General features: G+C 43.9%; 191 protein-coding genes and 2 pseudogenes (2 of these 193 running past the window's edge). 90 read left to right on the forward strand and 103 right to left on the reverse strand.

Annotation, left to right across the window (positions count from 1 at the left end):
* The 6 genes from CWO13_RS01035 to CWO13_RS01060 all read left to right on the forward strand — a co-directional run.
* Nucleotides 1-468, forward strand: partial view of an IucA/IucC family protein gene (locus CWO13_RS01035; protein WP_108082387.1) — the final stretch only. The gene continues 1,344 nt to the left of window position 1, outside the view; only the last 468 of its 1,812 coding nucleotides appear in the window; the start codon falls outside the window, past its left edge; it ends in the stop codon at nucleotides 466-468.
* A gap of 6 nt (nucleotides 469-474) precedes the next feature.
* Complete coding sequence (locus CWO13_RS01040; protein ID WP_108019447.1) at nucleotides 475-1,692, forward strand: MFS transporter; 1,218 nt, start codon at nucleotides 475-477, stop codon at nucleotides 1,690-1,692.
* Nucleotides 1,664-3,529, forward strand: coding sequence for an IucA/IucC family protein (locus CWO13_RS01045; protein ID WP_108082388.1), 1,866 nt, complete (start codon nucleotides 1,664-1,666; stop codon nucleotides 3,527-3,529). The genes CWO13_RS01040 and CWO13_RS01045 overlap by 29 nt, the downstream gene beginning before the upstream one ends.
* Complete coding sequence (locus tag CWO13_RS01050) at nucleotides 3,522-4,724, forward strand: type III PLP-dependent enzyme (protein ID WP_108082389.1); 1,203 nt, start codon at nucleotides 3,522-3,524, stop codon at nucleotides 4,722-4,724. Before CWO13_RS01045 ends, CWO13_RS01050 begins: the two co-directional genes overlap by 8 nt.
* A 260-nt stretch (nucleotides 4,725-4,984) precedes the next feature.
* Entirely contained in the window at nucleotides 4,985-5,251 is a 267-nt protein-coding gene (locus CWO13_RS01055) for a DUF3081 domain-containing protein (RefSeq protein WP_102432967.1), read from the forward strand.
* 47 nt (nucleotides 5,252-5,298) lie between these two features.
* The gene (locus CWO13_RS01060; RefSeq protein ID WP_108082390.1) at nucleotides 5,299-5,934 is read left to right on the forward strand and encodes a CIA30 family protein; all 636 of its coding nucleotides are present in this window, start codon (nucleotides 5,299-5,301) and stop codon (nucleotides 5,932-5,934) included.
* 77 nt (nucleotides 5,935-6,011) lie between these two features.
* Here the strand turns inward: CWO13_RS01060 and CWO13_RS01065 are convergent, their stop codons facing one another.
* Nucleotides 6,012-7,037: a zinc-binding alcohol dehydrogenase family protein gene (locus CWO13_RS01065; RefSeq protein ID WP_102432965.1), complete on the reverse strand. Its 1,026-nt coding sequence runs from the start codon at nucleotides 7,035-7,037 to the stop codon at nucleotides 6,012-6,014.
* Nucleotides 7,038-7,236: 199 nt separating this feature from the next.
* On the opposite strand from CWO13_RS01065, the gene CWO13_RS01070 reads away from it, so the two are divergent.
* Nucleotides 7,237-8,169 (forward strand): LysR family transcriptional regulator, encoded by a 933-nt coding sequence (locus CWO13_RS01070; RefSeq protein WP_108082611.1) that lies wholly within the window; start codon nucleotides 7,237-7,239, stop codon nucleotides 8,167-8,169.
* A gap of 101 nt (nucleotides 8,170-8,270) precedes the next feature.
* On the opposite strand, the gene CWO13_RS01075 is transcribed toward CWO13_RS01070, so the two are convergent.
* The 7 genes and pseudogenes from CWO13_RS01075 to CWO13_RS01090 all read right to left on the reverse strand — a co-directional run.
* Nucleotides 8,271-8,657, reverse strand: coding sequence for a hypothetical protein (locus CWO13_RS01075; protein ID WP_048606034.1), 387 nt, complete (start codon nucleotides 8,655-8,657; stop codon nucleotides 8,271-8,273).
* A gap of 544 nt (nucleotides 8,658-9,201) precedes the next feature.
* The gene (locus tag CWO13_RS23580) at nucleotides 9,202-9,591 is read right to left on the reverse strand and encodes an amidohydrolase family protein (RefSeq protein ID WP_258186355.1); all 390 of its coding nucleotides are present in this window, start codon (nucleotides 9,589-9,591) and stop codon (nucleotides 9,202-9,204) included.
* The gene (locus CWO13_RS23585) at nucleotides 9,542-9,760 is read right to left on the reverse strand and encodes a hypothetical protein (protein WP_258186356.1); all 219 of its coding nucleotides are present in this window, start codon (nucleotides 9,758-9,760) and stop codon (nucleotides 9,542-9,544) included. Before CWO13_RS23585 ends, CWO13_RS23580 begins: the two co-directional genes overlap by 50 nt.
* Complete coding sequence (locus CWO13_RS23590; protein WP_240698021.1) at nucleotides 9,760-9,933, reverse strand: hypothetical protein; 174 nt, start codon at nucleotides 9,931-9,933, stop codon at nucleotides 9,760-9,762. The genes CWO13_RS23585 and CWO13_RS23590 overlap by 1 nt, the downstream gene beginning before the upstream one ends.
* A gap of 157 nt (nucleotides 9,934-10,090) precedes the next feature.
* Entirely contained in the window at nucleotides 10,091-10,261 is a 171-nt protein-coding gene (locus CWO13_RS23375) for a hypothetical protein (RefSeq protein WP_157933149.1), read from the reverse strand.
* Nucleotides 10,262-10,453: 192 nt separating this feature from the next.
* Nucleotides 10,454-10,750, reverse strand: coding sequence for a hypothetical protein (locus CWO13_RS23320; protein WP_133146460.1), 297 nt, complete (start codon nucleotides 10,748-10,750; stop codon nucleotides 10,454-10,456).
* Nucleotides 10,633-10,887 (reverse strand): annotated as a pseudogene (locus CWO13_RS01090) (benzoate/H(+) symporter BenE family transporter); the annotation flags it as partial. The pseudogene CWO13_RS01090 and the gene CWO13_RS23320, both read right to left, overlap by 118 nt.
* Before the next feature lie 5 nt (nucleotides 10,888-10,892).
* Between CWO13_RS01090 and CWO13_RS01095 the strand changes: the two are divergent.
* Nucleotides 10,893-11,210 (forward strand): annotated as a pseudogene (locus CWO13_RS01095) (cupin domain-containing protein); the annotation flags it as partial.
* Between the two features lie 281 nt (nucleotides 11,211-11,491).
* Entirely contained in the window at nucleotides 11,492-11,707 is a 216-nt protein-coding gene (locus CWO13_RS01100; protein WP_050648117.1) for a hypothetical protein, read from the forward strand.
* Between the two features lie 301 nt (nucleotides 11,708-12,008).
* Here CWO13_RS01100 and CWO13_RS01105 read toward each other — a convergent pair whose 3' ends face one another.
* Nucleotides 12,009-13,334, reverse strand: coding sequence for a dipeptidase (locus tag CWO13_RS01105; RefSeq protein WP_108082392.1), 1,326 nt, complete (start codon nucleotides 13,332-13,334; stop codon nucleotides 12,009-12,011).
* Between the two features lie 137 nt (nucleotides 13,335-13,471).
* Between CWO13_RS01105 and CWO13_RS01110 the strand changes: the two genes are divergently transcribed.
* Nucleotides 13,472-14,467 carry a helix-turn-helix domain-containing protein gene (locus CWO13_RS01110; protein WP_170960802.1) on the forward strand — a complete coding sequence of 332 codons (996 nt, stop codon included), beginning with the start codon at nucleotides 13,472-13,474 and terminating at the stop codon, nucleotides 14,465-14,467.
* 150 nt (nucleotides 14,468-14,617) lie between these two features.
* On the opposite strand, the gene CWO13_RS01115 is transcribed toward CWO13_RS01110, so the two are convergent.
* Nucleotides 14,618-15,538, reverse strand: a complete 921-nt coding sequence (locus CWO13_RS01115) for a LysR family transcriptional regulator (RefSeq protein WP_108082393.1) — start codon at nucleotides 15,536-15,538, stop codon at nucleotides 14,618-14,620.
* A gap of 98 nt (nucleotides 15,539-15,636) precedes the next feature.
* Here CWO13_RS01115 and CWO13_RS01120 point away from each other — a divergent pair, with 98 nt between their 5' ends.
* Both CWO13_RS01120 and CWO13_RS01125 read left to right on the forward strand, forming a co-directional pair.
* Nucleotides 15,637-16,536, forward strand: coding sequence for an SDR family NAD(P)-dependent oxidoreductase (locus CWO13_RS01120; protein WP_102433113.1), 900 nt, complete (start codon nucleotides 15,637-15,639; stop codon nucleotides 16,534-16,536).
* Nucleotides 16,537-16,673: 137 nt separating this feature from the next.
* A complete protein-coding gene (locus CWO13_RS01125) occupies nucleotides 16,674-17,033 on the forward strand; it encodes a DoxX family protein (RefSeq protein WP_108082394.1) in 360 nt (119 codons plus the stop codon).
* Nucleotides 17,034-17,111: 78 nt separating this feature from the next.
* Here CWO13_RS01125 and CWO13_RS01130 read toward each other — a convergent pair whose 3' ends face one another.
* Both CWO13_RS01130 and CWO13_RS01135 read right to left on the reverse strand, forming a co-directional pair.
* Complete coding sequence (locus CWO13_RS01130) at nucleotides 17,112-18,305, reverse strand: acetate/propionate family kinase (RefSeq protein ID WP_108082395.1); 1,194 nt, start codon at nucleotides 18,303-18,305, stop codon at nucleotides 17,112-17,114.
* A gap of 686 nt (nucleotides 18,306-18,991) precedes the next feature.
* Nucleotides 18,992-21,052 carry a DEAD/DEAH box helicase gene (locus CWO13_RS01135; protein ID WP_080967426.1) on the reverse strand — a complete coding sequence of 687 codons (2,061 nt, stop codon included), beginning with the start codon at nucleotides 21,050-21,052 and terminating at the stop codon, nucleotides 18,992-18,994.
* A gap of 308 nt (nucleotides 21,053-21,360) precedes the next feature.
* Here CWO13_RS01135 and rnb point away from each other — a divergent pair, with 308 nt between their 5' ends.
* Both rnb and CWO13_RS01145 read left to right on the forward strand, forming a co-directional pair.
* A complete protein-coding gene (gene rnb, locus CWO13_RS01140) occupies nucleotides 21,361-23,367 on the forward strand; it encodes an exoribonuclease II (protein WP_107898402.1) in 2,007 nt (668 codons plus the stop codon).
* Between the two features lie 171 nt (nucleotides 23,368-23,538).
* Nucleotides 23,539-24,369, forward strand: a complete 831-nt coding sequence (locus CWO13_RS01145) for a helix-turn-helix domain-containing protein (protein WP_107898401.1) — start codon at nucleotides 23,539-23,541, stop codon at nucleotides 24,367-24,369.
* Between the two features lie 112 nt (nucleotides 24,370-24,481).
* Here CWO13_RS01145 and CWO13_RS01150 read toward each other — a convergent pair whose 3' ends face one another.
* Complete coding sequence (locus CWO13_RS01150) at nucleotides 24,482-24,844, reverse strand: DUF3024 domain-containing protein (protein WP_019826408.1); 363 nt, start codon at nucleotides 24,842-24,844, stop codon at nucleotides 24,482-24,484.
* Between the two features lie 253 nt (nucleotides 24,845-25,097).
* Here CWO13_RS01150 and CWO13_RS01155 point away from each other — a divergent pair, with 253 nt between their 5' ends.
* Entirely contained in the window at nucleotides 25,098-25,913 is an 816-nt protein-coding gene (locus CWO13_RS01155; RefSeq protein WP_102479266.1) for a phosphate ABC transporter substrate-binding protein, read from the forward strand.
* Between the two features lie 91 nt (nucleotides 25,914-26,004).
* Here the strand turns inward: CWO13_RS01155 and CWO13_RS01160 are convergent, their stop codons facing one another.
* The 3 genes from CWO13_RS01160 to CWO13_RS01170 form a co-directional block, all read right to left on the reverse strand.
* Nucleotides 26,005-26,691, reverse strand: a complete 687-nt coding sequence (locus CWO13_RS01160) for a MaoC family dehydratase (protein ID WP_108082396.1) — start codon at nucleotides 26,689-26,691, stop codon at nucleotides 26,005-26,007.
* Nucleotides 26,692-27,024: 333 nt separating this feature from the next.
* On the reverse strand, nucleotides 27,025-30,177 hold the full coding sequence (locus CWO13_RS01165) for an efflux RND transporter permease subunit (protein WP_048661149.1): 3,153 nt from the start codon (nucleotides 30,175-30,177) through the stop codon (nucleotides 27,025-27,027).
* A gap of 11 nt (nucleotides 30,178-30,188) precedes the next feature.
* Nucleotides 30,189-31,325, reverse strand: a complete 1,137-nt coding sequence (locus CWO13_RS01170; protein ID WP_048661148.1) for an efflux RND transporter periplasmic adaptor subunit — start codon at nucleotides 31,323-31,325, stop codon at nucleotides 30,189-30,191.
* 259 nt (nucleotides 31,326-31,584) lie between these two features.
* Here CWO13_RS01170 and CWO13_RS01175 point away from each other — a divergent pair, with 259 nt between their 5' ends.
* Nucleotides 31,585-32,028 (forward strand): dCMP deaminase family protein, encoded by a 444-nt coding sequence (locus CWO13_RS01175; protein ID WP_004737813.1) that lies wholly within the window; start codon nucleotides 31,585-31,587, stop codon nucleotides 32,026-32,028.
* A 90-nt stretch (nucleotides 32,029-32,118) separates the two neighbouring features.
* Here CWO13_RS01175 and CWO13_RS01180 read toward each other — a convergent pair whose 3' ends face one another.
* The 3 genes from CWO13_RS01180 to pepT form a co-directional block, all read right to left on the reverse strand.
* Nucleotides 32,119-32,961: a mechanosensitive ion channel family protein gene (locus CWO13_RS01180; protein ID WP_048662339.1), complete on the reverse strand. Its 843-nt coding sequence runs from the start codon at nucleotides 32,959-32,961 to the stop codon at nucleotides 32,119-32,121.
* A 136-nt stretch (nucleotides 32,962-33,097) separates the two neighbouring features.
* A complete protein-coding gene (locus tag CWO13_RS01185; RefSeq protein ID WP_048662340.1) occupies nucleotides 33,098-33,565 on the reverse strand; it encodes a DM13 domain-containing protein in 468 nt (155 codons plus the stop codon).
* A 76-nt stretch (nucleotides 33,566-33,641) separates the two neighbouring features.
* Complete coding sequence (gene pepT / locus CWO13_RS01190) at nucleotides 33,642-34,874, reverse strand: peptidase T (RefSeq protein WP_108082397.1); 1,233 nt, start codon at nucleotides 34,872-34,874, stop codon at nucleotides 33,642-33,644.
* A gap of 354 nt (nucleotides 34,875-35,228) precedes the next feature.
* On the opposite strand from pepT, the gene CWO13_RS23380 reads away from it, so the two are divergent.
* The 3 genes from CWO13_RS23380 to CWO13_RS01200 all read left to right on the forward strand — a co-directional run bounded on the left by CWO13_RS23380 (nucleotide 35,229) and on the right by CWO13_RS01200 (nucleotide 37,687).
* Complete coding sequence (locus CWO13_RS23380; protein WP_162884312.1) at nucleotides 35,229-35,372, forward strand: hypothetical protein; 144 nt, start codon at nucleotides 35,229-35,231, stop codon at nucleotides 35,370-35,372.
* 344 nt (nucleotides 35,373-35,716) lie between these two features.
* Nucleotides 35,717-36,769: an aldo/keto reductase gene (locus CWO13_RS01195; RefSeq protein ID WP_107898397.1), complete on the forward strand. Its 1,053-nt coding sequence runs from the start codon at nucleotides 35,717-35,719 to the stop codon at nucleotides 36,767-36,769.
* Between the two features lie 183 nt (nucleotides 36,770-36,952).
* Nucleotides 36,953-37,687 carry an RNA methyltransferase gene (locus tag CWO13_RS01200; protein ID WP_017631333.1) on the forward strand — a complete coding sequence of 245 codons (735 nt, stop codon included), beginning with the start codon at nucleotides 36,953-36,955 and terminating at the stop codon, nucleotides 37,685-37,687.
* A gap of 97 nt (nucleotides 37,688-37,784) precedes the next feature.
* Here the strand turns inward: CWO13_RS01200 and fdxA are convergent, their stop codons facing one another.
* Nucleotides 37,785-38,108, reverse strand: coding sequence for a ferredoxin FdxA (fdxA, locus tag CWO13_RS01205; protein ID WP_010431058.1), 324 nt, complete (start codon nucleotides 38,106-38,108; stop codon nucleotides 37,785-37,787).
* Nucleotides 38,109-38,362: 254 nt separating this feature from the next.
* Here fdxA and CWO13_RS01210 point away from each other — a divergent pair, with 254 nt between their 5' ends.
* The 4 genes from CWO13_RS01210 to CWO13_RS01225 all read left to right on the forward strand — a co-directional run bounded on the left by CWO13_RS01210 (nucleotide 38,363) and on the right by CWO13_RS01225 (nucleotide 42,599).
* Complete coding sequence (locus CWO13_RS01210; RefSeq protein ID WP_102433104.1) at nucleotides 38,363-39,994, forward strand: NAD(P)/FAD-dependent oxidoreductase; 1,632 nt, start codon at nucleotides 38,363-38,365, stop codon at nucleotides 39,992-39,994.
* 193 nt (nucleotides 39,995-40,187) lie between these two features.
* Entirely contained in the window at nucleotides 40,188-41,393 is a 1,206-nt protein-coding gene (locus CWO13_RS01215; protein ID WP_048661141.1) for a DEAD/DEAH box helicase, read from the forward strand.
* Between the two features lie 111 nt (nucleotides 41,394-41,504).
* Entirely contained in the window at nucleotides 41,505-41,909 is a 405-nt protein-coding gene (locus tag CWO13_RS01220; protein ID WP_055319356.1) for a PPC domain-containing DNA-binding protein, read from the forward strand.
* Between the two features lie 66 nt (nucleotides 41,910-41,975).
* Nucleotides 41,976-42,599, forward strand: coding sequence for a 3'-5' exonuclease (locus tag CWO13_RS01225; RefSeq protein ID WP_102433103.1), 624 nt, complete (start codon nucleotides 41,976-41,978; stop codon nucleotides 42,597-42,599).
* Between the two features lie 85 nt (nucleotides 42,600-42,684).
* Here CWO13_RS01225 and CWO13_RS01230 read toward each other — a convergent pair whose 3' ends face one another.
* Complete coding sequence (locus CWO13_RS01230) at nucleotides 42,685-43,521, reverse strand: DUF6279 family lipoprotein (protein WP_102433102.1); 837 nt, start codon at nucleotides 43,519-43,521, stop codon at nucleotides 42,685-42,687.
* 283 nt (nucleotides 43,522-43,804) lie between these two features.
* Here CWO13_RS01230 and CWO13_RS01235 point away from each other — a divergent pair, with 283 nt between their 5' ends.
* Complete coding sequence (locus tag CWO13_RS01235; RefSeq protein WP_055319358.1) at nucleotides 43,805-43,978, forward strand: hypothetical protein; 174 nt, start codon at nucleotides 43,805-43,807, stop codon at nucleotides 43,976-43,978.
* Between the two features lie 140 nt (nucleotides 43,979-44,118).
* On the opposite strand, the gene dbpA is transcribed toward CWO13_RS01235, so the two are convergent.
* The 9 genes from dbpA to CWO13_RS01280 form a co-directional block, all read right to left on the reverse strand.
* Nucleotides 44,119-45,498, reverse strand: a complete 1,380-nt coding sequence (gene dbpA / locus CWO13_RS01240; protein WP_017064348.1) for an ATP-dependent RNA helicase DbpA — start codon at nucleotides 45,496-45,498, stop codon at nucleotides 44,119-44,121.
* Between the two features lie 148 nt (nucleotides 45,499-45,646).
* A complete protein-coding gene (locus tag CWO13_RS01245) occupies nucleotides 45,647-46,555 on the reverse strand; it encodes an aldo/keto reductase (protein WP_107898396.1) in 909 nt (302 codons plus the stop codon).
* A gap of 217 nt (nucleotides 46,556-46,772) precedes the next feature.
* Nucleotides 46,773-47,360, reverse strand: coding sequence for a hypothetical protein (locus CWO13_RS01250; protein WP_107898395.1), 588 nt, complete (start codon nucleotides 47,358-47,360; stop codon nucleotides 46,773-46,775).
* Nucleotides 47,361-47,571: 211 nt separating this feature from the next.
* A complete protein-coding gene (locus tag CWO13_RS01255) occupies nucleotides 47,572-48,516 on the reverse strand; it encodes a PstS family phosphate ABC transporter substrate-binding protein (protein WP_107898394.1) in 945 nt (314 codons plus the stop codon).
* Nucleotides 48,516-49,154: an OmpA family protein gene (locus CWO13_RS01260; RefSeq protein WP_107898393.1), complete on the reverse strand. Its 639-nt coding sequence runs from the start codon at nucleotides 49,152-49,154 to the stop codon at nucleotides 48,516-48,518. The genes CWO13_RS01255 and CWO13_RS01260 overlap by 1 nt, the downstream gene beginning before the upstream one ends.
* Nucleotides 49,154-50,467 carry a TolC family outer membrane protein gene (locus tag CWO13_RS01265; RefSeq protein ID WP_107898392.1) on the reverse strand — a complete coding sequence of 438 codons (1,314 nt, stop codon included), beginning with the start codon at nucleotides 50,465-50,467 and terminating at the stop codon, nucleotides 49,154-49,156. The genes CWO13_RS01260 and CWO13_RS01265 overlap by 1 nt, the downstream gene beginning before the upstream one ends.
* 34 nt (nucleotides 50,468-50,501) lie before the next feature.
* Nucleotides 50,502-51,827, reverse strand: coding sequence for an HlyD family type I secretion periplasmic adaptor subunit (locus tag CWO13_RS01270; RefSeq protein ID WP_107898391.1), 1,326 nt, complete (start codon nucleotides 51,825-51,827; stop codon nucleotides 50,502-50,504).
* Nucleotides 51,820-53,979 carry a type I secretion system permease/ATPase gene (locus CWO13_RS01275; protein WP_107898390.1) on the reverse strand — a complete coding sequence of 720 codons (2,160 nt, stop codon included), beginning with the start codon at nucleotides 53,977-53,979 and terminating at the stop codon, nucleotides 51,820-51,822. The genes CWO13_RS01270 and CWO13_RS01275 overlap by 8 nt, the downstream gene beginning before the upstream one ends.
* Before the next feature lie 33 nt (nucleotides 53,980-54,012).
* The gene (locus tag CWO13_RS01280; RefSeq protein WP_108082398.1) at nucleotides 54,013-63,189 is read right to left on the reverse strand and encodes a T1SS-143 repeat domain-containing protein; all 9,177 of its coding nucleotides are present in this window, start codon (nucleotides 63,187-63,189) and stop codon (nucleotides 54,013-54,015) included.
* 252 nt (nucleotides 63,190-63,441) lie between these two features.
* On the opposite strand from CWO13_RS01280, the gene CWO13_RS01285 reads away from it, so the two are divergent.
* Nucleotides 63,442-65,289, forward strand: a complete 1,848-nt coding sequence (locus CWO13_RS01285) for a M3 family metallopeptidase (protein ID WP_108082399.1) — start codon at nucleotides 63,442-63,444, stop codon at nucleotides 65,287-65,289.
* A gap of 93 nt (nucleotides 65,290-65,382) precedes the next feature.
* Here CWO13_RS01285 and CWO13_RS01290 read toward each other — a convergent pair whose 3' ends face one another.
* The 5 genes from CWO13_RS01290 to CWO13_RS01315 form a co-directional block, all read right to left on the reverse strand.
* Entirely contained in the window at nucleotides 65,383-65,694 is a 312-nt protein-coding gene (locus CWO13_RS01290; RefSeq protein ID WP_107898387.1) for a hypothetical protein, read from the reverse strand.
* Nucleotides 65,695-65,886: 192 nt separating this feature from the next.
* Complete coding sequence (locus CWO13_RS01295) at nucleotides 65,887-66,918, reverse strand: porin (protein ID WP_107898386.1); 1,032 nt, start codon at nucleotides 66,916-66,918, stop codon at nucleotides 65,887-65,889.
* Nucleotides 66,919-67,041: 123 nt separating this feature from the next.
* Nucleotides 67,042-67,863, reverse strand: a complete 822-nt coding sequence (locus CWO13_RS01300; protein ID WP_107898385.1) for a DUF3187 family protein — start codon at nucleotides 67,861-67,863, stop codon at nucleotides 67,042-67,044.
* Nucleotides 67,864-67,967: 104 nt separating this feature from the next.
* Nucleotides 67,968-68,801 carry a RecX family transcriptional regulator gene (locus CWO13_RS01310; RefSeq protein ID WP_107898384.1) on the reverse strand — a complete coding sequence of 278 codons (834 nt, stop codon included), beginning with the start codon at nucleotides 68,799-68,801 and terminating at the stop codon, nucleotides 67,968-67,970.
* A gap of 164 nt (nucleotides 68,802-68,965) precedes the next feature.
* The gene (locus CWO13_RS01315) at nucleotides 68,966-70,570 is read right to left on the reverse strand and encodes a mechanosensitive ion channel family protein (RefSeq protein WP_048661124.1); all 1,605 of its coding nucleotides are present in this window, start codon (nucleotides 70,568-70,570) and stop codon (nucleotides 68,966-68,968) included.
* Nucleotides 70,571-70,822: 252 nt separating this feature from the next.
* Here CWO13_RS01315 and CWO13_RS01320 point away from each other — a divergent pair, with 252 nt between their 5' ends.
* Nucleotides 70,823-71,071: a hypothetical protein gene (locus tag CWO13_RS01320; protein WP_017062732.1), complete on the forward strand. Its 249-nt coding sequence runs from the start codon at nucleotides 70,823-70,825 to the stop codon at nucleotides 71,069-71,071.
* A gap of 528 nt (nucleotides 71,072-71,599) precedes the next feature.
* Here CWO13_RS01320 and CWO13_RS01325 read toward each other — a convergent pair.
* Nucleotides 71,600-71,824 carry a hypothetical protein gene (locus CWO13_RS01325; RefSeq protein ID WP_230682298.1) on the reverse strand — a complete coding sequence of 75 codons (225 nt, stop codon included), beginning with the start codon at nucleotides 71,822-71,824 and terminating at the stop codon, nucleotides 71,600-71,602.
* A gap of 159 nt (nucleotides 71,825-71,983) precedes the next feature.
* On the opposite strand from CWO13_RS01325, the gene CWO13_RS01330 reads away from it, so the two are divergent.
* The 3 genes from CWO13_RS01330 (at nucleotide 71,984) to CWO13_RS01340 (ending at nucleotide 75,451) form a co-directional block, all read left to right on the forward strand.
* Complete coding sequence (locus tag CWO13_RS01330; protein WP_108082612.1) at nucleotides 71,984-74,047, forward strand: protein-disulfide reductase DsbD family protein; 2,064 nt, start codon at nucleotides 71,984-71,986, stop codon at nucleotides 74,045-74,047.
* A 3-nt stretch (nucleotides 74,048-74,050) separates the two neighbouring features.
* A complete protein-coding gene (locus CWO13_RS01335; RefSeq protein WP_107898383.1) occupies nucleotides 74,051-74,620 on the forward strand; it encodes a protein disulfide oxidoreductase in 570 nt (189 codons plus the stop codon).
* A 111-nt stretch (nucleotides 74,621-74,731) separates the two neighbouring features.
* Complete coding sequence (locus CWO13_RS01340; RefSeq protein WP_108019485.1) at nucleotides 74,732-75,451, forward strand: DsbA family protein; 720 nt, start codon at nucleotides 74,732-74,734, stop codon at nucleotides 75,449-75,451.
* A 316-nt stretch (nucleotides 75,452-75,767) separates the two neighbouring features.
* On the opposite strand, the gene CWO13_RS01345 is transcribed toward CWO13_RS01340, so the two are convergent.
* A complete protein-coding gene (locus CWO13_RS01345) occupies nucleotides 75,768-76,787 on the reverse strand; it encodes a succinylglutamate desuccinylase/aspartoacylase family protein (RefSeq protein ID WP_108082400.1) in 1,020 nt (339 codons plus the stop codon).
* 377 nt (nucleotides 76,788-77,164) lie between these two features.
* On the opposite strand from CWO13_RS01345, the gene CWO13_RS01350 reads away from it, so the two are divergent.
* From CWO13_RS01350 to CWO13_RS01360, 3 genes are all read left to right on the forward strand, one after another.
* On the forward strand, nucleotides 77,165-78,118 hold the full coding sequence (locus CWO13_RS01350) for a porin (RefSeq protein WP_108082401.1): 954 nt from the start codon (nucleotides 77,165-77,167) through the stop codon (nucleotides 78,116-78,118).
* Nucleotides 78,119-78,273: 155 nt separating this feature from the next.
* The gene (locus CWO13_RS01355) at nucleotides 78,274-79,164 is read left to right on the forward strand and encodes a DMT family transporter (RefSeq protein ID WP_048661118.1); all 891 of its coding nucleotides are present in this window, start codon (nucleotides 78,274-78,276) and stop codon (nucleotides 79,162-79,164) included.
* Nucleotides 79,165-79,233: 69 nt separating this feature from the next.
* Nucleotides 79,234-79,851: a glutaredoxin domain-containing protein gene (locus CWO13_RS01360; RefSeq protein WP_017062739.1), complete on the forward strand. Its 618-nt coding sequence runs from the start codon at nucleotides 79,234-79,236 to the stop codon at nucleotides 79,849-79,851.
* A 153-nt stretch (nucleotides 79,852-80,004) separates the two neighbouring features.
* On the opposite strand, the gene CWO13_RS23595 is transcribed toward CWO13_RS01360, so the two are convergent.
* The 3 genes from CWO13_RS23595 to CWO13_RS01370 all read right to left on the reverse strand — a co-directional run bounded on the left by CWO13_RS23595 (nucleotide 80,005) and on the right by CWO13_RS01370 (nucleotide 82,081).
* On the reverse strand, nucleotides 80,005-80,139 hold the full coding sequence (locus CWO13_RS23595) for a hypothetical protein (RefSeq protein WP_004737777.1): 135 nt from the start codon (nucleotides 80,137-80,139) through the stop codon (nucleotides 80,005-80,007).
* A 285-nt stretch (nucleotides 80,140-80,424) separates the two neighbouring features.
* The gene (locus tag CWO13_RS01365) at nucleotides 80,425-80,775 is read right to left on the reverse strand and encodes a hypothetical protein (protein WP_017057980.1); all 351 of its coding nucleotides are present in this window, start codon (nucleotides 80,773-80,775) and stop codon (nucleotides 80,425-80,427) included.
* A gap of 100 nt (nucleotides 80,776-80,875) precedes the next feature.
* Entirely contained in the window at nucleotides 80,876-82,081 is a 1,206-nt protein-coding gene (locus tag CWO13_RS01370) for a multidrug effflux MFS transporter (RefSeq protein ID WP_102480732.1), read from the reverse strand.
* A 108-nt stretch (nucleotides 82,082-82,189) separates the two neighbouring features.
* Between CWO13_RS01370 and CWO13_RS01375 the strand changes: the two genes are divergently transcribed.
* Together CWO13_RS01375 and CWO13_RS01380 are read left to right on the forward strand one after the other, a co-directional pair.
* Entirely contained in the window at nucleotides 82,190-83,086 is an 897-nt protein-coding gene (locus CWO13_RS01375; RefSeq protein WP_048662361.1) for a LysR family transcriptional regulator, read from the forward strand.
* 161 nt (nucleotides 83,087-83,247) lie between these two features.
* On the forward strand, nucleotides 83,248-85,092 hold the full coding sequence (locus tag CWO13_RS01380; protein ID WP_102480733.1) for a putative bifunctional diguanylate cyclase/phosphodiesterase: 1,845 nt from the start codon (nucleotides 83,248-83,250) through the stop codon (nucleotides 85,090-85,092).
* A gap of 132 nt (nucleotides 85,093-85,224) precedes the next feature.
* On the opposite strand, the gene CWO13_RS01385 is transcribed toward CWO13_RS01380, so the two are convergent.
* The 3 genes from CWO13_RS01385 to CWO13_RS01395 form a co-directional block, all read right to left on the reverse strand.
* Nucleotides 85,225-86,517 (reverse strand): peptidoglycan DD-metalloendopeptidase family protein, encoded by a 1,293-nt coding sequence (locus CWO13_RS01385; protein WP_048661114.1) that lies wholly within the window; start codon nucleotides 86,515-86,517, stop codon nucleotides 85,225-85,227.
* Between the two features lie 277 nt (nucleotides 86,518-86,794).
* Complete coding sequence (locus CWO13_RS01390) at nucleotides 86,795-87,094, reverse strand: isoamylase early set domain-containing protein (protein WP_017630092.1); 300 nt, start codon at nucleotides 87,092-87,094, stop codon at nucleotides 86,795-86,797.
* A gap of 126 nt (nucleotides 87,095-87,220) precedes the next feature.
* The gene (locus CWO13_RS01395) at nucleotides 87,221-87,874 is read right to left on the reverse strand and encodes a hypothetical protein (protein WP_102480734.1); all 654 of its coding nucleotides are present in this window, start codon (nucleotides 87,872-87,874) and stop codon (nucleotides 87,221-87,223) included.
* Between the two features lie 32 nt (nucleotides 87,875-87,906).
* On the opposite strand from CWO13_RS01395, the gene CWO13_RS01400 reads away from it, so the two are divergent.
* The 4 genes from CWO13_RS01400 (at nucleotide 87,907) to CWO13_RS01415 (ending at nucleotide 93,118) form a co-directional block, all read left to right on the forward strand.
* Entirely contained in the window at nucleotides 87,907-88,389 is a 483-nt protein-coding gene (locus tag CWO13_RS01400) for a GFA family protein (RefSeq protein ID WP_170960871.1), read from the forward strand.
* 150 nt (nucleotides 88,390-88,539) lie between these two features.
* Nucleotides 88,540-89,214 carry a YoaK family protein gene (locus CWO13_RS01405; protein ID WP_107898381.1) on the forward strand — a complete coding sequence of 225 codons (675 nt, stop codon included), beginning with the start codon at nucleotides 88,540-88,542 and terminating at the stop codon, nucleotides 89,212-89,214.
* A 229-nt stretch (nucleotides 89,215-89,443) separates the two neighbouring features.
* Nucleotides 89,444-90,814: a YjiH family protein gene (locus CWO13_RS01410; protein WP_107898380.1), complete on the forward strand. Its 1,371-nt coding sequence runs from the start codon at nucleotides 89,444-89,446 to the stop codon at nucleotides 90,812-90,814.
* 432 nt (nucleotides 90,815-91,246) lie between these two features.
* Nucleotides 91,247-93,118 (forward strand): methyl-accepting chemotaxis protein, encoded by a 1,872-nt coding sequence (locus tag CWO13_RS01415; protein ID WP_048661110.1) that lies wholly within the window; start codon nucleotides 91,247-91,249, stop codon nucleotides 93,116-93,118.
* 112 nt (nucleotides 93,119-93,230) lie between these two features.
* On the opposite strand, the gene CWO13_RS01420 is transcribed toward CWO13_RS01415, so the two are convergent.
* Both CWO13_RS01420 and ppiC read right to left on the reverse strand, forming a co-directional pair.
* Nucleotides 93,231-94,637, reverse strand: coding sequence for an alpha-amylase family glycosyl hydrolase (locus CWO13_RS01420; protein ID WP_055319368.1), 1,407 nt, complete (start codon nucleotides 94,635-94,637; stop codon nucleotides 93,231-93,233).
* 283 nt (nucleotides 94,638-94,920) lie between these two features.
* The gene (gene ppiC / locus CWO13_RS01425) at nucleotides 94,921-95,202 is read right to left on the reverse strand and encodes a peptidylprolyl isomerase PpiC (RefSeq protein WP_258185064.1); all 282 of its coding nucleotides are present in this window, start codon (nucleotides 95,200-95,202) and stop codon (nucleotides 94,921-94,923) included.
* Nucleotides 95,203-95,483: 281 nt separating this feature from the next.
* Between ppiC and CWO13_RS01435 the strand changes: the two genes are divergently transcribed.
* A complete protein-coding gene (locus CWO13_RS01435; RefSeq protein WP_108019493.1) occupies nucleotides 95,484-96,398 on the forward strand; it encodes a chemotaxis protein in 915 nt (304 codons plus the stop codon).
* A gap of 92 nt (nucleotides 96,399-96,490) precedes the next feature.
* On the opposite strand, the gene CWO13_RS01440 is transcribed toward CWO13_RS01435, so the two are convergent.
* The 4 genes from CWO13_RS01440 to hutW form a co-directional block, all read right to left on the reverse strand.
* A complete protein-coding gene (locus CWO13_RS01440) occupies nucleotides 96,491-97,051 on the reverse strand; it encodes an ATP:cob(I)alamin adenosyltransferase (protein WP_108082402.1) in 561 nt (186 codons plus the stop codon).
* Between the two features lie 162 nt (nucleotides 97,052-97,213).
* Nucleotides 97,214-97,744 (reverse strand): heme utilization protein HutZ, encoded by a 531-nt coding sequence (gene hutZ / locus CWO13_RS01445; RefSeq protein WP_048661102.1) that lies wholly within the window; start codon nucleotides 97,742-97,744, stop codon nucleotides 97,214-97,216.
* 119 nt (nucleotides 97,745-97,863) lie between these two features.
* Nucleotides 97,864-98,385 carry a heme utilization cystosolic carrier protein HutX gene (gene hutX / locus CWO13_RS01450; RefSeq protein ID WP_108082403.1) on the reverse strand — a complete coding sequence of 174 codons (522 nt, stop codon included), beginning with the start codon at nucleotides 98,383-98,385 and terminating at the stop codon, nucleotides 97,864-97,866.
* A 57-nt stretch (nucleotides 98,386-98,442) separates the two neighbouring features.
* Nucleotides 98,443-99,852 carry a heme anaerobic degradation radical SAM methyltransferase ChuW/HutW gene (gene hutW / locus CWO13_RS01455; RefSeq protein WP_108082404.1) on the reverse strand — a complete coding sequence of 470 codons (1,410 nt, stop codon included), beginning with the start codon at nucleotides 99,850-99,852 and terminating at the stop codon, nucleotides 98,443-98,445.
* Between the two features lie 161 nt (nucleotides 99,853-100,013).
* On the opposite strand from hutW, the gene CWO13_RS01460 reads away from it, so the two are divergent.
* From CWO13_RS01460 to CWO13_RS01485, 6 genes are all read left to right on the forward strand, one after another.
* Complete coding sequence (locus tag CWO13_RS01460; RefSeq protein ID WP_108019499.1) at nucleotides 100,014-100,826, forward strand: energy transducer TonB; 813 nt, start codon at nucleotides 100,014-100,016, stop codon at nucleotides 100,824-100,826.
* A 2-nt stretch (nucleotides 100,827-100,828) separates the two neighbouring features.
* The gene (locus CWO13_RS01465) at nucleotides 100,829-101,530 is read left to right on the forward strand and encodes a MotA/TolQ/ExbB proton channel family protein (protein WP_048662370.1); all 702 of its coding nucleotides are present in this window, start codon (nucleotides 100,829-100,831) and stop codon (nucleotides 101,528-101,530) included.
* Nucleotides 101,527-101,940: an ExbD/TolR family protein gene (locus CWO13_RS01470; protein ID WP_048662371.1), complete on the forward strand. Its 414-nt coding sequence runs from the start codon at nucleotides 101,527-101,529 to the stop codon at nucleotides 101,938-101,940. The genes CWO13_RS01465 and CWO13_RS01470 overlap by 4 nt, the downstream gene beginning before the upstream one ends.
* A 157-nt stretch (nucleotides 101,941-102,097) precedes the next feature.
* Entirely contained in the window at nucleotides 102,098-102,988 is an 891-nt protein-coding gene (locus tag CWO13_RS01475; protein WP_108082405.1) for a heme/hemin ABC transporter substrate-binding protein, read from the forward strand.
* Nucleotides 102,989-103,092: 104 nt separating this feature from the next.
* On the forward strand, nucleotides 103,093-104,130 hold the full coding sequence (locus CWO13_RS01480) for a FecCD family ABC transporter permease (RefSeq protein ID WP_107898376.1): 1,038 nt from the start codon (nucleotides 103,093-103,095) through the stop codon (nucleotides 104,128-104,130).
* A complete protein-coding gene (locus CWO13_RS01485) occupies nucleotides 104,130-104,912 on the forward strand; it encodes a heme ABC transporter ATP-binding protein (protein ID WP_107898375.1) in 783 nt (260 codons plus the stop codon). Before CWO13_RS01480 ends, CWO13_RS01485 begins: the two co-directional genes overlap by 1 nt.
* Nucleotides 104,913-105,307: 395 nt before the next feature.
* On the opposite strand, the gene CWO13_RS01490 is transcribed toward CWO13_RS01485, so the two are convergent.
* Nucleotides 105,308-105,769 (reverse strand): TetR/AcrR family transcriptional regulator, encoded by a 462-nt coding sequence (locus CWO13_RS01490; protein ID WP_102433067.1) that lies wholly within the window; start codon nucleotides 105,767-105,769, stop codon nucleotides 105,308-105,310.
* Nucleotides 105,770-106,299: 530 nt separating this feature from the next.
* Here CWO13_RS01490 and CWO13_RS01495 point away from each other — a divergent pair.
* A complete protein-coding gene (locus CWO13_RS01495; protein ID WP_017062761.1) occupies nucleotides 106,300-106,599 on the forward strand; it encodes a YfcZ/YiiS family protein in 300 nt (99 codons plus the stop codon).
* A gap of 36 nt (nucleotides 106,600-106,635) precedes the next feature.
* On the opposite strand, the gene CWO13_RS01500 is transcribed toward CWO13_RS01495, so the two are convergent.
* Nucleotides 106,636-106,938 carry a YnjH family protein gene (locus CWO13_RS01500; RefSeq protein ID WP_102478883.1) on the reverse strand — a complete coding sequence of 101 codons (303 nt, stop codon included), beginning with the start codon at nucleotides 106,936-106,938 and terminating at the stop codon, nucleotides 106,636-106,638.
* A gap of 101 nt (nucleotides 106,939-107,039) precedes the next feature.
* On the opposite strand from CWO13_RS01500, the gene CWO13_RS01505 reads away from it, so the two are divergent.
* Nucleotides 107,040-107,639: a hypothetical protein gene (locus CWO13_RS01505; RefSeq protein ID WP_048662376.1), complete on the forward strand. Its 600-nt coding sequence runs from the start codon at nucleotides 107,040-107,042 to the stop codon at nucleotides 107,637-107,639.
* A 102-nt stretch (nucleotides 107,640-107,741) separates the two neighbouring features.
* On the opposite strand, the gene CWO13_RS01510 is transcribed toward CWO13_RS01505, so the two are convergent.
* Nucleotides 107,742-108,848, reverse strand: a complete 1,107-nt coding sequence (locus CWO13_RS01510; protein WP_102433118.1) for a 1-acyl-sn-glycerol-3-phosphate acyltransferase — start codon at nucleotides 108,846-108,848, stop codon at nucleotides 107,742-107,744.
* A gap of 175 nt (nucleotides 108,849-109,023) precedes the next feature.
* On the opposite strand from CWO13_RS01510, the gene CWO13_RS01515 reads away from it, so the two are divergent.
* Nucleotides 109,024-109,650, forward strand: a complete 627-nt coding sequence (locus CWO13_RS01515; RefSeq protein ID WP_048661092.1) for a hypothetical protein — start codon at nucleotides 109,024-109,026, stop codon at nucleotides 109,648-109,650.
* Between the two features lie 133 nt (nucleotides 109,651-109,783).
* Here CWO13_RS01515 and CWO13_RS01520 read toward each other — a convergent pair whose 3' ends face one another.
* Both CWO13_RS01520 and CWO13_RS01525 read right to left on the reverse strand, forming a co-directional pair.
* Nucleotides 109,784-110,272 carry a hypothetical protein gene (locus CWO13_RS01520; RefSeq protein ID WP_048661091.1) on the reverse strand — a complete coding sequence of 163 codons (489 nt, stop codon included), beginning with the start codon at nucleotides 110,270-110,272 and terminating at the stop codon, nucleotides 109,784-109,786.
* A gap of 22 nt (nucleotides 110,273-110,294) precedes the next feature.
* On the reverse strand, nucleotides 110,295-110,816 hold the full coding sequence (locus tag CWO13_RS01525) for a nicotinate-nicotinamide nucleotide adenylyltransferase (protein ID WP_048662378.1): 522 nt from the start codon (nucleotides 110,814-110,816) through the stop codon (nucleotides 110,295-110,297).
* A gap of 109 nt (nucleotides 110,817-110,925) precedes the next feature.
* Here CWO13_RS01525 and nadE point away from each other — a divergent pair, with 109 nt between their 5' ends.
* Complete coding sequence (gene nadE / locus CWO13_RS01530; protein WP_108082406.1) at nucleotides 110,926-111,756, forward strand: ammonia-dependent NAD(+) synthetase; 831 nt, start codon at nucleotides 110,926-110,928, stop codon at nucleotides 111,754-111,756.
* Between the two features lie 86 nt (nucleotides 111,757-111,842).
* Here the strand turns inward: nadE and CWO13_RS01535 are convergent, their stop codons facing one another.
* Nucleotides 111,843-113,699, reverse strand: coding sequence for a hybrid-cluster NAD(P)-dependent oxidoreductase (locus CWO13_RS01535; RefSeq protein WP_108082407.1), 1,857 nt, complete (start codon nucleotides 113,697-113,699; stop codon nucleotides 111,843-111,845).
* A gap of 293 nt (nucleotides 113,700-113,992) precedes the next feature.
* Nucleotides 113,993-114,754 carry an EAL domain-containing protein gene (locus CWO13_RS01540; RefSeq protein WP_258186357.1) on the reverse strand — a complete coding sequence of 254 codons (762 nt, stop codon included), beginning with the start codon at nucleotides 114,752-114,754 and terminating at the stop codon, nucleotides 113,993-113,995.
* Nucleotides 114,755-115,069: 315 nt separating this feature from the next.
* On the opposite strand from CWO13_RS01540, the gene CWO13_RS01545 reads away from it, so the two are divergent.
* Nucleotides 115,070-116,026 (forward strand): helix-turn-helix domain-containing protein, encoded by a 957-nt coding sequence (locus CWO13_RS01545; protein ID WP_108082409.1) that lies wholly within the window; start codon nucleotides 115,070-115,072, stop codon nucleotides 116,024-116,026.
* A 96-nt stretch (nucleotides 116,027-116,122) separates the two neighbouring features.
* Nucleotides 116,123-117,133 carry a helix-turn-helix domain-containing protein gene (locus CWO13_RS01550; protein WP_108082410.1) on the forward strand — a complete coding sequence of 337 codons (1,011 nt, stop codon included), beginning with the start codon at nucleotides 116,123-116,125 and terminating at the stop codon, nucleotides 117,131-117,133.
* Nucleotides 117,134-118,356: 1,223 nt separating this feature from the next.
* Here CWO13_RS01550 and CWO13_RS01560 read toward each other — a convergent pair.
* The 8 genes from CWO13_RS01560 to CWO13_RS01595 all read right to left on the reverse strand — a co-directional run bounded on the left by CWO13_RS01560 (nucleotide 118,357) and on the right by CWO13_RS01595 (nucleotide 129,777).
* Complete coding sequence (locus CWO13_RS01560) at nucleotides 118,357-119,097, reverse strand: LysM peptidoglycan-binding domain-containing protein (RefSeq protein WP_108082412.1); 741 nt, start codon at nucleotides 119,095-119,097, stop codon at nucleotides 118,357-118,359.
* Nucleotides 119,094-120,221, reverse strand: coding sequence for a hypothetical protein (locus CWO13_RS01565; RefSeq protein WP_108082413.1), 1,128 nt, complete (start codon nucleotides 120,219-120,221; stop codon nucleotides 119,094-119,096). The genes CWO13_RS01560 and CWO13_RS01565 overlap by 4 nt, the downstream gene beginning before the upstream one ends.
* Nucleotides 120,178-120,882: a hypothetical protein gene (locus tag CWO13_RS01570; RefSeq protein ID WP_258186358.1), complete on the reverse strand. Its 705-nt coding sequence runs from the start codon at nucleotides 120,880-120,882 to the stop codon at nucleotides 120,178-120,180. The genes CWO13_RS01565 and CWO13_RS01570 overlap by 44 nt, the downstream gene beginning before the upstream one ends.
* Before the next feature lie 13 nt (nucleotides 120,883-120,895).
* The gene (locus CWO13_RS01575) at nucleotides 120,896-123,697 is read right to left on the reverse strand and encodes a CS1-pili formation C-terminal domain-containing protein (RefSeq protein ID WP_258186359.1); all 2,802 of its coding nucleotides are present in this window, start codon (nucleotides 123,695-123,697) and stop codon (nucleotides 120,896-120,898) included.
* On the reverse strand, nucleotides 123,694-124,221 hold the full coding sequence (locus CWO13_RS01580; RefSeq protein WP_108082415.1) for a hypothetical protein: 528 nt from the start codon (nucleotides 124,219-124,221) through the stop codon (nucleotides 123,694-123,696). The genes CWO13_RS01575 and CWO13_RS01580 overlap by 4 nt, the downstream gene beginning before the upstream one ends.
* A 69-nt stretch (nucleotides 124,222-124,290) precedes the next feature.
* On the reverse strand, nucleotides 124,291-124,821 hold the full coding sequence (locus tag CWO13_RS01585; RefSeq protein WP_108082416.1) for a hypothetical protein: 531 nt from the start codon (nucleotides 124,819-124,821) through the stop codon (nucleotides 124,291-124,293).
* Nucleotides 124,822-125,132: 311 nt separating this feature from the next.
* Nucleotides 125,133-127,553: an adhesion domain-containing protein gene (locus tag CWO13_RS01590; RefSeq protein ID WP_108082417.1), complete on the reverse strand. Its 2,421-nt coding sequence runs from the start codon at nucleotides 127,551-127,553 to the stop codon at nucleotides 125,133-125,135.
* Between the two features lie 100 nt (nucleotides 127,554-127,653).
* Nucleotides 127,654-129,777, reverse strand: coding sequence for an Ig-like domain-containing protein (locus CWO13_RS01595; RefSeq protein WP_146164375.1), 2,124 nt, complete (start codon nucleotides 129,775-129,777; stop codon nucleotides 127,654-127,656).
* 526 nt (nucleotides 129,778-130,303) lie between these two features.
* Here CWO13_RS01595 and CWO13_RS01600 point away from each other — a divergent pair.
* On the forward strand, nucleotides 130,304-130,462 hold the full coding sequence (locus tag CWO13_RS01600; RefSeq protein ID WP_004731890.1) for a YqaE/Pmp3 family membrane protein: 159 nt from the start codon (nucleotides 130,304-130,306) through the stop codon (nucleotides 130,460-130,462).
* A 192-nt stretch (nucleotides 130,463-130,654) separates the two neighbouring features.
* Nucleotides 130,655-131,683, forward strand: coding sequence for a dihydroorotase (gene pyrC, locus CWO13_RS01605; RefSeq protein WP_050632884.1), 1,029 nt, complete (start codon nucleotides 130,655-130,657; stop codon nucleotides 131,681-131,683).
* Nucleotides 131,684-131,835: 152 nt separating this feature from the next.
* Here the strand turns inward: pyrC and CWO13_RS01610 are convergent, their stop codons facing one another.
* Nucleotides 131,836-132,741 (reverse strand): DUF808 domain-containing protein, encoded by a 906-nt coding sequence (locus CWO13_RS01610; protein WP_102529959.1) that lies wholly within the window; start codon nucleotides 132,739-132,741, stop codon nucleotides 131,836-131,838.
* A gap of 174 nt (nucleotides 132,742-132,915) precedes the next feature.
* On the opposite strand from CWO13_RS01610, the gene CWO13_RS01615 reads away from it, so the two are divergent.
* Nucleotides 132,916-133,842, forward strand: a complete 927-nt coding sequence (locus CWO13_RS01615) for a M14 family metallopeptidase (RefSeq protein WP_102433063.1) — start codon at nucleotides 132,916-132,918, stop codon at nucleotides 133,840-133,842.
* Nucleotides 133,843-134,050: 208 nt separating this feature from the next.
* On the opposite strand, the gene CWO13_RS01620 is transcribed toward CWO13_RS01615, so the two are convergent.
* From CWO13_RS01620 to xsc, 10 genes are all read right to left on the reverse strand, one after another.
* Nucleotides 134,051-135,658 (reverse strand): BCCT family transporter, encoded by a 1,608-nt coding sequence (locus tag CWO13_RS01620; RefSeq protein WP_102398397.1) that lies wholly within the window; start codon nucleotides 135,656-135,658, stop codon nucleotides 134,051-134,053.
* Nucleotides 135,659-136,143: 485 nt separating this feature from the next.
* Nucleotides 136,144-136,716, reverse strand: a complete 573-nt coding sequence (locus tag CWO13_RS01625; protein ID WP_017064292.1) for a malate synthase — start codon at nucleotides 136,714-136,716, stop codon at nucleotides 136,144-136,146.
* A gap of 236 nt (nucleotides 136,717-136,952) precedes the next feature.
* Entirely contained in the window at nucleotides 136,953-137,873 is a 921-nt protein-coding gene (locus CWO13_RS01630) for a cache domain-containing protein (RefSeq protein ID WP_102398398.1), read from the reverse strand.
* An 11-nt stretch (nucleotides 137,874-137,884) separates the two neighbouring features.
* The gene (locus CWO13_RS01635; protein ID WP_017057942.1) at nucleotides 137,885-139,225 is read right to left on the reverse strand and encodes a TRAP transporter large permease; all 1,341 of its coding nucleotides are present in this window, start codon (nucleotides 139,223-139,225) and stop codon (nucleotides 137,885-137,887) included.
* A gap of 37 nt (nucleotides 139,226-139,262) precedes the next feature.
* Nucleotides 139,263-139,805, reverse strand: a complete 543-nt coding sequence (locus CWO13_RS01640; protein ID WP_017097758.1) for a TRAP transporter small permease — start codon at nucleotides 139,803-139,805, stop codon at nucleotides 139,263-139,265.
* A gap of 163 nt (nucleotides 139,806-139,968) precedes the next feature.
* Complete coding sequence (locus CWO13_RS01645) at nucleotides 139,969-140,970, reverse strand: TRAP transporter substrate-binding protein (protein ID WP_048609745.1); 1,002 nt, start codon at nucleotides 140,968-140,970, stop codon at nucleotides 139,969-139,971.
* 117 nt (nucleotides 140,971-141,087) lie between these two features.
* On the reverse strand, nucleotides 141,088-142,536 hold the full coding sequence (locus tag CWO13_RS01650) for an NAD(P)/FAD-dependent oxidoreductase (protein WP_107898371.1): 1,449 nt from the start codon (nucleotides 142,534-142,536) through the stop codon (nucleotides 141,088-141,090).
* Between the two features lie 48 nt (nucleotides 142,537-142,584).
* The gene (locus tag CWO13_RS01655; RefSeq protein WP_102393921.1) at nucleotides 142,585-143,022 is read right to left on the reverse strand and encodes a nuclear transport factor 2 family protein; all 438 of its coding nucleotides are present in this window, start codon (nucleotides 143,020-143,022) and stop codon (nucleotides 142,585-142,587) included.
* 262 nt (nucleotides 143,023-143,284) lie between these two features.
* Nucleotides 143,285-144,091 carry an FRG domain-containing protein gene (locus tag CWO13_RS01660; RefSeq protein WP_102393922.1) on the reverse strand — a complete coding sequence of 269 codons (807 nt, stop codon included), beginning with the start codon at nucleotides 144,089-144,091 and terminating at the stop codon, nucleotides 143,285-143,287.
* A gap of 429 nt (nucleotides 144,092-144,520) precedes the next feature.
* Nucleotides 144,521-146,332, reverse strand: a complete 1,812-nt coding sequence (gene xsc / locus CWO13_RS01665) for a sulfoacetaldehyde acetyltransferase (RefSeq protein WP_017057935.1) — start codon at nucleotides 146,330-146,332, stop codon at nucleotides 144,521-144,523.
* A gap of 264 nt (nucleotides 146,333-146,596) precedes the next feature.
* On the opposite strand from xsc, the gene CWO13_RS01670 reads away from it, so the two are divergent.
* Together CWO13_RS01670 and CWO13_RS01675 are read left to right on the forward strand one after the other, a co-directional pair.
* Nucleotides 146,597-147,577 (forward strand): AAA family ATPase, encoded by a 981-nt coding sequence (locus CWO13_RS01670; protein ID WP_102393923.1) that lies wholly within the window; start codon nucleotides 146,597-146,599, stop codon nucleotides 147,575-147,577.
* Nucleotides 147,578-147,580: 3 nt separating this feature from the next.
* On the forward strand, nucleotides 147,581-149,299 hold the full coding sequence (locus CWO13_RS01675; RefSeq protein ID WP_108082419.1) for a cobaltochelatase CobT-related protein: 1,719 nt from the start codon (nucleotides 147,581-147,583) through the stop codon (nucleotides 149,297-149,299).
* A gap of 67 nt (nucleotides 149,300-149,366) precedes the next feature.
* Here the strand turns inward: CWO13_RS01675 and CWO13_RS01680 are convergent, their stop codons facing one another.
* Complete coding sequence (locus CWO13_RS01680; RefSeq protein ID WP_065676758.1) at nucleotides 149,367-150,134, reverse strand: sulfite exporter TauE/SafE family protein; 768 nt, start codon at nucleotides 150,132-150,134, stop codon at nucleotides 149,367-149,369.
* A gap of 56 nt (nucleotides 150,135-150,190) precedes the next feature.
* A complete protein-coding gene (pta, locus tag CWO13_RS01685; RefSeq protein WP_102393925.1) occupies nucleotides 150,191-151,291 on the reverse strand; it encodes a phosphate acetyltransferase in 1,101 nt (366 codons plus the stop codon).
* 155 nt (nucleotides 151,292-151,446) lie between these two features.
* On the opposite strand from pta, the gene CWO13_RS01690 reads away from it, so the two are divergent.
* Both CWO13_RS01690 and CWO13_RS01695 read left to right on the forward strand, forming a co-directional pair.
* On the forward strand, nucleotides 151,447-152,235 hold the full coding sequence (locus CWO13_RS01690) for an IclR family transcriptional regulator (protein ID WP_048661074.1): 789 nt from the start codon (nucleotides 151,447-151,449) through the stop codon (nucleotides 152,233-152,235).
* 231 nt (nucleotides 152,236-152,466) lie between these two features.
* On the forward strand, nucleotides 152,467-153,894 hold the full coding sequence (locus tag CWO13_RS01695; RefSeq protein WP_102529963.1) for an NAD-dependent succinate-semialdehyde dehydrogenase: 1,428 nt from the start codon (nucleotides 152,467-152,469) through the stop codon (nucleotides 153,892-153,894).
* A 211-nt stretch (nucleotides 153,895-154,105) separates the two neighbouring features.
* Here CWO13_RS01695 and CWO13_RS01700 read toward each other — a convergent pair whose 3' ends face one another.
* Both CWO13_RS01700 and CWO13_RS01705 read right to left on the reverse strand, forming a co-directional pair.
* Nucleotides 154,106-156,289 (reverse strand): malate synthase G, encoded by a 2,184-nt coding sequence (locus CWO13_RS01700; protein WP_102529964.1) that lies wholly within the window; start codon nucleotides 156,287-156,289, stop codon nucleotides 154,106-154,108.
* Nucleotides 156,290-156,407: 118 nt separating this feature from the next.
* A complete protein-coding gene (locus CWO13_RS01705) occupies nucleotides 156,408-157,361 on the reverse strand; it encodes a LysR family transcriptional regulator (protein ID WP_019825141.1) in 954 nt (317 codons plus the stop codon).
* Nucleotides 157,362-157,491: 130 nt separating this feature from the next.
* Here CWO13_RS01705 and CWO13_RS01710 point away from each other — a divergent pair, with 130 nt between their 5' ends.
* Both CWO13_RS01710 and CWO13_RS01715 read left to right on the forward strand, forming a co-directional pair.
* A complete protein-coding gene (locus tag CWO13_RS01710) occupies nucleotides 157,492-159,090 on the forward strand; it encodes an isocitrate lyase (RefSeq protein ID WP_102432344.1) in 1,599 nt (532 codons plus the stop codon).
* A 212-nt stretch (nucleotides 159,091-159,302) separates the two neighbouring features.
* Nucleotides 159,303-159,881, forward strand: a complete 579-nt coding sequence (locus CWO13_RS01715) for a hypothetical protein (protein ID WP_108082420.1) — start codon at nucleotides 159,303-159,305, stop codon at nucleotides 159,879-159,881.
* Nucleotides 159,882-159,985: 104 nt separating this feature from the next.
* Here the strand turns inward: CWO13_RS01715 and CWO13_RS01720 are convergent, their stop codons facing one another.
* Entirely contained in the window at nucleotides 159,986-160,378 is a 393-nt protein-coding gene (locus tag CWO13_RS01720; protein WP_108082421.1) for a cystatin domain-containing protein, read from the reverse strand.
* Between the two features lie 250 nt (nucleotides 160,379-160,628).
* Nucleotides 160,629-163,088 (reverse strand): M9 family metallopeptidase, encoded by a 2,460-nt coding sequence (locus CWO13_RS01725; RefSeq protein WP_108082422.1) that lies wholly within the window; start codon nucleotides 163,086-163,088, stop codon nucleotides 160,629-160,631.
* Nucleotides 163,089-163,527: 439 nt separating this feature from the next.
* Between CWO13_RS01725 and CWO13_RS01730 the strand changes: the two genes are divergently transcribed.
* Nucleotides 163,528-164,739 carry an acyl-homoserine-lactone synthase gene (locus CWO13_RS01730; RefSeq protein ID WP_102432340.1) on the forward strand — a complete coding sequence of 404 codons (1,212 nt, stop codon included), beginning with the start codon at nucleotides 163,528-163,530 and terminating at the stop codon, nucleotides 164,737-164,739.
* A complete protein-coding gene (gene luxN, locus CWO13_RS01735; RefSeq protein ID WP_102479329.1) occupies nucleotides 164,732-167,338 on the forward strand; it encodes a quorum-sensing autoinducer 1 sensor kinase/phosphatase LuxN in 2,607 nt (868 codons plus the stop codon). Before CWO13_RS01730 ends, luxN begins: the two co-directional genes overlap by 8 nt.
* A 142-nt stretch (nucleotides 167,339-167,480) precedes the next feature.
* Here luxN and CWO13_RS01740 read toward each other — a convergent pair whose 3' ends face one another.
* Together CWO13_RS01740 and CWO13_RS01745 are read right to left on the reverse strand one after the other, a co-directional pair.
* The gene (locus tag CWO13_RS01740; protein ID WP_170960801.1) at nucleotides 167,481-168,674 is read right to left on the reverse strand and encodes an MFS transporter; all 1,194 of its coding nucleotides are present in this window, start codon (nucleotides 168,672-168,674) and stop codon (nucleotides 167,481-167,483) included.
* A gap of 100 nt (nucleotides 168,675-168,774) precedes the next feature.
* Nucleotides 168,775-169,539, reverse strand: coding sequence for a helix-turn-helix domain-containing protein (locus CWO13_RS01745; RefSeq protein ID WP_240698020.1), 765 nt, complete (start codon nucleotides 169,537-169,539; stop codon nucleotides 168,775-168,777).
* 300 nt (nucleotides 169,540-169,839) lie between these two features.
* On the opposite strand from CWO13_RS01745, the gene CWO13_RS01750 reads away from it, so the two are divergent.
* The 3 genes from CWO13_RS01750 (at nucleotide 169,840) to CWO13_RS01760 (ending at nucleotide 172,597) form a co-directional block, all read left to right on the forward strand.
* On the forward strand, nucleotides 169,840-171,171 hold the full coding sequence (locus CWO13_RS01750) for an MFS transporter (RefSeq protein ID WP_108082423.1): 1,332 nt from the start codon (nucleotides 169,840-169,842) through the stop codon (nucleotides 171,169-171,171).
* Nucleotides 171,172-171,294: 123 nt separating this feature from the next.
* Complete coding sequence (locus tag CWO13_RS01755; RefSeq protein WP_102432336.1) at nucleotides 171,295-172,176, forward strand: DMT family transporter; 882 nt, start codon at nucleotides 171,295-171,297, stop codon at nucleotides 172,174-172,176.
* Nucleotides 172,177-172,351: 175 nt separating this feature from the next.
* Complete coding sequence (locus CWO13_RS01760; RefSeq protein ID WP_102432335.1) at nucleotides 172,352-172,597, forward strand: hypothetical protein; 246 nt, start codon at nucleotides 172,352-172,354, stop codon at nucleotides 172,595-172,597.
* Between the two features lie 53 nt (nucleotides 172,598-172,650).
* Here the strand turns inward: CWO13_RS01760 and CWO13_RS01765 are convergent, their stop codons facing one another.
* Nucleotides 172,651-173,838, reverse strand: coding sequence for a GGDEF domain-containing protein (locus CWO13_RS01765; protein ID WP_108082424.1), 1,188 nt, complete (start codon nucleotides 173,836-173,838; stop codon nucleotides 172,651-172,653).
* A gap of 284 nt (nucleotides 173,839-174,122) precedes the next feature.
* On the opposite strand from CWO13_RS01765, the gene CWO13_RS01770 reads away from it, so the two are divergent.
* The gene (locus CWO13_RS01770) at nucleotides 174,123-174,911 is read left to right on the forward strand and encodes a phytanoyl-CoA dioxygenase family protein (protein WP_108082425.1); all 789 of its coding nucleotides are present in this window, start codon (nucleotides 174,123-174,125) and stop codon (nucleotides 174,909-174,911) included.
* 19 nt (nucleotides 174,912-174,930) lie between these two features.
* Entirely contained in the window at nucleotides 174,931-175,920 is a 990-nt protein-coding gene (locus CWO13_RS01775) for a zinc-dependent alcohol dehydrogenase family protein (RefSeq protein WP_102432332.1), read from the forward strand.
* A 20-nt stretch (nucleotides 175,921-175,940) separates the two neighbouring features.
* Here CWO13_RS01775 and CWO13_RS01780 read toward each other — a convergent pair whose 3' ends face one another.
* The 3 genes from CWO13_RS01780 to CWO13_RS01790 form a co-directional block, all read right to left on the reverse strand.
* Nucleotides 175,941-176,888 carry a FecCD family ABC transporter permease gene (locus tag CWO13_RS01780; protein WP_065614844.1) on the reverse strand — a complete coding sequence of 316 codons (948 nt, stop codon included), beginning with the start codon at nucleotides 176,886-176,888 and terminating at the stop codon, nucleotides 175,941-175,943.
* A 101-nt stretch (nucleotides 176,889-176,989) separates the two neighbouring features.
* A complete protein-coding gene (locus CWO13_RS01785) occupies nucleotides 176,990-177,952 on the reverse strand; it encodes an ABC transporter substrate-binding protein (protein WP_102432330.1) in 963 nt (320 codons plus the stop codon).
* On the reverse strand, nucleotides 177,949-178,791 hold the full coding sequence (locus CWO13_RS01790) for an ABC transporter ATP-binding protein (protein ID WP_108082426.1): 843 nt from the start codon (nucleotides 178,789-178,791) through the stop codon (nucleotides 177,949-177,951). The genes CWO13_RS01785 and CWO13_RS01790 overlap by 4 nt, the downstream gene beginning before the upstream one ends.
* A gap of 371 nt (nucleotides 178,792-179,162) precedes the next feature.
* On the opposite strand from CWO13_RS01790, the gene CWO13_RS01795 reads away from it, so the two are divergent.
* The 5 genes from CWO13_RS01795 to CWO13_RS01815 all read left to right on the forward strand — a co-directional run bounded on the left by CWO13_RS01795 (nucleotide 179,163) and on the right by CWO13_RS01815 (nucleotide 187,961).
* Nucleotides 179,163-181,067, forward strand: coding sequence for a bifunctional metallophosphatase/5'-nucleotidase (locus CWO13_RS01795; protein WP_108082427.1), 1,905 nt, complete (start codon nucleotides 179,163-179,165; stop codon nucleotides 181,065-181,067).
* Nucleotides 181,068-181,285: 218 nt separating this feature from the next.
* Complete coding sequence (locus CWO13_RS01800; protein WP_108082428.1) at nucleotides 181,286-183,166, forward strand: hypothetical protein; 1,881 nt, start codon at nucleotides 181,286-181,288, stop codon at nucleotides 183,164-183,166.
* A gap of 420 nt (nucleotides 183,167-183,586) precedes the next feature.
* Nucleotides 183,587-184,285 (forward strand): ABC transporter ATP-binding protein, encoded by a 699-nt coding sequence (locus CWO13_RS01805; protein WP_102432324.1) that lies wholly within the window; start codon nucleotides 183,587-183,589, stop codon nucleotides 184,283-184,285.
* An 8-nt stretch (nucleotides 184,286-184,293) separates the two neighbouring features.
* Entirely contained in the window at nucleotides 184,294-186,828 is a 2,535-nt protein-coding gene (locus CWO13_RS01810) for an ABC transporter permease (protein WP_108082429.1), read from the forward strand.
* Entirely contained in the window at nucleotides 186,828-187,961 is a 1,134-nt protein-coding gene (locus CWO13_RS01815; RefSeq protein ID WP_108082430.1) for a lipocalin-like domain-containing protein, read from the forward strand. The genes CWO13_RS01810 and CWO13_RS01815 overlap by 1 nt, the downstream gene beginning before the upstream one ends.
* A 150-nt stretch (nucleotides 187,962-188,111) precedes the next feature.
* Here CWO13_RS01815 and CWO13_RS01820 read toward each other — a convergent pair whose 3' ends face one another.
* On the reverse strand, nucleotides 188,112-189,359 hold the full coding sequence (locus CWO13_RS01820) for a hypothetical protein (RefSeq protein WP_107898353.1): 1,248 nt from the start codon (nucleotides 189,357-189,359) through the stop codon (nucleotides 188,112-188,114).
* Between the two features lie 209 nt (nucleotides 189,360-189,568).
* A complete protein-coding gene (locus CWO13_RS01825) occupies nucleotides 189,569-190,357 on the reverse strand; it encodes an AraC family transcriptional regulator (protein WP_108019525.1) in 789 nt (262 codons plus the stop codon).
* Nucleotides 190,358-190,455: 98 nt separating this feature from the next.
* On the opposite strand from CWO13_RS01825, the gene CWO13_RS01830 reads away from it, so the two are divergent.
* The 4 genes from CWO13_RS01830 to CWO13_RS01845 all read left to right on the forward strand — a co-directional run bounded on the left by CWO13_RS01830 (nucleotide 190,456) and on the right by CWO13_RS01845 (nucleotide 194,633).
* Entirely contained in the window at nucleotides 190,456-191,349 is an 894-nt protein-coding gene (locus CWO13_RS01830; RefSeq protein ID WP_048661046.1) for a DMT family transporter, read from the forward strand.
* A 193-nt stretch (nucleotides 191,350-191,542) separates the two neighbouring features.
* Nucleotides 191,543-193,216 (forward strand): peptide ABC transporter substrate-binding protein, encoded by a 1,674-nt coding sequence (locus CWO13_RS01835; RefSeq protein ID WP_108082431.1) that lies wholly within the window; start codon nucleotides 191,543-191,545, stop codon nucleotides 193,214-193,216.
* Nucleotides 193,217-193,623: 407 nt separating this feature from the next.
* Nucleotides 193,624-194,127, forward strand: coding sequence for an acyl-CoA thioesterase (locus CWO13_RS01840; RefSeq protein ID WP_019822926.1), 504 nt, complete (start codon nucleotides 193,624-193,626; stop codon nucleotides 194,125-194,127).
* Between the two features lie 233 nt (nucleotides 194,128-194,360).
* Nucleotides 194,361-194,633 carry a hypothetical protein gene (locus CWO13_RS01845; protein WP_048661044.1) on the forward strand — a complete coding sequence of 91 codons (273 nt, stop codon included), beginning with the start codon at nucleotides 194,361-194,363 and terminating at the stop codon, nucleotides 194,631-194,633.
* Nucleotides 194,634-195,268: 635 nt separating this feature from the next.
* On the opposite strand, the gene malG is transcribed toward CWO13_RS01845, so the two are convergent.
* From malG to malE, 3 genes are all read right to left on the reverse strand, one after another.
* Entirely contained in the window at nucleotides 195,269-196,159 is an 891-nt protein-coding gene (gene malG, locus CWO13_RS01850) for a maltose ABC transporter permease MalG (RefSeq protein ID WP_019822930.1), read from the reverse strand.
* Between the two features lie 11 nt (nucleotides 196,160-196,170).
* Nucleotides 196,171-197,742: a maltose ABC transporter permease MalF gene (malF, locus tag CWO13_RS01855; RefSeq protein ID WP_017060049.1), complete on the reverse strand. Its 1,572-nt coding sequence runs from the start codon at nucleotides 197,740-197,742 to the stop codon at nucleotides 196,171-196,173.
* An 81-nt stretch (nucleotides 197,743-197,823) separates the two neighbouring features.
* The gene (gene malE, locus CWO13_RS01860) at nucleotides 197,824-199,008 is read right to left on the reverse strand and encodes a maltose/maltodextrin ABC transporter substrate-binding protein MalE (RefSeq protein WP_102432319.1); all 1,185 of its coding nucleotides are present in this window, start codon (nucleotides 199,006-199,008) and stop codon (nucleotides 197,824-197,826) included.
* A 665-nt stretch (nucleotides 199,009-199,673) separates the two neighbouring features.
* Between malE and malK the strand changes: the two genes are divergently transcribed.
* A complete protein-coding gene (gene malK, locus CWO13_RS01865; protein WP_108082432.1) occupies nucleotides 199,674-200,786 on the forward strand; it encodes a maltose/maltodextrin ABC transporter ATP-binding protein MalK in 1,113 nt (370 codons plus the stop codon).
* Between the two features lie 239 nt (nucleotides 200,787-201,025).
* On the opposite strand, the gene CWO13_RS01870 is transcribed toward malK, so the two are convergent.
* Nucleotides 201,026-201,226, reverse strand: coding sequence for a hypothetical protein (locus tag CWO13_RS01870; RefSeq protein WP_010431457.1), 201 nt, complete (start codon nucleotides 201,224-201,226; stop codon nucleotides 201,026-201,028).
* A gap of 209 nt (nucleotides 201,227-201,435) precedes the next feature.
* Nucleotides 201,436-203,352 (reverse strand): methyl-accepting chemotaxis protein, encoded by a 1,917-nt coding sequence (locus CWO13_RS01875; RefSeq protein ID WP_102432318.1) that lies wholly within the window; start codon nucleotides 203,350-203,352, stop codon nucleotides 201,436-201,438.
* Nucleotides 203,353-203,807: 455 nt separating this feature from the next.
* On the opposite strand from CWO13_RS01875, the gene CWO13_RS01880 reads away from it, so the two are divergent.
* Genes CWO13_RS01880 through CWO13_RS01905 form a run of 6 tightly spaced genes read left to right on the forward strand, consistent with a single transcriptional unit; the run spans nucleotide 203,808 to nucleotide 210,783 of the window.
* A complete protein-coding gene (locus CWO13_RS01880; RefSeq protein WP_017081852.1) occupies nucleotides 203,808-204,764 on the forward strand; it encodes an AAA family ATPase in 957 nt (318 codons plus the stop codon).
* 10 nt (nucleotides 204,765-204,774) lie between these two features.
* Nucleotides 204,775-205,701: a DUF58 domain-containing protein gene (locus CWO13_RS01885; RefSeq protein WP_102267585.1), complete on the forward strand. Its 927-nt coding sequence runs from the start codon at nucleotides 204,775-204,777 to the stop codon at nucleotides 205,699-205,701.
* Nucleotides 205,698-206,183: a DUF4381 domain-containing protein gene (locus CWO13_RS01890; protein WP_108082433.1), complete on the forward strand. Its 486-nt coding sequence runs from the start codon at nucleotides 205,698-205,700 to the stop codon at nucleotides 206,181-206,183. Before CWO13_RS01885 ends, CWO13_RS01890 begins: the two co-directional genes overlap by 4 nt.
* Nucleotides 206,176-207,168 (forward strand): vWA domain-containing protein, encoded by a 993-nt coding sequence (locus CWO13_RS01895; RefSeq protein ID WP_099165817.1) that lies wholly within the window; start codon nucleotides 206,176-206,178, stop codon nucleotides 207,166-207,168. The genes CWO13_RS01890 and CWO13_RS01895 overlap by 8 nt, the downstream gene beginning before the upstream one ends.
* Complete coding sequence (locus CWO13_RS01900) at nucleotides 207,161-209,098, forward strand: vWA domain-containing protein (protein WP_108082434.1); 1,938 nt, start codon at nucleotides 207,161-207,163, stop codon at nucleotides 209,096-209,098. Before CWO13_RS01895 ends, CWO13_RS01900 begins: the two co-directional genes overlap by 8 nt.
* A gap of 2 nt (nucleotides 209,099-209,100) precedes the next feature.
* On the forward strand, nucleotides 209,101-210,783 hold the full coding sequence (locus CWO13_RS01905; protein ID WP_108082435.1) for a BatD family protein: 1,683 nt from the start codon (nucleotides 209,101-209,103) through the stop codon (nucleotides 210,781-210,783).
* 69 nt (nucleotides 210,784-210,852) lie between these two features.
* Here CWO13_RS01905 and CWO13_RS01910 read toward each other — a convergent pair whose 3' ends face one another.
* From CWO13_RS01910 to CWO13_RS01930, 5 genes are all read right to left on the reverse strand, one after another.
* Nucleotides 210,853-212,997 carry a sensor domain-containing diguanylate cyclase gene (locus CWO13_RS01910; protein ID WP_108082436.1) on the reverse strand — a complete coding sequence of 715 codons (2,145 nt, stop codon included), beginning with the start codon at nucleotides 212,995-212,997 and terminating at the stop codon, nucleotides 210,853-210,855.
* A 336-nt stretch (nucleotides 212,998-213,333) separates the two neighbouring features.
* Nucleotides 213,334-214,083, reverse strand: coding sequence for a phosphate ABC transporter ATP-binding protein PstB (gene pstB, locus CWO13_RS01915; RefSeq protein ID WP_004732036.1), 750 nt, complete (start codon nucleotides 214,081-214,083; stop codon nucleotides 213,334-213,336).
* 90 nt (nucleotides 214,084-214,173) lie between these two features.
* Entirely contained in the window at nucleotides 214,174-215,037 is an 864-nt protein-coding gene (pstA, locus tag CWO13_RS01920) for a phosphate ABC transporter permease PstA (RefSeq protein WP_048661034.1), read from the reverse strand.
* A gap of 15 nt (nucleotides 215,038-215,052) precedes the next feature.
* Nucleotides 215,053-215,982, reverse strand: coding sequence for a phosphate ABC transporter permease subunit PstC (gene pstC / locus CWO13_RS01925; protein ID WP_108082437.1), 930 nt, complete (start codon nucleotides 215,980-215,982; stop codon nucleotides 215,053-215,055).
* Nucleotides 215,983-216,093: 111 nt separating this feature from the next.
* Entirely contained in the window at nucleotides 216,094-216,915 is an 822-nt protein-coding gene (locus tag CWO13_RS01930; protein WP_048661033.1) for a phosphate ABC transporter substrate-binding protein, read from the reverse strand.
* Between the two features lie 467 nt (nucleotides 216,916-217,382).
* Here CWO13_RS01930 and CWO13_RS01935 point away from each other — a divergent pair, with 467 nt between their 5' ends.
* A complete protein-coding gene (locus CWO13_RS01935) occupies nucleotides 217,383-219,026 on the forward strand; it encodes a methyl-accepting chemotaxis protein (RefSeq protein WP_102432079.1) in 1,644 nt (547 codons plus the stop codon).
* A gap of 110 nt (nucleotides 219,027-219,136) precedes the next feature.
* Here the strand turns inward: CWO13_RS01935 and CWO13_RS01940 are convergent, their stop codons facing one another.
* The gene (locus CWO13_RS01940) at nucleotides 219,137-220,030 is read right to left on the reverse strand and encodes a lipase secretion chaperone (RefSeq protein WP_102319987.1); all 894 of its coding nucleotides are present in this window, start codon (nucleotides 220,028-220,030) and stop codon (nucleotides 219,137-219,139) included.
* Nucleotides 220,031-220,068: 38 nt separating this feature from the next.
* A complete protein-coding gene (locus tag CWO13_RS01945; RefSeq protein WP_102432078.1) occupies nucleotides 220,069-221,010 on the reverse strand; it encodes a lipase family alpha/beta hydrolase in 942 nt (313 codons plus the stop codon).
* Between the two features lie 425 nt (nucleotides 221,011-221,435).
* Here CWO13_RS01945 and CWO13_RS01950 point away from each other — a divergent pair, with 425 nt between their 5' ends.
* Nucleotides 221,436-222,686 (forward strand): SGNH/GDSL hydrolase family protein, encoded by a 1,251-nt coding sequence (locus tag CWO13_RS01950; RefSeq protein WP_102432077.1) that lies wholly within the window; start codon nucleotides 221,436-221,438, stop codon nucleotides 222,684-222,686.
* A 153-nt stretch (nucleotides 222,687-222,839) separates the two neighbouring features.
* On the opposite strand, the gene CWO13_RS01955 is transcribed toward CWO13_RS01950, so the two are convergent.
* On the reverse strand, nucleotides 222,840-224,171 hold the full coding sequence (locus tag CWO13_RS01955; protein WP_108082438.1) for a DEAD/DEAH box helicase: 1,332 nt from the start codon (nucleotides 224,169-224,171) through the stop codon (nucleotides 222,840-222,842).
* A gap of 361 nt (nucleotides 224,172-224,532) precedes the next feature.
* Here CWO13_RS01955 and CWO13_RS01960 point away from each other — a divergent pair, with 361 nt between their 5' ends.
* Nucleotides 224,533-224,799, forward strand: coding sequence for an Lpp/OprI family alanine-zipper lipoprotein (locus CWO13_RS01960; protein WP_017061882.1), 267 nt, complete (start codon nucleotides 224,533-224,535; stop codon nucleotides 224,797-224,799).
* 176 nt (nucleotides 224,800-224,975) lie between these two features.
* Here the strand turns inward: CWO13_RS01960 and CWO13_RS01965 are convergent, their stop codons facing one another.
* Nucleotides 224,976-225,950, reverse strand: a complete 975-nt coding sequence (locus tag CWO13_RS01965; RefSeq protein ID WP_055319663.1) for a L,D-transpeptidase family protein — start codon at nucleotides 225,948-225,950, stop codon at nucleotides 224,976-224,978.
* 346 nt (nucleotides 225,951-226,296) lie between these two features.
* Here CWO13_RS01965 and deoD point away from each other — a divergent pair, with 346 nt between their 5' ends.
* The 4 genes from deoD to CWO13_RS01985 form a co-directional block, all read left to right on the forward strand.
* The gene (deoD, locus tag CWO13_RS01970) at nucleotides 226,297-227,007 is read left to right on the forward strand and encodes a purine-nucleoside phosphorylase (protein WP_048661021.1); all 711 of its coding nucleotides are present in this window, start codon (nucleotides 226,297-226,299) and stop codon (nucleotides 227,005-227,007) included.
* 82 nt (nucleotides 227,008-227,089) lie between these two features.
* Nucleotides 227,090-228,559, forward strand: a complete 1,470-nt coding sequence (locus tag CWO13_RS01975; RefSeq protein WP_048661020.1) for a lactate dehydrogenase — start codon at nucleotides 227,090-227,092, stop codon at nucleotides 228,557-228,559.
* Nucleotides 228,560-228,745: 186 nt separating this feature from the next.
* A complete protein-coding gene (locus CWO13_RS01980; RefSeq protein ID WP_108082439.1) occupies nucleotides 228,746-230,215 on the forward strand; it encodes a hypothetical protein in 1,470 nt (489 codons plus the stop codon).
* Nucleotides 230,215-230,686, forward strand: the 5' portion of a protein-coding gene (locus CWO13_RS01985) for a GGDEF domain-containing protein (protein ID WP_102432075.1). 1,109 nt of this gene lie beyond the right edge of the window; the window shows 472 of its 1,581 coding nt (coding positions 1-472); its start codon is at nucleotides 230,215-230,217; its stop codon lies off the right edge, out of view. The genes CWO13_RS01980 and CWO13_RS01985 overlap by 1 nt, the downstream gene beginning before the upstream one ends.

Consider the following 230,686-nt stretch of genomic DNA (forward strand, 5'->3'; position numbering starts at 1 on the left):
GCACGTATTTGGCCAGAGAGTTTCCAAACGTTTGAGCAACAATCACCCGTAAAATGCGATCATCTTTTAGACCAACGCATCACTGTAGATAGCGAGCTTGCTCTTGGTCAGATGTTTACCACCATTACTTTGCAGTTAGACATAGCCGCGATTGTGGAAGCAATGGCGACGAGAAGAATCGCCACGTCAGCTTATCTGTATGAAGTGGTCGCCAATAGCCTCTCACAACAACTTAACCAGTTGGATGAACAAGGACACAACACCAAGCTCGCAAACGAGATGTTGTTTGAATCACCCAACCTATACGCTAAGTATCTATTGAGCTCGGGTAGCTTATTGTCTAAAGAGGCATCTGGCGCAAGCGATATCAATAAATTTTATGGCTTATCAGCACCTAACTTCTTATTGCTAACCAGCGAAGAAGCACAACACGCTTACCTTGAAAACATCAAGCAGAGCGTGAGTTAACCCGTCATGACCAAACTCATCTATTGCGTGCTTTTAAGCCACTTTATCGCCGCGTTTGCAGCTTTAGGAATGCCGTTGTTTTTGCCAATGGTATTACCGACATTGGATGTAAACATTACTGCGGACTGGGCAGGGATACTGTTCATTTTACCCACCTTTTGCACTGCCGTTGCGGCACGTTTTTGGGGACAGTTTGCTGATAAATATGGCAGACGTCGCTCTCTATTACGAGCTCAACTCGGGCTTGCAGCAGGCTTCGCGCTGTGTGGCTTAGCCGATAATCTATCCATGTTTGTGTTTGGTCTTGTCGTTCAAGGAACCTTTGGTGGCACCATGGCCGCCTCAAACAGCTACTTATCCAGTCAAATCAAGGATGCGAAAGCACTCGGTAAATCACTCAATAAAACTCAGCTTTCTGCCCGTCTGGCGCTAATTATTGCTCCGATTGGGCTTGGCTGGAGTTTATCAGAAACAAACCCGCTGAACGCGTACCTGTGGCTGTCCGCTTTGCCGCTATTCGCGCTAGTGATCACCTTAACATTACCCATTGATGACTTAGCGAAATCTAAGGGAATTGTAAAAGATCAGGCATCGAAGAAAGCTCAATGCAGCCAAGCCAATTCGTTAAATACGCTTTACTGGGTGTTTGGCGCGCAGTTCAGCTTTGCTTTCGCCATGGTCGTCACGTTCCCCTATTTCTCGCCTTATGTGCAGCAATATGGCGTGACAAATCAAGCGTGGATTGGATTTCTATATGCCCTCCCACATGGTGTTTATCTGCTCTTTGCAGGGAAAGTTCATCTGTTCTCTGAATGGGTTGATCGCCACCAGCTTGAACACAATCAAGCGCAGCGTACTTTATGGCTAGGCTTTGGTTTGCTTTCACTCAGTGCAGCAATGCATCTCACGCCATATCAAGAAGTGTTGATTATTACTCGTATTGTTTTCGGACTTGGCATGGTTTGCTGTTATCACGGCTTGCATCAAGCATTAGCAAACCAAATTGATCGACGACAAAGCGGCAAAGTATTTTCGCGCTTTGACGCTATGTCTAAATGGGGTGGCGTTGCGGCTGGATTGAGCGCGTCTTTCATATCAAGCCAGGGCTGGCTTGAGGTTCCTTTCATACTTTCTATGTTGGTCAGTGGCATTGCTGCTATCGCGCTGATCATCCATTCAAAATTTGGACATCAACATGTTACAGACTCAATTATCTCCAAGTGAATATTCCGCTGAAGACCAAGTTCTTCAAAATCGTAAAAAAGTACTGCTAAATCGAGAAAAAGCCCAACTCAATACCATCATGGGCGTGGTGAACTGTTACTTACGTGAATACGCGATACCCAATGAGCAGGTTGATTGGTACTACAGTTCTTCCTCTCTGCCTCAAACTTTGAAAAGAAACTACAACGCTCACCAACGCGTGGCCATTCACCTACCTCATCAAGATCAACCTCAGAAAAATGGTCTGATGGTTTTACCCGTTGAGTACACCAGTAAACTGGGGAAAGTGAAGCTCAGTGATACACCTTGGGCTAAAATGCCCGGTGCAGCTTGGTGCAAATTGGACGCAACGCAAACCCTGACGCTTCTACTCAGTTACCTAAAACAAGTGCTGACGATTCCATTCAATCACGAACTGGTCGAGCAAATGGAAAACAGTTTGTTGATCACCGAGCAGTTCCTAAACTCTGACGGCTCTCCTCAGTATCACAATGCGTTTATCGCATCAGAGCAATCGTTACTTTGGGGACATACTTTTCACCCAACGCCAAAGAGTCGATCAGGCGTAAGCATAGATGATCTGCTCGCGTGTTCCCCTGAAGTTGGCGCTAGGGTTCCTCTCTATTGGTTTAAGATCGACACAGAATTGCTTGATATCTTAAGTTCAGATGACCGAACTTCACCAACGACCATGCTTGAACAACTTGCACCTGACGAAGACAAACCAGCAACTACCATGCTTTACCCTTGCCACCCTTGGGAAAGTTACACACTTTTGCAAAACCCAGTGGTCAAAACGGCCATTGAACAAGGCAAAATCATCCCGCTTGGATTAGGTGGTGAAAAACTCTTACCCACCTCATCCGTGCGCACTCTGTATCACCCAGATATGGATTGGTTCGCTAAGTTCTCTATTAATGTACGTTTAACCAACTGCGTACGTAAAAACGCATGGTATGAGCTCGATAGTGCCGTTCAATTAACCTCGATTCTGCATCCAATCAAAGAAAGCGAACAGTTACGTAATCCAGTATTCAAGGTAATGACTGAACCTTACGCCACCACATTGAATCTAGAATCTGTGGCTGAACAAGAACATGCGGATGTTATTAAGGCTCGAGAATCATTTGGTATTTTATATCGAGAGAATTTCAGTTTAAGTGAAACCGATATTTTGCAACCAACGTTAGCGGGTGCGCTCTTTGCTTACGACACTGACGGGAACAGTTGCATCGCCACTCAACTCAAACAAAAAGCGCAAACAACACAAAGCCAATATGCAAATATCGCCACGCTGTGGTTTGAACGCTATCTGCATTGTTTGATTCCTGGTGTCTTTAACTACTACTTCAAACACGGAGTTGCGTTTGAACCTCACCTACAAAACACGCTGATTGGTTTTGAAAAAGACATGCCATGCTGTGTATGGATTCGAGACTTAGAAGGCACTAAGCTGCTACCCGAATTTTGGCCATCAGAGACACTTCAGCAACTTTCAGAGCGTGCTCGTCAATCGGTATACTACAGCCGTGAGCAAGGTTGGAACCGCATAGGTTACTGCACCTTCATTAACAATGTTAGTGAAGCTATTTTCTTTATCGCTGAGGGGGACTCGGCACTTGAGAATACGTTATGGGGAACTTTAAAAGACGCTATCGTCCGCTGGCAGTCGATCAATGGTCAGCAACCAGAACTGATGGCATTGATTAACGATGGCCACTTCCCAAGTAAAAATAACTTCACAACCCGTTTGATGCAAAATGCCGATAAAGAGTCTGGGTACACACTAGTTGCTGCACCTTGGCCGACTCATAAAAGAGGAGCTCACCATGCTTAATTCGCCTCAACTTCCTGAGAACATCCATAAAGAAATCCACCAATTGGCCAAGCAACAAACTCAACCATTATGTGCTTATCTTTATGATCTCGATGCATTGAAGCTGCACATTAAGCAGATGCGCCATGTATTACCAAAAAACGTAGAGCTATTTTACGCAGCGAAAGCGAATCCTTCAGAACCAATATTACGCACTTTAGCTCCTTATGTTGATGGTTTCGAAGCGGCATCAGGCGGAGAGCTTACACACCTCCACCAGCAACAACTCAATAAACCACTGATCTTTGGTGGTCCTGGGAAAATGCCAAGTGAATTAGAGCAAGCAATTGAACTCGATGTTGATGCGATTCATGTCGAGAGCCTCACTGAGCTACAACGCATTGGTGCTTTAACTCAGAGGTTGAATCGGCCTGCTTCGATCTTTTTGCGTATGAACATCGACATTGGTGACATCACACTGAGCAAATTAGCCATGGGGGGAAAACCCACTCCGTTTGGACTCGATGAGGGTGAACTCAATAACGCCTTGATGTATCTACGCGACTTTCCCTTGATAAAGCTAAAAGGCTTCCACTTCCACTTAATGTCGCATCAACTTGAAGTCGATCGCCACCTCGCCTTGATGCAACGTTATTTCCAAGTCGTCAAAGAGTGGCAAAAGACATTCTCACTCGATGAGCTGATCATCAATCTAGGTGGAGGTATGGGAATCAATTACCAAGACCCGCAGCAACACTTTCCTTGGATGGAGTTCTGCGACAAGTTGGAGTTCTTGATTGCTAAAGAACATATACAAGACTGGACGCTACGTTTTGAATGTGGTCGCTACATCTCTGCACCATGCGGTTATTACGTGATGGAGGTACTGGATATTAAGCAAAACCTTGGTGAGAACTTCGTGATTGCTCGTGGTGGAACACATCATTTCCGTACACCTGCTGCACAGAACCATGACCACCCTTTTGTTATCGTGAAAAGTAATCAACAACCTACTATTTCACATCCGATAAGTCATGCTACAGCCACACTAGTTGGACAACTTTGCACTCCAAAAGATGTGATGGCACGAAATCAACATATCGACCAGGTCGATATCGGTGACTATGTGGTGTTCACCCTAGCAGGCGCTTATGCTTGGAACATCTCGCATCAAAACTTCTTAATGCATGAACCTCCGGTGTTTCATTATTTCTAGGCACCCCGCTGTGCTCTATGATTTCTAACTGACGGTTTGAGTTGAACATCCATAGAGCCAGCTAAAGACACTAAATGAAAAAGGCGTTAGTAAACTCAGGTCTACTAACGCCTTTCTTATGTTTATCTTACTCTTTTACCAAACAACTACGGCGATTGAGTAACCGAATCCCCACAGTGATCGCAATGCAGAACCAAACCGTAGTTAATTTAAATACAAGCACTTAGCATTTTTCATCGACTGCGTAGAGGGAATGGTACATGGACAACAGAATCACCATTTTAGAGTTTCTCAGAGTGTTCGATTGCATTCGCTCCTCGGGCAAGCAATTGGATAGCAAATATCAATTGGGCGAGATGGTAGCTTGGCATGATTACGATGGTTACACCTGTTGGTTAAACTACCGAGACGTTACCGTGACCCTGATGTTCCACGGCTCATTGAAGATCGAATACGACAAAGCATCGAACTATGAAGACTTCATCAAGCGTTGTTTAGCTATGCTTGAAACTGAACCCTCTCCTTAAACTATGCATCGCTATCGAGCGAATAACGCATAGCCTACGAGGAAGCAGTGGAGAAAATGATGAACGGAACCCATTGTAAAAAGCGGTTACCCCTTAGGCTAACCACACCTTTACTCCTTCTACTCAGCCTACATTCGTTAATTCTTAAGGCAGATGCAACAGGGACAAACATGATCGACTTTACACAAGCGAGTGAGCATCAAAACTGGACAGTGACCAACGACAATGTAATGGGTGGCATCTCAACAGGCGAGCTCATTTATCTTGATAATATGAGTCGATTTAGGGGAGAGCTATCGTTAGAAAATAATGGTGGATTCAGTTCCATAAAGCGCTCCATTGAATCACCTGCCTATGAAATAGATAGTGCAGAGCTAATATTCGTTGGTGATGGACGCACCTACCAACTGAGGTTCACAACATCGAAGGACGGTCATCGCGTTCAATACAAACACGATTTCGATACCATTAAGGGAGAGCAATTTAGCAAGGTGTTCCACTTCCATAATTTTCAAGCGGTGTTCAGAGGTCGGCTACTGAGCGATGCGCCGGAACTTAAGGCACAAGACATCAAACAAATCGGCTTTTTGATTGCAGACAAGCAGCCCTCTCCTTTTGAGCTGAACCTAATACAGTTTCACTTCAAAACATCGCAACCTATCACATCACCAGAAGCTGACTAATCCGCAAACAAAAGCCCGTGATACCTTTTGACTAGCAATCAGATATCACGGGCTTCTTCTATTTAAACCGTCAACGATTAGTATTTGATGGCCGTTTTACCAATCGAGGCACTGCTTTCAATACGTTGATGTGCATCTTTGATTGTATCCACACTAAAGCCATTTAGGGTCGTGGTAAGCGTCGTTTTAATACGGCCCGCATCAATCAGATTCGCAGCTTGGAATAGGATGTCTTGCTGCTTCTGAATATCGTCGGTATTAAACAGCGAACGTGTAAACATCAGCTCCCAAACAAAGCCCGCTGATTTGCCTTGCAGCGCTGATAAGTCAACGCCACCGTCAAATTCAACAATCGAACTGATCATGCCTTGCGGTGCGATCAACTCAACCATCGCATCCCAGTGCCCTTTTGTATCAGCAACATTGAAAATGTAGTCGACATGTTGAATGCCTTGCTCTCGCACAGATTCGACAAGGTTACGGTGGTTCACCACATAGTCCGCTCCCATATCCCTTACCCACTGTTCCGTTTCAGGTCTTGAAGCTGTCGCGATAACATTGAGGTTGGTCAGTTGCTTAGCCAGTTGAATCGTAATTGAACCAACGCCGCCCGCACCACCAATGATCAGGATAGATTTTTTCTCTTCAAGACGAACTCGCAGGCGGTCAAACAATGCTTCCCAAGCTGTAAGTGTTGCTAGTGGCATCACTGCTGCAGCCTCATCAGAAAGGCTCTTAGGCGCTTTAGCCGTAATACGGTAATCCACAGCTTGGTATTCTGCGTTAGCACCCATGCGTGTTACGTCACCCGCATAGTACACTCGGTCACCGACTTCAAAGCCTTCAACGTCAGCACCTTTGCCAACAACTTCACCGACTGCGTCATAGCCCAACACTTTTGGCAGCTCAAGAGTTTTGTCTTTGGCATTACGAATACGAATTTTTGCGTCAGCAGGGTTGATAGAAGTCGCGCTCACTTTTACCAGCAAGTCATTATTTTTTAGTTCGGGAAGACTCGTTTCAAACTCAAATAAACTGTCTTGTTCTGTAATCGCAAGTGATTGAGTAAATCCGATTGCTTTCATTGTTAATGGTAATGACATGATACTTCTCCTTAAATTCGATAATTGAATCTTAGAGAATTCTCGCTTTAGATAAACAGCCTAATATTTGAATTATTATCAAATAATTTTTGATAATAAGATGTATATGCGCAGGAAAAATACTAAGATTAGCAATTTGAAAATGCCTAATTTATGGGTAACCGAACAACCGATTCAAGGTTCAGAACAGGGAAACGAAATGCTTCTTGAAGACTTACAGGTCATTTTGAAAGTGGCGGAGTTTCGCAGTATCACCGCTGCAGCCACCAACCTAGATATGCGCACTGCCACAGCAAGTGCAGCAGTAAAACGTGTTGAAGCAGCACTCGGTGCTGAGTTATTTGTAAGAACCACGCGCCACCTAAGGCTCTCTTCTGCAGGCGAGCGTTATTTACCGGAATGCGAACAAGCCTTAAAGATGTTGGAGCAAGCAAAGCTCAACATGCGCGAAGAGCTCGGTATTCTTGACGGTGAAATTCGAATTGCGCTTTCATCGGATCTAGGACGCAACCTAATCACACCTTGGTTAGATGAGTTCTTGCTTGAATACCCAAAGGCGACGCTTCGTACTAGCATCAGCGATAGCAATATCGACTTCTACCGAGATTCCGTCGATATTGCGTTGCGTTATGGCTCCCCGACCGATGCCAATATGTATGGCTTTAAAATCTGTGATGTACCCAGAATATTATGTGCGGCCCCTGAATACTTGGCTGAAATGGGAACACCAAAACATCCGAGTGACTTAGCTCAGCACAATGGTTTGCTTTATCAACTCCACGACATGTTGCAAGACGAGTGGGTGTTTAACGATGGTGCTCAAGATCATAAAGTGAAACTAAAAGGAAATCGCGCTTCCAACGACGCAGACCTTGTAAGGCGTTGGTGTATCGCAAGTAAAGGAGTGGCAATAAAATCTTGTCTAGACATGTCACCTCATCTGCTTTCAGGTGAAGTTATTAAAATTATGCCTGAATTTAAGCCGACACCTACCGAGTTGTGGTTAGTGTGTCCAAGTCGTCAATCCATCACTCCGACTGTGCGTCTACTGAGAGATTTATTCAGAGAGAAGACCGCAGAGATCCTTTCGCAACTGAGCGATCAAGGCATTATAGATACTCAAAAGTCTTAGCGACCGAGAGACAAAAAAGCGTTAGCGAACTCAATTCGCTAACGCCTTTCATCATTTGAACATCACACCATATTGATAGATGTGTCGTCTAATACGAGAGCTTAGTTTGACTCGTCTTCAACGTCACAGTCAGCACAGCACTGAAGAGCAATCTCATGTTCGAAGGTGATGGTGTCTTTACCTTCTTCTACTAGCTCTGCGATTTCGTCTGCCACTTCTTTTTCATCATCCGCTTCGATTCCACTTTCTAACTCTTCTTCTGAATAACCAAAGAAGTTAAGCAGTAAGTACTCGCGAGCTTCTTCTTTCGTGCAAACAACGTCTGCTGAAAGATCGGGTGTAACCTCGCCTTGTGCAAGTGTCGCTGTCACTTGTGCGATAGCATCATCTTTCATCGCAGGCGTTAACCAACCAAGATCAGTACTTACTGTCGTTTTTTTACAGTCGAAGCAAGGCAGTTGGTGAAAGTAGTATTGAAAGGTAGTCATAGGTAAATTCTTCTTTAAATGTTGTATAGCGAGATTATGCGCGTTTTGTAGCAAATTACTATCTCAATCAACATTGGAGGCAGAATAGCCGCTAGTTATTTGTACTAAGAGTAAACAAATTAATGAGATGACGTAACAAAAATGCTTTTTCTAGTCGACCTATCCGTATCACAAACTCACAACAAAGCTAAATACGAACCGCTCCAGATAAAGCGACAACCCGTTGGAGTTTACACATCAGTATTTAAGAAATAGTAGCGGTAGGCAAAGTTAAGCTCCCTTCCTGTAGCGACCAAAGCTTCGTTCTGTATCTTCAACCCCAAAAGTAACCTCCCCATACTTACAAGGTACGCGTTTCTATTGTCTCCAGTTCGAGGTTTTAGCTTTCGATTTTCCCTTTTGCATACTCGATCAATCACTCGTAGGAGCTCCGTTAGCATTATGGGGGAAGGTTCAATTCGATCAAGGCATCAATACCTTTGACCGGCATAAAAAAAGAGCACTGGCGTGCTCTTTGGAGTTACGTGAAAGTCTATTTTTATGATTAAGCCATTTCTGGTTCTTTCACTGACGTTGTTGCATTCTTATGCACGGTAACATCGCCACCTAACACTATTGCATGTACGTGAATGTCTTTGATTTCTAGCTTGGGTGTCTCTAATGGGTTTGCGTCTAACACAGCAAAATCAGCTAATTTCCCTGCACAAATCGAGCCCTTATTGTCCTCATGTCCCATTAAGTAAGCAGCACCTAGTGTAACCGCATGGAGAGCTTGTTCTGCGGTTAAGCACTCCTCCTCACCGTACACATTGCCAGAAAAAATACACTTGCGATTCATTGCCCCCCACATCATAAACAGTGGATTAACCTGAGTTACACCATCGTCACACTGAAAAGCGACCGTTTTCGCATAATACAAATTCAAGGTTGTCATCTAAGCTAAAGCCTGACTTTTCAAGCGCTAATGTATTCAGACCAGCAAGGTGGCAGCTTGCGTGCATAAAAAACACTGGAGAGTCACCAATCACTGAATCTAAGAAATAACAATTCACAACCGTGTCATCTGTCATCAATAATGGATCTAACCCCATAGATTTAACCATCAACTCGCTTTTCCAGCCTGCTCTATCGTACCTGTGAATAGTATTTTCCCACCTCGTACAACGGTTGCCGAAGCCTTTGGAATATCTGCATTCATTGTAATAAAATGGCCGGTGTATAGGACGGTTTCTTCATTGTATTGAACACCAGGCTTAAGAGCTGTTTTAGTTCTCATTGTTAAACTCCAAATGTGTAAGGTGCATTGTATTTTTGTTCGTCTTCAACTTGTCTTAACCTGGATTTCGTTTCGAGAATTTAAAAGTGAAATAAAATGATGAAATAAAATAGCGATCTAAAAAAAGGTAAAGATTATGATTTATATGAGTTTTTAGCTATAAGGAGTGCCAGTGCTGTTCAAAAAAGGAATGAACTTCAAAACTGCCGATTGGGTACTCATACTCAATCTCGGGGTTAAAAGTAAAGGTCGATAGCTCTAAGATAATGAACAAACTCAATAATGCCGCCATCATAATCACAACGAACAATTTAAAATAAAAACTCATCACTGCATTCCTTATTAATTAGTAATGTAGTCTTTATAAAGCTTATTCATCGTCCGTTTATTGACAATCCACGCTATAAAACAAATTTTCATCTATTGTCATTTTTATTATTTGCCCTCGATATAGTTGAATGAATCCACTCAGTAAAAAAGCGAGCCACTTGGGCTCGCTTTTGAATAGTCTTTACTGTTTCTAATCAAAACGATAATAGAAACCAAGGATCACATCGTAACTCGCTTCATTTTCCATATCTTTGAGCATCAGATACGGCTCTAGGCCAGACTCTCCCATGTATCCTACATAAAACTCGTGGCTAACAAGATAGTTGTCCCCCATAGATTCATACGCTAAACCGAAATCTAACTCTGCGCTCATTTTCTCAGACAAAGGCATACGGCACTTACCATGTACCGCTCCTGGGTTGTACTCCAATCCGGTTGTATCTTTTTTGGCTTCAACACTAAATATACCGGCGACAGACCCCGCCATTTGATGCCCCCCCCCCAAAAAAATGTACTGCCGATTCCCAGTAAATTAGTACCAGACACCGTGAATAAGAAAGTAAGCAGTGCGGGTTCTCGGTAGTGATTGTCTGCCATTGATAAGGAAAGGCAATTCATCAACGTGGTACCTAAGACATGAAGAATACAACATTGGCTTTTTCGTCAGTTAGTTGTTTCCTTTTGAGGAAGCACTAGGGTTTGAAATATTCGAACTCACCCTAGCACCCGATTACCAGCATGAATCCGCACCACATAACGCAGGCGTCACTGAGCATATCTTATGTATTTCAGGAGAGACGGCCGCGGTGTTTGGTGGTGAGTGGCATACGTTACGAGCAGGACAAGCCATTCGCTTCAATGCTAACCAGAACCATGGCTACAAAAATATCGGTGGAGACAATGCGGTGTTCCATAATGTAATTCACTACCCTAATAACAAGCAATAGTGCCAGATTTACCGCTAACGGATGTTTAGCGCTAACGAAAGAGCTGTCAAACCACTGACCAGTATTACTTTTGAACGACTATACGTTGACGACCATGCTGCCATCTTCGGCTTGATAACGAGCCCATAGTTGAGAGAGGTTTGTTCTTCGATTGGTTTGTCGATGATCATTAGCGTAGCTCTGAGACCTGCTTAGTCAAGAAGTGCCGGAATTGAAAACACTTTCATTTTCCAAATAACAATTATAATTAGGGGTGATCGATTAGATTGAGGGTAAATAAGATGTTTCTAAAAGAGAAAAAGAGCGGTGACCTCGTAGACGTAACTGAAATGACCAAATTAACCAACTTATTCCAGGACAGTATCGAAGGTCGGTTTCAAGCTGGTGAAGAGCAGCAAGACCCTGAGATTTTTAAAAAGTCCGAACTGATGTTTATGTCAGGTGAAGAGTTACCTAGATGCTGGACAGATCCAAACTACCGCTCAGGGACTAAATAACCTAAGTGATTCCGGAGCACCAGAAACTCTGTTCTAAAGGTGTTTGACAAGCGCCTTGTAGGCTATAGCCCCTGCTAAAACATTCAGACGCACCTTAACTAGACACCAAAAAGCGAGCCACTTGGGCTCGCTTTTCATTATCTGATTTTCTTAGAATCTATTACAGATAGTTCTACCAACGGTTAAATAATCACGAGCTCTTCGTTGGCTAGCAAGCTATTAGAATCGCAACTACTAACACGGATTTGGACAAGTAATCGCTAGGTCGTGTTGGACAAATCGTTAAATAAGTTTAAATGCCTTAGTTAGACTTTTTAGTGTCTAGATGTCTTAGATCTTCAACTACTGGTTGGATCCTTACGTCATTTCCTCCTTTCCAGTTAGCTGCATATACTCGCATCCAGTTTTCACCTAGGAATAGAGAAACTTCATCTTTCGTCCAACCATGTGTTGTTTCCAAAGCATCGACCACGGCCCAAATATCGGCAGGATGCCCAATCTCAGAGATGGATCCATACCCTAATGCTGGTGGGTAGTTTTGTGGATTCGAGGAAATCATTGTAAGTGAATCTTTAAGGTTGTGTAGGTAATCAACAGCAACGGCGACATGACGCTTACCATCGACACCAAGTTCACGCTCAATTAAATCAGAAATATAGACAATGTGTTCGGCAACTGATTCGCCCGATGCATCGGACTCCTTGTTCAGGAAGCCGCCAACAAAATTAACGCCTATTAGACCATCAGTCTTAGCGATCGCTAATATTGCTTCATCATTGATATTTCTAGAAATTGGCATGAGTGCAGCAGCATTTGAATGTGAAGCCACTACAGGGGTTGTAGAGTATTTAGCGATATCAATACATGTTTGGTTTGAGTCGTGCGAGCAATCCGGTACCACACCATTTTTGTTCATGTGCTTTAATGCGGCTAATCCTAATTTTGTCAGCCCCTCACCATTTCCTACGCCTCCCTTTACAGATTCACCAGAGCCAGAAAACTGATTGTTTTTATTGTAAGTGAATGACATGAGCTTAACGTCTTGGCTAAATCGGTCAATATGAGTTATATCTTCACCCATGGGGGTGATTGCCTGAAAATTAAAGATAACTGAGGTGACACCTACAGCTTTGTTTGCCTCGATTTCTTCAACGGTTGTCACGTGTTTTTGGCCATGTTTTTCGGCCAAATATTTTTTTGTAGCAGGCACTCGATCATAAATTTCTTCGATGGTTTTATCGGTGCCATTTGATAGCGTGGTTGAATAAACATCGTAATCCTCCTTACCAGCAATCGCGAGCATATCAAACTGTTCAGCCGTCATTGCAGGGAAGCCTTTCCCATCTGAACCAATCCCACCGACAGCAGTGCCATCGATAACAATGCGATCAGCATACTTTGCCTTATACTTTTTACGAAACTTAGCGCGCTCCTCGTCAGTGTATGGCGCAGCAGCATCCACTAAAATATCAATACGCTGCTTTATTTGATCGGCTGGTTTTACATTACCCTCGTGATCAAGCGCATTCCAATATTTAGCATTAATATCTTCAGAGAGTGTAACTTCAGAAGAAACCGCGCCAGTTGCTACGGTTAAACATGTGAGTGCCAGTATTGAATATTTCATATGCGCTTCCTGATTAAAGTGAATCTAAATAGTAAACAGATTGTTATAGCCATCTTAATTTATTCATATCTGCAACTACTTACCTTTTTATGCAAAGGGAGTATATTATAAGAAATCACGTTAAGTTGGAGTTAAGAGTGATTCCATTAGTCAGTGCCCAATTAGTGAAAGCCATTTTGAGTGGTTATCAAAAAGTACTCGGAAAGACAGTAGATATAGAAGCCTTTGGCCTTAGCTATCATATCTATGAACAAAACTCATATTACTTTCCGTCTAAACCACTCATCGTTTTTCTTAACTTCTTACACCATACTTTGAGCACAAAACAACTCGTTGATTTTTATACATATATAATCAATAACTTTGCTATTCCTCATTACTTGGCCCAGTGTTCGAGTAAGCCTACCAATGTAAGAGATTCTTTGCAGAAAATGATAGAGATTTCTCGGATACAAGCACCGTCCGCTCAGATTACGTTAGAAGAAAATAGCGACATATTTTGGCTAAAAAGAACCCAAGTGATCCATGGGTTGGATGACACACCCTCAGACTTTGTATTCGTTCTCTTTGTTCAGTTATGGATCAACACCATGTTGGGCAAGGCAGTGAAAATACATAAAATTCACACCCCTTCAAAGTCGCTATTTACACTTGGGGCATTAACAGTGACTAACCCTCAAACGGATATTCATTATCAAAAGGGGTTCACTAGCGTTGGCTTGTTAACTTCGTTATTAGAACGAGAAACGACCTTACCCAATGAGTATTTTGAAAATCTACAATCGAGATTAGAGCCGATTGATTTTTTAGATTCGGTCAAACATGCGATGGACAGTTATCTTGGAACTGAAAACTACAGTATTGATAGAATTGCCGGCGTGCTAGGTGTAAGCGTCCGTCAGTTTCAATACAATTTAGAAGCACATGGTGTTACGTATCAGAAGTTGAAAGATGAAGTGATACAACACAATGCGAAATGGCTAATACTACAGAATCAGTCGAATTTATCGACTATTGCGACGCAACTTGGCTACTCTTCTATCACTCAGTTTTCGAGAAGCATTAAACGCATTACGGGCATGTCTCCACGCGCGTACAAACAGCATTTGTTCAATGAACAACTTGGGAGCTAAGGGGCGAAAGAATACCGATGTTCGACTCTTCGATTTAGAGCCAAATCTTAGATACATGTATATTCTCAGTTATCACTCAGAAGCAATAACTGTTTTGACTACCAGGTAAATATCTCTTATTGGCAATTTTGGCTTTGCTGTAGCGCCCCATTAGAGAGAGTTTTTATCATCGTTGGATTTCTCATTCCCCTTAAAGTACTCAACCAGAAAATCAATAAAGGCACGTATTCGATAAGGTTGATATTCACCCGACTTATAGACCGCATGCATGGGTAAACTTGCCGCGGTGTAGTGCTCAAACAACGGCACCAATTGTTCATTTTCAAAGTACGGTTGAACCATCCAACTTGGTAATGCTCCAATTCCATGTCCCGCTAATGCCATAGCCAACAGCATGTCTGAACTATCGCTTTTAAAGACTTCTTTCACCTTGACCTTTAGTTGTGGGGCCAACTCTTGTTCAAATACCCAAGTGTTTGATGGGGAGGAAAGAGAGTACGTAAGGCAATCATGATGTTTTAAGTCGCTAGCGAGTTTCGGGGTAGATCGGGTTCTCAAATAGTCTGGAGAAGCAAAATATACCAACTGGTTGTTAAACAAAAAACGGGCTTTGTAATCAGAATCTTCGAGGACAGAGACACGCATAGCGATGTCAATACCACTTTCAATAAGGTTAATTTGTTTGTCATTTACCGATAAATTGATCAATACCTTTGGATGCTTAGTCATAAACTGTCCAATAGGTTTAGCAAGCAATCGTGTCGCCATCGCACTCGGTACTGACAACGTTAGCTCTCCAACCACCTCGGAGAGTTCGCCTTTTAACTCCGCTTCTGTGGACTCCATTTCTTCTATGACTCGCTCACAATAAGCCAGATAGCTACAGCCCTGTTTTGTGAGTTCAATTCTTCGACTATTACGATAGAACAATGAAAAGCTGATATCACGCTCCAACCAGGCAATTTTTTTGCTGATAGAACTTTGCGTGACGTTCATCTCATCGGCAACAGCCGTAAAATTTCCTAAGTAAGCCGTCCGAATGAATACTCTCATGCAGTTGATCTTGTCCATTTGGATTCCATGTAGGAATGGATGGTATACCGATTTTACTATTCAACACCCCTAAATGGAATGATTTAATAACGGCATCACACTAGAGGAGTCTATTAATGAATACTAAATCACAACCCATTGCGATAGTTACAGGCGCTAACGGTGGCATTGGAAAAAATTACACTCGTATGATGCTCGACGATGGATATCAATTAGTTATGGCTGTGCGTAATGCGTCCGCAGGAGAATTGGTACGTGAAGAACTGCTCAAATCTCATCCGGACGCTTTAATCGATGTGCTAACGGTGGATATGAGTAGCCTATCGTCAATTAAGGCGTTTTCTAAACAGGTAACCCAAAAATATACTCGGATTGATGTACTCGCTCACAACGCGGGTGTCTACTTTTTTGATAACAAGCGTCGAGAATCTGAGGATGGAATCGAGCTAAATGTTGCGGTCCATGTTGTTGGCCCGTATGCGTTAACAATGCAGTTACTACCACTACTAAAAGAAACTCGTGACTCACGAGTGATCACCATGTGTTCTACTGAACATCACGGGGCTGAATTGGATCTTAGTGATCTTCAAATGGCGGAAGATTTTGAACAAAAGGGCAACACAATCGCTTACGCTCGTAGTAAATTTGCAGGGCTGGCACTGAGTCACGCGATGGGAAGACAATTTGCAAAAGACGGATTCAATATTAAGGTAATTGCGGCGCATCCAGGCGTTTCTATTACGGGTATTCAGCATAAGGGTAACCCTACATTTATGCAGCGTGTTGCCATTTGGGTATATGGTAAATTATTCGCAGCAACCCCAGCAGAGGCAGCAAAGCCACTTTATTTAGCCTCAACAATTGGAAACATGGGAGAGTTTTACGGCCCCACAGGGTTTAAGGAAATGAAAGGTAAGGCAGGACTCGTTCATCCGGATCCAGAGGCTCTTGATGAACAAGTAGGGACGAGCCTCATACGTCAAATGGCTACACTCAGTGGCGCTAATAGTGAATGACTGTATGATCATCTTTACTAAGCGAAATAGACTCGTTCATGAAATAAAATCTGAATACTATTTCTAAATATACCGACCATTAAGATGGTATCGAACAACGACCTAACTACCGTCACTGTTCGTTGAGAGGTTAAACAATGTTATTTATTCAAGGGTTACTCATTGCGTTTTTCTTATTTGCAAGCTCAATCAAAATCTTTGGTTGGCTAAATAAAATCTATGAACCGCAATTAGCTTTTTTTCACCGTTACGGACTTAATCGTGCGGCGATGTTTGCGGTGGGAGTGGTTGAAGCAACAGGTGCGATAGTGATGTTAGCTGGTATGATTACTGAAGACTCATTGTTAAGCGCCGTTGGTGCAAGTTTCATTGCTTTTACTTCAGTAGGCGCAATATTCTTTCATTTCCGTTTTGACACTTGGAAAGATGCAATACCGTCGACAGTGACGCTTCTTCTTTCTGTTCTGATTTTGTCACCACAATTAGAGATGCTTTAACCAAACATATAAAACAAAAAAGCGAGCCACTTGGGCTCGCTCTCAAATCATCTATATTTGCTTAAGCGGTTGCTTAGATTACAGAAGCTCTACCGACTGTTGAGCAATAACGAACTCTTCGTTGGTTGGGATAACCATTGCTACAGCGTCTAGCATTTCAGACTTCGCGATGACGCCTTCAGCGCCAAAGCGAGCGGCTTCGTTGCCAGCTACATCTTCAACAAAACCAAGAATCTTAAGGTTGTTTAGGATCTCACGACGAATTGGTAGAGAGTTCTCACCGATACCGCCAGTGAAGATGATTCCGTCTAAAGAATCTAACGTTGCAAGGTAAGAAGCAATGTATTTTGATACGCGGTAAGTAAACACCTCAAATGCTAACTTAGCACCTTCATGGCCCTCTTCCATTGCTTCTAAAATGCCACGAGCATCGCTCGTAAGACCAGACACGCCTAGGAAGCCAGACTCCTTGTTAAGAGAGTTGAAGACTTGCTCTTGTGACCAACCTTTCTTAAGTAGGTACTCGATGATGCCCGGGTCTAAGTCGCCACAACGTGTGCCCATCATAAGGCCAGAAAGCGGTGTGAAGCCCATTGATGTATCAACACTGTTACCGTCTTTGATAGCACATACAGACGCACCGTTACCTAGGTGAACAGAGATGAAACTCGCTTCTTCAACTGGCTTGTTTACCATTTTCGCAGCTTCACGACTAACAAAGTAGTGGCTCGTACCGTGGAAGCCGTAACGACGAACACCAAAGTCTGTGTATAGTTCTTTTGCGATTGCACCAGTGAATGCACGTTGTGGCATTGTTTGGTGGAAAGCCGTATCAAATACAGCAAATTGAGGTAGAGAAGGGAAAGCTTCAATCGCAGCACGGATGCCGATAGCACCTGCAGGGTTATGAAGTGGAGCTAGGTCAGATAGACTTTCAATTTCGTTCGTTACTTCTTCAGTAATACGAACGGTTTGAGTGAACTTCTCACCGCCGTGAACGATACGGTGACCGATAGCAACGATATCAGCAGTGAAGCCTAGATCTTCCATCAGGCCAACTAGTTTGCCAATGGCAATTTTGTGGTGGTTACCCTCACCTTGAATGGCAATTTCAGTTTTCTCGCCTTGATATTTCCAGCTCATGCGCGCATCTTCAAGACCAAAACACTCCCCTAGGCCACTCAATACTGCTTCACCAGAAACAGAATCAATGACAGCAAATTTTAGGGATGAACTACCCGAGTTAATAACCAGAACAAACGAATTAGACATTGGATATGGATCCTGTTTCAGTACGAATTGGATGAAGTATTTACTTCAATTTTAGTTAAGCCCATTATTCAATAATTTTTGAATCTTTCAACTTTTGTTTTGAAAAAATCACTAAATGAACACAATTAAGTTGATCTTAGTCATTAAACCATTTATTTCGAGAGCGAAATTAAAAAATAGTTGAATAAGAAAGTTAGCGAACAGGTGACGCAAACGAATGCTCACGTTATTTTTAACTTGATTGAGTTAATTAGAGCGACTCGAACAGATGCAGTCAATCCGCCTAGAAAACAACCGCCCTTCCCTTTCGTCTGCTTATCATTACCGATAACTTTTTACTCGATTTCTCAGTGCTTACATCAAAAATATCACAGGTGTGTTGAGAATAATGAACGACAGAGCCGATCTTCTTTTGATTGCCTTCGAGCACAACCCTTCGAATAGATGCACTGTAACGTCGCTGAGATAGCCTTCACTCTTTGTTTTAGTATCTTGTAGCACGTTCTCGCCGTATAGACTTAGAACGCGATACAGCTAAGTTTAGGCGTGAAGCTTAGTTGAAGTAAGCTGACTACATATATCGAGCCAACCAAAGCTTAAGTTCAAATAGCAGGCACAAAAAAGCCGAGCATTACGCTCGGCTTTTAAATTCAGTGTCTAGACTAAGCGTCTAAGCGAAAGGTTGATTAACCTTCGTTGCGCTCTGGACGACGACCACGGTTACCACCGCCATTGCCGTTACCATGGCCACGTTCGCCACGGAAGTTACCACGGTGATCGCCACCACGGTTACGGTCGAAACGACGCTCGCCATCACGGCCGCCTTCACGGTTACCATCGCGTGCACCATCACGGTTGCCACGGTATCCACCACGACCGCCTTCTCGGTTGCCACCTTCGCGGTTACCATCACGGTTACCACGGTAGCCGCCACCATCACGACCGCCACGACCGCCGCCACGGTTGCCATCACGACCGCCGCCGCCACGACGAGGCTCACGGAAGTCGTTGAAATCAACAACAACAGCGCCAGCTTCTTTTTGACGAATACGTAGTTTGCTTAGCTTACCCGCAGTTTCAGAGTTCATTGCTTTTGGCAGTTGAACGTAAGTAGAACCTTGGTCTAGCTTGATAGCACCGATAGAACCTTTAGTTAGGCCAAGTTCGTTTGCTAGTGCGCCAACGATGTCTTTAACCTGAACGCCTTGCTCACGGCCAACTTGTAGTTGGTAAGTATCCCAATCTTGCGTATTGAAGTTGCGATCGCCACGACCATTTTCACGGTCTTCACGACGCTCTTTACGACGGTTCTTGTCACGCTCAATAGCAGCGATCATTGGGTCTTCGCCAACGTAGAATAGCGGGCTCTTACCTTGCTGACGCTTAAGAAGCATTGCAGCTAGAGTAGCAGCATCAACTTCTAGAGACTCTTGAAGAGTAGAGATAAGACCTGCAAAGTTTTCTAGAGCTTTGCTTTCTTTCTCTGTTTCAAGTTCAGCGCCAAGCTTAGCAACACGTGCTGCAGCAACTTGGTCACGTAGAGGAAGTTGAATTTCTTCCATAGATGACTTAGTTACGCGCTCGATTGTACGAAGCATGCGAATTTGGTTAGTGCGAACTAGTAGGATCGCTTTACCTTTACGTCCAGCACGGCCAGTACGACCAATACGGTGGATGTAAGATTCAACATCGAATGGGATGTCGTAGTTAAATACGTGAGTGATACGTGGAACATCAAGACCACGTGCTACAACGTCAGTTGCAACTAGAATGTCGATAACACCTTGTTTGATGTGATCAACAGTGCGCTCACGTAGAGACTGAGGAATATCACCGTGCAGTGCAGCAGCTTTGAAGCCACGTGCAGATAGCCAATCAGCTAGACGCTCAGTATCTTGACGAGTACGTACGAATACGATTGACGCGTCAGTTTCTTCAGTTTCTAGAAGACGAGACATTGCTTCGTCTTTTTCTACGCCTTTAACAACCCAGAAGTTCTGCGCTACTTTATCAACTGTGTGGTTAGTACCAGCAACGTCAACTTTAGCCGGGTTACGTAGGTAACGGTCAACAATAGTCTTAACCATTGGAGGCATAGTTGCAGAGAAAAGTACACGTTGTGCAGATTCTGGAGCTTGCTCTAGGATCCAAGTAACGTCATCTACGAAGCCCATTTTTAGCATTTCATCTGCTTCATCAAGAACAAATGTGTGTGCTTCATCTAGGTGTAGACGGTCACGAGTTAGTAAGTCTTTAACACGACCTGGAGTACCAACAACAATGTGAGCACCGCGGCTTAGAGCACGCATTTGGTCAACAATTGAAGCACCACCGTAGATTTCAATAACCTTAAGACCTTTGATATCACGGCCAAGGTTTTTGATTTCCGCAGCAACTTGGATCGCTAGCTCACGAGTAGGAGCCATGATGATTGCTTGTGGTTTGTGTTGGTTTAGGTTGATTTTGTTAAGTAAAGGCAGAGAGAATGCTGCTGTTTTACCAGTACCAGTCTGTGCTTTACCTAGTGCGTCACGGCCTTCAAGAAGAAGAGGAATAGCTGCTGCTTGGATTGGAGTCGGAGAAACGAAACCCATGCTATCAAGAGCTGAAAGAATGTTATCGTTTAGGGCTAATTCATTAAATTGAATTACAGATTCGGACATTGGGATCCCACTATATATAAGTAAACAAAAGGTCCCGGGAGCTCTATCAATTCCAATACTGATCCAATCAGATACTGATTCCATTCAGAGTTACGAAGCAGTAATAAAACACTTCAAGCCATTAGGGACGTCTAAGGGAGGCGGATTATTCCCTAAATGCATAAAAAAAGCCAGAAAAAATTGAAATACATCACATATTTTTCGGTTTTCTATCAATACTGGCTATCATATCGTCAAAACTTGATGGATATCTCGTCAAGGCAATAGAGTTCGACCAAATTGGTAGAGTTAAATAAGAGGGCAATTAATTTACGCTCACTTCGGCTTTAAGTAGTAATCGGGCCTCGCAATGATTATAGTGTGCTCAATTGTTCTCGTTAGATAAAAGTAAGATGTTTCAAGATAATCCTCTACTCGCTCAGCTCAAGCAGCAAATCCAAGAAACCCTCCCTAAAAAGGAAGGTACTATCAAAGCCACTGAAAAAGGTTTTGGTTTTCTCGAAGTTGATAGCAAAACAAGCTTCTTTATCCCGCCTCCGTACATGAAAAAATGTGTTCACGGTGACAAGGTGATTGCCATCATTCGCACCGAGAAAGAGCGCGAAGTAGCAGAGCCTGAGGAATTGGTTGAACAAGGTCTTACTCGCTTTATTGCGCGAGTTAAGCTTTTCAAAGGCCGATTGAACGTTGTTCCTGATCACCCGCAACTGAAAAAACTGCAACTTAAAGCGAAAGCAAAGAAGGGCCTAAACCCTGAAACGCTTAAAGAAGGTGACTGGGTTGTTGCTCATATCGTTCAACACCCATTAAAAGGTGACAATGGCTTCTTGGCTCAGATCTCTGAGAAAATCACAGACGCTGACGACAAGATTGCACCTTGGTGGGTAACGCTGGCACAAAACGACCTACCAAACAGTGAGCCTGAAGGTATCGACAACTGGCTAATCAACGATGACGCCGATCTTGAACGTGTAGACATGACGCACGTCCCTTTTGTGACTATCGATGGTGAAAGCACAAAAGATATGGACGATGCGCTTTACGCGAAGAAGAAAGAGAACGGTGATTTTGAACTGACTATCGCAATTGCTGATCCAACGGCTTACATCTCTCCAGATGATGCGATGGATAAAGTAGCACGCGAGCGCGGTTTCACTATCTACCTTCCTGGTCGTAACATCCCGATGTTGCCTCGTGATCTTGCTGACAACCTATGTTCACTGATCGAGAATGAAGTTCGTCCGGCACTTTGCTGCACAGTAACGGTATCTAAAGATGGCGTTATTGGTGATGACATTAACTTCTTCGCTGCGAACATCAAATCTCATGCTCGTCTTGCTTACGATAACGTATCAGACTGGCTAGAAACAGGTGCATCAGAGAAATGGCAACCATCAGAAGAGATTGCTGCGATTGTTTCTGACCTTCACCAATTCGCTCAAGCACGTTCAGCATGGCGCTCAGCAAACGCTGTTGTATTCCCAGATCGCCCTGACTACCGCTTTGAACTTAGCGAAGATAACGATGTTGTCGCTATCCACGCTGACATGCGTCGTAGCGCAAACAAACTGGTTGAAGAATCAATGATCAGCGCGAACATCTGTGCGGGCCGAGTACTCAAAGAAAGCTTCAACCAAGGTGTGTTTAACTGCCACTCTGGTTTCAAGGCTGAGAAAGTATCTGACGTTCTTGAACTGGTAAACCCGCAAGCGGAAATACCGTTCACTGAAGAGCAAATCGTTTCTCTAGAAGGTTTTGCTACTCTGCGTCGTTGGTTGGGCTCTTTAGACAACAGCTACTACGACAACCGTATTCGTAAATTCCAAGCGTACAGCGAGATCAGCAATGAGCCAGCACCACACTACGCGATGGGTTTAGATATTTACGCAACTTGGACTTCTCCAATTCGTAAATACGGCGACATGATTAACCACCGTATGCTAAAAGCGCACATCCTAGGTAAAGCGCCAATTCAAACACCAGATGAAACCATTGGTGATGAACTTGCCCTACACCGCCGTCACCACGGTATGGCTGAGCGTAATGTTGGCGATTGGTTGTATGCTCGTACTCTAGCGAATGCTCCAGCGGAAGAAACTCGCTTCCAAGCAGAGATCTTCGATATTAACCGTGCAGGTATGCGTGTACGTTTACTTGAAAATGGTGCTGCTGCATTTATCCCTGGTTCTCTCATTCTTGATAATAAAGAAAGAATAGAGTGCAACGGAGATATGGGTACTGTATCTATCGATAAAGAAATGGTATACAAACTGGGAGACGTTTTAGAAGTAGTTCTCTCCGAAGTTAATCAGGAAAACCGCAACTTAGTAGCAAAACCTACTCAAGTATTTGCGGACTTGCCTAGCGAGCCTGAAACGACAAACGAAACTGAAGCTTAAAACCTTGAAAGGTTAGGCTTGTAAGGTTAGAGCTTTCAAGGTTAAAAGCTTCAAAGGTTCACTTCTAAAGGCGCTAATTATTAGCGCCTTTTTTGTAAATGTCTCATGCTTAAACAATACTTAAAAAAACAATCAATAAGCAATCAATTTACAACGTCAAAGAAGCGCACTATGTCATCAATTACAGTTACTCAATTCAGAAACTTCATTCCCAGGAGACGAGAACGTTATCCTGCCTCTAAAAACGGTATCTTCATGGTATCGAAGGGCAGCATTTCGTTCGTGCTACCCAATGGCACTGAAGCCTCGTTACAAGCGGGCGATTTCACACTTTACAATTCTGGTCAGATTAAAGACATCACAGTTAACACTGAAAATGGCGAATTTAGCGCAACCTGCTTAGATTTCGATTTGGCTATTTTTCAGAAGTTTATCAACCAATTCAGCGATCTAGAATCCACAAGAATTCCAGACAAGTACATAAAGTTCAATCAAACCGACACCGAGATCTGCCAGTTGAAAGAGCTCATCATGTCGCTTGTTAGTTCTTCGCCCCAGAATGACTACGCACTCACTCAACTTGGCTTAGGATTGTTGTCGCTAATGGTAGAACAACATCCAGCTCTATTAGTCATTATTGCTCGAGCTTCTAGATTAACCGTGACACAAAAGGTCATTCATTACATCGAACAAAACATCGAAAATAATATCTCTTTAGATACACTAGCCAGTTATATGGGAATGTCACCCGCAACTCTTAAACGCCGCTTATCTGCTGAAGACTTATCGTTCTCAAACCTTCTGAAAATAAAGCGTATTGCTCATGCGGCTACACAGCTAAGAACCTCGAGCAAGTCGATCACTCAAATAGCCTATGAATCCGGTTTTAAAAGTGCTGCTCACTTTAGTACTGCCTTCAAAACTTATCATGGTAAGACACCAAAGGACTTCCGTTCGTTAATTGCACAAGCTCAACAACAAATCATAAAACCGGAAGTTTGAAGTAAATAGATTGATGTGATGTGTGAACTGGTAGCTGATGCAAGCTATTTGGCTTTGAGGCTAAGCTGTTTAGCTTTGGGAGCACGCCACCAGCAACGTAAAAACTGAGTGACTATGACCAGAAATACGATTTAGGGTCTTTTTCTATCTCAGCCAAGATAGCATCAAGATCCTTTGATTTAGGCAGGTAGGGATACGGCCCCCAATTTACAGAGTCGGTTTCAACATCACCTTCAAGTGGCACCATCACTAACCAACAAGATAACGACTCATCAAAAGTCACGCAGGCAATCTCGTTTGTATAATCGCTATGAGATGAGTCGAGCAGATAATGCGCCTGAGAAAACAGCACACCACCCTCACACTCTTCATATAGGGATTTGCCTAGCTCGACAGGTAAACTGCGATTTCGAGATGTACAGAGCCTCTCAGCCCCAATTAAAAGACGATTCAGTTCGATATGAATGACGGACATAACACCCCTTGTAACTTCATAGAAACTTCTAAGTAGTGAATTCCTCTACTTAGCTTAGGACTCAACAAACATTTTAGCGAACAAGCGCAAACAAAATACCCGCCCAGCTCCCAGAAACGAATCCTGCTTTCGTAAACCCAGAAAACTCTCACTCATCAAGCTAACAGCTATAAATCAAGCGTATAGAATTTCACAAAAGTGTCATATAACCGACCTATCATATGCGGCAAATGTTATTAACTAGGAGTTGTTTATGTTACGAGTCGCGCTTGCCTCTCTTTTATCCTTAGCCCTGTCTTCTCATGCTGCTTTTGCACAAGAAACCACTATTTCGGGCTCCACTTCAGTATCACGAGTGATGGATGTATTAGCTGAGGAGTACAACAAGACTCACCCTGATAACTACATTGCCGTTCAGGGCATTGGTTCTACCGCGGGTATTACCATGGTTAATAAAGGTGTCTCTGATATCGGTATGAGCTCACGTTATTTGACCGACCGCGAACAGAACGACAAGCTGAAAGTGTTCCCGATTGCTTTTGATGGCCTAGCTGTTGTAACTAACCGCTCAAACGCTGTAAGCAACGTTACACGCGAACAGCTATTCGACATCTACAAAGGTAAAATCACTAACTGGAAAACTGTGGGCGGCGCAGATCAGCCTATTGCAGTGGTGACTCGCGAAGCGTCTTCAGGTTCACGCTACAGCTTCGAAAGCTTGCTTGGTTTAACAAAGATCATTAACGACCGTTTAGTGTCTGACATCAACCCAAATAACTTGGTTGTAAACAGCAATAGTATGGTTAAAACGATAGTTAACCATAACCCGCACGCGATTGGTTTTATCTCTGTTGGTTCGATCGACCGTTCTATCAAGGCCATCACTTTTGAAGGTGTAGAGCCGACATCTAAGAACATCGCAAACCACAGCTATGAACTGGCTCGCCCATTCTTATTGCTGCATAAGACAGACTCTGTTTCTGACGAGAGCAAAGACTTCATCAAGTTCGTGAAATCCAAACAAGGCCAAGACCTTATTGAGGAATACGGCTACACTCGCATTAAGTAAGTGAGATAGTTTTATCTAATGTAAACAAAAAGAGAGAGCACTATGCTCTCTCTTTTTTTGAATCTTTATAAATCGCTTCTTTACAAACCACTTAGAAGTGAAGTTGAATCACCGAAACGATAACAGCACCAGGACGGCGAATACCTTCGATTTCTACGCGGATTTCGCGCTCTATCTCTAGGCCTTTCTTGATTGGCGTTACTTTTGTTAGCGTACTTTTAGCACGAACGTTACTGCCCGATTTTACAGGATATGGAAAGCGTACTTGGTTAAGACCAATGTTTACAACCATCTTCGCTGTTGGGAATTGAGACTTGTCAGGATCAACGCTGTCAGTCAATCGAGGAAGCAGAGATAAAGTCAAAAAACCATGTGCGATGGTTGTTTTGAACGGAGACTCTATTTCCGCTTTTTCAGGCTCGGTGTGGATCCACTGCATATCTTCAGTCACAAGGCCGAACTGGTTGATACGGTCTTGACTTACATTGATCCAGTCGCCAGTATGGATGACTTCACCGATCTGCTGATTAAGCTCATCAAACACAAGTTGTGCTTCTGGCTTAAGTACGATCGGTTGCTCCACCGGCATCTCTGGTGCATCTTCATTGACAGCAGGTTTGTGGTGATCACGAACCCACGCAAAGAAATGGCTATTTTGCGTGCGATTAAGAAAGTCGCCCCAGTAATCTCTAAGAGCTGGAGACATCCATTGCATAAACTCTGAGTGTTGCGAAGACACGCTATCGCCTCGGTGTTTAAATAAATCAATGACTTTCATAAGAACCTCAATGCACAAAAAATTTCAATATAACTTCGTAATTTTGAAACACTTCACACTATTGTGCAAATGTTTTCGAGCATACACCCGTTAGCTGAACCTTTCTATTTTTAGAATAAACAGACACTTACCAATAAAACATCATTTTATTACAAAACCCAAATTAGAGTGTTAGCTCCATCACATAATAAATATTTGCTTATATAAAAAGCGTTTTTATTCATAAGTGGAATAAAAAAGGCTTAGCGCAATGCTAAGCCTCAGTTTTTATAAGGAATTAATTTTCCGAAGGTTGGTCTTGTAAGGGATTAACCCTACAGGACGATCAGTTCCCTACTCATCATCAAGCGGGACCAACTTGGTATTACCGCCGTGTGCTTTCTCACGTTTACGCTGAACGAATGCGTAGAAGCCAGGGATTAAGAACGTACCCGCCAGTAACACACATAACAGGCCGCCAATCAGTGAAATACCCAGAGAGTTCTGACTCACATGACCTGCGCCCGCAGCGAAGATAAGCGGGAAAATACCCAAGATGAACGACCAAGACGTCATGTTCACAGCACGGAAACGTAGCGTACCGCCCTTCACTGCCGCATCTTCTATTGGTGCGTCTTTCTCTTCACGCTCAACTTTCGCGAATTCTACAATCAAGATTGCGTTCTTCGCGGCCAAGGCTATCAAGAGAACTAAACCAATCTGTGCATATAGGTTCAGCGGTGTGCCTGTTAGGTTCAACGCCAAGAAGGAACCTAAGGTTGCGACCGGTACTACTAAGATAATCGCAATCGGTATGGTCCAACTCTCGTATTGAGCCACCATGAACAAGTAGATGAAGATCAGTGCCAATGCGAACGCGAAGATCGCTTGGTTACCTGCGAGTACTTCTTGGTAAGCCATGCCGGTCCATTCGTACTGGTAGCCCTGAGGCAGCACGTCAGCCGCGACACGTTCCATTGCCGCAATCGCATCACCACTTGAGTAACCCGGCGCAGGTTGGCCTTGGATCACTGCACTGCGGTACATGTTGTAACGCCATGCTACATCTGGTTCGAAGATCTGATCGTAAGTCACTAATGTACTTAACGGGATCATCTCACCATTAGACGAACGCACGTGGAATCGTTGGAGATCATCCATGCTGCTACGGTGTTCACTGTCTGCTTGCATGGTTACGCGGAAGTTCTTACCAAACATGGTGAAATCATTCACGTACAACGAACCAAGGTTGCCTTGTAGTGTTTGGAAGATTTCCGACAACGGAATTCCAAGTTGTTGCGCTTTCTCACGATCAATGTCGACATAGTAGTGCGGCACATTTGCACGGAAGGTACTGAATGTGTGTGAAATCTCAGGCTGCTTGGTCGCCTCTGCAATCACGTCATTCATAACCATCGCTAGGTCAGTACGGCTACGGCCTAATGTATCTTCGAGAACAAACTCAAAACCAGACGCTGCACCCATACCCGGAACTGCTGGAGGTCCCATTGCAAATACAATCGCTTGAGGCAGTTCTGTTGCTGCTCGACCATTAATACGCTGAGAAATAGCTTGCGCCGAATGCTGACCGTCCAGTGCGTTACGCATATCCCAATCGTGGAGTTTGATGAACATCGACGCACCATTCGATGCAGAAGCGCCAGTCATGAATGCGTAGCCGTTGACCAGCGTCACGCCATCAACACCCGGCTCTTGCTCAACCATCTCTAATAATTGCTTAGTCACATCCTCGGTACGAGACAGTGATGCCGCATCAGGAAGCTGCACATTGACCAGCAAGATGCCCTTATCTTCTTGAGGTACAAACGCCGTAGAGGTGGTTTTCGCGAAGTAAGTTACCGCTGCTAGTGCCACAACAAAGAAGGTAAATAGTAGAACGCCCTTTTTCACAAGGAAGCCTGCAATTTGACCGTATTTGTTGGTTACTGATTCAAGACCACGGTTAAACGCTTGGTACCAACGTGCTGTGTTACCACCGCCCTGTTTAAGAACCAGTGAACACAATGCTGGTGACAACGTTAGTGCGTTAATCGAAGAGATAACAACTGCGATACAAATAGTCAGGGCGAACTGACGATACATGATGCCGGTAATACCTGGCAGCATCGCTACTGGGATGAATACCGCAAGTAGAACCAAGGTAGACGTAACGATCGGACCGGTTACTTCTTTCATCGCGATAAGCGTGGCTTTACGCGGTGAAATCGTTGGATCTTTGGCCATCGTGGTATCAACGTTCTCGATAACCAAGATCGCATCATCTACTACAATACCAATCGCCAATATCAAACCGAACAAGGTTACCGTATTGATGGTAAAACCCGTCATCTGCATGATGGCAAACGTACCGATCAAAGATACTGGAATCGCGACTACAGGAATCAAGGTTGCACGTGCACTACCCAAGAACAAGTAGGTAACTGCGATAACCAGCAAAATAGCTTCGATTAGCGTTTTTACTACGCCTTTGATCGACTCTGCAACGAAGAGTGTGGTGTCATAACTCGCTTCATAAGCAACGCCTTCAGGGAAGTTCTTGCTTAGGTTGTCGAGCATCGCCATGACCGCTTTACCACTTTCCAGCGCGTTAGCGTCTGACTGAAGTGACAGCGTTACGATTGAAGCGTCTTGACCACGGTATTTGCCATTACCATCGTAGAACTTTTTACCAAGCTCAACACGTGCAATGTCTTTTAGGTAAACCGTTGAACCGTCTTGATTTGCACGAAGCACAACATTTTCAAACTCATCAGCCGTTTCTAGTCGACCTTTTGTTACCAAGTTGAACTGTACCTCTTGTGCGTCGTTATAAGGTGCTGCTCCAATACGACCTGCAGCAACTTGAACGTTCTGCTCCGCCAACGCGCGATTCACGTCAGAGGTGGTTATATTCAGGTTAGCCATTTTCTCGGGATCTAACCAAACACGCATCGCGTATTCACCACCACCCAAAACGTTAACTTCACTAATGCCCTTTACACGAGCCAATTGGTCTTTAATGTTTAAGTTCACGTAGTTGATCAGGAATTGATCGTCGTACTCACCGTTTGGCGAATAGAAGTTCAATACCATCAAAAGGTCAGGTGAGCGCTTTTTAACGGTGACGCCCACCATTCTAACTTCCTGAGGAAGCTTTGATTCGATTTGAGCAACTCGGTTCTGAACGTTGACCTGAGCCATATCTGGATCAGTTCCAACATCAAAGGTCACATTAAGGTTGTAGGAACCATCATTAGCACTCTTAGAAGACATGTAAATCATATCTTCAACGCCGTTAACCGACGTTTCTATGGGGTCGGCTATCGCCTGCTCTACTACTTCAGCACTTGCACCAGTATAGAACGCGGTAACACTAACAGAAGGCGGACTAATTTTTGGATATTCCGCCACTGGCAAGATAGCGAGAGAGATAGCCCCCGCCAGCGTTAAAATTATGGATATTACAAGGGCAAACTTAGGCCTTTGAATAAAGAAACGACTCAACATAAATAAGCCCCTTACTCAGCTTGTTCAGCAGTAGGTTGAATGCGAACAGACATACCATTACGCACACGCTGTAAGCCTTGAGTGATAACTGCGTCATCCTTCTCTAGTCCAGAGTGAACAATCACACCACCTTCAACTTGTCTACCCATCTCGATGTTTCTACGCTCAGCGACAGGCGCACTCTCGCCTTCAACCAAAACCATCACAAAGTCACCTTCAAGGTCAGTTTGAACCGCGCGGCGCGGGATAGTCACAACATCAATAGATTGCTTCTCTCTTAGGTCCACACGAACGTGCTGGCCCGGAAGTAGTTGCTGATCTGGATTATCGGCAATCGCACGCATTGCGATTGTGCCTGTATTAAGATTGATTCGGTTACCTAAGAAATCCAGTTGGCCTAGGTGTTCGAATGCTTCACCATTCTCAAGCATGATCTGAACTTCAACACGATCAGAATCACTGCTGCCGTCACCTTCAATGCGGTCCATACCTAACTCAATACGCTCACGCTCACTGATACTAAACGACGCATGGATTGGGTCTAGGCTAACCAAAGTTGTCAACACACCTGAAGACGGTGAAACTAGGTCACCTTTACTTACTTTCGTGTCACTGATTCTTCCAGAGAAAGGCGCGATGATTTTGGTATGAGAAAGCTGAACATTCGCGGCATTTAGCTGTGCTTGGCTTGCTTCAAGCTGTGCTTGCGAACCTAATAAGTTTGCCGTCAATGCATCAAACTCCGACTGCGAAATACTGCCCTTTGGAAGCAGGTTCTTACCGCGGTTAAAATCAAGTTCGGCTTTTTTAAGGTTGGCATTCGCTTGAGCAACAGCCGCTTTCGCGCTTGCTACTTCTGCTTCAAATGAAGATGGTTCAATGGAGTAAAGTAACTGGCCCTTTTCGACCATTTGACCTTCATTGAAATGACGGCTTTGTAAATAGCCTGAAACTTGCGCTGTGATAGCCGTGTCTTCAACGGCTTCAATACGACCGATGTACGACTTACTTTGTTGGTGAGAAACAACGCTAACATCCTGTACAGCTACGAGAGGTAAAGGCGCTTGCTTAGTATTTTGAGCATCTTGCCCACATCCAGCAAGAATAAGAGAGCTTGCAAGAGCCGTAAGGATTAACTTTTTACGCATGGTTATACCGTCACTTATGAGAAATTGAACAGCATAAAAGTTACGTAACACAATTGCTTCAAATGTCCGAGGAATATCAATTATAACTCGCAAAAGTGTATCAATATGTTAATTGAAACCAAGTGCTTATAAAGTCATTACAAACACGCTACAATTCCTAAGTAAATCAATCTCTCAGCTTTTGTTCTCTATGGATATTGTCTAACATAATGTATTGTCAGACAGATAAGCATTCACATTTAATTGTTAAGGAATTCTCATGATTTCAAAATGGGCTAAACGTTTCTATCAAATGGCGGAATTGGTCGGTTCTTGGAGTAAAGATCCTTCAACTCAAGTCGGCGCCGTAATCACTAAGCACAACCGTATTGTTTCCGTTGGTTTTAATGGCTACCCACATGGCGTGTCTGATAGTGCGGATACTGATGACAGAGAAATGAAGTACCTCAAGACGCTTCACGCTGAAGAAAATGCAATTTTATTCGCCAAGCGTGATTTGGACAGTTGTGAAATCTGGGTAACTCACTTCCCTTGTCCAAACTGCGCAGCGAAAATCATCCAAACCGGTATTTCTGCGGTTCACTGCCCAGAGCAAAGTGAAGACTTCCTTTCTCGCTGGGGCGACAAAATTAAAGTTAGCCAAGATATGTTTGAGCAAGCGGGTGTACAAGTGGATTGGTTACCACTCGCTGATCTAGACTAATCTCAGAAATAGATAACAAGAACAAAAAAGCCGAGAGTCGATATTATCGCTCTCGGCTTTCTTTTGTTTAGGACTCAGCGGACTGCAGAATTAAGTGCTGGCAGGAAACGCTTCAGCGTATGCTTCCATAAAGTCTTTGCGAATGTCTTGCTCTAAATGAATCGCTTTTTCGGTCGGGCAGAAAATCATAAAATGTACTTCTTGCTCACCCGTCGAACTGCTCGTGATATGGATGTGAGGCTCAGAACCCGGTAAGTCAACGCCAGCGTGCTTTTCGATCACGCCGTTGTAACGGCGGGCAACATCGATAAACTCTTCGCAATGCTCTTCAATTTTTACAATAAGACTCGGAACCATAGGGTATAGGTTTACAAAGTCTTTCACCGTCACAAAAAAGTTATGATAAACATAGCGCTTCATGAAGTTTAGGTTCTTTACCGGATAAGTGAAGAACATGCTGTTGGGCAGCGTGGCAGTCTTGCCAGTGAAGTGATACTGCCCATGATACAAATCGATTTCTTGTATCACAGTCGCCATCAAATTGTGCTCAATCACCTCACCGCTGATTTTACCCACCTCAATCCAGTCACCAATTCTAAATGAGCGAGAACTCGCACGTTGAATAGAACCAGTGAAACACAAAATGATCTCTTTAGACGCAACGACGATAGCAACAGCAATAGCCGTAACTGACAGTGCAAATTCGCTGATTTCGGATTTCCACAACACAAATAACGTCACAACAATAATCGCAAACGTGCCGTTTTTGGTTCGTGACATCCAGTTACGTTGGTCTTCGCTAAGGAAAGCAACATCACCTCTTATTTGAGACAAGGTGATTCGGCGAATGATTAAGATAATAGTGATAATCAACGCACTAAAAATAAACTTATGAGCGAGTAGAAAATCAATTACTTGCCACAACTTTTCCATTACTTATTCCTTAGCATTACAACAGTTAGCTTTACAACGGTTAGCTTTACAAGAAAGCCGCTAATATCAGTGCTATGAAAAAGCGCTCAACTCCTGAGCGCTCGTGTTCATTCTGATATTAACCTAGCTAAGGCTATCATTTTATCTTGGCTGAAGTAATAAATTGACCAAAAGTTTCACACCAAATCACAACGGTATTAAATCGATTAAGATCAGTGCCTTCGGGAAGAGCAACCATAAAACGGTCGAATGTTTTCACATCTCCGACTCTCAGTAACTCGTTCTTGCTGTCATTGAAAGCTTGCTCGGTTTCAATAAACTTAGGCGAGAGGTAAACCTTGTAATCAGGTCCCGGCGCCAACTCACCTTCAAAAGCTATCGCACTTTCAGACACAGATACGATGCCCTCGCCCCAATGTAAGAAATCACTGTCTTGGCGATCTTTGCTGAACTTGCCCGTATAAATAGCCTGTTGTGAGACCGCTTCAACTGAACTCGAAGATGGGGAATCAGGTTCAATCAAGATAGGTAATGAATAGACACCAAGCCCAAAACCAAAAGCACCCACGGCTATGTGGGTGCAAAGTAAAACTAACTTTTTCATCGCGTACTCCCTTATGCTTAAAGAGAGTATTATTGAATACTCTCAAAAATACAAAGAGATATAACGCTCTGATGTTCTATTTTTGGTAATGCGTCGCTGTACGTTGAGACAATTCGACAATCACTTTTACCGCTTGCTCCATGCCTTGAATGGTAATGAACTCATGAATACCGTGGAAGTTGTAGCCACCAGTAAAGATATTCGGACATGGTAGCCCCATGAACGATAGGCGAGCACCATCTGTACCACCTCGGATAGGCTTGATCATTGGCTCAACATCGCACTCAATCATCGCTTGCTTTGCTAATTCAATAATATGTTGATGCGGTTCAACCATCTCCTTCATGTTGAAGTAGCTATCAGTTAACACCAACTCAACACGGCCTTTCTCAAGACGCTCATTCAACTCATCCACTTTCTGTTGCATGAATGCCTTACGCGCTTCTACACATTCACGTTCAAAATCACGGATGATGTAACCCAATTCAGAGCGAGCTACACCCATTTCAGCCGACTTCAGGTGGTAAAAGCCTTCATAACCTTCTGTGCACTCTGGTGTTTCTTGCGCAGGCATCATCAATTGGAATTGCGCCGCAATATTCATCGAGTTCACCATTTTACCTTTTGCGGTACCCGGGTGAACGTTGACGCCATGGCAAATAACGTCAGCACTTGTGGCATTGAAGTTCTCAAATTCCAACTCCCCTACTGGACCACCATCGATGGTGTACGCCCACTCGGCACCAAACTTTTCAACGTCAAACAGGTTCGCCCCGCGGCCAATCTCTTCATCCGGTGTGAAACCAATGCAGATGTCGCCGTGTTTAATCTCTGGATTCGCTCTCAGGTAAGCAATCGCGCTGATGATTTCAGCAATGCCCGCTTTGTTGTCGGCACCAAGTAGAGTAGTACCATCGGTTGTAATAAGGTCATGACCATGAAGAGCATCAAGATCTGGGTATTGGCTTGGGTTTAAGCTCTCACCACTTGTGCCTAATTCTATCGTTCCGCCTTGGTAATCTCTAATCACCTGTGGTTTCACGTTCGCACCTGATGCGTCAGGAGCGGTATCCATGTGCGCGACAAACCCAATCGCAGGTACTGAATAATCGACGTTCGACGGCAGTTTCGCCATCAAATAGCCATTTTGATCTAAAGAGACATCAACTAGCTCTAATGCGATCAATTCTGATTTTAAGACTTCTGCAAAGGTGATTTGACCCGGTGAACTTGGGCACTGTGGGTTAGAAGGGTCGGATTTAGTATCGAAAGTAACGTAATTCAGAAAACGTTCTACAAGCTTTTCCATAATTCATCTCACCATGGATTAAGTAATTGATTTACTGACTTAATAGTTAGGGCGCATTGATAAGTAATTTGTTATTAGAAAAATACGTACGCAGAGTCAGTAGCGAGGTTTTTCATCTTACGCCCCTGACCATGTATGTAATTGCTCTAAATCATTATTGTGTGAAATTAGATAGGCTTCCTATACTTGAAAACAGAGGGTTTCGTCAGTTCCAATATTGCATACGGATGATAAGCGGTCGCTTTGTACGCATTCTACGCCCTTCGCTCTCAGCCTAAAAAAAGTACAAAGTGGATGATGATCACAGTTTATCCTTGATGCAGAATCTGTCATACGTTACACGGAGATATAGTTATGACGATTAATAAATATTTCATTTTCTATCCTCAAGCCTCTGAGGAAACACTTCAGCCAGTATTAACTGAGAAAGAAGTTCAAAGGCAGGAAGCTCTAAAGCAGGCGCAGACCCAAGGCGGGTTCGATACAAACGCAGCCTAGTAACTGAATGGATCTCTAGTACCATTAAGACCCCCTATAAAAACGCTCTACTCACTATCCGGTAGAGCTTTTTTATTTCTAATGCAGTACTCATTATTCGGCGTTCGAATGCGCTAAAACTGTCGTTACATTACCTTTTCCACTAATCCCTTCTTGCATACCATTTTCACAACTAATGCTTGCTGATCACAGCGCTGAGAAATGACTCATTAAAGTACCTCAAGCCATACCTTGTCTTACCATTTTGTGCTAATAATTCATATTCGTTTTCATTCCTCACTCGCCCTCTTTTCAAAACTATAATGCGAGTACCAGAGAACCCAACAACAGGAATCCTGAATTCAATGGAATATTCAAAGTTAGGAAGTAGTCAAATTCCCGTTTCCCGAATCTGTCTTGGTAGTATGACTTGGGGGCTGCAAAATACTCAACAACAAGCCGACCAACAGATCGAATACGCATTAAGCCAAGGTATTAACTTTATTGATACGGCAGAAATGTACGCAGTGCCGCCTTCTCCTGATACCTATGGCAAAACCGAAGCGATTATCGGTAACTGGTTGTCACGCAATCCACAGCGTCGCCAAGAGTTGATCATTGCCAGTAAGATTGCTGGTCCTGGATTGCCTTGGGTTCGTAACGGTGGCCCTATCACAGGTGAAGCGGTGATCGCCGCTGTTGATGCATCACTAAAGCGCTTGCAAACGGATTACATCGATCTGTACCAACTTCACTGGCCAAATCGCACAACACCTCACTTCGGTAAACATTTCCCTAATCAGATTCGTTTTAGCGACATCGACCGACAACAGCATGAAGCTGAAATGTTGGAGATCTTACAAGCGCTGGCAAGCTGTATTAAAGCCGGCAAAATCCGCCACGTCGGTCTATCCGATGACAGCACTTGGGGCATTAACACTTACCTCAAGTTAGCCGAGAAGCATGACTTGCCGCGTATGGTCTCTATCCAAAATGAATTCAGCCTGCTACACACGAAAGACTGGCCATATTTGATTGAAAACTGCGTGCATGAAGACGTCGCTTACTTACCGTGGTCACCTTTGGCGGCCGGTATGCTTAGTGGCAAATACATTGATGGCGCAAGGCCGGAAGGCAGCCGTTGGACTTACATGCAGCGCAAAGGCATTTTCCGTGATACTGAATTGGCTAATGAAGCAGTTAAAGGCTACGTAGAAGTGGCAAACGCTCATGGATTCACGCCGAGTCAGCTCGCCTTAGCATGGTGTAACCAAGTGGATGGCGTTACCTCAACCATTATTGGTGCAACCACCATGGAACAGCTCAAAGAGAACATAGCAGCGTTCAGCAAGCCGCTTTCTGAAGAGATTCTGACTGATATCAACACCGTCTTTAAGCGCTATCCTGTACCGTATTAAGCAGTAGGCTAAGCTTATCAGGTTCTGTTGAGCTTAAGTTAATCCTATAAGAGCGCACTATTTAGTGCGCTTTTGTTTTTAAGTGGGTCGCTTTTGCTTTTATATGGATCGCATTAGCTTATCGCACTTTTGGTTATCTAACCTTTGCTCTATAATGCGCGGGCTTATATCTAGGATAAAAACATGATTTCAAAAAACCAATTAAAACTCCTTCGTGCTTTGGGCCAAAAGAAACAACGTAAAGCCCACGGCCTCTTTCTAGTTCAAGGTGAAAAGAACGTTCTTGAGCTATTCAATAGTGACTTAGTCGTGAAGAACGTCTTTGCTACTGCTGATTTCTTATCTGAAAATCACGCATCACTGATTGAGTTTGATTGTGTTGAAGCCTCGCTAGACGATCTAACCAAAGCGAGTACTTTGGTCAGTAACAATGCGGCAATTGCCGTGGTTGAGATTCCAAAGGTTGAATTACCGGAAGCGACAGGTTTGATGATCGCGCTTGATGGCGTATCTGACCCGGGCAACCTAGGTACGATCATTCGCGTAGCAGACTGGTATGGTATCAAGCATATTGTCGCGAGCAGCGATTGCGCAGACCCATACAACCCTAAAACGATCAGCGCGACTATGGGTAGCTTTGGCCGAGTACACGTAAGCCAAACGGACTTACCTGCTTACTTAGAGCAAGCGAACCTGCCGGTTTACGGCGCGTTTTTAGAAGGTGAAAGTGTTCATAAGACTGATTTCACTGCCAACGGCATTTTGCTGATGGGTAGCGAGTCTCACGGTATCCGTGAACATGCGGCTAAATTCGTGACAGACAAGATTACGATTCCAGCATTCGGTGGCGCAGAATCTTTAAACGTGGCGATGGCGACAGGTATCATCCTCGATAACATGCGTCGTCAGCATAGCTAGATCTCATAAGCTAGCAATCCAGTCGACAGCGTTCAAATATTAAAAAAGGCGTATTGATTAAATCAGTACGCCTTTTTATTTGAGTTCTTTTTAGCAATTACTTTTCTAGCATTGCCAACTTGTCAGCAACACCATTCCACTTTTCAGCGTCATCCATTGGTGCTTTTACTTCCGTTTGCACAGGCCAAATCTCAGCGAGCTCTGCGTTCACTTCAATGAAGATCTTTTGGTCTTCTGGTAACTCATCTTCTTGGAAGATCGCTTGAGCATCACATTCAGGTACACACAAGCCACAATCAATACATTCGATTGGGTTGATTACCATGAAATTTGGGCCTTCATGGAACGCATCTGCGGGGCACACGGCCACACAGTCTGTGTATTTACATTGAATACAATTATCGCCTACGACAAATGCCATGATGCTCTGCTCTATAAGTTAGTCAAAATTGAAGAATGGGGATAATACTCATCCCAAAGCAAAATTCAACATCATACGGCTCTAATATCGTGTCTATTTGCTCCATGTTTCCAAATTAGTATGACAGATAAATCAATTTCTCGTAAAATGCGCGCCATTGTGAGCTTATCGTTTCTTTGAGCATCAGCGTTTTCATCAAACTCTGTACTAATAAACGATCTAGCTAAGACACCTATAAAAAACGAGACATCGAAATGATACGTTTAACCGAAATTAAACTCCCACTAGACCATGAAGAGTCTGCTATTCAAGACGCTATTGAAGCGAAACTTAGTATTAACTCTGATCAGGTACTCTCTTTTAATATCTTTAAACGTGGCTACGATGCTCGTAAGAAATCAAAGATCTTACTTATCTACACGCTTGATGTTCTCGTTGAAAACGAAGCTGAATTGTTAGAACAATTCATCAGCGACCCGCACGTAAAAGTGACTCCTGATATGGAGTACAAGTTTGTTGCTAAAGCGGTTGAGAACCAAACTGAGCGCCCTGTGGTTATCGGTTTTGGCCCTTGTGGTCTGTTCGCTGGCCTAGTACTTGCTCAAATGGGCTTCAACCCAATCATTGTTGAGCGTGGTAAAGAAGTTCGTGAACGTACGAAAGATACCTTTGGTTTCTGGCGTAAGCGCACTCTAAACACTGAATCAAACGTGCAGTTTGGTGAAGGCGGCGCAGGTACCTTCTCTGACGGTAAGCTATACAGCCAAGTGAAAGATCCAAAACACTACGGCCGTAAAGTAATCGAAGAGTTCGTTGCAGCTGGCGCACCAGAAGAAATTCTATACGTAAGCAAGCCGCACATCGGTACCTTCAAACTGGTTACCATGATCGAAAAGATGCGTGCTTCTATCATTGAACTAGGTGGCGAAATCCGCTTCAGCACTCGTGTAGACGACGTTCACATGGAAGACGGTCAAATCACTGGCCTAACGCTTTCTAACGGTGAAGAGATCAAATCTCGTCACGTGGTATTGGCTGTTGGCCACAGTGCTCGTGACACGTTTGAAATGCTGTACGATCGTGGCGTTTACATGGAAGCGAAGCCTTTCTCTGTTGGTTTCCGTATCGAACACAAGCAATCGATGATCGATGAAGCTCGTTTCGGTAAGAACGCAGGCAACCCAATCCTAGGTGCTGCGGACTACAAACTCGTTCACCACTGTAAGAATGGCCGCACTGTGTACAGCTTCTGTATGTGCCCAGGTGGCACTGTAGTAGCTGCAACATCTGAAGAAGGTCGCGTAGTAACTAACGGCATGAGCCAATACTCTCGTGCAGAACGTAACGCAAACAGCGCAATCGTTGTAGGTATCGACCCAGAACGTGATTACCCAGGTGATGCACTGGCTGGTATCCGTTTACAGCGAGAACTAGAAAGCGGTGCTTATGTTCTTGGTGGCGAAAACTACGATGCACCAGCACAGAAAATCGGTGACTTCCTGAAAGGTCGCGATCCAAGTGCAATCGGTGAAGTACAACCGTCTTTCACGCCGGGTATCCACCTAACAGACATTTCAAAAGCGCTGCCTGATTTTGCTATCGAAGCGATTCGTGAAGCAATCCCAGCGTTCGAGAAGAAGATCAAAGGTTTCTCTACGCCAGACGGCCTACTAACCGGTGTTGAGACTCGTACCTCTTCTCCTGTATGCATCAAACGTGGCAAAGACTTCCAAAGCATCAACTTAAAGGGCTTCTTCCCTGCAGGTGAAGGTGCGGGCTACGCAGGCGGTATCCTTTCTGCTGGTATTGATGGGATTAAGGCTGCAGAAGCGCTAGCACTATCAATGGTAGAGCTGAACCAAGCTGAGAAGATTGAGATCGCTTAAGCATTTTCAATAAAGCAAAGCTAGATCGCAATCAACCAAAACTAAAATCCAGTGTCTTGTCGACACTGGATTTTTTATTGCATGTGACTAGCAGTACACAAGCAACATGGTAGAATGCCGCCATTAATCTTATCCTTGTATAAGATTGTTAAACCTTTCCATCGCTATTTAGCCAAATCATACCGAGAAACTTATGCCATTTTCCAAGCTTGGATTAAGCTCACCTATTGTTAAAGCCGTTGCAAAACAAGGCTATGAAAAGCCAACCTCTATTCAAGAAAAAGCAATTCCGATTGTACTTTCTGGTAAGAACCTTATTGCGGCAGCACAAACGGGTACAGGTAAAACTGCGAGCTTTGTTCTCCCTATCTTAGAAATGCTAAGCAAAGGTGAAACGCAGCGTAAAAAACGTATTCGCGCCGTGATTCTTACACCGACTCGTGAGCTGGCTGTTCAGGTTGAACAGAACATCACTAAGTACGCTAAGTTCCTAAACCTAACTTCATTAGCGATGTACGGTGGCGTGTCTTACCAACATCAAAAAGATCGTCTGATTGAAGGTGTTGATATTCTGGTTGCAACTCCAGGTCGTTTGATCGACATGTACGGACAACGTGCCGTTCACTTTGATGAAGTTGAAGTATTGGTTCTTGATGAAGCAGACCGCATGCTAGACATGGGTTTCATTGAAGACATCAACAAGATCATTGCGCGTTTACCACAAGACATCCAAAACCTACTGTTCTCGGCAACGCTTTCAACGCCAGTTCGTGCGCTAGCGAAAAGTGCTATCAGTGAAGCGGAAGAGATTTCAATTGCGAAAACTGACGCGTCTAAAGCGAACATTGAGCAATGGTTGGTAACGGTAGATAAAGACCGTAAGTCAGCACTATTGAGCCACATGATTACCGAAGGTAATTGGGATCAAGCGCTTATCTTTATCGAAACTAAACATGGCGCGGCTAAGTTAGTGGCTCAACTTGAAAAGCGTGGCATTCAGGCAGAAGCTTTCCACAGTGGACGCAGCCAAGCGATCCGTGAAAAGATCTTGGCTGACTTCAAGAAAGGTCGTCTAAAGTACTTGGTAGCGACTGGCGTTGCTGCTCGTGGTATCGATATCGACAACCTAAGCCGCGTGGTAAACTACGACATGCCTTTCCCTGCTGATGACTATGTTCACCGTATTGGTCGTACAGGCCGTGCTGATGCGTCTGGCGAAGCGATCTCTTTCCTATCGAAAGATAACTTCAAGAACCTGTGCATTATTGAAAAGCGTCTCGGTCACTTGATTGAACGTCGCGTTGTTGAAGGTTTCGAACCACGCAAAGAAGTACCAATTTCAGTATTGAACTTCGTTCCTAAGAAGAAAAGAGAACAGCAAGAGAAAGAAGGCAAGTAACTATCAAAGCTTAACTAGCAGCGATAACGTGTTAGCCGGCGTATTACTTAAACGAAGCCCTCTGTGGCTTCGTTTTGTTCTTTGATACACAGATAAAACAGAGGTATTGAGATGATTACTCCTATCGCAACGAGATTAACCCGAGGCCAAGACCTAAAGCTTGAGATCCAGAGGCTAGTGACAGCACACAATATCTCCGCGGGCTCTATTGCGTCTTGTGTAGGATGTGTTTCTCAACTCAATATTCGCTTAGCTAATGCCAACAACACCAAGCTAGTTCAAGCTCCGTTCGAAATCGTATCTGTGATGGCAACGTTAACGCCTAACCATCAGCACGTTCATATATCCGTTGCTGATGAGAATGGCGATGTGATTGGCGGGCATCTGCTGGAGGGAACGATTATCGCCACCACCGCTGAATTGATTGTTCACCGTTACGATACTTTGACCTTCCACAGAGAGCATGATGATTCGACGGGTTACACTGAGCTCACTATCAGCAGCAATAATCAATAACTTATTAATAGCAGCACCAAACGCCTCATATAAAACGATACCACCCAATAGCAATTAGGAAACACGATGGCTACACACTCCGCAGACTCCGTTATCGTTCTCGATTTCGAAACCACAGGCTTATCACCAAATATGGGTGACCGAGCGATTGAAATCGGTGCGGTGAAACTCGTTAATGGCGAAGTCGTCGACACCTTCCAACAACTCATGAACCCAGGGTTTCGTGTCAGTGGATTCATTGAAGGCTATACCGGAATCAGTAACCGCATGTTAAGCACAGCGGCCAGTTGCAGTGAAGTGATGGATGAATTTGCAGACTTCATTCAAGACAGCCAACTTGTCGCTCACAATGCCTCATTTGATAAACGCTTTCTTGATGCAGAGTTAGATAACATTGGTCGTGATTACAATGGACAATTTGCCTGCTCAATGCTGATTGCTCGCCGCCTAATCCAAGACGCACCGACTCATAAGCTAGGCGACCTTGTGCGTTTCAAGAATATCGACAACGACGGCACCTTCCACAGAGCGTTAGCCGATTCAGAAATGACAGCTAGACTGTGGTTATTGATGATTGATGAGCTGCAAAGCGACCACGGTATTCAGCAACCAAGCTTTCAACTGATGCAAAAAATATCGAAGACAGCGAAAGGCTCTATTCCAAAGTTGCTGATGAGTAATCGAGGTTAAAATCCTTACCATACGATAATGTTTGAAAGGCTGATTGGTTTAACACAATCAGCCTTTTTAGTTATTAACGAAGCTTACTCGTGCCCTACTCCTGCAGTGTCACTAGCGTTGACTTGAGACTGTCTAATTCATTCAGGAAATAAGACCATTGCTTATCACTACTGATTGCGGCGATATCCACCAAAAATTTGGCTGATGTCTGCATATTCTTATTAAGCTCAGATTCCAATTCGTCTGGATAATAAGCTTCGTTATTCATAAGCAAGTTCATAATAATTGGCTGAGCGATATGTAGATCACTCTTCTTTTCCATCAGTGTTGTGAGATCTTGGTAGGTATTATTTTGATATTGGCGCCAGTTATCGTTGGTATTTACCCACTCTTGAGACCAAGTATAAATAATCTGCTTTTGTTGTTTCGACACCGATCCTAGCCATCGCTCTAGTCTCTCTTCTATGCGATTTCGATATCGCTCTCTGGAGTCTTCGTCATTCAACGACAATCTTTCTTCGTAATAGTGTTGCTGTTTTTCTCTAAAGTTTTTTAAGAACTCGCTATCTTGCTTAGGGCTAAGTTGCATACTTAACGCGTAAACATCGGGTGCAAACTTATTAACGATCGCACGAATATGATTCTTAATTTGCTCACTTTGGTCGACGATAAACGCAGAATTCATATCGGCACGAGCAATACTTTGAATCGCTTCTAATTGAGAAATATACTGAGGAAGTTGAGTTTCTTTATGCCAAGCTTGCAATGAGTCTAAACGGGCTTCTAACTCGGACTCTTGGTTATTGGATAACGAAACAAAGTCCTCGATATAGCTGACCGCAAACCAACTGATATTGTTATAGGCGAATTTCGTCCCACACCCAGCAAATAGAAAGCACACCAATGTCACTAACCAACGGCATTTTCTCATTTCACCCTCTCACAACCCTTTACTGATCAGCGAACCTGTAAACAGATTTATCAGATTCACCCTTGATCTTATAACATTAGCTATAAAAGCAGCTGATCGTAAAAACTTTCAGATAAATTGAGACTTCACCTTGCTAAACCGTCTATTTAGGCAAATGATTAAACTAAAAATAATTAACGGCAGTGATATAACTTGATTTTTATTACTCATTTGACCTAATACGAACTCTATAAAAGAAACGGGGTAGCGTGTTTTCAAATGATTGATATTTGGGAGGCAAGCTATGGCCGCTATTCCTGAGCACCCAAGCGATTTAGAATATGAGCTTTGTTATTTTGACGATGGTTCAATAACCACAATTACGATATTCGTTCACAATCGACAGGAAGCGATGAATTGGTATATTAACGAAGGAAAACATATCAACGATCTTTATTCGATAAGACCCGATGAATAATGCTTTGATATAGAGGACTAGGTCGATAAACCTAAACAAAGAAACTTGAGTGGCATTTTGTGGAACACCCTTTACTGCAATGTCATTAGTTAGCAATATCATTAATTAGACATATCGCAGCAAAGGGGTTCAATCTCGAATTACTTCAAGATTCGGGCGCGGAATTGACGACCCTTCATTTTACCTGATTCGATCTTGTTCAGTGCTTTCTTAGCTACAGAGCGTTCTACAGCAACGTAAGCGCGCATTGCGAACAAGTTGATCTTACCTACTGATTTACCATCAATACCACCTTGACCAGTCAATGCACCAAGAATATCACCTGCACGAAGCTTAGCTTTCTTACCGCCATCAATCTGAATGGTTACCATGTTTGAGTAGTACGGCTTAGCAATGGGTTTTGCTGGAAGCTCAGATGGCTCAATCGGCATATCCATGTACTCATCAATTTGAGCAACACGGTACATCTCTTTCTCACTAAAGAAGCTGATAGCAACGCCCTTGCTTCCTGCACGGCCAGTACGACCAATGCGGTGTACGTGAACTTCAGGGTCACGAGACAATTCAAAGTTGAATACAGCATCTAGGTTATCAACATCAAGACCACGAGCCGCAACGTCTGTCGCCACTAGAATCGAGATGGTTTTATTTGAGAACTGAACCAAAGCTTGGTCACGTTCACGCTGTTCCATGTCGCCATGAAGTTCGATAACACTGAAACCACGGTGGCTTAGCTCATCGTTTACGTTCTGCACTTCTTTCTTAGTGTTACAGAACACAACCGCAGATTCCGGTTGGTGATGAAGTAGCAGCAACTCTAGAGCATCATCACGAGCTTCAGAACCTTCTAGCTTGTAGAAGTGTTGCTGGATGCTTGAGTGGTCATGCGTTGACTCAACCTTCACCATTTCTGGGTTGCGCATAATGCGGTCTGCAACAGATTTGATCTGTTTAGGGAAAGTTGCACTGAATAGCAGAGTTTGGCGTTCTTTTGGCGCCGCTTCAATCACTGCGTCCAAAGCGTCTTGAAAACCCATCTCTAGCATGCGATCCGCTTCATCTAACACAAGTGTGTTCAGCTCAGACAGGTCAATACGGCCTTTCTCTAGGTGGTCAAGAATACGACCAGGAGTGCCCACAAGAATGTGTGCGCCATGCTCTAATGAACCAATCTGTGGGCCCATTGGCATACCGCCACATAGTGTCAGCACTTTAATATTGTGAATACCACGAGCAAGAGTACGGATCTCTTTTGCTACTTGGTCTGCAAGCTCACGAGTCGGACATAACACTAAAGACTGAACACGGAAACGCTTAACGCGTAGGTTCTGCAGCACGCCTAAACCAAAAGCAGCTGTTTTACCTGAACCCGTTTTACCCTGACCGATAACGTCCTTGCCATTTAGGATAGTAGGAAGACTTAACGCTTGGATCGGCGTCATTTCAGTATAACCAAGAGAATCTAACGTATTTAGAAGCTCTGGTTTAAGGGCGATTGAAGAGAATTTTGAAGTGCTCAATGGAAATATCCAACTGGTGAAAAACAGAGTGCATTATGAGTGTTTTTGAAAATTATTCCACCTTAATCACAGTTTTGCAGAAATAGGTTAGGCGAACACAAAAAAGCCAGCTTTCTTAGCTGGCTTTCGCTTCTATATGAATTGCTTTCTATGGCACACCGTGACCTTTAGATGCAACCCATACGCGGTACCACTGCTCGCGAGTCAGTTCAATTTTCAGTGCATCAACAGCTGTCTCAACGCGCTCAATCTTACCAGAGCCAATAATGGCAATTGGGTTAGACGGTAAACGGCGTACCCATGCGTAGATCACTTGATCAATGCTGTCGGCACCCACTTCTTTGCGAATCGCTTCTAGCTCATCACGAACACGAATCGCTTGCGCTGAATCGCCACTGAAGATGCTACCGCCACCAAGACAAGACCACGCCATTGGGCGAATGCGGTTCATCTGCAGTTGATCTAGCGTGCCGTCATGGGCAACTTCGAAGTTCAGTGGATTGATTTCAACTTGGTTGGTGACGAGTGGCTTGCCTAATCGAGATTGCAGCAAGTCGAATTGACGTGGTGAGAAGTTAGAGACGCCGAAGTGCTTAACTTTACCGACTTTGTGTAATTCTGCGAACGCTTCTGCCACTTCATCCGCATCCATCAGTACATCTGGACGGTGAATAAGCAATACATCCAGTTCGGCTACACCTAAACGCTCTAGTGAGTTATTTACTGATTGGTAAATGTGGTGTGCACTGGTGTCATAGTGATTGATCTTACGATCAGGAGTGTGGTCACCACACAAGTTGATATCGCACTTGGTGACGATTTGAATATCATCACGAAGGCTTGGCTCGAGTGCTAATGCTTCACCAAACAACTTTTCACATTGGTAGTTACCGTAAATATCCGCGTGATCAACAGTTGTGATGCCAAGATCAATGTGCTGCTTAAGGAAAGTCAGGCGTTGTTGCGGGGTCATGCCCCATTCAGCTGTACGCCAGTATCCTTGCACCAACTCAGAAAGTTCTGGGCCTTGTGGCGCTGTCGTTACTCTTGCAACCATGGGTTGTCTCCTTTATCAATACTGAACGTATCCTAAGCTCGTTTTACCTAAGGCTCAACGTATAACAAATGGCAAAAGTAAACGCTTGCCAAAAATGTGAGAGCCACAGAAAAACGAACACTTAAATGAATAATAACTTGCTGTCTGCCCGTGAACCGTTATTCCAAAAGGCTTGTTTACTCTAATGAATTACGAAAGCATCTATAAATTTGAGCAATTAAAAGCGATTTAGTTCAACCGTTAAGTTATCACCATCACTCTGTAACTGAACCCAAGGAGAAGACGAACTAGCAGATGATGAGTTAGGAACGTTCCATAAACTCACTTGATCAGATGAATGGTGTGGTGCATTAATAAATTCTACGAGCTGCTTATCTACCTCATCAAAACCAACGCCCTCACGTTTTGCGTGTTCGAGTTGAGCGACGACATCGAACTCATCTTCCCCAATACGCATTGAACTCAGAGCAAAGCCATCTTGACGAAGGTAAGCCTGAAGCTTGGTATAACTTAAGTTCGAATATGGCAAGGTTAAGCGAACCACTTCAATGCTTGATTCACCTAGCTCCAATTCAACATAAACATCCAGATCGTAATATTTGGTTTGGTCACTGCACAGCAGAGTACCTTCTACATCACCACAATCCATAAGATCGACATCGTTGATATAGTTTTGAGAACTTGGTTGATCTGAACTTGTGTTGAATACCGTTCGCAGCCACCAGCTTTCGGTTGCTTGCGTAGAAAATGCAATGGCATTCAAAACCAATAAAAAAGGTAGGATTAAGACAGGAAGAGTTCTCATTAATTGTGCTTATCTCGTGCGGCATGAAGCGTTCATTATACGTGACCAATCAACAAACAAACGCCTGACCGACAAATTTTAGGCGAAAAAAAACGGGCATACATGCCCGCTAGATAAATTCTATCGCCGAATAACGTAATCCGTCACGTTGAGAACCATTACGGGACTAACAGTACTATCCCGACGATTTACATACAACACATTATACTAATTATTTATAGCCACCTTCTATTACAGGCTCTTCAAGCGATAGTCTTACTTTATTACGTTGAATGGCTTCTGGCGGCAAACTGATGAAGCCGTATTGGTTCAACACGCTTTGATGCTCTTCCGACAAAGTTAGTCCAACAAAGAACTTCTCTTGCTCAGTAAACCCTTTACGATGCGCTGGAATATTCAGGTACATGTAATAAACCGTCGCTAATGGGTAACGACCAGAGAGGATCGTCTCTTTGTTTAAGTCGTAGTTCACCCCAAGATTATCAACCACACTCAGCCATTTCACATCCGAGATTTGATCTGAGTAGACGGTGTAACCAATCGCGGCATCTTCGTCTTCAATCTTGTTAATCAGATCAGGTAAATCCGCTAAGAACTGAGTATGGGCATATTCTCCCTCCGTTCCACACTCGACCCAACTTGAAAAGGTGGTATGCCCCTTCAGGTTATGGTCGATAGCGAAAGGCAACATGTGGGTATCTAGGCTTTCACCATTACGGATATCACTGCTTGGTGACCATTTGGGATGTTTAGGGTCGTTAGAGCAACCAAACACATCGATAAGTTCAGCGACACTGATGGATGTTGCTGGGTTATTCTCATTCGCTAGAATCGCAATCACGTCGGCGGTAAACATCAGTTCTGTCGGTCTATAGCCGTAGCGCATGTCGAACCTAGCCATCTCTTTGTCAGTCCACTTTTTGGACGTAATACCAACACGTGAGCGTTGCATGATCATCTGCTCTGGTACGCTGTCACTCAACAAGATCTCTAGGTCAATCTCTTGGCTCTTGAGTAAGTCTTCAACAAGACCCTGCATATTCGGCTCAATCGTGACCAAACCAATTTCACTGGCATCATTCGCAAACGTCGATGCCGAGAACAACATAGGTACAGCAGCAAGCAGTAAGCCCGGTTTATTAGATAGACGTTTCATTACTGGCCTCCTACTGGATCAATCGATGTCTTGGATTCAACATCGCTGTTACTGTCGAGCTGCATCTCTGAGGTGAAGATATTCCAAGATGGATTCACTTCCATGCTTTCTGTTTTTAACACTGCAATGGTCCTGCGCTTACGCTTATGAAGATGCTGAGTTAAGCTGGTTATCTGAGTAAATTCTTGTTCGAAAATTCGCTCACCATCGATGCCTCTGTCGATCAGTGCATCTCGAATCACGCCAGTCCTTTTCTTCGCCAGTACCTTGTTATAAGTGTTTGTACCTTCTGAACTGGTATCGCCAACTAAAGTCACCGATGCATCTGGCTGTTCACCCAGTAAACGAACAAGTTCATTGAGTACCGCAGTATGTTCAGGTTTAAGTTCATACTTATCGAAATCAAATGCCACGCTTAACACTTCAACATCTTCGACGATTTTCCAATTGGCACAGCCTTTAATGTCTACCGTCACGCCTTCTGGAGTATCAGCACAAAGATCGCGTTGGTTAATCACCCCATCACGGTCATCATCCGCTAGATCATCAATTTGATGGCGAGTCATTGTCGTATCGGGCGTTTCAGCACAACCCATTAGCAAGATAGAACTAAGTAGCGCTAGTTTAAAATATCTCATTACTTGTTCTCCCCTTGCCACTCTTCTGGGTGTTCAACCCTTAATGCGTAGGTCAACATGCCCATCGCGTTCAGTACGCGGTATGCTGCTAACGTTTGATCATATTCTGTGCTGATGAAGTTTCGTCGAGCCAAGAACACTTCCACTTTTGCGTCCAGCACATCCAATAGGCTTCGTCTGCCTACATTAAATTGTTGGATGTAACCCAGTTCTGCAATTTTGGCCGCGTCCACATTCTGTTGAAGTAGAGACTTTTGTTGTTCAAGCATCTTGTAGGCATTCCAAGCAAGCTGGGTGCCCTCTTTTACTTCACGCTCGGTTCTAACACGAATTGCTCTTGCCTCTTCGACACGCCACGCTGACGATTCAACACGAGAGTCGGTAGAGAAACCGTTAAACAGATCGTAATCCATGGTCAGCATGATTCTGGCGTCTTCATCAACACCACCCGGTGGGTTAGACACGTTGTCATTTTTGTTGGCATGAAGTTCCAGTTTTACCTCTGGATAGTAATCGCCTTTTTCTCTACGCATCTCTTTACGAGCGGCGTCGATATCAAGCAAGGAGGCTTTGATTTCTGGATGATTCTCGACAGCTTGTTCAAGTGCGACCTGTGCTGAGCTTGGTAATAGTGCGTAATCAAAACGGGGATAAACCAAGTTCACCGCAGGCTTGCCCACTAAACGTAGGTACTGAGTTTGCAAATCAAACAGGTTGTTCTGAGCTGCTATCAATGAAGATTGCGCCGTCGCAACACGAGCAGATATTTGAGCCAGATCCGAGTTACTACTCAGGCCTTTGCTCTTTTTGTCTTGGATGTCTTGATAGATTTCTTGGTGCTCTTTTACATTACGCTTGGACAGCTCAAGCAGCGTCTCTGCTTTTAGAATATCGAGGTAGTTTCTCACCACATCTAAAGAAACATTTTCAGCACGTGAAATCAGGGTTAAACGTTCAGCCTCGGCTTCGAACGTGAGTCGGTCAACATTCGCCGTTGTTTTAAAACCATCGAATAGTAACTGGGAAACTTTAACGCCGATTTCCGTTCGCGTTAGACCACGGTCATCGGTGTCGAGTTTGCTACCACTGTTATAACGCGTCTCTTCATAACCTGCCGCTGCGTACAAATTGACTTGCGGCATATACAAACCGCCTGCAGCATCACCGTCTCTTATCACCGATTGGTATCGGGAGTACTGCGCCAAGATCTCTGGGCTATAGTCTATGGCAAAGGCCACGGACTCTTCCAATGAGGCTGCTTGAGACAGCCCGCTCATCAGTAAGCAAGAAGAGAGTAAGAATTTTGAATGCATTACACTTCCTTTTATATTTATGCTTTAACCCACTTCATCGCTCGCGAAGTGAGTTTTCCTTAGCTCGTAAAATAGGTTTTAACCAATAACTCAATACTGTTTTTTCGCCGGTCAAGATATCAACCGCGACTTGCATCCCTGGGATAATGCTAAAGGCAGAGTTTTGTTGCTGGTCTTCGTTTAACTGAATATGGGCTCGGTAATAGGCGTTGCCATCTTCTGTTTGCAAGGCATCGGCACTGACATAAGTGACCTCGCCTTTAAGCCCGCCATAAATGACAAAATCATAAGCAGTGAATTTAATCGTGGCGCCCAAACCTTTATGCACAAAGGCAATATCCTGTGGCGAGATTCTGGCTTCAACAATCAACTGACTGTTCGATGGAATCAGCTCAATAATCGGCTCACCTGGCCTCACCACACCGCCAATCGTGCGAACAAATATTTCTTTCACCGTGCCATCGACGGGCGCTAAAATTTCCGTTCGTTTCAGCTGGTCGGCAATCGCCTGTTGGCTTTCGTTCAATTGCGCGATTTTACTGGCCACCTCATTTAATTGACCTTGTACCTTGGCACGAAAATCGAGTGCGATGCTGCGATGATCCGCTATCGATTCTGAGTAGGCGGCTATCTGTTTTTGAGCCGCTACTTTTGAGCTGGCAATATCGCCTTTCAGCTTCACCACATCACGGTTCAGTTTCAGCAATTCGACTTCAGCAACCGCGCCGCTCGCGACCACGTCTTTGAGCATGTTGCGCTCACGAATAACGATATCGAGACTACTTTCTAAGGTCTGGATATTATTCAGCGTATCAACACGCGCTTGGTCTTGTTGCTCAATACGAAGTGCCGCCTCTTCGAGTTCCGATTTCAACTGTCCTAAACGCTCTCGATAGTTCGCTTTTGCATTCATTAACGCCGGATGACTTGATACATCAACAGCAATATCTTGTGGCACCAAGACCACTCGCTCATACCACTCTTTCGCGTCGTTATTTAAAACAACAGTCGACAGTTCAGCCTTCAATCTTAATTGTTGAGCCAGTAAGGTATCCGCTTGTTGAGCCGACTCTAAAAAAGCCGCTTTAAAACGCGTGTCTTCCAGCTTTGCCAGAGGCTGACCTTTCACGACAGATTGACCTTGTCGCACCATGATCTCTTGAACTAAACCGCCCTCTAGGCTCTGAATGGTTTGAACAGAAAGACTAGGTACAACTTTGCCTTCACCGATCACGACCTCTTCTAATGTTGCCCATGTCGCCCAACCGATAATCGAGACAATGAGTAGAGCACTTAGCCAAATCAGCTTACGAGAACGGAATGCCAAGTGATTGTTGGTCCACTGAATATCATTACTCATGACGACCTCCCTTCACCACTGAAACCGTCTTAAAACGACTGGTCCCTTTGGGTGCACTTTTCTTCTGTAGAGAGAGGATATCTTTTGGCTCACCCTCAGCCACGATCTGACCTTTGTCCAAAACAATCACTCGATCACACATCATCAAGAACGAAGATTTGTGCGAACTGATTAACATCGAAGTTTCTCTCGGCATGCTTTGCAATGCATTGAAGAACTGTATTTCAGCTTGGTTATCTAACGCGCTGGTTGGTTCGTCCATGATCAAAAGTTTTGGACAACGATAAAGCGCCCTTGCGATAGCCACAGCTTGGCGTTGGCCTCCTGAAAGCAATCGGCCACCTTCACCAACTGGCGTTTCTAAGCCATTGCTTAAGCGCCCCATATAGCCATTCAAACCCGACTGTTGTAGCGCTTGTCTTAGCTTCTCTTCATCAACGTTAGTCGCACCAAGCGTGACGTTGTCGTAAACACTGCCAAAGATAAGATTAGTGGTTTGCCCTACCCAGCCCATGCCACTGCGCAAGACACTGGTTGGCCATAATTGCCCATCGATTTCTTGATAGAAAGCTTGACCTGTTGTGGGTAAATACTGACGAGCAACAATCGATAGTAGGGTTGTTTTGCCCGCACCTGCTGCACCAACAAGGCCAACTCGTTCACCTAGTTTTATCTCAAGAGAGATTTCCTTTAACGCTGGGCTTTGAGTTTCTGGATAGGTAAATGTGACTTCATCCAACCTAACCCCGCCATCAAAGTCGCCCTTATCGATCACTTGGTGCTTAGACTCTTCCTGAGGTAGCTCCATGATCTGATTTAGGCCTTCAACAGCCGATCGTGTTTGTTGGAATCTCAGCATTAAAAGAGAAAGTTGATTCACCGAGCTTGCAGCGCGTCCACTCAACATCACGACAGCAATTAACCCACCCATACTTAGCAAGCCCTCTGAGATTTGATACACACCGAAGATGATCAGAGTAATGGTGACAATCTGCTGACTGGATTGAATAGAGTGCGTCACGATATTTGAGTAATGACGAGATTGAGTCTGCCATTGAGAAAGCGATGAAATAGTCTGCTCCCAACGCTTTTGAGTAATACCTTCCGCGTTGTTTTGTTTGATGTCCGGAAGGGTCGTTAAACAATCAAACAGCTGCGCTTGTCTTTGTGTTGATAAACGCGCGGTTTCATCGAATGTTTTCTCGACTTTGCCTTTCATCGCTATGCTCAACACAATCAGCACCAACATGATGGCAACTGGGATGAACATCATCGCCCCACCGAGCCAACCGATAAGGAACAGGAACAACAAGGTGAACGGTAAGTCGACTAACGTGACCAAAGAGATGGAAGTGAAGAAGTCTTTCACGCTGTCGAAGTCTTGAAGCTGTCTGGCAAATGCACCTACCGATTGAGGTCGATTTTCCAACTTCATACCGAGTACTTTAGAGAACAGTTGAGAAGACAACTTGTTGTCTATATAGCGCCCCGCCATATCAGTCACAGAGCTTCGTGAGCTTCTCAATACCCAATCAAAAACAACAACAATACCCACACCGGCGGCCAGTACCCAAAGAGTGTTGAACGCTTGGTTTGGTACCACACGGTCGTATACGTTCATGGTAAAGAGCGGAACGACTAGCGCCAATACGTTAATCAAGAACGAAGCGATAAACAGGTCTCGGTACCAAGGTTTCACTTCTTTGACGACACGCCATAACCAACGAGTGTTGGATTTACTGTCACTGCGTTCATGGGATTGTACACGAGCATCATCAAGCGCTTGAGCACCCACTTGCCACACATACGGTTCCACTTGAGTAACCAAATCTTTTAAGAGGGTTTGTTGGCTTGAATTGGTTCCGCAATCCAATACATGAAAGTCAACACCGGAACTTTGGGTGACGACAAGAGGCATCCCTGTCGCAGAATTAACGGCAACAACCGGAAACTGACATTGAGTCAGCAACTCTTTTTTTACATGACTCAGAGTCAAGCCTGATTTCTCAATCGCTCTTGGGAAAAGGGACTCATTGAGCCTTCCTTCGACTAAAGGTAGGCCAGACACTATTTTGGAAGGATGGCTTCGAACATTAAAATGCTCACATAACCACTCTACACAACCTAGCCAGCTGTCTTTTTGTTCTACCAATCTAAACTTCCTTTTATAGACCGTACATCTAACTTACAGCGTTAAGTTGTTGTCATCTATCATTTTTTGTAAAATTTGTGCTTCTAAAACACTGCTGCTATCACCTTGATACAAATCGTCGTACGTGACATCAGCCAACAAGATGTTTTGTTGAACATCTTCGTCACCATTAGGCTTGATAGAAATGGTTACGCCTTCGCCCGACTCCTCAAGGTCTAAGTAATTGCGAGCTTGTACTCCAGTACTAAGATCCAAGCTACCTAGAATACTCGTCAGGTCAATCGCATCAGTGTCTGGCGACGCATCAAAATCTTGAATCACATCGTAACTTGGTGCCCCAGCACTGCCCAAACCTGATGATTCAAACACAAAATTGTCAGAGCCGGTACCGCCAATCAACAAGTCGTTATCGTCTGTCGCGGTAATCGTAGAGTCACCTTCCGCCACAAATTCAACCGATACGGTTTGCGGGAGCCCTACTGCTTGGTTATTGCCGATTTCGGCTGATGGCTCAATCGTTAGATCAAACTGATCACCACTGTTGTAGCCCCCGGTAATCGCTAAATTAGGCACATCCGCTAATTCCACGACATACTGACCATCGACCATAGAACCATGCGAGAAAGTTAAACCTGCTGGGATGTCATAGATGGTAATAAAACCCTCTTCGGAATCAGCAGGATTAACGAGAGAAAGGTCTAAACCAAGAGGAATCGAGCCGCTCGCTTCAGCGACAATTGATGGGTATTCAAGGCTTAGCAAAGGAGCATCGGGCTCAGGTGTAATTACCAAAGTCATATCTTGTGAACTTGGTTCGCCAGTATCTGTGACCAAATTACCAAGCACCGTATTTTGGTCAACCGTTTGACCAGTGATCGTAATATCGAGGTTACCCCAAGCGTCTCCGGCAAAGAACTCAAGCTCATCAACAGAACTTGCTTTAACGAGGATCGTAGCCTGTATGATGCCGCCAACATTAGTGAAAGAGCTTGTTTCAGAGCCAATACGAATTCTATCAAGCCCAATTAAACCCGAAGGATCAGAAGTCCCATTCACTGTGACTGTAATTAATAAGAACTCATCACTGTTGGTCTCGAAGCTATTAGCATCAAGTGGAATAACAATGCCTTCATCTTCACTGCCAGTCATCTGTTCAGGTAAGTCGAAGAATTCCACCTTATCACCAATTGGGTTCACACCAACGGTAAAGTCAGATTCGGTATAGCGGATTTCAGTGGTGCCGATTTCTTGAGTGATTGCCTCAAGCACCAGGTTCATGTCTCCACTGAAATCTCTCGGTGGCATAATGACCAAGTTCGCAAGTTGGCTTGGATCTAATTGCCACTCATAAGTAGGGTTTCCATTGAACGTGCCGCCATCTGCGCCATTGTTTGGAACCAACTCATAAGAGTCTCCCACTTTTATCGCAACCACGGCGCCTTCAGGTACACCTTTTAATGCCAAAGACATATTTTCAGAGCCATCTTGGTCAATCAGCTCTGCGCTAAGTGATGATAATGAAATATAGTTGTCTTCATCGCCGACAATATCTTGCGTTACTAAGTTTGCCGCATCAGCAACAGGTTCAACCGTGATCGTCACTACGGTCGTTTTATCTTGTGTATCCGTTTCAGCCACGCAATCCGCTTCATCGGTAATATTGGCTGTTACCGTTAAGGTAATTTCGCCGCTGTAATGTTCAGGTGGTGTCACCAACACATCACTCAAACGGCTAGGATCGGTTAGCGTCCAAGTACCATTGCCGTTATCAACCAACAAGCCAGTATCGGCAGGACTCTCCGACAATGTCACACCATTTGATACTGTGATAGTCAGAGAGTTAACGGTTTCTTTACCAGTAGCGCTGTTGCCTTCACCCGTGATTAACTGGCCGTCTTCAACGCTATCTCCAAGAACAAGCTCAAGATTAAGATCCGTAGTGATGTCTTCTTGGATTGTTGTCGAATCCGTTGCAACCGTAATGTCATCGACAACAGGTAGCACTTGAATGCTGATCGTTTGATTTGTCGTGACTGTTTCACCATTACACGGCGAGGTTTCGACCGTTTCTATAGTAAAGTCAATGCACCCTGCAAAGTCTTCATCTAACCCAGTTAGCGATAACTTCGATAGGCCATCAGCAGTAATCGAATAACCGACGACTTCGCCAGCCGCGTCATATTCAGCAATAACACCATCACCTGAAATCTCAACGCCTTCAGGAAGAGAATCGGCCGGAATATAGAAAGAGATAGTGTTGTCTGGGTCACTGGCAACATCAGTATTTAATAGACCCGTGAGATCGATATCTTCACCTTCTGGCGTTTTAATATCACCATCTGGTTGGATTGGACTTGGAGGCCCAACAGGGTCACAAGAACCGCCCCCGCCGTCATGGCCTGTAATCTGAATTTGGAATGAGGTATCAATATATTTCGAATCTTCGCCATCAATAACACGAGCACGCACCACAATATCTAACACAGGGGTGTCGCTTGGGCTGGAGATCGTCATGCCACTTAAGATTTCTTGAGCCAGTTCTTGGATAGAATCACTCGTCAGGCCGTTTGCAGAGATAATCCAGTTTCCTGAAATATCTTGAGCGGCTCCGTTCGGGTGGTCGATAATCAGCGAATAGCCATCAGGCACATCGATCAAGATATAATCCAAGTACTCTGAGCCATCCATATCTGCGTCAACAAAAGTAACCGCATCCGACACGTTGACTGGAGAACCGTCATCACTAATGTATAGCTGACCAGAACTCTCCAAACGAGTATCTGACTCGACCCTTGCATCTACGGTGACACTGATTGATCCTGAAATATCCTTTACATCAGTCGCGCCTGTCGGCGAAGTATCGGTAACTTCATAGGTAATTGGGATCGAAAATGTACCGCTCAAATCTTCAGTAGCGGTGACTGACAGTCTTCCGCTACTTAAAAGCTCGGACAGTGTTGGCGTCGTAGAGTCTAATAAGCTTTCTAAATCTAACCCTGAAACCAGCACATCAATTACACTGCCATCAAAATAAAGAGTCAGATCAGCAGGAAGGCTGTCAATCACATAACCCGTTAAAGACTCACTTCCATCAACATCTTGATTCACTGATGGCTCTAGATTCAATCCAATTTGGCTGTCTTCAATACCTTGAGTACTAACTGTTTGACCATCTTCTTGATCAACAACAGGCGCTAACTCTACTTTTAACGTCATCGGGAACTCACCCGAATCACCATCAGGCTCAGTTGAAATAGCGATAACGGTAAGTTCCAGTTCCCCACTGAAATCAGCAACTGGCTTAAGATACAAATCATTCAATTGTGCGTTAGAGACTTGGAATACCGGCCCAGTGACATCATCCACATACGCAATCGTTAGCGATACGGGCTGACCCAACGCATCCACCAGCAAAGTTCCCTCAGGGATGTTGGTTAGCAGTACGTTAATCTCTTCTGAAACATCGTCGTCCGAAGTTTGGACCACAAAATCCAGTCGAATCAAACCATCTTCGTTAAGCACCGATTGATTACTGATAACTTTAGTATCGCTATTGTACTCCCAGTGCGCGTTGCCTCCGTCCACAACGATAGGCTCATCCACTACACCTTTTAAGAAAATATCAATGGTTTTAGTATCGCTTGATGCCTGCCCGTTAATTGGGATAAGTGAATCGATAGTCGATTCTGTTGCAACCGCTGTTACATTTATAGATAAGTCTTCAGTAAAGGAACTGATGTCCTCTTTGGGCTGAATATAAGCAACACCATTTTCGATTGCGCTCGCAGGAACGAAGTAAGTATTTGCTCCAATTACAGCAGTACCTTCTCCTAGAATTGACCAACCTTCCGGCACTTCAATAATGTAGCTCAGAGTTTCAGAACCATCAGTGTCTGTCAGGGTCCCCTCAATAACATCTTTTAAATAAATAGGTTCATCTTCCAGACCTTTGTAATCCTTAACAGATAAAATTGGTTTATCCGCATCAGGAGAGATCTCTACGATGACAGTATGAACATTATCAGCCGTTTTATCGGCAGGATCATCGAAGGAGTTTCCGGATTCAGTGGCAATCGCAGTAATTTCAAATTCAAATCGACCCGCCAAGTTTTCATCAGCTCTGATTTCCATTTTGTCGATTTGATTCTGAGTGTACTCCTTACCCTCTTGAACGGCATTTCCGTTCAAGGTGATATTCAGACCATCGGGAATACCACTTATCGTATAAGTTAGTGTTTCCGACGAATCTTGGTCAACGAGTTGAGCGGTAATATCAAGCTTGATAGGGTCAGCGTCATCTTCCACAGATTGATAAGTGAATACTGAATCAGACCAATCGGGAGCGTCTGCAACAGGTAAAACAGAAACCGCAATATCGGCTGTGAGTTCTTTTGGAACCGTATCCGTGCTAATGATGGCGTTAATCGCCAAAATAACCGTCGACGTCGTATTGGATTCATGGAGGGCCGGACGATAGGTTAACTGTCCATTCGGACCAGTAAACTGACTATCAATCGCTGTCAGCTGACTTCCTGATAAGGTGACCTTGCCGTCAACAACTTGAAGTAGCACCCCATCAAGGTACAAGCTACCACCGTTTAGCGATGCTTCAGAGAATTCGATAGCCGTAACCGTTTCGCTTTGGTCAATATCACCGGTTGAGACACTGACGACAATAATCGCATCGTTATCTTCTGTGGTTTCAGAATCTTCATAACGAATAAAACCTTCGTTATCATCCAATATAAGCTCTGCGTTACTAACGACTTCATCGCCATCCGCATCTCGCACCAAGTAATCAATGTCATCGACAATCTTAGGATCGGCAGGATTAGTCGTTACATTCTGGTTCGTAGTTAACTGGTAGCTACCATCTGGTGAGAGCGTAAACTGGCCGTAAGTGGAACCGCCATCATAATCATTAATTAGATTGATCGTGATCGGTGTACCGACGTTATCAAAGGTATACGTGGCATTTCGATAAGTGAAGCTAATAATTTCTGCGCCGTCTGCGCCTGCAAATTCTTCGGTTAGGAACTGTCCATTGAGGTTATCACCCTCAACCATTTCAATAGAACCATCTCGAGCAGTCGGAACATCATCTGTTACGTTGACAGAATAAATAGCAGGATCAGAACTGTCTCCATCCGCATCATTAACTGTCAGTTCAAAATTAAGAGCTAGATTGTTTTCACCATCGCCCGTGGCATGGTCTAGTGGTGCGTAGAGATCAAATTCAGTGGTTCCGTCAGTATTAAAGCGAATCCTAAATACGTTGTTGCCGTCAGTATCTTGCCCATAATACCAACCATCAGAATCAGCAGCTTTAAGGGAGATCGCTTTCCCAGCACTGGTGTAGCCAAGTGAATCAAAAGCAGCGGTGTTGACCGTGACAGAAACAACATCATCAGAGCCTTCAATAATACCTAAAGAAGGACTGCTATCTTCGACTCCAACTTGCTGACCATCTCCTAGCAAACCATCTTCATCAACTGAGATGCCTCCAGTCACCGAAATTTCAGGATCTTTACCGTCATAGATTTTTATATCAGACGCTTGCGAGTCTCTAGAACCATCGGAATCAATGGTGACGATAGAAGCTGGAATCGTCAGCTCGGTGTCTTTAGAACCTGAGCCATGATCAATGGACTGATACAGCTCAATAACGACATCAACGCTTGTTGAGCCATTGGCTTCAAGGCTGAAGCTATCTGGTAATTTGACTCTGAAAACAGCATCACCATTGCCAAGAACCGCATCAAAGGTACCATTACCGTTATCACGCCAAGTCAGCGCTTCACCATTGCTGGTTACCGCTATACCATCGCTATCAAGAACAGCTTGGCCCGTAGTCACATCCAAACCTAAGAAAACCAGTGGATCATTCCCTGCGGTAACGGCTAAGCTCACGTTTGCTGTTGACCCAACTCCCGATGGAGTACTATCAGCCACGGGAATTTCACTCAGTTCAACCGTTCCTGAACCAATCGTTGGTTCACCGCCATCAGTCACTGATACATTCAAGGTTAATTTGGTTACATCATTGTCATCATCTTTGGCGGTAACAACGAATGGAAGTTGGTCTGTAATGTTATCTTGGTCAAGCCCCTTAAAGAGTTCAAAAGTATAAGTAACATCAGTATCCGCCTCACCTGAAGGAGAGGTAAAGCTCAAGGTGAATGCTTTATTGTCAGCACTTTCAGAACCAACATAGCCAGTAAGTTCACTTCCATCCGCAGAGACCACATAAATGATCTGTACACCGCCACTAAATAACTGCGGCTGATCTGCAGCACCGAAAAATACGGACTCGACAAAGTCACTCCCGACGTTGAGATTAAACATACCAGTATCAGAAACACTGCCATTAATAAGATCAGATTCGTCCACAGCAGCATTGCTAGTTGAAGTTAGTACCGGATCGCCCCCATCCTGGATAATCCAATCAAACTGCCCTTGTTCTAAAGCAGTACCATCTAAGTCTTCTCCATCAATGATAAGTGGCAGGGTAATAGAATCGTTGCTGATCAGGTGGTTTATAGGCTGCTCTAGGACTAATGTGACATCTGCGAGAACATCAATACCACTAGCAACCGCACTCAACGTTAGTGTGAATATCGTTTCACCATTTGCTTGTGCGGTAATCGTTTTACCATCATTGGCTAACGTGTAAGTTAGTGGGAACTCCTCATCTCCAGTCGTTAAGCCCAAGGCGTCTAGCTGCACTAAGGTATTGGTATTAAAGACAATCGAGGCGGGATCTGGATTATCTGAGCCTGCGGAAACAGTAAACTGACTGACGACAGTTTGGACTCCATCAGATACGTCACCTTCAGAGCTGGTCGTTGTCCCATCGACAACTAACCCCGCATCACCATCAAAAATATCGATGACTGCCGTACCAGTTCCGAAATCATTACTGCTATCGCCTGCGACATAGTTGAAAGTGATGTTTTGAGCTACGGTGTGATCTAAGTTTCTGTTGGCGACAAACGTCCAGTGACCATTTGCAAAGACGGTTAAAACACCTTCATCAAGAGTAAATGATACAGGGGCACTGCCTGATATTGTTTGTGTCAACCCATCAACTTCAACGCTTTTTATGGTTAGCTGGGTATCAAGATCGATGTCGTTATTGAGTACATTGCCAGATACCACTTCACCTTCAATAACTTCATAAGATTCATCAAAAATGAGTGGGTCAGAATCTTTAATAACAATAGGTAAATGGCCAATAACGAGCTCTGTGGTACCATCCGCATCCGTTTGTAAACCCTCAATGACCAGAGCGGTCTGAATTGAGTCTAAACCAGCCTCTTGATCGATCGCCTGATAGAAGTTGATGTTTACGTTACTGCCGGAAATCGCGGCATCAAATACAACTTGGCCATCGCTTCGTGTTCCAACCAAGCTTTGCTTGTCAGCCGATACCACGACAGTGATCGTTAAGCCTTGAGAAGTTAATGACTCAGCTAAACTTTGATCATCACCAAATGACAAATCTGCAAAATCGATACGGATATCGGATGTTTGTGTTTCATCGCCAAAAATACCGATGACGTTTTCCGAAAACACTACAGACTCAGGAAGAATAATCGTTGGCATGTCATCGATGGCTTCGTTGCCGACGGTATTGAAAACTTTTGCGTCAATCATCCATTCCGAAGGTGAATCTAGGGCAGAAATATCAATATTCTCCACCAGCCAGTTACCCGCAGAATCAACAATACCTTCAAAGACTAGGGTCTGAGTCCCATCGCTTACTTCAATGTAAACTGGGAGCCCTTCTGCAACATTGGTTGTACCCTGCATGGTGGTAAGTTGGCCACTACGGAATGCCAAAATACTAAAGCCATCTAACGTATCAATATCAATAACTGGCGAAACAGTATCAATAACAATGCCCCCTGCACTATTTACTGCATTCGCTGGGTTACCTGCGATATCAATAGTGTCAGCCTCAATGGAAATACTGCCATCTGCAAAGCTCGTTAAATCGACGCCTTCGACAGACCAAGCACCATTCACAACCGTTGCCGTTAGAACGATCACGTTGGTGGTGCTATCTGAAATTCGGATGTTGACCGTTTGGCCATCCTCAACATTTTGTACAGTACCAAAGAATTTGGCAGATTGGATTTCGAAACTGTTGAGAACACCATCCCCGCCATCATCAACACTTGCTGTAATACTCGCAAGCGTGTCCTTAACAATGGTATCGGTCGCTGTTGTAGGGTTTCCTGCAATATCAACAGTACTAGCAACGACAGTGAGATCACCTTCTGCAAAGCTAGAATAATCTTGAGAAACTAGTGTCCATGTACCACCCGATACGGTCGTTGTGTATTCTTGGGTGAGGCCTTGGCTATCAGTAATGGAAATGCTTATCGTCTGACCATCTTCAACATTGGCAACGGTGCCGACTAGCGCTCCGTTGGCAATTTCAAATTGGTTGTAAAACTCGTCACCAAAACCATCAAAGTCGACATCGATTGTGGCTAGGGTGTCTTTGATTGTAGAGTCGTTGGCCGCAATGCTGTTACCAAAGTCATCGGCGATGATCGCGTCGACGTTAAGATCCCCCTCAGCCAGTGAAGAGAGATCGACTCCGTTTACCACATAAGTTTCATCGCTTGTGATTGCCGTTGTGGTTACCGTATTACCATTAATGTCAGTGATCGTTAGAAGAACGGTACGTCCGTCTCGAACATCAACAGCGGTCCCCGTTATCGTGACTGAAGGTACTTCGAACTGGTTTTCGTAACCATCACCACCATCTAAAATATCTACGGTTAACGCGGCACTCGGTAAAAGTATGTCGAGGTTGCCTTCATTGGAAGTTGTGTCGTCTTCAAAATATTCTGTTGGTCGAGTATCAAAACCGGCTTCTGCCAGGGTTTCGTCGAGTGTAGATCGGACATAGGCAATAAAAGAGGCACTAGCGCTAGGTTGGTCGTTTGAAGCACTCGGCTGTTCTGGCGAGCTTTCAATGTTGTTTACAAGCTGTTGAACAACCTCTTCCAACTGTTGTTCTACCGCTTCTATTTGCGGTTCTGTCAGAGGTTGAGTCTGCTCCAAGCTCTGAGGTTCAATACTCACAACTTGCACACCATCGACCTTCGCTTGCGTAGCAGGTAATGGCTGCCAAGTACCGTCAGGAAATACCTGCCAAGTTACCCCGCCAACTTCGATATATAAAATAGGATCCATCCTAAACCTCTTCCTCACAAAACGCTGACATTGAGGGCATCAACACGCTCAATAAAAGACTAAAAAATCAGCAGAAACACTCTAATAAATACTAGCAAACAACAAATCATTAACAGTTAATTAATTACCATTGATACGCTGTAAAGTAAACCGATAAGCTGTGACTTTCATTCAGTTATATTTAACGTCACAAAATACATTTAGTGAATGTGTCATAATGTTGAAATTACTGGTTAATTTTCAAGGAATGTCATGACGGCAACGAACTACCTCAACCAACTGAATCACAAGTATCTTGTAACTCACAAAACCAAAGAAGATTTCTTTTGGGATACCTACATGGGCATCAGTGACGATCATGATGGTTCAACACTCGCTCAAACTCAGTGGACCGAGTTTCTAAGCTCTGCTGAACAGATTGCGGCAATCGAAGCTCAATTAGATACCATCGACCAGATTCAAGAGCCTCAAGAAAAAGAGAGCACGTTAACAGGGCTAAATGGCTGGTTAGCGACCTTTAAATCTCACGCTATCGAATCCCAACAATCTCAGGCGCTAAAAGCAGACCTCATCAAGTTTGAAGCTGAACTGTTTGAGAAAAAACAAAACCATGTGATGACTTACGTAAATGAAGCGGGACAAGAAACAGAAGGTTCGCTTCCTGTCCTAGGTTCAGCTGTGAGAAGTAACAGTAGTGAACAAGTCAGGCTTTCTGCACACCAAGCACTATTAGATTTAGAGCAATGGCTACTGGCTAACGGATTTATTGAGCTCATCAAAAAACGTAATCAATTTGCTCAATCACTGGGTTTTAAAACCTTCTTTGATTACTCGGTGGTTAAAACCGAACAGATGACGACAGAGCAACTGTTCACGATTCTGGACGACTTCGAAGCACGTACACGTGATAGCCATCAGCAAAGCCTAACCCATTTGGCAGAGCAGAAAGGCGAGAATGCGCTCCAAGCCCATAACTTTACCTACTCTTTTGCAGGTGACGTGATGAATGACCTCGACCCTTACGTCCCTTTCTCAAAGTCATTGAGACGCTGGGTTGAATCTTTTGGCCGATTAAATATCGAATATTCTCAAGCCACACTGAAGTTGGATCTGCTTGATCGCAAAGGAAAATACCCAAATGGTTTTTGTCACGGCCCTATTCCTTCTTTCTACGATCAAAACACTTGGGTGCCTGCTCAAGTCAACTTCACAAGTAATGCTAAGCCCGATCAAGTAGGCAGCGGCTATGATGGGATCAACACACTGTTTCACGAAGGTGGTCACGCTGCGCACTTTGCTAACGTGAAAATGAACGCGCCGTGTTTCTCTCAAGAGTTTGCACCTACGTCGATGGCTTATGCGGAAACTCAGTCTATGTTCTGTGACAGCTTGTTGAATGACGCAGACTGGCTCAAACAATACGCGCTTAATGCTGATGGCCAAGCAGTACCTGACGAGTTAATCAAAGCAATCATCGATAACAAGCAACCCTTCAGAGCTTATCAAGAACGCAGCATTTTAGTGGTTCCCTATTTCGAGCGAGCACTTTACGAATTGGCAGATGAAGATCTGACGCCTGAAAAGATCACCGCTCTCGCTCGTAATAGTGAGAAAACGACTCTTGGATTGGCTTGTAGCCCTCGCCCATTAATGGCAATCCCGCATCTATTGTCGGATGAAGCGTCTTGCGCGTATCAAGGTTACCTGTTGGCTCATATGGCGGTGTATCAAACTCGTGCGTTTTTTACCGATAAATTTGGCTACTTAACGGATAACCCAGAGATCGGCCCTTTGTTAGCTAAGCACTATTGGTACCAAGGCAATAGCGTGAATCATAATGGGACAATCGAAAGCCTTACTGGAGAAGGTTTTAATGCCAAATACCTCGCTGACGAGTGCAACTTATCGCCAGAGGAAGCATGGGCTATTGAAGAGCAAAAAATCAAACAACTGTCGACAAGAGAGCGTGCACCAGTTGCTGATTTGAATGCGAAGATATCGATCGTTGATGGGTCAACCGAGTTGGCGAATAATGATAAATCAAACCATCAGATGTGTGATGAGTTTGAGCACTTTATCGTTGGGCAATACGGTCGATAGATTGTGTTTGAGCCTCTGTAACAAAAATTGAGTTCAAAACTAAAATGAAAAAAGGACGATAAGTTATCGTCCTTTTTAGATTCAGCTTAGGATCTATATAGTGAAACATGCTGAGCGAATTTTTCTATTAAACTCAACATCAACAGAATCAACACTTCTTAGTGATTTTCGATGAATGCCGAATACCTGCCCCGTCAAAACAATATAAAACTTTTCAGTTTTCAGTAAATTCCATGCTTCATCTAAAGATTCTGCGTAGACTTTGTTTTGTGAGTCTTGTGGACGAGTACCAGCAGCTCTTCCATGTTTACGTGCCAATTCGAACAATCCATTTCGATTAGGTTTGCACGTAAACAGAGTCTCATTGCCATAAATGACCCCCTTGCCAGATATGCTCTCAACCATTTTGTTTCTCCAGATAATAATCCACTCGTACCGCTTGAGTGGCATACCACATGTCGAACAGTGGATGCTTAAGCTGCGCAAAGAAGAGAATATGGTGTAAAGACCGGGCAGCAATTACACCATTATGTTCAGTTTCGATATTTGAGTTTCAAAGGCTCAGGCTCTATGCGCACCTAAGCCTCGACACTACTCTTAGAAGTAGTAGTAAGCTGCTGCGAATACGTGTGTTTCTTCGTCGTATTGCGTGTTACCGATTGAGCGTGCACCTTCGATATCTTGCTTAATATCAATACCCATGTCTGCGTTATCAGCAATACGGTACATAGCTGCAACGTTGATGTATGAAGAATCTACATCTGATAGGTTATCTTCTTCGTTAGTATTGAAAGCGTAACCTGCAGCAATGGTTAGATCATCAGACAATGTGTAACCACCAGAGAAGTAGAAACCTGTATTCTTCATCTCATCGTTTTGATCGATCCAAGAGTTAAGACCTAGCTTCATTGAACCTAACTGCATGCTGCCAGTTACTGTGTATACTTCGTAATCTTTCTCATCGTCACGAGCTTCGTAACCAGCGTATACGCTAAATACTTCTTGCTCGATACCGATGTAACCGTTAACGCCTTTCTCTGCATCGTTATGGTCGTCATTAGTCTCAAAGTAAGAGATAGCGTAAGCGATACCGTTAGTTGCGCCTTGGAACTTAACCACGTTGAATGCATCAGAAGCGTCGCCAGCAGAAGCACCAAACTCGTAAGTGTTGTCGCCTGCGCCATCAACTTTATCTAGTGCCGTATCGTTTTCCCAACCGAATGAAGCGATACCGTAACCAGTGTCGAAACCTAACCACGCTTTATCAACGTCTGTCGCAGGACCTGTATCAATGCCATTCACCCAACCAGATGTTGCTGCGTCGTTCGCTGCAACGTTATTGTCTGTTGTGTAGTTCAGCATCATGTCTGTTTCAAAGTAACCAACAAAACGGTTGTTACGGTAACTTACCGCAAGTGTTAAACCTGTCGCCCAGTCATCATAAAATGCTTTAGAACCTGTGTCGTAGTAACCACCAACACCGAAAGAACCTGCTACAGAGAATTGATCTTTGTGCATAGAATCAAAAGCAAACATCTCTTCATTCTGGCTGTTTTGGCTGCTTGTGTTTACAGCGAATGCTGAAGTTGAAATGCTTGCAATCGCAAGTGCTACTAATGTTTTTTTCATGGTTACCACTACCTATAGATTGATTCGGCCTTGTTAGTCCGGCCTTTTGGAGTGGCGCTATTGTTCAAAAAATCACGTTATTGATATACCGTAAATTTACTGAAACTTTATAGCTTTGATGAATTAAATTACATAATGATATGTTGATATGGCTTTTATATTGAGAAGCGTAAACCCGATGTCGGTACTGTTGTCCATGTTACGGATGTTTTCGATCATTAGGGCCTCAATCGCAAGTTGATGTAGGCGATAACGGTAACCCACGACCACTTCGTGGGAAGGTTCAGAAAAATCTGGATCGTTGCTCGCCCAACCTTGATAGTTGAGAGATTCAATAAGCAAACTATGACGCTGATTCAGTCGATACTCATACCCTATCGCCCAACTCGCGCTTACGTTTTCAAAACTTAAGTCTTCTAGGCCAACAAAGGAGTTATCGCCATTTCGATGCACTAAACCGACGGTTGAAAAAATACTGTGTTTGGGTGTGATAAAGCTGTAGTTAAGTTGAACGACTTGCTCAAAACTTGTTCTCGCAAATTGTCCACTTCTTACGTTGTTGTAATACAAAGAACCACCAGCAGAGAGCGATATAGGCCCCCTGGAATACAACAACAATTCATTGTAAAAAGTCAGCGCATTGGTTAAGTCATCACCTTCAAAATCAGAGGCATGAACGCCAGCATTATGAAAGTCCATGATGAATTGATCTTCTGCTACCTCATCACGACCGTTTTGCCCAATGCTAAAAAGATCATGAAAGCCCATTACAAAGCTGTCTAAACCATTATCTTTTGCCGTGACTACACGATAATCCAGCTCTGTTTTCCAGATGGGAGACGCTTGCCACTCAACCGCAATATTGAATTGGTTTTGGTAGTAGTCTAGAGAGTAGGCTTCCGTATGAGCCCATATACTGGCCTGCGTGTAAGAGGATTTAAACAATCACAATGAGCTTGTTCAGTTCGCTTTACGTAATGGGTTAGGTATTGCTGAAGATGAAAACACCATTCGATAGCCCTGTTCATCCTTATGATTCAGCACGTAACCTACTCGTTACCTTCACTTAAAGCGAACTTTATCTCATCTGAAGAAAAGCCTTTGCGACTCAACATGGCGTAAGCCTTAGAGCGTTCCTTGTGATCGTTCAGGTCATAAGATTTTTTCTGAAGCTGTTCTAAACAAGAAGCGTAAAAGTCCAATTGCTCTTCATTGATCAATCGGTCAATCAACGATGAAAGCTCAGTGGTATCGATTTGTCGCTGTTTTAGTTCTTGTTGGATAGCGGTTAAGCCTTTCCCTTTACGAGCGTACTTGAGCACTTCCTTCTCCAAATCAGCTTTCTCGGCCTTGATCTGAATATTACTCTTAAGCTCATGAGCTTGCGGATGCTGATCGATCGCGATTTTGACTTGTTGATAGCTGAAGCCACGTTTTTGCAGTGTCGCGACAAGCTTTTCACGGCTCATAGTAAAGCCTGAATAGTAATGATTGATTCGATCGATCAGTATCATTTGTTCGTCGATGTTTTTATCAGCAGATACCTTATGAATCGCATCGGAAATGACCGAGTCGGTTAGCCCTTTCTTCTTCAACTTTTCAATGATGTATCGCGAGCCAAATTCGCCAAAGAAGGCTTGTGCTGCGAATTGCTCAGCAAAATCTTGGTCGGATTTGAGATAGCCGTAACCTTTCAAGTTGCTCAAGGTTTCATTGATCCAATCTTGATTGTCCGTTTTCACTTTCAACTTTGCAATCAACTCGCTTTCCGTCATGTCCCTCTGGGTTAAATGCCACATCGCAGAGTTCATGACACTTTCGATTCGCGTCGCTTTTCTTACCGTTGTATTTCTCGTTTTTGGGTTTTGCTGTGAATCATCCATTCGATTTCAACTATCCAGACTGAGCCTGCCCCATGATAACGTAATTCCGACTAGCGTGAAGTGACATAAAAGAACGAGATTCAGATAAACTGACCTCCAACAAAAATGGACACCGATTCGGCGTCCATTTGATTGTCACATGAAGAAATCGACTCTTAGACGAATTAACTCTCTTCGTGATTGTAAATATGCACATCTCGTTGCGGGAATGGAATCGTGATGCCTTCTTCATCGAAGCGTTTCTTCACGGTTTCCGTCACATCCCAATACACATCCCAGTAATCGTCTGTCTTAACCCAAGGTCTTACGACAAAATCTACAGAAGACGTATTCAAGGTATGAAGCTTGATCATGTGCTCTGGTTTTTTCAGTACTAGAGGGTGCGCGACAATGATGTCATTCAATACCGCTTTCGCTTTATCGATATCATCTGAGTAACCAATACCGAAAACCATATCAACACGTCTTACACGTTCTGCCGTGATATTGTTGATCACGTCACCCCAGATCTTGTTGTTTGGGATCACTAAACGTTGGTTATCGATAGTTTGTACCGTGGTCGACACTAAGCTCATGTCTTTTACCGTGCCTTGCACGCCCGCCACTTTAACCATATCACCAACATCATAAGGACGGTAAATCAAGATCATCAAGCCCGAGGCGAAGTTAGACAGCGTATCCTGCAATGCAAAACCAATGATGACACCCGCGACACCGAAACCAGTTAATAGCGGTGCTAGTTCTATCCCGATTTGCGACAGCGCAATAAGCAAACCAATAAACACGACCGCTTTCGATGCGATTGATACAAAGAAATCCTGCATCAAGACACTGAAGTCCATTTTAGAGTGCGAAACACTCTTGCGAACGGTCTTACGAGCCACGTTAGCTATAAGGCGAGTGACATACAAAATACCGAGAAACAGAGCGAGTTTAACGATAAAAGAAGGGGTATTTTCAAAAGCCCATGAACTGAACGAACGGAGCCAACCATCCAGCAGTTCCAGTGCAACATCAACATCCAACACATCAGCGTTAATGTCTCCCGTCGTCGCCAGCAACACTCGCTTGTAAGAAGTCACGTCGACGCCAAACGGTTCCATTAGTGTGATGGTTTCTTCTAAGCTCGCCACCATTACACTAGTACGCTCGCTGAAACGCTCAAGCTCCTTTTTAATGGTCGCTTTCTCTTCTTCATTCACGAAAGACAAACGCGCTTCTAGATCTTGTCGCTGTGTGTCTGTGTAAAGAATGGCATTAGTCAAGTATTTAGAGCGAGACACCAAGTCTACTTTTAGAGCTGTTTCAGGTACAGCGACATCGACCCCACGATCTTTCGACCAAGTGAGTGTCTTTGCTAGTTGTTGATAATAAACATCCATCATTCCGATTCGTTTTTGAATGCGTAATTCAAGACGTTTCTTAGCGTCACCCTCAGCTGAACGGTTTTCTTTACTCATTGAAACGATTTTGCCTTCATTCAATGTCAGCAATTTTTGTAAAAGTTCAACCTGCTGAGCCAGAATGGCATCTAGCCCTTCCTTCTTGTCTGAAGAGAGTTGTGTAAAAATCTCCTCACGTAGCCCTTGATTCTTACGCCTTAATATATCTTCAAGAAAGGGTTTCTCAGCATCATGCGCCGTTTCTAATGTTGTTAGATCGATCATTAACTGATCTTGTACTTCTGCGATTTTCTCAACGCTCTGCGCATAACTTCCAAATGCGACAAACGCCAACATTAACAATAGACAACGCCAAACCTTCATCATATTAATTCCTATTACTGTCTAAATTGACCCTATAAATAGTAGTAAAAAGAACATGGATAACAAGCATTTAAACGTATGTTATGTTAAAAATTCGCAAATTATCAGCCTGCTTCTAATATTTGAGAGTTCCAATCCCCTCTTATGACCTGTAGAGTACGCATCCAACAAAGAATAACGGCCAATATCTTAATTTTAGGGTAAGCACTAAAGCGCCTTAAGTACGATGTTGGTTCACTGCAAGAGAGCATAAAAATGAACAACGAACTTGACATCATTGAGTCTCTAGAAGAACTAGAGCAATTCCTAATTTCAGTGGAAGCTGGCGGTTTAGGCCTTGAAGGCGTTGAAGGTGTAGGCATGGCAACCAATAATTCAGATGGTCGTCACTTCGTTGCTGTATTCAACAGCAGCCACAAAGTTCTACTTGCTCGCTGGATCACCAAAGAAGTGTTTGATAACGGTAAAGACTTGGTACGTAACGGCCCTCGCCGCACTCACTAAGCCTTTTCAATAGCGCCAATGGTTAAAGCCCAATACGTTCATCGACGAGCTATTGGGCTTTTTTGTATAGCCTGATAATGAATAAACTACTCGATACAGAATAAATTAGTGGCAACTTCCAGTTATTGTGAACTTTAGTGACAGAGCAATGTCGTATTCGCGAGAATTAGTGTTTATGCGTCGTTTATCGTATACCTACGGTTTCCCTCGTTTATACCTAGTTTCACTTTAACAATTTTATGACTTGTGGCGCGAAGAGAACTTATCTAAGCTAGCCACAATTCAACGAGCTCGTTTTAACGACTAACTGATTTAATTACGGACTAATTTTCTGAACACACCGCTACTTTTCTTATCTACACAGAATCGTCGACAAAAGCATTCGCTTTGGGCGCTCTTCCTGACCGGACTGGTTATCGTAACTTGTCTGGCGAGTACTCTGGCCGTAAAGAAAGTATCGTTATCTGCATCCGCTAATGGTCAATCAGTCCTAGTTGGCGCGCAAACTCATACAGAAAACAGTAATCCTCAAACTGACATCGCTTCTTCAGAAAAAATGGCCACTCTATACGCCAGTGTTTTCGGCTTAGAAGCCTCAAAAATGTTAACGTCACCCAATTCAAGTTCATGCAGTCTGAGTTCAAAAATGCTGACCTTTGCCGCCCCAAAAACCGGCTGGATGATCCCATTCGTACTTATTATTGCGGTTGCATTTAACTTACCTCCCCACATATCGAGATTATCTAGAGACAACCATCGCTCTACTCGACCAACAAAACACCGCTTACACCTAAAGCACTGTATATTTAGAGAGTAAATAACCGGGCTATTCCACCCTTTTATTTATTTTTTGGAGATACATTTGTGTACAACACACTACTAACTAAGTTTGTCGATTCTTTGGCATTCTGCATGCGTACATGCGCGAAAACTCTAGTCACAGCCCTTTTGGTCATGACATCATTTACTGCCTTAGCACAGACTACAGGTTGGCTCAGCGTGCCTGAACACCCGCCAGTCAAAATGCGAATGATGTCGACAGGTGAACAGTCAGATGACGGTTCTAAGATTCAAACCGTGCTCGATGTCGTGCTCGACGGCGACTGGAAAACCTATTGGCGCAGCCCTGGTGAAGGTGGCATACCACCAAGCTGGGACTGGTCTGGTTCAACAAACATTGAGTCAGTAGATTGGCATTGGCCGATACCTAAGTACTACGAGCAGCTTGACGTCATGACGTTAGGTTACAAAAAGCACGTCAGCTTTCCTGTCACGTTAACCCTGAAAGACAACACAAAGCCTGCAATATTCAGGGCCTCGTTTACCTTTCCGTCGTGTACCAATATCTGTGTGTTAACCGATTACGATATCGAACTGCCGATTGACCCAAAAACTTTAGCGCTTGATGAAGAAGCGATGTTCTTGTTCAACCAAGGCATGAGCCAGTCGCCACGAGAAGCTAACCGCACTTCGGTGAACGGTTTGTTTTGGGATAAGAGCAAGCAGCAATTGGTTACTCAGCTGACAAGCAAAGATGGTTGGGATAAGCCAATGGTGTTGATTGACGGGCAAGAAGTGATTGATGACTTCTTCTCTCAACCAAGCGTCCACATAACAGACAATACAATGACTGCTGTATTCGATGTCAGTAACTGGCTTGGCGAGGTCGATCTAACCGATCGCACGGTGAGTGTTACAGTATCGGACACGAACTTTGCCGAAGAGATGACAGCTCAAGTGGGCTCAGACCCGATCGCTTATCAAGAGAGTAGTAACGGCTTTATTGCGATGTTCGGTTTTGCCTTAATTGGTGGCTTGATCCTCAATATCATGCCATGTGTGTTGCCAGTATTAGGAATGAAGTTAAACAGCATCATTCAAAACCAAGGAGCATCTAATCGTCATATCCGACTCTCATTCTTAGCGTCTGCTTCTGGTGTCATTACGTCATTTGCTCTGTTAGCCCTTGGTATGACCATTCTAAAAATGGGTGGTAATGCGATTGGTTGGGGAATCCAGTTCCAAAATGTTTGGTTCATCGGATTAATGCTGATCATCACTTTGCTGTTCTCGATTAACCTGCTTGGGCTATTCGAATTCAGACTGCCTTCAGGTTTAAACACTTGGATGGCAACTAAAGGGGATGATTCACATTCAGGCCACTTTGTTCAAGGTATGTTTGCGACGCTATTGGCAACGCCGTGTAGCGCACCATTCCTAGGAACCGCCGTCGCTTATGCACTTGGTGCTAGCTATCAAGAGTTATGGGCTATCTTCATCGCACTCGGCATAGGTATGAGTGCACCTTGGCTGGTTTTTGCTGCCTTCCCACGCCTAACCAAGCTAATGCCTAAGCCAGGCCCTTGGATGTTCACTGTTAAGTTGATTTTCGGCTTGATGATGTTCGCTACCAGCTTATGGTTAACGAGTCTGCTGAGCCCATTCATTGGAAAGTTCCCAACGATCGTGCTTTCTGTTTTGATCCTAGCAACAGTATTGATTTGGATTGGCAAGAAGCTCGGCACTAAGGTACTAGCGCCTATCCTGGCTACCACCACAATAGTATTTGGTGCAGCGCTTATCGTAGGGAGCGTCACTGCGGACAATTGGGCAACTCCGATTGTGGATGATTTACCTTGGCAACCGCTTGACGCGAAACAGATACCTCAACTGGTTGCTCAAGGGAAAACGGTGTTTGTTGATGTGACCGCAGAATGGTGTATTACATGTAAGGCGAACAAAATCGGCGTCATTCTTCAAGACCCTGTTTATAGCCATCTGCAACAAGAGAATATCGTTCTAATGAAAGGCGATTGGACCACTCCAAGCGAAAGTGTCACTCAATACTTACAAAGTAATGGGCGATTTGGTGTGCCATTTAATATCGTCTACGGTCCGAGCTATAAAAGTGGTATTCCACTGCCTGTCATTCTCAACAGTGACACTGTCGTTCAAGCCATCGATGCTGCGAGATAACTAATGAAGACTCCCAACAATGAAGAGAAGCCCAACACGACCAAAGACCACTCTATAAAGGGTGAGGCTAAAAAGCCAAGTCGCCTTAAAAAGTGGGGAAAGGAACTGGTCTCAATGATACTGATCGTTGGCGTGGTTTCCTTTGCTATGGATTTTTATCACAGCAGAAGTATGCCTCAAGGAGGTGCAATTCCAATCGTAGGTCAATCACTCCAAGGTGAGAATATTGATGTTATCGAGCTCAGTAAAAACGGTAAGCCTGTCATTGTCTATTTTTGGGCAACTTGGTGTGGTGCGTGCAAATTCGTGAGCTCAACCGTCAATAGCTTCAATGACTCTCACCAAGTCGTTACGGTCGCCCTTTCATCAGGACCAAATGAGCGAGTGCAACGCTACTTGGACGCCAAAGAGTATGACTTCCCGGTGATCAATGATCTTTCAGGGCATATCAGTAGAGACTGGGGAATCAATGTCACACCCAGCATTGTCATCATTAAAGATGGAGAGATAAGCAGTATCGCGACAGGCGTTACTTCTCCCATAGGGCTGTGGTTGAGAACTTACTTTGCCTAGCCTATTGGCAAACAGGGCAAGTAAGTCGTTTCAAATCAACTAAACAAAGAACACTAGTGCGAGCGCCACCAAATTATCGCTCACCATTACTAAGAATTCGAGATAAATAACATGAAAAAGCTTCTGATAAGCACACTAATTTTAGGCTCACTAATGAGCACCAACGCCTTCGCAGAACTAAGCAAAGAACAAACCCAACAACTTGAGGAAATTAACCAGTTTCTGAAAGAGAACCCTTCAACTATTTCGGGGTTACACACCAGCTTAGAGCAATATGTAGCGGGCCAAGCTCAAGCAAAGAAAGCCCAAGCAGAAAGCCATGATTGGTTATACAACAATGACGCTCATCCAATAACAGGAAACCCGGATGGCAAGTCGGTAATCATCAATTTCACCGACTATAACTGTCCTTACTGTAAGCGCTTAGAGAAAGGTTTGGCTCAATTAGTCTCTGAAAATAGCGACATTAAAGTGATCAATGTGTACTTATCATTTAAACAGCAGCAAGTCGACGGCCTCAACACCAATGCCGCTTTATATGCGATGAAAGTATGGCAAGACAAGCCAGAAGCGTTCCCTGAGGTTAATAGATTATTGATGGCAAAAAGTGGTAGCCACACAAAATTTTCACTACAAGCTGTGGCGAAGAAAACGGGAACAGAAGCCCAGTTGGACACTACAGATGAACAAAAGAACACGCTAATGACCAACCATCAAACCTTTAGCGCTCTGGGTTTAACAGGAACGCCAACGATGATGATGAACGATCAGGTTCTACCGGGCTATGTGCCTTACGAACGACTAAAAGATATTGTGGATGATGCTTTTTAATCAAGTTTAGATAGAGATAAAGATTCGAACGAAAAGAGAATAAAAAGCCGACTAGCGTAACTCGCAGTCGGCTTTTTCATGAGCTTAAGATAATGTTTTCCGATATTATTTTTGAAACAAAAAAGCAGTCGAAGTGTCACCATCTCGCAATGGGTTCTTAATTTATTCTCGTTACTCTAAGAACAGTTATGTCAAAGAGTCCAAGACGTGCTTACTCTAGACAACTGTCCTTTGACCGAGCCCTGCTCGGTCTTTTTTTGCGTGTTTTAAATGGTGACACGCTGCATTAATACGGAAACGTCCAACCGACTGCCCCCTAACTTAGCAAGCGACAAACCAGTGCCCCCGGTTCCCTTAATGCATCCACGTTATAGCTAAGGACACGTCCAGCAGACGGTGCGTGATAACGGCGGCATTCATTACCAAAAGCATCATATTGGATGGCTAACAAATCACCTTGCTCCACGCTTTGCAAAAGCTCGATCTGAGGCAGAACAAAACCACCAATATCAGCACGAATAGACACGACGTTGTTGCCTTCAATCCAATCCATGCTTGGCAGTTGCTTTACTTCTAACGGATCTTGTCCATCGACCTCAAGCATTTCATAATAGGAAAGCATGTTCAAAACACCGTCTACCGCTCTTTGAATCATGTCAGGTTGAGTAAACTTACCCATCCCTACTTCGACAGTGATGCTCGGTATACCACTGCGATTCCAAACCGTTTCAAGAATCCCAGGATCGCCAGGATCATTAAGCACACAATCGGGTTGCATCAGCCTCGCCATATCCAAACATTGCTCTATGCGATAATCAGCAAATACATAAAGTGGGTATACTGCACCGCGAGTTTGGGTATGAAGGTCAACGGCGAAGGTGGCATTATGCTTGAGTAAGCGCTCCCAAAGTGACGCAACAAAGCGCTCCGCCGCTAAGCCATTCGCATCACCCGGAAAGAGTCGATTGAGGTTGGCAGGGCAAGAACCCGGATCTGAAGAGATGAAGTCTCTGCTATGATTCAATAACCCAGATAAGTTCACCGTTGGTACAATTGTCACTGTCCCTTCTAGATCTTTCCCTACTAAGTCTCGGATAATTTGCTGAGCAGCCAATACACCGTTCAGTTCATCGCCATGAATACCGGCCGTGATCATCAACTTAGGACCATCTTGGCTGCCTTTGAAAACAGAAACTGGCATGTTTTTAGGTTGTCCGAGTCCATCACTGGTCACTTGAAACCAAAACTGATGCTCTCCGACCTGTAAGTCTTCAACATTCAAGGAGCCAATAACCTGCCTGCCTTGTAAAACATCGCCTAAGTACTCTGTTTTCATCCAACCACTCCATCTTGTTGAGCAAAATCTATTCTCTCGTAAGTTTTTGCATCATAGAGGATATCTTAACCAGTACAAGCAGTTAATCGATTTAACAGCTGCAGTTCAGCCCATAGAACTCACTCATAACATCCTCATCTCTTTCAAAGTAAAACTCGTACAGATAGCGGTTCTAAAACTTCCAATTTAGATAATTATTCACAAACCGCTCAGCCAAAGGAAATAAAAGTGCAATAAAATCAACATCTAAAAAAGTCCCCCATTCACGAAAATGTAATTTTATGGAAATGAAAGCTTAATTTATCTGCTCTAAATTAGCTTCATATCGAAACGGAGAGCGCATTGCTCACGGATTTTAAAATACAAGGTAAGTGATTATGAAAAAGGCAGTTCTAGCTTCTGCAGTGGTAGCAGCACTAGTTTCAGGTTCTTCTCTAGCAGCAACAGTTTACAGCTCTGACGGCACTGAGCTTAAGATTGGCGGTCGTGCGGAAGCTCGCTTCAACATCTCTGACAACAACGAAAGTGCATCAGACAGTTCTTTCAAAGACAAGTCACGAGCTCGTCTAAATATCTCAGGTAAAACTCAAGTTTCAGATGAGTTATACGGCTTTGGTAAATATGAAGCTGAATTTACTGGAGATACGGCTGAAGGTGTAAATGGAGAGAAAACGGACTCACTTACTAACCGTTATTTCTATGCTGGCCTTGGTACAAACTTCGGTGAATTCTCTTACGGTAAGCAAGATTCATCACAGGTAATGTTGACTGACATTACGGATACAATGGCTACATTTGGTGCTGATGCCGCTGATGCCGTTGATGGTAACAAAGATAAACGTGAGAATAACTTCCTTTACTCTGGTGAGTTTGACGCGTTGACAGTGCAAGCTAACTACATCGCAGCAAATGAAAAAGACGCTGATAGTTTTGGCCTCGCTGCTATGTACAACCTAGGTGCATTTGACCTTGGTGCGGGTTATGTTTCTCAAAAGAATGGTAACTTCGATGACGATCAAATCAACCTTGTAGCTCAGTTCTCCATGGATGCGTTTACTGTTGGTGGCCTATACACAATGGCTTCAGTTGCAGATGAAGACTACACAGGCTACGAGCTTTCAGCTATCTTCAAGGCAACTAAACAGCTATCACTAATTGGCGTATATAACTACGGTGAGTTCGATAAAGCGGCTGATGAAGAAGCAAACAACTTTGCTATTGAAGCGGTATACAAGTTTAACGGCCACATTCGTACATATGCTGGTTACAAGTTCGAGCAACTAGACAATAAAGATGACCAACTACAAGCTGGTGTACGCTACGACTTCTAATCTAAATTTACTTTAGATGAAGGCTAAAAAGGTTGGGCAATGGCTCAACCTTTTTTCATATTCAAATATTCTGACTAACTTCATCAATGCTTTTTCTGGTTTCATTGTGCTAAATCCGTATCATAGGTGAACCACATCAAATAATTAGAAGCATCATGTCACAACACCATCCGATTCAAGGCGCTAGCTGGATGCTAACCGCTGGTTTAGCCTTTGCTTTGATCAACAGCCTAACTCAAATCGCTAGCATTCATTTCGGACTGACTTCTACTACCGTTGCCGTCATTCAGTATTCAATTGCATTGTTCGCTATTCTTCCTTATCTAAAAACATTGGGAATTCGACGAGCACTAAAAACTGATAATCTCAAGCTACACGTATTCCGTGTCTTCCTATCGGTTATTGGTATCCAACTTTGGATTTGGGCGCTGGCTTACCCTGTGCCGATTTGGCAAGGCATAGCCCTTCTTATGACTTCGCCACTGTTTGCAACCATAGGTTCTGGTCTTTTCCTAAAAGAGAAAGTGGGCGCAGCTCGTTGGGGTGCAACCTTAGCAGGCTTCGCAGGTGCTATGGTCATTCTCGAACCGTGGGCTGAAGACTTTAGCTGGGCGACGTTGTTACCCGTTGGTGCAGCGTTCTTTTGGGCATGCTACTCACTGATGGTGAAAAAGCTTTCTTCACAAGACAGCCCTTCCACCATGGTGGTTTACCTTCTGCTATTAATTACGCCATTTAACATCTTGCTGGCCGTTCCTGATTGGCAAATGCCAAGTGGCGGCACTATTTGGGCTATCTTAATCGTTATCGGTGTTATGACAGCACTGGCTCAGTGGGCTATTGTAAAAGCATACTCGGTGGCTGATGCCTCTTTCGTTCAACCGTTTGATCACGCGAAATTACCTCTAAATGTCTTGGCTGGTTGGCTGGTCTTCAGTTGGGTTCCACCAGGTCGTTTATGGCTAGGGGCTGCGATTATCATTGCGTCAGTTGCATTCATTACCCATTGGGAAACAAAAAAAACGGCGAAAGTTAAGAAAGTTTAAAGTCGATGAAATAAATAGTTCGACTATCCGTTCTATATTGATAAGAGAATTTTAAGCGAGGTCGTGACCATGAAGAAACCAGTCAAGATTACACTATACCGTTGGGCAGGCAGCTGGGGTCCATTTAAAGTAAATATCCCATGTGGAGAATGTACCCTTACCAAAGACATTCTTAAGGACACTTTTGAGAATGAATTGGCTGACGTTGATGTCGAACTAGAAGTGAAAGATTGGTTATCTCACTGGTGGGAACCTTTAAAGCTGGGTTCTTGGCATGCTCCGATCCTTGTTGTTGAAGGCAAGGTAGTAAGCCAAGGCGAAGCTCTAAATCGCGGTGTTCTGATTCAATCGGTCATTAAAGAGTGGACCAAAAGAGACAGCCTAAAAGGCAATATTGTTTATGGTAAAGCAACCTGCCCATTCTGCGTTAAGGCGAAGAAAATGCTTGATGAAGCGGGTGTCGAATACCAATACCACGATGTCGTAAAAGACAGCGCAGCTTTGTATCGCATGATTCCAGAGGTAAAAGCGCACATCGGTGAGAAAACACCGGTCACCGTTCCTCAAATCTGGCTTGATGGTAAGTACATCGGCGGGGCTGATAACTTGGAAGCATGGATGAAAGAGAATGGCTTAGATAGCATTCCTAATAATGTGGTCGACCTGTCCAATCAATCTGCAGGCTGAATTAATTAATAGCCATTAGTCAGAAGCGTAATTTGTGTTTTTTGTGTCCATCCACAACAAAACAAAGCGATACCTTTCACCAATCGCTAAAACGAAAAAGGCCTTAAACTTCATCGAGTTTAAGGCCTTTTAAAATTCCGTTTCTGAAAATGCTTATTTAGCCATTTTCTTCATCATTCGCTTGATAAATGATGCTTTTTTAGGCTTTGACTTGCCGTACATTGCTTCGTGCATCATGTTTTTTGCTGCCATTTGACCCAAGTATGCGTGGCCTAGTTCGTAATTCATGCTTATCTCCGCACTTAATCAACTTTCTTTAGCGCGGATTTTACACTTAAAACGCTCAAAAACAAGATCCAAATCACATTTTATTGCAACTTAATCAATGAAGTTGCAATAAGCCTGTTTTTGTCTTTGCGCAGACCGGGATTATATCAGTATATCAATGAGTTAACGTGAAGCCCGGTTTGGCCTTAATGCTCTATCCCTATGAACAATCCAAAACATTGGTCTAGACAGTCATAAAAAAAGCAGCTCAAGAGAGCTGCTTTCTAAAATACTTTACTGAGAAACCTAGCTGCGCTTTGGCTGTCTGTAAGTTTTACCGGCAATTTGGTATGTGTCTTTTTGCTTCAATTCAAACATCGTTTCAAAGAACCAAGCTGCAAATTTGATTAAGTCATCGCCTTCATTCATGACATGTTCGATGTACTCTTGCTCTTCGCCTTGTTCATTTTCTTGAAGCGTCACGTGGTAAATACGCTTTTCGCCTTCCACTTCAGCTAGTGCAAATTGACCAGTCAGTGATGCAGCAGCCTCTGCGACTTCTGTATCCTCATTGGATTTCAATAGCTCAAGCGCTTGAGGCAGGCCATCTAGCGCGCAGATAGCTTTTACCAGTACTTCAAATTCATTTTGCTGCATTTTGTTTTTACCTATTCAATGGACCGAAGCATTGTAGAAAACCATCAGCACAAATACAACGTATTAACGATGGTGCGTTAGACGATAGTGAATTTGGCATTTAGCTATATTCCATTTCAACAGTATCGCCTTTTTTGTTCATTTTGGTTGAAGACCAAAGCACTCCCCCCATAGCTGCACCAATAATGAGGTAGAACGCGCCTAACTGTAGATGAGTCGTCACCCAACTCTCTACTAAATACCCACCGAGTAAACCCGCCAAACACATCTGAATTGAGCCTGACAACGCAGAGACGGCGCCCGCTTGCTTCTTATGAGGCTCTAATAACATGCTGATCGATAGAGGGAACGAAATCCCTTGTGCTATCGCCAACCAAGTAAACGCCCAAACTAAGTTAAAAATGGATAATTCATGAGTAAGAAGCCAAGTTCCCGACGCCAAGATAATCAAAATAGCTAGGCTCATCAGTTGGGACGTACTAAACCTACGATTGAGCATGTTTAAAGCGACGCTACCTATCAGTAAGCCCGCCGAAGGAACAATCATCAATGAGCCATATTCAGCGGCGGTCAGCCCCAATTGCTCTTGCATTAAGAATGGAAACAACGACAACGAAACCAAACTCGCCATATAGCTCATCCAGTTGTAACTGGCGCTGGTTAACACTTGGCGATTGGTCAACAAACGTCCGTAGTTCTTCACCACTTGGCAGGCATCAAAGCGACTCTTTCCGTATGGCAAAGTTTCATGAAGAACAAAGTAACCTAGCGTAAATATCGCCAATAAGTACATCAGAACAAACAGGAATACCGCTTGCCAACCGAGGTGAAATGAAATCCAACCACCAAATACAGGCGCAATGATTGGCATGATCGAAGCGGTGATCGAGATATAAGACAACGCTTTGGTTAGTTGAGGGCCATCATAACTGTCGCGGAGCACACTTCGTCCGAGAACCGAAGCACTACCCGCTCCTAAACCTTGCAACAAACGGCCAACCTCTAGTGCCAGCATGCTGTCAGAAAACACGACACAAACAACAGTACCAATCAAATAAACACCCTGACCTAACAAGAAAATAGGTCTTCTTCCCACTGCATCGGACATCGGTCCGTAAAATAGCTGAGATAAACCAAAGCCTACTAAAAATAGCGTTACAAGAAGCTGCACATCAACTTGAGTGACACTTAAGTCAGCAGCAATGAGCGGCAGTGATGGCAAGTAGATGCTTACACCCACTTGTCCCGTCGCAATGATCATCATCGCTAACAGTAATGGCGTTTTTTTAAAGGTCGATTGGTTCAAAAAATTCCCTATTCGTTTGATATTTGTTCATGATATAAGTCTATATTCAAAACCAGTAATTGATAATTAACCAAATTGGAATTTAATTAAGTCCTAACAGGAAATAATATGGATTGGATTCTCAACGTAAAAAGCTACGTTAGAGTTGTAGAAGAAGGCAGTTTCAATGGCGCTGCACGTAAACTCAATACCACCAGCTCAGCGATCAGCAAAAGAGTAAACTGGTTGGAAGAGCGCATTGGCACTCAACTTTTAAAGCGCACCACACGCTCAATTAGCCAAACCGAAGCCGGTGCGCTCTTTTACCTGAGAGCCAAAGATCAGCTCGACAATTGGCAGTCCATTATTGATGAGACTCGCTCGGTTAACCAAACCCCTGCAGGCTTATTAAAGATAGGTGCGACAATTGCGGTTGGCTCTAAGTTTCTCGTGCAATACATGGACGACTTCTTAGAAAAGTATCCAGACATTAAGGTGCAGCTGATCACGACCACTCCAGGACAATTACCAGAACTGGGCTTAGATCTGGTGATCAGTCGTGAACTGGAACAACTCAACTCGTTAAGCTTCAAGAAGACACCGCTGTTTGAACACAAGGCCAGTTTCTATGCTGCGCCGAGTTATCTGGCCAAACATGGTTACCCCACAAGCGAACAGGACTTAGAACAACACAACTCCTTGATCTGGGGAGAGCGTCCAACCCGTGAAGTCACACTAACTAAAGGACAACGCATCACTTTGAACGGTAACTTTGCGACCACCAACCCTGAGGCTTTGTTTCATGCCGCGAAGCGAGGAATGGGCGTACTGTTAACCATCAAAGCAATGATCAAAGAGGATCTTAAACAAGGGACACTGGTTCCAGTATTACCAAATATAACAGCCGACGAAGTGATGGTTTACGCGTACTACCCTAAGCTTGACTACTCACATACACGAACCAAGCTGTTTTTGGACCATTTGAAAGATAGATTGGACAAAGAGCGCAGCACTCAGGCTCTGTGAAATAAGTCACATTTTAATTTGAAAAGTTATACAACACGACCAATAATAAACTAGACGCATATTGATAGTAAAACTTAATACTGCGCAGTTACAAGATCGTACAAACAAGAGCATACACATACGGCTTATACACTGAATCTGGTTAACTAGGGATGGTGACTATGACTCAACATACGCACAACAGCATGATAGACACTGAGCGCATCGGACGTTTACTGAAGTTGGAAGGTATCGACCTTTTAGAGTCGGCTGTACTTACTTTGCACCAAGCCTTTGGTACTCAATACACCAGTATCATTGAGAAAAAATACTTTCCAGACCAAGTTGTTCCTCTGGTAATTGCTCATTCGGACCATGTACTGCACGACAAAATCAATGCTCGTCATGGGCATATCTACCAGCAAGCGGTTAATCAAAGACACCCAGATTGCTCTTTCGCTCAGTACGTCGTCCAGTCATTACCGACATCAGCATTTAGGCAGGAAGTAACCTCGCAGAACTCGATCGCTATTCCTACTCGTACCCAAAGTGGTGAAGTGATGGGCGTGTTGTTCTCTACGTTTAGCTCGCCTCTTAGTCCAGACCAACAACAAGCCGTGATAAAACACCACCAATTATTCGCCGATATCATCATCCACACCTTGCGTGAAATGTGGTTCAACGACCGTTCTGAGCAACTGGTGAATCAACTCAGTTACGAAGTGTCACACGACAGTTTAACGGGGTTACTAAACCGAAGCTGTTTATCGGATACCCTAGAGTCGATCACTCAACAGAGCGTCACTCCATTCTCACTCGCTCTGCTCGACATCAATAGCTTCAAGGCCATCAATGACATGCACGGCAACTATATTGGCGATAAGGTTCTCCAATATGTAGCAGAGACTTTGCGTCGAACCTTGCCTGAAAGCAACCTGACTTTCCGGACTGCTGGCAATGAGTTCGCTTTCATTACCTATCATTCAGACCCGATAGCCGTTTGCGAGCAAATACTGGACAAGATAAAGCAAGGTTATAGTAACGTTGATATCAAAATCGATTTCGACGTTAGTATCGGCATTGCCCGCTCAGATGGGGATAACAAGGACGTTGAGCAAATCATTTTCAACACCAGTTTGGCGCTTAAAGAGTGCAAACACAGCCAAGATACCCATATCCAATGTTATGACACTCACTTAAGAGTTCGCTACCAAAGAAAAACCGAGCTAGTCGCTGCGCTGCGAAGTGAACTGGAAAATCCGATTTCACAAAGCTATATCCCCGATAGCAATGGAATGTACGTAGTTGTGCAACCCATTGTGGGCCAAGGCGAGACGCAATGGGAATATTTCGAGGTACTGACTCGCTGGAAGACCGCCAGACACGGTGACATATCGCCAGTAGAGTTCATTCAAGTGGCTGAAGAGTCTGGGCTAATTGTCGAGCTTGGTGAGCGTATTATTGAATTAGTGTGCCGCGCGAAAACCGCATTAGAACAAGGCTTAGGTTACAAGGTTAAGCTTGGGATAAACTGTTCTGCTCATGAGCTTACCGACTCTAAGCGCTATATTTCCTATCTGACTCGAACCATTGAACAACATCACTTTAAAGCTGATGAGTTTGTTATTGAGTTAACCGAAACGGTCCTGTTATCTCCAACCCAAGAGACAAAATCGGCACTTAACTTCCTTAGAGGACAAGGCTTCACCATTGCGCTCGATGATTTCGGTACGGGTTACTCCAGTTTGAATTACATTCACAGCTACCCTATAGATTGCATTAAAATTGATGCCACCTTTATCCGTAATTTGTTAACCAACTCAACCTCAGAGAGCGTTGTTTGGCTGATTATCCAGCTTGCTCATAGGCTCGATGTGTCATTGGTTGCGGAAGGCGTAGAGAAGCGTGAGCAATTAGAAAAGCTGCACGCAATGGGATGTGACAAGATCCAAGGATACCTCTACTCGCCACCAATGCGACCTGAAGCTATCGTCAGTTATGTTACTCATTCGGAGGCTTTGACTTAAAGCGCTCCCCTTTAATTGAACTAGGATCAAAAAACCGCGAGAACATGACTCTACTCCGAGTGATGCTCTCGCGGTTTTAATTAGCTGCTTGATAAATAACAGCCTTATTCAGGGTTATCTCAAAGAGCTTAACTAGCTGTTATTAGGTTGGGCTTCTAAAGCGACCTTTAACAGCTTGTCAGCTTCATCTCTTGCAGCTACAAACGTCGCTTTTTCCTTTTTAGGCACAGAATCTGCCATCGGGATATTTGCTGTCATTGCATTGACAGGACGACCACGTTCAATCAGCTCATAGTGCAAATGCGCGCCTGTCACTCGGCCAGTTTTACCAGACAAACCAATACGCTGCCCACGAGATACCGTTTGCCCTTTACGTACGAGGATTTTACTCAAATGTAAGTAACGTGTTTTGTATGTGCTGCCATGCTGAATTACCACGTAGTTACCAGCATATGGGTGCTTACGCGTCATAATTACTTTACCATCACCCGTTGCTTGAACCGGCGTACCAACTGGCGTCGCGAAATCTGTACCGTTGTGCGGTGAAATTCGGCCTGTCACAGGGTGTAATCGCTTAGGATTAAACTGAGAACTTTGACGCCAACCACTGCTCACTGGGTAACGTTGGAAAGCACGTTGTAAGCTATCGCCATTGGCATCGTAATATTGCCCATCAGTATGTAAGTACGCAGAAACAACGCGGTTACGATTCATGATTTTAATCGCTTCAATTTCACGTTTGCCGGTTGCAACACCATCAACATATTGAGCTTTTTGAAGCACTTCAAACTGATCGCCAGCGCGCAGATCTCGGCTAAAGTTCAACTTGTCTTTAAGAAGCGTCACAATATGGTCAATCTCAAGACTGTTGAGACCAACCTTGTTCGCTGACATCGAAAAACTGCCTTGAATATCACCGACTAAAGGCTTTTGCTTCCATTCACCCGGAATAGAGATGTCTTCGAATTCGTAGCTGCCGTCATCAAGCAGTCGATAAACCACTTTGTCCGCGACGCTAAATTGAAGTTCCATTTTAGAAAGGTCGCTGGTCGCTTCATCACGCCAAAAGCGTAATGTATTACCCGGACGAAGCGTATCTAAAGCAAGGAAGTTCAAATCGGTTTCCATCACGCTCATCATCGATTTATAAGAAAATCCAAGTTGCGTGAAGATGCTACTCAAGTTATCACCAGATTGAATTTGATACTCAAATGTCGGCGGCTCAATAACGGTAACAGAAGAAGGTGACAGAATTGACTCAATAACGGTTGAGTCTGGTAGATCAAGCTCGATCGTTTTCGTCAAATTTGATTGTGAAGATTGCAGAGCAACTCCAATCGCTGCAATAAGCGGCAGTCCTAAAATTGCTACTTTTTTTACAGGTGAAAGCTCGGCAAACGGAGAGGAAAATATTTTTGAATACACGGTAAACAGGTCTTTCTACGATATAAAGGCATAGGATATGCTTTTCAAACGCATAAATCATCAATGCATTGTCATAATATGATGTGAATCTGCCCAATACAACTTAAGTCATTGAGTTGCCGTAGATGTAGTACCATTTAACGAGAAATAAAATTAACCGCTAAATTTGAAAATAAAAAAGCAGAAACGGCTAATTTCTGCTTTCGATAGGTTGGCGTTATTCCGTTTCGACTAATTAATACACGAAGCGAATTAGTTGCTAATTATTATAAAGTGGTTAAGCGTTAACCGTCGACACTAGGCAGTTGTCTTCACCAAATTCATTTGGTATATAACGGTCGGCATTCGAATCGTTTACCCATTGTTGATCGTCAACTAGGTAGCGGAATTGAAACTCGCCATCTTTAGGTAGACGAGTTTTAAACTTGTAAACCTTCCCTTTCGCCAGTTTTTTCATTGGGGTAGCTTTCCAGTCAAGGAAGTCAGCAACAATCGATACAGAGTTCGCTTCTTGAGCTTCTAGCTCGAAGGTCACTTCCACTTCATCTTTCGTCTTAAAAAAACGTTTATTAATCATTCGCAAGCTCCATTTGTAAAAGTAAGCAGACACAAGCATAAAAAAGTGTCTAAATTTCATTCATCTTATTAAGATAATATGTAATTTGGCTCACATAAACAACAAATCCTTGCACAAACGAAAACGCTATTGCTTACCAATTGATTGCGTATCAAAAGAAAAGCTCATCAACACCTTTTCAGAAGGGGCTTCTGCAAAGGATTGTTCCTCAGAATGCTGAGTAAAGCCGATAAAACCTTCCCCTGTGAGTTTTTTCTGTGATTGCGAATGTGGCTGCTGAGTGACATCCAAAGTCTGAATTTGCACGCGATCGCCTAAGAAAAGCTGGTCAACTAACACGACACGGCTTCGTTGCTGATCATGTTTAAACAAACCAAGGTAATAGAATACACCACTGCCTTGGTTAGATATCCACATCGGCGCGACAAAGAAACTCGCTTTGCCCAGCGTGACAGCTGAAAGGTTATTGGTGTCTACCGTTATCACACCGCGCTCAACCCCTGAGTCATAGCGTCCAAACGCGATTGCTCTAGGTTCATCGACTTCATTGATAAAAGCGTAGGCGTTAGTTTCTGGAACTTTAATTGTCCATGGGTTGGTCGTCTTCAAATCAAAAACGTTTTCTACAACTGGGTCATAACTCACTTGAGAAGAAGGAAACTTCGCCAAGATCTCTTCATCACTTAAGCTAAAGCGATAAATACCCGCTACTATCACCACAAACAACATGACAATTGGAATCAGTAGAATCAGAGGAATAGGTAAGATTTTCTTTTTCATGAGCAATTATATTCTTTTGTTTTCATCCAGTTGTGCAGACCATAAAGGGCTTTAGTATAATTATCAATACAGGGTTAACCAGAAGTGGAGCATGGATGGATATCAATCATATTAAAGATAGAAATATCAGAAGTTGCGAATGCCGCTGTGGAGCAGTCAACCTAGTATGCCGAGGCGAACCTCAACGCACCTCTATGTGTCATTGCTATGAGTGTCAGAAACGCACCGGAAGTGTATTCGGTGTTCAGGCTCGGTTTCCAATGGAGCAAATCACACTCAGCGGTGAAGTGACCTCTTTCTCACGCATTAGCGATACAGGTAATGAAGTCACCTATCAGTTTTGCCCCAAGTGTGGCACCACCATGCTTTTGCAGTCGGTTGCCGCCGCCGATTTTTATATCGTCCCGCTCGGATTATTTAAAGAGCAAGACTTCCCACTGCCAAGCTTTTCGGTTTATGAAGAACGCAAACATGGATGGGTTAAGTTCGACCACCAAATGAGCCATTACAACTAGTTCGCTATTGACCGTTATCTTTATATAGCAACAGTATTAGAGCAAACTGCAATACTGTTGCCTAAGATCAAATATCAACGCCCCACAACGCTAGCGTATCTTTTCGCTAGCGTTATAATCTGCTCCTCTTTCTAACCCAGGGTGAACCACATGATTTCTAAGCTACCTCGCTGGGTTGAATACGGCGCCTTACTGTTAGCAGGCCTTGCTGGTAGCGTAAATGCTATTGGGTTACTTGGTTTCCAGCATCAAGCCATTTCCCACATCTCGGGCACCATGTCTTTACTAGGCAGTAGCTTGCTCACACCGACTTCGGCTTCTATTCATCTCCTATTGGTGATCATGAGCTTTATGTTAGGTGCAGCTTTCAGTGGGTTCTTTATTGAAAACCAAGCCCTGAAGCTAGGCCGCCGTTACGGTGTTGCTTTATGTATAGAGGGTGGATTACTGTTCTTGGCGCTGTGGGCACTGTTGCAAGGCTACACTTCAGGCCAGTATTTCGCTTCAGCCGCGTGTGGTCTGCAGAACGCGATGATCACCACTTACAGCGGGGCGATCATTCGAACAACACACATGAGTGGGATCATTACCGATCTTGGGATCATGATTGGCGCTCGCTTAAAAGGAATGCCTTTTGACCGCCGTAAGGCCAAACTGCTGATGTTCATTGTCGTTGGCTTCCTATTTGGCGGCTTAAGTGGCGCTTGTCTGTTCCAACGCTTCGAAATTTTGGCACTGGCCTTCCCTGCCTCTTTCGCCTTCATTATCGCACTTAGCTACTGGTTCTACCTGACTTATCGAACTGAAACTCCAATCAATTTATAAATATCTGGCAATATATCCTCAAACTACGTAACATTCGCAACACTTTATTCTAAACTCTTAATGAGTTGCAGAATAACCAGTGTGAATAGTTAACGATATTTGATGAATAGTATTGCAAGCGCTATCAATACTGGGTAATCTTGCAGCCAGTGAGAAAATACGGATGTTTAGAGAATAAAAACGCCAAGGATGTGGCTTTTTTACATGTAGAAATACGAGAACAATTAACATGTCTAACAACACGAATACTGCTCAACCAGAGAAATCTAAAGGCAGTTTCTGGGTTTTCTTAATCCCATCTCTGATTGGTTTATTCCTTTTCATGGCACCAATCAGCTACCAAGGTGATCTAACGATCCCTGTCGCTATTCTAGCCAAATCAATTCAAGCGGTTTTCGGTGAGTCTCTAGTTGCTATTATCACTGCAATCGTTGCCTTCATGTCTTTAGCTTCCGTTTTAAGCACCATTTTCAAGCCTGCATTCATTACATCGAATTCATTCTTAAACGGTCTTTTCAACCCGTCTCCACTATGGTTGTTAGTTCGTTTAATTGGCGGTGCAGCCGCGTTCATGGCTTTCTTCCAAGTCGGTCCTGAATTTATTTGGGAAGAGAACACTGGTGGCTTAGTTTTAGAAGGGCTACTACCGACTCTATTTTCAGTATTTATTTTTGCTGGCTTACTACTGCCACTGCTGCTTAACTTCGGTTTGTTAGAGCTGTTTGGCACCCTATTAAGTAAAATCATGCGCCCTATCTTCAACCTACCAGGTCGTAGTGCTATCGACTGTATGGCTTCTTGGTTAGGTGATGGCAGCGTTGGTATCCTTCTTACCAGCAAACAGTACGAGAAGAAGTTCTACACTCAGCGTGAAGCTGCAGTTGTTGGTACGACTTTCTCGGCAGTATCGATTACATTTAGCCTTGTGGTAATTGCACAAGTAGAGTTAGAGCACTTGTTCCTACCTTTCTACGCAGCAATCTGCCTGGCGGGTATTGTTGCAGCGGTAATCATCCCTCGTCTTCCACCACTAAGCATGAAGAAAGACACCTTCATTGACGGTAGCAAGCCGCACAAAGACGCTGATGCAATCCCAGCGGGTCACTCAACATTCTCTTGGGGTCTTGAGCTAGCGGTAAACAAAGCATCACAAGTGAAGTCGGCTAAATCTGTATTTGGCGAAGGCGTTCGCAATGCTGTAGATATGGTCTTTGGTGTACTGCCTGTGGTTATGGGTCTAGGTACCATGGCGTTGGTGATTGCGGAATACACTTCTGTATTCTCGTTCCTAGGCCAGCCTTTCATTCCATTCCTAGAGTTACTTGGTGTACCTGAAGCCGTTGCTGCATCGGAGACTATTGTTGTTGGTTTTGCGGATATGTTTATCCCAGCTATCCTTGCAGCTTCTATTGACAACGAGATGACTCGCTTTGTTATTGCAGCAATGTCGGTAACTCAACTAATCTACATGTCCGAAGTAGGCGCTCTACTTCTAGGCAGTAAGATCCCAGTGAACATCTTGGAACTGTTTATTATCTTTATTCTGCGTACGTTAATTACGCTTCCAGTTATCGCTGGTGTAGCTCACCTAATATTCTAAATTAGATGCTACTTATATAAGTAAATAAGCAGAAAGAATTATAAGCCTCACTTTTGTGGGGCTTTTTTTTGTACGGAATACATTCACACGTCAACTCAAAACCTCAGAAATATATAAAGCTGGCATATCACTCGATTTCATATCAATTTTACCCCGGCCTCTTTTAAATCGAGAACTACATACATAAACACAAAATTAATACATTATTAATTTCTTCCACCTCCAGACAGATCAATTCTTCAACCCATTGAACCAAATACTAAAAGTAACCAATATGTGATTTAGTGAATTTTGTATTGTTTAGGTTGTTGTATTTTTGTAGTCTATTTTGTGAAATTACATTCAAGTAAAATTCAATCTAGTCGATATATATAATTACAAAAACACAATTAACTTTAGTCTTCGCAAAGCCTGTAAGAAGGGGAAAACTCAATGAAATTTAGCCATAAGGTGGTTGCTGCATCATCAGCCTTGCTGCTAGTGACAGTATCATTGCTTTCAATACAACAACTTTACACCGTAAGAAGCGCTGTAGAAAACCACGTCAATGCGAGCCTAAAAGAGATGGTCTCCGGCGTTAAAAACACCGTCGAATCAGAGATGAACGCCAAGAAAGCCTTGGCTCAATCGACGACTGAAGTCATCGAGATCAACCCTGAAGATCGCGCTTACGTTAAAGAAATCTTAGAAAAGCCAAAGCTTAAAAACAGCTTCCTAGCGGTTGGTTTTGGTTATGAAGCAAACGGTTTCGTTATTGAGAATGACGATGGTTGGGATGCAGGTCCAGATTACGACCCGCGAATCCGTCCTTGGTACATTGATGCTAAATCCAAAAACAGTTTAGTCGTGACCGCTCCTTACGTGGATGCATCAAGCAAAAAAGTCATCATCTCAGTAGGTACGCCAGTTAAAGACAACGGCCGCTTTACTGCAGGTATGTTCTACGACCTAGAACTGACCAACCTTGCGACCTTAGTCAACCAAGTAAACTTGTTTGACGCGGGTTACCTATTCCTAGTCACTGCTGACGGCACCACGATTGCTCACCCGAATGCGAAAAACAACGGTGAATCGCTTTCAAGCTACATGCCTCAAGCGACTATTCGTGAAGGCTCTCAGGAAATTGAAGTCGATGGTAAAATGTTCTTGGTTAATTTCACGCACATTCCGAGTGAAGATTGGTACATAGGTGCCATCCTTGACGAAGAGATCGCTTACCAAACCGTTGAAGACTTGAAAAACAGCTCAATGATCTATTCATTGATTGCCGTTATTCTTAGCATCATCGCCCTGACTGTTCTGATTCGTGTATTAATGCGTCCACTTGATGCGCTTAACCAAGCAATTCAAGATGTCGCGAGCGGACAAGGCGACCTAACTAAGCGCCTAGATACCAATACCGACCAAGAGTTCTCTGACCTGGCGAAAGGCTTCAACACCTTTACTGAAAACCTGCAAAATCAAATCATTCAATCGAAAGCGATTGGTGTTGAGATTAAGCGTGGCACTGAAATCACCGTTAAAGGTGCAGGCGAATCAGCAAACGCGATGAATACGCAACTACAAGAGCTTGAACAGCTAGCAACCGCAATGAACGAGATGGCGGTTACGGCAACAGAAGTCGCCAATAATGCTCAAGGTGCGGCGGCGGCGGCTCGTGAAGCTGACGAAGCAACGCTAGACGGCACTTCTGTAGTTAGTGACACCACTCAAGCGATTGATAACCTATCTGAGCGCATCGACCAAGCCGTTGCTGAAGTACAAGTACTTGAATCAGCAACAGCAAACATCGAAACGATTCTCAAGGTAATCAATGATATTGCAGACCAAACCAACCTACTGGCATTGAACGCAGCGATAGAAGCGGCTCGTGCTGGTGAATCAGGCCGTGGTTTCGCAGTCGTAGCCGATGAAGTTCGTACACTGGCGCAGCGTACTCAAGAATCGACCACTGAAATCCGCAACATGATTGAGCAGCTCCAAGCAGGTGCAAGTTCGGTATCGAACGCGATGAATCAAAGTAAAGATACCGCAACTGACGCCGTTGAACGCGCTCAGCAAGCCAACTCTTCACTTGACCGCATCCGAGACGCGATTCAACGCATCTCAGATATGAACATTCAGATTGCTTCAGCAGCAGAAGAGCAGAGCTTGGTAGCGGAAGAGATCAATAACAACACAGTTAAGATCAAAGACCTTTCAACACAAGTGTCAAACGCGGCTCAAGAAGCGAACACAGCAATGCAGGTTCAAACGGACAATGTTCGCCAACAAGACGAGCTATTGAACAAGTTTACGGTTTAACCGTCTTACCGTTAAACTAGCACTCTGTTTAGTAACTAATAAACAGCTTCAAATAAAAAGCCCCGCTTACTAATTACCAGTAAGCGGGGCTTCTCTTTCTAGCCTATCCGAGTTAACTCATGACAGGCTTCAATTCGTTCGTCGTCAACATCATGCACTGGTTGGGTTCAACCTTAATTGTTAAGTCCTTACCAACACAGTCGAACACTTTTCCAGACAATAAATCGGTCACTGCACCAGTCCAATTTAATGAGGCTGTTTTGCTTCGTTTCGACTTGTTGATCACCACAATGCCTTTATCACCACGAACAAACACCAGCAAATCATCATTCGCTTCAACCACACGCATCGCTTCGCCATGAACATGGTTATGAAATTGAATCATGTTTTTCATGTAAGGTGCTTGCCAATCGTTAAGCCAACGAGGCTGACCATTCTCATCTAAAATACCACTGGTGCTTAATTCACTGTAAACCAGTGGCACACCGCCATCTCGACCAAGAATGAAAGCATGAGCCAATCGCTCGTCCACTTCCTCCATCACATGCTCCAAAAACACCTCGTTGTTTGGAATATCATGAGTTACTGCAAACGTGATAGCTCGCATGTTCGACAGAGCTTGACCAAAACAGTAAGGGTTAATCAAAGACTTAAAGCTGCCCTGCTCTTCAAATGCTTTGAAGATGGTGTTGAACAACGGGAAATCGTACGCCCCTAAACGAGTGTGTTTAAGGTATGGCTCAAGGAAAAGCTCATACTCTTCTTCTGTCGCACCGCCATCGGTAATGATCTCACCGAAGATGTGCATTTCTTCGCAGATGTCATCAGTCCACACCTTACGTAGGTGTGCTAGTGTCATGTGCTTTGCCGCATCAATGCGAAATCCTTTCACACCAATCGCTTTCAAGGCTTTTAGATACGCTCGCTGTTGCGCAACCACATTATCGTTATCCAACAGCGTTGGCAGGCCAGGATCGCTAGCGCCACCGGTAATACGTCCGTTTTGCACTTCCCAAGTGTCTTTCCAGTTCTTGATACCAAACGCTTCCACGAAGTCGTTTTCATCAAATAAAGGCTTAGAAAGATCACCAAACAAGCGGATCGATTCGTAATAGTCAGCATCTTTTTGATAAGACGTCATGTCTTGCTGGTTGGGGTACGTTAAATCGCCGCGGATGCCCGATTCGTTGGCCATGTGGTTAAACACGACGTCTACATAGGTACGAAGCCCATGTTGCTTTAACGTGTCGACCATCGCTTTAAAATCTTGTGTGTCACCCAACTGATTATCAATCACACGATAGTCTTGCGGCTGATAGCGTTGCCACCATTGAGTACCAGAATCTCGATCGCAGCCTTTAGGACCACGTAATGACTTCATTGCTGGTGAAACTAAAACAGATTTATAACCCAACTCTTGGATCAGTGGGGCGTTCTTCATTACGTCAGCGTAGCACCAGTCAAAGGCATGCAATATGACATCTGTCGCTGGGTTGCTTAACATAGCTGAACTCTCCATGGTGTTCTCCTACCAAACTCGTTTACAGCTTTCTAGATAAATACAAAGGCTAAAAGGCAAAGCTGCATAAATTTCCTTAAGAATGGCATTTATTATATGAGTTACTCATTAAAAACCCTCCTCCTCCCAACGATTAGTCACGGCGGATAGTTAAGGGCGTAGCGCTAATTATCGCATAACGTCTGGGATGAACACTCAACCGTATTGCTTTAAAACGCGCAAAAAAGTCACAAAAAAGGAGCGTATATACGCTCCTTTTATTCAATCTATCACATATTCATTGCTACGTTCTGTAAAGAACCTTAACCACATGCCAACCAAATTTTGTTTTCACAAGGTGTGGTACTAACGTCTCGCCAGAGAAGCAAACCTTATCAAACTGAGGCACCATTTGACCTTTTTTGAACTCGCCTAGGTCGCCGCCCTTTTTACCTGATGGACAGGTTGAATGTTTCTTCGCTAGCGTTTGAAATTTAGCGCCCTTTTTAAGCTGCGTCATGATGTCTTCTGCTAGTTCTTTATGCTTCACCAAAATATGAAGCGCTGCTGCTGTTCTTGCCATGATAATTCTCAGTTTGTTGCTGCCAGTTTACTTTCGACGGTTGCTTTGAACATCGCTAATGAACTGACTGTTGTAAATCTGTTTGCCGCTAACGGCTTATCGACATAAATCCATCGACAGCCAGCGTTTAGCGTGATTTTAACCCAAGAACCGCTATTCTTCACTCTATAAGCGAAAACAACTGCCTTAAAGGCCACTAAAAACCGCATCGCGACTTGCTGCGGCTTCCATTTCCCTTTAAATTAATCCTTATAAATTAAGCGCGTATTAAGTAGGAGCCACTTATGGCCAAACCGATCAGTAAAGCGAGTCAGTCACAGGGAATGTTGATGTTCAAGTTATCCCTCACTCAAAGTTTTGCGATTGGCACGCTTAAGGTCAGAGAGATCGTCCCTTTTCAGCCGATGACTCAGATCCCCTACTCTCATCATCACGTGATTGGTACAGTGACTATCCGCGACCTTACGGTTCCTGTGATTGATATGTCCGCTGCGATTGGCTTCCGTCCGATAACACCCGCTGAATACCAAGATTGCGTACTCATCGTCACCGACTGTTTAAGAACCGTTGTGGCGTTCTTGGTTCGTTCGATTGATAAGATCATTGAATGCGACTGGAAGAGTATTGAATCTCCACCCACCAGTGTGGGTCGCAATGTTTTTGTAACGGGTATTACGCGTTTTGAAGACCGTATTGTACAAATGCTCGACGTGGAACTGCTGCTTTCTAAGATCTACCCAGATTATGAGAATGCACATATCCCTATGCTGACCGATGTAGAAAGAGAGCGTCTCAAAGCGTTGAACATCTTATTGGTAGATGACTCTTTGATTGCGCGTAAACAGTTATCAGATGCCTTAGACAGCATCAACATCCCTTACAGTATTTGTAACAACGGCTTAGATGCCATTGATCTAATGCGACGCCAAGCCAGCGTTGGCAATGCCATTGACCTTCTGGTGAGTGATATCGAGATGCCAGGTTTAGATGGTTATGAGCTTGCGTTTGAAGTGCAGAACGACAGCGCATTGAGTCATGCTTACTGTATTTTGCACACATCATTGTCCAGTGAAATCTGTGTTGACCGTGCCAATCAGGTGGGGGCACATGAAGCGCTTGAGAAGTTTAACGCGGGCGAATTAATCGAAGCCATGTTACGCGGCGCAAAAGTATTAAACGACGCCTCTACGGCTGCTTAGGCTCTGTTTTAGAAGCTAAACCAAGTATCAACTCGTTGTTTAGCTTCTTTGTCTGTTATTTATTCCAACCTGAATGAGAATAGAGCTAACCGTTAGTCTTTATTTTCTGGCATAGACTTTTTCGGCATAGAGTAGCTCTTACTCACAAATTCCACTTCCTCGACTTCATTGACATGATTGGTAAAAGAGGCCAATGCATAGAGAGTGTTCGCCACTAGGTTTGCGTATTTAAAAAGAATCGGGTCTGGCGATTTTTTCCTTTCATGATGTTCAATACTGACCAGCGCTCGCACGACCTTTTTAGCCTGACAGCGACACAAGTGAAGCTCGCTAGACACTCGGTGCCCACCGGGTAAAACAAAGCCTTTAAAACCACCTTCTAGCTGCTCACGGATACGATGATAGTCTTGCTTGAGCTCGACCAATTCAAATTCGGTGATGGCAAGCTTACCGCGCACAGAGCCATTCAAGTGATAGATGTTTGGCTGCAAGCGTTGCAGGATCTCGCGAACCTGAGGCTCTAGCTCTAAAGACAACACCAGCCCAACTCGGCAACAAAGTTCATCCGACAAAATCTCAAAATCACAGATAGGACTGTCTTCATAGATAAATGGGTAACAGAACTCGTCCCAATCTCGACTTACTGGTTTCACGTACCGATCCTTACACATAAATAATCATCAAACGCCAATATACCAAACTCTTTGATTGAGTCTGAGTTTATTAGCTAAAAGACCCGCAGTTTCCCTGCTTGATAATGAGATAGCAAAAAGCCCTCACATTGGAGGGCTCCTGAAGAAGTAGGTTAAACGAGATTACTCGTTAGACACTTTTTTGTGGCCTTCTTGCAGGTGAACGAAATCCACCAAATCGTCGCCTGATACTTGATATGCTTGACCAAAACCTTTCACGAACAGTCCGTTATCTGCTTTAAGGTTGAACAGAGAGAAATCTTGAAGCTGGCTCAAACCATCGATGATCTCGCCGAAACGCTCTTGCATCTGGCCGATAACTTGAGTCCAAAGCTCCGTTTCACGTTCTACAACGCTCGCTTGCGCATCAAACGTTAGACGCTTACGTGCGTAAAGCTGCTTCGAGCTCTCTTCGTCTTCAATCATCATCAAAGACACTTGAGGGTTTGCTTTCAAGTTACGAGCATGACGAGCAATATCAGAAATTAGAACAAAGTAACCTTCTTGGTTCTGAACGAAAGGCGCGTAACTTACGTTCGGGCGACCTTCTTCGTCGACCGTTGCAAGTTGAAGGGTACGGCGCTCTTGGCGAAACTCTTTAATTTCTGGACCTAGGCGACCTTGTAGACGTTCTTGTTTTACTTGCTGTTCCATGGGTAATTCCTTTATTCACTTTCTCTGATTTATTATGTTTGCTCGAGGTTGAGCGATCATTAGCAAACTCAACGACTCTCGAGCATTGATGTCTTATTAACTATTACTGCTGATTCTTTTTAAGCTTGTTCTTTTAGTGCTTTGAAGCGTTCTACTTGGTCAGCAATAAGCTCTCGCTTTTCATTGCGGCCTAAGTAGATCTTGAAAATGTTCTCACCCGTTTCACTGAAGAAACCGAAGTAATGACTTTCACGACCCATGAACGCTTTGCTCACCAAACCGATCTGTTTGATGTTGTCGAGTTTCAGGTGACCATGAAGCTCGCCCTCTTTGCCCATAAGGTTATAGTAACCACGCGCTACTTTGCCTTTCGGGAACGGCGCTTTTACTTCGAAGATTGAGCCGAATGAATGCACAATTGTGGTCACAGGGCCCCAACCCACTAAACCTTCTAGAATTTCTTGAGCACGGCTACCATCTAGCATCACTGCCATGTCGTTTGGAAAAGCAGCAACCACTTCTACCTCTGAAACACCGAGCTTCTCAGCAATCGCTGTAGGAAGCAGTTTTGGCTCTTCTTCTAGAATGCGAGCGACACGTTGTTCTAGAGTTTCTGTCATTTCTAATGTTGTATCTTTCATTGGATATATTTCCGTATAAACAAGTAATTACGTAAGTTTTAGATTAAAAATTCGATATTAAGCGTGCTTCAAGCTTGCATGCGGGTGAACGCCCGAACCTGACGCTTTCGGCGCTGGGTGCATCGCTTGATATTCAGCGTTAAGCACTTGAATCACACTCTGCGCTAGGCTTACCGCCCAAAAGCTGCCAGCAATAGTCAGGCTCAGATAATCTTCCGAAAGCTCAACCAAACCGTTCTTTTCCCAATGCGCGAAAAGAGGTTTTAGGTAGTCGAACGTGTCTTGTCCCATAAAGCTCGGTAGCGTACTTCTTCTAACAACACCAGAATCGAAACCTGCCTTTAATGTTGAGAAGATAGGCTCTAATGAGCTTTGTTTCGTCATCATGGCGATAGGTAATTGACCTTGCTTTATAGACTCCATGTAGCTGTCTAAAGTTCGATGCTGCATCACACCGTGGCCGCCGATGTTGCCACCAGCGCCACAACCAATGGGTAGAACCTCGGCATAAGTTTTCGCTAAGCTGTTGTAAATGCTGCGTTCGCGGTTATCACGAGTCCAGTGGTTTACGCTCAGTTGCTTGACCTTATTTTTTGCCATGAACTCCACACCCGCCAAGTACATACTCGCCTTATCTGGCGTATTCGCAGGCGGTGGGATTTTTCCTTTCTCAACAAGATTAAGCATAGGTGCATTGCCCGCAACAATCAGTTGGTAGAGGTCAATGCCGTGTGCGCCAGTAGACATGTAGTCTTCTAAATCTTGTTGGAACACTTCCATAGATTGGTGTGGTAATCCGTATAGCAAATCAAGAACGATTGGTGCTTGCTCAGTACGGCTTAGTGAACTGATACGTTCTAGCACAACCTCTCGGTCATCTAGGCGTTTAGCACTGCGTCGAACTTGAGTATTGAAACTTTGAATACCGAATGAGAAACGATTGAAGCCACCTTCAAGCGCACGATCAAACATCTCGTCGCCAAATCGATTGATGCGCCCTTCTAAGGTCATTTCCACATCATTGGCGAGTGGGAAGTGTTGGCGGATAGCCTTGCCTAATAACTCGACTTGTTTAGGCGATAAATCGGTTGGGGTTCCCCCGCCGATATAAACAGCATGAAATAATCCAGACTGAGCCCAAGGCGTTTTGGCTTTCTGCTTTAACTCAACCATCAGAGCATCGAAGTACTCATCCACTAATTTTCGGCTTGCAGCATTTTGGAAGAAGTTACAGAACGTACAGCGCACACGGCAGAAAGGAATGTGGATATACAGGCAACGTTTATCCTGTTTTTCCCCTTCGCTTAGCATCAGTTCATCAAAGAGTTCTAACTTCTTACTGGGGTCGACCGGAATTGAACTTCCTCCGGCGTGTGCAGAATGCTTTTTGGCAAACGCAAAACGAAGCGGATCAGGGCTAGAAACACCCAAGATTGATTCGTCAAATTTATAAATATCAAGACTCATATAATCTCTCTAAACACTTACATAGCAAAGCCTGGAAGACTATTCGCTAAAAACTGAGAGAAGCATAGATACACGCAAATGATAATGCAATTGATAATTGATCTTATTTAGATTCTAAGCAATAATCCGATACAGAATTTTGATTTGGTAAAGGATTGACTGTGAACGTTCCTAGATATGTTATTGCAGGCGGAGCATCGTTAGTGATTCATGCAGCGTTGTTGTTTGTCGCTCAAGAATCCAAAGTATTTGCGATGCCTGCAGGTAGCCAATCGAGCACGGTATCGATCAACTTCACTCCTAAGAGCATTCCTTCACAAGCTCAGCAAAAAACAATCACAGAACCTGTTGAACCAGAGCCAGTAAAAGAAACAGTCTCGCAAGCCGAACCTAAACCAGTCGAACCAAAAACGGTTGAGCCAAAGCAAGCTAAGCCAACCCCAAAGAAAAAAGCGCTCACCAATAAGCCTCAGTCAAAGAAAGTTGAGAAAAAAGTAATTGAGAAGAAGGTCGTCGAGAAAAAGCCAGTTCAAAAGAAACCAGTGACTGAGAAAAAGGTAGTTAAGAGAGAACACCCAGAGCTGAAACCAGCCACTCAAGCAGAGAAGTTGGCCGACAAGAAAGTCGATAAGAATATGGACGAGTCTGCCAACCAACCTCAGGAAGTAAACCAAGGCGTATCAAACCAAGAGCCAGTGCTAGTCACTAAGCCTTCTTTTTCTGCACGCCCTACACCGCCGAATTATCCTCGCCAAGCCAGACGTCGTGGCGTTGAAGGTGTTGCAACTTATGAGATCTGGTTAGACGCAGAAGGCAAACAAATTAAACAAGCATTAGTAAATTCATCAGGCGCACTAATGCTCGATAACGCCGCTTTAGACGCCATTAAACAATGGAAATTCTCACCTCATACTGTCAATGGTCGAGCGATTGCTCACCGAGTACAAATACCTGTTCGTTTTAGGTTGGATTAATCATGCAACAAATCAGTTACTTACAAGATCAGCTGGGCTTAATGACTTGGCCTCTTCTTATCTGTTCAGCACTAACAGCAATGATCATCGCAGAGCGTGTATTCCAAGTCATGCTCAGCATTGGTGTGGGCAAACGAGCCATTCGTCGTGAGCTAAACCAAATCTCACCAACCAACAGTAAAGAGATTGAAGCGCTTGCTCAGTCGATTTCAGATAAACGCCCGCTACTGTACAAGGGCGTGTCAATGTTGCTTGCTCACCACTCTTTCTCAAAAGGGTTGCGTGAAGATGCTGCTGGCATTTGGCTACAAGAAAAACGCCACCAGCTTCATGCAGGTTTAAGACTGCTTGGTTTGATCGGCGTGATCAGCCCACTCATCGGCTTGCTTGGCACGGTACTTGGCCTTATTGAAATGTTCAAAGGTGTTGCCGCGACAACAGGCAGCATCACGCCCAATGATTTGGCAGACGGTCTTGGATTAGCAATGAGAACGACTGCCGCAGGCTTGATGATTGCACTTCCTGCTATTTCAGGTGCACAACTATTAGGCCTTTGGGCTGACCGAGTGCTTGCTCAGTTAGAACATACTCTGAACTATGTGAATGTGTGGCTAGAAGGCATGTCGATTCAAACGAATCAATCCGATGATACTCAAGGTAAGCCTGACAACAAAACCTCTATCGGTGATGTGAGCCAAGCATGATTAAAACGCCCTACTCATCGAACACACAGAGCCTGGCTCCTGACTTAACGCCGTTACTCGACATCATTTTTATCGTGATGGTTTTCCTATTGCTTACTGCATCGGTAAAGCTGGAATCGCTAGAAGTTGAGCTGCCAAGCTCGGATGTCAAAAACGTTTCTGAAGTCCACAAAGATTCGATTAGTGTCAATATTTTAGACCACGAACCCTACTGGGCGATTAACGGCCAAGAGTACATCGACTGGGAAAATTTCAAGATAGCCTTGTTAGAAGAGACAGGTTCTGCGGATAAAAAGCCGATCATCATTGGCGCAGATAAAGCTGCCAACGTGGAGAACCTAGTGAAGTTGCTTTCATTCCTTCAAGAGAACGGAATACCAGCGACTCAATTGCTCACTGACGATGGCTAGAACAACTCTCTATTTTCATGAGGTTAGGCTCTAGTTACTAAGACCAAATAGCCAGAGCTAAACCTCTCTATAGATTCGAACTCACAATGCGAACGGACTTCTCACTGAGTATCTTCGCAATTACTCTCCATCACAAGAAAGTATAAAGATAAATATTATGAACAACTTAAACGTGCTCAATAAATTAAAGATCAAGACACACCTTCTTTCAGTGGCCGCAATGAGCTTAGCACTTAGCGCACCAACCGCAATGGCCAACGACACTGAACAACCTCGAATCATCAGTGCAGGCAGTGCCGTTACTGAGTTGGTTTTGGCATTGGGTGCTGAAGAGCAGCTAGTCGCGATAGATGTAACCAGCCACTTTCCTCAGTCTGAAAACCTACCAAAGATTGGCTACCACAGAAACCTGTCTGCGGAAGGTTTACTTGCCCTAGAGCCAACCACACTGATTGGTTCTGATGAAATGGGACCAGACAACGCGATCTCTCAATTAAAATCGGCAGGCGTTGATGTCGAGATTGTGAATACTGAAGCAAACGTTGAAGGGCTGTTAAAGCGTATCGACCAAATCGCCAAGATTACCCATACCGAAGAACAGTCACAGCAAGTTAAAGCTGAAGTAAATCAGAAGATTGCTGCACTGAAAGCGAACCAAGTATCAAGCAACGAAACGAAGAAGGTGCTTTTCCTGTTGTTGCATGAAGGTCGCCCTGCGAACGTTGCCGGTGGTGAGACTTCGCCAAACGCAATCATCGAGTTAGCTGGTGGTATCAACCCTGCCGCTCAGAGCCTAACGTCTTACAAGCCACTTTCAATGGAATCACTGGTAGAAATGCAGCCAGATGTGATCTTAGTCAGTGGTCGTAGCTACCAAAAAATGGGCGGCGCGGATGTCATCCTTAAATCATTACCTATGTTAGCGGCGACTCCAGCAGGCATGAACAAGCAAATCATTACCGTAAATGGCAGTGCTTTGGTTGGCGGACTTGGTCTGGAAAGCCTCTCAGAAGCTAAGCGATTAAACGCACTTATCTATCCGCTATAACTCGACTACCCTATTTCTGCTATCGCTATTCCACTTCCCTTTATCCACAGACTCACGTTGTTGGTAGAAGGAATTAAAGTTAGCGATAGATATTGAGGCCCTTTATGTTGTTACGATCCGTCCCACTGAAAACATCGATGTTAGGCCTAGGTGCAACCCTAGCCTTTGTCGCGCTGTACTCAATCACTGTTGGGCCAATGAACATCAGCTTGGCGGACAGCGCTACAAGCTTAATTAACCGAAACAATGACTTAGCACCTCACATCAACTTAGTCATTCAAGAAATTCGATTGCCTAGAACCATATTGTGCATGTTGATTGGTGCGATTCTCGCGTTATGTGGCGCTGTCATGCAGGGCTTATTTCGAAACCCGCTTGCTGAACCTGGAATCATTGGTGTGTCTGCTGGTGCGGCGCTAGGTGCAGCACTGGCCATCGTGCTTTTCTCTGAGCTATCGCTTCAATACCCTGCTTTCATGAACTTTGCTGCGGTTCCTGTGTTCGCTTTTCTTGGCGGTGCTTTAACCACACTGCTCGTTTACAAGCTTGGTACTGGCAAATTCGGCACCTCTGTCACCATCATGTTGTTGGCGGGTGTAGCGATCAGTGCGCTCTCTGGCGCTGGTATTGGCTTCTTGAATTTCATTGCTGATGACCAAATGCTGCGTGATCTTTCATTGTGGTCGATGGGTTCACTGGCGGGCGCTAAGTGGTCAGGTATTTTACTGGCTGCTATCACACTCGTTGGGTTGTTTGTTGTTTTCTACCGCCAAGCAATGTCACTGAATGCTCTATTACTGGGTGAGTCAGAAGCGCAACACCTTGGCATCCCAGTACAGAAACTCAAGCGAAAGCTGATTCTACTGACTGCCGCAGGCGTTGGTATCACGGTTAGCCTATCTGGCATGATTGGTTTTATTGGCCTAGTGATACCTCATTTAAGTCGCATGTTGGCAGGCCCTGACCACCGAGTTCTATTGCCATTGTCAGCGGTGCTAGGCGCACTACTGCTAACCGCCGCAGACATGTTCTCACGCGTGGTATTGGCACCAGCAGAGCTGCCAGTGGGTATTGTCACTGCGATTATCGGTGCTCCATTCTTCTTGTACCTTCTATTTCAACAGAAAGGGAGAATCCTTTAATGTTTCCTTCAGCGTTAAAAGCGACCGATATCGAAGTGAAGTTCGGCAGTAAAGTGATATTAGATGGCGTTTCTATTGAGATTGAAGCAGGAAAGGTAACAACACTGCTTGGACCAAACGGCGCAGGAAAAAGCACACTGCTAAAAGCCTTATGTCAGGAGATATCGAGCAAGGGTGATATCCAGTATTTTGGGCACACCAAAGACAAGTGGCCTTCTCAGAAACTGGCGAAACACTTGGCGATGCTTCCTCAACACAGTACCTTGACCTTCCCATTTCTGGCGCACGAAGTTGTCGAACTTGGTGGTATTCCTCTGCAAGAATCCAACAAAAAGCTCACTAGTATCGCTAGACAAAAAATGGATGTTGCTGATGTCACTCACCTGAGTGAAAGGCTCTACCCCTCGCTATCTGGCGGTGAAAAACAGCGCGTTCACTTAGCTCGAGTGTTAACTCAGCTTCACCACTCTGGTGACCAATGCATCTTAATGCTCGATGAACCGACATCAGCACTGGATCTCGCCCACCAGCACAACACTTTAAAAATCGCGAGAGAGCTAGCCGACAACCACAATGCCTCCGTTATCGTGGTTTTGCACGACCTAAACCTAGCCGCTCAATATTCTGATCGACTCGTAGTATTAAAAGACGGTAGCTTGGTTTGCGATGGCAGCCCTTGGGAGGCTCTTCAACCTTCGATGATTGAGGATGTATACGGCTACAAGAGTATCGTAGAAAAGCACCCTACCATGAGCTTTCCTCAGGTTCACCCCGCCCAATAGACTCGATTTAGAACCTACTCATTTTGAGTATTCGTTCCTAATAACAATTAAGCCATTCTAAGCCTCGATTTTATCGAGGCTTTTTATTGGCTCATAGCCTCTCTCTCGCCTTAAACTTAATTTTATTAGCAACCATAGCAATGAACCCCACAACGTCTCACTCCGAGCGTTTGAGGCTCTAGAAATAAACAGTATCAGTTAGTGTTGCTTAGTTTTTTGCAACTAAGATTGAATATAAGAGGCAAACGTAAGCATTTAAAAAGAAAAGAAATAACTTCATTTGGAACTAAATACAGTTAGCGGCAACGGTGTGAGAGCAAGAGAAAAAGAGCGAGATAAATGAAATTGCAGGCACAAAAAAAGCCCCCTCAGGAGCTTCTTTCATTGTGTGTTGATTATTGGCTCATTCGAATCAATGATTTACCAATCAACCACTCAAGTTCTTTACCGCTAGAATCGCCAAACTGAGTTTCAGTCAGCTTGTATAGACGATCAATACCGTTTGCAGCGAACTCATGAGCGCTCTCAGCAGTAACGATATGATGGAAAAGTAAACGTAAGATTGCTAGGAACTCAGCGTCTTCAAGTGCTGCAACCCAGCTAGCTGAAAATGCGTCAAGGCCATTTTCGAAGTCAATGTGTTCCATGAACATCTTGAAAATACGACCGTCTAGAGCAGCAGTAAAATCCGTTTTCTTTGGAAAGTGATGACTAATACCTGTACGAGAAACGCCTGTTTGTTGACTCAACGTCGTGTATGACATCTTGTCGTAACCCAACCTTAGTAACTGGTCTACAACGGCATCCATGATCTTCTGGATTGTGATTTCTGTATCTTCTTTACTACGCTTTGGCATATTCAGGCTCTTCTCTTTGTAAATCCATCTAACTCAATCAAATGAAGTCAGAATGAAAATTGTTATCAGCATTATGTGAGCAAGGCATTTTTTCGCAAGTATTTCCATTAAAATACCCACCAGTACTTCGCATAAACAACTTTACAGTGCTGCCTCTTTGGGCACTTTGTCTAATTATTCTTCGAAAGTAACCTTACCGCTCTAAGTGGTTAATCTAAAATAACTACTTAGAATATCAAATACCCAACAATAAATTCATTGTATAAATACCTATCAAGCAATAGATAGTCTTATAAAATTAGTCACGACGCAACTAACTGAATGATATTCTAACAAATTAATGACACTGCTTTTCAACAAAACATGAGATAGATCACATACATATTTGTCGGCGCGAATGTACATATTCATTTAACCCCGTAACAAACAACATAGCATACCAATGCAAATTAGTTCAAAGATTTTAATTTTTGTAGATACAGTTCAAATTGCTCGTTAGAATAACCTCAGATTTTGTAAGAGGATTATTTATGAGCCAAGATATTGGTAACAACGACGTATGTGAAGCTTGCGGCTGCGCGGGCGAAATCGGGTTCATCATCAAAGAAGGCGACGATGTTGCTGAGGTAACAGTTTACGGTAACTCTAAAGCCCTTATTGAAGCTGAATTCGCTAAGTACGTTGAGTTAGCAAAGCAAGTGTCTAGCAATGTTGAATTTGAAGCGTCAGAGATGACTGAAGAAAGCACAGAATTGCATGCACGCTTTAAATTTGAAGTAAGCGCTGAAAAGATTATTTTCGAACTTAAGACTCGCTCTCTAGCTCGCTAATATAAGCACTTACACGCACACTATTAAAAGACGAGTTTATTGCTCGTCTTTTTTTATTATTTCAACCCAACCTAGAGCACCATTAGTCTCAAAGTCATTTTCAGCCGCACATTTAATCACAACACCCGACACCTCAACGATAGCACCGACACTATATGCCCTATCATTGTAATAACAAACTCGTTGCTGTGAACCACTCTGAGTGACGACGACTGCCGCCTTTGCTGGCGTTGATATTATTTTATTAGCACTTGCTGATATTGAGCAAAGCACCGCGGATAAAATCACAAAAATTGTCAGAATTTGACGCTTTATTCGAATCATAGATTTACCTTTCATTGTCTCTGATTCCTATTTACCTACCAACAAATGAGTAAAACACTATGCGAGAATAATTTTTTCATTATAGTGTTAACGTCTATCGTAATAAGAAGCTCGTTATGCTCCGAATAATTGCACTTATTATTGGTTCTTTAACCATAACAAATGTGACTGCAGAACCACTCGATCAGTATCAAATATTGAACCATCTCGACAATTACGGAAACTTATATCTACGAAATAAGCCTTATACATCACTACCCACTGGGTTAATTGTTGATGGCAATCTAAATATAGAGAACACAGCGATCACTCGCCTGCCTAAAGGCTTAGAAGTTAACGGTAGCCTCAAAGGCTCTAACAGCCAGCTCTCTCGAGTTCCGACTGGAATTAAGATAAAAGGCTACGCCGACTTAATTGGCAGCAAAATCACCAGCTGGCCAAGAGGCGTAAGAGTGGGTGGTTTTATCAACCTCACTGATACTCCACTTCAGAGGCTACCTAATGGCTTTAGAGTGAAAGGCGATCTGAGCGTGATTCGTACGCCTTTAACAGAACTACCAAACGGGATAATCATTGATGGTGACTTATATATAGGTGGTTCTGGGATCACAACGTTTCCCGATACCATGACAGTCAAAGGCAACATCTATCTAGGCGGCAACACTGTAACCACATGGCCAACCAACCTAGAACTCGGTGGCGCCGTCGCTCGATAGTTCAACCCAAACTTTAGGTCTTAAAAGCAGATGGTCAGCAACAAAAAAGGAGCCTAAGGCTCCTTTTTCAGTTCCATCAATGAACTCGTTTGCTAACACTCGTTAGCCGATATTCTTCACTGGGTTCGCATAGCTATCGATCAAGTATTGACGAGCGCCTTGTGGCAAAGTCGATAACTTCTCTTCAAACTCTTGCTTAACCGCAGCTGTAATCGACTCGTCTTCTCTTTCCGCTGCTAGCAAGTTAACTGGGAACAGCTTGTAGTTATCGTGGATCTGACGATCGATCTCTTCAGCAAGAGCTTCAGGCGTATCAAAATCTTGGTCGATAACCTGACCGAAGCCGACGTGAACGCGTCCTTTATTACCGATGATGCCTTGAATGATACTTTCGATATCTTCAAACTCACCCTTTTCGTAACTACCGTTTACGTCTTTTTCGAAAAGCTCTATCGCTTTAGCTGTGTCACATGGGTCGTTCTCGTAAGAAATAGCCACAGGAACGATCTTCAATGACTTCACATATTCAGGGAAAGCAATTTTTTGCTTACGTCCTTCAACGTGAAACATTTTCAAGATTGCTGGCTCAGTAAAATCGTTACCGTCTTTAGCGCGACCTTCCTTTTGAGCGATCCAGATTGAGTTGCCCGTTTCTAAAGAATGCTTAATGTAAGAAGACAGCTGCCCTAATGCTTTCATCATCTCACGCGGTCCTTTCAAAGAACGCTTTACGATGAAGCTCTTGTTCAAACGCATCAACTCCGTCGCACATGGTTTCTTCAGCAGGTTATCACCAATAGCGATACGACAAGTCTGATGGTTGTTTTGATGCAGGGCGTAGTTTACTAATGCAGGATCCATAGCAATGTCACGATGGTTCGATACAAACAGGTAAGCTTGATCCGCATCCAGTGACTCTACGCCAGTGTATGTCACACCTTGGGTCGTCTTAGCCAATGTATCGCGTAAGTACTTTTTCACTTCAATTTGAATGGATTCAACGCTGGTCAGCTTGCTCCACTTCATTTTTAAGTACACACGTAAAATAGGGCTCATTAATGCTTTGAACCAAGACGCATGGTTTGAAAAACGATAGTGCAAGATTGCACTGATAAATTCTTCATCATTAATAAGACGGTTTAGTGCCGCTGGAATTTCATCATCGCCGTAAGGACGAATATCAACATATGGATCGGTTGGAGAGGTCATTTTTTCATTCATATAATAAAAAGCTGGCTCATTCTACGCGTTGTTTTGACTTCTCGCAGCTACAGAGCCCATACTTTTGACAAGGTCAGACCAGAAACAGTGAAAATCCCCTGTTATTGTTGGCATTCTTTAAGATTAACGGTAATCTTGACGCCCCAAAATTAAGGTACTATCTATGAACTTCGCTATTGAATATACATCGGCTTACTTTTCACACTTGGTGATCACACCACGCAAGAAAGTACTAAAACATAGCCTTGTATCGGTTCAAAGTGGCTTGGTTTTGATCAAACTGGGTAAGCAAGAGTACGCTGTTGAACCTGGCCAAAGCGTTTGGATTCCCTTTGACTGCTTAACTTCGTTGACTTACTTCCCAAACACTCAAATTAGCCGTGTCGACTTTTCTGTACGTTTGACGGATTCATTCCCAAGACAAGCGGGGTACATTACGCAAACTAACCTCTCTTCGGCACTATTAGAAAAGCTAGAGCAGACCAAAGCTCGCGCTTCCAATGCCAATAATACGGAACAAGCGTTTAAAGATATGCTTTCTGTATTGAAGCAAGAAGTGCTGTCGTTTAAACCACTGCTTTGCGAAAGTGCGCTTTCTCAGCGATTCAATCAATGGAACATTGATGATTCAAACCTACCACAAGAGCACACTCTGGTGATGGTGATGCGAGAAGCAAAGAAACGTATGCAGTCAGGCCAAAAACGTTCACTTGTGATTGATGATCTGTTCTCAGGTAAAGAGGAAGAGTTCGAGCAACTGTGTATGCTTGTTTTTGGTGAAGATTTATAGCTTGGCGGTAAGTGAGAGTTGGTATTTAAACTAATAAGCCAGATACTAAAAAGCCGCAAAAACTGAGTTTTTGCGGCTTTTTTAATTCTTAGTGTTTTTACATAGATAGCAATCTATCTATGTCACTACCTGTCTAAAATGGCAATTCAACCTGCATCATTAGGTCGGCGTCACGTGAGTCATGCCAACGATAATCAAAGCGCATACGCGGCTGCCCTTCTACTTTCTCACCAAAACCGATGCTGAGTTGAAGACCATGATTCATCAACCACTCTTCCGTCGACATATCATACTGCTCGTCTTCCAGATCTTCGGGAAACCACATCCCCAAACCTACATAGTTTGATTCAATGCTTTGTGTCAGTAGTGGTGCGTCTTTACTTTGAAGAACCCAATCAGACCAATAATCAGGTGTACTTTCTGGTTCATCATCGCTCAGCCCACTGATTTCCATCATACGTTGGCCAAAAGACTCGATACTCGAAGAAAAGTCCAAGCAATTATCGTCACTAGAAGTCAGCATGATCGAATCTAAGCTAAAAAAGTCACATTCAGCGTATGCAGGCATACTGCATGCTGTTATCAACAACGTCGCTGGTATCGCGCGCTTTAGCATAGTCATCAGACCTCTTGAATTAATGAATCTACATTATTGTATACAGACCACTATCTTGCAACATCTTTGTAACTGACTTAGTGCTCAGTTTTGATACATCGCTTCCACTTATCAACGCATTACGAATGTCTGTACTACGAATTTTGACTTTTTCAGGGCAAGCCATTACAGACCACTGCTCGGTAATCTCATCTGATTTATAGAAAGATGAGAACTTAAAGAAGTTATCTGGGCCAATCACAAACGTCAGTTCAGCGTCACGATGTAACTTTTGAAGTTCACTGAGCACTGCAAAAGTCGTGACGCTTTCACCTGGGGTAAATAGGCTCTTTTCGATCAAAGAAAGCTCCACTTGATCCAGTGAAAGATCACTAATAAATGCGTTAACTAACTGACATCTCGTATCAAAGTCTAGCATCTCTTTTCCCCAAGCATGGGCAATACTTGGAACCAGAAGAATCTTGTCGAAATGAGCCAGTGAATCAATCACACTTTTATGCCCTAAGCTCGGCGGATTAAACGCACTACCGAAAATGGCTATTTTTTCCATTATTAATTACTGCCTTCTCTTTCTAAGCTTGTGCAAAGAGGTTTTTAAATCGAATGATTTAGGTATGATAACACTAGATTTTTAATTTGCTTGCAGGAAAGGAATACGAATGGAACAGTTAATTCGTGACGAAATGCGCGTACTACCTTCAATTGACCCTCACTTCGAAGTGACTCGTCGTGTGGACTTTATCAAAACGAAACTTCAACAGTCTGGCTGCAAGTCCCTGATCCTTGGTATCAGTGGCGGTGTAGACTCAACGACCTGTGGCCGCTTGGCACAAATGGCCGTTGATAGCCTTAATGAAACTGCTGGTAGCAACGACTACCAATTCATCGCAGTTCGCCTACCTTACGGTGAACAAAAAGATGAAGACGAAGCGCAACTTGCGCTGTCTTTCATTCAGCCTTCTCAATCTGTTTCTGTAAACATCAAAGCGGGTGTTGATGGGCTTCACGCTGCATCTCACGTTGCGCTTGAAGGTACAGGCTTACTACCAACAGACTCAGCAAAAATCGACTTTGTGAAAGGTAATGTGAAAGCTCGCGCTCGCATGATCGCACAATACGAAATTGCAGGTTACGTTGGCGGCATTGTGATTGGTACTGACCATTCAGCAGAAAACATCACTGGCTTCTACACCAAACACGGTGACGGTGCATGTGATTTAGCGCCTTTATTTGGCCTGAACAAGCGTCAAGTTCGTGAACTAGCAGCAACACTGGGCGCTCCAGAGCTACTGGTTAAAAAAGTGCCAACCGCTGATCTAGAAGAGCTTGATCCACAAAAAGCCGATGAAGCAGCCTTGAACCTTTCTTACGATCAGATTGATGATTTCCTTGAAGGCAAAGAAGTGCCTCAAGACGTGTCTGACCGCTTAGTGGGCATCTACAAAGCAACACAACACAAGCGTCAACCAATCCCGACGATCTACGATTAATGCTTTAAGTTAATCTCAAATTAAAAAGGCCGGAAGTTCAACTTCCGGCCTTTTCTATTTTATGAAGGGAATGACTTAATTAGCCATTAATCAACAACTTCGATATCGGTTTGAGGCACACTGCAACATGCCAGTATCTGACCCATATTACGTTCATGCTCTTGCAATGCTGGTACATCCGGTTGGTGAACTTGCCCAGACTCAAGGGTCACTTTACAAGCGCCGCAGAAACCCGCACGACAACTTGAAGCAATAGACACACCCGCCGACTCTGCTTGCTCTAGCAAGGTTGACTGGTTATTACCTTCGAACAAGTAGCCATTGACACTTAGCTGCAGCTGCTTCACCGCCTCTTCGGTAGACTGAGCCAAACCAAACGCTTCTTGATGGTAATGCTGAGGGTTGAGTCCCATTTGAATCAGCAGTTTCTTTGCATTATCCATAAAACCGTCAGGGCCACACACGAACGCTTGGCGCTTGTGTAGATCTTCAATTTTAGCGACATGAGACACGCTCAAACGTCCAGACAAACCATCCCACTCTTTCGTTGGTTGGCTCAATGAATAAATCACACTTAAGCCTTCGTGCTCTTTGGCGATCTGGTCAATCTCAGCTTGATAAGGGATGTCTTCTTCGCTGCTGCATTGATGATAGAAAACCACGTCATCAATTTGACCATGGTCGGCTAGGTAGCGAAGCATCGACAGCATTGGCGTAATACCGCTGCCTGCAGACAAAAGCAATAACGGGTGAGTTGGATTCGCTTCTAAGTAGAACGCACCATCTGGATTTTGAGCAACCAAAGTATCACCCACTTGGAAGTGATCATTTAACCAGTTAGAGATTTGACCATCGTCCACTCGCTTCACAGAAATCGCCAAACGGCCTGCGCGTGATGGGCTAGAAGATAACGTATAACGACGAGAAACCTTCTCGCCATCAATCACCATCTCAATCGGTAGATGCTGCCCAGGCTGGTAACTTGGTAGTGAGTGGTTCTCTTTCGCTGGTTCTAGCCAAAACGTTGTAAAGTCGCGAGCGATCTCTTCACGTTCAACACAGGTTAAATGCAAAGACTCGACCCAAGTGTCTTCATAATGCTCTTTCTCTTTGGTTTCGAGAACTTCAACCACGTCACCCGCTTTAATCAAACCCTCGTTTTTTGCCACAAGGTTTTGACCAAAGAATACGCCACCACGCTCATTCGCTCTGAATGTAGAGAAGGTATTAAGAGGCTCTTTTGTCGCTCTGAATTCGCCGCTCTCAACATCTACTGTCGTTAGGATACAGCGCTCACAAGGCTTCACCGCTTCGAATTCAACCTCACCAATTCGGATACGCTTCCAGCTATCTTCGGCAAAGGCTTCTGTATTTGAAACAACAAAATTGGTGCGGAACTGATCCATTGAATGGACTTCAGGGCTGCGGCGATTGAGCTCATCTAGAGAGGCTTGGCTGATCACCAACATTGGATAGCCATCAGCGAAGCTTACATTGTGACCAAGCTTTTCTCGGACACGATTTGATTGCTCGCCACAGAACAGTAACTCAACACGAACACCCAACACGTCACTGAACCAATCATCGGCTTCATCACATGTCGTGTATGCCGTGAAGCTGTCTTTCCACACCGTTGCAGGCGCTTCTTGCATCTTGAAGTTTGCATATTTCAGACACAGTGGCTCTTTACCTTCATAAGTAAAAATCAAACCGTCTGGCTGCAAACTTGAAGAGACCTTAACCATCTTCGGGTACTTGCGCGCTGTAACCATTGAGCCGTCAGCCAATGCCAGCATGAAACGCCTGTCAAAAGTTAGACCTTGTTTTTCGACCCAAGCAGAAGAGAGCGCGATCCCGCCCACAGATTTCACGGGAAATACATTGATTTGAGATAGAGAAGGCACTTGCTCTAAAGCCTTTTGATCTGACGGTAGCTGCGACATAACGATTCCAATGCTTTGTTGTTTCTCCCAATGCTAACAAATGGTTATAAATAGATAAACGGGCAGGCTTCAAACACTTGATGCTCAGTCGACATAGGTAAACTGTTAGAGTCACATTATGTTCTAGGAAATCCACAATCCCAGAAACTAACGACGATGATGCAGGACGAACTAATACGCCCCCTCGACTCCCCAATAGCATCTATGTTTTCTGATGTTGAAAACCAACAAAATTCAACTTCAATACTCAGTACTCTTCCTGTTCAATAAACATAATGATCTCTGCACTATATTTAAGGAGATGAGCAATATGCTATATGTTTTTTTGACAACTGATTCAGTGAGCCCGGTTTACCCAAATGATACCCTTGAAAATAAGCTATGCCCTGCGACTTTGCAAAACGAAGATCTTCATGGGTTTCAATGCCTTCAGATAACAATTCAATTTGATACTTTCGAGCTAAAAATCTGAGGCGCTCCCAAAAGGCCGAGTTATCACTCCGATTTCTCATCAATGAACGATCTATTTTTACGATATTCGGTTTGACTAACCTAATCAGTGCTTCACCAGTGTTATAACCACTGCCATAATCGTCAATCGCAATTTTAATCCCAAGACCACGACATACTCCGAACTGAGAAATCATCCTTTTCTCGTCGATGCCAACGGGGTATTGTTCATTCTCAGTAAGCTCAATCCATAAAGTTATATCTAACTTGTTGCACGCTTGCCAAATTGGGTAAATATCACGTAGAAAAGTGAAACTTAAAACGTGACCTGGCGAGATATTAATAGTCAGAAAATCAATCATTTTCTTCTGAGACAATAGTTCTTCGGACACTCTTAACAAGAATTGTTGAGTAAACCATGCAATCTTCCCACAACCTGAGAGGCAACGAATGGACGCTTCAACGTCATACCCTTTTTCCCAACGTAATAAAACCTCAGCACCGACAGTTCCATCACCATTAGTTATCGGTTGAAAAACAGGATAAAACAATCCCTGATCGACATCGTCAATAAGTATTTCGGCTTGCAAATTTTTAGACAACATACTCGAATTCATAGACAAACCTCTTCTTGTGATTGATCGATACTACAGATCAATAGTTAGCGAGGTTTAGCATGAACAAATCATATGTAGCTTTACATGCCTACTTCTTAACCGTGTAGAACAAACTGCATAAGTAGTTAAACGAACTCCTATGCAGATACACAATACCGTTTAAAACAGGTACATCTCCTTTCCAGAACTATGATCTATTGGCCTCCGTAGTCAGATACTTTTAGATATGTTACTAAAAAGACGCCACAATCCATCTTGAATAGCTATACTTTAATGAAATCAAATTACACATAGAGATAATGGATGTTTGGAGAGTATTTAAAGGAATTGAGAGTCTCACTTGGTCTTACTCAGAGTGAACTTGCTGTTAAGTTAAACCTTGCAGATGAAGAGTTTCGCTCTGTAGACGTGGTAACGCTAAGCCGTTGGGAACGAGGAAAAACCAAGCCAACACTTGCAAAATGCCTAAGAATCTTGCGTTGTTTACAGGTTGACCTGAGTGACTTTTATGAATTAATACCGAACCCAAACGAAACAAGACTCTTAGACGAGTTCGCTCAACTACGTTTCGATAACAAAATGATAAAACTTTCTTCATTAAATTATGAGACTCCTAAAAGACCACAGTTGCCTCTAATTACTGAGATGCCGCTACTTCTAAAAGATGACGACAAGATCTTATGTAGCCTTAAAGCGTTTTACGAAACTGCAAGCTATATCCCAAAAGGATTATTTGACATTAATCTATATGATTATCAGCAAAATAAACGAGCTATTTTCAAAAGATTTACAACGGAAAGTGGACAATTGATAGGTCATTCACTTAGCTTTATATTCGAAAGTGACTATTTTAACAAAGTCACCCATTCGAAAAGTGTTGATATCGACCTAAAAAAATCTGTCAGTTATAAAAATACAACTAACTTAGCAGTCTGCAATTATCACCGTTACTCTTCTAACTTCGAAGTATTCCGATGCATGTTGGTTTCTCAGTATATAAATCTAATTCGCTATTCAAACGTTAAAAGTTATTATTTTTTTAATGCACTTCCTGAGAGCGGGCAATTTTTGGAACGGCTTGGATTTGATAAGATAGCATTTGATGTTGAATCTGAAACTGGTGGGTTTAAATTAGGCAGTCGATCATTCGAACATTGCTTATATGAAATTGACACTGCGACACTTCTTTCTCAACCCGAAATAATAACCCTTATAAAAACAACACAGTGGAATAATAAAAACTTTATAAAAGATAATTAGGCATATCCAGATAACCAATACTTCAAGATGCCTACCACCTTAAATTTATACACATAATAATAATTCGCCTTATGCAAAAGACCGGAGAAAGCTACTGTGTTTGGCGAATACTTAAAAAAATATCGAATTGCAAATGAACTAACACAAAGTCAAGCAGCTACAAAGCTCAACTTACTCGGAGGAGATTTATCGAACATTGACACAGTTACACTTAGTCGATGGGAAAGGGGAACAACTAAACCAACTCTTAGCCGTAGTATTCGTGTTTTGCGAGAATTTACCAACGATCTTGAGCCTTATCTATCTAAAGTTAGTCATTTACAACATCAAGACCCCAGTTCTAAAAATAGAGTTGCTCAATTCGACTCTCTGATGGAAGAGAAATATCATAGTTTAAATAACTTGCTCGCCAGAGCAAATTATCAGTCAACATCGATGATCGAACATAATCCTGTTTGTGAATGTCCGATTGGAAATTCCAATGATAGTGAGACTGTAAACTCTGTGCTTCTTTTTCATGAGCAAACCTCTGATGAATATATGAAGCATGGACTGAAAAAAATTGACTTTTTAAACTATTGTAATGAAAAACGTTTCATTGCCTATAAATATGTTGATAGTATAACTGGAGAGCTGTTAGGACATAACGTAGGAGCTATATTTACGCTCAAAGGTATGAGTTCCGAAGTCGAAATGCTTGCTCAAAAGTCGATTGATGAAATAGATTTTAGAAAAACCGTACCTTACAATCAAAGCCGAAATTTAGCCTATTTTGCGGCTAGTCAGCATTCACTTTACGAGCGACCTTTTCGACTGCAACTAAACAGAGAATTCAGGTTTTTAGCAAATCACGCTAACATTACCGACTACTACACAACGGTTGCTATAAATAGCTCAGCAAAAGTACTTGAAAAAATGGGATTGTCTGTTGTTTCTTACGAGAAAAAATCAACCAACGGTGCAATCAAAATCGGTAAGCATAATTACTCTAAAGCCTTAATGCACATAAAAACAAGCCAGTTACTTGCTCAACCCGAATTCTTAAATTTACTTACCGGCTGTCAAACCTGTTCAAACCCATGCTCAACCAGCTCTAAGGGCTGCTAGGCGGTCTCTTTCAGCACACATTAACAGGAGTGCCAATCCATCGAAGGTTAGTTCTGATGGATGAACTCCTGCTTTTTTCAGCCTTTCAAAACACAACTCTACAGTTCTAACATTCGTATTCGAGATTATCGAACCAATATACTTCATCATCTGCTCACTTAACTTATCGGTATAGCTACATACTAAGTTAATCAGTAATTAGGTGGTAAAGCACACAGTCAAAAAATCAAATTCACTATGCTAAGTTCTTTAAATTACATATCAATCTCACGAACAATTATATCGTCTATTTCATTGTTTAATAGTGTAACATGACTGCTCTGAGTCAAATATCCTACAGATTGCGTATCATGCAGGCCATCCACATTCGTTAGACTCTTGTCAGAATATATTGCTCGTATATCTCCTCCGACTCTACCTGAAAACGTAACATCATCGGTGCTAGTAGAAGCATTCGCTGAGGTTGCAAAAAGTAAAAACGAACAGAAAACGACCGAAATATTAATAAACGACTTCATAAACACCTCTAATGTAATTGGTTACATATGAGATTTTAGCTAATTTTCGAAGAAAATAAAGTGTAATGCCTAGTTGACCAGCTGAATGACAACATTAAAATTCATTCCCGATACAAATACACCATGAACGCAGTATTAGGCAGCGGTGTAGGCATGGTTAAACCTGTGTCGCAAAGGTGCTGAATAAGAAAATAATGAGCTATAAAGATAAGAAAGGAGATGCATTGATGAGGGAATACGAATATAAATTTATTTATGTGATTTCTTACCATTTCGTTGTATAGCAAACTTTTGCGCGTTCCTCTCAGGACGGTAGTCGGTGTGCCATAATGCGACTAGCTAGATTCCAGAACTCAATACCCAACCAAACGATACACACCCTATTGCAATCATGACTACGTTATCACTCTCTAGCCTATTAGGGGTACAAAAATAACTAACACCAATAAAACTCTTCAATATGTTTTCGCACAAACATAAAAACGACAAAGATATCGTCGCCGAATTAGAAGGTATTATGTAGAGACATTCGGTGTGGTTGAAGAAGTAATTCAAAAAATTTAGTGCATCGAGCTAAACAGCACATAGGAGATGAGAAAAAGTTAGTTAAGAGCTGATGATGTGGAGTTCTATTTTCTAATGGGGTATAAAGCAAAACCGCCTTTTCAAAGCGGCTTTGCTGACTAAGATATCAAATCAAGTGTTCTATTCTAAGATCTGACCGGGGTGGATTAAGTCCGGATTTTCAATATCATTATTCTCAATGATCTCTTCTAAATCAAAGCCGAACTTTCTACGCAGCTCATATAACCAATCCCCCTCTTGCACGACATAAGGCAATGTCGGCTTAACAGCAACTTCAGATATACTGTTAGACATAGTATCGGTGTCACAGTCCATATCCGCTGGGTTAGATGTACAATCAGGAGCTTTTGTAATTTCAAGCGAAGAAGGGCGAGGTTCAACTTGGTCAGATTCAATCTTACGCTTGCTGTCATTGAAATAATAAGATAATCCCACCACGGCTTCTCGTTGGTTTTGCCCAAAATCATCGTTCAATGTTTGATTCAAAGCGATGGTTGCACCAAGGTCGTTATTAATCGCATACTCAGCAACGTACTCTACCGTTGGATACTTGTCTTCAAGACCAATGCCTATCTTTAAATCCAGTGAGTCTCCGTCATGCACGCTATACAATAGAGAAAGATCTGGAATGTATTCAGACTTGTTGTCCAACTGATAATGCTTGGCCCCAAGGTTTAATTGAACTCTGTTATATTGATAAAACAGATGGAGCGATTGAGAGTTGTCATACATATCTCCATCAAAATTATAACCATAGTTTGCTCCAACACCTACACGGTGTGAGTCAGATTCTGCAGCAACAACAGAACCACAACCAATGATCAATACAACAAAACTGAAAGTGAAAAATAAGTGGCTCACAGATTTACCTCATAAACTACATTAAACGACCCCTGATAATTCCCTGAACTAATAGAGTTTCCATCAATATCAAAACTAATGTCGTATGCTACGTCGACTCGATTACTCCCATCTCCATCTACTGTCACCACTTCTGAATCAGGGAATGAAGCGGTGTTTAATACTCCGTCTTGAACAATCACTTTATCTGCACTAGCGCATCCGATCGCACAAGTGATGGTATAGGGTATTTTTTCTAATGAATTTTCCGTATTGGTTAACTCATAGTCACCGGAAGTAGGGCTAAAGGTCATAATCACACCTTCAGGTAAAGTCCCAAACAAACTAACATCATACCTCGTTGTACCAGAGATCCTTTTAGACGTAGTGTCATACTGAGGATCGATAATACCGCTACCTAAGACTGTCAAAGATTCTAGAATCGCTGCTTGATAATCAATAGTAATGAGCAGTGTCTCAGGGATCCTGGTATAGGTCATCGTTCCCGTTTGACTTGTAAAAAAGTACGTTGGAGAAAGATTGATTGAAGCCGTATAAGTTCCCGTACCGACGGGAGCTGCAAAGATGTCGCTGCTAATATCGGGCAATGAGAAAGCTGGTCGAAGGAACTTGAATGGTTCTACTCGGCTTGCCGATACATAACCGGTTCGCGACACACACAGAGTAGACTCTTGTATTACTTTGGCTGAAGTACCGCTGGTGCTTGAGCTGGCGCATTCGTTAGCAACCCCCGCTCCCACATTTGAACCATGATCCTTCAGTGTAAAATAGTTAGCCGAGCTGCCTAAGTTGTATTCAACCCCTAAGACTTCCAAGCTAGTAGTAAAGCTTTCGCCTGACGTATGATTCACGAAGGTAACCGTATTTACAGATTGGTTATCCATGCTTGCAGGGTACCATTCCGCTGTCGTTTGCTCCTGGGCAATCGTCCAAGCAGACGGCGATATGGCTCCACTACCAAAATAACTATTCATTGCAGCGTTATTCCAAACGACAGGCCCATTAGCCGTAATGTTTCCGTAGACTTCAGCGGCATAGCTGGATCCAACTGAATTGAACAGTAAAGCAATAAATAGCAGACTATTTCTTGTTAATCGTAATTTTTTTGTTGTAACTGTAATCATGGGTAGCAACCTTTACGGATAACGAATCGACATCTTTTAGGCCTTCAGCTAACTTAATTGTTTTCTTTCGGCCTGCTAATATTGTGTTAGTTTGTTTGCATTTATTGTTTACTATTCCAGGTTTACAATTATCAAACTGCATGTAGAAAAAAGTGTTACCTTTATTTTCTACATAAACTTCATCACCATTATATTCAATTTTGTATTGAACATTTGCACTCTCAGCTGGAACAATATAATACGGTGCATATCCATAATTTATTCCGACTCTGCTTTTATTTTTTTCGTCGTCTAATACGCTAGGCATGAAAGTCACTTGATAGACTTTATCTTTTTCTAAATTATCGCAGTTAACCTGACACAGATTTTTCACTGATACCCGGCGGCGCTCTCCCGGGTTGAGGATCAACTTACTTGGAAGTAAGGCCAGATCCCATAATGGTAAGTTATCTTTGGTAAGTTCGAGTTTTTCTAACTCACCTCTCGTAACTTTTATTTGGCTTACACTACCTTTTATATACTCTGGTTCTCCTTTGGAACTAGTCAGAGTAAATACACCATTTCCGTCATCACCTGCGATCAATAGCATTTTGTCTATGCTAAATGCGTGACTCAAGGAACTCGTAATTAATAGCATTGAAATTAAAATTACACGTTTCATAATATTCTCTAGATTAGTTAGATGCATATGGTGTGAGTTCCATATGGACAGCATAATTAATAAGCTCGTTGACAAATACTTTATTTGCCGTCGTTAGTAAATCAGTCGACTTTGCGAAGATATATGAATATTCTCCTAAACGTTTGTTGATGATTTCAACACCTGATTCGCTAAGTTTGTTCTGATAATTCAAAACAACATTACTGTCCTTGTATTGCCCTAAATAATAGTAATAGATACCATCAACTAGCGCGATCTGATAACCTTCAGAGTTTTCTTCAAATGTAGGCATGCAAAAGTTGTTACCTAAGTTTAAGTTATTAACTGATGATAATTCAGGGATCACACACTGGTTAGTTTTAGATATAATCTTGTACGGTAGCTTATTTTTAACCTTAAACTGGTAAACACCCTCTACAAGCCTATCTGTCGATACACAACCGTCTCCTATACACTCCACACCATCAATTGGACTTCCGTTTATATCACTGAAAGTCGAGATAAATGACTTGAGTTCCGAAAGTGATGTGTCTAAACGAATAATCGTTCCAGGGTAACTCGTTGCTGAGATATATGACTCTCCATTGTTATAAAAGTCAGAAGCTTCAGTATCCAGTTCAAATTCATACTCTTTGTACTCTTTTAATGGATAAACATTTAATGCATCTTCACTGACATATGTATTACCCTGTTTCCCATTTCGCTCTGAATTTACAACCGCTAAGAACTTACCGTCAGAGGATAAATTCCCTGTATCATTGTTTGCAATAAAGTAACTCGACGACTTTTCACTCGTAAATTCAATCCCCTCTGACGTAATGATGTTACTTGTTCCAATGTAAGCAGATATATTAGCGCTACTATTAGAATTCACATAGACATAAGAGTTGGTATCCATATGCTTATTTTTATAATTTGCAGAAATTGACAAGTCTGCATTATTAGAGTCTTCTTCGCTATCTTGATAATAAAGACCAGCTGAACTTGATACGTTTAGGTTATCTCTATTTACAATACTGCTTGATACTGTATCTCTATGTGACAACGTCGAGTTTCCTCTTTCATCAAACCGTGCTTGCGTACTATGCATATAGTTATTGCTAAGCCCCAAGGGAATCGTCACCGAAGCCATAACACCATAATTAATATCACTAGATTCACTCGCTGATAACTCTAGGCTCAACTTAGAGTCAAGTGGTAATGACGAAATCTGAACACCACTTCTTGCTGACCAACTCTCAGAATCGTTGGTGTACCCATTAGTTAAGTCTTTATGTTGATTTCGAGTCAATATACCCGATATATACGAAGAAACATTTCTCGATAGATATCTGCTATAGTTCATCGATAGTGACATGTAGCTTGAGTTTCCAAATAGCAAGCGAGATAAACTCACATCAGAAAGATTACCGCCTTCGCTCTCAAAGTTTGTATATGACAAACTCAAATCATATAGCCCAAAATCCACATTATAAAAGCTAGAACCATCATCAAATAACCCGGTTACCGCAGATAACCTAGATACTTCACCTAATAATAAATTGCCACCAACATAATTATAGTTGTCGGTCGAAGTAACAAACATTCCCCCACCCACTGCGAGAAAGTCCGTAACCTGATAGCTCAACTTTCCGTTAGTAAAAACGGGGCTTTCGTAATTATCATAGGCAAAACTAATCGAATTACTATCAAAGCTCTCATCTAAACCTGTATTAGTTAATTCTCTTGATAAAAAACCTGCAGTAATATGATAATCAACTTGACCAGAAGCTAGCGCAGACGATGCTGTATTTACAATCAATCTATCTTCGTTATAAAACTCCTCACTGCCATCAAATATTCTAATTGTTGCGGTGTACGTCCCAACAGGTAACTCATTGTAGTCGAAGTAGTCTTGACCAGCATTGACATTACGGCTCAGCAATACACGCCCCCGATCATCATTGATTTCTAATCGCCCGGCTCGAGGGACATTTAGGTAGACGCGCCTTGAGTTGGCTGTTGATTTTTTAACAAGCTCTCTCGTTGAACCAACCGACAGCATATAACCAGAAGTTTTGCTGTTATTCTCTAAAAACTGAGTACTATTCCAAGCACGTTCTTGATATTTGTAGCCTACAGAAAAGCGAGTATTGCCTTGAGCATAATTGTAGGACGAATCATCCGAACTGAATCCGTTGACATCGCTATAGTTCAGGTCATTGTGTATATAGCCATACTTACCAAAGCCTATATAGTTTTCATGTTGATAAGAGTATGCTGATGTATGATCCGTTGTATCACTGTAAGAGCCTGATAGGTTAAGGCCATGTGACATGATCACTGAATTATGGTCAGTTTCTGTTCTCACAAACTCCAGCTCTAACTCTTCTCGCTGCTCTTCTAGATATAAAGAGTTAACATGAGCAATCAATGAGTGACTATCTGGCACGTAAACAAAATCGTAGAGCTCGGGAAGCAAACCACATTCACTTCTATAACCAACACACTCCTTACTAGATTGAACGCCCGTCACTAAAGATTCAGCGATGGCGTGGCTAACGGCTTCATCAATTCCGAATATCACCTGAAGTTTTTCTACTACTTGTGCTTGTTGAGATGTTTGAATTCTTATCTCATCACCGGCAACCAAGGCTATTAAGTTAAATGATTTATTTTTATCTGCTGACAACACCAGTTTTAATGTTAATTGCTGTTCCTCAAATAAGTCTTCAAAACCGTCAGGAATATTCGCACTTGCCTTTGCACTATACATTACAACAGACACGAATATAATTAGGCTGTTTAGACCTAACCAAATTCTAAAAAACATCATAATTGTAACTCCACATTAAATGTAATGTTGCCATTACAACTCAATGGCTCATCACTCGGTATTTCTTGGTTTGTGACTAGAGAAAACTCGTTGCTTGCCCTCTCAAATCCAGTGATATCTTCAGTATCAAATAAAAAATTGGGTAAATTATTAACATCAGGGTAATGGACATGGTCGATATAAAGATCGATAAAATCATTTATAATGACAGTTCCATTTTCGTTGGTTTCACAAGATGAGCTAAAATCTGAAACGTTGTAACTGTATTCAAATGAGTCACCAGAGTTAGTTGGAATAGTTGTCGTAACATAGGATAAGAAAAACCCATCATAGAATGATTTAGACTCATCATCATATTGCAATACAATATATTCTTTGGATAACCTAACATTGATTGAGTAATCATATAAATTGGCTCTATTGATCTGTGTACTTACAGGGAATAAATAGCTTTCTGAACCAGAACTGCTACAACTAAAAAAATTCAACAAGCATAAGAAGAAACAATTTATATTTATATTCATGGGATAGATGTTCTCAAAAAAATAAGGCACTTAATTGATATAAGTGCCTTATGAATAAAAATGTAATTCTTAAGGCAGGGTAGCGATCATATCGACGTTCACGATAACTTCTGTACCAGTGATATCATCAGGCATGCTGTGCGCGGTTTGGTTTGCAACATACAACTGAATATCCTCACCCGCAGAAAGTTGTGTCGCAGCCAGAATATCGGCGTTGGTCAGTTCAGTTGTCGTTTTCATATCACCTACAACAATGTTCGGTTGAACTTCAGCCATAGCTGCTGGAAGTACAGTCACTTGAGATACTGTCCAATTTGCAGGGACTTTAGCACCAAGAACCGCACCTGTGTAATCGTGAGCTTCTAGAACAACTGGCTTAGTCGTTTCAAATGTACCGTCTGAGTTAACCTGCAAAGTGCCTTGGTATGATGCAGAGTCGGTATTACCACCTGCGCCTGTTACTAGAATGTCACCATTTGCAACAAAACCAGGGACGAAACCACTAAATACTGCCGAGCCAGTCGAAGTATCACCAGGCGCAGCAAAAGCTGGAACAGCAGTAATTGCAGACAGAAGCGTAATTAAAGTTAGCTTTTTCACTATATTATCCTTTTGTATATTTGAATATCTGTTGTATTGGCGTTGTGCCATGGAACGAGGCGAATAATAACGTTCTAGCAACACTTTGAGTTAGCACTCTAAAATTTCTTGCTTGATGATATGCCTAGTGGATAATTAACCATGTGAAATAATAACCAATACCAATAGATTGTTTTATTTACGTCGAAAGCAATGGCGATAGTTTCATTCATAGTTACCTATTTAATTTTTTAAATTGCATAAAAAAGCCACCTATTTGAATGAAGTGGCTTTCTTGTTTTATTTGAGATTACTCTTATTACATTATAATTTTAGTTTTTGATGAATGATGAAAACCTTGCTGAACTTACAACAGCATTCGTACCGTCTGTGCCGTTCCCGTTATAGCCTCCAAACCCAATCCAGTAAGAAGAATTTTCATTAATATTTCCCCATGGCATTGGCAAAGTGATAACCGAAGTCGAAGGTTTATCCCCAATCAGACCATTACGAGTGTATACAGAGAAGTTACCGTCGCGGCTTTCGAACCACAGTTTGCGTTCTCCCGATAAATCCGCGTTATACACTGCGATGCTGTTTCCATAACCATCAAATAACTGCACTCTTTTGTTATAGACGTTAATCACAATTGAGAATACTTTCGTCGAATTTGGTGCTCCAGGTTGAAGATCACTAGGGCCCCATGTCGCTTGGGGAGCATCCCCTCTAACTTGCTGCACATAAAAAGAGTACTTCCCTGAGACTATTGTATCGGTTGGTGACTCGACAATAAACTCCCCTATAAACTCTGAACCTTGATACGCCTCGGCAGAATAAAGATTGGTACATTGGACTTGATTAAACATAACCGGAAGCCCCGCTGCGGTATGAGGGCGTAATGCACCTGGAGTATTAGATCGGTGGTGAAGGGCCAATCGAGACCAATTTGAAGGTGTCGCGACATCGAGATCACCGCTTTCTGGCTCTACGACTCCATAAGCAAGGTCATTGTGAATACTGCTACGGACAAAGCTCTTTTCCATCGAGTAATCAAAGTAGCTAACATCAAAATCACCGGATGTGTCAGACGTAACCACATCTTCTGATACGTCTCCCTTAGTTTCGCTATCTACCTTTACGTTTACCTTTTGAAACGGTGCTAGGTTGCCATCTGGGCCATAAGTGCTTGCACTTAAAATGTAACTCCCATCTACTTGACGGTCAGAAGTAACAAGATCCCTGACTGCAAAGTTTTTTACCGCTTCAGAGTCAAGTAATACACACGTTACTAGTCGCCCTTCAAACGGTTCATCTGTTTGCGCTACGTTATCGTTGTTGTTAAATAAATTGAATGTCTTCGCTTGATTTTGCGCCACTTTGTCTGCTAACCAAAAATCTTCCTCGGTTGGCCAGCCATGTGATTGATAAGGCTTTCCTACGGTGGAGTACAATGTTCTTAGTTCACGTTCTATAGGTAGCCTTCCACCTACATCGATGCAGTGTTGGTATGCATCGTTGTATGTCATGGTGATGTACTGCTCACCTAGAGGCGCGCTAATGCCATCCCCTGTAAGGACTTCGTGATAAGGTACCTTAGATAATTCTGCATAGGCCAACGACGCCGGAGCCGTGAAGGTAATTGGAGCACTGATGTACGGGTCGGTGATGGTTATATCGTCCCAGCTTTGAAGCAGACTAATATCAGCTTCGACGTTAACTTTGATCGTTGATGATGCATAGCCACCATTTTTGTCTGTCACCACATAGCTTAAATAGTGTTCTCCGAACTGGCTTGTTTCGAACGTAAACGAATTGGAGTCAAAGTTAGATGTAGGCCCAGGCTGAATGATATTAGTCGAGTTGTAACCAAACACATCTATGAGCTGAAGCACGTCGCCGTCCGGGTCACTTATCACACTCGATAAATCGATGAGTGTCGGCGTGTTGACTCTCACTAAGCTCGGATGCTCGTATTTGTTCGCCACTGGGTCACTATTAAGATCCATCGACACGCCGATGTCTATAATTCCTCCTGCTACGCTGCTTGAATCATTGCTCAAATAGCTATAGTTGATACGCTCGACTCCGACAAAACTATTGCCTGGTGTGTAATTAATCGTATTGCTAGCACTATCAAAAGTTGCGCTAGAACCCGTTGACCCTTGGTCGGGTAGCGTCACAGAGTCCAATGTAAAATTGGCCGTATCGAGCTCTCCGCCTACCTTAGCGAGTTCATACGTAACATCGATAAGTTTACTCGTATTCAGTTGAGTTTGGCTGTGAATTGGAATCAATTGCTCAGTTGTATTACCCACCAATGCACGAGTCGTCGCCGAAGAGAATCCATCATCGGTTGACGAATAACGTGTCGCATTCGTCAAACTCGATTGCTGTACTACCTCTTCGCCACCGACTGAAAAACGGTAGTCACACGCTTTTGCGCTATCTGCAGTTATACTAAAGCCATGACTACTCTGTGATACAACGGCACACTCTGTGTCTTGCGACAACGGCGTCACGTCGATTAGTGCAGCAGCGCTACCGTCCGAAGCCTCCATATTTTCGGAGAGGTCGATATACAATGGTTGCTGGTTGATTCCAGATTCCACCATTTTGTCTTGCACATAGTAGATAACACGATCATTATTGGCTCCTGAAGTCGTTTCAGAATCTCCAATACTAGAGTCACCGCCACCATTACACCCAGACAGTATTGTTAATAAGATAATTGATAATAAACATCTATTCAGCATAATTAAGCTCTAAATCAATATTAACCCTCTATCATTGAAAGGGCTAAAAATTAAGTATTTATATGAAAAACAACCAGGTTATTTAATTGGATTTCTAGCGTTATTGTTCCGCACGGAAACTCGCTTCATTAATATAGGTTTCAGCCGCATAATACGAACGTCCACCAAAACCTATCCAATATTCAGCATTAGGGTCGATCATTCCCCAGTCCATTTCAAAATCAAACAGCGAACTTTCAGGCTTTTCTGCCACTAATGAGGTATAAAGCTTAAATCGATTATTTTTCACTTCGAACCAAACATAACGATCTCCCTGTAGATCAATATTGCTTACCGTATACTTGGGCGTATTACTATCAATAAATATATTCAGTTCTTTCTCATATATATCGATAACCACTTCAAAGTTTTTGCTGGCTGGGCCACCCGGTCTCCAAATCTCCTGTCCCCAGGTGCTAGTCGGCGTATCGCCCACTTGCTGAAGATAGAATGAGTATTTTCCGTTACCGGCACCAACATTTTGGTAGCTATAATAACGACCGATTAAAGTCGATCCTGTGTAAGACCCAACGTTGTAAACTGACGTGAGTTTTTTACCCGCAAACGTGACGGGTAAACCGAAATTGGCATCTACAGCAGGTATGCCGCTTCCTTCTGTAATTGTCCTGTTCCATGAACCTGCGTCTTTTACACTTAAGACATCAGCCTCACTATCAATACTAATAAGCTGCTCTTTGACAATATCGTAGACGGACACAACACCAACGTTGTTTTCGAAAGAGAGATCCGTGTAGTCAGCATCAACCCAACCAAACTCATCAGTATCGTAGTACTCTTGCTTGAAGTATCCGTTCTTCTCGATACCCGCAGTCACAAAAACATTTTTGGCGTAGTGCGCGGGTTGAAGATCAGGCGTCAGTATGCGGAATCGGTATCGAGTTTTATCACCTATCAGTTGAGAGCTGCCTTGATCGATGGAATATCGGCGCACATCTGGAGAGTCATAAAGCATGCACGTGACCAAATTAGGGGTTGCCCTCAATTCTTGAGACACAGTCACTACATTTGTGGGTGAAATATAAATAGACCAGCCTTGGTCAGCCCCTGTAAGGTTTATCGCTTGTTCTGTTCTTGAGCCAACCCAATAACTATCGTCTGTTGGCCAATTATTGGATCGAAAGAGTTGAATTGACTGTTCAAGTTCCCCTTGAGTCGGAAGGCGCCCCCCCATTGCTTTACAGACATCCATTGCCTCATCGAACGAATGAAGGGTAATTTCACTAAACGCAGGGCTGTTTACCCCGTCCCCAATAAGCGTGTCTGAGTATGGTTGATTGACATAGTCTGCTTCCGCTTTAGACATAGGCGCCGTAATCGTTACGTTAGTAGCATTAGCGGTATCGTTGTACGTTATATCTTGCCAATCTCTTACCGATGAAGGCTGAGGTTCAACTGTGACACTGACGACTGCGGAGCTATAACCACCTTTACCGTCTGAAACAACATAGGTAACATAATGCACCCCTGAAACGGTCGAACTGAATTCAAATGTCGAGTCGCTTGTGACCGAGACAGTAGAATCGTAACTGCTTACCTCTTGCAGGGTCACCACGTCACCATCAGTGTCCGAGACAAAACTTGATACATCGATAGCGATTAAGGCGCCGTTCCCTACAATAGTTGAACCCGTCACTGAGTCTTGATATTGGAAATTTCCGCTCGTTGGCGCGTTGTTACTGCTGGTCGAAACAGAGACATCAATGTCCCCCGTAAGAATGTTGATGCCATCACTGTAGCTGTAAGAAATACGTTCGACACCTAAAAAGCCCGGGCCCGGTGTATAAGTAATCTCATTGGTCGACGGGGAAGTAATCGCGCTTGAACCTGAATGAGCACCATAAGGCATGGTGACGTCGCTAGATAATGTATAAACCCCCGTGTCAATCGCACCACCATTTGAAACATCAATGGAAATCGCGATGCCCTCTGAAGTTACAGAAGATAGCGGCGCTAGCATTGTGACGGTTTCACCGACAGCAGCTCTAGCCGTTGCGGTTGACGTTGAAGCACTCTCTTCAGTCTCGGCCATAGCCATTGGCGTAATGCTTTTACTACTCTTTGCCCCCACTCTATAGCGATATTCACAGACATTCGCTGAACTCGCATCTATAGTGAAACCTTTATCGTCTGCGGAAATTGGATCGCAAAAACTATCGGAGCTCATTGAAGCAACATGAATAACTGAAACTTCGCTACCATCATTAGAACTTATATTGTTCGAAAGGTCTAAATAGAACGTTTCAGATAAAGGTCCTGTGCGTATCGCATCAACTGCTTGATATAACGTTTCGGTATTTGGTGAGGCTGTTTCAACCTCTTGATTGCTAGCTGTGTTATTATCTTCCGCTCCACATCCGTATAGCACGCTAACGAAAAGAAATAACAATATGTTATTTGTAGTATGTTTTTTCATGTCTAATATTAGCTTCCAATGAGTACGCCTTTAACATACCGAAATACGTAGCAACAAAGTTAGCATCAACTCATCATGAAAGACTCACCATGCCTAGTTAAATCATGCAAAGGAATTATATATTCAGCATTAAACACTTGATACTAAGCTATTATCTTGAGATGTTTAGCTTTCTACCTTGATACATTAAGGCAGCAATGCAGTAACACTCTCCATACGTTCTATACTTTGAACACAATTACTGCATTGAACTTTCATTGAATAAAAAGGATTTATCATGAACAAACTCGTCATTATCATTTTATGTGTACTGCTTCCGCCTGTTGGTGTGTTCTTCGCTCGTGGTGCAGGTAAAGATCTGCTGATTAACATCATCCTGACCTTCTTCTTCTGGGTGCCAGGAATGATCCACGGGCTTTGGGTGGCGACTCGATAGCTCGTCCTCAAAATTAAATACCGAATAAAATACGAAGAAAAACAAGCTCCTAACCCTGAAGAGTTAAAAATAGGATGAAATGAAAGTGCTTTTCCACTATCATCCTGTCGCCTAAACGTAAGCGATTGCTTTCACAGATTTCGCCGAGTTTAGGCTCCAACTACATAACACTTCAAATGGTGGGAGCCTTCAATGACACAACTTACGATTACTCGTCCTGACGACTGGCACGTTCATCTACGCGATGGCGAAGTATTAAAAGATACAGTGCGCGATATCAGCCGCTACAATGGTCGAGCGTTAATCATGCCAAATACCATCCCACCGGTAACCGATACCGAAATGGCTCTTGCTTACCGTGAACGCATCATGGCAGAGCAGCCAAGCGAGCAGTTCCAGCCTCTAATGGCACTTTACCTGACAGACAACACAACACCTGACGAAATTCGCAAAGCGAAAGAGTCTGGTGCAGTAGTCGCTGCAAAGCTTTACCCAGCAGGCGCGACGACTAACTCGGATTCAGGTGTAACTTCGGCTCAAAAGATTTACCACGTGTTAGAAGCCATGCAAGAAGTGGATATGTTGCTACTGGTTCATGGTGAAGTAACCACTCACGATGTTGATATCTTTGACCGTGAGAAGCAATTCCTAGACACCGTGCTAGCGCCGATTGTGAACGACTTCCCTAACCTGAAGATTGTTCTAGAGCACATCACAACTGCTGATGCTGCAAACTTCGTTAAAAACGCGAACGACAACGTAGCGGCAACCATTACTGCTCACCACTTGCTTTACAACCGCAACCACATGTTGGTTGGCGGCATTAAGCCACACTTCTACTGCCTTCCTATCCTGAAGCGCAACACTCACCAGTTAGCACTTATCGAAGCGGCAACAAGCGGCAGCAAGAAGTTCTTCTTGGGTACAGACTCTGCACCACACGCAAAAGGCGCAAAAGAGTCAGCATGTGGTTGTGCGGGTTCTTACACAGCGCACGCTGCCGTTGAACTGTACGCAGAAGTGTTCGACTTAGAAGGTAAGATTGAGAACCTAGAAGCGTTTGCAAGCCACAACGGCCCTGACTTCTACGGTATTCCACGTAACACGGACACCATCACTCTTGTTAAAGAAGAGTGGAACGTTGCTGAAACGATGCCTTTTGGTTCAGACATCGTTGTGCCAATCCGTGGCGGCGAGACGATTGCTTGGTCTGTAAAATAAACGCTTAGTCGGTAAATAAGCGCTTATATTGCAAAATAAGAGCGTGGTGTTAATTAAACACGACCCATTAGATTAAAAGGGGCACCATAATTATTATGGTGCCCCTTTTCGTCTCGTGGAGAGAGGGTTTTATTAAGATCAATAATGAGCGATTACTTACCGCGAATTTTTCCAATCACAGTCCAAACAGCAACGACGATCAATCCAGCTAAGACGCCGATAACACCGTTCAACAGAGTTGGAACCACCGCTGTCGCTATCGTATGTCCACGAAAATCCATAATAATCGGCTCAATTAAGTGATGAATCGCAGGAACGTTGTGCACCACAATGCCACCGCCAACCAAGAACATCGCTGCAGTACCGACCACAGCAAGCGTCTTCATTAACTTGGGCGCAAACGCGACTAGCCCGTTACCCAATTGAGTTTTCATGGTACTTCCACTCGATGTTCGCTGCAGATAGAAGCCTAAATCGTCCAACTTAACGATCCCTGCCACTAAGCCATAAACACCAATCGTCATCACTACCGCAATCAAACTCACGACAAGAATCTGAGTAAGGATACTTGTACCCGTCACAGTACCCAGTGCTATCACGATGATTTCCGCCGATAAGATGAAGTCGGTACGAATCGCGCCAGCGACCTTTCTCTTCTCGTATTCCTCTATGGATTCACCAGTACTCGTATCTTCCCCCTTTTCATCATCATGATGAGCATGAGGAAAGAGCTTCTCTAAGATTTTCTCTGCGCCCTCAAAACAAAGAAACAGACCACCAATCAAAAGCAAAGGCATGATCAGCCAAGGAATAAAGGCACTGATCAATAATGCCGCGGGCACCAAAATCAGCTTGTTTTTAAATGAGCCTTTGGCAACCGCCCATACCACTGGGATTTCTCGCTCAGCAGAAACACCGGATACCTGCTGGGCATTCAGCGCTAAATCATCCCCCAACACACCAGCGGTTTTTTTCGCTGCGACCTTAGACATCAGTGCGACATCATCCAATACGGTTGCAATGTCATCCAGTAACGTTAATAAACTTGCTCCAGCCATTTTATGGTCTCTTTTAAGGGATTAAACAATTGATAAAATGTAACACCATCAATTCACTCGTCAAAGTTATGAGTCTGTAAAAAATAGAGTCACAAGTTGTGTTTTCTATTGCCGGATCAGCTAGACAGGACTAGTCTGTCCTCATCTTTCGCGAACATAAAAGAAGAAGTATAGATGAAAAGTGAATACTCCTACCCAATTGGTAAGCCAGGACAAAGATGGCAAGAAGCAGAACGTCAAGCATGGTTCGCTCAAAGAACCGTTAAGCGTGAATACCAGCAAGAAGTCGTGCCAAAAATCCAAGCATTAGCAGACCGCTTTGATATCGAGCAATACGGTGCATTGAGCTACGATGAAGCTCGCTTCCCGCTTTTTGCAATCAAAAGCAAAAACTGGGACGAGTCAAAGCCGACGATTCTGGTAACCGGTGGTGTTCACGGTTACGAAACCAGTGGTGTGCATGGCGCTATCAAATTTGCAGCGACCCAAGCAGAGAAATACGTAGCGCACTTCAACATTGTAGTAGCACCTTGTGTAAGCCCTTGGGGTTACGAAGTGATTAACCGTTGGAACCCAAATGCTGTTGATCCAAACCGCTCTTTCTATGACGGTACGCCAGCAGAAGAATCAGCAAACCTACGTGCGTTAGTCGCTTCTTTACCAGAAGTCTTGGTTCACGTTGATCTACACGAAACGACAGATTCTGACGAAACAGAATTTCGACCAGCACTCGCAGCACGTGATGGTATTGAGTACATTGAAGGTATGATTCCAGACGGCTTCTACACAGTTGGCGATACTGAAAATCCACAGCCAGAATTCCAAGCGGCGGTGATTGCTTCAGTAGAAAAAGTAACGCACATTGCGCCAGCAGATGCAGACGGCAAGATCATTGGTTCTGAAGTTACCCAACATGGTGTGATTAACTACCCAATGAAGAAGCTTGGCTTATGTGGCGGTGTGACTGACTGTAAGTACGGTACAACCACAGAGGTTTACCCGGACAGCGATAAAGTGACAGACGAAGAGTGTAATGACGCTCAGGTTGCAGCGGTAGTCGGTGCTTTGGATTACGTTATTCAGCACGAACTGAACGCGTAAGCCAATAGCTAGTAGCTAGTCCCTTAGAACTAATCCCTAAAACTAAAAAAGAGCCACAAGTGACGAGTCGCTTTTAGCTCTTTTTTTGTCTCTTTCTCTTACCTGCCATTTCTTCTCAGGCATAAAAAAGCTCCCTTGCACACTGTGCAAGAGAGCTTTGAAATCACGCTTAGTCAGGAGTCATTCATGAACTCCCTGCTTGAGTTCTTTAGTTAGTCGTTTCGCTAACGCTTGCTTGTCCTTTATCTACTTCAGTTAGTAGACCTTTCAACAAGCTGAAACAACCAATCAGAAGAATGATCGTAAACGGCAGTGCAGCAATGATCGTTATCGATTGCAGTGCTTGGATAGATTGAGTACCACCAATCCACAGCATTACCATTGCAATAGCGCCTGAGATAACCGCCCAAACCACTTTCTGTTTCACTGGTACTTCAAGCTTACCACCCGCCGTCATGCCATCGATAACGATAGAACCTGAGTCTAGCGTAGTCACGAAGAATACGATGATCAGTGCTACAGCGATAACAGATAGAATGCTACCAAACGGGTATGCGTCTAGCATGTAGAACAAGCTTAGAGATACATCTGTGATGCCTTGGTCGAGGCCAAGTTGCCCCACATGACTGATCACTTGCTCGATAGCCACGCCACCAAAGATAGACATCCAAGCCGATGTTACCAATGTTGGGATAATCAGTACGCAAAGTAGGAATTCACGCACCGTACGGCCTTTAGAAATACGCGCTACGAACATACCGAAGAATGGTGCATACGCAACCCACCATGCCCAGTAGAACACAGTCCAACCATGTAGCCATGTTGTGTCTTCTCGACCAGAACTTTGGCTCAATGCAACGATGTTTTTCACATAACCCGTTACCGCAGTCGCCACAGAATCAAGCACAGTTGTGAAGTTCAGAACAGCGATAAGACCAAGGAATACGAACGCAATAACCATGTTCAAGTTACTAAGGAACTTAACACCACCGTCCATACCACGCATAACAGAGATGATCGCCAAGCCCATAATCAAAACGATAATAGATTGCTGAAGGAAGATGTTGTTTTCCAAGCCAAACACGTGGCTGATACCACTTGCTGCTTGTGTACCACCTAAGCCTAATGAGGTCGCAAGACCAAACAACGTAACCAGTACAGTAAGTACGTCGATCACATCACCGGTTTTGCCCCATACTCGTTCACCCAGAATTGGGTAGAACACGGAACGCATTGATAGCGGTAAGCCTTTGTTGTAAACAAAATACGCAAGACAAAGTGCCGTCATGCCATAGATAGCCCAAGCATGGAAACCCCAGTGGAATACGGTCGCACCCAGTGCCAATTCACGGCCAGCTTCTGTGAAAGGTTCTGCATCGAGTGGCGTTCCGAACCAGTTGGTGAAGAACGCCGTTGGCTCTGCAACACCCCAGAAAATAAGTCCAATACCCATGCCTGCTGCGAATAGCATCGCAATCCAAGATGACATTGAATAATCCGCAGTCGCGTCTTCGCCACCTAAGCGAACTTTACCCAAAGGTGAGAATGCAAGAATAACGGCAAAAACTAACATGATGTTGGCTCCCCACATAAAGAGGAAGTCAAACTTAGATAAAACAGCACCCTTGATAGAATCAATCGCAGCTTTGGCATCTGCAGGAGGAAGAGCAAGAAGAGTGATGATAAAGAGAAGAGATAAGCCTACTGAGGCTACGAAGACTGTGTTATGGACATCCATGCCCCATTTACTGACGTTATCTTGACCAACTTGATAGTCAGTAGAATCAATACTGTATTTTTTTGATTTAAAACTCATAAATTATGATGTTCGCATATCCGAATCAACGAATATAAGGACGCTCTCCATATCCAACTACTACTTGATTGGCTCGCCATTTCACAAAAATAAAACGTGATAAAAACCACCGAGCAAGGTGATAAATGGACTTACTGGCTCAATCCCAGGACGCACATAATAGCACAGCACGAAGTATTTTGACTGAGTTTTTGCTCAATAGTCACCCAAAGCACCGTCAACCATGATAGTTGAGACAATAAAAACAGAATAAAATAAACAAATAAAAACCTTTAAATACAGCGCATTAAATTAAAATAACGCACCGTAAAATATCATTCAAAGTTTCTACAGATAATTTTACTAACCACCCAATTTATTTATAGCTCTAACAAAAAAGCCCCGCTATAGGGGCGGGGAAATTACCAAAGGTAAAAGAGAAATCAGTGTTAGGATGTCAGTGCTGCGATTAGCAGAGCAGCACTTCACATTTCAAAGACAGCACATTAGATCGCGAAGCAAAAACCTAGGTTGTAGTCTTCGCCATTCTTCGCCGTGAACTCTTTGTCTTCACTTGATGCATTCGGGCGGCCGCTTTCATCGCCTTTTACTAAGCTCACCCAGTGACGAATACCTGAAGAACGGCTAGCCTCAGTTTGGCCAAACGTGGTGCACGTCTCTAATTGGATATCTTGAATATCAACTAACTCCAGACGGCCTGTGCCTTTACGAGCGCCGATTGTCACTTCAACGTGTGTACCGCTTTCATCGCGGAATAGGATTGCTGAAGGCTTAGACTTGTCACCGGTGTAAGCTACAAAATGCTTAGCGCGTTTCAGGCCGGTGTGTTCACCATTTTTGAAATAAACCTGAACATGTCGGTAATCAATCTCGTAGCTCACTACATCTTCATGTGAACCAGTCTCTAGAGGAAATAGAGTATCAAGCAGCTGTTTCGCCATTTTTTGTTTTTCGAGTTGCTTGTCTGCTTTCACCATCTCGACGGCAAAGACAGCTTCAGCAATAAATGTTGAATGGTTTCTGTGAAGTTCTGTTTTGTCTAGTGTCAGCATATTCATAGTCTATCCCTCGTACGGCTTTAAATTTCATTTAGGTCAAACATCCCAATAGACCCTTTTCAAAATTGTTCTTTACTGTGTGGTTTCCATGTTTTTCATACTACTTGTATTTTTGAAACAATTTCACAACAAAAATTACACACTGTGAATTTTACTAAATCGCTTTTTTACACAAACCGGTATTTCGAGCCCCCAGCCCTTTATTTCACTGGGTTGAGGGTTCAGTAGAAACACGTTTACGTGTTGTTTGAATTTGTGTAATAACCCACTCCAACCAACTTATTGTCGATCACTCGATAGTAAGTATGCTTGGTTTCTACTTTGCTCGACAGCGGGTTTAACCATCGGTAGGTGTAAACACCTCGGCCGTTTTCTTTCGCAAGGTTCAACATCTCCGTGAGAATTGGCTTATCGTCAGGGCTTAGAATTTCGTTGTGTGAACGCCCGACAAGCTCAGGAGAAACCCCGTGCGCCAGCAGTTTCCCAGAGCTCATATCCATCACAAACACATACAAATCCCCTTCTACAAAGCTGCCTTCCGCGTCATTGAACTCAGTTAGGCTCTCTTGTTCTGACTCCACTATCGCGGTCATCGCTCTCGCCAGTAAATTCTTAGCCTCAGCCGCACTCGAACGTTCAGGGTAATAACCCACAGCCACAATCACATCGCCTACTCGCTCAAAGAAAGTCGTTTTCGGTTCACCCATACGATCAGTCGGATTCGTCCAGTGATACTTCACTTCACCAAAACCGTTGTGTACCGCTTTGGTGATCATTTCACGGAAAAAAGGATTGCCGTAAACGTCTTGCGTGTCCAACACACTGTCGCCCACCAGCACCATCGAAGATCCGCCACTGGCAAGGAATTGGCCATCGATGCCCAAAGCAAACACATATAGCTCCCCATCGATATATTCAGGGTCACTCATAAAGTCTTTAACGCTTTCATCGCCATCCTTTTGAACATGGACCACCGCTTTAGCAAGGAGAGTTTTGGCTCTTCTTTCTGCATCACTGACAACGTGTGGTTCAGAAATATCGAGCACGTTTACAGGCTTGGCTTCTTTCTCCGTTTCAGAATGTTCGGCACGTAAACCAATGCCACTCACTACAGCAAACACGGCACAACCAATGAGGATGATTCTGGATAAATTCATGGTTCTCTCTCCTAATAGCCGACTAAGGACGGTAGCCAAAGCGTAATTTGTGGGAAGAAAGCGATAACGAAAACACCCACAACAGAAGCAAGTACAAAGGGGTGGATCTTCGCGGTGATTTGCTCAACCGTTGAGCCCCCTATGCCCGAGGCGACAAAGATATTCTCTCCAAGTGGCGGCGTTGCAAAACCTATCGATAAGGTACACACCACCACAATTCCCACGTGAGTAGGATCAGCACCTAGCATGTACATGATTGGTAGTAACACTGGCACGATGATCATGATGGCCGCTAAGGTTTCCATGAACATGCCGATGAACAACAACAAGGTAATGGTTAGCGCCCACACCATGTACATGTTATCGGTGAAACTAAGTAGCGATTCCGCCACCACTACTGGGATCTTTTGCTCGATCAACAAACGTCCAAACACGGTAGCGGCAAAGAGGATCAACAACACACGCCCAGTGATCCATGTCGTGGTCGACAGAGATTTCATCACACTTTTAAACGACAGTTCTCGGTGAATGAAAAGCCCCACAAACAACGAATAGAATATCGCAACAACCGCTGATTCTGTTGGTGTGAACATGCCACTGTAGATACCGCCAAGAATTAAGAACGGCGCTAATATCGACCATAATCCGCGGCGCAAGTAGTGCCTTACATCGCCAAACGACCACGTTTCGGTCAGCCCTTTATAGCCTTCACGCTTAGCAATAAAATAGTTAGTGACTACTAGTGTCGACGCCATAATGAAACCCGGCACAACCCCAGCGACAAACAGTTTTGGAATCGATAAGGAAGCAAACTGGCCGTGTTGAGCAATGGCTTCTGGTGGCGCCATTAAGCCCATTGCCGAGATACCAAAGATAACCAAAGGAATGGATGGCGGGATGATAATGCCCAAGCCTCCGGATGCAGCCGTTACGGCCGAAGCGTAGCTCTTATCGTAATCACGTTTAACCATCGCAGGCACCATTAACATGCCTACTGCTGCGGTGGTTGCCGGACCTGAACCCGAGATAGCACCAAAGAAAAGACACGCCATTACTGTTGCCGCACCAAGGCCGCCTGTTACGGGACCAGCTAAGCTTTCTGCGATATCCACCAGACGTTTGGAGATACCCGCCGCCTCCATTAATGCACCCGCAAGAACAAAGGCTGGCAGCGCCATTAATGGGAAGTTGCCCACCGAGGTAAACGCGATTTGTACTAAGGCGATGGGATTTTTATCGAGCAACATATAGGCCGCCATCGAAGCGCCGGCCAGTGATACTGTGATTGGTGCGCCTAGGATTAACAGCGTTAAAAAGCCACCAAATAAAATTAGAGTTAAATAGGATTCCATTATTACATCTCTCTATTACGACTATTCTCTGTGATGACTATTGCGCGGACTTTTGTGCCGTCATTTTGCGCAGCTCTTTGACTTCTGGATCTTCGTTGGTTGCGCCTTTAAATAAACGCTCATAGTTGTTCCAGATAATTCGAATCATCATCAGTGAAAACGCGATAGGTAAAATCATGTAGAAGTACTTCATCGGGATACCTGTGGTTTGAGACTTCCAAAACAGATTCATTTTGTTGAACACGAAGTCGTAGCTGAGGTAAACGAAGTAGCCGTTGAAACAGAGCCATAGGAAGTCAGCGATGGTTTCACTCACGGTCTGCACGATTGGCGGAAAGAATTTAAAGTGAAAGCTCACTCGGTTGTGCGCCGACATCTTGGCCGCAACAACAGCCCCTAGATAGGCAAACCAAACGAACATGTAGGTCGCCACTTCATCACCCCAAGGGATAGAGTAATCAAAAAACTGACGAGTAATAATTTGTGTAAACAGCAATAGGACAAAGCTTGCAAGCAACAAACAACAGGTATATTCCTCAATGTTGTTCAGGTGTTTTTTTATTGTTTTAGCGACTGACATATAACCTCCAATGTTGATTTTCACATGACAACCAGTCGCTCACGGTCCTAAAAGATCAGGTACAGAACAGATCAACGAGTACAGCCATGTAAATGCCCTATCTCACTGTTCTACCGCTAGGTGATTAAGTAGCGGAGAACAGCAGATAGGGCGAATCTAATCGTTACTTTCTACCTAGTAACTCAAGAACGTCGTCTAGCTTGTCTTTACCCCCAATGCTTGAGTAGAACTTAGGCCAAACTGACTTAGTCACTTTGTTGATCCACTCTTGCTCGTTGTCTGCTGGGTCTGTGAATACCATGCCTTTCGCTTGTAGCTCTTCGCGAATCTTGTTTTCCGTATTTTCTAGATAAGCAAAGCTGTGCTCTGTTGCTTCCTGACCCGCTTCAAGAATGATTTTTTGCATTTCAGGTGTCTGTTGTTGGAAGACCGTTTCACTCACGATTAGAGGTTCTAGAGAGAAAATGTAGCGAATGTTGGTCACGTACTTTTGCACTTCGTTGAATTTCATCGCGTGGACTGTGATGTAAGGGTTATCTTGACCATCTACCACACCTTGTTGCAGGCCGGTGAAAGTCTCAGACCATGCCATTGGTGTTGGGTTTACACCCCATGCTTGATAAGAAGCAATCATGATTTCGTTACGAGGAACACGAATCACTAGCCCTTTCAAATCCTCTGGTGAAGCGACGGGCTTTTTCGAGTTAGTCAAAACCCTAAAGCCAGAATAAGCCCAACCGACAATACGAACACCAGCATCACGAATCGTGTTATCGACTAAGTCTTGACCTACTTGCCCTTGAGTCAGTAGTACCGCTTCTTCTGCGCTTTGAATCACATAGGGCATGGTCAATAGACCAACAGTTGGAGAGAAAGGCGTCACGTTGTTAATCGCCAGTACAGAGAAGTCGAGAAGACCTATTGCAGCATCGTTTACGGTGTCTTGCTCATTGCCTAATTGGCCGTTCGGAAACAGATCGATTTTCACTTTACCGTCTGTTTTTTGCTCCATCAGTTCAGAGAATGAGGTCGCTAATTCCCACTGCGTACCACCAGCAGCATCGCCGATAGCCATTTTAAAATTCGCTGCTGCCGCGGTATGAGATAACACCGCTGTTGCTACAATAGTGACACCAGCAATAATTTTATTTTTAATCAATTTCATAGTCTTAACCTTTCCTATCATACAGACTTCCTGCCTGTACTTTGCTCACAAGGTGACCTGGTACAACTTTCCTGGTCGTAGTTCTATTTCCCTATTTTGGAAACAATGTTCGGGTAGTTACAGCCTTTCATCCTTTAACGAATACCACTGATAAAGGAACCGCTGCCCCATTCTTCGAAACGGTGCAAACATCTCTGATTCCACCACTTCCCTTACGTTGGGGAACGGAAGTTTTGATTCAAATATTGGTAGGTCGAGCTTGTGACCTTCACCTGCGATCCACTGAGCAAGGCGTTTACCTGCTTGAGCGGAATACATCACGCCATTGCCGCCATAACCCAGCGCGTAGAAAATCGATTGCTTTGGATTCGGCTGATAGATTCTCGGCATCATGTCGTGGCTAACATCCACCCAACCCCACCATGAATAATCGATTTTTATCTGATCGAGAGACGGGAATTTTCGAGTAAGATCCGCTCTCAGCATGTCTTCATATTTCTTTTCAGGCGCGTTCTTGCCACTGATGGCACTGCGTGTACCAATCTGTACTCGGTTATCCGGTAACAAACGGTAGTAGTGGCGCAGAATTCGAGTATCAGTAATCACTTGATTGGTTTTGAAGTTACACGCAGCGATCTCGTCTTGAGTTAAAGGACGTGTCACCATCGAGTTAGAAAGCACTGGCAGAAGGCGATTCTTAAGCTCGGAATGCAAACCTTGGCTGGTATACCCACCCGTACAAACACCGACAGAACGCGCCTTCACCAAACCACCTGGCGTTTTCAGGTAATGCACACCGCCACGAGTTTCCCAACCCATAACTGGGCTCGACGGGTGAACTTTCACGCCGAGAGCTCGCGCCTTTCTTAGGTAACCAAACGCCAGTTTCCCTGCATGAATACCAATCCCTTCGGGTTCATGCATCGCGCCAGCCGCTTCTTGGTCGCCAACGTAATCACGCTTTACGGTTTCCGCATCTAAGATCTGCGCATCGTAATCGAACGTGTCACGCAGCAACTTGGCTTCTTTCTCGAGTGTTGACATCACTTTTGGACGATGAGCCACATATAAGTGGCCGCCCGGTTGTGGGTCACAATCGATGTCTTTGATCAGTGACTTGAACGTTTCCATGCCATCCACACACTCGCGGTGCATTTTTAGCGCGGTTTCTAGGCCCCAACGTTCAATCCACTGAGAACGCTTCAAACGCCCAGAAGCACACTGTGCTTGGCCACCATTTCGGGTACTGCAGCCCCAACTCATACGGTTAGCTTCAATCACAGTCGCTTTAATGCCGTACATTTCAGCAAGGTGTATCGCGGTACTTAGGCCTGTGTAGCCTGAACCGATAATAGCCACATCGACATCCATGTCTGACGTGATTGGGCCATCATCTTCAGGTGGTGCGCCTGCGGTATCTACCCAATAAGTCGGGGCATATTCCTTACCGTGACCTGGGCTCTTGTCTTTAAGTGGATCGTATTTTGGATCGTATTTGTCTTTTGCTTGGGTGCTTTTCACCTTTGGCGGCACATCGGCTGCCGGTTGTTCCATTACTAAACTCATAATTCGACTCTCCTAGTCATAACACGTGAACGGGTTGCGATTTCGTGTCTAGCTCTTGGGAGTATTGCTGGGAGTCAAAAGAGGTCGTGTTTTACGGAAGGCATTTTTTACGCTGATTTTTCCGTCTTTCAGGGTAAACACATCAACCATACGAGCTTCGATGACGCTGCCATCCGGGTTCGTCGCAGAAAACGTTGATTCACTCACAGCACGGTCACCGCATACAAAGTGGACAGGGTCGCTCCAAGCCGCATCTGGAAAGTTCTGCCAAACCAATTCAAAGCTATTTCGAACCGCTTCGTACCCTTCGATAGTGTTTCCAAGCAAGCCTTCTCCTGCCACCGTGTGGAATACACAGTCTTCTGTCATGAAAGACATGAGTGCTTCAATATCATGGTTATTCCACGCATCACTGAAAGACTGTAAAAAGGCGGTATCGACTTGGTTTTCCAGCACGAATGTCGCCGCATTGGTTTGCATATTCATATTCCAGAATCCTTTATGTTTTCGTTATTGGTTTAAATTTCAGTAGCTTTGCGCCACTTTTTTATTAGAGTGTTTAAACTAGACTTGTGAAAATTTAACAACTTGATAACAAGGTTCATCACTCTAACTTCGAGTTAGGTTATAAACAATCTCTAAGCTCACAGATTTCATCTTTTTATAAATCAATTAGTGTTCTAATTTTATTTAATCAACTTTTCACTGACGAAATAAGAGGTATAATTAAATTAGAACGTGTTAGCCTTTAGTCGAAATCAAAGTCTTGATGATACTTTCGACCATACTGTTCAAGTTGACGATCATGAGTATTAACTTGCAATTCAATATTGCCGTCACCTTTATTTATGACTTGGTTGTTATCTGCATGTGCTTCGTTTTTTAAATCCGTTAGTTTCTCTTCGACATACTCTGTCGGTTCATTTAAAACATTCATGGATATTAACTCCTTTATCAGGTTTACTTTCACTGATGGAAGAATATGAACGGACACTAGACCGTTTGAATATTCTTTCTCATCGTACAAAGGCTGAATGGCATCATTGCCACCTTCCTTAAATGGGTGAATGGAATACCACTTGTCCTTGCGTGGCTCTTGCTGATCGCAATCCGCCACATTAAATATCTGAGTTTTGTTGAGATCACACGGCGAGCTAAAAACAATAACCCGATGATAATCAATAGCTTTAATTATATTTATGCAGTCTTTACTTTGGCTGTGACACACCGACCAAAGCGCATTTAACAGGTTATCGGTCCATTCCAGTAAACGGGTGGGAAAGCCCTGCTTCTTGGCTAAACACATCAATAACCAGTCATTTATGTCGTGTGAGTTCAGCGAGTGACCACCGTAAACTCTCACAGTTGAAAGCAACTCTTGTTCGACACGGCGTATGTTCTTACGATTGGAACGGCCTAAACTTGGCATTAGATTATTATTTTCATAATCACACACGTTATACATCAAACCAAGTTGGTCACTGCATTCAGTCATTAATGAATCAATTATTTCATACAGTTCTTCGAGTGTGCTGATATAACGTTTATTGTTCATATTTGATTCCAACCACTCGATAATATAAATAACTAAATTGAAATTTATTCGTTAAAAACTGACATATAATAAAACACACATACTAAAGTCTAAGAACTCTATCGACTTATCGATAATTACTATTTAAAAGTTACTCATAATAATTATTAATAAGTCTCTATTACTGAAACCGCGCACCTATTCTTCTTGGTTGTTTCATTAGGGCTCTAATATTTATAGCGAAATAATAGAAATATATGACCCAATACTTAGATATCAGTACTATTAAGAATCTTTGAAAACAACTCGCTCGTTGAGCCATTCTGTTTCATCATCCAATTTGCAATTAATCGCTAGTTTTGAATCCTAATTTGTTTGCCCGACCACATTCTCGATAACGCTTTATCTAGCGTTCATGAGACTGTTTTGGCCGGGCAAACTTCCTATGACTTATACGTAGTCTTTGTACTTATCTAGGAAACGAACCGGCGTTGATAGTGCATCTCGGCGGAACGGGTCGCCCAATTCCTGAGTACACATGATTTCAATGATGGTTGTTTTGCCTTCGTTCATTTGCATGTCGATGGCTTTCTGTAGAGTTGGACCTACATCTTCTAGCTTATCAACCGTGATACCTTCAGCGCCCATTGCTCGTGCGATTTCCGCAAAGCTTTGGTTGTCCAGTTCACCAGCAACAAAGCGTCGGTTGTAGAAGTCGACTTGATTCTTCTTCTCTGCACCCCATTGACGGTTGTGGAATACCACGGCTGTCACAGGAATGTTATGACGAACACATGTCATGGTCTCCATCAAGCTCATGCCCCATGCGCCGTCACCTGCATAGGAGATAGCTGGACGATGAGGTGCCGCTGCTTTCGCACCAATGATGGTCGGGAACGCATAACCACAGTTACCGAAACTCATTGCAGCAAAGAAGCTACGTGGTTTTTCAAAGCGTAAGTAGCTGTTTGCCACTGAGTTGATGTTACCGATGTCCGTCGAGACCATTACGTCTTCAGGCATCGCTTTTTCTAGCTCACGCAATACTTGGCGTGGGTGTAGATATTCGCCACCAGAGAACGGAGTCTCGTGAGAGTTTTCTTCAATCATATCCAAGCTGAACGAGTCACGTTCGTGTGTCCACTCATCAAGCTCTTTTTCCCACAGTGCTTTCTCTGTTGCTACTGTATCTTGACGAGCGCCTTTATTGTCATCACACAACAGTGCACGGCCTTCCAATCTTTCAGATAGAGCAACCGCAGCTGCTTTCGCATCGCCACAGATACCAACAGAGATCTTCTTAACGAGGCCAAGCATCTTGTTGTCGGCGTCAATCTGAATGATTTTCGCGTTCTTCGGCCAGTAGTCCATGCCATGTTGAGGCAAGGTACCAAATGGACCAAGACGTGTACCCAAAGCGATAACCACATCCGCTTGAGCCATCAATTTCATTGCTGCTTTCGAACCTTGGTAGCCTAAAGGACCACACCATAATGGGTGACTCGCAGGGAAAGAGTCATTATGTAGGTAGCTGTTCACTACGGGTGCGCCTAGTCTTTCCGCCAACGCTGCACACTCTTGAACTGCATCTGCCATTACCACGCCGCCACCAGAAATGATGACTGGGAATTTCGCTTCAGCAATCAGGTCTGCCGCTTCATTTAGAGATTTCTCACCACCTGGACCACGGTCTAAACGCGCAGGTTTAGGGATCTCGGTTTGAGTTTCACCGTAGAAGTAGTCACGAGGAATATTCAGTTGAGTCGGACCCATTTCACTCATCGCGCGGTCAAAACATCGACCCGTGTATTCCGCCATACGGTCTGGGTGCGTTACGTGTCCTTGATACTTAGTGAACTCTTGGAACATTGGAAGCTGGTTACACTCTTGGAAACCACCTAAGCCCATTGTTTTAGTGCCTGTCTCTGGCGTCACAATTACGACCGGGCTATGTGCCCAGAACGCCGCTGCAATCGCAGTCACACAGTTACTAATACCCGGGCCATTTTGCCCGATAACCACGCCATGGCGACCAGATACACGAGAGTAACCATCTGCCATGTGAGCAGCACCTTGCTCGTGTACCACTGGGACCAATCGAATGCCAGCAGGAGCAAAGATATCCATTGCGTCCATAAATGCTGACCCCATGATGCCGAACATGTCGGTAACATCATTAGCAACCATAGTTTCAACGAACGCTTCTGATGGTGTCATTGTTACTGTGCCGGAAACAACCGTACGTTTTTCTTGCTCACTCATTCTTCCATTCTCCTTGAGTTAACCAAAATTTCATTTTTCGGAATGAATTGTCTCTTTTTCGAATTCACTTTCACCTTAGTAGTAGATTTTTTGCGCGTCAACTTTTTATATTAAATTGGAACAATTCATTCTAATTAATAAAACTGGATCACATTATTGATAGTTTTTCGTACAAAAAGTGCCGTTAACTTAGAGTGAGCTGTTAATAATCGATGACATATCGCCCATCGAGGCAGTCATGGAAGCTATTGAGAGGGAAGAAAAATGAATGATGCGGAATTGATACCAACGCAACCAGTAAGTGTGAGAGAGTGTTTTGGCATCGACAGTAACCTAACCGTATTGGGGTTTGAACATGCTGGCGAGTATGTACCCAAGGTCGATCCTAACTACTGTTTTGATCCGGAAGTAACACTAGCGATATTGGCGGGTTTCACCTCTAATCGCCGCACGTTGATACAAGGTACACACGGAACAGGCAAGTCTTCCCACATTGAACAAATTGCTGCGAGATTGAACTGGCCGTGTTTGAGGATCAACCTAGACGGACACTTAAGCCGATTGGATTTCATAGGAAAGGACAGCATCGTCATTAAAGATGGAATGCAGGTGACAGAGTTTAAAGAAGGCATTCTTCCGCAAAGTATCCAGCAACCCATCGCTCTGGTATTAGACGAATACGATGCAGGACGACCTGATGTAATGTTTGTGATTCAACAACTCTTAGAGCAAGACGGCAAATACACCTCTTTGGAGCAAAACCGAGTGATCACGCCTCACCCTTCTTTTCGCCTATTTGCAACCTGTAACACACTGGGGTTGGGTAATTTCTCGGGGTTGTATTCCGGTACTCAGGTTCTTAACCATAGCCAGCTTGACCGATGGAACATCATCGCCACGCTTAACTATTTAGATCCGCAACATGAAACTAAGATCGTGTTATCCAAGCGCCCAGAGCTGAACAATGAAAGTGGTCAGCAGTTGGTTGAGAAAATGATCGCAACCGCTGGTTTAACGCGAAATGGTTTTAGAGCGGGCGATCTGTCAACGGTAATGTCTCCGAGAACCGTGATTACATGGGCTGAAAACATTCGAATATTCGATAACGTAGCGACTGCATTTAGGCTTTCATTCCTCAACCGTTGTGAAGATGAAGAGAAAGAGCTGGTGAGCGAATATTATTTCCGCTGCTTTGGTGAGGCGCTAGAAATGCCTACTCAGAGTTATGCGCAGTCGGAGCCGTAAACCATGGCCAATGTTTCTTCTCAGCAGAAAAAGCTCCTCGACCTTGGTGTGTCTGTCGCTAGAGCGATCAGTGGTGAGCTGGACCTGAATTATCGGGGAGAGCGTCTCTATAACGGCAATAGCCCCTGCTATTATCAGTCTGCACATACTAACGATCTCACCTTTGTTTCTCGCCATGAGTTGAAAAACAGCAAGCTTTCGATGCAAGGCAAGATCGATTCATCGGCACTACGACTATTGCTTTCAGACACTGACCTCCATTATTCATTGCGACCGAAAAACGAAGTCGAACGTCTGCTTTACGACTTCTGCGAACAGGTACGGATTGAATCTCAAGTCCCGCCTTATCTAAAAGGCGTGACCACTAGCATCCAATTCAACTTTGCGTATTGGAGCGATCAGTACCATCAAAATGGCTTTACTGAATCACGAATTGGGATGTTACTGTTCACGCTGATGCAAATCATCCACACCCGCTTAACCAGTGTCCCAGTTTCGGAACTAATTGCCGAAACCATTGAATCGACACGTGCGGGCATCGTGTCTATTTTCGGAAGCAGCCTAAAGCGCTTAAAGGAACATCGAGCCGACCAGCTACAGTTTGCTCACTGCGCCAATGAACTGGCCTCTTTAGCGCAAGAACTCATCAACCAAGAACAAGAGAGTAACAACTCGCCGACACCTACCGTTGAAGCAGACATCAAGATCCTCGCGCAACTGGCACTTATCGTTGATGGTGACATTCAAGATGAAGACATCGATGCCGACATCACAGGCAGTAGCAAGGTGTTTGAACTGTCGGGCGCCAATTATCAGGTCTTTAATTCAGAATTTGATCAAGTCATCGCGGCAGACAAACTCGTCAGGCGCGCCCTATTACTCGAACTGAGACAAAGGCTCACCGATGACATCATGGCGAGACAAGTCAACACTCGCCGTTTAGCCGCGATGCTCACTCGCTTTGTTGCCACACCACAGAAGAATCGACGTCAGGACCATTTAGAAGAAGGCATTGTTAACGCCACCACCATCACCAAGCTCATCACTTCGCCATTGGATCGCACTGTCTTTTATCAGCCAGAGGTTGGCGCATCTCATCAATGTGCCATCACGTTTTTGATGGATTGCTCAGGTTCAATGCAAAAGCACAGTCACAAGTTAAGCTTGTTGATGGATACCATTCTCAAATCCGTTGGACTGGCTAACATCCCTTTCGAGATTATTGGCTTTACGACCAATAACTGGAACGGGGGTAAGGTCTATCGACAGTGGCTTAAACAAGGTCAACCAAAGCACCCAGGCCGCTTAAACGAAGTTCGTCATATTGTATTCAAGGATTTTGATACGCATTGGAGACGTGCTCGCCTTGGCATTGCTAGCCTTCGTAAAGCCGACATATTCAAAGAAGGGGTTGATGGCGAAGCGGTTCAGTTCGCTAGCCAACGATTGCAGCAGCACACCGCCCAACGAAAGGTTTTGATTGTGTTTTCAGACGGCTGCCCGATGGATACCGCCACCAGCACAGCCAATGATCAGTTCTATTTGGACAACCATCTCAAACAAGTGATTGAGCGCGAGTCGATCAAAAACAGTATCGAAATTCATGGCGTGGGAATGGGCGTCGATTTAAGCCCGTACTACCGCAGTAACATCACTTTAGATGTCCAGGAGAGTTGCTTGTTTGGGTTATCTAGGAGCATCTTTGAGATATTGAAGCGTTAAGAGATGTAAACCGTGAGCAGTGACGTACCGGCTAGCAAACCGCTAGCCTCCTTTGTCGAAAGTGGTTTTACGAAGAGCCAAACAACGACCATGCAGAGACAGCCATCAAATACCCACCAATCAACATCAACACCATAAATACCAGCTTTCTGAGTTGGTCATTCGAAAGCGGTGGGGGAAAGCGCCGAGCAAACATAGTAACAAGCGCTACCAAGGGAACAGCAATAGCGGATAACCACAATATGCTCGCTTCCATGTCACCTGCTGCGTAGACATTGACGGTACGGGACATCGACGTACAAGCGAACACCATCAGCAATGTACTTCGTACCAGATCGAGTGTAAAAGGCTGCCGATAAAGGTGATAAACAATCGGTGGCCCCGCCATCCCAAACAACCCGCCCGCTAAACCAGAACTAAAGCCAGACACCAAGAAGGATACCGTGGCCGAGCGGTCTTTTCTGGTTTTAGGTTTGAACATAAAGCTCAGACCTGCGAATAACACCATTGCCCCCAATAGCCCTCGCAGGATATGCGTCGCCGACTCACTCAACTCGTCCAGTAAAAACACTCCCAGCGACACGCCGGGGATAATACCGATCACTAACACCACCAGAATTTTGAGTTCCCCAAGCAGAGGCTTGCCCATCAACGCGACCACACAATTAAACAAAGTCACAATGCTAACCACGGCAGCAATTACGGGCAACGAAACCAAATTAAGGCTGACCGTTAGACCAATCACGATAATGCCAAGCCCAAACCCTGTGACGGTTTGGAAATAGGTACCGACCGCAATGGTGGCAAGAATGGCGAGTAAAACAGGTAACTCCATTAGCAATCCTAATTAGGTGTTTTTACTTAGTGTGAGTGCGGGCTTTAAGTTTGAGCCTAGTACCTAAACTCAAATTCCGATTCAGCTCTTTCTTTAGCTTTTTGATCTTCTGGAGCTTCTTGAGCATCAGCGTCAACATCCGTCGTTGCATTTGCAGTTTTGCCTTGTTGTGCTTGCACAGCAGTCACCGCGATTACATTAAAGATATCTTCGGCACTACAACCTCTGGATAGGTCATTGGCTGGTTGATTCAACCCTTGCAACAAAGGACCAATCGCGACCGCGCCTCCTAGCCTTTCAGCAAGCTTGTAACCGATATTGCCAGCTTCTAAGTTTGGGAATATCAGCACGTTAGATTCTCCTTTAACCTCGGAATCGGGCAACTTTTTCGCCGCAATTTCAGTGACAATCGCCGCGTCGAGTTGAACATCCTGATCAACCGCAATTCCGGGGCAACGTTGCTTCACTAACTGGGCGGCATTACGCACCTTATCGACCGATTCATGCTTGGCACTGCCATTGGTAGAAAACGACAGCATTGCCACTTTAGGTTCTTCCATTAACAGCGTTTGAGCACTATTTGATGCGGCCACTGCTATCGATGCAAGCTCGGTTTCATTGGGGTTAATCACCAAACCACAATCACTGAAAATCATGCCACCTTTGAGATTGTGGAAAGGCTCGCACAACATCATTAAAAAGAAGCTCGATACCAACTCGCTGTCTGGTGCTGGCCCAATGATCTGCAGCGCAGCTCGCACCACATCTGACGTGGTATAAACCGCGCCATTAACCGTGCCGTCGACCAGCCCTTCTCTCACCATCAAATTGGCAAAAATCAGTGGGTCTGTAACCTTCTCCAATGCATCTTGATAAGTCATGCCTTTGGCTTTTCTGAGCTCATACAGACGTTCAGCCAACACGGCTTTAAGTGCCGATGTTTGTGGTGAAACAATATGAATGCCCGCGAGGTTAATATGATGCAACTGAGCGGCTTCGATAATCGCCTTTTCATCCCCTATTAGCGTGATATAAGCGAGTTGTTTATCTATCGCTAATCGTGCCGCTTTGAGTACACGAGGATCTTCAGCTTCGCTCAAAACCACACGCTTACGATCTAGGTGCGCCTTATCAATAATCCGTTCAATTGCTTTCATTTTTAAAATTCCATTTATTGAGATTAATCGTTCCATAATTTATATTTATATTATTGGAATAATAAAAAAGGTCAAATTTTATTCAGATAATTGAAGAATATTGATTTGGTATGTACACTCTTACACATAGACATATCGCAAGGATGAATCACTGTATGCAAACAGAAACACCACAAGTTCAAGGAGATACGCCCACTCTCCGACTTTTTGCACTATTAGAGGTGATAGCGCAAAAAGACGAGTTTATTTCCCTTCAAGGGCTCGTCGAAGAAACCGGACTGCCGAAACCCACTTTGCACCGTATGCTGCAACAATTAGAATCCGCAGGCATCATTCAAAGAGACGGTGACGAAAAGCATTACAGCTCTGGCATTCGACTCAGAAAGCTTGCTGAAAACCTGCTTTTGAATAGCACCATGCACAGCGCCCGACGCACGATTCTTGAAAATCTAAGAGCAGAAGTCGGTGAGAGTTGCAACCTGACGGCTCTTTCAAGTGGTGAAATCATCTATCTTGATCGTGCAGAAACCGAAGCACCACTTCGCTTCCACCTGCAACCCGGCTCTCGCGTTCCTGTGCACTGCTCTGCGACTGGCAAACTGTTTTTGGCTCACATGTCAAAATCACAACGCAGAAGACTGATCGAAAACGTGCCACTGACTCAGTACACAGTCAAAACCATCACCGACTACTCAGTGTTAGAGCAAGACATCGAAGAAGCTAAGATCCAAGGCTTTGCGATTGATGATGAAGAGTTTCTACCGGGTTTGGTGTGTATTGCGGTACTCATTCCATCGCCAACGGGCCAATCTAATCTCGGCTTAGCAATCCAAGCACCTGTGATTCGAGTAAAGCCGGACGAAGCGATCAAGTTCCTACCTGCTCTACAAAAAGCTGCAAAAGCGCTAGCGAAAATCGAAGCTGATAATTGGAGTCAGCAATAGACTTTTCTTAAAAGATTTCGAAGTCCATGACTTAGCTGAGCATGGATTTCGAAAACTCGAATTTAATAAACAATGATTTTGTATACCTTGCTTTGGTAAACAATGCTTTCACAAACAAGGACTTCAAAACTATCGAATTAACGACCACAATCTGCGACTAATGAACATTTGGTCAAAATGATCTGAACACTCACCAACCCGCATATCAGCAACACGTCTAAAGGAATCACGATGCTAAACATTAAGAACCAGCACTTACTCTCTTTTATGGTGACAGAAGCGAACAACGCAGTTGCAGTCACAAATCCAGCAACGGGTGAACTCATCGGACACGCACCGGTATCATCAGAAACAGAGCTAGCAAGCGCGATTAAACGAGCTCATGTAGCGCAGAAAGAGTGGGCAAAGGTTCCAGCTAAATCTCGCGCTGCGATACTGAAGGCTTGGCACCAGCTAATCATTGAGAATAAAGAAGACCTTGCTCGAATCATGACGATCGAACAGGGTAAACCGTTAGCAGAAGCGGCAGGTGAAGTGGTTTATGGTGCGAGCTTCATTGAGTGGTTCGCAGAAGAAGCCAAGCGCACTTATGGTGATTCCATTCCTAGCACAGTCGCAGGCAAACGCTTGGTAACTATCAAGCAACCTATAGGAGTCGCGTGTGCCATTACGCCATGGAACTTCCCTGTTGCAATGATCACTCGTAAAGCAGCGCCTGCATTAGCTGCCGGTTGTAGCTTTGTCGTGAAACCTTCAGATGAGACACCGCTTTCCGCATTTGCTGTGGTCGAACTGGCTTACCAAGCGGGTATTCCTAAGGATCTACTCCAAGTCGTATTAGGTGATAGCCCAGAACAGATTGGTGAGCTATTCACATCGCACCCATTAATCAAAAAGATCTCTTTTACAGGCTCTACCCGTGTCGGCAGTATTTTGATGGCTCAAGCCGCAAAAGGCATCAAGCGTACCTCTATGGAACTCGGCGGCAATGCACCTTTTATTGTGTTTGACGATGCAGACATCGACGCTGCGGTTCAAGGCGCAATGGTCTCGAAATTCCGCAATGCTGGCCAAACTTGTGTTTGTGCAAACCGATTCTATGTTCACAGTAAAGTGTACGATGAGTTCGTGGCTAAATTTGATCAAGCCGTTCAACAACTTAAGATTGGTAACGGCTTAGATGAAGGTGTAACCATAGGCCCTGTTGTCAGCCAAAATGCCAAGAACAACATCCAAGCATTAATAGACCGAGCGATTGAACAAGGAGCTGAGCCTGTTACTCCAATTAAGGATCTTGATGGGCTTTTCCTTCAGCCTGTCATTCTTAAAGATGTGAAACACAGTATGGACATTGTTCAACAAGAGATCTTTGGCCCAGTCGCACCTGTGATGAAATTCGACACTGATGAGGAACTCATCGACATGGCGAACGATACTATTTATGGTTTGGCGTCTTACTTCTACAGCCAGAATATCCACCGAGTGTGGAACATTGCAGAAGCGCTTGAGTACGGTATGGTCGGTATTAATGATGGCCTAATCTCAACCGAGGTAGCGCCTTTTGGTGGCGTAAAACAATCAGGTATTGGCCGTGAAGGTGCTAAAGAAGGCATCGATGAGTACATGGACATTAAATACTTATGTTTTGGTAGTAACTAGGATTTAGTAGCAATTAGGTTTCGGCGTTGACCAAGATTCAGAAGCACTTAAATCTTAGTGAGCACTAACCTGGCCCACTCTCCCCCCTTCCCACCACAAAAATGAATCAAAAAAAAGCCGCGCTATAAAAGCGCGGCACCTTGGGCTCGGTTAAAGGGGGTTTCTTTTTTTAGTATTTTACATTCTCTGTTTTTGTTATTCGGTTGCTTCGCTATTCCTGCGCTTTCAGCTTTAGACGCATCGCGTGCAGCACTGGCTCGGTATAACCACTCGGCTGAGCACAGCCTTCAAATACCAACTGGCAAGCTGCTGAAAACGCAATGCTGTTTTCAAAATCAGGCGCCATATTTTGGTAGCTTGGATCCCCTGCATTTTGTTCATCAACCACTGCTGCCATGCGCTTCATGGTTTTCATTACTTGGGCTTCCTCGCAAATGCCGTGACGTAACCAGTTAGCGATGTGTTGGCTTGAAATTCGCAGCGTTGCACGGTCTTCCATTAATCCCACATCGTTAATATCAGGCACTTTCGAACAACCTACGCCTTGGTCAATCCAACGAACTACGTAACCAAGAATACCTTGCGTATTATTGTCCAGTTCGTTTTGGATATCTTGAGCAGTCAGCTTTTGATTACCTAACAATGGGATAGTAAGAATATCGTCAACATTTGCTCTCACACGCTCACGAAGCTCTTTCTGACGGCTAGGAACACTCACCTTGTGATAGTGCAAGGCATGCAGAGTCGCCGCGGTTGGAGAAGGAACCCAAGCGGTATTCGCACCGGCTTGTGGGTGTCCAATTTTCGCGTCCATCATCTTGGCCATGTTATCTGGCTCTGGCCACATACCTTTACCAATCTGGGCTTTACCTTGCAGGCCACAAGCTAAGCCAAGATCAACGTTTTGATCTTCATATGCGCCAATCCATGTCATGGTTTTCAGCTGTGTTTTAGGAGCAAAAGGACCCGCTTCCATACTGGTGTGGATCTCATCACCCGTTCGATCTAGGAAACCTGTGTTGATGAACACAACACGGTCTTTGGCTGCGCGAATACACTCTTTCAAGTTCACAGAGGTACGACGCTCTTCGTCCATGATGCCAACTTTGATCGTGAAGCGATCTAAACCTAATGCATCCTCAATGCGACCAAACAGTTCATTGGTGAAAGCCACTTCTTCAGGGCCATGCATCTTAGGTTTAACAATATTGATGCTGTTCGCGGTCGAGTTTTGGTAAGGGCTATTACCCTTTAAATCGTGCATTGCGATAAGCGATGTCACCATGCCATCCATGATACCTTCAGGCACTTCATTACCTTCAGCATCAATAATTGCAGGGTTAGTCATTAGGTGGCCCACATTGCGTATGAACAACATGCTGCGACCTTTAAGCGAGATTTCCCCCCCCGTTACACTGGTGTATTGACGATCTGGGTTCAGGTTACGAACAATGGTCTTGCCATTTTTCTCTAGCGATTCTTGCAGATCACCCTTCATTAAGCCTAACCAGTTGCGGTAAGCCAATGCTTTGTCTTCACCGTCAACCGCAGCAACCGAATCTTCGCAATCCATAATCGTGGTCAGTGCCGATTCCACCAGTACATCTTTAATACCCGCCACATCGACGCTGCCAATCGGCGCACTCGGGTCGATTTGAATTTCGATATGAAGGTTATTGTGTTTAAGAAGAATGCACGAAGGTGAACTTGCGTCACCTTGATAGCCAATGAACTGGTTGCTATCTATGAGAGTGACTTCTTCACCGTTATCGAGTGTCGCTATCAGCTTATTGCCGACGCTAGCGTTACTGATGCTGTATTTGGTCACGTCTTTATGAGAGACACCGTTTAGTGGTGCAGCGTCATCAAGGAAACCTCGAGCGTAGCTCACCACTTTAGCACCGCGTACAGGGTTAAAGCTTCCGCCCTTTTCCGCGCCGTCACTTTCACTGATGACATCGGTTCCATAGAGCGCATCGTATAAACTACCCCAACGCGCGTTGGCCGCGTTAAGCGCAAAACGTGCATTCATAATAGGTACAACAAGCTGCGGACCCGCTTGTGTTGCAATTTCAGGCTCAACGCTGGCGGTCGTAACTTGAAAGTCATCGCCCTCAGCAACTAGGTAGCCAATCTGCTGTAAGAACTGTTTGTACTCGGCAGCATCTAGCGTTTGTCCCGCACGCTCTTGGTGCCAAACGTCAATTTGATGTTGAAGATCTTCACGCTTGATAAGTAAGGCACGGTTCTTTGGTGCCAGATCTTTAAGGATGGCTGCGAAAGATTGCCAAAAGTCCTCTGCGACAATGCCTGTTCCAGGAATGACCTGCTCATTAATTAATTGGTAGAGGGTGCTATCAATGCTCAAGCTTCCCTGTTGAATACGACTGCTCATAAAATCTCTCTCAAATTAACCGCTGACTACTAAATAAATTTACGTAACTGACGAAAATTTAGCTAATTTATGCCGCTTATATTGGATATTCACAAAAGAAATACCATAAAAAACTGTGTTATCCCGTCACACCACTTTCGATTTCATTGGCGACACTTTTGATCAAGCGACGCATCCACTGGTGGTCTGGATTGGTTTGTAACAAGGGGCTCCACGCCATCTTTACTTCAAAAGGTTCAATAGCAAATGGGGCTGGTTTGATTAACAAATTAGGGTTGTTGCGCTGCAATTGCGCCGCTTTAGTAGGAATAGTAAGGATCAAGTTCTTCTGTTGTGCGAAAAGAATCGCCGACAGGTAGTGTCGAGTAAATACCGTGATATTGCGGGTTTTACCAATGCGCATTAACGCTTCATCTATCCAACCGAGCTTTTGTGCTTCACTTGGGTTGATTCCCACTCCGGTTCCCATCCCCGTCTTACTTACCCAGATATGTTGCGCTTTTAAATAAGACAAAATATCAAAGTTATCGGCAATTGGATTATCACAGCTAAATAGGCAAGAGAACCCGTCGTGCCAAAGGCTCATCTGGTGAAACGACTGTGGGATGTCGTCAAAACGGTTGATGATTATATCAACAGTACCTTGCTCTACATCCTGATAACTCACGTCACTTGGCGTCATGATATCCAGTCGTATTTTCGGTGCGATCTCACTTAACCTTTTCAGAAGAGGTTGAATAATGGTCGATTCTGCATAGTCACTCGCCATGATGCGAAACACGCGTTCACTGTCTTCTGCATTAAACTCTGTGGTCGGCTGGAGTGTCTTTTCTACATTCGCCAAGATGTTTCTAATCAGCGGTTGCAACTTTTGCGCTCGCTCGGTCGGCACCATCCCTTCACTGGTTCTCACCAATAGTGGATCTTCAAACAGATCACGCAATCGGCGCAGTCCATTACTCATGGCTGGTTGAGTTATGCCTAATTGATTTGCCGCTCGTGTAACGTTTCTTTCACGTAGCAACATGTCTAAATACACAAGCAAATTAAGGTCTATACGAGCAATATTCATAAGAAAAATACCGAATATAATAACTATAAATTAACAAAATTATCACATGCATGGTTATTCTTTGTCCATAGCAAAGTTTTAATCCAAGCCAATTTGGCAACCATACCCCACGTGAAACTAAGGAATAGTTATGTCGCAAATTACACAAGATATCGAAATGATAGAAGTTGCAAAAAGCGCTGCAGGTGCTCCATGGGATGCAATCAATGCTGAATCTGCTGCTCGTATGCGAGCTCAAAACAAATTCAAAACAGGTCTAGATATCGCGCAATACACGGCAGATATCATGCGTGCGGATATGGAGGCTTACGATAAAGACAGCTCTCAATACACTCAGTCTTTAGGTTGCTGGCATGGTTTTATCGGTCAACAAAAGCTGATTTCTATTAAGAAGCACTTTGATGGCAAGACAGATCGCCGCTACCTATACCTTTCTGGTTGGATGGTTGCTGCACTTCGCTCAGACTTTGGTCCACTTCCAGACCAATCAATGCATGAAAAAACATCGGTTGCAGGCCTAGTAGAAGAACTATACACATTCCTGCGCCAAGCTGATGCACGTGAACTGGGTGGTTTATTCCGTGAGCTAGACGCTGCACGTGAAGCGGGCGATGTTAACCAACAAGACCTTATCCAAGACAAAATTGACAATCACGTAACACACGTGGTGCCAATCATTGCAGATATCGATGCAGGTTTCGGTAACGCAGAAGCGACCTACCTAATGGCTAAGCAGATGATTGAAGCGGGCGCATGTTGTCTACAAATTGAAAACCAAGTTGCCGATGAGAAGCAATGCGGTCACCAAGACGGCAAAGTAACGGTTCCACATGCTGACTTCCACGCAAAACTTCGCGCACTTCGTTACGCCTTCCTTGAACTAGGCATCGACAACGGCATCATTGTTGCTCGTACCGATTCACAAGGCGCTGGTTTAACAAAAGAAATCGCAGTAGTGAAAGAGCCTGGCGACCAAGGTGACATCTACAACTCATACCTAGATGTTGAAGAAATTGATGTTGCTGATATGGCTGAAGGCGATGTTTGCTTCAACCGTGACGGCAAACTAGTTCGACCTAAGCGTCTACCTTCAGGCCTATACCAATTCCGCGAAGGTACAGGTGAAGACCGCTGTGTATTCGACTGTATTGAAGCAATCAACGCAGGTGCTGACCTTCTTTGGATTGAGACTGAGAAACCACACATCGGTCAAATCAAAGAGATGATGGATGGCGTACGTGAAGTACACCCTAATGCGAAACTTGTTTACAACAACTCTCCATCATTCAACTGGACGCTAAACTTCCGTCAGCAAGCTTACGATGCGATGGTAGCAGAAGGTAAGGATGTATCAGCTTACGACCGTGCAAACCTAATGAGCGCGGAATACGACGAATCAGAACTGTCTGCAAGCGCTGACGAGAAGATTCGCACATTCCAAGCAGACGCGTCTCGTGAAGCGGGTATTTTCCACCACTTGATTACACTGCCTACTTACCACACTGCAGCGCTGTCTACTGACAACCTTGCGAAAGAGTACTTCGGCGACCAAGGCATGTTGGGCTACGTTGCGAACGTTCAACGTAAAGAAATCCGCCAAGGCATCGCATGTGTTAAACACCAAAACATGTCTGGTTCAGATATGGGTGATGACCACAAAGAGTACTTTGCTGGTGAGAACGCACTAAAAGCAGCAGGTGAAGCGAATACATCGAACCAATTTGATTAATCGCTAACACGAAAGCCTCCCTCGTCCTTCTCTCTTACTTAGGTAAGATCCGGGGGAAGGCTTTGAGATAAAGCTACTACTGCCAGCTTTATCTCAAAGCCTCAGATTTGTGTTCCACACCACGGTTAACCAAACAACTTCTGTTTAAGCTAACTGTATTCAAGTTTTTTGAGATTCCTGTTTGTTGATATTTCTTTTGATTGAGAGTGCCTATGACTTCAATACCTAAACACCTACAAGATGCAAAAACGCTGCTATCAGAAAATGGTTTCGCGACGGGTGATACTTGGTATCACGGTACATCTTCAGCTTTACTCGCTTCTATTCAAGGCCAAGGACTAAAGCGCTCTGGAGACAAAGCCCTCAACGAAGCGGCTTCAAAAACCATGGCGACCATCGGCAATAACTACACCGAATCGGTTGAACCAGTGTTTCTCACCCAGAGCAAAGAACTGGCGTATTACTGGGCGCAACAAACCGTTCGTGAGCGTAGTGTTCGTTTCGAAGGAGAAGAACAACCTATCGTGTTAGCGGTAAACCTGTCTGAAAAACAGCGTGCCAAAGTAAGACCGGACGTGGGTGCGATGAGCCTGTTAATGATGAGTGTGGGCGAGCATTTCATGACTCACATGGCTAAGGTTTATCAAGAAAACAACATCTCAGGCCCTGACATTGAACTTCGCACCGCTGATCGTATGGATTACTTAAACAAGCTGGGAATGGCTTATATTGATGAAGACATCAGCCGTGCTTGTGTTCAAGAGTTAGCTGCGCCCGAACTGGCCGATTAAAAGCGTTCAATAAATCAGTCTTCTTAAAAACCAAAACGGCTCCCGATACGGAGCCATTTTTATTTGCTATCAAGCTTATCTCACAAGGTACAGAAGCCTCTAGATTATGAACACAAACGACCTTTCTGTGCAGGTCGCGTCATTTCGATGTCACCTTGTAGAGAACGGTAAACGATGGTGTTCCACACTTCACCATTATCCATCTCAAACTCAATAGCATAGTTCAAACCCGCGACGACTTGAGTTCGAACACTCAAGATCTGCTTGAGCTCAGCTGAAGTGTTCATTTGGCCAAGAACTGCGTCTAAAGCTTGCTTAGCTTCAGGTGTAATATCGCTTTGCGACCAACCACCAGTAAGATTTTTAGTGCTACAGATAGGATTCACTTTTTCCTGTGATTGAGCTGGAACCTCAGATTTCTGACTACACCCAGCTAACGCAGCGACACTAAACAAGGTTGCAATTCCAAGTAATGATGTTAATCGTACTTTCTTCATAAATTCTCTCTACCTCAATCATTCACGAGGGAATACTCGCAATAATGTTTCATATGTAGGCAAGCTTAGACCTTAAATGTCATTACTTCATCAGAGATTATGGTGTAACTACTCTATAAATACAGAGCACTGTCAGAAAAACAAAGCCGGACACTACAACCCGGCTTTTTACCCGTCTATTCAATTGATATTTAGATCATTTAGATTAGGTGGCGTTTTCGTTAGTGCTTTTTAATTGCTGCCTGTTTTGCTAGTGAAAGAACACCAACATCTCGACATCATCCCCATGCTGTTCAGCACTCAGTAAGAAATGCACATAGCCTTCTTCTGTTACAGGGATTTGCAGGTACTCATTGCTACCACGGTAATTAGAGGCATAATCGTGTTGCCCTGAAGTAGGCCAGTATGAACGACTTGCAAATAGATCAACGTTGCCAGCATTCGACTGTCCACTCTCAGCAACGTCACTCTTATCATTCAACCATACTCTTACCTCTTGCACGCCCTGTGGAACATAAACCGCCGCATAACGTCGTTGGTGCACGGTGAGTATTTGAGGCTGACCTGATTCCAGTATTATTGGCGTTAAATCATCTTGTTCTTGTGATGGCGGCGTTGGCGCTTCTGTCTCTAGTGATGCCAACAGTGTTACGTCATTGAAATCGGTGCGTCCTGCAATACTCATGTAGTAACGACCCGGTTTGATGAAACCCGATGACTTTGGTTCAAACGTCACCATCTCATTACTTCCATTTCCGTATTGGCTGAATTCAAAATCATAGTAATGCGCTTCTTTGTTGTAGCTCATGTAAAGATCAGCATCACCTTGGCTTTGACCTGAAGCATGACCTTCAATCGAAACCTCAAAATGCGTGGTGTTCTCAGGTACATCGACGTAGAACAGCTGCTCACTGTACGCCTCGCCGTTCAACACTACACCTTGGTTTGCTGCAAGCACTATGGCTTGGTCTGTCGGATTTGTGGGGTCAGTCGGTTCTGTGGGATCAGTAGGCTCTGTTGGTTCACTTGAAACAGTGTCTAGCCAACGATCAAACTCACCATTGTATTGCTGGCCAAGCACTTTCACTTGTTGCGCCCATTCTGAAAATTTGCCAGCACGAGACAGTGCCAACAAGCTCTGCACTTCTTGAGGATGTTCTTCCATCATAAAGCGCACCGCCAAGTAACCCCATCGATAGATACGGTTGGAATCATGAGAGTAGGTGGTCGCAAGCACGTCCGATAAACTCATCTTCCCGCTGCTAATCAAACCAACAGCGGCATCGTAACCTTGCTTGTAATGCATGAACTCAGCAAAACCTTCTAGCCACCACACAACGTGACCATGTGCCAAGTTGTCGCTAAAGGAGCCGTATTGGTTAAAGCGCGCATCGAGATAGTGAGTGTACTCATGCTCTAAATTGAGAATTGAAAGGTCATCGCCGTTAGCGTAACGGTAAGCGACGAAACGCGCCACGTTACCCACTTCGGCAGGGTTACCTTCTAAATACTGACCTCCGTTGTCGGTGGTATTTCCAAACAAGAATGCAGAGTAATCGGTGTAGCTACCTTTACTGTCAAACACCGCGACTTCAACTCGCTCGTTATTATCGTCGGCGACAGGTTGTTGGCCTGTGTTCGCAACTTGATGAAAGTCCGCCTCTTTTGCCGCGAGTACATCACATGCTTCAATTGATTGTGCTTGCGTTAAATCTTGAGAGCGAATAATCGCAGGCCCTTGGCACTCATGACGATTGGGAAGTACACGCATTGCTAAATCACGTTTTGCTTGCTCTAGATCCAATCCATTCAAGCCGTCTGGCGCGTAATACCCCATCATCTCAACCGCCGCTAACCAAAGCTTGTCATGCTCACTGCCAAGTGGGTTTTGTACCATCACTTGCTGCATAAAACGCAGCGCTTTGTCTTTCGTTAATTTATCCGGGCTTGCCAGCAAACGACCAGTTTCACGCACGGCGTTATAAACAAGGAAGCTCGCATCAGTATCTAAAGCCCACGTGTTATCACGGGCGAATGCTGCAAGCGTGTCGATATGCTGGGTATGGCTCGCCATGTAATCGTAGAAGTCATCTCTAGCTGCGTGCCCTGCCATTGCTCGAAACAGATTGTTTAACCCATCGACCCATTGTGAGTCTTGCGCCGTTTCTTGGTTGAAGTGACGTAATGCCGCAAGTTGCGCATCCATTGTCAGTGGCAATTGTTTAACGTTATCGACCATTAGCGTCAGGCTTTTCAATGCACCCACCTGCTCACGACCTTGATCTAACGCATCAGGGTTAGCTAAGAAAGCAATCGTCGACTGAGCAAAACGCTGACTCAACGCTTCGCTGAAGTCTTGCGCTTGCGCGTTATAGCGAACGTAATAAGCGGCACGAACAAACTCACCAAGGTTTTCAAGTTTACGGGCTTGTTCAGCTTCACCTCGGTAACGAGTTATTTCTGAGTTCAGTGCAACTTGAATGCGGCTTAGGTTTGCTTCGCTATAGATATTATCTAGTGAATTATTCGATGCAGAGAACCAAGAACTGTAGCAACTGTTGTTTGCCGAAGAGACAGCGAGTGCAAGATTGGACGCCTGTTGAAGATCAAGCACCTCACACTGATTTTGAGCAAAAGAGAAACTGGACGCACTGGCAAGCATACAAGCGATCGCCAAGCGATGACGTGGAAATAGACGGAGATGAGACATACCACACTCATTAGTTAATTATATAATTGAGCACGCTGTTATATTCCTTACAATCTATAAGGTGAATTGAGTTGCGTATGATTTATGAGCTTGGTTCAAAAAATAAACACTCAGGACCAATTTATAAATTCAAAAAGATATTCTCAGATTGAATAAATTAACTTCCACACATGATCAAACCATATAAGTGATTGAGAGCACTCTAATTTAGGGAATCATTAATTAATTCGTACATGACTAACCCATATTGTTAAGGGTCAGCACAAGTAGTAAACTTGCGCTCGATTATGCAACTTGTTTTTAAAAACAATAGACACAATTAGAGTTACGTTTGTTCATCAAAGTAACTTTATTTCAAATACTTACTATAAGTCCGTGTCGAGTTGACTGGTGCAAATCAAATAAAAATAATTATATAAACCTAGGCTAGGTTCACACCATGAAATTAACGTCGTCTTTAGACTCACTATTGGCTAGCAGTCTGTCTATCGAAAAGAAACAACAAGCGCTGATCGAGCTCACGATCAACGCTTATCAGCCACAAGAACGTATCGCTCTTTTCCAAACCGTCACAGACTATCGTCGACGACTATTAGAATCGTTCTTCCCCGAACATCAACACAAAAGCCTCTCAGTTTTATTTGAACTGATGGACTATCGCGAGCTTATTCAACGCTATCCAAGTTCCTTATCGAAAGAGATGGCACTGTTAGAAGCGGCCGCAAGTCAGTGTTACATGCATTGGTTAGATTTTTGGTGTGAATGTGAAATTGCAGCCATCAAAGCAAAATCACCGTTGGACGCAAGTGCGCCCTCTCACACTGAACTCCCTATCAAAGACAGCGCTTACTATGGTGCAATCATTGAACGAATAGAAGATGATCCGCTTGTGGTACAAACACCGAGCCACCCACAAGGAATGTCCATCAGCGATGCCATTGCTTTGAGCAATCTTGAGGTGTTCATCAAGGGTGAAAAATGGTTTGAGATGCTGCCTTTATTACACCTTTCTCAGGCAGGTAAGCATTTTATTCTGCTCAAACATCCAGTCGATGAAGCCTTTCCAACACTGGTTTCCTCTGCGCTGATTCAAGACTGGTCTAAGAATGACACTTGGCTAAGTTACGCACCGCCGTTCAGCAATGAGCAATGGCAATACTGTTTACCCAATTACGGCTATGCTGAACTCGCAGGGTTACAACTTTTGACACCGCCTACACTGTCAAAATGTTACTCTCTCCCAGAATTTGACCAACAATTCCAGTTACAATTGTCCGATAAGAATGCCCTGTGTGAAGTGCTGCGTCTGACAGTCAGTGGTAATACCCAACAAAAACTCTATTTCCTCTACCTTGCTCAAAAAGAGCTGATGAGTGTATTACATCAAATAGGCTACAAAATCGGTTTTACTATTATCGAGCAACCTTTCATGCTTCAGTTTTATCAAACCATTGATTCTAAAGCATACTTCCATTCTGGGTATTGCGAATTAAATAATGATGGCACAACAATTTATCGTGGGTTCTGGAATTTCGAGATAATGGTAAAAGCGTTCAATAATGTCGATTTTCGCAGCTACAAACGCGCAGTGCGAGAAAGCCGAAAGTCATTAGAAAAATCGAGCTCGGTAAGAAAGGATGAACATGTTTGATTTCGGCCTAGAGGCGATCATCTATGCAAAAGCAATCACACTGCTTGCAACCGTGGCTGTGGTTGTCATGTGGTTGTTCTATTACTGCTATCGCCTGAAACAAAAGAACGAAGTGATTGCGGGGACACACCATGCCCCTTACATCGCGTATTCGATCTGCATTGTTGCGTGGATCAGCAGTAACGCTTATTTCCATACCGACTTATTACCGGAACTTGGGGCCCCGGCCGCCGTGTTCGCCGCAAAGTTTGCCAACCTCGCCTCTTTCTTTGCGTTTGCCTTTGCCTATTACTTCTCGTGTAAGCTCGCCGCCGAACAACGCAATGGTAAGGTTCACGCATGGCAACAAGCCATTTTCGTCACCTTAACCGTCTACTCCTTCTTTATCAATTTAAGTCCGGGGTTAACCGTTGAACACGTCACCATTGCAGGCCCAAGCCAGTTCGTGATTGAGTTCGGCCCTCAAACACCTTACTTCTTCATTGGGATGATAAGTTTTGTTGTCCTAACACTACTCAACCTCGTGGCCATGCGCGCCAACAGTAGTAAGCTGACCTTAGCCAAAACCAACTACATGATCGCAGGTATCTTAGTATTCATGCTGTCCACTGCGACAATCCACCTAGGCATGACCTACTTCTTGCGTGATTTCTCGCTCACTTGGCTGCCACCAGCTTTGTCGATCAGTGAAATGTTGTTCGTTGGCTATGCCCTGCTGACCTCGCGCTTCTACAGCGTGAAATACCTTGCGTACATGAGCCTAAATGCGCTGTTGGTCTGTGCTATTTTGGTGATCCCTTTTGGCGCGATATTTATCCCGCTAACAGACAACAGTCAATGGCTCGTTGCTATCCCAATCTGTGCGATTATCGGCATCACTTGGCATGTTCTCTACAAACGAGTGAGCCACTACGCTTCCTTCTTTGTCTACGGAAACAAGAAAACGCCAGTACAGCAGATCCTCTCACTAGAAGACGATTTCAAGCTGTCGATTGATGATGCAATGCGTCGATTAGGTAGCCTACTACAGATTCCAGAAGACAAGCTGCGTCTGGTGAACAGCAACTACAACGAAACTTTCTACGAAGATTATCTGTCTACCAACAAGTCTGTTTTAGTGTTTGACGAACTTTCTCAGGAGCTTGATTACACCGCACCAGCCAAGCGCTCAATAAAAGCCCTGTATGACAAGATGAGTTCAAACGACACCGCCTTGGTGATGCCTTTATTTGGTCAGGGGAAATCGGTCACGCACTTATTGGTGTCGTCACACAAGAGCAACGATCAGATGTTCTCTAACGAAGAGATCTCTGCCCTGCAAACCTTGTTAACTCGTGTACAAAGCACCATTGAAGCCGATAGACGCATTCGCCAAAGTCGCGCCCTTGCTAATTCTATCGCACACGAAATGCGTAACCCTCTTGCTCAAGTGCAGCTGCATTTTGAGGTGTTAAAGCAGCACATAGATAACCAAGCCCCAGCTAAACAAATCCTAAAGGATATTGAGAATGGCCAAGCGGCGATTCAACGCGGGCGGCAACTGATTGATATCATCCTGCGCGAAGTCAGTGACAGTACGCCGGAAAACGGTCCTGTGACGATGACCTCTATCCACAAAGCCGTGGATCAAGCCGTAAGCCACTATGGTTTTGAGAATGAAAAGATCATTGAACGCATTCGTTTACCACAACACGCTGATTTTGTAGCAAAGCTGAACGAAACCTTATTCAACTTCGTCATTTTCAACCTGATACGCAATGCAATCTACTACTTTGATTCTTACCCAGAAAGCCAAATTGAGATCAGCACCAACACAGGATCTTACGAGAACGTTCTAATATTCAGAGATACCGGTCCCGGCATTGATGAAGCCATTACGCATAAGATTTTTGATGACTTCTTCTCTTACCAAAAAAGCGGTGGTAGTGGCCTAGGACTTGGCTATTGCCAACGAGTGATGCGTTCATTTGGCGGCCGGGTTGAATGCCACTCTAAGCTTGGGGAGTTTACTGAGTTCCACCTGTACTTCCCTGTGGTACCCAATGCACCCAAAGCAGACGCACTTCGTACGCCTTACTTCAATGATTGGAAAAGTAATCAAACCACAACTGAAAACAAAACCAACGTAGAAGCTAAGCCAGATAACCAAGCGGCAACGCAAAATTCAGAACCCACAAGTACATTAAAGCCAGGAAATCATTTGGCTCCAACCGTACTTATCGTCGATGATAAAGAAGTACAACGCACACTTGTTCAAATGTACCTGAGTCGACTTGGCGTAAATAGCTTACAAGCCAAAAACGGTGAGAATGCCGTCGAGCAGTTCAAAACACATAAGGTCGATTTGATCTTAATGGACGTACAAATGCCAATAATGAATGGTTTTGACGCAAGCCAAATCATCAAGGCACGTTCTCCTCAAACGCCAATCATTGCTTTATCTGGCGAATCAGGACAGCACGAGTTAGATATGATCAGCAAGTTGATGGATGGTCGCCTAGAGAAACCAACCTCTTTGAATGCACTGCAACACGTGCTTGATAATTGGTTGAAAAAAGGCACAACGTCTAATGCTTCTAAGGAAACAGAAAATGAATAGCTAATGGCAAGCAGGTAATGGCTAACAACTGCATTATTGGTTAATAAAAAATCCCTTCAGAGCGTACCTTGAGGGGATTTTTTTGTTAGCAAAATTAACAGCCTAAATTATCAATTCGATGACTTTTCTGAATCAAACTTGATTAAGCGACAGGCATTTCCAACGTTTTTCGCTGGCACATGTACATGACAATAATTGCGGCACTGCTCATCAGTGACAATACCCAGCTGCTCAGAACCATTACCTCGTGATTGGCCGGAACGAACGATAAACAAAACGTAAAACCAAATGCTCCAACCATCTGCAAAGCACCGTAGATAGCACCAACCTGCCCCTTGTGATTAGGAAACAAATACAATGCAGAAACACCAGCTATCGCAAGTAAAAATGCAGAGCCAAACGCCATCAATGAAAACCCGAGTAACACTAGTGAGTAGCTATGTACGAAAAGGCTAAGAGTAATAACAGCACAGCCTACAATTTGAATCAGGCTCCCATAAACTAGAGTCATATTTTCGCTGATACGATTCTTCAGAAACTGGTTCCAAATTAATCTTGATGCAACGCTACTCGCTATCAAAACCATTGACCCAATTCCGTAATCTGCGGCCGTTAAATCAAATTGATTCTGAGCAACAAAAGAACCCGTTACTTGGAAAAGCAGTAGGCAACTCGTCCCGCTGAACATCATTGCCAAATAACACAGAAACGTTACGTTCGATGTGATGAAAGCATAGTCTTTTAGTATCTGTTTAAGCTTAATTGCATCAGGGTTCTTCTGGCTGATCGTTTCGCGTTTCATAAATGTGATAATCAATAGTGTTGCGATCGATAAAGATGCCATGAAGACAAAATTACCTTGCCAACCAAAGTGTTGAGTCAGGTATCCCCCTAAAATCAGCGTTAAACCGGGTAGGCTCATAAAAAGAATCCCATACCAAGCAAGTATCCCCATGAGTTCCGTTTTTTCGAAGGCGTCTTGGAGTATTGTTCGGCAGAGCAGGTAAAGGCCACCAACCCCTAAACCTTGGATGATCCTACCCAGTAACAGAATATCTATGTTATCAGCCATGAGACAAGTCATTGAACCAACGACAAAAATCGCAGATGAAAGAATAGCAACGGGCTTTCGCCCATACCGCTCGGATAACGGCCCACAGATAAGCTGGCTGCATGCTAAAGCGATAAAAAACAGACTTAACGTCTGTTGTACTAGCGCCTCAGAGGTGTGGAGTTCACTTTGTATATCTGGAAAGCTTGGCGTATACATGCTCGACGCAAAAAAATAGCTCGATGCCATTAAAATGCTGATAAATATATTGGTTATTTTGGACACTCGTTTTCCCATAAACGTTAAGAACAGAGCGTCATGTTAAATAGATCCTCACGTTAAGGTTTTGGGTAAAACGACACTGTGTTTACAAATTGCGCCAAGTTTAATTCTGGGGTGCTTTTTTCTGATGTTCTTTAAATGCAGTAGAGAATGAAGACAGGCTTGAGTACTCAAGTTCGAATGCAATGTCAGTTGCGCTAATGCCTTTTGCCATCATTTTTTCAGCACGTTCCATCACCACCTTTTGTCGGATATCTCGAAAAGATGCTTTGAAACTCGACAAAAAAAGTCGGTTTAAGGTACGAACGGAAGCCCCTGTTTGCTTAGATAAATCTGAGATAGACATTTTGATGTTAGGTTTGTTTGATAATGCTTCAATTACCAATAGCAGTCGTCTGTCCATCCCTCCCTTTGCAATTAGGGGGTTATTGGTTGGCTTACAAAGGATGCATTGGTCGACTAGAACGTGCACATAGTGAGTCACGAGCTTTTGTTCTGGTCCTCCATTTTCCCAAACACTGAATAGCTGAGCAACGATGGGTGATACGTCCAATATGCATATTTTAGTTATATTAGGAGTTGCAGCTTGGGGTAGGCGAAGTAAGGAAACATGTGATTGCTTTAGAAAGTCAGCACGATGTGGTACGCCAGCGGGAATATAAATTAAAGAGCCGGGCATAGAGAGTAAACTGTGCTGGTCAGTTGATAGAATTTGGCAGCCTTGGTGTATAAAAGCTAAATGAGCATAATCATGAGTATGTACCTCGCCTGAGTAGTGCGATTCATGATGCTTAACAATGACTTGATAGTCGTCCAAATTAATTATTTCATCCTTTATCTTATTGATAAGCTTTAAGTATAGGCTCAATCTTAAGTAGATATTCCATCTATCTCTTTAAGTTTTCTAATTCCCGTTAACTCAATCTATCTCTTAATAAACAGAACCATTTAGGGTTTCACGCCAATAACTGTCGATTACGCGACAATGATTGAGCACCAAGCACTCTCCGGTATGATTTTTCCTTATAAAAGCATAACGCCGCAAGCCTTACCCATTCAACAGATTCTCGATAAATCAGAAAGATATTGAAGAATGCAACAATTCCATGATTTAAAAGAGTAAAAGGGTTATACATAAGAATGTATTATCTAAATTACTGAAATTATCATGACGCTCAAAGAGATTCTTAAAATTCCCAATGTCCGCTACTTCTTAATGTTTAGAAGCAGCTACTTTGCGCGTTTTTATTACCCTATATTCACCCTACTCTATTTAGATTACGGACTAACCCTCTCTCAGTTTGCCATGCTAAACGTAGTTTGGGCGGCGACCATCGTACTTGCAGAAGTTCCATCTGGGGCATTCGCCGATACCTTAGGTCGCAAACAGCTTGTAGTGTTGTCTTCGATTGTGATGTTCATAGAGATAGCCATGATCGCACTCGTACCGACCGGAGACGCTAACTTGGTGTTCATGGTATTTTTGGTCAACCGAATACTCAGTGGGTTAGCAATGGCATTGGCAAGTGGTGCAGATGAGGCATTGGCTTACGACACCTTAAAAGAACAAGGCAATGAAGAGTTGTGGCCGCGAGTGTTACAAATCCAGCTCCGTATCGCTTCTAGTGTCGGTATCTTTGTCACCTTGATCGGCGCTGCGATGTACGACGTGAACTTCATGGCGAACATCTTTCATTTCCTTGGGCTAGCCGAGCCAGAAAGCACCAAAGACCTGATGCGAATCCCTGTGTTCGCGACTCTCTTGGTCGCGTTACTCGCAATTTATGCCGCGATAAACATGCGTGAAGAAAAGAAGGTGATGCCAAGCGATCAGAGCAAATTAGCAACGACCATCGCCAGCCTCAAGTTAACGGCTGATACAGGTAAGTGGGTACTTGCTACGCCTTACGTGCTGTTCATCTTGCTCTATTACAGCTTGTTCGAACACACTTCACGCATGTTCTTAACCATGAACAGCCAATACTATCTCGCTATCGATATTCCTATTATTTATTTTGGTTTTATTGGCGCGGGAATCAGTCTGCTAAAAATCATTTTAGCGGGGCAAAGCCGGAGGTTGGCAGAAAGTATCGAGCCAAAAACCTTTATTATTGTCATGGGCTTAGCAAGTATCGCGACCTACTATTGGATCAGTTTAGGTTGGTCCATCTATGGGGTAGTTCCTGCGCTGGTGCTTATCTTTATCATCATGACGATGAACATTTTCATCAGCTACCACCTAAACAAAAAGACCGAGTCACATAACCGAGCCACCGTTCTTAGTTTCAAAGGTTTGATGTTTAACCTCGGATACGGGCTGATCGGGATCTTGTACGCTTACTACTACAAATTGGTCTCTAATAATTACACCGAGCAAGAAATAGAACAGAACCTCGCCTTCTTAGCATCGCTCTCTTCATTCTGCTATTACTTCGCCTTACTGTTCGTGTTAATCAGCGCGTTGTTTTATTTCAAAAACAAGAAACAGCCGATCTTCTGAAAAGCGCTCTAATACTGAATAGAGAATAAAGGTGAGCCTGTGGCTATAAACAGATCATGACACTTCTTGTCATGTGATTTTTTGTTAGTATCACCATCAAATTACATCACACATGGAAGCGTCATGTCTTTTAGTTGGATCGCCTTTACCCTGCTTGCTGCCTTCAGCCAATCTTGGCGCAATGCCTTTCAAAGCAAACTAGCGGGCACAATGAGTGTGGCTGGCGTTACGCTGGCTCGTTTTATTTGGGCTGGCCCAATCGCACTTATTTATCTCTATTCGCTGTACCAATGGCAGCCAGTCTCCGCGCCTAATTTTTCCGGTGAGTTTGTTTTCTACATAGTTGCTGCGGCAATCATGCAGATCCTTGCAACAGGCTTGATGGTGATGCTATTTAAGCTCGAAAACTATGCGATTGGTGCTGGACTTGCCAAGTGTGAAGCTCCGGTTTCTGCTGTGCTTTCCGTGTTATTTTTTGGCACAGCGTTGACCGTTACAGGCTGGGTAGGCGTATTAATTGGCACCTTGGGCGTGCTCATCATGAGTAGCGCTTCAGGTTGGCGAAGCCTTTCCCCCAAAGTGTTTTTGTTAGGTATGGCTTGCAGTACCGCGTTTGCTTTAACGTCTCTTTGGGTTCGAGAAGCCAGCTTGAACATCGGCCTTCCCTTCCCTCATAGTGCAGCGTGGGTGCTGTTCCTAGTTATTTCTCTTCAAACAGTGATTATCTGTACGTACCTCTTTTTCAGAGAACGCGACACGTTACACCAGATATTCAAGAAGTCGAGATTGGTGGTGATGACAAGCCTAGCCAGTGTGATCGGTTCTCTTGGCTGGTTTAGTGCAATGTCACTTCAAGCCGTGCCTTATGTGAAAACGTTGGGACAAGTTGAGGTGGTCTTTATGGTGTTAATCTCTTACTTCTGGTTGGGGCAAAGTATTGCTCGCAAAGACATTGTTGCACTCATCTTACTCTCTATCGCAGCGGTATTGGTGATGTGGCAGTGATTTGAACGTCGCCATACTTGGACGTTGGGTCAAAGAGGACTGGAAATCATACCCCAGTGAAATATTCACCCACCGCATAAATATTACGGTGGCGTAAAATGATAAGAACGGCCTCCACATAATTTTTATAGTGCACGTATCAGCTATTAATCATTACCCAATAGGATACAGCCCAATGAAAACCCTTACTCAAATCGCACTAGCAACGATCTTTTTTACAACCTCAATGATGGCATTCGCAAAGCCCGCGACAACAAACCAAGCCCAATTAGAAGCGTCAAGCACAACAGTGAAGCATGAAGGAATGACCGTGACGCTAACTGATAAACATTTTACGTCTACGGAAGAAACTAAAGCCACTGCCTCACAGACGTTAACGCAAAGCCAAAAAGCAGACTCAGCGCCACAGCCAACAATATAATGGCTTTATCAAAATAGTGGCGGGTCAAACTAACGCATAAAGACCTGTCATCATCAGGCAGTGACGAGTTCGTTAATATGACTAGGACAAATTGAAGTCATATTACGACCGTTTGTTTTCGCTTGATACAACGCTTTATCGGCTCGGCTAACAAACCCATTCCAACTCTCATTCGGGTGAAGCTGAGCAACACCGAAACTCGACGTCAGAAACATCTCATTTCCTTGCACTGCTGAGATCTCTGAAATAGACAACCGCAACTTGCAAGCAATAGCCTGTGCTTGTAGGAAATTAACATTGGGCAATAAAATCATTATCTCGTCTCCGCCAAAACGGAACGCACTGGCTGTAGGCGATGTTTTGATTGCACTTTGAACCATTTCAGCAAAAGACTTGATAACGAGATCACCCACTATGTGTCCGTGTTGGTCATTGATCGACTTAAAATTATCAATATCCATCATAATGGCACTGACAGGCGTAGTCCCCGCCTGCTTCATGATAACTGGAACCATTTCATCTAATGCTCTGCGGTTTCCAAGTGCCGTTAAAGGATCGCTGTAAGACAGATCATGAATAGACCTAAGCAATCTTGCATTAATCAACCAGAGCATTGTGAAGCTCATCGACACGATAAGAACAATACTCACTAAAAAGGCAAGTTGATGAATCAGCGCGGCCGTCATGAAATCCTGCAGCTCAGCAGAAAATAGCGTCACCAATACCCGGAAAGCCATAAACCCGCCATATATCAAAAATGATAAGGCCATCATCCGAGTAGCTAACTTCAAGTCATCACGTTGACCCTTTAACACCACAAAGGCAGTGCAAAGAGTGACAAAGGCTAAATAGAAACTAATGAGAATAATTCGAGCCTTGATGGAAGGTTCATAGTACGTGAAGTGAATAAAACCTAGCAGAAGAGCCAATATCATCAAACTGCTGAAGTAGGTACATTTTAAGGAGTATTCTCGGAACAGGCATAAACTATACAAAGCGAGATGAAAACCAAGCGCAATGACCATATTAGCACCAATAACAGTGATCCAATCCGGTAGTTCCCCTCTTAGGCTCAACATCAACGGTCCAGTTCCAATAACAAATATTGAAAAGGAAAAGCTAGAAAGCCCTTTAATTGGCTGTTGAGTGAATTGAAATAACAATAAGCCAATACAGTAAATGAAAGAGAACAAAATAATAATAAAATTAAGTGTTCTCATATCCAGCGAAAAACCATCCATGATTTTCTATCTTCCATACGCAAACCAAATCGCAACATTCTTAATAATCATGCAAACCACACAAAGATTCACCATATGAATATTTACATTTTGTAAAGTAAGGGATGGATCACATATGCAGAGACTTTTGTCGCATGAGCCTATGACATAGATAGGCATGTAAAACTCCCCCCATTTGGCTTCATAGCATCACTGAATCTACAGGCTTCTGCACTCGTTACTTGGTTGAATGACAACTGTCTGGCATTATGCGCCCAAGAAATCTGTGGGAACGAAGGTAGTCAGTGGTAGAAAACAGCCAACAATTAAGTAACCAATACGACGAACATGGTTACTTTGTTATCAGAAATTATTTCAATGAAGCTCAAATTACATCGCTTAGAAAAGTCGTACTGAAATTCCATGAATCATGGAAAGCAGAAAACGAAGAATTCTATCAAGAAGAAGCATTTAACTCGTCTTTAATTACGGGAAGCGAATATTTGCCTGCCGACGATAGAAGCGTGCTTTTCGACTTCATCAGCTCAAAAAAAGTGATGGAAGTGGTCGATGCGGTGATACCGAACAAACCTGCCTTCATGAACACGCAGCTGTTTTTCAACCCTGTGAACCCGCAGCAAAAAGACTTCTGGCATCGCGACTGTCAATACGACTACGACATTGATGACCAGATGAAAGTCATCATGGAAACCCAAGTATTGCACCTACGTGTACCTATCTTTGATGAGCCCGGAATGGAGCTTATCCCCGGAACACACAAGCGCTGGGACAATGAAGAAGAATACAATGTCCGCCAAGAAGAAAATGGTAAAGTGAGCAGTGATGATATCTCTGGCGGTAAGCAGATACCGTTAGCCGCAGGCGACTTATTGGTGTTTTCAGCGGACATGATCCATCGAGGTCTATACGGGCTAGATCGTTTAGCCTTGGATATTTTGATCTTTGACTCGGCAGCAGACTATGTCGACTACGTTGATGACGATTGCTTGCCAACGCCAGCAATGCTAAGCAATATTGCTGATCCAAGATTGTTTATGAACACGCTACACTTAAAGTCGATGCAGTACTCATAACCACAAAGGTGCCCGAACTATGACTGACACTAAGCAAAATACCCGAATTAGCCAGTTCCGTTTCGGGCAGCCGAAAGAGTCTCTCAAGCTAGAGCATGTCGCTTTAGGGGCACTAGACAAAGATAAAGTTCGAGTACAAATTGAAGCGACTAACATCAACCCTAGTGATCTGTTGTCTATTTATGGTGTTGGGCAATACAAACACAGCCACCAGCCGCCGAGAGTGCCGGGATTCGAAGCAGTCGGAAGAGTTGTAGAGTCCAGATATGCTCAATTTTCAGTAAATCAGCGCGTGCTTGTGGCAACCAGTGGAACGTGGCAGAACTATGTCGATGTATCACCAGACAACCTCTTCCACATTCCTCAGCACCTAGATAATGGCTACGCCTGCCAGTTGTATATTAATGCGCTCACCGCGTGGGTACTGACGACAGAAGTAGCCAAGCTGACCCAAGAAGATGTGTTGATCATCAACGCAGGCAGCTCTGCCATCGGTAAGATCTTCTCACAGTTATCAGTATCACTCGGCTTCAACATCATTATCGTTACATCACAGCCGAAACGATACCCAACTGCTACAAGCTGGGTATTAGATGCAAACGACGATTTAGTTTCTCAAATTAAGGCGTTAGGCTTGCCTATGCCGACCGTTGCCTTTGATGCGATTGGCGGCTCACCCGGAACCGATCTTATTCACACCCTTGGCAATAATGGGCGTTTTATCAACTATGGTACGCTGTCGCTCGATTTTTATGAACCACGCTTTTTTGAGCACGCGAAAAACCAAGGTATCGATTTCAGCACCTTCTTCTTACGTTATTGGGAAGAAGCAGAAGGTAAAGATGTTCGCCGTGATAAATTCACGACCATGCTAGATCACTTCATCACAAACAACATTCAGCTCGACGTCGACCGCTACCTGCCATTCGATGAAGTGCAAACCGCGATTGATCTTATTGAATCGAAAACCACACGCTTAGATGGCAAGATCGTCTTACTGCCTGTGTAGTTTGGTGGAATTTAGCCGCACTATTTACGCCAAACAAGATACAAAACGAACAACCCGCCAAGCGCTGCTGTAACAATACCTACAGGCAGTTCTTGTGGCGCTAATATGGTTCGGCTAATCACATCCCCAAATAGTAAAAGTACCGCGCCCCACAAGGCAACCAGAGGCAGAGCTCGCTTGTGAGTGACGCCTGAAAATGGTCGTACTAAGTGGGGGACCATCAAGCCAATAAAACCGACCACTCCGGTCATCGATACAATCGACGCAGTACAAAACGCACAACAAAGAAAAATCTCGCTTTGTAGGCGGTGTACGTTGATCCCCAGTGAGCTTGTCGTCTGTTCACTCACTAACAAAGTATCGAGCTCGCGATAACGCTTGAAAATTAACGCAATCAGACATAACACGCCCGCCAAGGCAAAAATCAAATTATCCCAACGCGCGAGCCCCAAGCCTCCCATAGTCCAGAACAAAATCGAACTCGCCGCTCTTTGGTCGCCTGAATAAATCAAAAAGCTGGTGATGGCTCCGAATAGAAATGAGATCGCCAAACCACACAAGATCAAGTTGTCATTGCCCTTTTTCTTCTGCATCGAAAACAGAATCAGAACAGCGGTCGCCGACACAATACCACCCGAGAATGCAGCCAGTGGGAGCGACCAAACACCCAGAGCGTCTCCCACTTTGGTGATCACCAACACCGCACCAGCAGACGCGCCAGATGACAAGCCAAACAGAAACGGATCCGCCAGATCATTGCGTGTCGAGGTTTGAAGCAACGCGCCAACCATCGCCAGCCCTGCGCCCGCAATAACGGCTAACAATGCTCTAGGTAACCTTAGATCGATCAGTATTCGACTGGTCATATCCGGCATTGGATCAGTGAAAGAACTCAACCCTATGAGCACTTCTTTGAAAGACAAAGGAACCGAGCCAAACTGCAAACTCATCATGAAGGCGAGCAGCATAGCAGTGATACCTGTTAGCCATGCTGCCCGATATTTATCAAATAAAATCAACGGACTACTACTCTTATCAATAATAAGGTTTCATATAATAACCTTCCCGATCACTCAGAAACGAACGCTTCTGCAAGTTTCTCAATGGCATCGATATTGGCAGGCCCAGGGGTGAGTTGCTCATAACGCAGTTTGACATAGCGACCAGAAGTGACCGCATTGGTGTATTTCATTAACGGATGGGCTTCGAGGAAACGTTGCAACGAATCGGCACCACTCGCCGATTGGTAATCCAGAAGGATAATCACATCTGGGTTTTCACGAGCGACATTCTCCCAAGAGGTTCGAGCCCAACTAGCTTCCATATTGCCTGTGATATTTTGACCACCAGCAGCTTCAATCATTGCGTTTGGCATTCCGTACTTACCCGCGGTGAAAGGCTTGTCTTCACCCGAATCAAACAAGAACACTTTTGGGCTCGGCTTACCTGATGCTTTTTGCTTTTCTGCTATTTTTTCAACTCTCTCTTTCCAGTTTTTCACCAAAGCCTCGGCCTCTGCTTGCTTGTCGAAAATAACGCCTAACTTTTTCATATCGCCATAAAGCAGATCCATTGTCGCGCCTTCTTTTTGGTCTTGGGTATGAATGCAACTTTCAGAGAGCACTAAGGTATCAATCCCGTATGGCTTCAGTGTTTGAGGCGTCACTTCACCACCTACTTTCATTCCATAATTCCAGCCAGCGAAAAAGAAGTCAGCATCAGCAGCAATCAATGTTTCTAATGAAGGATACTTAGGTGCGAGCTCAGGAATATCACCTAAACGTTCTTCAAACGAACTCGACATCTTGTACCACCCGGTAATACCCGTAACGCCCACCATCTCCTTTTGAAGACCAAGAGCAAACGCCATCTCGGTCATATTGATGTCGTGTACAACCGCTCTTAAAGGTCGCTTTTCTATGGTCAGTGGGCTCCCACAGTTATCAACCGTCACTGGGTATTGAGTGCTTGTCGCATGCACACAAGAGAAAGGTAAAAGAAACAAAAGACTGGAAATTACAGGCCACTTCATTGGGCAGCTCCTATTAAAGAGTGATTAGAAAGAGTTAAGTGAGTTGAGTGAGTTGATGCAGCTTCAAAATGATGGATGGTGCTGCATATAACAGGATGATTGAACGTAAGAACCCGCAATCCAAAAACAGGGATCATGTATCGGTCTTGAATCACCGTCTCTGGGGCTGAGAACGCCACCATTTTTTGGCCTGACATCAACAGGACTTTATCGGCGAATGGCGCTACCAAAGGTAAATCGTGCAGCACCACAACAGACGCAATGCCACGTTGTTTAATTAGGCTCAGAAGTTCAAGACGAGCGAGAGGATCAAGGTGGTTTGTAGGCTCATCTAAGAGTAAAAGCCGCGGCTCTTGTGCGAAGGCGCGAGCAATACTTGCACGTTGCTGTTCACCACCAGATAGCTCACCAAAGCACCGCTGGCTTTTGTGAACAAGTCCGACATCTTGCATCGCCTGCTGAACCGCTCGTTTGTGCTCTTTTGCGCTACAACAAAACGTATGAGGAGTACGGCCTAAGCCAACATACTCAGCAACACTCAAACGAGGGTCAACATGCTCATGTTGAGTAACCACCGCGACTTGTTTGGCTATCTGCTGCCGCTCAAGGCTTCCAAGTGCAATGCCAGACAACATCAACTCACCCGCGACGGTTTTGTATTCGCCTGTAATGCCTTTCAGCAAACTGGACTTTCCACTTCCATTAGGCCCAATGATGGCAATGCATTCACCGTCGTTCACATCAAATGTAACATCGGAGACGGCCCTCCAGTTAGCCAAGCCATCAGCGCAGAGCCCGCGCACAGACAATACAGGTTTATTCAATTTTCCACCGAACATCCAAAAACAACATTTATTGATACGTTATAACATATCAATAAATTAAAGGTATAGTTAATAATAGAAATATTAAGACCGCGCTAAGAAGTCATGGGAATGGCGGGATAATCCACTCACCTTGAATAAAGACAGTCGTGTTTAAGAAAAATGATTCGCTTAGAAAGTTTGATTAAAGAAATCGAGGATTGAAAAGAGAGCGAAGAGTTGTGGTGGGTTTCATCGTCACTTAAGTTGTTGCGAGACAGTCACGAGTCACATTTATTTGAAACATCAGTAAGTTATATCACTATAAATATGACACTGATCACCCATAAGGTAATCTCGATTCTATATGGTAGCGTCATACTTAAAACCACGATGTGAACATACTTATGAAAAGACACATACTATCAAGCGCCATCCTACTCTCTCTAGCCTTTCCCACCTTTGCAGCTGATGGAGACATACACGATGTCACGATACTGGGTACTTCAGATATCCATGGTCATTTTATGGCGTGGGATTACGCGGCGGATAAACTCAACACTCGTGGTAGCTTGAGCCAAATCGCGACCAAGGTTGGTGAGATCCGCAAAGAGCAATCTAACATTATCCTTGTCGATGCTGGCGACACCATCCAAGGCAACTTCGTAGAAACCTTCAAAGACGAGCCTGTTGATCCAATGATGCTTGGCTTTAATCACATGAAATACGATGTATGGGTTTTAGGTAACCACGAATTCGACTTTGGCCTTAAAACCCTCAACAGAGCCGTTACCCAATTTAAAGGGCAGTCTCTCGGTGGCAACATCAAGAACAAAAACGGAAATCCATTCTTACCGGGTTACACCATTCTAGAACGCGGTAGCATTAAGATCGGCGTGATCGGAATGGATACCCCAATGACGGAGGTCTTTGCGCAAGGCACCAACCGTTTAGAAGGCGTCACTTTCACTAACCCAACCTTGGAAGTGAAGAAAATCATCAAAGAGATTGATGATAAAGTGGATGCCATCGTATTGGTTGCCCATATGGGAATTGAGAACGAGAATGACATTGCCGACACCGGTGTCACAGACATTGCCAACGCAAACCCAGAGCTTGATGCCATCGTCGCTGGCCACATGCACACTCGCATCGATAAAGCCGTTGTGAATGGCGTTATTATTACTGAACCCGACAAATATGGCCGCGCCCTATCTCGTATCGATCTTCAATTTGAAGAGCGCGATGGCACATTCACTCTCGTCAACAAAGACAGCTTCACCTATAAAATTAAAGGCATAGATTCTGATGAGAATATGGACGAGCTATACCAGCCTTATCACAAACAACTCCGAGAAATGGCGAATCGACCTGTCGCTCAGCTTACCGGCGTTGATTTAGTCCCAGAAAACGAAATCCGCGGTATCCCTCAAGTCCACGTTCAAGACACAGGCATCAGTGCGCTATACCAAGAAGCGAGCTTCTTTTATGCCCCCAAAGCCAATGTCATTGCACTTCAAATAGACAACGACAATGCAGAGCTCGATGTTGGCCCAATCAAAGCCAAAGACATCGCGTACAACTACCAATACGCGGGTGGCGAAATCACTGTCTACCAGATGACAGGCAAAGAGTTAAGAACCTACATGGAATGGTCTGCGGGCTACTTCAACTCAGTGCAACCCGGTGATGTGACCTACAGCTTTAACCCTGAACGCAGAGCATCAAAATATTCGACCAATGACTTCTTCGCGGGCGTAACTTATACCATCGACCTCACTCAGCCAGCAGGTACCCGCATCACCAACCTTACATTTACTGATGGCACACCGGTTACTGATCAAACAGAAATCCGTATTGGTATGAATAGCTATCGAATGGGTCATCTAACCAAGAAAGGCGGCGTGCTAGAAGGAGAATCGTTCCCTGTACTCTTTGATACAGAAGCAGAGTATGGAGAAGAAGCAGGCACGATCCGTAACATGACTATCAAGTATCTTAAAGAAGAAAAGAACGGCAAGTATGAAGGTAAAACTCAGCAGCGATGGGCACTTTCGGGGTTAGAGAACCGCTACAATGAACAGCGAGAGATCGTAAAGTCATTGATTAATGATGAAACCATATCAATCCCGACCAGTGACGATGGCCGCTACACAAACATCGCTTCTATCAACGTAAAAGAACTGATGTTCAAATCTGACGAAGCCAAACAAGCAGCCATAACCACACGCGAAAAGAAACTGGCGCAGGCGACTGAGCAAGAGAGTAAGCAAATCAAACGCGAAATCACTCTGATTGAAGCGCTCAATTAACCCTGACCTATAACCAATAACGACTTAACGACGCTTAGAGCCTGGTTAAGTCGTTGATTGCTTTATTTTGTGTTAGTTTTAAAGAGTCCTAATTTGATGACGTTAAACGGGGTTATTTGGATTAAGCTTGCCAGGCAAAAAGCAAGACTTGCCCCCATTACTTTGTTAATGTTCGTATAAACTATGCTTAGGTTTATTTTGTTTTGGGAGGGAGTGCATTGTCTAGGATAAGTTATCCTTATTCGGTTTCTATCGTCGATACCATCAAAAATAACTATGAGTCATTTAGGTTCGAGACGCATGAGCTTTCCCATGATGGATTGTATACAGATGGTGAAAGAATTTATGCAGTTATTCAAGAGGTTCTTGGTGATGACGAAAAAAGGGCTGCATTAGAGAGTCACTATGAAGAGTTTAGGACAGTGGCTATTCCTCCCGTAGTCATTGTTGGCGGAAAGCTCCCTGGTTTCATCAAAATTCCACTTCGAGACTCTTTCGAAAAATCCCACTTGTTTGGTCAGCCTCTTTTTATGGATGAGTTTATTAATCAATTAAATATTCACATTCCTAAAAAGTATCAACCATTTCATGCTGATATGAAGTGGGCGACGAATGAGTTTAGAATTGTACTGAAGAATGAAATAACTAATGATGAAAAAGAAGATATTCAACTTATCTGTGAATCCTTAGGTCATCAGGGTTTTGATTATGTTTTCGAGGTAAATCATGATATCAGTGATTATCCAGGAGTGGTCGATTTCAAAGATGACTCTAAAAATAACCTTCAAATTATAGCTAGTGGTTTAATTCAGAAACAATTTCCTAGAAATGTTTTGGATAGGTATGAAGAAGATGAAGATTTCTGGGTTAAAAATAGGAACATTATTTTTAATGGTGATGAGCTAGAACACCAAGATATATTTTTGCCTAATGATTTTTCGGGGAAAAATACTAAATGTTTCGTAGACGCCTCTGTATTTGAACGCAGAAATTTGAGGGTATATTTATCTCTTTATGAAAAGGTTGTTATAGCATTGCCATTTAAGTCTGAGGAGAGAGACTTTTATAGCATGTTTGGTATAAATCCACTTGAGTTAAAAGAACTTATTATTAGAGGTCGGCTGCTTTTTGTTGTTCCACAAAATTTAGCAAGATACTCGCAAACTCTATTGCAAGAAATTATAGAGGTCAATCCGAATGCAATAATATTCTCAAGGCGATTAGCAGCAACAACAATTCAGGGTATACAAAAAAAGTCTGGCATTGTTGGCTCTACATTTTCTAGTGATGAGCAATATGCGTTTCTCTATTATTGTGCGAGGTCTAATAGCGAAGGACTCAAACTTTTAGCCAAGTCGCTTTCTGAACAATGGCAGTTTTCAGAGTACATGATAGATAAAGAAGGAGCTACTTCTGTTTTTAGAGCTGGATTTTCTAATTTAGCTACCAAACTATTTGAAGTTAAAGGGAAAGATTTATCTATTGAGCTTGCTACGGCCAGTTCTAGCTTTGAGTTTGCACAAGGATTAAATGCACATCACTTTCCATTTGATTCCGAACAGTATTCAGAGGTTGCGGCTTGTGAAGCTGTTGGCTGCCTTTACAATGGAGTGATTAACAACTCTTCGTTTATTAGAGAGTCCGAGATTAGCATTCTCTTGGAGAATGTTCTGGCAATTAATAATGACATGAATGTACTAGAACTGGATGATGCTCTTACTAGTAATAGCCTTAGAGCTATTCCAGACATATTGAAGGGCTACTCCAATTTAAGCAAAGATGAACTAAGTTTAAAACTATATGAGCTTAGAAAAGAACTCATGCAAATAGAAAAGAATAGAGGGAATTTGGCTGCTTTAGATTGTACTGGAGCTTTCGGGCCATTAGTGACCGGAGCGATCATGGAATACAATAACGTTTCTGGTGGGGCTTATGTTTCTCTTGGTGGTTGGTTGTTAACGACATTGTGCCACTATAGTCGTCAGTCAAGTTTGGCAGATAATCCAATATTTACGCGGTTATCGAGTATGAAACATAGAGTGTCTCAAGATGCTGTTATCATAAAAAGGTGTCGAGACTCTATTAAGAAGTACTCATAATTCTTTCCAGTCTATGGAAGATTCAACTGGCCTTACAGTCCATCGACTTGTTCCCAGCGAGCTAGTAGGCTGCGAAAGAACAGACAGAAACAAGCTAGCAAAACAGCACCAACCCTCACCACTTTCATAAATACAACGTTTAATAATTTGAGCCATGATTTATTTCACTTAAACGAGATCACCAACCATCTGACGAAAAATCTAAAAGCATCCGAGGTGGCTCAAAACTCCCACTAACATCCTTATCCCTCCCCACACTGATCTATTTCCCTCTTTTCGAAGTACAAGTTATTAATAATTCGATATAAATCGCTCTAATGTTTTAAATTATTGTCTACAGTTTTATAGAGCTTGTCGATTCGGTAATTGCCACAAGTAACGACACCTTTTGATGGTTAGTTTTGGTTATGAGGAAAGGAAATGGAAAGCCCAATTGTCACACTCACACATGCCAGCAAAAGCTTTGTTGATGGTAAAGACACTCATAGCGTGTTGGACAATGTCGACTTCGCTTTGGCGACAGGGGCAAGCGTGGCTTTGACAGGGGCGAGTGGCAGTGGAAAGAGTACTCTGCTTAACATCATTGCGGGGTTTGCACCTCTATCTGGTGGCGAGTTGTGGCTCGATAGCGAGAATACATCAAATTGGAAAGATCCACAGTGGAGCCGATTCCGCCATCAAAAATTGGGCGTGATCTTTCAACAGTTCAACTTATTGACCCCACTCAACGTAAAACAAAACATCGCCTTCCCTCTTCATTTAAATCAACAGAAGTGGAGCGACTGGTGCGATTACTTAGTTGACGCATTGGGCATCAGCGAGCTACTCGGAAGACACGTATCCGCACTCTCTGGCGGTCAGCAACAACGAGTCGCTATTGCGCGCGCGTTAGCCCATAAACCTAAGCTACTGCTTGCCGACGAACCCACAGGCAACCTCGACCACAAAGCAGGCATTGAGGTAATGAAGCTGCTGAGTGAAATCACTACACAAGGCAACACTGCCGTGCTTTTGGTTACGCACAGCCCGGAATGCGCCAGCTTTATGCAGACAAAATTGGTATTAGATGATGGTTGTTTAAGGAACGCAGATCTAACCCCAAGAGCAGCAGCGTTGTGAGTCATTCAATGAAGCAAACTGGCTTCGCTCATAGCCAGCTCACCCATACCAGACTGACTCTAAATTTATTCGCGGCACACTATCGTCAATCGCCACTGCAAGCGGCAGCGATTCTGATCGGCATTGTGCTTGCGGTCACCTTGTTTGTCGCAGTGCAAGCCATCAACCTCAATGCCAAACGCAGTTATGCAGAATCGACCGAGCAACTTAGCGCCCAAGCTCAAAACCTTATCATTCCACCAGCAGGGCAAAACTATTTGCCGGAATCGCTCTACTTCAGCTTAAGACAAAGTGGATTAAGCACAGCGCTGCCCGTGATTGAAGGACGAGTAAGAGACGAACAAGGCCGACGCTGGTCAGTTCAAGGCAGTGAGCTAATCGCCGCCCTCACTTCAAGAGCTCGCCACTCTCGCATCGACGAAAAAAGCAATACTCAAACCAAAGAGCCAAACATTTCCCTGTTCGACAATGCCTTACCTTTGCCGCAACTCTTATCGGGTGAACCCATTGTGATGATGAGCCAGTCGCAACACCAGAACTTGGGAGAAGTAGACACACTCACTTTGGATGAAGTGCTCACCAAAGTCGTGGTACTGCCAGATGAATGGCAGCTCGGTAGCCGAATGTTGATGGATATTGGGTTCGCTCAGCAACTGCTTAACAAGCAAGGGCAACTGAGCTATATCGCTATTTTTGACACGAAGAGCGACACGAACAGCAATACTCAGGATAAATGGCAAAGCCTTATTGGCAAGCAAGGGCAATGGATACCCAACAACCAAAGCACGGATCTCGGTTCAATTACCGATAGCTTTCACCTTAACCTCACCGCCATGAGTTTGTTAGCGTTTTTGGTTGGCCTGTTCATCGCTTACAATGGCGTGAAGTACAGTTTGCTGAAACGCAATCGGCTGTTGGTGCAAATTCAACAAGCCGGCATAGCTCCAAGCATCGTGTTTTCAGCTCTGTTAGTAGAGCTAACTCTTTTAGTCACACTGGGCGCGTCGCTTGGTTTCATTTTCGGCATTCAACTCAGCCATTGGCTACATCCCACCGTCGCGATAACGCTTGAGCAACTTTATGGTGCGACACTGCTTCCCGGCACATGGCAGTGGCAATGGTTAGTGCAAGCACTGCTGCTCACGCTGGCCGCAACGCTTGTCGCGTGTTGGCAGCACTTTAAACAGCAGGTGCGACAACCCCTCTCTTCCCATGGCGGTTTCTATCAAGCGCCGGAAGCTTCTAACGAAAATCAGCTGTTTGTTATCGGGTCAGTATTAACCATTGTCGCGTTAGCAGGGTTATGGTTGAGCGAACATCATCGCTTCACCATGGCATGGCTCGGTGTGTTAGTGGTGTCGATTCCTTTGTACCTGCCCAAAACACTCAGCGTGCTAGCGAACTGGAGCGAAAAACACACCCAATCGGGGTTAATACAATATCTGTTTGCTGAGCTACGTGAACTTATCTCCCCTCTTTCTCTTGCCATGATGGCGTTGCTTCTCGCCGTCACCGCCAATGTGGGGATGAACACCTTAGTCGGCAGCTTTGAATTCACGTTAAAGCAATGGCTTGAACAGCGCTTACATGCCGATATTTACGTTAGCCCTGCCCAAGGTGAAATCGCAAATGTGGAGCGCTCGTTAGAGCAGTTTGAAAATGTTGAAGCCGTTTATAAGCAATACTACGTCGATGATAACTTACAGGGCTTACCGACTTTGCTCGGCACTAAAGACAAGGACACATTAGAGCAAACCATGGTGTTCCAATCCTATCTTGATGACTTCTGGACGCGCTTTTACCAAGGTGAATTAGTGGCGATCAGCGAACCCACTGCGGTGAAGCTCGGCTTGTCCCTTGGAAACCAACTCAAGCTCGACGCGATCCAAGACAAAACACTCATCGTAGGGGCCATTTTCCACGATTACGGCTCACCCAATGGGGAAGTGTTACTTGCACCTAATTTATGGCTCGAAAACGGATTTACTGACTTACCCACCAGCTTGGGAATCAAAGTTTCTGGCGACCCACAAGTGGTGTACGAACAGCTACGCCAACAACTCAATCTGCACCCAAGTCAGCTTTACGATCAAGCACAGATCAAATCGATCGCTTTGGATATCTTCTCACAAACTTTTGCCATCACTCGGGCGCTTAATGGCGTCACATTAATGGTGGCGGTGATAGGGTTGTTCTGCGCCTGTTTCATGTTGCTCGATGCACGCAAAGCCGCCATTACAAGGCTGTATGCGCTCGGTGTTAGTCGTAAAAAATTGATGGCGATGGTGGTCGGGCAAATCGTTGTTCTGGTCGCCTTCACTCTGGTTATCGCCTTACCACTCGGCGCTATGGTCGGTTATGTGTTGACGGACATCGTTACCCTGCGCGCCTTTGGTTGGAGTTTAAATTATGTATGGAATTGGAGTGACGCATTCAGCATCGCAGCCATCACCATTTTAGTGGCTGTGTTTGCGACCTTGATTCCACTGTGGCGTTTGGTCAGCAAACCCGTTGTATCCAGTTTACAGAGCGAGGTGTTGTGATGAATCGAGCAATAAGAGTTTTCGTTCTCACACTAGGCATCTTGTTCCTTTTAGGGTGTGAGGAGTCCACTCAACCATCAGCTCAAAATATGGGTTCGATACTTGGCGCAGAAACACAAACCGACGATGAAACACAAAAAGAGGCTGAGCAATTCACGCCGGTAGTAAAAGGTATCGACATCACCTTCCCTGCCGACCATCAAGCACACCCAGATTTTCGTCATGAATGGTGGTACTTAACCGCAAACTTAATTGATGAAGACGGCAACACTTTAGGCGTGCAGTGGACACAGTTCCGCTTCGCGGCTGCACCACAAGAAAGTGGCAATGGCGCTAAGAAAACCACGTGGCAAAGCCAGCAAATCTACATGGCGCACAGTGCTGTCACCACTAAAGACAAGCACTACGCCGATGAAAAGTGGTCTCGCGATCAAGCTGAACTAGCAGGTGTAGGCAGTTCGCCGTTTCGTGTTTATCTCGATGATTGGCAATGGACGTCGACGACCGATGACCTGTTCCCAGCGACATTAGTCGCTAACTCGGATCAATTTGGATACTCGCTTAAGTTAACCAACAACGCGCCTTATCAAAAGCAAGGCGAACAAGGCTACAGCACTAAAAGTAGCGATGGCAAAGTGGCTTCCTACTACTACAGCCAACCATTCATCGATGTATCAGGCGAGGTAACCATTGATGGAGTCACCCATCAGGTTTCCGGTACAGGTTGGATAGACAGAGAATGGAGCTCGCAATTTTTACTCGACTCGCAACAAGGTTGGGATTGGTTTGCGCTAAGGCTGAGTGATGAAACCAGCTTGGTGGTGTTTCAACTTCGCAACTCAACAACAGGCAAAGCCAGTTACTCCCATGCGAGGTTGATGAATCAAGATGGCTCCGGCATCGCGATTTCACAGCAAGACATCAACTTAACCGCCATCAAGCAAACGGAAATCGATGGACGTGACTACCCAACAGAGTGGCAAATTTCGATTCCGACGCAACAAATTAAACTGACTGTTTCGGCGCTTAATCCAAATGCGAAAATGCCACTATCGGTTCCCTATTGGGAGGGGCCAATCGTGATTAAAGGTTCTCATTCTGTATCTGGCTATATGGAGTTAACTGGGTATTAAGCCAAAGGCATGATACAAACCAACCTCATATGCGAGCGGTTCATTTATAAAAAGAAATGGATGGTACGAAAAGTAGCCGAGCACAGTTAGGCTTCTGCGTTCGGCTATGGTTTCTTTAATCAGATAAGAGCTTAAGCTCCGGTAGCAAATCTATTTTGTTAAATCGGCTTTGATTTGATCGACTTGATTCGCCAAAGAGGACTCTTGGAAATATTCACTGTGTGTTTTTCCTAAGTACAACTTCTTATTGGCTACTCGTTGATCCAACTTGTCTTTAACAATAGTGCCTTGTGCCAACTTGTTATTTAATTCAAGTGCAATTGCAGAACTGTCTGAGACTTTACTTCCTTTCGTATCGTAATAACGAACTTGGCTGATGTTCGTATCAAATGGGTCGCAATAAGCTGCACCTAAATCACCCTTTTCAATAATACTGTTGTATTGCGCTTCGCTGATTGGCGTCTCTTTATTTGATACGAACTGGCTCCCTCGAACACACCAGTTGATTCTGGTGCCAATACCTGGGAAATACGCCGAAATTAAGTTAACGGCATAGTAGGTTTCTGGATCTGACAGGTTTGGTTTTGCATATCTATCAATCACCTTACCGCCAACCACTTGATATTCGACTTCGCCATTATTATAAGACTCTAAAAAATAGCTATTTCTAAACATCTTGCTGAAACTGACGTTATCAACAGAACGCCCACTGTCGGATGTGAAGCTTTTCAGTTGCTGCTTATGTTGAATGCTACCTGTTGTAATGTTGGTCACTAAACCAACCACTGTGTTTTTCGCAGCGTCACTTTGCCAAGCCGTATAGTTACTTATATTTTGTTGAGGTGTATTTGTAGTCGCATCGGCATCAACACTGTACTTGTAACTAAGCTCGGTAATGTCTTGTCCTACTTTATTTACTTTGGCATAGGACTTGTAACGACGCGCTTCGCAATCTTGAAAGTTTGCATCGTAGTAGAAGTAGCTGATCCAATCTTTTGCTTCGATAGCTTCGGTGGTACCAGCTGAGTAATCTACAATCCCGTTTGCACCATAAACACCATAGAAACCTTTGAGATCTTTTTCTTGCTTAGCAGATAACCCTTTATTGAACTCATCATCCCAACCAATACTGTAAATATTAAATAGGTTCAGAGCCTTAATACATTCTTTGATATCGGTACTGCCTATAGCATTAGCTGAATACATTACAGGGCTACTATAAAGGTTTTTTGCAACATCATCTTTTGGATCAGCTACACTGCCTAATGCCGGGGTTATGGACATTTGAGGCACTACGGTTTTAGTCTTTTGAGGTGGTGGCGCAGCGCTATCGCTACCACCACCGCATGCTGAAAGTGTTACAACTAATACTGATATGGTTGGGATAATAAACTTCAAATTTTTCCTCGGAATTTTGAGCAAGTGATTATATAAATAATCACTCAAATACGAAAAAAAAACTAAATGCCTATATAACCAAATTCAAACCATTGAAGAAATAGACGTGTATATCCGCTACCGAGACCTAATTTAATCTATTAATAACAAAAACTTAAATATAAAAAGAGAAGTAGCCGATTATTGACACGTTTGGCAAAAGAAACCAATCACAACAAACGGTTCTTGTACTGTTCTGGCGTTTGGTTCGCGTAACGTTTGAACATGGTGATAAATGGGCTTGCTTGGTTGTAACCCAATGTTAGAGCGACTTCTTTAACCGATTGGCCGTTTCTTAACAAGTCCATCGAGTACAGATAACGGACACGCAATCGCCATTCTGTAAAGCTCATTCCAAGCTCAGTCTGGCAGTGGCGGGACAGAGTTCTCTCTGTGGTATGGACACGTTCAGCCCAATCTTTCAGCGTCACTTCATCGGTTGGGTTTTCTTCAACAGAAGCCAATATAGGCGCTAGATACTTATTGTCGGTCGAAGGTAAGAAGTGGTGTTCAACCTCACGCTGCGCAAGTTGGTCAAGCAGTACCTGAACGAGTCTTTGATCTTGTTCGCTTTCCGCAACATTGATTCCACGATCGCGAAAATCATCGATGATAGAAGACACAATCGGCGTGATCTTTATAAGACTGGTTTTTTCTGGCAGATGTTGCGTTAGCTCTGGGGCGATATTTAGCGAACAGTAGTCCAAAGGCTTACGGTTATAACTGCAATGCATCACCCCGGCCGGTACCCAAATCGCCAAATGTGGTGGCGCTAGAAATCGGGTGCTTTCCGCTTCCATCTCTAATATACCGCCACTGATCAACTGGACCTGTCCCCATGAGTGGCTATGAACTCGAGTTTCAGTGTTCGAAAGAAACGCTTCAAAATTCATAAATACGTTGGATGGTGCCTTATCAATTGATAAGGATGGATGAAGGTTTCTGGACTGTTTTTTCAAACTTGTCTTCCTATCGCGCCTGATGTCTTTCTAAAGATACTTGTAAGTATAACGACCTGTCAAACTAGCCGCATCAACTCATTTGCGACGGAATTCACATGCATTATCTCTTACCATTTTTTACAGTCTGTATCTGGGGCGCCAATGCAATCGTCAACAAGCTTGCTGCAAGCACCATAGAACCTAGCGCGATGAGTTTTTACCGCTGGTTTTTTGCGATGTTAATTCTCACGCCTTTCTGTATTCGCCCGGTGATGAAGCAGTGGGCTGTCATTAAGCCAAACCTATCGAAATTAGCGTTCCTCGGCTTTTTGGGCATGGTGTTGAACCAATCTCTAGGTTACTACGCAGGCTTAACCACAACCGCTTCAAACATGGCATTGATCACGTCTTTAGTCCCGTTGATCAGTGTATTTCTGAGCGTTCCTTTGTTGCATAAGTCCATTTCTAGTTTGAGTATTGTGGGTGGTGTGTTGTCACTGTCAGGCTTAGCTCTGATGTTAGGTAAAGGCGATCCTTTGTTCTTCATCCATCAAGAATTGACCCAAGGCGATGGCTATATGCTGATTGCGGCCTTTGTTTATGCTTCTTACTGTGTGCTCTTGAAACGCTGGAAAATGCCAATCAGTAGCTGGGTGGTGATTTACATTCAGGGTCTGTTTGCTGTCGCGATGCTTACGCCACTTTGGCTTACCAGCGAACAACTTTTACCACCGCAACAAGCGATCCCATTGATTGCTTACGCCGCAGTTGCCGCTTCGATTTTAGCACCTTGGATGTGGGTGAAAGCGATTGACACCATTGGTGCTGACTCAAGCGCGATGTTCATGAACTTGCTTCCAGTTGTTGCGATCGTATTAGCTGCGACATGGCTTGGCGAAGAAATTAACCAGTTCCACATCATTGGCGGTGTGATGGTGATTTCAGGTGTCATCCTTGCTCAAATTAAAAGAAAACCAAGGCTTGAGGCTCCTCTCCCTCAACAAAGCTAAACGCATCATCCAACGCTCACTTTAGGGCAAATATTCAAACTCACTTTTCTTACTGTGCCTACTCCGAAGTAGGCACTGTTATTTTATTCACAAGCCTTTTAAATGCTTTTAATACGCGTTCATTGTGGTTGCAACATGTTACCGACTCAGGTTTAATGCATTACGTACCGTTTAAGTTGTAAAAGGAAGCACAATGACTCAACCACCGATCCCTGTGATCATCTCGTCTCTACTTGCTTTGTCATCTGTTTCAAGCTTTGCTGCCACTGTTCCTGTTCCTGCTCCTGCTCCTGCTCCTGCTCCTGCTCCTGCTAATGCACCATTAGCTGAAGAACTATTAGCTGAGGAACAACATTTTGTACGCGGCAACGGTGCAGAGCCCAACACACTAGATCCTAGCTTCGTAAATTCAGGCATGCCCGGTGATATCATCGTCAATGATATGTTTGAAGGCTTTGTGATTGAGAACAGTGACGTGCAAATCATCCCAGGGCAAGCCAAAGAGTGGTCTATCAGCAAAGACGGCAAAACCGTGACGTTTGTATTGAAAGAGAACCTCAAATGGTCGAATGGCGATCCAGTCACAGCGTCTGATTTTGTGTTTGGTTGGCAGCGCGCAGTGTCTCCGAAAACAGGTAATAACACGGGTTTTGTTTTTTCTACGGCTAACATAGTGAACGCTAGCGAGATTCTATCAGGAGATAGAGATCCCTCTAAGCTTGGCATCAAAGCATTAGATGAGCGCACGGTTGAGATTTCACTTTCAAAACCTACGCCCTACTTTATGAGTTTAATGAGCATCAAGACCTTTTTCCCTTTGCCTGCTGAGTTGGTTCAAGAGAAAGGCGACCAATGGACTCGCGCAGAAAATATCGCGACCAACGGTGCTTACACTTTGAGTAAATGGGTGCCCAACGAATACGTTGAAGTCGAGAGGAATCCAAATTATTGGGATAACACATCGACAATCATCAACAAGGTGACCTATTTGGGCTTATCATCTCAAAATGCTGAGCTTATCCGTTATCAAGCGGGTGAAATTGATATGACCAATCGCGTTCAGCTTGAGTACTACCAGAAATTAATCCAAGAAAGCCCTGAGCAGATCAAAGCGCAAGCTCTACTAGGCTCTTACGTCTATTCATTCAATACACGTCAAGCGCCGTTTGATGACGTCAGAGTACGCCAAGCACTGAGCATGGCCGTCAATCGTGAGATTCTGGTCGAGAAAGTTACAGGTCAAGGTGAGCCAGAAGCATACAGCGTGACGCCGAATAATATTCCTGACTACACAGCGCCTTTATCCGAATTCAATTCTCTAGACAGCGAGCAGCGTTTAACCAAAGCCAAAGCTCTACTTGAAGAAGCGGGATACAACGAAAACAAGCCTCTCAAGTTTACCCTTACGTACAACACCAGTGAGAATCATAAAAAGATAGCGATCGCGATTGCATCGATGTGGAAGCCACTTGGCGTAAAAATTGAGTTGGAGAACATGGAATGGAAAGCCTATGTTGCAGCGAAAGGGAGTGGCGACTATCAGCTGGCTCGCTCATGGGCATTTGGTGACTATCCAGAGCCTTCTGCACTGTTAGAAGCCTTCACTTGTGACCACACAGCAAATGAGAGTGGCTACTGTAATCCAGATTATGATGAGCTCTTACAGCAAGCGAGTAAAACGGAAGATCAGTCTAAACGCTTTGCTTTATATCAGCATGCTGAGTCGTTACTCAACGATTCTGCAGCAGTTATGCCTTTATATCATTACAACCACACACGATTAGTGCGAAATACACTAAAGGGCTTCCCAAACAATAATCCGAAAGGAAATATCTACGCGAAGGATCTATACTTTGTAAAACAGTAAAAGTGAGCTGATAAGAAAACAATAATAGCTACCACTTTAGTAGTAACTAAGATACAGTCACTTTAACTAAACCAAATCAACAGCGGTTAGTTGGCTAACACAAAAAAGGTACCGACATGAGTACCACACGGCTTAGAAACACCTAGCATTGCGCTAGGTGTTTTTTTTGTAATCGACCTATCTAGTGACTTAATCAGTATTTCTAATCTTTTGCTTGCTATGACTTCATCCATGTTTGCCATTCGCCTCATACACCTTTAAACACCGATATTCATCAACTGATCATCTGTTTGAAAAAAATTGTCTTAACCGTGAGATTATCCGCTTTAACTTATGTCATCTTAAGTATATTGTTATTAGTAAGTAACAAGCATGTTATGCAGCAAAATAATAATGAAGGAAGATAGATGAGCAGTAGCAATAGCCGACAAGATGGCAAACGAGACGTTACTCTGCGTTTTTTAGCTGAACCCGGGGATGTGAACTTTGGTGGTAAAGTTCATGGTGGGGCAGCAATGAAGTGGATCGATTTAGCAGCCTACGCTTGTTCCGCAGGGTGGAGCGGTAAATACTGTATAACAGCTTATGCAGGCGGAATTCGATTCGTTGCTCCAATTCACGTAGGCAACCTTGTGGAAGTAAGTGCAAAGGTCATCTATACAGGTTCATCTTCAATGCATATCGCTATCGACGTGCAAGCCAGCGACCCTAAAGAGCTCAATAACCGCCTAACAACTCACTGTATCGTTATTATGGTCGCTGTCGATGAGAATGGTAACCCGACTAAAGTGCCAGAGTGGATACCAGAGACGCCAGAAGACATCGAATTACGAGATTCGGCTATTCGCCTAATGAACATGCGAAAACAGATTGGTGAAGAGATGGAAGCTCACGTGAAGTACCTTAAGTAAGGTCCACCAGCTCCTCCCCTGCAAACCCTATTACAATGCCAAGCACCTGCTTGGCATTGATCTATTTGATACCTTCGTGCTCTACACAGCCAAATCCGCTGCACACCCAATACAGACAATAAGAGCGTGATACCCAGCCAAAGGTGGCAATGAATCGGTACTTGTTCACTGATTTATTTTGACTGTAATAAAGTCGTCATTTTGCTCTGATTAAATACCGCCAATCATAATGGATGTACTTAAATTTCCCGGAGCCACACTTGAGCGTCACACGCCCCACTCTTAGCGAATCTACACTGAACAATTTGAAGGCTGTTGAGTATCAATGGGTTAGAACTTTGTACGTCGAAGGCTACGACAGCAATGAAATCAACCACTATATCCAGACGTGCTTCGGCGGCGACCCAACGTTTGCGGATCTGTTTCGTCGTGTCGCACTCGATCAAGAGAGCATCTATGTATTACTGCAGCATTTAGGTTGCGCACCTTCAAGCAAAGAGTTCTAGCAGCTAGAACTCATTATCCACATTCTGTAGCTACCCATTCTATGTTCATCCATCCCGGCGTTTTGATCATTAGCTCTCAACTATAACTCCAGTGTAGTTTCATATCCCTGAGTTATAACCATTTAAAACTCACAGCCACATCCCGTTTCTATATGCACTTTCTGTGCAATTTCATCATTTGTTGCATACAAATCATTGAAGTATCACGCATTGGATTATTCGCAATATATCAATAGATCAACAGCCCCTTATACTGAGTGTCTGATTTGTGAGACTCGTTCACGCCTTCAAGTAAGAGGAATGAGTCAAGAAAGGTGTAGGAGAGAAGTGACTCGAAGCTTTTAATATTAAAGCGCTTATCAGCACAATAACGGTGATGGGTACAAGAGTTGACGAGTAAAGCAGACACAAAGACAAAAAAAAGTAGCGGGCATAAAAAAACCCAAGTAAATACCTGGGTTAGAGTTACAAAAACCACTAATCATTAATAGCGTAAGGAACCTGATTAGTAGCCAGCTATGCGTAACCTGAGGGTTATTTTTATTACTGATCGGCGGCCAAACCAAATGATGTAATAAAAATGCCAATATAGAGCGACCTAACGGTCGCTCTTTTTCTTTCTTATAGAGTACAGCTTATCCTTTTACACCACCTGCCGTCAAACCGCCAACCAACCAACGTTGAGCAAGTAAGAACACGATAGTAATCGGAAGTGCTGATAGTACAGCCGCTGCCGCAAAGTCACCCCATAGGTAGTTCTGAGGGTATAAGTACTGCTGCATACCTACTGCTAGCGTATAAGAGTTCACATCTGTAAGTAGTATAGATGCTACTGGTACTTCACCAACTGTTGCGATAAATGACAGGATAAACACAACCGCTAGGATTGGCACAGACAACGGTAGTAGAACCAGTCTGAATGCTTGCCAAGGCGTTGCACCATCAAGGGCTGCTGCCTCTTCCAGAGAGTTATCAATCGTTTCAAAGTAACCCTTAATCGTCCATACGTGCAGTGCAATACCACCTAGGTAAGAGAAGATTAGACCACCGTGTGTGTTCAAGCCTAAGAACGGAATGTATTGACCAAGTTTGTCAAACAGCGCGTAGATTGCTACTAGAGCCAGTACTGCTGGGAACATTTGGAAAATCATCATCGCTTTCAGGATAGTTTCTTTACCTTTGAAGCGCATACGAGCAAATGCGTAAGCCGATGTCGTTGACAGTGCCACGATTAAAATCGATGTAACACCCGCCACTTTGATCGAGTTCCACAACCAAGTCAGTACTGGGAACGGAGGTGACGTTACCGAGCCATCTGCGTTCGTCACTGACATACCTAATGCTAGCTTCCAGTGTTCCAATGACGGGTTATCTGGAATCAAACTACCGGTTGCGAAGTTACCTTCACGGAACGAGATCGCGATGATCATCAGTAGTGGGAAGATAATCATTGCCAAGAAGCACCACAACACTGCATGTGTTGCCCACACTCGGTATTTAAGGCCTTTACCTTGTACCATAGCCATTGTCGTGCTCCTTAATCTTGAGACAGTTTAGTGAAACGAAGGTTTAGTAACGCTAGTGCACCAACCAATAGGAAGATAAGCGTTGCGATAGCACTTGCTAGACCGAAGTCTTGACCGCCGCCGCCTTCGAATGCAATTCGGTATGTGTAGCTTACAAGCAAGTCTGTGTAACCCGCTGGCTCAGAAGTACCAATCATGTTCGGGCCACCGTTCGTCAATAGTTGAATCATTACGAAGTTGTTGAAGTTAAAGGCAAACGCTGCAATCAATAGCGGTGTAAGCGGTTTAATCATCAATGGGAACGTAATGCGCTTAAAGTTATCCAAGAAGTTCGCACCATCGATTGCTGACGCTTCGTATAAATCATCAGGAATCGCTTTAAGCAGACCCATACATAGAATCATCATGTAAGGGAAACCGAGCCATGTGTTAACCATCAACACCATGGTTTTCGCAAGAATCGGGTCTGAGAACCAGTTCGGGCTTAAGCCGAAGATATTCTCTAGCACCATGTTGATCTCACCAAAGCTTTGGTTGAATAAACCCTTAAAGATAAGAATCGAGATAAACGCAGGGACGGCGTAAGGCAGAATCAGTAGAACACGATAAATAGAACGACCTTTCAACTCTTCCCATTGCACGATGTTAGCCAGTACAAGACCGATAACTAGCGTGAACGCTACGGTACATACCGAGAAGATAACCGTCCAAATAAAGATGCTGATAAATGGTTCTTTAATGCCATCATCTTTCCATACACGCTCAAAGTTATGTGTACCAATGCTAACCACGAAACCGGGAGAGATGGTATTACCCGTAAACTCACCGTTTGCATCAACAGGCTGGTAGAAACCCACATCCATATTTGGCTTGAGAACTTCACCCGTTTCATTGTTGATTAACGTTTCTTCATCGTCTTGAAGGGTGTAAAGCGGAGCAACAGAAGCAAACTTACGTAAGCCACTCATGCGGATGTCACCACCGTCCGGTAGATTGAAATCAACACCACTGATCGCTGCTCGGTTTTGGATGATCGCTTTGATCTTCTCTTTTTCACCTTGCGCAGACTCGATGACAGATAAGTCCATCTCGGTTTCTGTCATATTGTCTAGAGAAAATACGTCAGTCGCTAACAGTTGGTCGCCATCTTTTACGACGATCTGGTGACCATCATCTGTCTTGTACAAAGTAAATGGGTAGCTCTCACCGCTTTGGAAAGAACGGTCTAAAAGAACGGTTTGAGTACGCTCAAGAGAAAGCTGGTTTTTCGCGCTGTAGTTAGTAAACGCAAGCCCTACGGTGTATGCCAATGGGAAAAGAATGAACAAGATCATTCCGGCAATACCTGGGTAAATATAACGGTGGGCGTAAGTTTTCTTACTACCAAAAATGTAAAGTGCCAAAGCCGTTAAGATCACTGTAAGCAGCGCAAAAGCGAGCTCACCGCGAGAATACATTAGAATTGTAGCGTAGCCGTTTATTAAGCCAACGCTACCAAGCAACCCCCATTTGATGAAGACGCTTTTACTGCCTGGAAGGCTTGATGGTGCTGGGATAGCATCTGTACCTTGAACTGACTGCATAGAGGAACCTGCTAGCGATATAGATAAAAAATAGAAAAGTAAGGAGAGGTTACCCCCTCCTTAAAAGGTAGTGCTTGGTTGTTACTTAGTCATGCGACCTTCAGCAGCTTTTAGTGCTTGGTCTACTGATTGACGGCCGTCAACTACGTTGCCGATCGCTTCTTCCATGCTGTACCAGAATGTTGTGAACTGAGGGATGTTAGGCATGATTTCACCGTTCATCGCGTTGTCCATTGTTGCTGCAATACGAGTATCGCTGTCTAGTTGACGTTGGAAAGAGTTAAGAGCAACTGCACCTAGTGGCTTGTCGTCGTTTAGGCTCTTCATACCTTCATCAGTTAGTAGGTAGTTTTCCATGAACTCAACAGCTAGGTCGCGGTTTGGAGAAGCAGTGCTGATACCACCCGCCCATACACCAACGAAAGGTTTAGACGCTTTACCGTTGAATTTAGGTAACGTTGTTACGCCATAATCTACGCCAGCTTTCTTGATGTTTTCCCAACCCCAAGGGCCGTTAATTGTCATTGCAACATTACCCGCAACAAATTCAGACTCAGCAACTGAGTAATCCATGTCTGCAGAGATAACTTTGTCTTGTACCATCTTCTCGATGAAACCTAGAGACTTCTGAACACCGTCAGTCGCTACGCCCGCATCTTTAATGTCGTAACCTTCTGCAGTCTGTTTGAATGCGTAACCGCCGTCAGCTGCAAGTAGAGGCCATGTGAAGTAAGCGCCGCCACGTAGAGGCCACATGATCGCGTTTTTGCCATCTTTTTTAAGTTCAGCATCAAGTGCTGGGATTTCTTCCCAAGACTTAGGAGGGTTAGGAACAAGTGCTTTGTTGTAGATTAGTGAAACTGACTCAACCGCTACAGGGTATGCGATTGTTTTACCTTCGTATGAAACAGCGTCCCATGCGAAGTCTACGATACCTTCTTTAGTTTCTTTAGAAGGTTTGATATCAACAAGAAGCCCTGCTTCTGCATAGCCGCCAAAACGGTCATGAGCGTAGAAGATCATGTCTGGGCCATCGCCAGCTGCTGCTACTTGAGGGAATTTCTCTTCTAGCTTATCAGGGAAAGCAACGGTTACTTTAACACCAGTATCTTCTTCGAAGCGTTTACCTACTTCAGCCATGCCTTCATAAGCTTTGTCACCACCTACCCAGATTGTTAGTTGTCCTTCTTCGATAGCAGCATTTGCACCGAACGAACCCAGAGCAACTATTGTACCTAGAGCTACAGCGCTTAGAGCGTTTTTCATGTGAATATCCTTTTTATATTTATACGTAGGGCACATCTACCAAGACGAGCCAGTTTTCGGAGGTTATGATCTGAGAAAACAGACCATAGCTCATCATCCTAGCCACTACGCCCTAGCTATTATGGCTTAAATTCGTGATCGCCATCCGGTCAGATTAGAGACTGAAATCACAAAACGTATAGTCATCGTGATCAACATCACCGTTATGTGGTGGATTTATTTGAACTGGATCGCCAATTGAGGATAACCCCATTTATCTACTCCTCCCCTCCTACTCCCCCTAGTTAATTTTCCATTAGGAGGATGTACCCTTACGCTAATTCACCGAAACTGCAGTCATCCAAGAGTGGATAGTAAGAACCCTTTACCGGCAAGTGTTATGCGTTGACGCATTATTCATTTAGTTGGCTTCACTGCTCGCTGGTGTCTTATTATTAGCATCGAGCTAAATCTGTGATTGAATCACGGGGGAGGTTTAGCTGGATGTGGGGGAAATGGACATCAGTTTGGCTATGACGGGTGGGCTTGGTTAAAGAAGCCAAGTCTCACCCACTTTTTTCTTACTCACTCAATACTTACCCATTCCTACAGTTACTGCTGACCCAAAAATTTCTTATAATGATAAGCAGTAAAACTTAAAATTTGATCGATCGAGGACAAGCTAGATGGCGAGTGTCACGTTAAAAAACGTTTATAAATCATATGGTGATGTACAGATTTCTAAGGACGTAACCTTAGACATCAACGAAGGTGAGTTCGTAGTATTCGTTGGACCATCAGGTTGTGGTAAATCGACGCTATTACGCTGTATCGCAGGTCTAGAGGACATTACGTCTGGTGATTTGTACATTGGCGACCAACGCATGAACGACGTTGAGCCATCAAAGCGTGGCGTAGGTATGGTATTCCAATCTTACGCGCTTTACCCTCACCTTAACCTATACGACAACATGTCTTTCGGCCTTAAGTTAGCAAACGCAAACAAAGCTGAAATCGACAAGCGTGTTGAGCATGCTGCAGAAATCCTTCAGCTTGGTCACCTTCTTGAGCGTCAACCTAAAGCACTTTCTGGTGGTCAACGTCAACGTGTTGCGATTGGTCGTACTCTAGTTTCTCAACCTAACGTATTCCTACTGGATGAGCCGCTATCTAACCTAGATGCTGCGCTGCGTGTTCAAATGCGTTCACAAATCACTAAGCTACAACGTCAACTTGGTTGCACGATGATCTACGTTACCCACGACCAAGTGGAAGCGATGACAATGGCGGATAAGATCGTTGTTCTTGATGGTGGTTATGTGTCTCAAGTCGGTAAGCCGCTTGACCTTTACCACTACCCTCAAAACCGTTTCGTTGCTGGCTTTATTGGTTCACCGAAGATGAACTTCATGTCGGTACACATTGAACAAGCTGAAGCAGAACGCGTATTGGTACAACTTTCTAATGGCATGACTTTCTGGATTCCTGTTGACGGGACGACGGTTAATGCTGGCGATCGTATGTCTCTGGGTATTCGCCCTGAACACTTGATGTCTGCTGAAGCAGGTGATGCGACAATTGAAGCTGAAGTGATGATGGTTGAGAAGCTAGGTAACGAAACTCAAGTTTACCTAAACCTTGAAAGTGCCGATGCTGACGTTATCTATCGCCAGCCAGACACGTTAACAATCGAATCAGGTGACAAGTTGGCGATTGGTATTCCAGCGCACCGTTGTCACCTGTTCCACAGCGATGGCCGCGCATGTCGTCGTTTGTACAAAGAGTACGGCACAGACTAATCGCTTAGCCTTTTAGGATATAACTTGCCCATATCGAACCCCTCTTACTTTGTAAGGGGGATTTTTTATGTGTGGGAGACAAGTTTCACTAACATCGAATAGTTCGTCAGTCAGCCATTCGTGTTTCGCTATCGGCGATAAAAAAGGTCTAGCAACCGCTAGACCTTTATCTGTTAGTCAGGCTATAAACCCAACCGCTAATATCACTTCTTTCAGACATGAAACCTGTCTAAATCAAATTAGTGAATTGGCGTATCATTCTGTTTGTTGAACTGGCCAAAATGCTTCTCTAACACTTCAGGTGTCAGTTTGCCTTCCGCTTCTAATCGCTTGAACTCAGCAACAATTGCTTTTTGCTCTTCAAGTGATGGCAGTTTCACCTCAGGCTCATCGCCCATCTCTTGAGTCATCTGCTCTAGTTCTTTTTCAAAATCGCTCATGATACTTACCTAAATATTAAACTTAACCAGATTTTACTCATTTCCGCTCTGTGATGCTAGGTTGATTGAAAGCAAAGCCCGAAACCAGATCAAGCTAAGGTCAGTTAAAAAGAAACAAAGCCACAAAATAAAAAAAGCTGGATTCACGATTAAATGAATCCAGCTCTTAGTCTATGTCGCTATCTAAGCCATGTTACAGCTTGAAAGGGTTAAAGCTTAAACGAACCAACCATCTTATCTAGACGAGAAGAAAGATCTCGAAGCTCTTGGCTCGCCTCTGCAAGTTGCTCAGCAGTACCGGTTGTCACTTCATTGATTGCGTTGATCTCTTCAATGTTCTGGTTGATGGTGTGAACCACGGTCGATTGCTCTTCCGTTGCCGTAGCAACTTGCGTGTTACGGTCAGTAATATCAACGATACGGTCTGAGATACCACCCAATACGTCTACCGCTTCATCCGATGCAGACACACCCTCAAGGGTAATAACCTTACCTGCACTCATTGCCGTTACCGCATCTTTCGCATCGCTTTGCAGTTGGTTGATCATCTTCTGAATCTCTTCCGTTGAATCCGCAGTACGACTAGCTAGGTTACGAACTTCATCTGCTACTACGGCAAAGCCACGACCTTGTTCACCGGCACGTGCCGCTTCAATTGCGGCGTTTAGTGCAAGTAAATTAGTTTGCTCTGAAATATCACGGATAACACCCAGAATAGAGCCGATGTCTTGCGTTGTTGAAGCAAGCTGCTCAACTACTTGGCCTGTGCTCTCAATGTCTTGAGCTAAACGGCTGATCGCGTCTTTCGCTTTATTCACAACAGAGCGGCCCACTTCAGTATTGCCCGAAGCTTGCGTTGCCGTTTCTGCTGCTGTTGCCGCGTTCGATGCAATCTCGCTGATGGTCATGCCCATTTGGTTAATAGCAGCGACAACTTGAAGGGTTTGATCACGTTGTTCTTGGCTGTTGTCATGGGTGATATGTGCTTTATTAGAAACACTCTCTGCTGCCACTTGAAGCGCTTGGCTTGTCGAACACACCTCTTTCATCGACACATGAATCTTTTCAATAAAGCCATTAAAGCCTTTTGAAAGCTGAGCGATTTCATCATTGCCTTTCACTTCGATACGCTGCGCAAGGTCACCGTCGCCTTCACCTAGGTCGCCGAAACGCTTAGCCAAAAGTTTAATCGGCTGAGTAATGCTGTTAGCCAGAACTACGCCCATTAGGATAAACACTAATGCCACAACCGCCGTCATCATCAGCATCTTTTGTGCCGTCTCATCTAGCTCAGCAAATACTTCGCCTGTTGGTACCACACCAATGACAAACCAGTCCATCGACGACACGTATAAACTCGCAACAAACAGCTCTTGGCCTTGGCTTTCAGTGGTAATCAAGTTGAAGCCTGACTTATTCAGTAGCTGACTGGCTTGAGGGCCGTAAAGTTGTTGAAGTGAAGAGTCGCTGCGTGAGCGTTCACGGTGAATTTGAACATCACCTTGGCTATCGGTTAAGAATACGAAGCCTGTATTTTCAATCTTAAAACCATTGAGTAGGTTAACCATGTCATCCATCGATTTTGATAGACCTGACATCGCCAAACCTGAAGGCTGTTGGTAGTTAGCAAACATCTTCACTTCGCCATTAGCTTCTTGGAACATGCTCACCATGGTTGGCTGTCCAGATTGCGTAAAGCCAAAGAACCAACCATCTTGCTGTTGGTTTAACTGACGTAGGAAACCATTTTGGTTCCAGTAGTAAGCAGTTTGACGGTTCGCTACCGAAGCATCGTTCAATTGATATTGGTTACGAACATTATTCAGCTGTTTAACTAACTTGTTCTCTAGCGCAGGATCGCGATCGGTCGATTCAATCGCATCAGAAATAAATTCATTTGAAGCAATTTGCTCCGCTGCTAGCAATAGCTGAGACACTTCACGATCAATCTCGCCATTGATTCGCTCTAGCATTCCTGGAAGTTCAATATCAATCAATCGATGACTTAATACATCTCTTGCTTGTTGTTGTGCCATCGCGCCGACAATTACTGTCGATGCAAGAACCGCAAAGGTAATTCCAAGTACAACTTTTTGCTTGATACTCAGAGAGTTAGTTTTAAACATATTTGGACCTTTAAAAAGAATCGCTCGTTATTGGTATACCCTGAACAGGACTTTTTTAGTGCACTCCAACAAGCAATGCACAATCTGAGTGATGTATCGGCCACAACTAATAAAACTAGAGACTTTTCTCTCAAAAAATTGCAAATATGATGTAACAACAAAAACCATTCAGATTGGATATGAATTAACTGAGCAAATATCGTACTTTCGAGAATCGATTTTAGCTCTCAGCCCTGATATCTAACCGCACTCAAACAACGACCTCCCCCCGAGCTTTTGTATATAAAAACCAATTGATATGGTAATAATCACACCCTAACGATGTTTTTAGCTAAACACTTGTAAATCTTTCCAATTTTGAAAAAATAAATTCCGCAAATGTACTGGAACTTTTTCCTATTAATAAGTGACCAATACTCAAAATAAGAATCAAATGGCCCCCAGAGAGTCCAAAAATGCATAAAAATAACTTCGAAATCCTTCAAAACTACCTAGAGTCTCAAATCATTGGTCAGCAAGAGCTCGTAAAACAACTGATGATCGCCTTACTGGCAGATGGTCATATTCTTGTTGAAGGGCCTCCGGGGTTGGCAAAAACCCGCGCCGTAAAGTCGCTAGCTGACTGTGTCGAGGGAGATTTTCATCGTATTCAATTTACCCCCGATCTATTGCCTGCCGACCTAACTGGTACCGATATTTTCCGTCCAGAAACGGGAGAGTTCACTTTCCAATCGGGCCCGATTTTCAACTCGCTTATTCTAGCGGATGAGATCAACCGTGCTCCGGCGAAAGTGCAAGCCGCTATGTTAGAAGCTATGGCTGAGAAGCAGGTGACCGCAGGTCGAAAAACCTATGCTCTGCCTGATCTGTTTTTGGTGATGGCAACGCAAAACCCGATTGAGCAAGAAGGTACTTACCCGCTGCCTGAAGCTCAATTAGACCGTTTCTTGCTGCATTTAGAAGTGGCTTATCCAGACATGGAAAGTGAACTTGAGATCTTGCGCCTAAACAGAGGCGAAGCTCAAGGCAACGAATCTGTTCAGCCACAAGAGATATCTCAGCAAACGATCTTTGAAGCTCGCCAAGAAGTGCTCAACATTCACATGGCAGACACCATTGAGCAGTACATAATCAGACTGGTAATGGCGACTCGCCAACCTAAACAATACAGCGACCAACTTGATCAATGGTTAGACATGGGTGTTAGCCCGCGTGCAACCATCGCGTTAGACCGTTGTGCTCGCGCTCACGCTTGGCTTGCTGGCCGCGACTATGTTACTCCACAAGATGTTCAAGCGATGGCATTCCCTGTATTGCGCCACCGCCTGCTTCGTAGCTACCACGCACAAGCTGAAGGGGTCACTGCAAACCAAGTGATCGCACACCTTATCTCGTTGGTTGGTAGCGCATAGGAATACGCGCATGAATAATCAATTACCCAACCATAGTGACGGTGTCACGTTAAATCTGGACGAACTGCTGCAATACAAAGCGCAGTCTGTTCGCTGGTTGCCTCCAGCCAAGAGCCTGTGGTCGCAACTAAACGGGCAACACGAGAGCAATCGTAAAGGTCGCGGGATGAATTTCTCTGAGGTTCGTCAATATCAGGCGGGCGACGACATCCGTAGCATTGATTGGCGCGTCACGGCGAGAACAGGCAAGGCGCATACCAAACTGTTTTCAGAAGAAAGAGAACAGCCTGTGATTTTGTTCTTAGATCTGTCGAGCAGTATGATTTTCGGCTCAACCTTATTGCTTAAATCGGTTCAACTCGCACACTTTGCCAGCCAACTTTGTTGGTTAACCGTCGCTCAAAAAGACCGGATTGGCGCAGTGATAGATACTGGCCAAGAGATCATTGAGATTAAACCAAGTGCTAGCAACCATGCTCCGCTGCGTATTTTACAAAAAGTCATAGAAATCAATAACGCAGCGCTGACCAACCAAGACAATCACAGCGACACAACCTTAGAGCATGGGCTGAAGTCTCTGCATCAGCTTTGCCCGAAAGGCAGCGATATCATTATGCTCAGTGACTTTGTCCGTTATAACGAAAGTAATTACTCACTTATCAATCAAATACGTCGACATAATCGAGTTCGCTTAGTGCATTTTTACGACCCATTAGAACAAGGTGTTACTTCATTCAAAGGTTCAAAACAGATCACCGATGGCAATAAAACCCAATGGTTTAACTTTTCATCAAACAGGGAAAAGGAAAAGCTCAGTCACGCATTTGATCAGAAGCAACAACAACTGATGCAAATGAGCCTTTCTCTGGCGATCCCATACAGTTCATTGTCTTGTGCGCAATCGTTAATGAGCCAAGTGTCAGGAGTTCAGTCATGAATCAACCTCTCGACTTGAGCCCTATTATTACACCAAGCGCACCGTCATGGTGGCCTTTGGCATGGGGGTGGTGGGCTGTGATTATCACGGCCATTGTTGTGATCGCCTTAGTATTTTTCATTATAAAACGCAGACAAAAGAACCAATACGCGAAGAACGAAGCACTTGCTTGCTTTCGTAACAGTCAGCCTTCAAATACCTTGTCTCCGAGCGCAGCTCAAGACATCGTTCGTCAGGCTGCATTGAGCTATTTCCCACGTGAAAAAGTGGCAGGCTTGTCTGGTGATGATTGGTTGACGTTCTTAGATGCGCAATTGGCAAAGCCGTTATTCTCCGCAAAGCAATCGCAATGGCAACAAGCGCTCTACCAAGATACAGCCTTAATGAGCGACGAACAGAAAAAGGCACAACAACAATTGGTTAATGATTGCGAAACCTGGCTTCGTAAAGCCCTTCCTCCAAAGCGAGGTCGTTATGACTGATCTTTTAAACACGAGCTTACTAAATATCGAGTTTGTTTGGTGGTGGATGTTTTTCCTAGCGCCATTGCCAATCCTTGTTTACTTGTTCTCACCAAAATCAGAATCAAGCAGTGCCCTTAGGCTTCCGTTTTTGCCCGAGGACAGCAATACCAAAACACCAAGCAGCCGCTTACCCAAAGCTTTGTCGGTCATCATCTGGCTTTTATTGGTAACGGCCATGGCACGCCCAGTTTGGTACGGTGAACCGGTTGAATTTCAGCCGAAGCACCGTGATTTGATGTTGGTTGTAGACCTCTCCTACTCGATGAGCCAAGAAGACATGCAATTCAATGGCGAATACATCGATCGCTTATCTGCGGTGAAACATGTATTGAGTGACTTTATTGAGCGCCGTAAAGGCGATCGAGTCGGACTTGTACTATTTGCTGATCACGCCTACTTGCAGACGCCACTGACGTTAGATAGAGACACGCTTTCACAACAGCTGAATCAGGCAGTGCTAAAGCTGATTGGTACTCAAACTGCGATCGGTGATGGTATCGGCCTTGCCACCAAAACCTTTGTCGACAGCGACGCTCCTCAGCGTGTAATGATTCTACTCAGTGACGGCAGTAATACCGCGGGCGTATTAGATCCACTTGAAGCGGCGGATATTGCAAAGAAATACAACGCCACAATTTACACCGTGGGTGTCGGTGCGGGTGAAATGATGGTCAAAGAGTTCTTCATGACTCGTAAGGTCAATACTGCTCAAGACTTGGATGAACGTACTCTAATGGAAATAGCCAAACGCACTGGCGGTCAGTACTTCCGAGCGCGAGACAGCAAAGAGCTGGCAACGATTTACGACACCATCAACCAGTTAGAGCCCGTGACTAACGCCACTAAGATCTGGCGACCACAACAAGAGTGGTTTGTCTGGCCACTGTCGGCGGCAATGTTCTTCGCATTTATGCTGTTAGCCATTAGGAGAAACAATGTCTAACTTTACTTTTATCTACCCATATTGGTTCTTGGCTCTTGCCGTGCTGCCCGCTATTTGGTGGCTTAGCAAGAGACAATCCAAGCAAGGGTTATTAGCGTCACACATCGCCCGTTATTTGGCTCCTGAATCGAGCAAGCCATCGAAAAACCGCAGCACTTATTTCGGTGTTTGGTGGTTAGTCGGTGTCATCGCATTGGCCGGTCCAAGCTTTGAAAAAAATGAACAGCCAAGCTTTGAAAAAACACAGGCGCGAGTTGTGATCATGGATATGTCGATGTCTATGTATGCCACTGATATTAAGCCGAACCGTTTAACACAGGCGCGATACAAAGCTCTGGATCTGCTTTCGTTATGGAAAGAAGGCCTAACGGGAATGGTGGCATACGCCGGAGATGCTTACACCATCAGTCCGCTAACGTCTGACATCAACACCATCAAGAACCTCGTACCCAACCTATCGCCAGATATCATGCCCTTCCAAGGCGGCGATGCAGCATCGGCAGTTAAGCTTGCGATTGAGATGATGACTCGCGCTCATATCTACCAAGGCGATCTGGTACTGATTGCTGATGATATTGATGGTCAAGAGAAGAAAGAGATCGACTCACTACTCTCTGGTAGTAATTGGACATTATCAGTCTTGGCTGTAGGTACGGAAAGCGGCGCGCCGATCTCGTTACCTACAGGCTCGATGTTACAAACCGACTCAGGACAGACCGTGGTTGCGAAAACTAACGTAGGCAATATGCGCGACCTGACTCGTCGCTCTGGTGGCACGTTCACTGAAGTTCAATTTGATAACTCAGACGTTGAACACATCGCAAGTTACCTCGACCGAGTTGCAACGACATCAGAAGTGACTAAAACCAATAACTCGCTCAACACCAGAGTGAACAACGGTTTCTGGTTATTACCGTTTCTGTTACTTCCTGCACTTGGGCTATTTCGAAAAGGGGTCATTTGGTGTGGTCTAGTTGTACTTGTCTCGTTTAGCCAACCGAATACTGCGTTTGCAAATCCTTGGAAGACCGATGACCAAGTAGGTTATCAGTTGTATCAAGATGAGGACTTTCAACAAGCCGCAGAACAGTTCGAACAGCAAGAATGGAAAGGCATTGCGCAATACAAAGCCGGTGATTTCGAAGCGGCCGAACAGACACTGCAAGACCTTTCTGGCGAAGATGCTCGCTACAACCTCGCCAATGCACAAGCAAAGCAAGGTAAATACGACCAAGCGATAAAAGAGTATCAACGCATTCTCGAAAGCAACCCTGAACATGCTTATGCGAAGAAGAATCTAGAGATTGTCGAACAGGCTCAGAAGCAACAGCAACAGCAACAGCAACAGCAACAGCAACAGCAACAGCAAGACGATTCTGAGTCCAAAGACCAAAACGAGCAAGACCAGCAAGGTCAGCAAGGTCAGCAAGGTCAGCAAGGTCAGCAAGGTCAGCAAAATGATTCTTCGCAAAGCTCGCAGGATCAACAACAAAGCTCAGCTGACAATGGGAAGTCGCAAAGTCAAAGCGGCAGCCAAGATCAAAGCAATAAACAAGATCAAAGTGAAAACCAAGATCAGAATACTGACCAAAGCCAAGCTGATAGCCACCCTGATTCCAAGGCGGATGAAGAAAACGACAAGCAAGCTGTGCAAAGAAACAAAGCGGACCAAGAAGATAAACAGCCACAGGACAAGGGTGACTCAGTATCTCAGGCAGCACAAACACAAGAGGCTGCTAAGGAAGACACTGATAACAACGATCAACAAGCTGCGGCACAAGTATCAGGTCAACCTATGTCGAGCGATCCTGATATGCGAAAACTTGAGCAAGTAGAAAGCGCGCGTGATCCGAGCCAATTGCTTAAAGCGCAAATGATTCTACAAGCACGACAAAAAAGTGCTCCTAACAACCAAAACAAAAAGTGGTAACCATGCGATTTTTAAACAAGCCATTTTTATCAATGCTACTGACACTGCTAATCGGTGTTTTTTCGTCACACTCTGTATTCGCAGCGACCGCTGTGGCGAGTGTTTCGCAAAACAGTGTGACCAAAGATGAAGTATTCCTACTTAGAGTGGCGACCGATGAAAAAGTATCGTCCGGTGCTTTAGACCTGACCTCCCTTCAGAAAAATTTCTACGTCGGCACCCCAAGCTTTGGGTCATCGATGCGAATCGTCAATGGTAGCCGCACTGTGTCTAGCGAATGGAATATTACCCTTGCCCCGCTTCGATTAGGCCGATTAGAGATTCCTAGCTTTGATATTGAAGGCGCGAAAACTAAGCCGATCACCATCAACGTTGCGGTTAACAAAGCCGCTCCAAAGCAGAGTGATATGGCCGAGTTTCAACTTAATCTGAGTAAAGACTCGCTGTACCCTCAAGAGGTCGCGGAGCTTGATGTAAAACTCATCATTAAGGCTGATCCTAGAAGACTGCAAGATCCTAAAATTGCACCACCAAGTTCAGCGCAATTAGACGTGGAACCGATTGGAGAGTCAAAGCAATTTCAAGATGTTATCAACGGACAAGAAGTCACGGTTGTTCAGCAATCTTTCCATATATCGTCACAACAAGCTGGGCAATTTCAGCTTCAAGGACCAAAGTTAACCGGTGCTGTTGTTTACTCAACCAACAACTCAAGCACAACGCGCCTTTTCCAGCTCGACACGCCTGTTGAAACCTTAGATATAACAGTGAATCCTGTACCAAAAGGCTATCAAGGTGAGTGGTTACCAACATCGAACTTCAAGCTGATTCAAAAATGGTCAGATAGCCAAGGCAATGAACTCACGGATGACAATGCTTTAGGTGACGACAAACAGAAGATTGAAATGGAAGCCGGTGATTCGTTAACTCGAACCATTACTATGACGGCTAGCAACTTAACGCAGCACCAACTGCCAAAACTGAATATCACCTACCCTAAAACGGTGCGTGTTTATGAAGAAAAACCGCAATTTGGCACCACTAAATCCGGTGATGCTGTCGTTGTTTACAAGCAAGTCTTGATTCCGAAAGAGGCTGGAAATATCTCGCTTCCTGATGTTTCTCAAGCTTGGTTTAACACTGACTCGCAATCACAAGAAATCAGTAAAGCTCTTGGTCTTGAGTTGTCGGTTCAGGCAAGTGAACGCGCTAGCTCAAGCTCGCCAGCGCCGGTTATGGAGACACCAACTCAGCAAGCCAGCCCGACGATTGTTACCGTGGAAAGCCCTGGAATCTGGCCTTATCTAACCGCGCTATTTGCTGCTTTATGGGTAATTAGCTCTGCGGTTGCTTTTTATTTCTGGTCACGCCGCGGTACAGCAGTAAAACCAAAGCAAAAAGATGAACGTCAATCCGATACGGCAGAAGCGCTTATTGCCGCTCTGAAAATGAAAGACGGTGTGAAGACGAGAACCTTGTTTGAACAGTGGAAAGCTGAAAACCCAGACTTGGATGATGAGACGTTAAAAGCCGTCGAAGCCGAACTCACTAAATTAAACCAAAGCCTTTATGGTGAAGCCGGTTCATCAGCCCAAACATGGAGTCCTGATTTGGCAATCAAAGCGATGAAGAAGCCCAAAAGAGTCGCGAGTAAAAAGCATAATAGCTCGCTAGAAAAGCTTTAGTCGAAACAGTTCGTCCAAAATAGTAAAGCACAAAGGCCGTTGATCATATGGAGAACAACGGCCTTTATTTTAAGAAAGAGAGGCAGTAACCTTTTTGCGTTTTAACGCAGAAACGATCCGATTTCTCCCTGAGTCTTTGGCTTGATACAAAGCTTTGTCTGCCTTGCCATACAGTAGATCGAAATCGAATTGGCGTTGATCAGAGGTGATTGAAGCATAACCGACAGATGCGGTTAAATACTGGCTGGTACTGCTTTCACAATGAAGGATCTTCGCCTCTTCAATGCATTTTCTGATCGACTCTGCACGCTGTTTAGTTTCAGAGTGATGAGTACCGATCATCAACAACATAAACTCCTCACCACCAATACGGCAAAAGGTTTCCTTATCGCTATGAACATGGGCATTGAGTATCTTGCCAATGGTGCGCAGAGCAGCGTCACCTTCTGTATGCCCATAAACCGTGTTATACAAACCAAAATGATCAAGGTCGACGAGGATCAATCCGAATGTAACTTCATGTTGTATGGCAAACGCCCCTTGATCGTCGCAATTTAGATCATCTAACACCTGCGACAACATACGCCGATTTCCAAGACGTGTCAGCGGGTCTAATTTAGAGATAATATCCAACTGCTCATTGGCTCGTTCAAGCTCTTGAGTGCGCTTGCTGACCTCTTGCTCTAGCGTCTCATTAAGCTTTTTGAGCTCCTCTTGCGCCATGGTTCTCTGTAGCACCTCAGCTAAACTAGAAGCGAAGATACGTATCACTTCACGCAGTTGTGACGTTAAAGGGCTGCGAGTTAACAAATTGTCCGCGGCTATAAACGCAATCGGCTCACCCGTATTGGTGGTGAGCATCGTCATTGCCGTCCAACCGACTCCCACAATATTGAAATCGTGATAGATAGGCACCGATTCTTCAAAGGCGACTTGATTAGGACAAGCGCGAGCTGCTGCAACAATGTCACGTTCCACCAGCTCTGAGCGGTAATAGGACTCATCAACAATGTCGCCTTTTATATCCGTGCCCCACGTGCCTTGCATGTAATTGCAGCCTTTATCTGTTAAAAAAACCGCTAAACGATCTATCCCTAAGTGCTGAATAGCAAAGCTAACCGCAGATTTACAGACTTCGCTTACGCTATCGCAGCGAGACAGTTCCACCATACTTGAGTGCAACATGCGGATGTTCTGTTCTTGCCGTTTGCGGATGTAGATCTGAGAAAGCAGAGAACCAAAGGATTCAAGCATCTGCTTTTGGTAATTGGTAATAGGTGAACGGTGAATGTAGTTATCCATTGCAATCCAACCCACGGGTTTATCACCTTCACGTAAGATGAGCATTCCATTCCAGCCCTGCCCTACTACTTTTCCTTCGGTGTAGAGAGGTGCCTGTTCGATAATAACCAAGTTGGTGTGATTGTCTGATAACGCTTCGATGTATTCCGCTTCGAGTTGATGCAAGTCGTACTGGGTATGATGTTCGCTGTTGGTTCTACCGGCCTCATCAGTACCATAAGTGCCGCTAAAACAGCGCTTTTTCATATCGAGTAACATGAAGATCGCACGGTCAAAGCCTAGACGGTCGCGCACGGCTTCTACTGACGCTTTATACAAGGCATCCAAAGAGTCAGGATTAGAAAGCTCTAATGCCACCTGATGAACCAGTTTCATATTCTCCACAAACAGTTCACGAAGCTTTATTTCATCAAGGTACTGCGCTTCACGCGTGTCGCGGTGTTTGATCTCCAGCGCAGCGTTCTTTTCTGCACGAATGCATTGCCAGCGGGCTGCTGCAAGTTGAAGAACATCAAGATCTTGGTCGAAGGTTTGGTTGATATGCTGAGCATTGCAATTTTGAACAATTAAATAAGTTCTACAGGCAGGCGCGTTGTCGAGCATCATGATGAATGACTCTCCACCTAACACTTTCATGTGTTCCCACTTACAAGTGTTGATAGACATTGGGAGCACGCCATCTGCGGTATCGAATTGAGAAACCCAAGGCCAAAACGTAGCAGGATAATTTGCCAGAGACGTTAGCTCTCCATAAGAAAACAAGGGGAACGAATCGACTTCTGGTATCGGTTCTGCAAATATCCCAATCCCTTTTGGAGCAAGCATCTTAGTCAAGTAGTCAAAAAGAGACTCTGCCAATAAACGGTGATCACGCGTAGCAGATATTTGTTTTGCAAAGGCTTTTACAGGCACAGCTTCCGTCCATTGGCTATTGAGAATACAGCAAAAATACAGAAGCCTTGATATGCAATCAATGTAACTAAAAATGAGATGTTAAGCGGGTCGCAATTTCACTTTTTACATTATCACAAGCATGAGAAGGACTACAAAAATGGGATTTCCTGCCCAAAATTTCATCGACATTGGGACTTTTTTAAAGGTATAAAAAAACCCCACCTAAAGTGGGGCAAAACTTCCATCGCTTATAGTTATAGTGATAATTCTGTCGATCTATTCGATTATCTAACCTGCGTATCAGTTAGCGTGCTGATTTCGCTAAAAGGCCAAACACAGCACTTGAATAATCAATTAACCAAAGTCACCGTTTACGTAACCTTTAGTACGATCATCTTTTGGCTCGCTAAAGATAACACTCGTTTCGTTGTGCTCTACAAGCTCTCCCATTAGGAAGAAAGCAGTACGGTCTGAAATACGACGCGCTTGCTGCATTGAGTGCGTTACGATAACGATAGTGAAGTCTTTCTTCAGATCTTCCATCAATTCTTCAATCTTATGCGTCGCGATTGGGTCTAGAGCCGATGTTGGTTCATCCATTAGGATTACATCCGGTTCCATTGCAATGGTACGAGCGATACATAGACGCTGTTGCTGACCACCAGACAAGCCAAATGCGTGTGCTTTAAGACGGTCTTTTACTTCGTCCCAAAGTGCCGCACTGCGCAGTGAGCTTTCTACTACTTCGTCAATGTGCTTTTTGTCTTTGATACCTTGAGCACGTAGCCCGTAAGCCACGTTCTCGTAGATGCTCATTGGGAATGGGTTTGGCTTTTGGAATACCATGCCGACGCGGATACGTAGGTCAGCCACATCAATATTGCCGTAGATGTTTGTGCCATCCATATCCAGCTTACCTTTGATAGTAACGCCTTCAATTAGGTCATTCATGCGGTTCAAGCAACGTAGTAGCGTTGACTTACCACAACCAGATGGGCCAATCAGTGCCGTAACCTGACGAGTTGGAATTGGCAGGTTGATAGATTTAAGCGCTTGGTTGTCGCCGTAAAACAGATCTAGGTTCTCAATATCAAATTTGTTCATTGTCGTAATCTCTAAATTCTTAAATTCGTGTCTAGCTTGATGCTTTCTTTATCACGGAGGCTCTCTTTATTGTTGAGCCTGCTAATCAGCTTAGTAAGTTGCCGTGTTGAAGCGTCTTGCAATCAGTTTTGTAACCATGTTGATCAAGAGAACCAATACGATTAGGACTGTCGCCGTACCGTAGGCTTGGTTCCACTCATCGATAGTAAATAGCTCTGTTGTCAGCTTATATAGGTGAACCGTTAGTGTACGGCCAGAATCGAATACCGACTCAGGAACACGTGCCACCATACCTGCTGTTAAAAATACAGGTGCTGATTCGCCAATTACACGACCAATACTAAGAATGACCGAAGTTAAGATACCTGGCATTGCGCTTGGTAAGATCAAACGCCAGATAGTGTAGATTTTTGAAGCGCCAAGGCCGTATGAGCCTTCACGGTAAGTTTGTGGTACTGCCATCAATGCTTCTTCTGTAGTACGAATGATTACAGGAAGAATCAAGATACTTAGCGTTAATGCACCCGATAGAATCGAGAAGCCAAGGCCAAGGATCGAAACAAAGAAGGTCATACCGAACAGACCGAAGATAATCGATGGAATACCAGCGAGCGACTCAGTACAGAATCGAATCACTTTCACCAAACGACTACCTACTTTCGCATATTCTGTTAGGTAGATTGCCGTCATGATGCCCAGTGGCGCTGCGACTGCAATCGATGCAATTACCATGTAGATCGTGGCGATGATCATTGGGAAAATACCACGCTCTTCACCAGTACGAGTGTAATCGTCAGTGATGAAGTTCCAATCTACGTATTGCAGACCGTTCGATAGGATGTACCAAATAATCCAGAATAAGAAACCAACGGTTACAGCCGCAGCTGCCCAGATAAAACCTTTTAAGATGTTATCTTTGATTTGACGTGCTTGCTTTAATTTTACGCGATCCATATTACTTATCCTCGCCTACTTCGCTTTTTCACGGTTAAGATAAAGTAGAGCACCATTTAACATCATGATGAACACTAGAAGTACAACACCTGTTGCGTACAGTGCGTTAGCGTGAACGCCACTTGCGTAAGACATTTCAATTGCAATGTTTGCTGTTAGCGTACGAGCCGAATCCAAAATACCTTCTGGCATTGCTGGCGCGTTACCCATAACCATGATGATTGCCATCGTTTCGCCAAGTGCGCGACCGATACCCAAAATCACACCAGTCATAATGCCTGAACGTGCAGCAGGAACGAGTAGCTTAAAAATTGTGTAGATTTTCGAAGCGCCCAGTGCAAGTGAACCTTCTTTGTATGTACGAGGTACAGCACGAATCGAAGTTTCAGAAACCGTGATAACGGTAGGAAGAATCATGATACCCAGAACAATGATACCTGCCAGGATAGTATTACCGGCTGGTACTTGGAAAATGTTCTGAATCATTGGAACGATAATTACCAGACCGAAGAAGCCGTAAACTACCGACGGGATACCAGCTAGAAGCTCAACTGCTGGTCGAATAATATCTGCCAGACGCTTTGGAGCAATCTCAGCAATAAAAATAGCGGTTAATACACCAACTGGCACACCAACAACTACAGCTCCAAGTGTCGAAACGATCGAGGCAACGATCATGGTTGCAACACCGAATAGAGCTGGAGGTAACCAGTCAACACCCAGAACGATGCCAGAAACACCCGCCTCTTGGAATGCAGGGATACTCTCTGCAACGATAAAGTAAGCGATAACGGCTAGTGATACGATGCCGATTACAGCACTCGATAAGAACAAGCCGTGGAAGATTCTTTCTCTCCAGTCGATGCGCTTCTTAGCACGTAGACTTGGCTTGTTGATTTGAGTCGCTTCAGTATTCATAAGCTTTTCACTATTTGCGATGATCATATATAAAATCTCAAACTTTGTGGCTCAACAAGAGCTCGAAATAGACAAAGTTGAAAGAAAAGGCTCAGCCTAAGTTAGGCTGAGCAATAATTAAGTGTTGGTCAGTTAAGATTAGTTAACTGTGATGTAGCCTTTTTTGTCAGCGATAGCTTGAGCTTCGTCTGCAACCATCCAGTCTAGGAATTGTTGAGTTTCAGCTGTTGGAGCGCCTGCTTTGTAAAGAACTAGGAAAGGACGAGCAACTTTGTAAGAGCCGTTCTTAACGTTATCAACTGATGCTTCTGCGCCGTCGATAGTTAGAGCTTGAACTGTGTTGTCTACAGTACCAAGAGAGATAAAGCCGATAGCGTATGGGTTGCTAGCTACAGAAACTTTAAGTGCGCCGTTACCGTTTGCAACTTGTGCACGTTGAGAGATAGCCGATACTTTCTTGTCGCCAATCTTCTTCTTAAGTTTCATGATGTCTTCGAATGCACCACGTGTACCAGATGCAGTATCACGAGTGATTGCTACGATTGGCTTGTCTGCACCACCAACATCTTTCCAGTTAGTGATGTCGCCTTTGTAGATTGAAGTGATTTGCTCAGCTGTAAGAGCAGATACTTCGTTATTTGGGTTAACAACAACTGCGATACCGTCACGAGCGATAACGAGCTCTTTCAGGTCAGCTGTTTTCTCTTCTTCTTTTAGGTCACGAGAAGAGATACCAAGGTCAGCACTTCCATTTTTTGCTGCTTTGATGCCTGCAGAAGAACCCGGTGCTTGAATTTCGATGAACACTGGTTCGCCTTTATTCATGTAGGTTTCTGCAAAAACTTCAACCAGTGGAGAAGCACTGTTAGAGCCAACTACAGAGATAGTTTCTTTAGCTGAAGCTGTATTCACTGTTAGAGCGCCTAGTAGTGCGATTGCACCGATAACTGTCTTTTTCATCACAAATTTCCTTTAGTGGCGTTATTGCCGTAATGTTGTTTTGCTTGAACGGTGCCCACTTTAGAATCTGAATGTGACAGTTGTGTTTCACTTAATTGAAGGCTATATGACAACTACAATTTATTTTCTTGTTTTCCCCCTACCAAATAAACCTTGAAGTAATAAATTAGCCTCACTTATAGGCACTGAATATTCATTCCAACCTATTTAAGCCAAACCGCTCAATATCTCGCCATCCCTTTCATTACCTAATACCACACAGGGTTCTGTGTTAAATAACCCTATCTTAAAAATGGCTAAAGCCTTGTTTGTACGATAAATAATCAGAATTTATGAAATACCTATCGCATATATCAAAATCGAATCTATTACTGATTGAATTGTCATTCTCAGAAGTTAGAATCACTGACTAATAACAATAATAACAATTGCTTCTGCTCATTTATTTATTCAAAGAGGGACATTACATGCGCCAACTTCTCAGTGGCTTATCGATAAAAATACAAATTCTCATTCCAGTACTCTTTTCTGTCGTATTACTTTTGACGGGTGTCATCATCGGTGGTGACAAACTGGAAAACGCTTTTAAAGATGTATCAACAGCAACCGATCAACTCATCCTACATAAAGAAGAACTCAGTGAAATCGTCGACAACAGCTATGGCATGCGCATCAAAGCGATCTACAGCCTATTCAATGCTGATGACGTAAAAACACTGGTTGAAACACTAAACCAAAAACGCGACCAAAATACTCGCCTACTGAACTCATTAGACACAGTGCCAGGCATGCAAGATGAAGTAGCCGCAATGAGCAAAGCGATGAATCACTATGTCGATTTTTCTCGCACCACTATGCTTCCTCTATTAAGAGCAAAACATGGCAGCGCAGCGCTACCTTCTGACTTTGATAACCGCTATCAGATCGCAATCGACCAATATCGTCACGCGGGTAACGAAATGGTGCAAGCTATCAACCTCCTCTCAAAGCAACTGAACCGTATTGCCACTCAAGAAGTGGACATCAATGGCCAGCAACACACCAGCACACTCAACACCGCAACCATCGCACTGTTAGTGATTCTTTCAATCGCATTAGTCATCAGCTGGACGCTAGCTGGCATCATTGTTAAGCCGCTTAGCAATATCCAAGAAACCATGCGCGAAGTAGCAAAAGGTAACCTGCTAGTAAAAGCGGAAGAGCATGGCGACAACGAAATATCTCGCCTTGCCCAAGACGTAAACAAATCCGTTGAGCAATTGCGCGACACCGTAAGTTCACTATCTCGAATCAGTATTGAAGTGGCGTCTGCATCAACAGAGTTGGCGGCAGTAATGACGCAATCAAGTGCGAACTCTGATCAAGAGAAGCAAGAAGTGGAACAAGTGGCTTCTGCCGTGAACCAACTTGAGAGCACAGCATCGCACGTAAACGAGAATGCAGTACAAGCCGATTCAGCTTCCAAGCAAGCCGACGAAATGGCGACGCACAGTATGAGCTTGTTTAATGAAAGCAACCAAGCCAATGAGCAAATGGCGATTCAGCTCAGCGAAGCTGCGAACGTTGTAGGCACGCTAAAAGAGCACTCTGAACAAATTGGTAAAGTGATTGAGGTGATTCAAAGCATCTCTGAACAAACTAACCTGCTTGCGCTTAACGCAGCAATCGAAGCCGCACGAGCTGGTGAGAGTGGCCGTGGTTTCGCAGTTGTAGCCGATGAAGTTCGAATGCTGGCTGCTCGTACGCAAGATTCAACCAAAGAGATCCAAGCAATTATCGAAGGCTTGCAGGTTCAATCGGGTAACGCCAATGAGAGCATGAGCAGTTCACTGTCTATGTTAGAGCACAACCAAACACTCTCAGGCGAGGTGAGCGCAGCACTTTCTGGTATTGCTAACTCAGTAACCGACATGACAGAAATTAACACTCAAGTTGCCTCTGCCGCAGAAGAACAAAGCCAAGTGACAGCAGACATCAACCGTAATATCTCAAACATCTACAGCCTAGTAAGCCAAAACGTAACCGGTATTACTCAAGCCGCAGCAGCGAGCCATGAGCTATCTAACCTAGCCGAGCAGCAAAAGCAGCAGTTGGATTATTTTAAGGTTTAAGGGATAAAGACATTTAGCTTTATTTACCTTGCAACTCACCCATAATAAAAAACCAGTCACTCTTGACTGGTTTTTTATTTTCGATAGATTTTTGACTAAATCACCAAACCTTACTGGCCGTTCTCAGCGGCTCTGATTCTCTCAATCGCTTCTACCCTTCTAAGCTGTTGTGGCTGAAAATGAGCTTCTCTAAGCTGAGCGATCGTCTCTTGTTGCTCAATTGTCGAGAGGGCTGAGTCATTCAAAATGTCATTTCGTTCAACAAAATAAATCTCTAAAGCTCCTTCAAAGTCCGCTCTTTGTTTATCGAGTGCTTCGAGCCTCTGTGTCGCTTCTTCGCCAACCAGTTCATTTCTCTTCAAGTATTTACCTTGTTCGTCTAGACCTTGTGAGTTGGATAGTTGCTGTAATAAAACCTGATTTTGATGACTGGACTGAACATAATCGGGTTGTTCAGATAGGTAAGATTCAAGCCTTTGCTGATATTCTTGTTCCTCTAGCCCTTCTTGTTTCAGAAGTAACTTTTCTAAAGCGATTTCCCTCATTTTATTGTCATGGGTAAACAGGATACTTATCTCGCTCTCACTGAAAAATTGAGTTTGAAGGTCAAGCAGAGCTTGATTCAGCGCGCGTAAGTCCTCTGCGGATATTGAGGTGGTGTCGAATTGAACATCCAATGTTGTCAGTGCCGACTTGTACTCAAGATACTTTGCGAACAATGCTTCATCGACCACCGCTGCTTGTGATTGCTCGTGGTGATTTGCCACATTGTCACGAATCTCTTCGAGGGTTAATTCTGTATTGCCTGACACGAAATATTCCATCATGTCTTTGGCTGACGCACTATCGATTTCGGTATCTTGTTGAGAGCTAACCTTCAATGAAGAAGCGCTTTGTTCGTTGTTATTATATGAACTTACCTCTTCCTTCTTTAGATATAAAAAGACCGCCGCTGTGCTCATCAGGGCTATCGTGGTTATCGACAAAATGGCGGTCTTTTTCATTATATTTTCCTTATGATCTTAACTTTGGGCAGCGCGACTTACAGGCCAGCCAACTTCAATCGATTCGCGTGTTGGCGATATAACGTCACTGGATCAGTCTCAAAGAGATGATGAATACCCAACAACCCATTAATCTCATCTAGGTGGTTCATTTTGTAATCATCACCAATCACTTTGCCCAAATGCGCGCTACATGCTCCCACTAACCCGTCATTAGGTTCATTAAAAGCTAAACCAAGGATTGTCATCGCTCCGTCGGTAGGATCCAGAAGGTTGGTAAAAGTGGAAGATCCTGTCCATGAATAGTAATAAACACCGTTGTTTGCTTGCCATTCACCATCACCACACGCAGACGTCGGAACGCCTTCAGGGTAAAACTGGTTGAATGCAAGCGAACCTTCAGTGGTCAACGCTTCAAGAGATGCAAGGCCATCTTGGTCTAGATCCGTTCCACCAGATAAAAGGTTAATCAGTGTCGTCAATCCACCAGCCAACTTAACCGCGATACCTTCCGCAGCTGAGCCTTCTGATACGCTTCCACGCACGAGATCGGCAACTTTAGATCCTTTATGGACGCCACCAATGCTTGTCACTGAAGCTACCAGATCAGGACGAACTGAAGCCACATAGCGCGCTGTTGGTCCGCCGTGGCTGTGACCAACTAGGTTCACCTTACTTGCCCCGGTCGCGGCTAACAGTGTTTCAACTTGAGCCAGCAACTGCTCTCCACGCACTTCAGAGCTGTTGGTCGCAGAAACCTGAGCGACGTATACACTCGCGCCATCTTTTGTCAGAGATTCCGGTACGCCATAAAAATAGTCGACGCCCGCCAATGTATCGAAGCCAAACAAGCCATGTACCAACACAATGGGATATTTCGTTTCAGTGTATCCGCTGACTTCTAATGCCGATGCGCTCGTTCCTGCATAGGCACCAAAACTGGATAGACAAGCTATCGTCCAAATTAATATCTTTTTCAATGCTCTTTCCTTAAACAGATTAGACCTCTGATGAGTAAAAGAACCGTAGTTGATGATTTTATAAAACAGAAAGTAGGGACTCGATATTTGTGAGATTGAACTGGAATTAAACAGTAGTGATGAACATTGCTCAACCAAAGTCACAATAAACGATAAAACAAGTAAGCAATTGATTAATAATAATTAAGTGAGATAACTATTAATAGTAAATGTTAATAAAGTAGGTATGGACTCTCGCCCAGATAAAAATTAATGAACGCAAAACCGTTGAAAGTTGGATCTATGTAACACTTATTATACGTGCTTCATATGAGTTATTGACGCAACAATGAGTAATATTCAATACATTGCCTAAATGATATTTATTCTTATTATTAATAATAAAGTAATTAACCTTACTTACTTTGCTAAATGAGTACTCTAAAATGAAGAAAATGATCTTGGTATTTACGTTGACAATGCCTCTAATTGCATCAGCTATCGCCGATACATCAATGCCTCTAGATGCAACAATTCCTGACGAAGTAGCACAAGGGCAGATGCTTGATACACGATCATATATCAGATGCTGGTACCGAACCGACATATCGAATGACTCAGTTGCAACTGATTGGAAATGGGCAAGAAACGAAGATGGCAATTACTACACTATCGATGGATATTGGTGGTCGCCCTCATCGTATAAAAACATGTTCTTTAGTGGAACACCACAATCAGAAATAGAACAACGTTGCGAAGAGACACTAGACATCCAGCATGATGCCGCCGACATCACTTATTTTGCAGCAGACAGTCGGTTCTCCTACAACCACTCAATATGGACCAATGACGAAGAACTCCAAGATAATAAAATTAATCGAATCATCACATTTGGGGATAGCCTTTCTGATACTGGAAACTTATTCAACGGTTCGCAATGGGTTCTTCCCAATGCCAACTCATGGTTCTTAGGTCACTTCTCAAATGGCTTAGTCTGGACTGAGTACCTAGCTAGAGAGAAAAACATACCTCTGTATAACTGGGCAGTTGGTGGGGCGGCAGGCACAAATCAGTATGGAGTCCTCAAAGGAGTTTATGACCAAGTCACGTCGTACCTGAAATACATGGAAGCCGCGAAGAATTACCGTCCAGAAAACTCGTTATTTACTTTGGAGTTCGGCCTTAACGACTTTATGAATTACGAACGATCGGTGGCTGATGTAAAAGCTGATTTCAGCAGCGCTCTAATTCGTTTAACGGGAAGTGGTGCTCAAAACATTTTGCTCTTCACTCTCCCTGACGCCACAAAAGCTCCACAATTTAAATACTCGACAGAAGATGAAATTTCTATTGTGCATAGCAAAATAATTGAGTTTAACCTCTTCATCAAAGAGCAAGCTGAGTATTACCAAGCTAGGGGGGTCAATGTCGTACTTTTCAATGCTCATGATCTGTTTAACCACATTACTGAAAACCCGCAGCAACATGGATTTCAGAACGCCACAGATGCATGTTTAGATATTCAGCGCCATTCAGCTTCCGATTACTTATATCGCCATAGCTTAACTAACGAATGCGCAACCTATGGTTCAGACCGCTATGTGTTTTGGGGCGTGACGCACCCAACTACCGCAATCCATAAATATCTAGCGGATAATATTCTCATGTCTTCATTTTCGACCTTCGACTTTGAATAGATGCAAGGATAGGTGTCCTTTCAAGCTTTTCAGAAGTTAAATGAGCATAGGGCAAGATAAAGGGAGACGAGAAATAGACAAGGTACAGACACAAAAAAACCGCCTAATATTGGCGGTTTTTATTTACGTTAGCTTTTGGCTCACGCGAGTTGGTTACTCATCGTCAGTTTTTGGCGCAACTTTCTTCTTAGGGATAAACACGGTATCACCCACTGCCACATTTTGGTGGAAGCTCTTATCACGTTTAACTGGCTTCTTCGCTGTCTTCTTCGCTTGAGGTTTGCCCGCTTTCTTAGCTGGACCGCCCTTCTTGAAGGCTGGTTTACGAGGCTTGATGCCTTTGAACTTACCTTTTAGGCCTTCAAGCACTGAGAAAGTTAGATCTTGTTGAAGGTAAAGCTCAACACGCTTGAAGCTGTCCCAGTCTTTTGGACCAACCAAAGAGATTGCATCGCCTTTGTTACCTGCACGGCCAGTACGACCAACACGGTGAACATACTCTTCGGTGTGCTTCGGCATATCAAAGTTAATAACGTGGCTCACGTTTGGAATATCGATACCACGAGAAGCAACATCGGTTGTTACCAAGATTTTGTAAACCGCACGCTCAAACTGGCTCATAATAGCATTACGTTGCGTTTGGTTTAGGTTACCACTCAGTGCAACCGCTTTAAGCTTCTTCTCGTTCAACTTATCTGTTAGACGATCGGTATCAGCACGAGTTGCAGTGAAGATCATTACCTGACGGTATTCAGCTTCTTCTAGTACACGGTCTAGAATCGCTTCTTTGTGATCGAGGTGATCACATAGGTAGAATTTCTGAGTGATATCTAAATGCTGCTCGTTAGAAACACCAACAGAGATACGCTTAGGCGCATCTAGCATTTCATTGGCAATGCCGTTTACTTCAGCGTGATCTAACGTTGCAGAGAACATTAGTGTCTGACGACGACGGTGTTTAGCAGCATTAGCAATGCGACGAAGTTCTGGAGCGAAACCCAGGTCAAGCATACGGTCTGCTTCATCAAGGATTAGCGTTTCAACACCATCTAGGAACAATGAACGATGTTCTAAGTGGTCAGCAAGACGACCTGGAGTTGCAACGATAAAACGAGGGTACTTACGCAGTGCTTTAACTTGGTCGTTAAAGTTTTCGCCACCCAAGATAAGCGCCGCTTCGTAAGATAAACCACCAAGCATGCTACGCAGTTCACCATAAACTTGCTTAGCCAGCTCACGAGTAGGAGTCAAAATTACACCACGAGGATCTTTAGCAGAAAACGCTTTTGTTTTTAAAGCCTTATGTATCATTGGCAACACAAACGCCAATGTTTTTCCTGATCCCGTTTTTGATGAAGCCAATAGATCCTTACCAGCAATAGCAACAGGGATCGCTTTTGATTGGATCTCTGTCGCCTTCTTGAAGTCGTAATGTTTTAAGTTCTTCAGTAAGCGGTTATCTAAGCCTAAATCTTTAAAGTGCAAAGGACTCTCCAGTCATGATGGTATTGAATAAAATTAATTTAACGTGACATGATACCGCGAAAGTACTTTATAAGGATAGAGATCACAGTAAATTTATCCTTTAATCTATCTCTAGCTAGAACATTGTATGCATTGCCAACAAAGGGATGGCTCTCCAAGAACACATTACAGTCGCCTCTAAACCCTTCATCTCATAAGTGAGACAGAACGTGATGCTCAGCTAATTACCTCAAAAATTTAGCAATTTCTTTATTTATTGTTTTTGCAGTTAAAAAATTAGTCGCTACAATCATTAATGAAGCGACTATATGATAGAGAATGTATAGCGCATCTTTTGATGATAAATAAGCAAGGAGTTCTTATGAATAAGACGTTAATCGCAGCTGCAGCCTCAGTTTTCATTTTAGCCGGTTGTTCTTCAGAGCCAGAAGAAGCTGCAGTGTCAGAAATGGATCAACTAACTAACCAAGTTGCTCAACTTACTAGCGAAGTTGAAGCACTTAAGAGTGACAAAGCAGCCGCAGAAATGAAGGCACAAGAAGCAGAAGCAGCCGCTATGGCAGCAAAAGAAGAAGCGGATCGTGCTAACGAACGTATCGACAACATCGCTGAGTCGTACACTAAGTAGTCTGAGATCTAAGTGCGATTAAGCTGTAGTTTAAATAAGTCGCAAAAGCAGTATATGGACAGCACCACCTCTTAACGGATGTGGTGCTTTTTTTTGGGCGATACTAACTTGAGTAGAAGGGACTAATTCGAGTAGAGAAAGGGAAACCGCCCCTTGTTACAGAAGAGGCAATCGAATTAAAACTCAATCACAGGTGGTGCTATCTCTACAGGCACGCCGTTTTGAGCAAAGATAACCGCCTTCGCTTTTGAATTAGGCAGTTCTGCGTCTTCAAGCCACCATTTTAATTCCACAGGGATCTGTAATGATTTCTTTGAACCATCACTTCGAGTTAATGGTTCGTGCGCTTCGACAAACACACTTCTATCTGGCTCTAGTGACACTTTGATTGGCTCATTGATAATGGTGACCTGTTCGCCACGGTTCACTTGCTCAAACAGCCATTCAATATCCTTAGGTTCCATTCGGATACAACCAGAGCTAACTCGTAAACCTATTCCGAAGTCTTTATTAGTACCATGGATCAAGTAGTCACCAGCGCCATAAGCAAGCCTCAAAGCGTACTCACCCAATGGGTTTTCCGGTCCGGCAGGAACCACTCTCGGTAATTCAATGCCCTTTTCAAGATACTCTTTGCGGATTGAATTTGGTGGCGTCCATGTTGGATTCGGTCTTTTTTGACTTATCTTGGTGATCATCTCGGGGGTATCGCGTCCCACTCGACCGATGCCGACAGGAAAAACATGTACTTGATTTTTATCGGGCTCAAAGTAGTACAACCTCAACTCAGCAAGGTTGATAACAATCCCCTTTCTTGGGGTATCAGGCAGAATCAGACGACTTGGAATGCTCAACACATAACCTTCCGCGGGAAGAAAAGGATCCACTCCTTTGTTGGCTGCCATTAAAGAGAGGAAACCAATATCGTATTGCTTGGCAATGATGGCCAAGGTTTCGCCCGCCACCACTTCATGCTGCTGTATTCTGCCAACAATACGGCTTTCTGTTGGTGGCAATTCAAAGGTTGCAGCAGACACCCACGATGAAGCTATTCCACTGGCAAGCAAAGTAGTTCTTACAACAAGCGATGCTGCCCTGTGTAGTCGGGTTTTCATTGACTGCAAAGGCGTCGAGTTAGCGCAATACGACATACAAATCCTTGGTTTGTCTTTTATCAAAGTTTAGATTATCGCTGATCAAACGTCTCTACAACGTATTGTTGTCTCGAAACTGATAGGCAACAAGTTTATATGTGGGCCTTTTCCTCTCATTGGCTTGCAATTTACCCATACAAAATCGATTGCCTTTACGCTTTCAACATATTTGGTTATCAATATTAATAAAACTATAATGACAGACCTATTTTGTGACTAAAGTCTCATGGAGCCACGTTCTAACTCGCTAATATTGCCTCAACAAAACGAATTCAATTCAACAGAATCGGTAATTGATTAAATCCTGTTCCTATAATTACCGTTTAAACTTTGGAGAACGACCATGGCTACACCTCATATTAATGCTCAAGCTGGTGATTTCGCAGAAACAGTACTTATGCCGGGCGACCCGCTTCGCGCAAAATACATTGCAGAAACATTCCTTGATGACGTGAAGCAAGTTTGTGACGTTCGCAACATGTTTGGCTACACAGGCACTTACAAAGGTAAGAAAGTTTCTGTAATGGGCCACGGTATGGGTATCCCATCATGCTGCATCTACGTACACGAGCTTATCGCTGAGTACGGTGTGAAAAATGTTATTCGTGTAGGTAGCTGTGGCGCAGTACGTGACGACGTTAAACTAATGGACGTTGTTATCGGTATGGGTGCTTCTACTGACTCAAAAGTAAACCGTATTCGTTTCAACAACCACGACTTCGCGGCTATCGCTGATTTCGGCCTTCTAGAAGAAGCAGTAAACCAAGCACGTGCACAAGAAGTTCCAGTTAAAGTTGGTAACGTATTCTCTGCTGACCTTTTCTACACTCCAGAAGCTGACCTTTTCGAAAAAATGGAAAAACTAGGCATCCTAGGTGTTGATATGGAAGCAGCTGGTATCTACGGTGTTGCTGCAGACCTTGGTGCTAAAGCATTGACTATCCTAACAGTATCTGACCACATCATCCGTGGCGAGAAACTAAGCTCTGAAGAGCGTCAAAAGTCTTTCAACGACATGATGAAAGTTGCTCTAGAGACAGCAATCAACATCTAACGACTTGATAAAAGATACATTGAAAAGCGTTACCCCGCAGCCAAGCTCGCTTGGCTGCTCAAATAATCCCGAGGGGGAGATCGTGTCTAACGACAAGCTGCCAAAAGATGCGGATGGTTTGCAACTCAACTTTTGTAAAACATTGGCGTGTGACAACTTTGGCTTGAGCGATGCAAAACGGTATGTTTTGCAACACGCTAACCCTAAGCGTCCAGCGATGGTTTGTCGTGAATGTGGAGCTTTCCCCCCCTTACTTAACAATCGTGAAGTGTTAAGCGAACTTCATCGCCTAAGACAACTTCACAGCGATGGGCTCCCTGCTTGTCGTAATGATGATTGCGATAACTTCGGCTTATCGGTTCATACCCACAAACATCTTTATCATGCCTTCGGCTATAGTGGCGACAGGCAGCGTTATCGATGCAAAGACTGCCAATCAACCTTCGTTGATAAATGGTCTGGATCCAATAAAAAACTTCAATTTCAAGAAAACCTCATGGGCTTACTGTTCATGGGCTATTCCGTACGTGAAATCTGTAGAAAATTAGAGATCAATCCAAAGACTTTCTATGATCATGTTGACCATATCGCGAGCCGTTGTCGTCGTAAATTAGCGATGATCGATGCACGATGGGTTAACCATGCGAAAGATTACGAGTTCGCATCTCACTACCAGCGTCTACAGCCACAAAGTAACAACGGTGTGGTTTGGATAGCGACTGGCGAGGCGCATTCTGGCTACATCCTTTGCCAACACGTTAACTACTCTCAAAATGAAGAGCCATCAGGGAATGTCGACCACAACCCTTATGATGATGTTGCACGCTTTGTATCCAAAGAGCACTCTTCAGAAGCGAATCTCGAACTACCTCAGCCCTCTGACAAACTAAAAGAGCGCATTGAACAGCAGTACCAAGTGATTCTTGCGAGAGGTAACGTTGAGGACCCTATGGGTAACCTCACCACATTTAGCTACCCTTCAAAAGGCGCACTAATTCGACCGCCTTATACCTCTTATGCTCACTTCCTACATGTGTTGGATATGTGTAATGAAGACAAACATGTCGCCATCTATATGCCACAAGATCCATTACTAAGATCTGCCGCTTTAAGCGTATGTTTGCCGCGCATTCAGAGTCAAAATATTGACCTTATGTATGTAGAGGAAGATTCAGGCTGGCAAGACGATCAAAGTTTTGAAAAGATCGACATCGTTCATATGAGTTGGTGGCGAGATCGTTGGGCTATTGCGAATCAAGGTGATAATCAGAAAGGCATCTGCTACCTAACAGGTAACAATCCAGAACCAAAACAGTGGTTTAACACGGCCTCAATTCAACAAACTAAGTTCTATCAACAGCGCTTTCAGCTGTTATTTGATAGCTTCATCAATGAGCCCAGACGTAAACTTCGTCCTGGGGGCATTCTTCCATTGCTCGACATATTTAGAGCTTGGCACAATCTGTGCTACCAAGATAAGCAAGGGCTCACGGCAGCGCAACGCTTGGGCGTAGCAGAGCAGCCATTAACTCTAAAGCAACTACTTTCATAGCAACAAAGCCTCTAGATAATTATTCGGGAACTCATTGATTTTAAAGCAACAACATGAGGTAACACCCATAATTAGAAAAGATCGATGTTCCTTTGACGCTCTAAGAAAGATAATTGGTGCTTATCTCAAATTACACTCTTATAATGATTGTGTTATCAATATGTTCGATAATCATGGATCTAAGTCTTGGACAAAAATCAGTACCTTCTTGAAACAGAATTAGAAAAACTCAAAACTCGTGTTGACTCTGAGCCATCGGTGATCCTAGAGATCGCTCAACAGTGCCTAGTCAGATCAGAGCAAGTTCTGTTTGAAGAGGGTGCCATCCAGTCATTGATGTTAATGGCAAGGTGTAGCTGGAACCTGATGGATTACCAGAAAGGTTTAAAGCACATCAAGGAAGCCTATAAGCGCCAAAGCCGATTAGATACCGACCTTTTTCTCCCTGAAATCCTCCATTTACACGCTCTCCAGTTCTGGGGGCAAGCCAAATATTATTCCGCCCAACAGTTTTGGATCAATGCTTTAGAGCAATCTGCGTTGGTTGATGAAGTCGAAGTTCAAATTGAATGCCTCATTGGTCTCGGCAATATTTGGCGAATGACCCACGAATATAAACTTGCACGTTCTACTCACCAACTTGCCGTTAAAGTGGCTAACAACAGCCGCATTGGTTGGTTAGAGGGCAAAGCCAGAATACTGCTCGCGTGGGATTACTATCTGCTCAACAACTATGTTGAAATGCTATCGGTACTAGACGGTGCAGAAGAAGCATTAAAAGACCATAAAGATAACACTTGGCATGCAGAAGTATGGGACTTCCGAGGCCTTGCTCTACTTGGTCTTGAACGCTTAGATGACGCAGAGCGCGCCACTGCCAAAGCGCACAGTCTGGCAGTCGAACACAACCTAGTTTGGATGAAGGCGCATTCATACATCAGTCGAGCTCGATTGGATCTCCTGAGAAAAAGGCCAGAACAAGCGGCAGAATTACTGAGACTCGCTGAACAATCCGCCAATGAATTTGATAATGGTGAATTGCTTAGCCAAATTTGTTACCAACAGTCCTTGGTTGCAGAAGAAAACCAGGATTTCAAAGCAGCATTAGTCGCCTTTAAAAAGTACCGTCAATATTCTATCGGCATGCTTAAAGAGCAAACTAATCGTGTCGGTTTGGACAAAGCACGCAGTTCAAAACGCCAGCTTGAACAGAGGGCACGAAAGCTGATTAATCGTATTCGTGGCCAACACGAATACGATCCTGAAAAGCACCTATCTTACGTTGTCTCTGAAACCTTTTGGTGGGAAAAACTGGTCCTCTTTAAGACAGAGCTTAAGCGTTCAAACCACAGCATCATTATGTTCCATCATGTCGATACTGATTACTTAGATGTCTGTACCGAGATTGCTCATGCTTTATGTAACCAGAATGACTTCATTGCAAGGCTAAGTTCTGAACGTGTGGCTCTTATGCTTTCCGAAAAAGGCGAAGCCGCAGAGCAAACCTTCCAAACTCTCAGCACCATGCTTGATATTTATCCTTGGCATAGAAAAGGATTAAAAGGTTCAAGACCGACCGTCAGCCTCAATGATATTTTGACGTTCCCGTTTACGCTTGAACAATTAGAAGAAGACGATGCTGAGGTAATAGAATAATGGAAACGCTATTAAGCAAGATCACAGACGCCGGTTTAGACCCTTCATCGGTATCAGGTGAAGAAGCGATCATCTTCTGGAACCACATTCGCCAGCACGTTTCGACAACGCAAACAGAGCAAGCGCACTGCTATATCATCAGCTCTGAATACCGTGCCGAGTTACAACAAAATCAAACCAGTATCGAAGAGTTGAGACGAGCACTCGATCTGCTCCACCTTCCTGCCGATATTGAAGACATTCTGACAGTCAAGACCAGCCTAAGTGACCGCTTAGTTGAAATTGGTGATTACACGTCAGCACTCAATGAATTCATCAGTTCATCGACAATCGCGGTTGAACACGGCCATATCGATGAGTATGTACTAGCAATTTTAGGCATGGGGAACCTGTGTGATTCCTATGGCGATCACAACAGAGCCCTTCGTTATTACCAAAAAATCAGCAGCATAGACCATGCGATAAGCAGTC

Origin of the sequence: Vibrio sp. ZF 223 (assembly GCF_003050585.1) — a bacterium.
Taxonomy (GTDB): domain Bacteria; phylum Pseudomonadota; class Gammaproteobacteria; order Enterobacterales; family Vibrionaceae; genus Vibrio; species Vibrio crassostreae.

What these genes read in the sequence shown, in the direction of transcription:
- CWO13_RS01040 (WP_108019447.1), top strand. Translation starts at nt 475, where the DNA reads ATGACCAAACTCATCTATTGCGTGCTTTTAAGCCACTTTATCGCCGCG.
- CWO13_RS01045 (WP_108082388.1), top strand. Translation starts at nt 1,664, where the DNA reads ATGTTACAGACTCAATTATCTCCAAGTGAATATTCCGCTGAAGACCAA.
- CWO13_RS01050 (WP_108082389.1), top strand. Translation starts at nt 3,522, where the DNA reads ATGCTTAATTCGCCTCAACTTCCTGAGAACATCCATAAAGAAATCCAC.
- CWO13_RS01055 (WP_102432967.1), top strand. Translation starts at nt 4,985, where the DNA reads ATGGACAACAGAATCACCATTTTAGAGTTTCTCAGAGTGTTCGATTGC.
- CWO13_RS01065 (WP_102432965.1), bottom strand. Translation starts at nt 7,037, where the DNA reads ATGTCATTACCATTAACAATGAAAGCAATCGGATTTACTCAATCACTT.
- CWO13_RS01070 (WP_108082611.1), top strand. Translation starts at nt 7,237, where the DNA reads ATGCTTCTTGAAGACTTACAGGTCATTTTGAAAGTGGCGGAGTTTCGC.
- CWO13_RS01075 (WP_048606034.1), bottom strand. Translation starts at nt 8,657, where the DNA reads ATGACTACCTTTCAATACTACTTTCACCAACTGCCTTGCTTCGACTGT.
- CWO13_RS23580 (WP_258186355.1), bottom strand. Translation starts at nt 9,591, where the DNA reads ATGACAACCTTGAATTTGTATTATGCGAAAACGGTCGCTTTTCAGTGT.
- CWO13_RS23585 (WP_258186356.1), bottom strand. Translation starts at nt 9,760, where the DNA reads ATGGTTAAATCTATGGGGTTAGATCCATTATTGATGACAGATGACACG.
- CWO13_RS23590 (WP_240698021.1), bottom strand. Translation starts at nt 9,933, where the DNA reads ATGAGAACTAAAACAGCTCTTAAGCCTGGTGTTCAATACAATGAAGAA.
- CWO13_RS23375 (WP_157933149.1), bottom strand. Translation starts at nt 10,261, where the DNA reads ATGAGTTTTTATTTTAAATTGTTCGTTGTGATTATGATGGCGGCATTA.
- CWO13_RS23320 (WP_133146460.1), bottom strand. Translation starts at nt 10,750, where the DNA reads ATGGCGGGGTCTGTCGCCGGTATATTTAGTGTTGAAGCCAAAAAAGAT.
- CWO13_RS01100 (WP_050648117.1), top strand. Translation starts at nt 11,492, where the DNA reads ATGTTTCTAAAAGAGAAAAAGAGCGGTGACCTCGTAGACGTAACTGAA.
- CWO13_RS01105 (WP_108082392.1), bottom strand. Translation starts at nt 13,334, where the DNA reads ATGAAATATTCAATACTGGCACTCACATGTTTAACCGTAGCAACTGGC.
- CWO13_RS01115 (WP_108082393.1), bottom strand. Translation starts at nt 15,538, where the DNA reads ATGGACAAGATCAACTGCATGAGAGTATTCATTCGGACGGCTTACTTA.
- CWO13_RS01120 (WP_102433113.1), top strand. Translation starts at nt 15,637, where the DNA reads ATGAATACTAAATCACAACCCATTGCGATAGTTACAGGCGCTAACGGT.
- CWO13_RS01125 (WP_108082394.1), top strand. Translation starts at nt 16,674, where the DNA reads ATGTTATTTATTCAAGGGTTACTCATTGCGTTTTTCTTATTTGCAAGC.
- CWO13_RS01130 (WP_108082395.1), bottom strand. Translation starts at nt 18,305, where the DNA reads ATGTCTAATTCGTTTGTTCTGGTTATTAACTCGGGTAGTTCATCCCTA.
- CWO13_RS01135 (WP_080967426.1), bottom strand. Translation starts at nt 21,052, where the DNA reads ATGGAATCAGTATCTGATTGGATCAGTATTGGAATTGATAGAGCTCCC.
- rnb (WP_107898402.1), top strand. Translation starts at nt 21,361, where the DNA reads ATGTTTCAAGATAATCCTCTACTCGCTCAGCTCAAGCAGCAAATCCAA.
- CWO13_RS01145 (WP_107898401.1), top strand. Translation starts at nt 23,539, where the DNA reads ATGTCATCAATTACAGTTACTCAATTCAGAAACTTCATTCCCAGGAGA.
- CWO13_RS01150 (WP_019826408.1), bottom strand. Translation starts at nt 24,844, where the DNA reads ATGTCCGTCATTCATATCGAACTGAATCGTCTTTTAATTGGGGCTGAG.
- CWO13_RS01155 (WP_102479266.1), top strand. Translation starts at nt 25,098, where the DNA reads ATGTTACGAGTCGCGCTTGCCTCTCTTTTATCCTTAGCCCTGTCTTCT.
- CWO13_RS01160 (WP_108082396.1), bottom strand. Translation starts at nt 26,691, where the DNA reads ATGAAAGTCATTGATTTATTTAAACACCGAGGCGATAGCGTGTCTTCG.
- CWO13_RS01165 (WP_048661149.1), bottom strand. Translation starts at nt 30,177, where the DNA reads ATGTTGAGTCGTTTCTTTATTCAAAGGCCTAAGTTTGCCCTTGTAATA.
- CWO13_RS01170 (WP_048661148.1), bottom strand. Translation starts at nt 31,325, where the DNA reads ATGCGTAAAAAGTTAATCCTTACGGCTCTTGCAAGCTCTCTTATTCTT.
- CWO13_RS01175 (WP_004737813.1), top strand. Translation starts at nt 31,585, where the DNA reads ATGATTTCAAAATGGGCTAAACGTTTCTATCAAATGGCGGAATTGGTC.
- CWO13_RS01180 (WP_048662339.1), bottom strand. Translation starts at nt 32,961, where the DNA reads ATGGAAAAGTTGTGGCAAGTAATTGATTTTCTACTCGCTCATAAGTTT.
- CWO13_RS01185 (WP_048662340.1), bottom strand. Translation starts at nt 33,565, where the DNA reads ATGAAAAAGTTAGTTTTACTTTGCACCCACATAGCCGTGGGTGCTTTT.
- pepT (WP_108082397.1), bottom strand. Translation starts at nt 34,874, where the DNA reads ATGGAAAAGCTTGTAGAACGTTTTCTGAATTACGTTACTTTCGATACT.
- CWO13_RS23380 (WP_162884312.1), top strand. Translation starts at nt 35,229, where the DNA reads ATGACGATTAATAAATATTTCATTTTCTATCCTCAAGCCTCTGAGGAA.
- CWO13_RS01195 (WP_107898397.1), top strand. Translation starts at nt 35,717, where the DNA reads ATGGAATATTCAAAGTTAGGAAGTAGTCAAATTCCCGTTTCCCGAATC.
- CWO13_RS01200 (WP_017631333.1), top strand. Translation starts at nt 36,953, where the DNA reads ATGATTTCAAAAAACCAATTAAAACTCCTTCGTGCTTTGGGCCAAAAG.
- fdxA (WP_010431058.1), bottom strand. Translation starts at nt 38,108, where the DNA reads ATGGCATTTGTCGTAGGCGATAATTGTATTCAATGTAAATACACAGAC.
- CWO13_RS01210 (WP_102433104.1), top strand. Translation starts at nt 38,363, where the DNA reads ATGATACGTTTAACCGAAATTAAACTCCCACTAGACCATGAAGAGTCT.
- CWO13_RS01215 (WP_048661141.1), top strand. Translation starts at nt 40,188, where the DNA reads ATGCCATTTTCCAAGCTTGGATTAAGCTCACCTATTGTTAAAGCCGTT.
- CWO13_RS01220 (WP_055319356.1), top strand. Translation starts at nt 41,505, where the DNA reads ATGATTACTCCTATCGCAACGAGATTAACCCGAGGCCAAGACCTAAAG.
- CWO13_RS01225 (WP_102433103.1), top strand. Translation starts at nt 41,976, where the DNA reads ATGGCTACACACTCCGCAGACTCCGTTATCGTTCTCGATTTCGAAACC.
- CWO13_RS01230 (WP_102433102.1), bottom strand. Translation starts at nt 43,521, where the DNA reads ATGAGAAAATGCCGTTGGTTAGTGACATTGGTGTGCTTTCTATTTGCT.
- CWO13_RS01235 (WP_055319358.1), top strand. Translation starts at nt 43,805, where the DNA reads ATGGCCGCTATTCCTGAGCACCCAAGCGATTTAGAATATGAGCTTTGT.
- CWO13_RS01245 (WP_107898396.1), bottom strand. Translation starts at nt 46,555, where the DNA reads ATGGTTGCAAGAGTAACGACAGCGCCACAAGGCCCAGAACTTTCTGAG.
- CWO13_RS01250 (WP_107898395.1), bottom strand. Translation starts at nt 47,360, where the DNA reads ATGAGAACTCTTCCTGTCTTAATCCTACCTTTTTTATTGGTTTTGAAT.
- CWO13_RS01255 (WP_107898394.1), bottom strand. Translation starts at nt 48,516, where the DNA reads ATGAAACGTCTATCTAATAAACCGGGCTTACTGCTTGCTGCTGTACCT.
- CWO13_RS01260 (WP_107898393.1), bottom strand. Translation starts at nt 49,154, where the DNA reads ATGAGATATTTTAAACTAGCGCTACTTAGTTCTATCTTGCTAATGGGT.
- CWO13_RS01265 (WP_107898392.1), bottom strand. Translation starts at nt 50,467, where the DNA reads ATGCATTCAAAATTCTTACTCTCTTCTTGCTTACTGATGAGCGGGCTG.
- CWO13_RS01270 (WP_107898391.1), bottom strand. Translation starts at nt 51,827, where the DNA reads ATGAGTAATGATATTCAGTGGACCAACAATCACTTGGCATTCCGTTCT.
- CWO13_RS01280 (WP_108082398.1), bottom strand. Translation starts at nt 63,189, where the DNA reads ATGGATCCTATTTTATATATCGAAGTTGGCGGGGTAACTTGGCAGGTA.
- CWO13_RS01285 (WP_108082399.1), top strand. Translation starts at nt 63,442, where the DNA reads ATGACGGCAACGAACTACCTCAACCAACTGAATCACAAGTATCTTGTA.
- CWO13_RS01290 (WP_107898387.1), bottom strand. Translation starts at nt 65,694, where the DNA reads ATGGTTGAGAGCATATCTGGCAAGGGGGTCATTTATGGCAATGAGACT.
- CWO13_RS01295 (WP_107898386.1), bottom strand. Translation starts at nt 66,918, where the DNA reads ATGAAAAAAACATTAGTAGCACTTGCGATTGCAAGCATTTCAACTTCA.
- CWO13_RS01310 (WP_107898384.1), bottom strand. Translation starts at nt 68,801, where the DNA reads ATGGATGATTCACAGCAAAACCCAAAAACGAGAAATACAACGGTAAGA.
- CWO13_RS01315 (WP_048661124.1), bottom strand. Translation starts at nt 70,570, where the DNA reads ATGATGAAGGTTTGGCGTTGTCTATTGTTAATGTTGGCGTTTGTCGCA.
- CWO13_RS01320 (WP_017062732.1), top strand. Translation starts at nt 70,823, where the DNA reads ATGAACAACGAACTTGACATCATTGAGTCTCTAGAAGAACTAGAGCAA.
- CWO13_RS01330 (WP_108082612.1), top strand. Translation starts at nt 71,984, where the DNA reads ATGCGTACATGCGCGAAAACTCTAGTCACAGCCCTTTTGGTCATGACA.
- CWO13_RS01335 (WP_107898383.1), top strand. Translation starts at nt 74,051, where the DNA reads ATGAAGACTCCCAACAATGAAGAGAAGCCCAACACGACCAAAGACCAC.
- CWO13_RS01340 (WP_108019485.1), top strand. Translation starts at nt 74,732, where the DNA reads ATGAAAAAGCTTCTGATAAGCACACTAATTTTAGGCTCACTAATGAGC.
- CWO13_RS01345 (WP_108082400.1), bottom strand. Translation starts at nt 76,787, where the DNA reads ATGAAAACAGAGTACTTAGGCGATGTTTTACAAGGCAGGCAGGTTATT.
- CWO13_RS01350 (WP_108082401.1), top strand. Translation starts at nt 77,165, where the DNA reads ATGAAAAAGGCAGTTCTAGCTTCTGCAGTGGTAGCAGCACTAGTTTCA.
- CWO13_RS01355 (WP_048661118.1), top strand. Translation starts at nt 78,274, where the DNA reads ATGTCACAACACCATCCGATTCAAGGCGCTAGCTGGATGCTAACCGCT.
- CWO13_RS01360 (WP_017062739.1), top strand. Translation starts at nt 79,234, where the DNA reads ATGAAGAAACCAGTCAAGATTACACTATACCGTTGGGCAGGCAGCTGG.
- CWO13_RS23595 (WP_004737777.1), bottom strand. Translation starts at nt 80,139, where the DNA reads ATGAATTACGAACTAGGCCACGCATACTTGGGTCAAATGGCAGCAAAA.
- CWO13_RS01365 (WP_017057980.1), bottom strand. Translation starts at nt 80,775, where the DNA reads ATGCAGCAAAATGAATTTGAAGTACTGGTAAAAGCTATCTGCGCGCTA.
- CWO13_RS01375 (WP_048662361.1), top strand. Translation starts at nt 82,190, where the DNA reads ATGGATTGGATTCTCAACGTAAAAAGCTACGTTAGAGTTGTAGAAGAA.
- CWO13_RS01380 (WP_102480733.1), top strand. Translation starts at nt 83,248, where the DNA reads ATGACTCAACATACGCACAACAGCATGATAGACACTGAGCGCATCGGA.
- CWO13_RS01390 (WP_017630092.1), bottom strand. Translation starts at nt 87,094, where the DNA reads ATGATTAATAAACGTTTTTTTAAGACGAAAGATGAAGTGGAAGTGACC.
- CWO13_RS01395 (WP_102480734.1), bottom strand. Translation starts at nt 87,874, where the DNA reads ATGAAAAAGAAAATCTTACCTATTCCTCTGATTCTACTGATTCCAATT.
- CWO13_RS01405 (WP_107898381.1), top strand. Translation starts at nt 88,540, where the DNA reads ATGATTTCTAAGCTACCTCGCTGGGTTGAATACGGCGCCTTACTGTTA.
- CWO13_RS01410 (WP_107898380.1), top strand. Translation starts at nt 89,444, where the DNA reads ATGTCTAACAACACGAATACTGCTCAACCAGAGAAATCTAAAGGCAGT.
- CWO13_RS01415 (WP_048661110.1), top strand. Translation starts at nt 91,247, where the DNA reads ATGAAATTTAGCCATAAGGTGGTTGCTGCATCATCAGCCTTGCTGCTA.
- CWO13_RS01420 (WP_055319368.1), bottom strand. Translation starts at nt 94,637, where the DNA reads ATGGAGAGTTCAGCTATGTTAAGCAACCCAGCGACAGATGTCATATTG.
- CWO13_RS01435 (WP_108019493.1), top strand. Translation starts at nt 95,484, where the DNA reads ATGGCCAAACCGATCAGTAAAGCGAGTCAGTCACAGGGAATGTTGATG.
- hutZ (WP_048661102.1), bottom strand. Translation starts at nt 97,744, where the DNA reads ATGGAACAGCAAGTAAAACAAGAACGTCTACAAGGTCGCCTAGGTCCA.
- hutX (WP_108082403.1), bottom strand. Translation starts at nt 98,385, where the DNA reads ATGAAAGATACAACATTAGAAATGACAGAAACTCTAGAACAACGTGTC.
- hutW (WP_108082404.1), bottom strand. Translation starts at nt 99,852, where the DNA reads ATGAGTCTTGATATTTATAAATTTGACGAATCAATCTTGGGTGTTTCT.
- CWO13_RS01465 (WP_048662370.1), top strand. Translation starts at nt 100,829, where the DNA reads ATGCAACAAATCAGTTACTTACAAGATCAGCTGGGCTTAATGACTTGG.
- CWO13_RS01470 (WP_048662371.1), top strand. Translation starts at nt 101,527, where the DNA reads ATGATTAAAACGCCCTACTCATCGAACACACAGAGCCTGGCTCCTGAC.
- CWO13_RS01475 (WP_108082405.1), top strand. Translation starts at nt 102,098, where the DNA reads ATGAACAACTTAAACGTGCTCAATAAATTAAAGATCAAGACACACCTT.
- CWO13_RS01480 (WP_107898376.1), top strand. Translation starts at nt 103,093, where the DNA reads ATGTTGTTACGATCCGTCCCACTGAAAACATCGATGTTAGGCCTAGGT.
- CWO13_RS01485 (WP_107898375.1), top strand. Translation starts at nt 104,130, where the DNA reads ATGTTTCCTTCAGCGTTAAAAGCGACCGATATCGAAGTGAAGTTCGGC.
- CWO13_RS01490 (WP_102433067.1), bottom strand. Translation starts at nt 105,769, where the DNA reads ATGCCAAAGCGTAGTAAAGAAGATACAGAAATCACAATCCAGAAGATC.
- CWO13_RS01495 (WP_017062761.1), top strand. Translation starts at nt 106,300, where the DNA reads ATGAGCCAAGATATTGGTAACAACGACGTATGTGAAGCTTGCGGCTGC.
- CWO13_RS01500 (WP_102478883.1), bottom strand. Translation starts at nt 106,938, where the DNA reads ATGAAAGGTAAATCTATGATTCGAATAAAGCGTCAAATTCTGACAATT.
- CWO13_RS01505 (WP_048662376.1), top strand. Translation starts at nt 107,040, where the DNA reads ATGCTCCGAATAATTGCACTTATTATTGGTTCTTTAACCATAACAAAT.
- CWO13_RS01510 (WP_102433118.1), bottom strand. Translation starts at nt 108,848, where the DNA reads ATGACCTCTCCAACCGATCCATATGTTGATATTCGTCCTTACGGCGAT.
- CWO13_RS01515 (WP_048661092.1), top strand. Translation starts at nt 109,024, where the DNA reads ATGAACTTCGCTATTGAATATACATCGGCTTACTTTTCACACTTGGTG.
- CWO13_RS01520 (WP_048661091.1), bottom strand. Translation starts at nt 110,272, where the DNA reads ATGACTATGCTAAAGCGCGCGATACCAGCGACGTTGTTGATAACAGCA.
- CWO13_RS01525 (WP_048662378.1), bottom strand. Translation starts at nt 110,816, where the DNA reads ATGGAAAAAATAGCCATTTTCGGTAGTGCGTTTAATCCGCCGAGCTTA.
- nadE (WP_108082406.1), top strand. Translation starts at nt 110,926, where the DNA reads ATGGAACAGTTAATTCGTGACGAAATGCGCGTACTACCTTCAATTGAC.
- CWO13_RS01535 (WP_108082407.1), bottom strand. Translation starts at nt 113,699, where the DNA reads ATGTCGCAGCTACCGTCAGATCAAAAGGCTTTAGAGCAAGTGCCTTCT.
- CWO13_RS01540 (WP_258186357.1), bottom strand. Translation starts at nt 114,754, where the DNA reads ATGTTGTCTAAAAATTTGCAAGCCGAAATACTTATTGACGATGTCGAT.
- CWO13_RS01545 (WP_108082409.1), top strand. Translation starts at nt 115,070, where the DNA reads ATGTTTGGAGAGTATTTAAAGGAATTGAGAGTCTCACTTGGTCTTACT.
- CWO13_RS01565 (WP_108082413.1), bottom strand. Translation starts at nt 120,221, where the DNA reads ATGATTACAGTTACAACAAAAAAATTACGATTAACAAGAAATAGTCTG.
- CWO13_RS01570 (WP_258186358.1), bottom strand. Translation starts at nt 120,882, where the DNA reads ATGAAACGTGTAATTTTAATTTCAATGCTATTAATTACGAGTTCCTTG.
- CWO13_RS01575 (WP_258186359.1), bottom strand. Translation starts at nt 123,697, where the DNA reads ATGATGTTTTTTAGAATTTGGTTAGGTCTAAACAGCCTAATTATATTC.
- CWO13_RS01580 (WP_108082415.1), bottom strand. Translation starts at nt 124,221, where the DNA reads ATGAATATAAATATAAATTGTTTCTTCTTATGCTTGTTGAATTTTTTT.
- CWO13_RS01590 (WP_108082417.1), bottom strand. Translation starts at nt 127,553, where the DNA reads ATGCTGAATAGATGTTTATTATCAATTATCTTATTAACAATACTGTCT.
- CWO13_RS01595 (WP_146164375.1), bottom strand. Translation starts at nt 129,777, where the DNA reads ATGAGCTCCGATAGTTTTTGCGATCCAATTTCCGCAGACGATAAAGGT.
- CWO13_RS01600 (WP_004731890.1), top strand. Translation starts at nt 130,304, where the DNA reads ATGAACAAACTCGTCATTATCATTTTATGTGTACTGCTTCCGCCTGTT.
- pyrC (WP_050632884.1), top strand. Translation starts at nt 130,655, where the DNA reads ATGACACAACTTACGATTACTCGTCCTGACGACTGGCACGTTCATCTA.
- CWO13_RS01610 (WP_102529959.1), bottom strand. Translation starts at nt 132,741, where the DNA reads ATGGCTGGAGCAAGTTTATTAACGTTACTGGATGACATTGCAACCGTA.
- CWO13_RS01615 (WP_102433063.1), top strand. Translation starts at nt 132,916, where the DNA reads ATGAAAAGTGAATACTCCTACCCAATTGGTAAGCCAGGACAAAGATGG.
- CWO13_RS01620 (WP_102398397.1), bottom strand. Translation starts at nt 135,658, where the DNA reads ATGAGTTTTAAATCAAAAAAATACAGTATTGATTCTACTGACTATCAA.
- CWO13_RS01625 (WP_017064292.1), bottom strand. Translation starts at nt 136,716, where the DNA reads ATGAATATGCTGACACTAGACAAAACAGAACTTCACAGAAACCATTCA.
- CWO13_RS01630 (WP_102398398.1), bottom strand. Translation starts at nt 137,873, where the DNA reads ATGAATTTATCCAGAATCATCCTCATTGGTTGTGCCGTGTTTGCTGTA.
- CWO13_RS01635 (WP_017057942.1), bottom strand. Translation starts at nt 139,225, where the DNA reads ATGGAATCCTATTTAACTCTAATTTTATTTGGTGGCTTTTTAACGCTG.
- CWO13_RS01640 (WP_017097758.1), bottom strand. Translation starts at nt 139,805, where the DNA reads ATGTCAGTCGCTAAAACAATAAAAAAACACCTGAACAACATTGAGGAA.
- CWO13_RS01645 (WP_048609745.1), bottom strand. Translation starts at nt 140,970, where the DNA reads ATGAAATTGATTAAAAATAAAATTATTGCTGGTGTCACTATTGTAGCA.
- CWO13_RS01650 (WP_107898371.1), bottom strand. Translation starts at nt 142,536, where the DNA reads ATGAGTTTAGTAATGGAACAACCGGCAGCCGATGTGCCGCCAAAGGTG.
- CWO13_RS01655 (WP_102393921.1), bottom strand. Translation starts at nt 143,022, where the DNA reads ATGAATATGCAAACCAATGCGGCGACATTCGTGCTGGAAAACCAAGTC.
- CWO13_RS01660 (WP_102393922.1), bottom strand. Translation starts at nt 144,091, where the DNA reads ATGAACAATAAACGTTATATCAGCACACTCGAAGAACTGTATGAAATA.
- xsc (WP_017057935.1), bottom strand. Translation starts at nt 146,332, where the DNA reads ATGAGTGAGCAAGAAAAACGTACGGTTGTTTCCGGCACAGTAACAATG.
- CWO13_RS01670 (WP_102393923.1), top strand. Translation starts at nt 146,597, where the DNA reads ATGAATGATGCGGAATTGATACCAACGCAACCAGTAAGTGTGAGAGAG.
- CWO13_RS01675 (WP_108082419.1), top strand. Translation starts at nt 147,581, where the DNA reads ATGGCCAATGTTTCTTCTCAGCAGAAAAAGCTCCTCGACCTTGGTGTG.
- CWO13_RS01680 (WP_065676758.1), bottom strand. Translation starts at nt 150,134, where the DNA reads ATGGAGTTACCTGTTTTACTCGCCATTCTTGCCACCATTGCGGTCGGT.
- pta (WP_102393925.1), bottom strand. Translation starts at nt 151,291, where the DNA reads ATGAAAGCAATTGAACGGATTATTGATAAGGCGCACCTAGATCGTAAG.
- CWO13_RS01690 (WP_048661074.1), top strand. Translation starts at nt 151,447, where the DNA reads ATGCAAACAGAAACACCACAAGTTCAAGGAGATACGCCCACTCTCCGA.
- CWO13_RS01695 (WP_102529963.1), top strand. Translation starts at nt 152,467, where the DNA reads ATGCTAAACATTAAGAACCAGCACTTACTCTCTTTTATGGTGACAGAA.
- CWO13_RS01700 (WP_102529964.1), bottom strand. Translation starts at nt 156,289, where the DNA reads ATGAGCAGTCGTATTCAACAGGGAAGCTTGAGCATTGATAGCACCCTC.
- CWO13_RS01705 (WP_019825141.1), bottom strand. Translation starts at nt 157,361, where the DNA reads ATGAATATTGCTCGTATAGACCTTAATTTGCTTGTGTATTTAGACATG.
- CWO13_RS01710 (WP_102432344.1), top strand. Translation starts at nt 157,492, where the DNA reads ATGTCGCAAATTACACAAGATATCGAAATGATAGAAGTTGCAAAAAGC.
- CWO13_RS01715 (WP_108082420.1), top strand. Translation starts at nt 159,303, where the DNA reads ATGACTTCAATACCTAAACACCTACAAGATGCAAAAACGCTGCTATCA.
- CWO13_RS01720 (WP_108082421.1), bottom strand. Translation starts at nt 160,378, where the DNA reads ATGAAGAAAGTACGATTAACATCATTACTTGGAATTGCAACCTTGTTT.
- CWO13_RS01725 (WP_108082422.1), bottom strand. Translation starts at nt 163,088, where the DNA reads ATGTCTCATCTCCGTCTATTTCCACGTCATCGCTTGGCGATCGCTTGT.
- CWO13_RS01730 (WP_102432340.1), top strand. Translation starts at nt 163,528, where the DNA reads ATGAAATTAACGTCGTCTTTAGACTCACTATTGGCTAGCAGTCTGTCT.
- luxN (WP_102479329.1), top strand. Translation starts at nt 164,732, where the DNA reads ATGTTTGATTTCGGCCTAGAGGCGATCATCTATGCAAAAGCAATCACA.
- CWO13_RS01750 (WP_108082423.1), top strand. Translation starts at nt 169,840, where the DNA reads ATGACGCTCAAAGAGATTCTTAAAATTCCCAATGTCCGCTACTTCTTA.
- CWO13_RS01755 (WP_102432336.1), top strand. Translation starts at nt 171,295, where the DNA reads ATGTCTTTTAGTTGGATCGCCTTTACCCTGCTTGCTGCCTTCAGCCAA.
- CWO13_RS01760 (WP_102432335.1), top strand. Translation starts at nt 172,352, where the DNA reads ATGAAAACCCTTACTCAAATCGCACTAGCAACGATCTTTTTTACAACC.
- CWO13_RS01765 (WP_108082424.1), bottom strand. Translation starts at nt 173,838, where the DNA reads ATGGATGGTTTTTCGCTGGATATGAGAACACTTAATTTTATTATTATT.
- CWO13_RS01775 (WP_102432332.1), top strand. Translation starts at nt 174,931, where the DNA reads ATGACTGACACTAAGCAAAATACCCGAATTAGCCAGTTCCGTTTCGGG.
- CWO13_RS01780 (WP_065614844.1), bottom strand. Translation starts at nt 176,888, where the DNA reads ATGCTGCTCGCCTTCATGATGAGTTTGCAGTTTGGCTCGGTTCCTTTG.
- CWO13_RS01785 (WP_102432330.1), bottom strand. Translation starts at nt 177,952, where the DNA reads ATGAAGTGGCCTGTAATTTCCAGTCTTTTGTTTCTTTTACCTTTCTCT.
- CWO13_RS01790 (WP_108082426.1), bottom strand. Translation starts at nt 178,791, where the DNA reads ATGTTCGGTGGAAAATTGAATAAACCTGTATTGTCTGTGCGCGGGCTC.
- CWO13_RS01795 (WP_108082427.1), top strand. Translation starts at nt 179,163, where the DNA reads ATGAAAAGACACATACTATCAAGCGCCATCCTACTCTCTCTAGCCTTT.
- CWO13_RS01805 (WP_102432324.1), top strand. Translation starts at nt 183,587, where the DNA reads ATGGAAAGCCCAATTGTCACACTCACACATGCCAGCAAAAGCTTTGTT.
- CWO13_RS01810 (WP_108082429.1), top strand. Translation starts at nt 184,294, where the DNA reads ATGAAGCAAACTGGCTTCGCTCATAGCCAGCTCACCCATACCAGACTG.
- CWO13_RS01815 (WP_108082430.1), top strand. Translation starts at nt 186,828, where the DNA reads ATGAATCGAGCAATAAGAGTTTTCGTTCTCACACTAGGCATCTTGTTC.
- CWO13_RS01830 (WP_048661046.1), top strand. Translation starts at nt 190,456, where the DNA reads ATGCATTATCTCTTACCATTTTTTACAGTCTGTATCTGGGGCGCCAAT.
- CWO13_RS01835 (WP_108082431.1), top strand. Translation starts at nt 191,543, where the DNA reads ATGACTCAACCACCGATCCCTGTGATCATCTCGTCTCTACTTGCTTTG.
- CWO13_RS01840 (WP_019822926.1), top strand. Translation starts at nt 193,624, where the DNA reads ATGAGCAGTAGCAATAGCCGACAAGATGGCAAACGAGACGTTACTCTG.
- CWO13_RS01845 (WP_048661044.1), top strand. Translation starts at nt 194,361, where the DNA reads ATGTACTTAAATTTCCCGGAGCCACACTTGAGCGTCACACGCCCCACT.
- malG (WP_019822930.1), bottom strand. Translation starts at nt 196,159, where the DNA reads ATGGCTATGGTACAAGGTAAAGGCCTTAAATACCGAGTGTGGGCAACA.
- malF (WP_017060049.1), bottom strand. Translation starts at nt 197,742, where the DNA reads ATGCAGTCAGTTCAAGGTACAGATGCTATCCCAGCACCATCAAGCCTT.
- malE (WP_102432319.1), bottom strand. Translation starts at nt 199,008, where the DNA reads ATGAAAAACGCTCTAAGCGCTGTAGCTCTAGGTACAATAGTTGCTCTG.
- malK (WP_108082432.1), top strand. Translation starts at nt 199,674, where the DNA reads ATGGCGAGTGTCACGTTAAAAAACGTTTATAAATCATATGGTGATGTA.
- CWO13_RS01870 (WP_010431457.1), bottom strand. Translation starts at nt 201,226, where the DNA reads ATGAGCGATTTTGAAAAAGAACTAGAGCAGATGACTCAAGAGATGGGC.
- CWO13_RS01875 (WP_102432318.1), bottom strand. Translation starts at nt 203,352, where the DNA reads ATGTTTAAAACTAACTCTCTGAGTATCAAGCAAAAAGTTGTACTTGGA.
- CWO13_RS01880 (WP_017081852.1), top strand. Translation starts at nt 203,808, where the DNA reads ATGCATAAAAATAACTTCGAAATCCTTCAAAACTACCTAGAGTCTCAA.
- CWO13_RS01885 (WP_102267585.1), top strand. Translation starts at nt 204,775, where the DNA reads ATGAATAATCAATTACCCAACCATAGTGACGGTGTCACGTTAAATCTG.
- CWO13_RS01890 (WP_108082433.1), top strand. Translation starts at nt 205,698, where the DNA reads ATGAATCAACCTCTCGACTTGAGCCCTATTATTACACCAAGCGCACCG.
- CWO13_RS01895 (WP_099165817.1), top strand. Translation starts at nt 206,176, where the DNA reads ATGACTGATCTTTTAAACACGAGCTTACTAAATATCGAGTTTGTTTGG.
- CWO13_RS01900 (WP_108082434.1), top strand. Translation starts at nt 207,161, where the DNA reads ATGTCTAACTTTACTTTTATCTACCCATATTGGTTCTTGGCTCTTGCC.
- CWO13_RS01905 (WP_108082435.1), top strand. Translation starts at nt 209,101, where the DNA reads ATGCGATTTTTAAACAAGCCATTTTTATCAATGCTACTGACACTGCTA.
- pstB (WP_004732036.1), bottom strand. Translation starts at nt 214,083, where the DNA reads ATGAACAAATTTGATATTGAGAACCTAGATCTGTTTTACGGCGACAAC.
- pstA (WP_048661034.1), bottom strand. Translation starts at nt 215,037, where the DNA reads ATGGATCGCGTAAAATTAAAGCAAGCACGTCAAATCAAAGATAACATC.
- pstC (WP_108082437.1), bottom strand. Translation starts at nt 215,982, where the DNA reads ATGATCATCGCAAATAGTGAAAAGCTTATGAATACTGAAGCGACTCAA.
- CWO13_RS01930 (WP_048661033.1), bottom strand. Translation starts at nt 216,915, where the DNA reads ATGAAAAAGACAGTTATCGGTGCAATCGCACTACTAGGCGCTCTAACA.
- CWO13_RS01935 (WP_102432079.1), top strand. Translation starts at nt 217,383, where the DNA reads ATGCGCCAACTTCTCAGTGGCTTATCGATAAAAATACAAATTCTCATT.
- CWO13_RS01940 (WP_102319987.1), bottom strand. Translation starts at nt 220,030, where the DNA reads ATGAAAAAGACCGCCATTTTGTCGATAACCACGATAGCCCTGATGAGC.
- CWO13_RS01950 (WP_102432077.1), top strand. Translation starts at nt 221,436, where the DNA reads ATGAAGAAAATGATCTTGGTATTTACGTTGACAATGCCTCTAATTGCA.
- CWO13_RS01960 (WP_017061882.1), top strand. Translation starts at nt 224,533, where the DNA reads ATGAATAAGACGTTAATCGCAGCTGCAGCCTCAGTTTTCATTTTAGCC.
- CWO13_RS01965 (WP_055319663.1), bottom strand. Translation starts at nt 225,950, where the DNA reads ATGTCGTATTGCGCTAACTCGACGCCTTTGCAGTCAATGAAAACCCGA.
- deoD (WP_048661021.1), top strand. Translation starts at nt 226,297, where the DNA reads ATGGCTACACCTCATATTAATGCTCAAGCTGGTGATTTCGCAGAAACA.